The organism is Nitrospina sp. P1_D6, from assembly GCF_052156615.1.
Classification (GTDB): Bacteria; Nitrospinota; Nitrospinia; order Nitrospinales; family Nitrospinaceae; genus Nitrospina.
On sequence record NZ_JBQKUN010000002.1, the window covers coordinates 287,134 to 517,819 of the forward strand.

The 230,686-nt window shown below is 57.7% G+C and carries 198 protein-coding genes, 2 tRNA genes and 1 other RNA gene (2 of these 201 running past the window's edge); 116 read left to right on the forward strand and 85 right to left on the reverse strand.

Translation table 11 applies throughout. The features are described from left to right. The 5 genes from ACTRXA_RS04940 to ACTRXA_RS04960 all read left to right on the forward strand — a co-directional run. Window positions 1–911 carry the 3' portion of a hypothetical protein gene (locus tag ACTRXA_RS04940; protein WP_442426093.1) on the forward strand. The gene continues 547 nt to the left of window position 1, outside the view, so only the last 911 of its 1,458 coding nucleotides appear in the window; the start codon falls outside the window, past its left edge; its stop codon occupies window positions 909–911. A 369-nt stretch (window positions 912–1,280) separates the two neighbouring features. Continuing rightward, a complete protein-coding gene (locus ACTRXA_RS04945) occupies window positions 1,281–1,817 on the forward strand; it encodes a hypothetical protein (protein ID WP_442426094.1) in 537 nt (178 codons plus the stop codon). Between the two features lie 181 nt (window positions 1,818–1,998). Next, window positions 1,999–2,616 (forward strand): penicillin-binding protein activator LpoB, encoded by a 618-nt coding sequence (locus tag ACTRXA_RS04950; RefSeq protein ID WP_442426095.1) that lies wholly within the window; start codon window positions 1,999–2,001, stop codon window positions 2,614–2,616. Beyond that, window positions 2,573–3,865 (forward strand): hypothetical protein, encoded by a 1,293-nt coding sequence (locus ACTRXA_RS04955; RefSeq protein ID WP_442426096.1) that lies wholly within the window; start codon window positions 2,573–2,575, stop codon window positions 3,863–3,865. Before ACTRXA_RS04950 ends, ACTRXA_RS04955 begins: the two co-directional genes overlap by 44 nt. Before the next feature lie 35 nt (window positions 3,866–3,900). After that, entirely contained in the window at window positions 3,901–4,398 is a 498-nt protein-coding gene (locus ACTRXA_RS04960; protein ID WP_442426097.1) for a YcfL family protein, read from the forward strand. Between the two features lie 16 nt (window positions 4,399–4,414). Here ACTRXA_RS04960 and ACTRXA_RS04965 read toward each other — a convergent pair whose 3' ends face one another. After that, window positions 4,415–5,251: a hypothetical protein gene (locus tag ACTRXA_RS04965; protein ID WP_442426098.1), complete on the reverse strand. Its 837-nt coding sequence runs from the start codon at window positions 5,249–5,251 to the stop codon at window positions 4,415–4,417. A 389-nt stretch (window positions 5,252–5,640) separates the two neighbouring features. On the opposite strand from ACTRXA_RS04965, the gene ACTRXA_RS04970 reads away from it, so the two are divergent. Genes ACTRXA_RS04970 through flgL form a run of 4 tightly spaced genes read left to right on the forward strand, consistent with a single transcriptional unit; the run spans window position 5,641 to window position 9,828 of the window. Next, the gene (locus ACTRXA_RS04970; protein ID WP_442426099.1) at window positions 5,641–6,051 is read left to right on the forward strand and encodes a rod-binding protein; all 411 of its coding nucleotides are present in this window, start codon (window positions 5,641–5,643) and stop codon (window positions 6,049–6,051) included. 24 nt (window positions 6,052–6,075) lie between these two features. After that, entirely contained in the window at window positions 6,076–6,576 is a 501-nt protein-coding gene (locus tag ACTRXA_RS04975) for a flagellar protein FlgN (protein WP_442426100.1), read from the forward strand. 12 nt (window positions 6,577–6,588) lie between these two features. Further along, entirely contained in the window at window positions 6,589–8,265 is a 1,677-nt protein-coding gene (flgK, locus tag ACTRXA_RS04980) for a flagellar hook-associated protein FlgK (protein ID WP_442426101.1), read from the forward strand. Window positions 8,266–8,304: 39 nt separating this feature from the next. Beyond that, window positions 8,305–9,828 carry a flagellar hook-associated protein FlgL gene (gene flgL, locus ACTRXA_RS04985; RefSeq protein ID WP_442426102.1) on the forward strand — a complete coding sequence of 508 codons (1,524 nt, stop codon included), beginning with the start codon at window positions 8,305–8,307 and terminating at the stop codon, window positions 9,826–9,828. Between the two features lie 7 nt (window positions 9,829–9,835). Here flgL and ACTRXA_RS04990 read toward each other — a convergent pair whose 3' ends face one another. Further along, window positions 9,836–11,137: an ATP-binding protein gene (locus ACTRXA_RS04990; protein WP_442426103.1), complete on the reverse strand. Its 1,302-nt coding sequence runs from the start codon at window positions 11,135–11,137 to the stop codon at window positions 9,836–9,838. A 711-nt stretch (window positions 11,138–11,848) separates the two neighbouring features. Between ACTRXA_RS04990 and ACTRXA_RS04995 the strand changes: the two genes are divergently transcribed. Next, a complete protein-coding gene (locus ACTRXA_RS04995; protein WP_442426104.1) occupies window positions 11,849–12,421 on the forward strand; it encodes a nitroreductase family protein in 573 nt (190 codons plus the stop codon). 18 nt (window positions 12,422–12,439) lie between these two features. Here the strand turns inward: ACTRXA_RS04995 and phoU are convergent, their stop codons facing one another. The 9 genes from phoU to ACTRXA_RS05040 all read right to left on the reverse strand — a co-directional run bounded on the left by phoU (window position 12,440) and on the right by ACTRXA_RS05040 (window position 19,128). Then, window positions 12,440–13,129 carry a phosphate signaling complex protein PhoU gene (gene phoU / locus ACTRXA_RS05000; RefSeq protein WP_442426105.1) on the reverse strand — a complete coding sequence of 230 codons (690 nt, stop codon included), beginning with the start codon at window positions 13,127–13,129 and terminating at the stop codon, window positions 12,440–12,442. Window positions 13,130–13,145: 16 nt separating this feature from the next. After that, entirely contained in the window at window positions 13,146–13,904 is a 759-nt protein-coding gene (gene pstB, locus ACTRXA_RS05005) for a phosphate ABC transporter ATP-binding protein PstB (RefSeq protein ID WP_442426106.1), read from the reverse strand. 18 nt (window positions 13,905–13,922) lie between these two features. Then, a complete protein-coding gene (pstA, locus tag ACTRXA_RS05010) occupies window positions 13,923–14,777 on the reverse strand; it encodes a phosphate ABC transporter permease PstA (protein ID WP_442426107.1) in 855 nt (284 codons plus the stop codon). Continuing rightward, window positions 14,774–15,655 (reverse strand): phosphate ABC transporter permease subunit PstC, encoded by an 882-nt coding sequence (pstC, locus tag ACTRXA_RS05015; RefSeq protein ID WP_442426108.1) that lies wholly within the window; start codon window positions 15,653–15,655, stop codon window positions 14,774–14,776. Before pstC ends, pstA begins: the two co-directional genes overlap by 4 nt. Before the next feature lie 17 nt (window positions 15,656–15,672). Then, the gene (locus tag ACTRXA_RS05020; protein ID WP_442426109.1) at window positions 15,673–16,617 is read right to left on the reverse strand and encodes a PstS family phosphate ABC transporter substrate-binding protein; all 945 of its coding nucleotides are present in this window, start codon (window positions 16,615–16,617) and stop codon (window positions 15,673–15,675) included. Window positions 16,618–16,747: 130 nt separating this feature from the next. Beyond that, window positions 16,748–17,341: a sigma-70 family RNA polymerase sigma factor gene (locus ACTRXA_RS05025; RefSeq protein WP_442426110.1), complete on the reverse strand. Its 594-nt coding sequence runs from the start codon at window positions 17,339–17,341 to the stop codon at window positions 16,748–16,750. After that, a complete protein-coding gene (locus ACTRXA_RS05030) occupies window positions 17,313–17,732 on the reverse strand; it encodes an ArsI/CadI family heavy metal resistance metalloenzyme (RefSeq protein ID WP_442426111.1) in 420 nt (139 codons plus the stop codon). Before ACTRXA_RS05030 ends, ACTRXA_RS05025 begins: the two co-directional genes overlap by 29 nt. 117 nt (window positions 17,733–17,849) lie before the next feature. Then, a complete protein-coding gene (locus ACTRXA_RS05035) occupies window positions 17,850–18,497 on the reverse strand; it encodes a cation transporter (protein ID WP_442426112.1) in 648 nt (215 codons plus the stop codon). A 73-nt stretch (window positions 18,498–18,570) separates the two neighbouring features. Continuing rightward, window positions 18,571–19,128: a GNAT family N-acetyltransferase gene (locus ACTRXA_RS05040; RefSeq protein WP_442426113.1), complete on the reverse strand. Its 558-nt coding sequence runs from the start codon at window positions 19,126–19,128 to the stop codon at window positions 18,571–18,573. 153 nt (window positions 19,129–19,281) lie between these two features. Between ACTRXA_RS05040 and ACTRXA_RS05045 the strand changes: the two genes are divergently transcribed. Then, a complete protein-coding gene (locus ACTRXA_RS05045) occupies window positions 19,282–20,775 on the forward strand; it encodes an ArnT family glycosyltransferase (protein WP_442426114.1) in 1,494 nt (497 codons plus the stop codon). A 17-nt stretch (window positions 20,776–20,792) separates the two neighbouring features. On the opposite strand, the gene ACTRXA_RS05050 is transcribed toward ACTRXA_RS05045, so the two are convergent. The 12 genes from ACTRXA_RS05050 to ACTRXA_RS05105 all read right to left on the reverse strand — a co-directional run bounded on the left by ACTRXA_RS05050 (window position 20,793) and on the right by ACTRXA_RS05105 (window position 34,678). Continuing rightward, window positions 20,793–21,176 carry a hypothetical protein gene (locus ACTRXA_RS05050; protein WP_442426115.1) on the reverse strand — a complete coding sequence of 128 codons (384 nt, stop codon included), beginning with the start codon at window positions 21,174–21,176 and terminating at the stop codon, window positions 20,793–20,795. Continuing rightward, window positions 21,173–22,480: a sulfite oxidase gene (locus tag ACTRXA_RS05055; RefSeq protein ID WP_442426116.1), complete on the reverse strand. Its 1,308-nt coding sequence runs from the start codon at window positions 22,478–22,480 to the stop codon at window positions 21,173–21,175. The genes ACTRXA_RS05050 and ACTRXA_RS05055 overlap by 4 nt, the downstream gene beginning before the upstream one ends. Before the next feature lie 131 nt (window positions 22,481–22,611). After that, complete coding sequence (ahr, locus tag ACTRXA_RS05060; protein ID WP_442426117.1) at window positions 22,612–23,613, reverse strand: NADPH-dependent aldehyde reductase Ahr; 1,002 nt, start codon at window positions 23,611–23,613, stop codon at window positions 22,612–22,614. A 143-nt stretch (window positions 23,614–23,756) separates the two neighbouring features. After that, window positions 23,757–24,062 (reverse strand): hypothetical protein, encoded by a 306-nt coding sequence (locus ACTRXA_RS05065; RefSeq protein ID WP_442426118.1) that lies wholly within the window; start codon window positions 24,060–24,062, stop codon window positions 23,757–23,759. Window positions 24,063–24,212: 150 nt separating this feature from the next. Further along, window positions 24,213–25,760 (reverse strand): glutamate synthase-related protein, encoded by a 1,548-nt coding sequence (locus tag ACTRXA_RS05070; protein WP_442426119.1) that lies wholly within the window; start codon window positions 25,758–25,760, stop codon window positions 24,213–24,215. Window positions 25,761–25,935: 175 nt separating this feature from the next. Further along, on the reverse strand, window positions 25,936–27,243 hold the full coding sequence (gene mgtE, locus ACTRXA_RS05075) for a magnesium transporter (RefSeq protein ID WP_442426120.1): 1,308 nt from the start codon (window positions 27,241–27,243) through the stop codon (window positions 25,936–25,938). Beyond that, window positions 27,233–28,090, reverse strand: a complete 858-nt coding sequence (locus tag ACTRXA_RS05080; protein ID WP_442426121.1) for a magnesium transporter MgtE N-terminal domain-containing protein — start codon at window positions 28,088–28,090, stop codon at window positions 27,233–27,235. The genes mgtE and ACTRXA_RS05080 overlap by 11 nt, the downstream gene beginning before the upstream one ends. Next, entirely contained in the window at window positions 28,083–28,925 is an 843-nt protein-coding gene (locus ACTRXA_RS05085) for a mechanosensitive ion channel family protein (RefSeq protein WP_442426122.1), read from the reverse strand. The genes ACTRXA_RS05080 and ACTRXA_RS05085 overlap by 8 nt, the downstream gene beginning before the upstream one ends. A 164-nt stretch (window positions 28,926–29,089) precedes the next feature. Further along, on the reverse strand, window positions 29,090–30,268 hold the full coding sequence (locus ACTRXA_RS05090) for a PepSY-associated TM helix domain-containing protein (RefSeq protein WP_442426123.1): 1,179 nt from the start codon (window positions 30,266–30,268) through the stop codon (window positions 29,090–29,092). Between the two features lie 115 nt (window positions 30,269–30,383). Beyond that, a complete protein-coding gene (locus tag ACTRXA_RS05095) occupies window positions 30,384–32,825 on the reverse strand; it encodes a TonB-dependent siderophore receptor (RefSeq protein WP_442426124.1) in 2,442 nt (813 codons plus the stop codon). A gap of 187 nt (window positions 32,826–33,012) precedes the next feature. Further along, a complete protein-coding gene (locus ACTRXA_RS05100) occupies window positions 33,013–34,047 on the reverse strand; it encodes a FecR family protein (RefSeq protein ID WP_442426125.1) in 1,035 nt (344 codons plus the stop codon). Window positions 34,048–34,147: 100 nt separating this feature from the next. Next, window positions 34,148–34,678, reverse strand: a complete 531-nt coding sequence (locus tag ACTRXA_RS05105) for an RNA polymerase sigma factor (RefSeq protein ID WP_442426126.1) — start codon at window positions 34,676–34,678, stop codon at window positions 34,148–34,150. Between the two features lie 592 nt (window positions 34,679–35,270). On the opposite strand from ACTRXA_RS05105, the gene ACTRXA_RS05110 reads away from it, so the two are divergent. From ACTRXA_RS05110 to ACTRXA_RS05125, 4 genes are read left to right on the forward strand one after another with little or no spacing between them, the layout of a single operon-like run. Then, complete coding sequence (locus ACTRXA_RS05110; RefSeq protein WP_442426127.1) at window positions 35,271–35,996, forward strand: MotA/TolQ/ExbB proton channel family protein; 726 nt, start codon at window positions 35,271–35,273, stop codon at window positions 35,994–35,996. 18 nt (window positions 35,997–36,014) lie between these two features. After that, a complete protein-coding gene (locus ACTRXA_RS05115) occupies window positions 36,015–36,431 on the forward strand; it encodes an ExbD/TolR family protein (protein WP_442426128.1) in 417 nt (138 codons plus the stop codon). Further along, window positions 36,428–37,411 (forward strand): energy transducer TonB, encoded by a 984-nt coding sequence (locus tag ACTRXA_RS05120; RefSeq protein ID WP_442426129.1) that lies wholly within the window; start codon window positions 36,428–36,430, stop codon window positions 37,409–37,411. The genes ACTRXA_RS05115 and ACTRXA_RS05120 overlap by 4 nt, the downstream gene beginning before the upstream one ends. Window positions 37,412–37,415: 4 nt before the next feature. Beyond that, window positions 37,416–38,141, forward strand: a complete 726-nt coding sequence (locus tag ACTRXA_RS05125; RefSeq protein ID WP_442426130.1) for a hypothetical protein — start codon at window positions 37,416–37,418, stop codon at window positions 38,139–38,141. A gap of 77 nt (window positions 38,142–38,218) precedes the next feature. Here ACTRXA_RS05125 and ACTRXA_RS05130 read toward each other — a convergent pair whose 3' ends face one another. The 11 genes from ACTRXA_RS05130 to ACTRXA_RS05180 all read right to left on the reverse strand — a co-directional run bounded on the left by ACTRXA_RS05130 (window position 38,219) and on the right by ACTRXA_RS05180 (window position 57,240). Continuing rightward, window positions 38,219–39,382: a response regulator gene (locus ACTRXA_RS05130; RefSeq protein WP_442426131.1), complete on the reverse strand. Its 1,164-nt coding sequence runs from the start codon at window positions 39,380–39,382 to the stop codon at window positions 38,219–38,221. Between the two features lie 33 nt (window positions 39,383–39,415). Further along, a complete protein-coding gene (locus ACTRXA_RS05135; RefSeq protein ID WP_442426132.1) occupies window positions 39,416–40,354 on the reverse strand; it encodes a diguanylate cyclase in 939 nt (312 codons plus the stop codon). Beyond that, window positions 40,335–43,616 (reverse strand): response regulator, encoded by a 3,282-nt coding sequence (locus ACTRXA_RS05140; RefSeq protein ID WP_442426133.1) that lies wholly within the window; start codon window positions 43,614–43,616, stop codon window positions 40,335–40,337. The genes ACTRXA_RS05135 and ACTRXA_RS05140 overlap by 20 nt, the downstream gene beginning before the upstream one ends. Before the next feature lie 72 nt (window positions 43,617–43,688). Next, window positions 43,689–48,674 (reverse strand): MHYT domain-containing protein, encoded by a 4,986-nt coding sequence (locus ACTRXA_RS05145; protein ID WP_442426134.1) that lies wholly within the window; start codon window positions 48,672–48,674, stop codon window positions 43,689–43,691. A gap of 422 nt (window positions 48,675–49,096) precedes the next feature. Further along, window positions 49,097–49,477 carry a VOC family protein gene (locus ACTRXA_RS05150; protein ID WP_442426135.1) on the reverse strand — a complete coding sequence of 127 codons (381 nt, stop codon included), beginning with the start codon at window positions 49,475–49,477 and terminating at the stop codon, window positions 49,097–49,099. A 193-nt stretch (window positions 49,478–49,670) separates the two neighbouring features. Then, entirely contained in the window at window positions 49,671–50,789 is a 1,119-nt protein-coding gene (locus ACTRXA_RS05155) for an HD domain-containing phosphohydrolase (RefSeq protein WP_442426136.1), read from the reverse strand. Window positions 50,790–51,292: 503 nt separating this feature from the next. Next, complete coding sequence (locus ACTRXA_RS05160; protein ID WP_442426137.1) at window positions 51,293–51,772, reverse strand: response regulator; 480 nt, start codon at window positions 51,770–51,772, stop codon at window positions 51,293–51,295. Window positions 51,773–52,226: 454 nt separating this feature from the next. Beyond that, window positions 52,227–52,877: a response regulator gene (locus ACTRXA_RS05165; RefSeq protein ID WP_005006327.1), complete on the reverse strand. Its 651-nt coding sequence runs from the start codon at window positions 52,875–52,877 to the stop codon at window positions 52,227–52,229. Further along, on the reverse strand, window positions 52,870–54,705 hold the full coding sequence (locus tag ACTRXA_RS05170) for a CHASE sensor domain-containing protein (protein ID WP_442426138.1): 1,836 nt from the start codon (window positions 54,703–54,705) through the stop codon (window positions 52,870–52,872). The genes ACTRXA_RS05165 and ACTRXA_RS05170 overlap by 8 nt, the downstream gene beginning before the upstream one ends. A gap of 6 nt (window positions 54,706–54,711) precedes the next feature. Continuing rightward, window positions 54,712–55,275: a YfiR family protein gene (locus tag ACTRXA_RS05175; RefSeq protein WP_442426139.1), complete on the reverse strand. Its 564-nt coding sequence runs from the start codon at window positions 55,273–55,275 to the stop codon at window positions 54,712–54,714. Window positions 55,276–55,299: 24 nt separating this feature from the next. After that, window positions 55,300–57,240: a TonB-dependent receptor plug domain-containing protein gene (locus tag ACTRXA_RS05180; protein WP_442426140.1), complete on the reverse strand. Its 1,941-nt coding sequence runs from the start codon at window positions 57,238–57,240 to the stop codon at window positions 55,300–55,302. Between the two features lie 512 nt (window positions 57,241–57,752). On the opposite strand from ACTRXA_RS05180, the gene ACTRXA_RS05185 reads away from it, so the two are divergent. The 4 genes from ACTRXA_RS05185 (at window position 57,753) to ACTRXA_RS05200 (ending at window position 61,398) form a co-directional block, all read left to right on the forward strand. Beyond that, on the forward strand, window positions 57,753–57,983 hold the full coding sequence (locus ACTRXA_RS05185) for a hypothetical protein (RefSeq protein WP_442426141.1): 231 nt from the start codon (window positions 57,753–57,755) through the stop codon (window positions 57,981–57,983). Window positions 57,984–58,193: 210 nt separating this feature from the next. Then, a complete protein-coding gene (locus ACTRXA_RS05190; RefSeq protein WP_442426142.1) occupies window positions 58,194–59,192 on the forward strand; it encodes a TOMM precursor leader peptide-binding protein in 999 nt (332 codons plus the stop codon). Then, window positions 59,179–60,558 (forward strand): YcaO-like family protein, encoded by a 1,380-nt coding sequence (locus ACTRXA_RS05195; protein WP_442426143.1) that lies wholly within the window; start codon window positions 59,179–59,181, stop codon window positions 60,556–60,558. The genes ACTRXA_RS05190 and ACTRXA_RS05195 overlap by 14 nt, the downstream gene beginning before the upstream one ends. Before the next feature lie 21 nt (window positions 60,559–60,579). Next, a complete protein-coding gene (locus ACTRXA_RS05200) occupies window positions 60,580–61,398 on the forward strand; it encodes a SagB/ThcOx family dehydrogenase (protein ID WP_442426144.1) in 819 nt (272 codons plus the stop codon). A gap of 238 nt (window positions 61,399–61,636) precedes the next feature. Here ACTRXA_RS05200 and ACTRXA_RS05205 read toward each other — a convergent pair whose 3' ends face one another. From ACTRXA_RS05205 to ACTRXA_RS05215, 3 genes are all read right to left on the reverse strand, one after another. Next, a complete protein-coding gene (locus ACTRXA_RS05205; RefSeq protein WP_442426145.1) occupies window positions 61,637–62,755 on the reverse strand; it encodes a response regulator in 1,119 nt (372 codons plus the stop codon). Between the two features lie 637 nt (window positions 62,756–63,392). Beyond that, window positions 63,393–64,394, reverse strand: a complete 1,002-nt coding sequence (locus tag ACTRXA_RS05210) for a hypothetical protein (RefSeq protein ID WP_442426146.1) — start codon at window positions 64,392–64,394, stop codon at window positions 63,393–63,395. A 14-nt stretch (window positions 64,395–64,408) separates the two neighbouring features. Beyond that, complete coding sequence (locus ACTRXA_RS05215; RefSeq protein WP_442426147.1) at window positions 64,409–65,167, reverse strand: hypothetical protein; 759 nt, start codon at window positions 65,165–65,167, stop codon at window positions 64,409–64,411. A gap of 816 nt (window positions 65,168–65,983) precedes the next feature. On the opposite strand from ACTRXA_RS05215, the gene ACTRXA_RS05220 reads away from it, so the two are divergent. The 7 genes from ACTRXA_RS05220 to ACTRXA_RS05250 all read left to right on the forward strand — a co-directional run bounded on the left by ACTRXA_RS05220 (window position 65,984) and on the right by ACTRXA_RS05250 (window position 71,954). Then, entirely contained in the window at window positions 65,984–66,229 is a 246-nt protein-coding gene (locus tag ACTRXA_RS05220) for a hypothetical protein (RefSeq protein ID WP_442426148.1), read from the forward strand. A 77-nt stretch (window positions 66,230–66,306) separates the two neighbouring features. Beyond that, window positions 66,307–66,729, forward strand: a complete 423-nt coding sequence (locus tag ACTRXA_RS05225; RefSeq protein ID WP_442426149.1) for a heavy metal-responsive transcriptional regulator — start codon at window positions 66,307–66,309, stop codon at window positions 66,727–66,729. A 2-nt stretch (window positions 66,730–66,731) separates the two neighbouring features. Further along, a complete protein-coding gene (locus ACTRXA_RS05230) occupies window positions 66,732–68,879 on the forward strand; it encodes an NHL domain-containing protein (protein ID WP_442426150.1) in 2,148 nt (715 codons plus the stop codon). 13 nt (window positions 68,880–68,892) lie between these two features. Continuing rightward, window positions 68,893–69,900 (forward strand): hypothetical protein, encoded by a 1,008-nt coding sequence (locus ACTRXA_RS05235; protein WP_442426151.1) that lies wholly within the window; start codon window positions 68,893–68,895, stop codon window positions 69,898–69,900. A 34-nt stretch (window positions 69,901–69,934) separates the two neighbouring features. Further along, entirely contained in the window at window positions 69,935–70,501 is a 567-nt protein-coding gene (locus ACTRXA_RS05240; protein ID WP_442426152.1) for a hypothetical protein, read from the forward strand. Between the two features lie 45 nt (window positions 70,502–70,546). Next, the gene (locus ACTRXA_RS05245; RefSeq protein ID WP_442426153.1) at window positions 70,547–70,867 is read left to right on the forward strand and encodes a DF family (seleno)protein; all 321 of its coding nucleotides are present in this window, start codon (window positions 70,547–70,549) and stop codon (window positions 70,865–70,867) included. 97 nt (window positions 70,868–70,964) lie between these two features. After that, on the forward strand, window positions 70,965–71,954 hold the full coding sequence (locus tag ACTRXA_RS05250; RefSeq protein ID WP_442426154.1) for a hypothetical protein: 990 nt from the start codon (window positions 70,965–70,967) through the stop codon (window positions 71,952–71,954). A gap of 266 nt (window positions 71,955–72,220) precedes the next feature. Here the strand turns inward: ACTRXA_RS05250 and ACTRXA_RS05255 are convergent, their stop codons facing one another. Continuing rightward, on the reverse strand, window positions 72,221–72,502 hold the full coding sequence (locus ACTRXA_RS05255) for a hypothetical protein (RefSeq protein ID WP_442426155.1): 282 nt from the start codon (window positions 72,500–72,502) through the stop codon (window positions 72,221–72,223). Between the two features lie 400 nt (window positions 72,503–72,902). Then, window positions 72,903–73,266, reverse strand: a transfer-messenger RNA (tmRNA) gene (gene ssrA / locus ACTRXA_RS05260). A gap of 380 nt (window positions 73,267–73,646) precedes the next feature. Here ssrA and ACTRXA_RS05265 point away from each other — a divergent pair. Next, window positions 73,647–74,147 (forward strand): hypothetical protein, encoded by a 501-nt coding sequence (locus ACTRXA_RS05265; RefSeq protein WP_442426156.1) that lies wholly within the window; start codon window positions 73,647–73,649, stop codon window positions 74,145–74,147. Between the two features lie 46 nt (window positions 74,148–74,193). Continuing rightward, window positions 74,194–74,328, forward strand: a complete 135-nt coding sequence (locus tag ACTRXA_RS05270) for a hypothetical protein (protein ID WP_442426157.1) — start codon at window positions 74,194–74,196, stop codon at window positions 74,326–74,328. Between the two features lie 222 nt (window positions 74,329–74,550). Here ACTRXA_RS05270 and ACTRXA_RS05275 read toward each other — a convergent pair whose 3' ends face one another. The 4 genes from ACTRXA_RS05275 to ACTRXA_RS05290 are packed head-to-tail and all read right to left on the reverse strand — an operon-like array spanning window position 74,551 to window position 77,711. Next, entirely contained in the window at window positions 74,551–75,309 is a 759-nt protein-coding gene (locus ACTRXA_RS05275) for an amino acid ABC transporter permease (protein WP_442426158.1), read from the reverse strand. Between the two features lie 47 nt (window positions 75,310–75,356). After that, window positions 75,357–75,809 carry a hypothetical protein gene (locus ACTRXA_RS05280; protein WP_442426159.1) on the reverse strand — a complete coding sequence of 151 codons (453 nt, stop codon included), beginning with the start codon at window positions 75,807–75,809 and terminating at the stop codon, window positions 75,357–75,359. After that, window positions 75,767–76,588: a transporter substrate-binding domain-containing protein gene (locus tag ACTRXA_RS05285; protein ID WP_442426160.1), complete on the reverse strand. Its 822-nt coding sequence runs from the start codon at window positions 76,586–76,588 to the stop codon at window positions 75,767–75,769. The genes ACTRXA_RS05280 and ACTRXA_RS05285 overlap by 43 nt, the downstream gene beginning before the upstream one ends. Next, the gene (locus ACTRXA_RS05290) at window positions 76,554–77,711 is read right to left on the reverse strand and encodes an ABC transporter ATP-binding protein (protein WP_442426161.1); all 1,158 of its coding nucleotides are present in this window, start codon (window positions 77,709–77,711) and stop codon (window positions 76,554–76,556) included. Before ACTRXA_RS05290 ends, ACTRXA_RS05285 begins: the two co-directional genes overlap by 35 nt. 113 nt (window positions 77,712–77,824) lie before the next feature. Here ACTRXA_RS05290 and purD point away from each other — a divergent pair, with 113 nt between their 5' ends. Next, window positions 77,825–79,093 (forward strand): phosphoribosylamine--glycine ligase, encoded by a 1,269-nt coding sequence (gene purD, locus ACTRXA_RS05295; RefSeq protein WP_442426162.1) that lies wholly within the window; start codon window positions 77,825–77,827, stop codon window positions 79,091–79,093. A 40-nt stretch (window positions 79,094–79,133) separates the two neighbouring features. Here the strand turns inward: purD and ACTRXA_RS05300 are convergent, their stop codons facing one another. After that, entirely contained in the window at window positions 79,134–79,514 is a 381-nt protein-coding gene (locus ACTRXA_RS05300; RefSeq protein WP_442426163.1) for a hypothetical protein, read from the reverse strand. Window positions 79,515–79,606: 92 nt separating this feature from the next. Between ACTRXA_RS05300 and ACTRXA_RS05305 the strand changes: the two genes are divergently transcribed. From ACTRXA_RS05305 to ACTRXA_RS05315, 3 genes are all read left to right on the forward strand, one after another. Beyond that, window positions 79,607–80,401, forward strand: coding sequence for an isoaspartyl peptidase/L-asparaginase (locus ACTRXA_RS05305; RefSeq protein WP_442426164.1), 795 nt, complete (start codon window positions 79,607–79,609; stop codon window positions 80,399–80,401). Between the two features lie 103 nt (window positions 80,402–80,504). Then, window positions 80,505–80,580 (forward strand) — tRNA-Thr (locus ACTRXA_RS05310). Window positions 80,581–80,752: 172 nt separating this feature from the next. After that, window positions 80,753–80,950 carry a hypothetical protein gene (locus ACTRXA_RS05315; protein WP_442426165.1) on the forward strand — a complete coding sequence of 66 codons (198 nt, stop codon included), beginning with the start codon at window positions 80,753–80,755 and terminating at the stop codon, window positions 80,948–80,950. Window positions 80,951–80,986: 36 nt separating this feature from the next. Here ACTRXA_RS05315 and ACTRXA_RS05320 read toward each other — a convergent pair whose 3' ends face one another. Further along, window positions 80,987–82,249 carry an OprD family outer membrane porin gene (locus tag ACTRXA_RS05320; protein ID WP_442426166.1) on the reverse strand — a complete coding sequence of 421 codons (1,263 nt, stop codon included), beginning with the start codon at window positions 82,247–82,249 and terminating at the stop codon, window positions 80,987–80,989. Window positions 82,250–82,475: 226 nt separating this feature from the next. Here ACTRXA_RS05320 and ACTRXA_RS05325 point away from each other — a divergent pair. The 13 genes from ACTRXA_RS05325 (at window position 82,476) to ACTRXA_RS05385 (ending at window position 95,023) form a co-directional block, all read left to right on the forward strand. Then, window positions 82,476–82,548: transfer RNA gene (locus ACTRXA_RS05325), tRNA-Thr, on the forward strand. Window positions 82,549–82,830: 282 nt separating this feature from the next. Beyond that, entirely contained in the window at window positions 82,831–83,457 is a 627-nt protein-coding gene (locus tag ACTRXA_RS05330; protein WP_442426167.1) for an NYN domain-containing protein, read from the forward strand. A gap of 420 nt (window positions 83,458–83,877) precedes the next feature. Further along, window positions 83,878–84,177, forward strand: a complete 300-nt coding sequence (locus tag ACTRXA_RS05335) for a helix-turn-helix transcriptional regulator (RefSeq protein WP_442426168.1) — start codon at window positions 83,878–83,880, stop codon at window positions 84,175–84,177. Window positions 84,178–84,247: 70 nt separating this feature from the next. After that, window positions 84,248–87,262, forward strand: a complete 3,015-nt coding sequence (locus ACTRXA_RS05340; RefSeq protein WP_442426169.1) for a DUF2309 domain-containing protein — start codon at window positions 84,248–84,250, stop codon at window positions 87,260–87,262. Between the two features lie 134 nt (window positions 87,263–87,396). After that, window positions 87,397–87,903 (forward strand): Na+/H+ antiporter subunit E, encoded by a 507-nt coding sequence (locus ACTRXA_RS05345; RefSeq protein WP_442426170.1) that lies wholly within the window; start codon window positions 87,397–87,399, stop codon window positions 87,901–87,903. After that, window positions 87,900–88,166, forward strand: a complete 267-nt coding sequence (locus ACTRXA_RS05350; protein WP_442426171.1) for a monovalent cation/H+ antiporter complex subunit F — start codon at window positions 87,900–87,902, stop codon at window positions 88,164–88,166. The genes ACTRXA_RS05345 and ACTRXA_RS05350 overlap by 4 nt, the downstream gene beginning before the upstream one ends. Window position 88,167: 1 nt before the next feature. Next, a complete protein-coding gene (gene mnhG / locus ACTRXA_RS05355; RefSeq protein WP_442426172.1) occupies window positions 88,168–88,467 on the forward strand; it encodes a monovalent cation/H(+) antiporter subunit G in 300 nt (99 codons plus the stop codon). Beyond that, entirely contained in the window at window positions 88,464–88,994 is a 531-nt protein-coding gene (locus ACTRXA_RS05360; protein WP_442426173.1) for a DUF4040 domain-containing protein, read from the forward strand. Before mnhG ends, ACTRXA_RS05360 begins: the two co-directional genes overlap by 4 nt. Further along, window positions 88,991–89,443 (forward strand): MnhB domain-containing protein, encoded by a 453-nt coding sequence (locus ACTRXA_RS05365; protein WP_442426174.1) that lies wholly within the window; start codon window positions 88,991–88,993, stop codon window positions 89,441–89,443. Before ACTRXA_RS05360 ends, ACTRXA_RS05365 begins: the two co-directional genes overlap by 4 nt. After that, window positions 89,436–89,813: a cation:proton antiporter subunit C gene (locus ACTRXA_RS05370; RefSeq protein WP_442426175.1), complete on the forward strand. Its 378-nt coding sequence runs from the start codon at window positions 89,436–89,438 to the stop codon at window positions 89,811–89,813. Before ACTRXA_RS05365 ends, ACTRXA_RS05370 begins: the two co-directional genes overlap by 8 nt. Continuing rightward, window positions 89,810–91,279 carry a complex I subunit 5 family protein gene (locus ACTRXA_RS05375; RefSeq protein WP_442426176.1) on the forward strand — a complete coding sequence of 490 codons (1,470 nt, stop codon included), beginning with the start codon at window positions 89,810–89,812 and terminating at the stop codon, window positions 91,277–91,279. The genes ACTRXA_RS05370 and ACTRXA_RS05375 overlap by 4 nt, the downstream gene beginning before the upstream one ends. 9 nt (window positions 91,280–91,288) lie before the next feature. Continuing rightward, window positions 91,289–93,394, forward strand: coding sequence for an NADH-quinone oxidoreductase subunit 5 family protein (locus ACTRXA_RS05380; protein ID WP_442426177.1), 2,106 nt, complete (start codon window positions 91,289–91,291; stop codon window positions 93,392–93,394). 120 nt (window positions 93,395–93,514) lie between these two features. Then, a complete protein-coding gene (locus tag ACTRXA_RS05385) occupies window positions 93,515–95,023 on the forward strand; it encodes a complex I subunit 4 family protein (protein ID WP_442426178.1) in 1,509 nt (502 codons plus the stop codon). Window positions 95,024–95,189: 166 nt separating this feature from the next. Here the strand turns inward: ACTRXA_RS05385 and ACTRXA_RS05390 are convergent, their stop codons facing one another. The 7 genes from ACTRXA_RS05390 to ACTRXA_RS05420 form a co-directional block, all read right to left on the reverse strand. Next, window positions 95,190–97,511: a TonB-dependent receptor domain-containing protein gene (locus ACTRXA_RS05390; protein WP_442426179.1), complete on the reverse strand. Its 2,322-nt coding sequence runs from the start codon at window positions 97,509–97,511 to the stop codon at window positions 95,190–95,192. A gap of 340 nt (window positions 97,512–97,851) precedes the next feature. Beyond that, on the reverse strand, window positions 97,852–98,865 hold the full coding sequence (locus ACTRXA_RS05395) for a FecR family protein (protein ID WP_442426180.1): 1,014 nt from the start codon (window positions 98,863–98,865) through the stop codon (window positions 97,852–97,854). 125 nt (window positions 98,866–98,990) lie between these two features. After that, complete coding sequence (locus tag ACTRXA_RS05400) at window positions 98,991–99,509, reverse strand: RNA polymerase sigma factor (RefSeq protein WP_442426181.1); 519 nt, start codon at window positions 99,507–99,509, stop codon at window positions 98,991–98,993. Between the two features lie 561 nt (window positions 99,510–100,070). Then, window positions 100,071–100,895: a class I SAM-dependent methyltransferase gene (locus tag ACTRXA_RS05405; protein WP_442426182.1), complete on the reverse strand. Its 825-nt coding sequence runs from the start codon at window positions 100,893–100,895 to the stop codon at window positions 100,071–100,073. 79 nt (window positions 100,896–100,974) lie between these two features. After that, complete coding sequence (locus tag ACTRXA_RS05410; RefSeq protein WP_442426183.1) at window positions 100,975–101,403, reverse strand: GlcG/HbpS family heme-binding protein; 429 nt, start codon at window positions 101,401–101,403, stop codon at window positions 100,975–100,977. Window positions 101,404–101,599: 196 nt separating this feature from the next. Further along, window positions 101,600–103,153 (reverse strand): BCCT family transporter, encoded by a 1,554-nt coding sequence (locus ACTRXA_RS05415; protein ID WP_442426184.1) that lies wholly within the window; start codon window positions 103,151–103,153, stop codon window positions 101,600–101,602. A gap of 107 nt (window positions 103,154–103,260) precedes the next feature. Next, window positions 103,261–104,115 carry an SAM-dependent methyltransferase gene (locus tag ACTRXA_RS05420; protein WP_442426185.1) on the reverse strand — a complete coding sequence of 285 codons (855 nt, stop codon included), beginning with the start codon at window positions 104,113–104,115 and terminating at the stop codon, window positions 103,261–103,263. A 717-nt stretch (window positions 104,116–104,832) separates the two neighbouring features. Here ACTRXA_RS05420 and ACTRXA_RS05425 point away from each other — a divergent pair. Together ACTRXA_RS05425 and ACTRXA_RS05430 are read left to right on the forward strand one after the other, a co-directional pair. After that, window positions 104,833–106,233, forward strand: a complete 1,401-nt coding sequence (locus ACTRXA_RS05425; protein ID WP_442426186.1) for a sensor histidine kinase — start codon at window positions 104,833–104,835, stop codon at window positions 106,231–106,233. Continuing rightward, complete coding sequence (locus ACTRXA_RS05430) at window positions 106,217–106,867, forward strand: response regulator (RefSeq protein WP_442426187.1); 651 nt, start codon at window positions 106,217–106,219, stop codon at window positions 106,865–106,867. Before ACTRXA_RS05425 ends, ACTRXA_RS05430 begins: the two co-directional genes overlap by 17 nt. A 99-nt stretch (window positions 106,868–106,966) precedes the next feature. Here the strand turns inward: ACTRXA_RS05430 and ACTRXA_RS05435 are convergent, their stop codons facing one another. From ACTRXA_RS05435 to ACTRXA_RS05470, 8 genes are all read right to left on the reverse strand, one after another. Beyond that, a complete protein-coding gene (locus ACTRXA_RS05435) occupies window positions 106,967–108,661 on the reverse strand; it encodes a B12-binding domain-containing radical SAM protein (RefSeq protein ID WP_442426188.1) in 1,695 nt (564 codons plus the stop codon). 115 nt (window positions 108,662–108,776) lie between these two features. Next, window positions 108,777–109,307 (reverse strand): hypothetical protein, encoded by a 531-nt coding sequence (locus tag ACTRXA_RS05440; RefSeq protein WP_442426189.1) that lies wholly within the window; start codon window positions 109,305–109,307, stop codon window positions 108,777–108,779. 4 nt (window positions 109,308–109,311) lie between these two features. Further along, window positions 109,312–109,830, reverse strand: coding sequence for a hypothetical protein (locus ACTRXA_RS05445; protein ID WP_442426190.1), 519 nt, complete (start codon window positions 109,828–109,830; stop codon window positions 109,312–109,314). A gap of 83 nt (window positions 109,831–109,913) precedes the next feature. Beyond that, window positions 109,914–110,729, reverse strand: a complete 816-nt coding sequence (locus ACTRXA_RS05450; protein WP_442426191.1) for a glycosyltransferase family 2 protein — start codon at window positions 110,727–110,729, stop codon at window positions 109,914–109,916. 36 nt (window positions 110,730–110,765) lie between these two features. Beyond that, window positions 110,766–111,350 carry an SIS domain-containing protein gene (locus ACTRXA_RS05455; RefSeq protein ID WP_442426192.1) on the reverse strand — a complete coding sequence of 195 codons (585 nt, stop codon included), beginning with the start codon at window positions 111,348–111,350 and terminating at the stop codon, window positions 110,766–110,768. A 13-nt stretch (window positions 111,351–111,363) separates the two neighbouring features. Next, window positions 111,364–112,896, reverse strand: a complete 1,533-nt coding sequence (locus ACTRXA_RS05460) for a PfkB family carbohydrate kinase (protein WP_442426193.1) — start codon at window positions 112,894–112,896, stop codon at window positions 111,364–111,366. A 13-nt stretch (window positions 112,897–112,909) separates the two neighbouring features. Then, the gene (locus ACTRXA_RS05465; RefSeq protein ID WP_442426194.1) at window positions 112,910–113,392 is read right to left on the reverse strand and encodes an adenylyltransferase/cytidyltransferase family protein; all 483 of its coding nucleotides are present in this window, start codon (window positions 113,390–113,392) and stop codon (window positions 112,910–112,912) included. Window positions 113,393–113,415: 23 nt separating this feature from the next. Further along, the gene (locus ACTRXA_RS05470; protein WP_442426195.1) at window positions 113,416–114,405 is read right to left on the reverse strand and encodes a hypothetical protein; all 990 of its coding nucleotides are present in this window, start codon (window positions 114,403–114,405) and stop codon (window positions 113,416–113,418) included. Window positions 114,406–114,804: 399 nt separating this feature from the next. On the opposite strand from ACTRXA_RS05470, the gene ACTRXA_RS05475 reads away from it, so the two are divergent. From ACTRXA_RS05475 to ACTRXA_RS05495, 5 genes are read left to right on the forward strand one after another with little or no spacing between them, the layout of a single operon-like run. Further along, window positions 114,805–116,217, forward strand: a complete 1,413-nt coding sequence (locus ACTRXA_RS05475; RefSeq protein ID WP_442426196.1) for a radical SAM protein — start codon at window positions 114,805–114,807, stop codon at window positions 116,215–116,217. Window positions 116,218–116,247: 30 nt separating this feature from the next. Continuing rightward, on the forward strand, window positions 116,248–116,697 hold the full coding sequence (locus tag ACTRXA_RS05480) for an NUDIX domain-containing protein (RefSeq protein WP_442426197.1): 450 nt from the start codon (window positions 116,248–116,250) through the stop codon (window positions 116,695–116,697). Window positions 116,698–116,720: 23 nt separating this feature from the next. After that, the gene (locus tag ACTRXA_RS05485) at window positions 116,721–117,830 is read left to right on the forward strand and encodes a radical SAM protein (protein WP_442426198.1); all 1,110 of its coding nucleotides are present in this window, start codon (window positions 116,721–116,723) and stop codon (window positions 117,828–117,830) included. A gap of 4 nt (window positions 117,831–117,834) precedes the next feature. Beyond that, window positions 117,835–118,776, forward strand: coding sequence for a thiamine pyrophosphate-dependent dehydrogenase E1 component subunit alpha (locus ACTRXA_RS05490; RefSeq protein WP_442426199.1), 942 nt, complete (start codon window positions 117,835–117,837; stop codon window positions 118,774–118,776). Continuing rightward, window positions 118,767–119,828, forward strand: a complete 1,062-nt coding sequence (locus ACTRXA_RS05495) for an alpha-ketoacid dehydrogenase subunit beta (RefSeq protein WP_442426200.1) — start codon at window positions 118,767–118,769, stop codon at window positions 119,826–119,828. Before ACTRXA_RS05490 ends, ACTRXA_RS05495 begins: the two co-directional genes overlap by 10 nt. A 396-nt stretch (window positions 119,829–120,224) precedes the next feature. Here the strand turns inward: ACTRXA_RS05495 and ACTRXA_RS05500 are convergent, their stop codons facing one another. Next, window positions 120,225–120,935 (reverse strand): hypothetical protein, encoded by a 711-nt coding sequence (locus ACTRXA_RS05500; RefSeq protein ID WP_442426201.1) that lies wholly within the window; start codon window positions 120,933–120,935, stop codon window positions 120,225–120,227. A gap of 729 nt (window positions 120,936–121,664) precedes the next feature. On the opposite strand from ACTRXA_RS05500, the gene ACTRXA_RS05505 reads away from it, so the two are divergent. The 9 genes from ACTRXA_RS05505 to ACTRXA_RS05545 all read left to right on the forward strand — a co-directional run bounded on the left by ACTRXA_RS05505 (window position 121,665) and on the right by ACTRXA_RS05545 (window position 130,840). After that, entirely contained in the window at window positions 121,665–123,293 is a 1,629-nt protein-coding gene (locus tag ACTRXA_RS05505; protein WP_442426202.1) for a ferredoxin--nitrite reductase, read from the forward strand. 9 nt (window positions 123,294–123,302) lie between these two features. Beyond that, entirely contained in the window at window positions 123,303–124,133 is an 831-nt protein-coding gene (locus ACTRXA_RS05510) for a formate/nitrite transporter family protein (RefSeq protein WP_442426203.1), read from the forward strand. A 149-nt stretch (window positions 124,134–124,282) separates the two neighbouring features. Further along, entirely contained in the window at window positions 124,283–124,477 is a 195-nt protein-coding gene (locus tag ACTRXA_RS05515) for a hypothetical protein (protein WP_442426204.1), read from the forward strand. Window positions 124,478–124,629: 152 nt separating this feature from the next. Beyond that, window positions 124,630–124,797 carry a hypothetical protein gene (locus tag ACTRXA_RS05520; RefSeq protein WP_442426205.1) on the forward strand — a complete coding sequence of 56 codons (168 nt, stop codon included), beginning with the start codon at window positions 124,630–124,632 and terminating at the stop codon, window positions 124,795–124,797. Window positions 124,798–124,810: 13 nt separating this feature from the next. Beyond that, the gene (locus ACTRXA_RS05525) at window positions 124,811–125,215 is read left to right on the forward strand and encodes a hypothetical protein (protein ID WP_442426206.1); all 405 of its coding nucleotides are present in this window, start codon (window positions 124,811–124,813) and stop codon (window positions 125,213–125,215) included. Between the two features lie 74 nt (window positions 125,216–125,289). Continuing rightward, on the forward strand, window positions 125,290–126,816 hold the full coding sequence (murJ, locus tag ACTRXA_RS05530) for a murein biosynthesis integral membrane protein MurJ (protein ID WP_442426207.1): 1,527 nt from the start codon (window positions 125,290–125,292) through the stop codon (window positions 126,814–126,816). 11 nt (window positions 126,817–126,827) lie between these two features. After that, the gene (locus ACTRXA_RS05535) at window positions 126,828–127,385 is read left to right on the forward strand and encodes a sugar transferase (RefSeq protein ID WP_442426208.1); all 558 of its coding nucleotides are present in this window, start codon (window positions 126,828–126,830) and stop codon (window positions 127,383–127,385) included. 93 nt (window positions 127,386–127,478) lie between these two features. Then, complete coding sequence (locus tag ACTRXA_RS05540) at window positions 127,479–129,242, forward strand: hypothetical protein (RefSeq protein WP_442426209.1); 1,764 nt, start codon at window positions 127,479–127,481, stop codon at window positions 129,240–129,242. 38 nt (window positions 129,243–129,280) lie between these two features. Continuing rightward, a complete protein-coding gene (locus ACTRXA_RS05545) occupies window positions 129,281–130,840 on the forward strand; it encodes a hypothetical protein (protein ID WP_442426210.1) in 1,560 nt (519 codons plus the stop codon). A gap of 135 nt (window positions 130,841–130,975) precedes the next feature. On the opposite strand, the gene ACTRXA_RS05550 is transcribed toward ACTRXA_RS05545, so the two are convergent. Next, window positions 130,976–132,580, reverse strand: a complete 1,605-nt coding sequence (locus tag ACTRXA_RS05550; protein ID WP_442426211.1) for a B12-binding domain-containing radical SAM protein — start codon at window positions 132,578–132,580, stop codon at window positions 130,976–130,978. Window positions 132,581–133,048: 468 nt separating this feature from the next. Here ACTRXA_RS05550 and ACTRXA_RS05555 point away from each other — a divergent pair, with 468 nt between their 5' ends. After that, a complete protein-coding gene (locus ACTRXA_RS05555) occupies window positions 133,049–133,579 on the forward strand; it encodes a hypothetical protein (protein ID WP_442426212.1) in 531 nt (176 codons plus the stop codon). On the opposite strand, the gene ACTRXA_RS05560 is transcribed toward ACTRXA_RS05555, so the two are convergent. Next, window positions 133,557–135,710 (reverse strand): YfhO family protein, encoded by a 2,154-nt coding sequence (locus ACTRXA_RS05560; RefSeq protein WP_442426213.1) that lies wholly within the window; start codon window positions 135,708–135,710, stop codon window positions 133,557–133,559. The two genes, ACTRXA_RS05555 and ACTRXA_RS05560, sit on opposite strands and share 23 nt — an antisense overlap. A 383-nt stretch (window positions 135,711–136,093) precedes the next feature. On the opposite strand from ACTRXA_RS05560, the gene ACTRXA_RS05565 reads away from it, so the two are divergent. The 9 genes from ACTRXA_RS05565 (at window position 136,094) to neuC (ending at window position 144,923) form a co-directional block, all read left to right on the forward strand. Next, window positions 136,094–137,434 (forward strand): hypothetical protein, encoded by a 1,341-nt coding sequence (locus ACTRXA_RS05565; RefSeq protein WP_442426214.1) that lies wholly within the window; start codon window positions 136,094–136,096, stop codon window positions 137,432–137,434. Continuing rightward, window positions 137,431–138,222: a class I SAM-dependent methyltransferase gene (locus ACTRXA_RS05570; protein WP_442426215.1), complete on the forward strand. Its 792-nt coding sequence runs from the start codon at window positions 137,431–137,433 to the stop codon at window positions 138,220–138,222. Before ACTRXA_RS05565 ends, ACTRXA_RS05570 begins: the two co-directional genes overlap by 4 nt. A gap of 49 nt (window positions 138,223–138,271) precedes the next feature. Next, the gene (locus ACTRXA_RS05575; protein ID WP_442426216.1) at window positions 138,272–138,931 is read left to right on the forward strand and encodes a serine acetyltransferase; all 660 of its coding nucleotides are present in this window, start codon (window positions 138,272–138,274) and stop codon (window positions 138,929–138,931) included. Between the two features lie 8 nt (window positions 138,932–138,939). Beyond that, window positions 138,940–140,172, forward strand: a complete 1,233-nt coding sequence (locus ACTRXA_RS05580; RefSeq protein WP_442426217.1) for a hypothetical protein — start codon at window positions 138,940–138,942, stop codon at window positions 140,170–140,172. Between the two features lie 121 nt (window positions 140,173–140,293). Further along, complete coding sequence (locus ACTRXA_RS05585; protein ID WP_442426218.1) at window positions 140,294–141,271, forward strand: Gfo/Idh/MocA family protein; 978 nt, start codon at window positions 140,294–140,296, stop codon at window positions 141,269–141,271. Then, window positions 141,268–141,960, forward strand: coding sequence for an acylneuraminate cytidylyltransferase family protein (locus ACTRXA_RS05590; protein ID WP_442426219.1), 693 nt, complete (start codon window positions 141,268–141,270; stop codon window positions 141,958–141,960). The genes ACTRXA_RS05585 and ACTRXA_RS05590 overlap by 4 nt, the downstream gene beginning before the upstream one ends. Beyond that, window positions 141,947–142,756 (forward strand): SDR family oxidoreductase, encoded by an 810-nt coding sequence (locus ACTRXA_RS05595; RefSeq protein WP_442426220.1) that lies wholly within the window; start codon window positions 141,947–141,949, stop codon window positions 142,754–142,756. The genes ACTRXA_RS05590 and ACTRXA_RS05595 overlap by 14 nt, the downstream gene beginning before the upstream one ends. Beyond that, window positions 142,750–143,796, forward strand: coding sequence for an N-acetylneuraminate synthase (gene neuB, locus ACTRXA_RS05600; protein ID WP_442426221.1), 1,047 nt, complete (start codon window positions 142,750–142,752; stop codon window positions 143,794–143,796). The genes ACTRXA_RS05595 and neuB overlap by 7 nt, the downstream gene beginning before the upstream one ends. Beyond that, entirely contained in the window at window positions 143,793–144,923 is a 1,131-nt protein-coding gene (gene neuC, locus ACTRXA_RS05605) for a UDP-N-acetylglucosamine 2-epimerase (protein WP_442426222.1), read from the forward strand. Before neuB ends, neuC begins: the two co-directional genes overlap by 4 nt. A 10-nt stretch (window positions 144,924–144,933) precedes the next feature. Here the strand turns inward: neuC and ACTRXA_RS05610 are convergent, their stop codons facing one another. Next, window positions 144,934–147,570 carry a YfhO family protein gene (locus tag ACTRXA_RS05610; protein ID WP_442426223.1) on the reverse strand — a complete coding sequence of 879 codons (2,637 nt, stop codon included), beginning with the start codon at window positions 147,568–147,570 and terminating at the stop codon, window positions 144,934–144,936. A gap of 107 nt (window positions 147,571–147,677) precedes the next feature. Next, window positions 147,678–148,886 (reverse strand): L-2-hydroxyglutarate oxidase, encoded by a 1,209-nt coding sequence (lhgO, locus tag ACTRXA_RS05615; RefSeq protein ID WP_442426224.1) that lies wholly within the window; start codon window positions 148,884–148,886, stop codon window positions 147,678–147,680. 249 nt (window positions 148,887–149,135) lie between these two features. On the opposite strand from lhgO, the gene ACTRXA_RS05620 reads away from it, so the two are divergent. After that, window positions 149,136–150,428 carry an O-antigen ligase family protein gene (locus tag ACTRXA_RS05620; RefSeq protein WP_442426225.1) on the forward strand — a complete coding sequence of 431 codons (1,293 nt, stop codon included), beginning with the start codon at window positions 149,136–149,138 and terminating at the stop codon, window positions 150,426–150,428. Here the strand turns inward: ACTRXA_RS05620 and ACTRXA_RS05625 are convergent, their stop codons facing one another. Beyond that, on the reverse strand, window positions 150,429–151,034 hold the full coding sequence (locus ACTRXA_RS05625; RefSeq protein ID WP_442426226.1) for a DapH/DapD/GlmU-related protein: 606 nt from the start codon (window positions 151,032–151,034) through the stop codon (window positions 150,429–150,431). It lies immediately after the preceding gene. Between the two features lie 186 nt (window positions 151,035–151,220). Between ACTRXA_RS05625 and ACTRXA_RS05630 the strand changes: the two genes are divergently transcribed. The 8 genes from ACTRXA_RS05630 to ACTRXA_RS05665 all read left to right on the forward strand — a co-directional run bounded on the left by ACTRXA_RS05630 (window position 151,221) and on the right by ACTRXA_RS05665 (window position 159,535). Continuing rightward, window positions 151,221–152,069 (forward strand): glycosyltransferase family 2 protein, encoded by an 849-nt coding sequence (locus ACTRXA_RS05630; protein WP_442426227.1) that lies wholly within the window; start codon window positions 151,221–151,223, stop codon window positions 152,067–152,069. Then, window positions 152,069–153,235 (forward strand): glycosyltransferase family 4 protein, encoded by a 1,167-nt coding sequence (locus ACTRXA_RS05635; RefSeq protein WP_442426228.1) that lies wholly within the window; start codon window positions 152,069–152,071, stop codon window positions 153,233–153,235. Before ACTRXA_RS05630 ends, ACTRXA_RS05635 begins: the two co-directional genes overlap by 1 nt. A 240-nt stretch (window positions 153,236–153,475) precedes the next feature. After that, a complete protein-coding gene (locus ACTRXA_RS05640) occupies window positions 153,476–153,943 on the forward strand; it encodes a terminase small subunit (RefSeq protein ID WP_442426229.1) in 468 nt (155 codons plus the stop codon). A gap of 201 nt (window positions 153,944–154,144) precedes the next feature. Next, the gene (locus ACTRXA_RS05645) at window positions 154,145–154,669 is read left to right on the forward strand and encodes a glycine cleavage system protein R (RefSeq protein WP_442426230.1); all 525 of its coding nucleotides are present in this window, start codon (window positions 154,145–154,147) and stop codon (window positions 154,667–154,669) included. Window positions 154,670–154,671: 2 nt separating this feature from the next. After that, the gene (gene def / locus ACTRXA_RS05650; protein ID WP_442426231.1) at window positions 154,672–155,196 is read left to right on the forward strand and encodes a peptide deformylase; all 525 of its coding nucleotides are present in this window, start codon (window positions 154,672–154,674) and stop codon (window positions 155,194–155,196) included. Between the two features lie 442 nt (window positions 155,197–155,638). Continuing rightward, the gene (gene cysC, locus ACTRXA_RS05655) at window positions 155,639–156,247 is read left to right on the forward strand and encodes an adenylyl-sulfate kinase (protein ID WP_442426343.1); all 609 of its coding nucleotides are present in this window, start codon (window positions 155,639–155,641) and stop codon (window positions 156,245–156,247) included. Window positions 156,248–156,482: 235 nt separating this feature from the next. Next, a complete protein-coding gene (rfbA, locus tag ACTRXA_RS05660; RefSeq protein ID WP_442426232.1) occupies window positions 156,483–157,367 on the forward strand; it encodes a glucose-1-phosphate thymidylyltransferase RfbA in 885 nt (294 codons plus the stop codon). Window positions 157,368–158,056: 689 nt separating this feature from the next. After that, entirely contained in the window at window positions 158,057–159,535 is a 1,479-nt protein-coding gene (locus ACTRXA_RS05665) for an ArnT family glycosyltransferase (protein ID WP_442426233.1), read from the forward strand. Between the two features lie 42 nt (window positions 159,536–159,577). Here ACTRXA_RS05665 and ACTRXA_RS05670 read toward each other — a convergent pair whose 3' ends face one another. The 3 genes from ACTRXA_RS05670 to ACTRXA_RS05680 form a co-directional block, all read right to left on the reverse strand. Beyond that, window positions 159,578–160,222 (reverse strand): outer membrane protein, encoded by a 645-nt coding sequence (locus ACTRXA_RS05670; RefSeq protein ID WP_442426234.1) that lies wholly within the window; start codon window positions 160,220–160,222, stop codon window positions 159,578–159,580. Between the two features lie 80 nt (window positions 160,223–160,302). Then, window positions 160,303–161,289 carry a glycosyltransferase family 2 protein gene (locus tag ACTRXA_RS05675; protein ID WP_442426235.1) on the reverse strand — a complete coding sequence of 329 codons (987 nt, stop codon included), beginning with the start codon at window positions 161,287–161,289 and terminating at the stop codon, window positions 160,303–160,305. A 117-nt stretch (window positions 161,290–161,406) separates the two neighbouring features. Further along, window positions 161,407–162,105 (reverse strand): class I SAM-dependent methyltransferase, encoded by a 699-nt coding sequence (locus ACTRXA_RS05680; protein WP_442426236.1) that lies wholly within the window; start codon window positions 162,103–162,105, stop codon window positions 161,407–161,409. 35 nt (window positions 162,106–162,140) lie between these two features. Between ACTRXA_RS05680 and ACTRXA_RS05685 the strand changes: the two genes are divergently transcribed. Then, window positions 162,141–162,845 (forward strand): methyltransferase domain-containing protein, encoded by a 705-nt coding sequence (locus tag ACTRXA_RS05685; protein ID WP_442426237.1) that lies wholly within the window; start codon window positions 162,141–162,143, stop codon window positions 162,843–162,845. 595 nt (window positions 162,846–163,440) lie between these two features. Here ACTRXA_RS05685 and ACTRXA_RS05690 read toward each other — a convergent pair. Genes ACTRXA_RS05690 through ACTRXA_RS05710 form a run of 5 tightly spaced genes read right to left on the reverse strand, consistent with a single transcriptional unit; the run spans window position 163,441 to window position 171,861 of the window. Beyond that, entirely contained in the window at window positions 163,441–164,970 is a 1,530-nt protein-coding gene (locus tag ACTRXA_RS05690) for a hypothetical protein (protein WP_442426238.1), read from the reverse strand. A 13-nt stretch (window positions 164,971–164,983) separates the two neighbouring features. Continuing rightward, window positions 164,984–165,697 (reverse strand): class I SAM-dependent methyltransferase, encoded by a 714-nt coding sequence (locus ACTRXA_RS05695; protein ID WP_442426239.1) that lies wholly within the window; start codon window positions 165,695–165,697, stop codon window positions 164,984–164,986. A 31-nt stretch (window positions 165,698–165,728) separates the two neighbouring features. Continuing rightward, complete coding sequence (locus ACTRXA_RS05700; RefSeq protein WP_442426240.1) at window positions 165,729–170,300, reverse strand: glycosyltransferase; 4,572 nt, start codon at window positions 170,298–170,300, stop codon at window positions 165,729–165,731. Beyond that, complete coding sequence (locus ACTRXA_RS05705) at window positions 170,297–171,088, reverse strand: ABC transporter ATP-binding protein (protein ID WP_442426241.1); 792 nt, start codon at window positions 171,086–171,088, stop codon at window positions 170,297–170,299. The genes ACTRXA_RS05700 and ACTRXA_RS05705 overlap by 4 nt, the downstream gene beginning before the upstream one ends. After that, window positions 171,085–171,861: an ABC transporter permease gene (locus ACTRXA_RS05710; RefSeq protein WP_442426242.1), complete on the reverse strand. Its 777-nt coding sequence runs from the start codon at window positions 171,859–171,861 to the stop codon at window positions 171,085–171,087. The genes ACTRXA_RS05705 and ACTRXA_RS05710 overlap by 4 nt, the downstream gene beginning before the upstream one ends. Window positions 171,862–171,949: 88 nt before the next feature. Between ACTRXA_RS05710 and ACTRXA_RS05715 the strand changes: the two genes are divergently transcribed. The 5 genes from ACTRXA_RS05715 to ACTRXA_RS05735 all read left to right on the forward strand — a co-directional run bounded on the left by ACTRXA_RS05715 (window position 171,950) and on the right by ACTRXA_RS05735 (window position 175,724). Further along, window positions 171,950–172,306, forward strand: a complete 357-nt coding sequence (locus ACTRXA_RS05715) for a hypothetical protein (RefSeq protein ID WP_442426243.1) — start codon at window positions 171,950–171,952, stop codon at window positions 172,304–172,306. Window positions 172,307–172,355: 49 nt separating this feature from the next. Then, window positions 172,356–172,952: an NUDIX hydrolase gene (locus ACTRXA_RS05720; RefSeq protein ID WP_442426244.1), complete on the forward strand. Its 597-nt coding sequence runs from the start codon at window positions 172,356–172,358 to the stop codon at window positions 172,950–172,952. Continuing rightward, a complete protein-coding gene (locus ACTRXA_RS05725; RefSeq protein WP_442426245.1) occupies window positions 172,949–173,152 on the forward strand; it encodes a hypothetical protein in 204 nt (67 codons plus the stop codon). The genes ACTRXA_RS05720 and ACTRXA_RS05725 overlap by 4 nt, the downstream gene beginning before the upstream one ends. Window positions 173,153–173,767: 615 nt before the next feature. After that, entirely contained in the window at window positions 173,768–175,228 is a 1,461-nt protein-coding gene (locus ACTRXA_RS05730) for a glycosyltransferase (protein WP_442426246.1), read from the forward strand. Window positions 175,229–175,319: 91 nt separating this feature from the next. After that, window positions 175,320–175,724: a hypothetical protein gene (locus ACTRXA_RS05735; protein WP_442426247.1), complete on the forward strand. Its 405-nt coding sequence runs from the start codon at window positions 175,320–175,322 to the stop codon at window positions 175,722–175,724. A gap of 7 nt (window positions 175,725–175,731) precedes the next feature. Here ACTRXA_RS05735 and ACTRXA_RS05740 read toward each other — a convergent pair whose 3' ends face one another. Both ACTRXA_RS05740 and ACTRXA_RS05745 read right to left on the reverse strand, forming a co-directional pair. Next, on the reverse strand, window positions 175,732–178,407 hold the full coding sequence (locus ACTRXA_RS05740) for a sigma 54-interacting transcriptional regulator (protein WP_442426248.1): 2,676 nt from the start codon (window positions 178,405–178,407) through the stop codon (window positions 175,732–175,734). Between the two features lie 19 nt (window positions 178,408–178,426). Next, a complete protein-coding gene (locus ACTRXA_RS05745; RefSeq protein WP_442426249.1) occupies window positions 178,427–180,580 on the reverse strand; it encodes a DUF4384 domain-containing protein in 2,154 nt (717 codons plus the stop codon). 617 nt (window positions 180,581–181,197) lie between these two features. Here ACTRXA_RS05745 and ACTRXA_RS05750 point away from each other — a divergent pair. The 7 genes from ACTRXA_RS05750 to ACTRXA_RS05780 all read left to right on the forward strand — a co-directional run bounded on the left by ACTRXA_RS05750 (window position 181,198) and on the right by ACTRXA_RS05780 (window position 189,258). After that, window positions 181,198–181,788, forward strand: a complete 591-nt coding sequence (locus ACTRXA_RS05750) for an LPP20 family lipoprotein (protein WP_442426250.1) — start codon at window positions 181,198–181,200, stop codon at window positions 181,786–181,788. Between the two features lie 5 nt (window positions 181,789–181,793). Beyond that, the gene (locus tag ACTRXA_RS05755) at window positions 181,794–182,894 is read left to right on the forward strand and encodes a trypsin-like peptidase domain-containing protein (protein ID WP_442426251.1); all 1,101 of its coding nucleotides are present in this window, start codon (window positions 181,794–181,796) and stop codon (window positions 182,892–182,894) included. Window positions 182,895–182,984: 90 nt separating this feature from the next. After that, window positions 182,985–183,545 carry an MORN repeat-containing protein gene (locus tag ACTRXA_RS05760; RefSeq protein WP_442426252.1) on the forward strand — a complete coding sequence of 187 codons (561 nt, stop codon included), beginning with the start codon at window positions 182,985–182,987 and terminating at the stop codon, window positions 183,543–183,545. 60 nt (window positions 183,546–183,605) lie between these two features. After that, on the forward strand, window positions 183,606–184,772 hold the full coding sequence (locus tag ACTRXA_RS05765; protein WP_442426253.1) for an MORN repeat-containing protein: 1,167 nt from the start codon (window positions 183,606–183,608) through the stop codon (window positions 184,770–184,772). Between the two features lie 19 nt (window positions 184,773–184,791). Further along, window positions 184,792–186,405 (forward strand): caspase family protein, encoded by a 1,614-nt coding sequence (locus tag ACTRXA_RS05770; RefSeq protein WP_442426254.1) that lies wholly within the window; start codon window positions 184,792–184,794, stop codon window positions 186,403–186,405. 9 nt (window positions 186,406–186,414) lie between these two features. After that, complete coding sequence (locus ACTRXA_RS05775; RefSeq protein ID WP_442426255.1) at window positions 186,415–186,852, forward strand: MORN repeat-containing protein; 438 nt, start codon at window positions 186,415–186,417, stop codon at window positions 186,850–186,852. Between the two features lie 84 nt (window positions 186,853–186,936). Continuing rightward, window positions 186,937–189,258: a caspase family protein gene (locus ACTRXA_RS05780; protein ID WP_442426256.1), complete on the forward strand. Its 2,322-nt coding sequence runs from the start codon at window positions 186,937–186,939 to the stop codon at window positions 189,256–189,258. Between the two features lie 36 nt (window positions 189,259–189,294). Here ACTRXA_RS05780 and ACTRXA_RS05785 read toward each other — a convergent pair whose 3' ends face one another. Next, window positions 189,295–191,169 carry a polysaccharide biosynthesis protein gene (locus ACTRXA_RS05785; protein ID WP_442426257.1) on the reverse strand — a complete coding sequence of 625 codons (1,875 nt, stop codon included), beginning with the start codon at window positions 191,167–191,169 and terminating at the stop codon, window positions 189,295–189,297. 308 nt (window positions 191,170–191,477) lie between these two features. Between ACTRXA_RS05785 and ACTRXA_RS05790 the strand changes: the two genes are divergently transcribed. The 9 genes from ACTRXA_RS05790 to ACTRXA_RS05830 all read left to right on the forward strand — a co-directional run bounded on the left by ACTRXA_RS05790 (window position 191,478) and on the right by ACTRXA_RS05830 (window position 208,365). Beyond that, the gene (locus ACTRXA_RS05790) at window positions 191,478–192,293 is read left to right on the forward strand and encodes an aldolase/citrate lyase family protein (RefSeq protein WP_442426258.1); all 816 of its coding nucleotides are present in this window, start codon (window positions 191,478–191,480) and stop codon (window positions 192,291–192,293) included. Window positions 192,294–192,415: 122 nt separating this feature from the next. Further along, on the forward strand, window positions 192,416–193,783 hold the full coding sequence (gene gcvPA, locus ACTRXA_RS05795) for an aminomethyl-transferring glycine dehydrogenase subunit GcvPA (protein WP_442426259.1): 1,368 nt from the start codon (window positions 192,416–192,418) through the stop codon (window positions 193,781–193,783). Further along, window positions 193,780–195,216 (forward strand): aminomethyl-transferring glycine dehydrogenase subunit GcvPB, encoded by a 1,437-nt coding sequence (gcvPB, locus tag ACTRXA_RS05800; RefSeq protein WP_442426260.1) that lies wholly within the window; start codon window positions 193,780–193,782, stop codon window positions 195,214–195,216. Before gcvPA ends, gcvPB begins: the two co-directional genes overlap by 4 nt. Before the next feature lie 38 nt (window positions 195,217–195,254). After that, entirely contained in the window at window positions 195,255–196,994 is a 1,740-nt protein-coding gene (gene asnB, locus ACTRXA_RS05805; RefSeq protein WP_442426261.1) for an asparagine synthase (glutamine-hydrolyzing), read from the forward strand. A gap of 24 nt (window positions 196,995–197,018) precedes the next feature. After that, entirely contained in the window at window positions 197,019–198,314 is a 1,296-nt protein-coding gene (glnT, locus tag ACTRXA_RS05810; RefSeq protein WP_442426262.1) for a type III glutamate--ammonia ligase, read from the forward strand. Window positions 198,315–198,344: 30 nt separating this feature from the next. Beyond that, a complete protein-coding gene (locus ACTRXA_RS05815) occupies window positions 198,345–198,974 on the forward strand; it encodes an acetyltransferase (protein WP_442426263.1) in 630 nt (209 codons plus the stop codon). Then, window positions 198,971–200,122 carry a DegT/DnrJ/EryC1/StrS family aminotransferase gene (locus tag ACTRXA_RS05820; RefSeq protein WP_442426264.1) on the forward strand — a complete coding sequence of 384 codons (1,152 nt, stop codon included), beginning with the start codon at window positions 198,971–198,973 and terminating at the stop codon, window positions 200,120–200,122. Before ACTRXA_RS05815 ends, ACTRXA_RS05820 begins: the two co-directional genes overlap by 4 nt. A 130-nt stretch (window positions 200,123–200,252) precedes the next feature. After that, window positions 200,253–206,138 carry an alpha-2-macroglobulin family protein gene (locus tag ACTRXA_RS05825; protein WP_442426265.1) on the forward strand — a complete coding sequence of 1,962 codons (5,886 nt, stop codon included), beginning with the start codon at window positions 200,253–200,255 and terminating at the stop codon, window positions 206,136–206,138. 4 nt (window positions 206,139–206,142) lie between these two features. Continuing rightward, entirely contained in the window at window positions 206,143–208,365 is a 2,223-nt protein-coding gene (locus ACTRXA_RS05830) for a transglycosylase domain-containing protein (RefSeq protein WP_442426266.1), read from the forward strand. 333 nt (window positions 208,366–208,698) lie between these two features. Here the strand turns inward: ACTRXA_RS05830 and ACTRXA_RS05835 are convergent, their stop codons facing one another. The 3 genes from ACTRXA_RS05835 to lexA form a co-directional block, all read right to left on the reverse strand. Beyond that, window positions 208,699–209,832, reverse strand: a complete 1,134-nt coding sequence (locus tag ACTRXA_RS05835; RefSeq protein WP_442426267.1) for an aminotransferase class V-fold PLP-dependent enzyme — start codon at window positions 209,830–209,832, stop codon at window positions 208,699–208,701. Window positions 209,833–210,150: 318 nt separating this feature from the next. Beyond that, window positions 210,151–211,320: a DNA polymerase IV gene (dinB, locus tag ACTRXA_RS05840; protein ID WP_442426268.1), complete on the reverse strand. Its 1,170-nt coding sequence runs from the start codon at window positions 211,318–211,320 to the stop codon at window positions 210,151–210,153. Window positions 211,321–211,430: 110 nt separating this feature from the next. Next, window positions 211,431–212,027, reverse strand: a complete 597-nt coding sequence (lexA, locus tag ACTRXA_RS05845) for a transcriptional repressor LexA (RefSeq protein WP_442426269.1) — start codon at window positions 212,025–212,027, stop codon at window positions 211,431–211,433. A 131-nt stretch (window positions 212,028–212,158) separates the two neighbouring features. On the opposite strand from lexA, the gene ACTRXA_RS05850 reads away from it, so the two are divergent. Genes ACTRXA_RS05850 through ACTRXA_RS05860 form a run of 3 tightly spaced genes read left to right on the forward strand, consistent with a single transcriptional unit; the run spans window position 212,159 to window position 214,002 of the window. Beyond that, window positions 212,159–212,596 (forward strand): arsenate reductase ArsC, encoded by a 438-nt coding sequence (locus ACTRXA_RS05850; RefSeq protein ID WP_442426270.1) that lies wholly within the window; start codon window positions 212,159–212,161, stop codon window positions 212,594–212,596. Next, on the forward strand, window positions 212,587–212,889 hold the full coding sequence (locus ACTRXA_RS05855; RefSeq protein ID WP_442426271.1) for a hypothetical protein: 303 nt from the start codon (window positions 212,587–212,589) through the stop codon (window positions 212,887–212,889). Before ACTRXA_RS05850 ends, ACTRXA_RS05855 begins: the two co-directional genes overlap by 10 nt. Window positions 212,890–212,904: 15 nt before the next feature. Beyond that, the gene (locus ACTRXA_RS05860; protein ID WP_442426272.1) at window positions 212,905–214,002 is read left to right on the forward strand and encodes a metallophosphoesterase; all 1,098 of its coding nucleotides are present in this window, start codon (window positions 212,905–212,907) and stop codon (window positions 214,000–214,002) included. A gap of 10 nt (window positions 214,003–214,012) precedes the next feature. Here the strand turns inward: ACTRXA_RS05860 and mdh are convergent, their stop codons facing one another. After that, on the reverse strand, window positions 214,013–214,957 hold the full coding sequence (gene mdh / locus ACTRXA_RS05865) for a malate dehydrogenase (RefSeq protein ID WP_442426273.1): 945 nt from the start codon (window positions 214,955–214,957) through the stop codon (window positions 214,013–214,015). Between the two features lie 610 nt (window positions 214,958–215,567). Here mdh and glnD point away from each other — a divergent pair. Together glnD and ACTRXA_RS05875 are read left to right on the forward strand one after the other, a co-directional pair. Further along, window positions 215,568–218,345 (forward strand): [protein-PII] uridylyltransferase, encoded by a 2,778-nt coding sequence (glnD, locus tag ACTRXA_RS05870; RefSeq protein ID WP_442426274.1) that lies wholly within the window; start codon window positions 215,568–215,570, stop codon window positions 218,343–218,345. 23 nt (window positions 218,346–218,368) lie between these two features. Beyond that, the gene (locus ACTRXA_RS05875) at window positions 218,369–219,217 is read left to right on the forward strand and encodes a GNAT family N-acetyltransferase (RefSeq protein WP_442426275.1); all 849 of its coding nucleotides are present in this window, start codon (window positions 218,369–218,371) and stop codon (window positions 219,215–219,217) included. A 69-nt stretch (window positions 219,218–219,286) separates the two neighbouring features. Here ACTRXA_RS05875 and ACTRXA_RS05880 read toward each other — a convergent pair whose 3' ends face one another. Beyond that, a complete protein-coding gene (locus ACTRXA_RS05880; protein ID WP_442426276.1) occupies window positions 219,287–219,595 on the reverse strand; it encodes an MTH1187 family thiamine-binding protein in 309 nt (102 codons plus the stop codon). Between the two features lie 123 nt (window positions 219,596–219,718). On the opposite strand from ACTRXA_RS05880, the gene pheA reads away from it, so the two are divergent. From pheA to ACTRXA_RS05925, 9 genes are all read left to right on the forward strand, one after another. Beyond that, the gene (pheA, locus tag ACTRXA_RS05885) at window positions 219,719–220,792 is read left to right on the forward strand and encodes a prephenate dehydratase (RefSeq protein WP_442426277.1); all 1,074 of its coding nucleotides are present in this window, start codon (window positions 219,719–219,721) and stop codon (window positions 220,790–220,792) included. A 5-nt stretch (window positions 220,793–220,797) separates the two neighbouring features. Further along, entirely contained in the window at window positions 220,798–221,673 is an 876-nt protein-coding gene (locus tag ACTRXA_RS05890) for a prephenate dehydrogenase (protein ID WP_442426278.1), read from the forward strand. Next, entirely contained in the window at window positions 221,670–222,365 is a 696-nt protein-coding gene (cmk, locus tag ACTRXA_RS05895; protein WP_442426279.1) for a (d)CMP kinase, read from the forward strand. Before ACTRXA_RS05890 ends, cmk begins: the two co-directional genes overlap by 4 nt. A 54-nt stretch (window positions 222,366–222,419) precedes the next feature. Continuing rightward, on the forward strand, window positions 222,420–224,111 hold the full coding sequence (locus tag ACTRXA_RS05900; protein ID WP_442426280.1) for a 30S ribosomal protein S1: 1,692 nt from the start codon (window positions 222,420–222,422) through the stop codon (window positions 224,109–224,111). 38 nt (window positions 224,112–224,149) lie between these two features. Further along, window positions 224,150–225,064 (forward strand): signal peptide peptidase SppA, encoded by a 915-nt coding sequence (gene sppA, locus ACTRXA_RS05905; RefSeq protein WP_442426281.1) that lies wholly within the window; start codon window positions 224,150–224,152, stop codon window positions 225,062–225,064. 231 nt (window positions 225,065–225,295) lie between these two features. After that, complete coding sequence (locus ACTRXA_RS05910) at window positions 225,296–225,610, forward strand: integration host factor subunit beta (RefSeq protein ID WP_442426282.1); 315 nt, start codon at window positions 225,296–225,298, stop codon at window positions 225,608–225,610. Window positions 225,611–225,778: 168 nt separating this feature from the next. Continuing rightward, a complete protein-coding gene (aroC, locus tag ACTRXA_RS05915; RefSeq protein ID WP_442426283.1) occupies window positions 225,779–226,846 on the forward strand; it encodes a chorismate synthase in 1,068 nt (355 codons plus the stop codon). 62 nt (window positions 226,847–226,908) lie between these two features. After that, window positions 226,909–227,715 carry a nitrilase-related carbon-nitrogen hydrolase gene (locus ACTRXA_RS05920; protein ID WP_442426284.1) on the forward strand — a complete coding sequence of 269 codons (807 nt, stop codon included), beginning with the start codon at window positions 226,909–226,911 and terminating at the stop codon, window positions 227,713–227,715. A gap of 89 nt (window positions 227,716–227,804) precedes the next feature. After that, a complete protein-coding gene (locus ACTRXA_RS05925; protein WP_442426285.1) occupies window positions 227,805–228,230 on the forward strand; it encodes a DUF1566 domain-containing protein in 426 nt (141 codons plus the stop codon). A gap of 21 nt (window positions 228,231–228,251) precedes the next feature. Here ACTRXA_RS05925 and ACTRXA_RS05930 read toward each other — a convergent pair whose 3' ends face one another. From ACTRXA_RS05930 to ACTRXA_RS05940, 3 genes are all read right to left on the reverse strand, one after another. Beyond that, on the reverse strand, window positions 228,252–228,878 hold the full coding sequence (locus ACTRXA_RS05930) for a hypothetical protein (protein ID WP_442426286.1): 627 nt from the start codon (window positions 228,876–228,878) through the stop codon (window positions 228,252–228,254). A gap of 128 nt (window positions 228,879–229,006) precedes the next feature. Next, on the reverse strand, window positions 229,007–230,248 hold the full coding sequence (locus ACTRXA_RS05935; RefSeq protein ID WP_442426287.1) for a cation:proton antiporter: 1,242 nt from the start codon (window positions 230,246–230,248) through the stop codon (window positions 229,007–229,009). Between the two features lie 29 nt (window positions 230,249–230,277). Then, window positions 230,278–230,686 carry the 3' portion of a hypothetical protein gene (locus tag ACTRXA_RS05940; protein ID WP_442426288.1) on the reverse strand. It continues 149 nt past the right edge of the window, so 409 of the gene's 558 nt are visible here — the last part of the coding sequence; the start codon falls outside the window, past its right edge — the gene reads right to left on this strand; it ends in the stop codon at window positions 230,278–230,280.

The following is a 230,686-nucleotide window of genomic DNA, read 5'->3' on the forward strand; positions in this document are numbered from 1 at the left end:
TCAAAAGCGGCCAGCTGCAGGATGCGCTCGCCGAAAACGAAAAATACCAGATGGACTTCGCCCTCCTGATTTACCTCGAAGGCTGGGCGTCGCACCTGCTGGGCGACGAACAACTGGCGAAGACGGCGTTCGAGGAAGCGCAGCAGATCCGGCCGGACCTCACCCCGCCCGCGCCGGGCGACGATGTGCTGGTTCTGGCGGAGAGCGGCATGTCGCCCATCAAGGTCGCGGCGGGCGAAGGCAACGCCGCGCTCACTTTCAAGCGCGGCTCCGGGTTCCGCGAAAAGAGCGCGCGGCTGTTCGTCAACGGCCGCACCTATTCACCGCGCATGACCGAAGACATCTTCTGGCAGGCCTCGACGCGCGGCGGCAGGGTGGTGGACGCCATCCTCAAGGACAAGGTCGTTTTCAAGGAAACACACGAGACCATGGGCAAGGCACTCACCGAACTGGGCGTGCAGGGCATGCTGTTGTCCGCGCAACATGACAGCAACGAAGGCCTCCTCATCTCCGGCATCGTCACGGCCATCGGCCTCGTCCAGCAGGGCGTCGCCGCCAGCACGCAGACCCGCGCCGACGACCGGTACTGGGAATCCCTCCCCGACAGCGTCCACGTGTTCACCTACGGCAAAGATGCCAGCAATCCAGGTCGCACGGTGACGGTGAGTTTTGTCGATCCCGGCGGAAACACCGTCTCCAACCTGGCGTTCGAGGTGGAGGTGCACATGACCCCGCGCGGCCACGGCCTCGCCTGGGTGCGCTCGCGCGCGGCCTTCAAAAAACAGGATCTGGCCGACCTCGATCCCAACGACGAAGGCGACCCCGAAACCCCTCCGGAATCCATCACCCCTCCACGCACCCAGCCCCGCGACACCAACGCCCCGGCACGGCAACCCTCCCAGCCCAATTGACCCTCTATCCACCGGAAAGACTGATTTCGCTTTTCCAATATATTTGCTTTTACTTTCAAACCCTTACTCACCCACTGCCCCCTGGTTTCCTTAAAACTGGTTGTTTTTAAAAGCACTTCATACAAGACCCATTTTCAGATAAGGAATATTATCCAAAGATCGGTAAAATTGCGCATATTAATACCTTGCGCCCCCGCCTCCCGGCCTTTATATTTCTCACACCTACCGGATTTACAGTAATTTGATTGGTGTTGTCGTTGGGAGGGGCCTGCCGAGTAGATTGTGCCGCGCCAACTCATGCCCCCTGCACTTTACTGAATTGCCTTCATTGGCATTAATATAATCATTCTTTTGCGAGGAGGCAGAGTCATGAACCACCCCACCCTTTCCATTTATAAAAAGTGTTTATTGCTGGTTCTCGCGGTCACGCTGGCGGCCTGTGCCGGTCCGCAGATTCCGAAACCTCAGGACATCGTCAACGTGCCTCAGCCGCTTCTGGACAACACCGGCGAGTTCATGTCGCCCTACACGCAGGACGGCGTGCTCGCCCTGTGGGTGGACAAGGCGATCAACGCCCAGCTGGGCTCGAGGGTCGGGCAGATGGCAGGCGCCTTTGCTGGGCAGAAGGCACTGGAACAGGTTCCTTTTGTCGGCGGCATCCTCGGCGCCCAGGTGGGGGAATACGCCGGACGCAAGATCGCCATCGAGGCTTCCGGCGGCATGGAGTACATCACCGAAACGTCCGATATGTCGTTCACCAACATCAACGACATGGCGGTGTACCTCTACGCCCGTCACTCCACGCACGAGCATTACCAGCAGGCGCTGGAAGCGACATGGGAGATCTACCCCGACCTGAAAAACAACTACCACCAGGCTCTGGTCAACGCCGGCGGCAAGCGCTGACCGCGCCAAATAAAAAGAGCTGATAATCGTCTGCTTGCGGCGGCCGCGTCCTCCGAAGTTCCATGACTCCCGGAGTGCGCGGCCAAAGTTTTTTGCCCCCCGCCGGGTTATGGGGTACTATTCGATTAGGTGACTCACCCCGCCAACCCACGTTTTTTTCAATCGAAGAAGGATGGATTTCATGAACGGATCGGTCAGAGTTTGGTTTCCATGGGCAATCGGCCTGCTCCTGTTGGGCGGATGCGCCACCTATTCCGCTTCCACCATCGAAAACGCACCCGGAAGCCCCACGGTGTACGAAGACCCGAATTCTACAGGCCAGCTCGCGGGCGTGGGCATCGAGTCGCAGGACATCCGCGCCATGACCGACAAGATGATGCGCGACATGCTGACCAATCCGTCGCTCGCCGGCTCCAAGACACCGCCCAAGGTCATCATCGACGCCGAGTTTTTCCGCAATGAAAGCTCTTCGCGCATCAACAAGAACATCATCACCGACCGCCTGCGCGTGGACCTGAACCGAGCCGCGAAAGGCCGCATGGTATTCGTCGGCCGCCATTACGAAGGCATGGTGAAGGAAGAAACCGCCTACAAGGGCCGCCCTGCCGGCCTGCTTTCAGGCGACTACCGGCTGGGCGGGCGCATCACCACCCTCGACCAGATCAATCCCACCACCGGACGAACCTCCCGTTATCATCAGATCATTTTTGAGATGGTAGACCTGAACAACAGCGCCATCGTGTGGACGGGGATTTATGATTTTCGCAAATCTGCGCGGGACGACATCATCTACCGGTGACGACGGCTCGATGACCGGAAATCACAAACGCCGCCTCGGTGCGCTGGCGCTGGCGCTGGGCCTGCTCCTGCTCCCGGCCTGCGGCCCGGCGTCGCAGAAAGCGCACGTCTCCGATGCGGTGATGAACACCTACCTGCAGAACAAGCCCGCCGTCCTGCACACCCTTTATCGCAAGGCGCTCATTGAAGGTCCGCGCAACCAGGTGCTGAACGACATGCGCGTGGGGCTCGCCGCCATGGAACTCGGTCATTACTCGCTGGCCCGCGAATCGCTGGACCGCGCCCTGATGAACATCGAATCCATTTACGCTGACGATGAAACCGCGCGGAACGCGCGCAGCCTGTGGTACGAGGAAGGCAAGAAGGACTTCAAGGGCGAGCCGTACGAGCGCGCCATGGCCTACTACTACCGTGGTTTGCTCTACATCATCGAAGGCGACCTGGAAAACGCGCGCGCCTCGTTCAAGGGCGGTGTCCTGCAGGATGCGTTCGCCGAAGAGGAACAGAACCGGTGCGACTTCGCCCTCCTCATTTTCCTGCAGGGCTGGGTGTCGCAAAAGCTGGGCGATCAGGATCTCGCCCGCATGGCGTACGAAGAAGTGAAACGCTTCCGCCCGGATTTTCAGATTCCCGACCCGAATGACAACGTGCTGGTCCTGCTGGAAACAGGCACTTCACCGAGGAAGGTGTCCGACGGCATCGGCCACGGCGAGTTGAAATTCAGGCGCGGTCGCGGTTTCGTCGAAACCCGCGCGCACCTTCAAATGAACGGCAACACTTACGACGCGTATCCGATGGAAGACATCTACTGGCAGGCCACCTCGCGCGGCGGCCGTCAGTTCGACAAGATTCTGGAAGGCAAGGTGGTCTTCCGCCAGACCAACGCCATGGTGGGTTCGGCATTGACCGACATCGCATCGAAGACCATGATCATGGCGCCGCTCATGGAAAACTCCGGCACGTTCCAGCTTGCCGCCGGTGCGCTGGGGCTGGTCGGGGCGACGCAGATGGCGCTCGCCGCCAACACCAAAACGCAGGCAGACACGCGTTACTGGAACAACCTTCCGGACAGCGTGCACGTGCTCACCCTGCAGGTCGATCCGGCACAGTGGGGAGAGGTCGGTATCTGGTTTGAAGACGCAAGCGGGAAAAAACAGGCCGCATTGTCCACACAGCGTCCCATCCTGAAAACACACGGCGGCACGGGGCTGGTTTGGGCCCGTTCCCGCACCGCACTGGTCAAAAAATGACAACGACTCATTCACAACATATTAACGGAGGCTGTATGAACCGATCAGGAACCCTGATTGCCTGCCTTGTGGCGGCGGGCTGGTTGACCGGATGCGCCACGGACCCCTGTCCGCGCATCCTGGCGGAAGGCGAAGCCGACGCCGCCATCAAGATGAACAGCGTCCGCTTTCTCGATGAAGGCCTGCAACGCCGCAGTGAGTGGCAGAACTACTGCCGCGGCAACCGGCTGGGTCCGGAACCCTCCGTGCCCATGAACGCCCCCGGAAAGAAAAAAGTCTCCATCACCGAACACAACTCCCGTCCCACGGAAACCGGCACATTGGAAGTGTGGGTGCAGATCCGCAACCACACCGACTTTCCCCTGCAGGTTCAGGCGCGCACGCGGTTTTTCGACAAGGACCGAAGCCCCACCGAGGAGACCTCGAACTGGGACCGTGTCCAGCTGCCGGCGCAGAGCTACGAGACGTACCGGACCTTTTCCACCAGCCCGGACGCACAGTGGTATTTCATCGAGGTGCGGGAAGGACAGTGACCCCCGGCGGGGGAGGTCACATTTCGTTGCGGAATTTTTCGTAGGGAACCTGCAGGTCTTCCGTGCGTGCCATCGCCAGGTGGCTTTCCCCGGACATGCGTGATTTGACCACATCCAGCAGGGTGACGGCCTCGGACAGGAACTTCTGCTCGTTGCTGTCATCCACCTTCCGTGCCAGCAGTTCCTGGTACAGGTCGATCAACGGCCTGGTTTGCAGAACCAGCCGTCCCACTTCTTCATAAGGGATGTTGCGATCGGCAATGCGCTTGGCCTCCTGCGCATACTCGACCCATTCATCAGCCACCGCTTTGGGATTGCCCAGCTGGATCATGTGCTGCCTTGCGCCTTCCACTCCCCTGTCCTCGATCATCCGGCTGACCGAGATGGCCAAGCCGGTGAGCGGCACCCCCTTGGCGGTTTTACACAGGTAACGGAGAGCAAAGAAAAGCTTGTTCGTGTTGCTGTCTATCTGGAACCCGGTGTCGGAAAAGGGGCGCAGTTTGTCGTTCCGCTCGAAGGCATGCCACAGGCCGCCTTCCCTCTGCACCAGCTTGCGGGTTTTATCCATTGGCTCCAGCGTCGCAATGCAGGAATCGGCATCGTTGATCTGCGCCACCTGCGCGCTGACATCCACGTTTGTCAATTTGTCTTTTAAAGCCGGGTCCACCTTCACCTGCAAGGTGGGTTCCGGACTCGCCGCCACCTTGTCTTTGGTGATCTCCACTTCCTCGGTTTTCACCCAGGTTTTCTCTTTTTCAGGTAATTGCAGGGGTTGTTCCTCCACGGTCTGCGTTTCGCCACAGGCCGAGGTCATTACCAGCAGGAGCACCCACATGAGGGTCAATTTCTTCATATTCAAACCGCCATAAGTAATAAAAATCAGGAATATATCCTTTATACAGCAAAACCCGGGGCGGTGCCACCCCACCAGTTTGGTCTGAAAGGGTCCCGCCCACTCCAGGCCTCAACCCGGGAATGAAAGCCTTTGGAAAACAGGGCAAGCTTTTCCACGTCACTGGGAAATATTTGCCCCGGGGACCCTCTTCATCATTTCCCACGGCGCGCCTCCTTTCCCGAACCCACCCTAACCCCTTTGTTTACATTGGGTTAAAAACACAAAAGATTTTTCCCGGTTTTGGCACCGGGCTTGCTAGTAAAAGGTTGAGTTCTGGAAACAGGACCCTATTGACCACGGTTTTACCAATACGAAATAAAGGATCAAGCGAGATGGACTTCCTTCCGATGCCGGCACAGACAAGCCCCCTGGGACCCAACCCGGCCGACAAGGCCAAACGGCTTGGGGAGCAGGTACAGACCCTGAACCCGGCGAAGGCGCTGACGCAATCGTTCTCGCAGACCCTGGCGCAGGTGAAGCAGGGCGGTGAGAGCCAGAAGACCTCCGAAGGCAAGCAGGAATCGGAAAAACTGATGGAGGTTTCGCGGCAGTTCGAAGGACTGCTGATCCACCAGATGCTGAAATCCATGCGCAAGACCGTGAACAAGACCGGACTGATGGAAGGTTTTGCCAACCAGCAGTACGAGGCGGTTCTCGATGAAGAACTGTCAAGGGAAGTGGTTCGGCACCAGAGCATTGGGATGGCCCAAACCATATACGATCAAATGAGCCGGAACCTGCCACTCCCGGTTCGGTAGCAGGACCCTTTTGGGAGGTGTGTCATGAAAGAGTTATACCAGGCGCTCAATACCATTCTGGAACAGAAAATCGAGCTGTATGACCGGCTGATCAAGGTCTTCGGCGAGGAATGGGACGCGGTTACGGAGTTTTCCCGCGACCGTCTCATGAAAATTTTGGAGCAGAAAGAGGCCCTGCTGACACAGGTGGGTGAACTCAATCAGAAACGCGAGGCCATTTTGCGGGAAATGGCCGAACAATGGAACATTCCCATTGAAAAAGTAACCCTTCGAAAAATCGCCCAGTTCAAGAACAACCAATGGTCGATGTCGATGATCCTCTGCCAGAAACGCATGAAGGAACAGATTGCGCGGATCAAGAAAATGAACGAGATGAACCGCAGGCTGATCGAACGCTCCGCGCATTCGATGAAGGAGTCCATCAACGTCCTTTACAAGGCGGACTCCAGCTACACCCCCTATCACGCCGACGGCAAAACGGACCATGTTCCGCTGACCAGCGGTTTGATCAGCACCAACATCTGACGGGTCGAATCCATGACGTCGAACATTTTCAGCATTCTGAATACCGCCAAACTGGGACTGCAAAGCCAGCAGTTGGCCATCGAGGTGACCGGCAACAACGTCGCCAACGTGCAGACGGAGGGCTACAGCCGCCAGACGGTGACATTCGAGCCGAACTCCCCGCGCAATTTCAACCTGGGGCAGATCGGCACGGGTGTGAAAACCTCCGGCATTGCAAGGTCGTTCGATCAGTTTCTGTTCAACCAGATTCTGAGCGAAAACCAGAGCCTCGGCAATTTCACCGTACGCCGGGACGTGTTCGAGAACCTGGAAATCCTGCTCAACGAAACGGAAGGCGTCGGCATAAACAGCCAGCTCAGCAATTTTTTCAGTGCACTGAGCGACCTGGCGAACAATCCCACCGGATTTTCCGAACGAACCAATGTGATCGCCGCAGGTGCCTCGCTGGCGCAATCGTTCAACAAACTGGGCAACTCCCTGGCGGAAGAACGGCTGAACCTCGACCGAAAGATCCAGGACGAGGTGACACAGATCAACAGTCGGCTCACTGAAATTGCACGCCTGAACGAAGCCATTCCCGCTCAGGACCTGACCGGCTTCGCCGCCAATGACCTGATGGACCAGCGCGACCAGCTGGTGAAAGAGCTGTCACAAAAACTCGATATCACGCGGGTCTCTTCCGGCGACGACCGGATGAACCTGACCCTGTCCGACGGCACACCGCTGGTCCTGGGAAACCAGACGTTCACACTGAGCACGCAGGCCAACGCCAACAATGGCGGGCTGGGCGACCTCCTCGTTCAGGACACCGGGGGCGGCACCGTCAACATCACCAACACCATCCAGGGAGGAGAGGTGCGCGGGCTTTTGGACATGCGCGACACCGAAGTGGCCAACGCGCTCGATCGCCTGGACCGGCTGGCCGCCAGCATCGTGACCGAGGTCAACCGCGTGCACCAGCAGGGCATCGGTACGGACGGCACCACCGGCAACGATTTTTTCACCGCGCTACCCGTGACCCTTGCGGCCAACTCCGCCAACTCCGGAACAGGCAGCGTGACCATCACCAACGCCAGCTCGACCACCACCTCCACCGACAAGTTCCGCCTGACGTTCACCAACGCCACCGACTTTGACGTGGTGAACCTGACCACCGGCCAGAGCGTGGGCTCGTTTTCATATGCAGGCACGCCCATCAACCTGGGTGGCGGCTTTGCGGTGACGGTCACCGGCGCACCGACCGCGGGAGATGTGTTCGATTTTTCGACTTCCGCCAGCGCCGCTTCCAGCATGTCGGTTTCCACCACGCTTCTCGCCGATTCGCAGAAACTGGCGGCAGGACAAAACGGAACCACCGACGGCGACAATGCGCTGGCCCTTGCCGGGCTTCAGACACGCGGCATTTTTTCCGGAATCGGCTTTTCTTCCGGATCGGGCACGGTGACGTTCAACGATTTTTACAGCGGCCTCCTCAATAACGTTGGCAGTGGTTCGCGTTCCGCCCAGACCCTGGCGCAACAGCAGGAAGGAATCAAGCTGCAACTCGATATACGGCGGGAAAGTGTCTCCGGGGTGTCCATCGACGAAGAGATGATCAACCTCATCAAATTCCAACAGGCGTTTCAGGCTTCGGCCCGGATGATCAGCATCGTCGATGAGATGTTTGACATCCTCCAAAACCAGATATGAAACAGGGCCCAGATGGATTGACGGGCCGGGAGTGACCACATGGTAATGCGGGTGACCAACCAGGCGCAACAGGCGAACGCGCTGCGCAACCTGTTCCGCATCACAGAAGACCAGTTTCTCGCCAACCAGCGCATCTCCAGCGGCAAGCGCATCCTCGCGCCGTCGGACGATCCCCTGGGATTGCGGGACGCGCTCGGTTTGCGGGCCACCATCAGCCGCTCGGAACAGTTCAACCGCAACATCACGTTCAACCAGGTCTATGTCAACAGCGCCGACTCGGCACTGAGCAATGTGAGCACCAGCCTCACTCGCGCGCAGGAACTGGCCGTGAACAGCCTGAACGGACTCAACACCGCCGCCACGCGGCAGGCCGCGGCGGAAGAACTGGACCAGATCATCGGCACCGTGTTCCAGGCCGCCAACACCAAAGTGCAGGGACGCTTCCTGTTCTCCGGTACCGGTCTCGCCACCGAACCGTTTCAGCAAAACCCGGGCGCACTGGGCGCGCTGTATACCGGCGACGGCAACCGGCTGAACCTCGAAGTGGCGGACGGGCTGACCGTGCCCATCACCAAACCCGGATCGGAAGTGTTCGCGGTGGACCTCAATCCCGCGGTCACCACCGCCACGAATCTCAGCGATTTGAACGGCGGCGCGGGTGTGACTCTCGGCAGTCTTTCCATCACCGACCGCGCCGGCAACAACGCGGTGGTAAATCTCGGCGCGGCGACCACGGTGAACGACGTCATCGTCGCCATCAACGGCGCGGGCATCAATGTCACCGCCTCCATCAACAGCACCGGCGATGGGCTTTTGCTCACGGACACCAGCACCGCCATCACGCAGGCGCTGACCGTCACGGAATCCGGCGGCGGAACCGTGGCGCAGGAACTGGGCATCCTCGGTTCGCGAAACGGCAACCTGACCGGGCAGGACCTGGATCCCGTCATCACCACCGCCACCACCCTTGCCAGCCTGAACGGAGGCAACGGTCTGACGCTGGGCTCAGTGGACGTAACCAATGGATCGCTTTCCGGCACGGTGGACCTGAGCGGTGCGACGACCCTCAACGATGTCCTCACCACGCTCAACGGCGCGGGCCTGAACCTGACGGCGAGCATCAATTCTCAGGGCAACGGACTCGACGTGGTTTCGTCCAACGCGAACACGACCGCGGTCATCGACGATGTCGCAGGCGGAAACACGGCCTCCATTCTCGGCATCGGCGGAAACAATGTATTTCTGGCTCTGGATACCCTGAAACAGGCTCTGGAACGCGACGATACCGAGGGGATCTCGGCGTCATTGGACCTGTTGAATGCGAGCCGCGACAAGGTGAGTGATGTTCGCGCAGAATTCGGGGCGGTCAGCCGAACGCTGGACCAGATGGAGGTCTTGAGCGGGGAGGATGTGGTGACACAAAAGGAACAGTTGTCTGATATCGAGGATGCGGATTTCGTCCAGGAGGCGGCCAACCTCGCAGCGCTCGAAACCGCCCTCCAGGCCACCCTCGCCGTCACAGCACGGGTCCTGCAACCCACGTTGCTGGACTTCCTGAATTAACCCGTTTTCACGCAGAACGTCCGGGTTCAGCGGGGACCGGTGCAGGAAAGTCCTGCCGGGACCTGACGGGCAGCCATACGTGGACCGCGGTGCCCTTTTCTTCCTCGCTTTCCACTTCAATGAATCCGCCGTGCTGCTCCACGATGGTGTAGCAAACGGACAACCCAAGCCCGGTCCCTTTTTCCTCCGGCTTGGTGGTGAAAAACGGCTCGAAAATCTTGCTCAGGTTTTCCTGGGAAATGCCCACGCCGGTATCCCGGATCTCGATGTGAAAAAAGTTTTCGCGCCGGACCGGAATGTTTTCCGGGTCGAGATACACGTCCTCCTTACGCCGATTCTGCATGATCTCGCGTATGATTTTTTCCGTCCGTACGGTCAACCTGCCTCCCTCCGGCATAGCGTGCCGGGCGTTGTTGAACAGGTTCAGGAACACCTGGCGCATGCGGTCGGGATCGGCACGCAGGTATACCTCCTCCTCGGTAAACTGCCGATCGAGCTCAATGCAATCCATGCGCATCTCCTTTTCCAGGAGGGAAAGCACGAAGTCGAGTTCCTCGTTGAAGTCCACCTCCTGCAACTCCATGTTTCCCTTGCGCGAAAACCGCAGGAGGTCGCTCAGGATCTTGTCGATGCGAAAAATCTCCTCGCGCATGGAGCGGAAGTGCTCGTCCCGGGTGCCGTCTCCGGATTGATCCCGCATCAACGTCTGGACGTGACCTGAAATGATGTTGAGTGGATTGAGCACCTCGTGGCACACCATGGCGGCAAGACGGCCGATACTCGCCAGCTTTTCCGAGCGGATGATGCTTTCCTGCGCAATCTGGAGTTTCTGCAGCGACCCCTTCAGTTGATGGTTGGCTTCCATCAGCTTGTCATTGGCGCGCTTCAATTCTTCCTCCGCCCGCTCGCGCAAGTCCGCTTCGCGGCGCAACTGGATGGCCACCTCGATACAGCGGATCAAGGATTCGGCGGTGAGGTTGTTCTTCGACCGGTAGTCGGTGGCGCCGCTCTTCATCGCTTCGGCGGCGACTTCAGGATCGCTTTGCCCGGTGAGGAAAATCACAGGATGGGGATATCCCTTACCTCGTACATTCCGGAGGAGCTCGATCCCGTTGCCATTCTGCAGGCGGTAATCGAAAAGACAAATGTCGATCTGGTTTTGTTCGAGAACGACCGGAACTCCCTCAGGCGTGTCTATATGCGTGAGTTCACATATGAATTCCGGCTCGCTCGAAGTCAGCATGCTTCGAATGAGATATGCGTCCTCCGCATCATCCTCTACCAGCAGGATTCTCAAAGCCCTTTTCATCGTACCCTCTCCTTAACAAAGTACGCAGAAGAGTCAGGCTCTCTTCCACAAACGCAGGATAGGAAAAATCCTACACCACCCTTCGGAAAAACTAAATCCTTGGTATGAGGTTCAAGGATCGCTTCAGGCTCAACACATTATTGGTATGAACACATGATAACCCGTTATTTAAAAATAAAAAAGCAGTATTTTTCGGAGGCAGGATAAAATACTACGCCTGAATAGTAGGTCTACGATTTATCTAAAAATTTAAACCCCTGATTAAAAAAATCGTTTCGATCCTTACCCCGCGCAAATATGCAAAAATCAAATAATTTCCGAATACCAAATAAAATGGTTACATTTCCGATATGGTTGTTTTCTGTAATTGTGTCGGCCGTTTTTTTCACCCTTTGCCATATCGGCCCTTCGGCACTGCTGAAGACCTGCACCCTATTCGGTTTTTTAATGGATCTGTTCAGGGTCGCACCCTATCCTTAACAATCACATGAAAACCAGCATGAATTGCTTGGGATTGCGGCGGATCTCAAAATTTTTAAAAATTTTTCAAATAATGAAACACATCCGCATTCTGCGATAATGGCCCCTTCGGGCTTATATCGGAACAATCTAAGTCGCTCTTTAGGGTTTTTTTATTTTTCATTCAAGTTGCCCCTCAAAACCATCCAAATTTGTTAGCCTGACTTGGAACCAAATATCAAGGAGACCTTCATGACCCGGACAAGCCCCTACACCCAACTCGATCCCCAATTTCTATATCGCTGGTCGCCACGGGCTTTCCTCAGCGATCCGCTGGCCGATGAGGACATCATGACGTTGTTCGAAGCGGCGCGTTGGGCGCCGTCCTGTTTCAACGAACAGCCGTGGTTATTTGTGTACGGACGGGGGGATCGACTCAAGGACTTCCAGACGGCGCTGGTTGAGGGAAACCGAAAGTGGGCGGACAAGGCTCCCCTGCTCATCATCGTGTTCGCCCGCAACGATTTTGAAGAACGGGGCAAGCCCAACCACTGGGCGCAGTTCGATTCGGGGTCAGCATGGATGTCGCTCTGCCTTCAGGCGCAGAAGATGGGACTGGTCTGTCATGCCATGGGGGGCTTCATCAAGGACCGGGCGCACGCGGTGGCAAATGTGAGTGAGGACAATTTCACGGCAATGTGCGTGATTGCAGTCGGAAAACAGGGGCCGGCGGAAATCCTGGACGACGACCTGCGCGAACGGGAATCTCCCAGCGACCGCAAGCCGCTGGCCGAGATCGCCCACGAAGGCCCGCTTCCCGGTTGATCCCGAAGGTGGCCACGGTCACTTGTCTTTGCGTTGGCCCAACTGCGTGAACTTTTCAGGCTGGTGGCGCACGATCTTGCCTTCCACCAGGTAAATCACGTCTTCGGCGATGTTGGTGGCGTAGTCGGCGATGCGCTCCAGGTGGCGGGAGATGGAAATGTAGTTGATGAGGATCTCCACCTGGTCGGGGTCCTGCCTGATTTTCTCGTACACCCGCTGGTACACTTCACGGTTCATGGCATCGATCTCGTCGTCCGCCTGCCACACCTTGTGTGCGGTCACCGGATCCATGTTGATCAGGCAGTCGATGGACTGGCTCAGCATGGCGCGGGTTTTTTCCGCCATGGCGCTGAAGTCGAACGGCGGCTTGACGTTGCGTTTGCTCGCCAGCACGATGACGCGCTCGGCGATGTTCACCGCGAGGTCGGCCACGCGTTCCAGGTCGTTGTTGATCTTGAGGGCGGCGATGACGAATCGCAGGTCCCCCGCCACCGGCTGGTGCAGGGCCAGCACCTTCAGGCATTCTTCTTCCAGTTGCACCTCGGTGTTGTCCACGGCCTTGTCCTGTTCGATGATCTCCTGCGCCTGCTTCACGTCCAGCGCGGCCACCGACTTCATGACGCGGAGCACCATCTCCTCGACCTCCGCGCTCAGGCCCAGCAGTTGCTTTTTCAGAACATCGAGTTCGCGTTGAAAATGTTTGGTCATGAATCCCCGTTAAGAATCAACCAAAACGTCCGGTGATGTAGTCTTCCGTCCTCTTCTGGTCCGGTTGCGTGAATATTTTCTTGGTGGAACCGAATTCCACCAGGTCCCCCTCGTACAGAAACGCCGTCAAATCCGAAATTCGCGCCGCCTGCTGCATATTGTGCGTGACGATGACGATGGTGTAGCGCGAACGCAGTTCCTGGATCAGGTCCTCGATGCGCGCCGTGGCGCGGGGATCGAGCGCGGAACAGGGCTCGTCCATCAGGATCACTTCCGGGTTCATGGCGATGGCGCGGGCGATGCACAGTCTCTGCTGCTGTCCGCCGGACAGCTTGAGCGCGGAGTCGCGCAGGCGGTCCTTTACTTCGTTCCACAACGCCGCCTTGCGCAGGGCCTCCTCGGCCAGGTCGTTCAGGTTGCCCTTGTAGCCGTTGATCTTCGGCCCCCACACCACGTTCTTGAATATGGACTTGGGAAACGGGTTCGGCCGCTGGAACACCATGCCGATCTTCTGCCGGATGAGGCCCGGGTCCACCTTTTTATCGTACAGGTTCTCGCCGTGGAATAACACTTCTCCTTCCACCCACGCGGTCGGGATGAAATCGTTCATCCGGTTGAACACGCGGAGCATGGAACTCTTGCCGCAACCGGAAGGACCGATGACTGCGGTCACCTGGTGCGACGGGACCTGGAGGTCGATGCCTTTCACCACGCGGAGGTCACCGTAATTGATACAAAGTTTCCGCGTCTCCAGAATGGTATTGCACTCTTCCAAACCAACCTCCCTCACGAATTATTTATACCTTTGCAGTTTTTCGCGAATGAACACTGCGCCCGCATTCATCGACAGCAGGAGCACGAGCAGCACAATGATGCCCGCGGCGGCGAGCCCGTGGAACTCCGCCTGCGGCCGGGCCGCCCAGTTGAAAATCTGCACCGGCAATGCGGTGAACGGATCTTCCGGCGTTTCCGGCGTGAACGCGACGTAGCTCAGCGCCCCGATCATGATCATGGGGGCGGTTTCGCCCATGGCACGGGAAAGGGCCAGGATGACGCCCGTCATGATGCCCGGCAGGGCGGACGGCAGCACCTGCCACCACACCACCTGCCAGCGGCGGGCGCCCAGCGCAAACGCGCCCTCCCGGATCGATGCCGGCACGGCACGGATCGCTCCCTGTGCGGCGATCACGATGACCGGGAGCACCAGCAGACTCATGGTCATGCTCCCCGCCCACAGGCTGCGGTCGAATCCCAGGAAACGGACAAAGATGGCCAGTCCCAGCACCCCGTACAGGATGGAGGGCATGCCCGCCAGATTGGCGATATTGATTTCGAAAATACGGAGCAGGCGGTTTTTCGGGGCGAACTCTTCCAGGTACACCGCCGTGGCCACGCCCAGCGGAATGGCGAACGCCGCCGTCATGCCGATCAGCCAGATGCTGCCCCACAGGGCGGACTTGAGTCCCGCCTCCTCCGGATGGCGCGAGGGGAAGCTGGTCAGGAAATCCCAGTCGAGCCAGACGAAACCCTCTTTCACCACGTGCGCCAGAAGGATGCCCAGCACGGCGACCGTCATCCACGTCACGGCGGAACAAAGCCGGATGAACCAGCGGTCGCGTTGTTTTCGTTTTTCGCGGAATTCGGTCATGAGTTGTATTGCTTCGATTTCAGAATGAAATGGTTGCCGATGATGTTCATGGTGAGCGTCATCAGGAACAACAGCATGCCCACCGCATACACGGTGTAGTACTCGACCCCGCCTGCAGGAATGTCCCCCAGGCTCACCTGCACGATGTAAGCCGTCATCGTCTGAATGCTTTCAAGGAAGCCGATCGACCAGTTCGGCGTCGCCCCGGCCGCCAGTGTGACCGCCATGGTCTCCCCCACCGCCCGCGACAATGCCAGGATGACCGCCGCGCCGATGCGCGTGGCGGCGGCGGGAAGAATGATCTGCGACGTCACTTCCAGGTGCGTGCCCCCCAGGGCGTACGCGCCTTCGCGCAGGGTTCCGGGCAGTCCCCGGAAAGCGTCGTCGCACAGCGACGACACCATGGGCAGGATCATGATGCCCACCACGATGGCGGCACTGGCGGCGTTAAAAATATGCGTCTCGGGAAACACCGTGCGGATCAGCGGGGTCACGAACGTCAGGGCGAAGTAACCGTACACCACGGTCGGAATGCCCGCCAGGATTTCCAGCACGGGCTTGATGACCGACCGCACGTTGTTGGAGGCAAACTCACTCAGGTAAGTGGCGATCAGCAACCCGAACGGCAGGGCGATGAGAATCGCCCCGAAAACGACTTTCATCGTCCCGGCCACCAGCGGCAGGACGCCGAACGATTTCGGCTCAAGCAGGGGCGCCCAGTTGGTCCCGAACAGGAATTCGGTGACCGGCACTTCGCGGAAGAACAGAAACGATTCTTTGCCCAGTAGAAAGATGACCACCAGCGTGGTCATCAGGGTGACGCCCACGCAGAGCACGAGAATCCCGTGCACTGCGTGGTCCATCCACTTTGAAAACATGTTGTGTCCTGAAAGGTTCAGTTTCTGGCCAGCTTCAAGAGAGCATTCTCAAACCGCTCCAGGTGGTCGCGGTACATGGAATCCGGCAGGGGGATGTATCCCACTTCCCTGGAAAGCTCACCGGCGTTTTTGATATAGAACCGGATGAAGGCGTTCACCTCCGGCCGTTTCGCCGCCTCGACATTGACATAGATGAAGACGGGCCGCGACAGGGGCGAGTAGGTTCCCTGGTTGATGGTCTCCAGGGTCGGCTCCACCGGAGCCTTGTTGCCTTCCTTGATCGATACGGCTTTCAGGATGTCCTTGTTCTCGACATAGTAGGCGAAACCGAAGTAACCCAGCGCGTACTTGTCTCCGGCCACACCCTTGACCAGCATGTTGTCGTCTTCACTTTTGGTGAAATCGGCGCGGCTGGCCTGCGACTTGCCGTTGATGACTTCGGTGAAGTAGTCGAAGGTGCCGCTGTCGGTGCCCGGTCCGTACAGGCGCAGGGCCTTATCCGGCCACCCGTCCCGGACGTCCGCCCAGGTTTTCACGGAGCTGCCCGGTTCCCAGATTTTCTTCAACTCGTCGGTGGTCAGGTGATCCACCCAGGTGTTGGCCTGGTTGACTACCACCGTCAACCCGTCGTAGGCAACCGGCAACTCGAGGTATTGGATGTTGTTCTTTTTTGCCTTGTCGATTTCCCTTTGCTTGATCGGGCGGGACGCGTCGTTGATGTCCGTTTCGCCCGCCGTGAACTTCTTGAATCCGCCACCGGTACCGGAAACACCGACGGTCACGCGAACGCGGGCGTAGTCGCGGTTTTTACTGAACTCTTCGGCCACCGCCTCGGAAATGGGGAACACGGTGCTCGATCCGTCGATGCGGACGGTGCCGCGCAGTTTTTCGCCCGCCAGGGCCATGGTAGAAGCGCCCATTACCAGCGCCACCATCAAAATTCGGGGTATCCAGCGATACATGGGAGTGGTCTCCTCAAAAGGAAAAATGGTTTTGCCTTCGTTCGAAAACAAGGTACTCCACCAATGTTAGGGGTTTGTTAGAGCCCGGTTTAAATTCGGATGGATTCGGGCCGGGAAACCCCCGGCATATTCAGGAGTTGTCGTTACATGCTTGATCTTGCAGGAGATGGTCGATCACCCGCCCTCTCCGGTCATACACGTAGGTGCAACAGGAATCGAGGGCCTGCTTCAATTTCTTTTTGGCGCGCTGGTGGCGCGACTTGGCGGCGGCGAGGGTGATCCCCAGTTCCTCCGCCGCCTGCTTCTGCGTCCGGTCCTCGAACTCGATGCGGGTCAGGATGTCGCGGTCCGCCGCTTCCAGCGTTTTCAGGAAGTGCAGGAGGCAGGCCTGGATGGCCTCGCGCTCCCCGGATGCGGGGTCCGGGTCACCGGCTGCAGAACCCCGGTCACCGGGTGCGGGGTCGGCGGCGTCCCCTTCAATGTCCCCCGGTGGCGCTTCGATTTTGCGCGAGCGGTAGTGGTCGATGATGCGGTTGCGCGCGATCCGGTAGAGCCACGGCACCAGCTTGTCGCGGTCCTTGAGACGCGGCAGGCTCTCGTGCATCTTGAGAAAGATGTCCTGCGTGATCTCGTCGGCATCGGCCGCCGAGCCCACCCGCCCCATCACGAACGCACGGATGCGGCCGTACAGCGATTCAATGTCCACAGCAGGCAGGGTTCCCATGGTGTCCCTCGGTTGGCCGGAGCACGGCAAACACTTCCCATGCGTTGCCGTCGGGGTCGTGCACCCAGACCTTGTCCTGAACAGAATAACAACATTCCGTCTGCATCTCCAACTCGGTGGAAAGACCCAGGGTGCGCAGCCGCTCTTCCTGATTCTCCACCGCAGCGGTCACAGGCACCTGGATGCCCAGATGGCTGATGCGGTTGCCGGAAACCTGCGGCACGCGGTTGAGGGTGAAGTTGAGCGGGGGTTGCCGGACATCGAATTTGGCGTAGCCGTTTTCCAGCTTCATTGGCGGCACCCCGAAAAGTGCTTCATAAAACCGCACGCTGTCGTCGAAATGCCCGGTGTTGAGGGCGAGGTGCATTTTACCGTCAGTTCCAATATTCATTCTGCGTCTCCTTCGTTTAAGGGTTCACCCACAAAGACGAACGAGCCGCAAAAAGGATGCACCCCACCACGTGGGGTGGGAAATTTCTTCCAGTGCCATGCTTCCCACGCGGTGGGGTCAGCAACACCCTCCGGAGAAGTCGTCGCGGCGGGTGGCACGGACGGTGCCCACGCCTTCATACAGTATGAGGCACCCGATGAGGATGGCGGAGAGGCTGTCGGCCCACCACAACGCAGGCGACAGCAGAAACAGCAGGCTCCCGGCGAACAGCACCGCCGACAACTCGATGCAGGCCAGGGAACAGCGGGCGTCCTTCATCATGGTGGCGCTGTCCAGCTGACGCGCCACCCGCACTTTCGCCCGCCACAGGTAAAACATGAAACTCAGGCTGACGGAGGCGATGATGAATCCGGGAAGCGTGGTGGCAGGACGCGCCTGCGACGCCCATTGCAGGCTGGAGGCGAGGATCGTGCCGGCCCCCAGAAGCAGAAACAGGATGCCGATGTCCAAGGTGGCGGTGCGTTCTTTTTTCAGCGACAGCGCCGCGTCCAGTCCCTGCTCGCCCCGGAACCGCCACAGCACCAGCGTGGCGGAAAACACTTCGATGAAGCTGTCGAGACCGAACCCGAGCAGGGCGAAGGATTCCTCCTCCACGCCGAACGCCACCGACACCATGCCTTCCAGCAGGTTGAAACCGATGGTGAACCACGCCAGCCACACCGCCTTGCCGAGAGGATTCTCTGTCAATGTGCGGGTAAAAGACATCCTTCCATTTATACCGAAAACCGGCCCGGTTTTCACTACCATGAAAAAAACGCAGGGGAAATCTCCCCCGGGGTCACCGGGTTGCAGTCGCCCGCACCTTCGCGTACAGGTGCTGGTCGAGGACCTCGCCGTCTTTCACCACGCTGGCTCGCATAACGCCTTCCCGCACGAACCCGGCTTTTTCCAGCACGCGCATGGACGCGGGATTGTTGGAAAACACGCCCGCCCACAAACGAATCCATTCCCCGCCCGCCAGCAGGTGATCGGAAAACGTTTGCACGACGCCGGTCATGATGCCCCTTCCGTGATACGGCTCGGCCAGCCAGAATCCCAGTTCCGCCGAATACCGGTGCACGTCCTGGCCGGGCTGGCACCCGATGGTGCCGATGGCCTCGCTTTCCGTCGCGATGGCGAAGGTGCGCGGCGGGTATTCCCGCGTTACCTGGTCGAGAAATCCCTCCGCGTCTTCCCGCGTGTACGGGTGCGGGAACCAGTCGCGCAGCTGTTTCCAGATTCGGTAGTTGTTCGCATGGCGGGCGATGGATTCGGCATCCCCGCCCCGGAACCGGCGGACCTGGTAGCCATCGAACTGCAACAACGGATCGTTGAAAGGAAAGGTTTCGGAAGCCATGTCATTAGCCGGGAAATTCGATTAACATAACCGCTGACAAAGATTGGAGAATTTCAGTCCTGCGGCTCCGGCATATTATGGATTGAAAGTTCATTCCAGGTACAATCCGTTTCCCGCCGGGGTCATCCGGTCATACTAACCCGATTGTCGCCCATGCAGGAATCCCAACTTCCGCAAAAATCCGACCCGGCACACACCCGCTGCGATACGTGGTGGACGCTGGGAATCCTGGCGGCGGTGTGGACCTGCCGCGCCGTGGCGGCGGCGGTGGTGCCCATCATGGACGAAACCGAGGCGCGCTATGCGGAGATCGCGCGCAAGATGGTGGAGACAGGCGACTGGATCATGCCGCAGTTCGATTACGGCGTGCCCTTCTGGGGCAAGCCGCCGCTCTCCACCTGGTTCTCCGCCACCGGCATCGCTCTCTTCGGCCCGGGGGAGCTGGGTCCGCGCCTGCCCATCCTCGTCCTGTCCGCCGCCCTCCTGGTTCTGTTCTGGCGGTTCGTGAAGGAGTGTGCGGACGCCACCACCGCGCACCTCGCCACCCTCCTGCTGGCCACCAGCTCCATTTTTTTCGCCGCCGCCGGAGCGGTGATGACCGACCTCGTCCTCCTGTTTTCGCTGTTCGTGGTGATGAGCGCCTGCTGGCGTTTCACGAGGGAGTGGAATCCAAAACACGCACGCTGGATGTTCGCCGCCATCGGCATCGGTCTGCTCACCAAGGGACTCATGGTGGTCGCGGTCGGCGGACTCCCCATCGCGGCCTGGCTGGTCCTCACCCGGAAATGGAAACCGTTCTTGACGAAACTGCCGTGGGGAACGGGACTTCTCATCGCCTGTGTCATTGCGGTGCCGTGGTACGTCGCGGCGGAGATGCGGACGCCGGGATACCTGAATTATTTTTTCATCGGCGAACACTTCAACCGCTTTCTCGTGCCGGGTTGGGAAGGCGACCGCTACGGCTTCGCGCACGCGCAACCGTTCGGCATGATCTGGGGGTTTTACCTGCTGGGGCTCGCCCCGTGGATCGTGCTGGTGCCCGCATGCCTGCTGATCACGCGCCGCAAACCGGAATGGATGCAATGGCGCGAACAAAAGGGAGACCAAGGCGAGTTCATCCTGTTCCTGTTGTGCTGGATGCTGGTCCCCGCCGTGTTTCTGACGTTTGCGCGCAACATCATCTGGACCTATTCCCTTCCTGCCGCGCCGCCCGCCGCGGTTCTGCTGGCGCTGTCTTTGCACGCTGTACCGTCACCCTCCAAAGTCCTGCGCACGGTTCAGGTGACAACGGCGGTGATGATCGCAGGGTTGACGGGCTATCTCTTGTTCGCAGCGCAGAAGGACACCGCCTGGCCCCTGCCCACGCACAAGGGCGTGGTCGCGGAATACAACAGGGTGTGTGACGGCGACCCGGACTGCCGGCTGTGGGTGTTCGGCGAACGTTCGTTTTCCGCCGAGTACTACACGCGGGGAAAAACCAAACGTACGGAACGGGTGAACTTCCTGCTTCACGACTCGCGCGGAAACAAACGCGATTTCGTCGCGGCGCGCGATCACCTGCTCGACCGCCTGCATCCATCCGAGAAAAACCACTTGAAGCAGGTCGCGCGTTTTGGCGACCTCGCCTTATGGCGGGTTGAGCGGTGAACGGGTCAGGGCAGGATTTATAACGGATTCGGCGGGTAGTGGAATTCGTACATCGGGTTGGGGTGGGGCCGCCCTTCCCCGCCCGGCGCAGTGGCGGTGGGCCCGCGGTGTTTCGCCAGGTAATCGAGTATGGATTTGCGCACCTCCGGTTCCAGTTCCCACAGGCCCTGCTTCTCCTGCATCCAGGTGATGAGCGCATCCCATTCGCTCCGGCTCATGCGGTTCTGCAGAATGAGCGCGGCGTTGTGACACACCGTGCAGTTGGCAATGACCTCGTCGCGCCCTTTGCCCTCAGGCAACCCGGCGTTGGGGTCGATTTCCTCCGCCCACATGGGAGGCGCGGCCCATACGACGAACACAAAAACAAGAAGGACTCTCCATCCAGGAAGCGGCGGTTTCATCTTACGGTCACCGCAATGCGGTGCATGGCGTTGTTGAGGTAACCCGACGGATTCCATCCCGGCACCACCATCGGTTGCATGACGCCCATCTCATCCGTGGCGCGTGCCCACACTTCGTAATAGCCCGGCGCGGAAAACCGCACCTGCGTCTGCCAGCGTTGCCAGGCGTAACGGTTGACCGGTTCCTTCAACTGCGCCACCTGCCACGTCGCACCGAAATCGACCGACACGTGCACCGCCGCCACCGAGCGGTCCCCCGCCCAGGCGTGACCGCGCACGAACAGGGGCTGGCCTTTCTGGATTTCGATCCCGGTCTGGGGATGCGTGATGAGCGACTTCACCGGCATCGATTCGATGATTTCCATATCCTCCTCCGGCACCGGCGTTCCGGGTTTCACCGGGTAACGCGGCACGCGGTAGTGATCCATCTTCTGCCCGTCGTGGACGCGGTCGCGCACCCAGATGCGCTTCAGCCATTTGGGCGACGTCGATCCCGGCCAGCCGGGTGTGACCAGCCGCAACGGAAACCCGTGCAGGAGCGGCAGGGGTTCGTCGTTCATTGCCCACGCAACCAGCGTGTGTTCGTCCATCGCCTTGGCGATGGGGGTGCCGCGCGAAATCGACACCTTGTCCGGCTGACCCGACAGGTGCGAGTCCGCGCCGTAATACCCGGTGTACACGGCGGAAGCTTTTATGCCTGCGGCGTTCAACACATCACCCAGACGCACACCGGTGAAGCGCGCGCAGCCAATGGCTCCGAACCGCCACTGGTTGCCTTTCGCCGAAGGATAAAATCCGGCGCGGCCGTTGCCGCCGCATTCGATCTGCAACGCGTAGGTGTGGTGCTTGAACTTGCGTTTCAATTCATCGAGCGTGAGGGTGAGCGGCCGGTGCACTTCGCCGTCCACGGTGAGAGCCCACGCGCCGGGGTTGTCGGTCTCGCCGGGAGGCAGGCCGTTGTTGCGCACGAAAAAATGTTCTTTCGGTGTGAAATCGGCGTCGAGCAGGTGCGGCGGCGGTTCGGCATTGATCGGCCGGTCATTGTGCACGATCAACCCGTTTTTACCTTCGATGACGGGATTGGAACCGGATTCGGCGAGCGCGACGGGGAGCCATCCCTGCGGCAGGAACCGCGCATGAGGGAGGTGCGCGCCGATGGTGAGCGCCATGAAGGCGAGGCCCGTGTCTTTCAGAAAACCGCGGCGGGAAACGGGATCCACCTCGCGTCCCCACAGTTCCCAGTCAGCTTTTTCAGGATCGTCACGGTAAAGCTCAAACAAACCGCGTTCTTTTTTTCCTGGCATTCTCACCCTCCATAAAGGGCAACGCACTCAATTAGAGAATACCGCTTTCACGCAGGAAAACAAAAACATAAATGGAGGGGAAAAACCGTTTCCCTCATCCGTTCGTGCGAAGTGTACTGAATGGCGAGCAGTCAGTGACTGAGCACCGCGCGGTACCGCACGTTGCCCTGCTTGAGCTTTTCTATCGCGTCGTTGACCTGCGAGAACCTGAACTGCTCGACCACCGGCTGGATGCCGTGGCGCCTGCAGAATTCCAGCATGGTGGCGATGGTGGCGGGGCTCCCCACCGGCGAGCCGGAAACCGAACGCTGCCCGATGAGCAGCGGAAATATTTGCAGGTCGAGCGGCTCCAGCGTGGCGCCGACGAAATGCAGGCGCCCGCGCGGCTTGAGCGCGTTGACGTACAGGTTCCAGTCGAGCTTCACGTTGACCGTGGAAATGATGAGGTCGAACGACCCCGCTGCGGCCTCGATGGCTTTCGGGTCGCGCGAGTTGACGACATGGTGCGCGCCCATCCCGCGTGCTTCTGTTTCCTTGGCCGTATCGGAAGTGAACGCCGTCACCTCACATCCCCACTTGCTTGCGAACTGGAGCGCCAGGTGGCCCAGCCCGCCGATGCCGATGACCGCAACATGGCCGGTGGGCTCGATGCCGAACTGCACGAACGGATTGAACACGGTGATGCCGCCGCAGAACAGCGGGCCGACGGCGGCGAGGTCCAGGCCGTCGGGCAGAGGCACCACGCTGTGCGCCCGGGCGCGGACCCTGTCGGCGAACCCGCCGTGATGACCGACGATCGTCTCCTGCGGCGCGGCGCACAGGTTGTGGTCGCCGGTGGAACAGGAACCGCACGTCCCGCAAAATCCCGCGTGCCAGCCCAGCCCCACATGCTGGCCCACTTCCAGGTTGCCCACCGCATCGCCCTTCTTACCGATGCGCCCGACGACTTCGTGACCCGGCACCACGGGAAACTGCGTGATGCCCCAGTCGTTGTTGACGACGCTGACATCGCTGTGGCACAGGCCGCAGTGCAGGACGTCGATCTCCACCTCATCGGACGGCAGGACGCCGGGATCGTATTCGAACGGTTCGAGCGGCTGACCCGCCTGTTTCGCGGCGTAGGCGTTGATCATGTCATCGGTCTCCTGGAATGAAAGGCGAAGGAATTTATTGATTCCCGGACCATCGTTCGTCTTCCGGAAATCTCTCCAATAAAATGTCAGCGTTGGATCCGTCCGCTCCGCGCCGGGCGCAGTTCGCTCCACGCCGGGTGGGGTCAGTCTTCGGCCATGGCTTCGGAAAATTCGAAAATCAGGTTGAGCGCGCCGACGACGCGGGTGCGGTCCTTGTCCAATCCATCCATATCCTCGATCGACTCCTCGCAACCGCTTTCCTTCAATACGTCGCGCACCGTGCGTCCGTCGGGGAGCACACCGTCAAGACTTCTGAAAGCGGTCATTTCCTGTCTGGCGTGTTCGACGATCACCTCGTAATCGTCGACCGCGTGGATGGACTTGTAGGTTTGCAGGGATTTCGGGATCTGTCCCGAGTATTCATTCAATATGGGGTGGACGGTACCCATGATTCGACACACTCCTCTTTATAAAAGGAACCGGGGAACACCAAACCCATCCCCGGTTCGAAAGTTTGAGATTCGATCCCCGATTCTACGACAGGCGGAAGGTGGCTGTCAGCAAAAGAAGCGAGGCCGTGAATTTCCCACCGGTTTCGCTCAGCGGCCGCTCATCCCGCTGAACGGAATACCGGAGAGATCGCTCATCTCGCGTTTCCACGTGCTCAGGTCGCGTAGCGAAAACCGATTCAGATGTTCGTGGCCGCAGGCGCGGGCCATGACCTGCATCAATTCCACCGACGCGTTTAGAAACCGGGTCAGTCGTTTCGGCGCTTCTTGCGTGTCCAGGATCTTTCTGCGTTCCGGGTCCTGAGTGGCGATGCCCGCCGGGCAGTTGTTGGTGTGGCAGATGCGCGCGGCCACGCACCCGATGGCCTGCATCGCCGCGTTGGACAGGGCGATGGCGTCGGCTCCCATCGCCAGCGCCTTCACGAAATCGGGCGGCGTGCGCAAACCGCCGGTGATGATGAGCGTCACGTGGTCGTAGCCTTTGTCGTCGAGGTACCGCCGGGCACGCGCCAGTGCCGGGATGGTGGGCACGGAGATGTGGTTGCGGAACAACAAAGGCGCGGCGCCCGTGCCGCCTCCGCGTCCATCGACGATGATGTAATCCGCTCCGGCCTGCACCGCGAACTCGATATCGTCTTCAATGTGCTGCGCCGAGGTTTTGAATCCGATGGGAATGCCGCCCGTGACCTCGCGCACGCGGTCGGCGAATTTCTTGAAGTCACCCACCGAATGCAGGTCGGTGAAGGTCGGCGGCGAGACGGCATCCTGCCCCGGTTCCAGTCCGCGGATTTCCGCGATGCGTTCGGTGACTTTCCTTCCCGGCAGGTGGCCGCCGGTTCCGGTCTTCGCGCCCTGCCCGCCTTTGAAGTGGAACGCCTGCACCTTTTTGAGAAGCTCTTCCTTGTAACCGAACTGCGCCGACGCCAGTTCGTAAAAATAACGTGAGTTGTTTTCCTGTTCTTCCGGCAGCATGCCGCCCTCACCGGAACAGATGCCCGTGCCCGCGGCCTCCGCCCCCTGTGCCAGCGCGATCTTCGCTTCCTCCGACAGCGCGCCGAAACTCATGTCCGAGACAAGCAGGGGGATTTTCAGGGTGAGCGGTTTTTTGGCGCGCGGGCCGATGACGACTTCGGTGCCGACCTCGATTTTTTCCTGCAGGGGTTGCTGAGAAAACTGAGCGGTCAGAATCTGGATGTCGTCCCAGCGCGGCAACTCCGGCGCGGGCACGCCCATCGCCGCCACCTCGCCGTGGGGCCCAACGCGTTCCAGCCCGTTCTGAGCGAGTTCGTGAATGTACTTGACGGTCGGCTCTTCCTTCGTCGGTTTGACTCCGGACTCCCCGGCGTCGCCTTCATTCTGCGAGTCGGTATCCGCCTCCTGTCCTTCTTCCCCGTCTTCGGACAGGGAGGAATGCGTGCCGTCGCAGTACGGCGCGTCTTTCGTGTGCTTGCACATGCACAGGTACGCCGTTTCGTCCTTGTCTGCCTTGAACATTTTCGGCTGGAACGAGGTGCCCTTGTGCGAGCCGTCGCAGAACGGCTGGGTTTTGGACCGGCCGCAGGAACACCAGGCGTACACCTTGCCTGCTTTCAGTTGCACTTCAGTGGGTTGGGTGTCGGCCACCACGGGTTTGTCCACGATGCGCTCCTTTAAATATTCATTATATGAAGTGACCTCAGTGTATCAAGGCCTGCCGGAGTGGGCCAATGTTTATGCGCGGTGGTGAAACCCCATGCGTTTTTTTTATAAAGCGGCGGGCTTCACAGGTATGGATGAAACGCTTGAAAGATTGAGGACAGGGACGTCCCGGAGATCAAAGAAATCCGGAAAGCAGGGTGGCGATGCCCAGGAAGGAGAAGAAGCCCATGACGTCGGTGACGGTGGTGAGGATGATGGACGACGCGGTGGCGGGGTCCTGCCCGACGCGCACCAGCACGATGGGCACCAGGGCGCCCGCCACGCCGGCGATGACCATCGACAGGATCATGGAGATGCCGATGACGCCGGTGAGTCCCGCCGACCGGCTCCATAAAAACACGCCGAGGCAGGTGGTGGCGCACACGCCGACGCCGTTCATGAACCCGGCGCGGCATTCCTTCCACACCACGCGAGGCCAGTGGCGGGTGGTGATCTCGCGGATGGCCAGGCCGCGCATGGTGACGGCCAGGGCCTGCGCGCCGGTGTTGCCGCTCTGGCCCGCCACCACCGGAAGCAATACGGCCAGCGCGGTGAAGCGCGCGATCATGTCCTCGAACAAACCGACCACCGCCGCCGCCAGGAATGCGGTAACGAGGTTGATCTGCAACCACGGCTGGCGTTTGCGCACGGCGAAAATGGCTTTTGACAGGGCGCGTTCGTCGCGACTCGCACCCACCATCGCCTGCACGTCCGCCGTCGCATCCTGTTCCACCGCGCGCACCAGCGTGTCCTGCCAGATGACGCCGAGAAGTTCGCCATGCAGGCCGACCACCGGAATGCTCTGGAACCGGTGCTTGTCGAACAGCGCGACGATTTCTTCCTGTGGTGCGAGCGGTTCGACGAACACCGAGACCGGGCCTTTGATCTCGTCCAGCAACTGTTCCGGCCGCGCCGACACCAGCGTTTGCAGGCTGACGCGTCCGGTCAGCCGCCGCGCCTCGTTCTGCACGAACAGCACCGACTTCACGCGGTACCCCGGCTGGCGCAGGCGCTTCAGGGTCTGCTCGACGGTGAGCGTGCCCGCGTACGGTTCGACGCGCGGGTCCATCATGTTTCCCGCGGTGTCCTCCGGGTACTGCATGAGCGCGGTGAGTTCTTTTTTGACAGCGGGAGAAACGAGATTCAGGTAGTCTTCCGCATTTTGGGGGTCCACCTGGTGGAGGATGGCGACCATCGCCTTGGGATCGGTCGCGGCGACCACGTCCTTCACCCGTTCATCATCCAGATAAGGCAGGATGGAAGCGGCCAGCGACGGCGACAGCTGTTCGACCACGGGAGTGAGCTGGACGGAAGGCATCCGGTTGAGCAGGACCGCCGCCGATTCCGGTTCCAGTTCTTCCAACCGGCGCGCGGCGGCACGCGGATGCCCCTGGAGGAATCGCCGGTTCAGGGCCTCGGCTACCGTGCTGGCATCACCGCTCATGGTCATCCTCCTTTACGGGAGCCGGCCTGGGCGGTTCGAGAAACGGCAATGACACCATGCCACGCACCCAGGCGGTGGTGGCAAGCAGGAACAGGGGCACCAGGCTTTCGAACAGCGAAGCGTCCTCCACATTCGCCTGACCCGTGTCCAGCGCTTCCCGAACCTGCGCCGCCTTCAGCACGCCTTCCAGTTGATGATCGACATTGAGCACCGGAAGCGCGTGTGCGTGGTGCCATGCAGGGAAGGCACGCACCGTGGTGAGCGGAGCCTGCACCAGGACCGGTTCGATGCGCGGGTCGAGCAGTTCCGTCACCGGCCGGTCCGGTGGCTCCTGCAACAACCTTGCGATCTCCACCGCGCCCACGTAGCTGCCGTTTCTCTGCATGACGAAAAAATACTGTCCTTCACTGGACTCCGCGCGGCGGAGCTGGTCGAGCGCTTCCTCTACCGTGGCGGAATCCGAAACGACGGGCAACGGTTCCGACATCCAGTGCCCCACCGAATCGGGGCGGAAAGTGATCTGACGGCTCAATGCCTTCTGTTTCTTTTTCGGCAACGCCTCAAGCAGGCGTTTTCGGGAATCCGCATCACTGAGACGCAGGGTGTGACTGGCGCGGTAGGAAGAAAGAAGTTCGATCCGTTCTGCGGCTTCCCGGGTCGTCCAGTGGCTCATGCACTGCACGAGGTACCACGGCAGGAGTTCCTCCATCACCGGCGCCGCGTCTTCCGGTTCCATCGACGCCAGGTAGGCGGCGGAATCTTTTGGCGGCATGGCTTCCAGCACGCGTGCGGCCTCGCCGGGAAAGGCGGACAGGTAATGCCGGGTGAATTCGATCGCGTCATTCATGTTCGTTTTGCCCGATCAACTGTTCCATGGGTTCCTGTTCAAACAAACTGGCCGGAAGAATCAATCGCCCCTCCTTGGTCGCCAGCACGACGGAGGTCGGTGTGAATTCAAGGATCACCCCTTCGCGTTTTCCCCAGCGCACGCGCTGGCCGATCTCGTACTGCTTGTGCACGAAATGCGCACCGATGAGGTTGCTGACGAAGGTGCGTCCACCCAAACCGAACGCCAGCGCCAGGCTGCCCAGAAACGACGCCGCGCCGATGGCAATGAGGGTGGACAGAAACGCCACCTCGATGCCGATCTGGTCGAGACCGATCACCAGTGCGGTGATCAGCGTCGCGCCCTGCGCCAGTGTTCCCAGCAGGCTTGCCTGCGGGATGCCCGCCGTGTCCGCGGTGGTGATGGTGAGGTCGCGCACCAGGACGCTCAACAACACACCGGCGATGAGGATGATGCCACCGGCGAGAAACGTGGGCAGGTAATTGACCACCTGGTTCAGCCACTGCGCCACCGCATGCAGGCCGAGGATGTCGGTTGCGAACTTGACGAAAAAAAGAATGACCGCCCAGAAAACGATTTTGCCGAACAGGTCGAGCGCCGGGTGCGTTACCTGAAGGTGAGGAGCGGTGCTCCGTTTGATGGGCGTGCGGCTGAGCACCCGGTCGAGCGCCACCACCGTCTTCACGCAACCGACCTGCGCCAGGCCCGCCACCATCCAGCCGACCGCAAGCAGGGCGGCCGCGCCAAACAGGTTCGGCAGGTAATCGATCAGGTTCTGAAGGGCGGGCAGGCTGGCCCTTTTGATCTCTTGAAACCAGGAGGAGAGGAAATCCATTCAGGTCACCTCATCGTGTTCCAGGTAATTGGAATTGGAGCCGGTTGGGAAAGCGTGAACCGGTAATCATGATCCCCCTTCCGGTTGCACGTTCTATTATTCTAACGCACTCAAAGAATAAAAACAGGCAAAAGAAAAATGAGGAAGCGGGGGGTGCTGCGTTTTCAGGAAACGGATTCGTTGGGAGCTTCGGACAGGTTGGTTGCAGCGGAGGCCGGTCGGACGGTTTTATCGGCCATTTGGGAGGAAGCCCCGCGGCGGCGTTTCCAGAACAGGAACCCGCTGACGAACAAAAGCGCGGGACTGAGACCGATGATCACCGTCAGCACGCGCCCGGCTCCTCCCCAGAAACGCCCGATGTGAAGCGGGTACTTGAGGTCGGAGGCCACCTGCCCGGACGAGGCCTGACGGAAGCTGTGCACCATCATCGCTTCTCCCGTTTCCGGATGCAGGGCGAGGTAGGTGGAACCGTTGGGGTGCGGATTTTCATCGAACCGCATGCGCAGGACAAACGGCGCGTCGGAAGTGCGCGGCGGACGCAGCCACGTGATGGTTGCCTCCGGCAGGATCGATTGCCCCCGTGCCATCAGTTGTTCCGCGGGCATGGGGTGGTTGACCGGGGCCGTGAGGTTCGGCGGCAGCGGCCGCATGGGTCCTCCCAACACCGACTCCAGCACAACGTTGGCGGCCTTGTGAAACACCATGCCCGCCCCGGTGGCGATACTGAACACGAGAAACCCCATCGACACGATGCCGATGAAGCGGTGAAGGCGGAACACCCGGCGCATTCCGGTTTCCTTCCACCCGATACGGAACGCGCCGGACCAGCGCCCGCCGCGCGGCCACCAGAGCACCAGCCCCGTGCCCAACAGCACCAGCGCCACCAGGCCGATGGCGCCCATCACCGTCTCACCGGTTTCCCCCGCGAGCAGGTGCACGTGGAGATCATGCAGGGTTCCCATCAACCCGTCATGATCTCCACGCAAACCGAGGAGGCGCGTGGTGTAAGGGTTCACATACACTTTGCGAGTGCCGCCCGCGTCCTGAATCCAGACTTCCATCGCGTGATCCGGTTCGCGCGGCAGACGCACGTTAATCACCTGCGCGTTCGGGTGGGCTGCCCGCACTGCATCCAGGGACGCGTCGATGCGGTGCGGGCCGTTCTGCGGTTCCACCCGCCACAGATCGGGATTCAACGCGTGGTCGATCTCCTTGTGGTACACGAGGAGACTGCCGCTCAGTCCCGAAACCACCAGCACCAGACCGGCGGTGAAAGCCAGCACCAGGTGCACACGCCGCATCCATTGACGCAGTCGCTGGGATGAGGGAGTCGAGGCTTTCATGATTTGATGTTCCCTGTAAAAATGCAACGTTTCAAGACATCACCAGATCCCGTTTTTCCTGCAGGGCCGATCTGTCCCGGGACATGACTCCACTCTCCGGATGAACTCCGGTGAATCAATAATCGAGCTGCACACCCAGAATGAAGGACCGGCCCGGTGAGGGAAGTCGTCCTACCGGACTCACGTCGACGCCGCGGAAGTAATAATCCTCGTTAAACAGGTTGTTCACCGAAAGGCCGACGTTGAGGTTGTAGCCTTCCATTTCAAAATCCCGGCCGACCCGGGCGTTGACCAGCGTGTATTCGGGGAGTTCTCCCGCACTGCCGTTAGCCGTTTCCTGATCCGTGTTCGCGGCATCGCTGTAACTTTCGCTGACATAGAGTGCCGTAAGCCCAAAATCCCACTGCTCGTGCCGGTAACCCCCGCTCAGGCTCACATGATGGTGCGGTGCATACGGCAACTCTTTGCCCTTGTTCGCGCCGGACCGTTGCTCGGTATCGAGGTAGGTGTACGACAAGCTGAGGTTGGCATTTTCCGTCACTTCCCAGTCCGAGGTCAACTCGATGCCGTGGTGGAGGGTTTCGCCCAGGTTTTCGAACCGCGCAGTGCCGCTGTTGAACTGGATCTGGTCGCGGTAGTCGATGACAAACAAGGTGGCGGATGTTTGAAGATTGGGTAATACCTGAAACCGGCTTCCCAGTTCGTAGTTCCACGCCGTTTCATTGGCCACGTCGCCCGCGCGCGTGACCTGTGCCGTCTGCACCGGCACAAGCGAACGCTGGGCGTTGGCGAATACGAAGACGCGATCCGTCGCCTCATACCCTACGGTGATGCCCGGAAGCAGCCTGGACGCATTGTTGGTGTCCATGACGCCGTTCAGGTTGTTGCGAAAATCCATGTACACGTTTTCGTAGCGCACGCCGGGTGTCACCGCAAGGCGGTCGTTCATGAACCGGATGGTGTCGCTGGCATACACGGCGAAGGCGTCCACATCAAATGCCCAGTCCCGCGCCACGGTGCGGGTGCCGGTGGCAAATTCCACGCGGTTCACATCGAAATCCACTCCCTCCCGCACGTAACGCGCACCGACGATGATGGTGTGGTTGTCGATGCGGCGGGTCAGGCGCGGCTCGATCCCCATAACGGAGAAAATGCGCGGCGAGTCGGCTTTGTGGGTGGCCGGAATGGCGGGATCGAACACGTTGCCGCCACCCAGGTTCTGGCCGAAGAAAAACGTGCGGTCCGCCTTGTGGTAAAAGTTGCGCCACTCGAATTCCGTATTCTTGTCCGGCGTGTAGGTCCAGGTGAGGGTGGCGCGAAACATGTCCGCATCAAAACTGTCATGCGGCCGTTGCGAGCTGGTGCGGTCCTGTTGGTACCGGCTCGGGCTCAACGACCCCGGCAGTTCCGCTTCCACATTGTAGTATTGGAACTGGAAGGCCAGTTGGTTCTGTTCATTGGGAAACAAGTCCGCATCGAAGATGAAATTGTGGACCTCGGTGTCGGAATGGTCTCGGAAACCCTGTCCCTGCAGTGTGTTGTATTGCAGTTGCAGTCCCAGCTTGTCGGTGGCGAATCCGCCGATGCGAAAATACGTGTCCGTCATGATGTTGCCGGTTTCCTCGGAGATGGTGATGCGTTCGCCCAGAGTCTGCGAAAGCTCGTAGGGAATGGGACGGGTGATGAAGTTGAGCACACCGCCGACGTTGTTCGGTCCGTAATGCACCGCCGCGCCGCCGCGCACCACGTCGATCGTTTCAATGCTCTGCATGGTGAGGGGAAACAAGGACAAACCGATGTTGCTGTATGGACCGATGGCAACGGGGTACCCGTCTTGCAACACCTGAATGCGCTGACTGCGAAGCGGCGTGAGACCGCGCACACCGATGTTCGGCAGAATGCCGACACCCGTTTCGTCGAGGATGGTGACGCCGGGCACGGTACGCAGGGTGTCTTCCAGATTCAATGTTCCCCGGCGCTGGATCTGTTCCTCGGTCACAACGCTGCGGGAACCGCTGTAGGTACGCACGCTTTCCGGCGTGGGCGGCCCCAGCCAGTCCCCCTCCACCTTCATCTCCGGGAGGGAACCTTTTTTGATTTTTTCCGCATGCTGCAGTGTCACCGTATTGGCATCCTTGAATTCAGCAGACAGTTCCGTCCCCGCCAACAAAATCTCCAACGCCTTCCGGGCCGTGTGCTCTCCCGACACCCCGGACGTCGAAACGCCTTTGACGTCCGCAGTCCTGAAGGCAACCTGCAAGCCGGACTGATCGAAGAACTGCGCCAACGCCGATCCCAAAGGTTGCGGCGGAATATCGAACGATTTCACATCTCCCGCCTGGGCCAGCTGCATTCCGCTCGCATCCGCAACCGCAAACTTTTGAGAAAACGCCGAGTGGAAGGGTTCGCCTGCATACGCATCATCCACACCAAACGAATGCAAAGCAGGCAGGACCGCTACCAACGCGACAGCAAGGCCTGTTCCAAAAATGTTTCCTGTATTTTCCAGACCCCTGCCCGGTAAGGCGCGGCGCCGCTTTATGCCGATGAATGCCATTGCATTCCTCCTCTTTCCAGTTCATGCACGGCATCCTTCCGCCAAAGGCAGGGTTCCCATCGAATGCCTGTTGAAAAATTTCCTTGAATCAGGAAGTTCAACATAAAGACGGGTGGGAACCCGGTTTGCCCAACTTGCGATTACAAAAAAATTTTTCGCCCCGCCCCGCATTGCAGAATGACAACAGCTAACGAAGGACAAGAAGATAATCCGTGATGTGCGTGACACGAAGCCCCTGGGTGGAAGCCAGAGCCCGAATGGCGCTTTGCGCCTGGTCCACATGGAACAGGCCGCTGACGGGTTGCTGTGCGGCGTGTTCGCGAAGGATCAACACGCGCCCGGGGAAATAGGCATCCAGCTTTTCAATGGCGTCGGCAAACGGCATTTCATCGATCACAATCCTGCCTCGTGTCCACGGCAACACGGCATGCACATTCACATTTCGAACCGTCTGCGAGGGTGACCCCGATATGTAATCGACGGCTTGCCCGGCGGTCAGGTTCACGGCCCGCGGATTTTCCGCAACTGGCAGGGAGGATTGCGAGGGTGGGACCACCGCGACCTCGCCGCTCAGGACCGTCACTTCCAGACTATCTTTTGAATGCGAAACGCCAAAACGCGTTCCCAATACTTCCACCACGCCCTGGCGGGTGGTGACGCGGAATGGTCGCGATGCGTCCCGGCGGACATCAAACAGCGCCTCGCCTTCCAGCAATTCGATGTGACGCACGCCATTCTCGTAATGCACGTTCATGGCGGTGGCGGTATTGAGGTGCGCCGTCGACCCGTCCGGCAACTCCACCCGACGCAGCTCACCTTCCGCCGTGCGGTGATCCGCCAACCAGATGGAGCCGAACTGCGCCCACAACACAAACAAACAGAAACAGGCGGCGGCCCAGCGAAACACGGCAAACGGTTTTTTCGAGCGGGGAGCGGGGAGGACTCCATCCCATTCATTGGCAGGCTCCGCCGCAGGCGCGGAGGAAACCGGTACAGGCGACCCCGGCATGTCTGCGGCAAACGCCCCCCTCATTGCTTCCAGCTCCTGCCACAGGCGCCGCTCCCTGCGGAAGGCGTCCCGGTGCCTCGCATCCGCGTGCAACCATTTTTTAAAACGGCGGGCTTCCGGCGGGGTCATTTCTCCCGAAGCCAGGCGCACCACCCACTGCCGCGCTTCCTGCGGGGATTCATCCGGTAGAGCTTTGCCTTTATCCGATACCATGTTTGCGCACATAAAAATTATGAGCCGGAGTCACATACCTTCACCGGCGTAGATGATTTCAAAAACCTTCTTTAAATAAGACGAATGAACCCATGTGTTGTCATACCCCCCTTGTGCGTTTTTTAAGGGCTTCCAGCCGATCCCGGGTGGCGGCCAGGTGATCGAGCACCTTTCGGATGTGTTTTTCGACGGTGGTGACCGACACCCCCACCTCTTTTGCAATGGCGCGTTGCGGCTTGCCCTCGAACCGATTCAGGTAAAAAATTTTTCGGCTGAGCGGCGGCAACTCCTGCACCGCTTTCTGATACAGCTTCAATTCCCAGCGGGCCAGGACCACCCTTTCCGGGGTCACCTGGTTTTCAGTCCGGGTCAGAACATCGCGGCACTCCCGAAGCAGCTCCGCCCGGCGGGCTTCAACACGGATGTGATCGGTGGCCAGATTGGAAGCGATGCGGAACAGGTAGGCCCGGCAGTTTTCGATGCGGGTGGGGTTTTGAATTTTCAGGAGGCGAAGGTACAACTCCTGCACCATGTCGCGTGCCGCAAAGCCGCACTTCAGACGTTGGGATAAAAACCGGATCAGGTCTCCCTGGTATTCATAGTAGGCCTCGAGCAAGGCCGAACGATCCATTTGTCCCGATTGCAATCCCATGCGATCCCATGCGATCCGATTCTGTCCCCGGTACCGGCACCAACCCAGGCCGGGCGGGGCAAAAGAAGAATCCTCGGTTGGAGCCACCCTCCTCCATACGCAAGGATTCAGCAGTCACTTCTTGAAAATAATAATGGATTTCATTTTCAATATAAACCGGGGAAAGTCAACCCTAATCCCCCAAATATCGGCTTGCCGGATTCCCACCCCGTCAGCCAACTTTTGTAATGTTTTAAAAGTTAACTATTTAGGCCTGTGGTGAAGGAATGAGCCCAAGGTATAATAATGACTTTCATTTTCATTAGTTTTTAAGTAGTATTATGAGAACGAATTTCAAAAATATTTTCATTTTGACGTCAGGGTCCCGGCCCTCTCATTCGTCTTACTTTATATGTATAGAGGAGCGTCTTGCCCTGTGTTTCGCGGGTGGATGCAGAGGGGAAGCATTCAAAAATATTCCCTGTTCCGATTAAAGGATTCCGCGTAATCACCGGATGCACATCGGGAGGCCGGCTTGTTCTCCCGCTCCGGCTTTTCAATGATTCTCGAGTAGAAAGTGACAGGAGGCTGAATGGATCCCGCACAAACCAAAGCCGCAGTGGAGGGCACCACTCCGATACTGGAGTTGATCGGCAAGGGTGGGGTCCTCATGATTCCCATCATCCTCTGTTCCGTGGTCGCGCTGGCGTTGATCATCGAGCGGCTGATCTTTTTCTACTCCAACCAGCAAAGTCCGGAAAAGATGCAGAACGTTTTCAAGACATTGTTTCTAGAAGGCAACAACATCTTTGCCCGCTCGCACGAACAGCCGCCCGGTCCTGCCGGACGCCTTCTGCAGGTGGCGCGGAACTGCTTTCATTATCCCAAGTGGAAATTCGAGGAAGCGCTGACACTGGCCGGGCAGGAAGAATTGAGCCGAATGAGCAAAAACCTGCGCGCGCTGGAAGTCATCGCCGCAATCGCTCCCCTGCTGGGCCTGCTGGGTACCGTGGTCGGCATGATTCAGGCATTCGGCAAGGTCGCCCAGCACAAGAACCAGATCGACCCCAGCATTCTGGCCGGAGGTATCTGGGAAGCGTTGATGACGACGGCCGCGGGCCTCGCCGTCGCCATTCCGGTGATGGTGATGCTTCATTACTTCGACCGCCGGATGGAGACCATGTCGTTCCTGCTGGAGAAGTTCAGCCTGCACCTGGTGCATCAGTGGGACGACACCAAGGAAAAAGCGCGGGCCAAAAGCGCCAGCATTGAAAAAGAACCCGGCGAACGGCGCATGGCCAATGTACCGGGGAAATGAGTCTGCGAGAAGATAATCATGGTCAGCCTTAAAGTCCAACCCCGAAAGAATAAAGGGCTCGATATCGCGCCGCTGGTCGATATCGTTTTTCTTCTCCTGATCTTTTTCATGCTGACGTCCACCTTCATCCGGCAGGAGGGCATGGACATCGAGCTGCCCAGGGCGGAGTCCAGTGAGTCCTTCGACATGAAGTCGATCAAGATTCAGGTGCAGGAGGACGGGGCCTTGATGGCGGGCGACAAAAAAGTTGAGTTTGAAGAACTGCGCTCGATTATTGGATCGGCGGTGGAGAAGGATTCGTCGGTGCCCATCATCATCGAGGCCGACAAGAAAACCGATTTCGACATGTTCGCGAAGATCCTCGATCTGGCGCGACTGCTGGGAGCCAGCAACATCGTGATTGCAACCGATCCACTGGAGTCCACTTCGTCATGAACGCAGAAGTCCTGGAGACCCGATACCCCGCACACCTGCCCGTAACCGCATCGGTGGTGGTTCACCTCCTGCTGGCGTGGATGATCTGGCAACAGGACATCACTTTCAAACTCGAACCGAAACCGGAGCCGAAAGTGAAGGTGCACGTCGCGCCCAAACCGCCGCCCCCTCCCCCGCCTCCGGCGCAGACCCAGCCCGATGCGGTGAAACCCGTCGCCCAGAAGGCGGTGACGCCTCCGCAGAAGACCGTGCCCAAAAAACCGGTGACGCCACCGACGCCGCAACCGATGAAAGCGGTTCAGACCCAGCAGGTGAAAGCCAAGGTGCCGCCGCCTCCGGCGAGCATGCAACCCATTCAACAGGAAGTCGCCACGCACAAACCGCAGACGCCGACGTTCGCGCGGGCGGTACGACACACCCCGATTGAGGCCACGTTCAAGACCCCGGTGTCCACGGTGCCGGTTCAATCCAGGATGACACCGACCACCGCCGTGTTGAAAACACCGGTCAGGACGGACATCCCGCCGAAAGCACAGACGGTGAAGGCACAGGCCCCGGTGAAAGTGGATGAAATGATTGAAGATGCGGCGGAACCCATCCAGACCGCCAGCCTCAACATGCCGGCTTTGCAAAAAACCGGACCGGTTGAAAAAGTCAAGTTCAGCGGCAACGGACCGGATTTGAAGAAGGCTCTGGACGAGTTCAACAGCGCCATCTGGGGGCAGATCCTGCAGGCCAAGTATTATCCCAAGATGGCACGCATCCGCCGCCTGGAAGGACAGCCTGTGGTAAAATTCACCATAGAAAAAGATGGCTCCCTGAGTCACGTCGCCATCAACAATTCATCCAATCATGAAATACTGGACAGTGCGGCGCTCAAAACCATCCGCAACGCGGCCCCGTTCCCGAACATTCCGGAAATTCTGAACGAAGAACGGATGGTCCTGGAAATTCCCATTTCATTTATCCTGAACCAATAAAACCATGAAAAGATCGATCCATTTCCCCGCTCTGGCAGCTTTCATCCTCATCACCACTCCCGCATGGGCGGAAGTGCACGAGATCGACTCCGATTTCGACGGCAAGGTGGACCAGTGGCAACACCTGTCGAAAAGCGGCAAGCCGGAAAAGGTGGAGTTTGACAAGAGCGGCGACGGCAAACCCGATCAGGTCGAATACTACGATAAGAATGGAGCCCGCATCCGGGTCGAGTTCGACCGCAACCACGATGGCAAAATGGATCAGTTCCAGCACTACTCCGCTTCGGGCGCGATTGAAAAAATGGAACTGGACTCCAATTACTCAGGCAAGATCGATTGGACGGAATTTTACAACGGCCAGGGCAAGCTGAACAAAGCCGTTCGCGATGAGAACGGCGACGGCAAACCGGACCAGTGGCAGTTCTTCAATGCTTCGGAAAAACTGGAGCGCATTGAATACGACACCAATGCAGACGGCCAGGTGGACCGCTGGGATCGTCTGAACGGTTCCGGAAAAATTCATGAATCTTCATTCGACACCAACGGAAACGGCAAGCCCGACCAGTGGCAGTTCTTCAACAGCTCCGAGGTGATGGAGAAGGTGGGATTCGACACCAACGGCAACGGCAAGGCCGACCAGTGGCAGATTTACGGACCCGACGCCAGGGTGGTCCGCGTGGAGATCGACCGCAACCACGACGGCAAACCCGACCAGGTGATCAACAAGTAACCGCTTTCTTCCTTAAATTTGAAAATGAGTTCAAACGCAACCGGGTTTACCGCAAAGGCCCGCGAAAAGGTTTGTTCTCACTGAAACATTTCCCTTCCCGCCACCTTCACCCGCAACGGTTCCTTTAAATTTTTATTCTTGTGATAACTGCGGATCATTTGCAGGCTTTCCTGCGTCATGGCGTGACCCGCACTGGCAATCCGGAAGTCTTCTTCATCGACAAGGTCCTGCAGCAAAACCATGCCCGCATGCAGATCCTTGACCGCAACGGATTTTTCTTTTTCGGACGGCATTTCCTTTTCGATTCTTGCGAGAGTCTGGATCAATTCCGGCGAATAGATGTGCGGTTCCCCGGCCAGGCCGGAGATCACTTTAGACGGCCTCTCTCCCTTGAACACCTTCATGTCGAAAGCAATCGCCACCTTCAGGATTTGTCCGCCCAGCTGGACCGGATCCAGGAGGTCCGGCGGCCCTTCATGCAACTGCGGGTTGAACGGATCCAGCTGATGCAGCACCATGCCCGCCACCTCGTCCAGGCCGGGGATCCCCCGTATCAGGTCCGCCCCCACCGCAGGATGGGACTGGAACAGGGCCTGTTCGCTTTTTGAAACGATTTCTTCCTTGAATACTTTTTTCAGCAAATGAATGGGCAGGGCAACACAGCCGATATTGGAAAGCAGCGCCGCCGTTTCAAACCGCCAGATATTCTCCAGTTGCATGTACTCCGCCATCCTGCGCACCAGCTTTTTGATGCGGCAGGCCTGGTTGAAAGCCAAAGGGTTGGTCATCGAGAGGGTCTGGGCCATCAATTGAATGGAACCCAGCAGGGTTTGCGACAATAGACATTCCAGACGACTGGAGGTCTCCTGCAATCTCAGGTGCGTTTCCACCCGGGCGCGGATGATCACCGACTGTATGGGTTTCTGGATGTAGTCCACCCCTCCCATCTCCAGGGCCCGCACTTCATCCATCTCGTCCTTGGACCCGGTAATGAAAATGACGGGAATCATTTTATGCGGCAGCTGATCCTTCAATTGCTGGCATACCTGGTATCCGTCCATACCGGGCATTTTGATGTCCAGCAATATAAGGTCCGGAGGGGTTCTTGAAAAAACGATATCCAATGCCTTCGGACCGTTTGTGGAAACCTTGACCACATACTCGTTCTTCAGGATTTCCACAAGCGCATCGATGATTTCAGGTGAATCGTCCACGACGAGGATCTGCTTTTTCGCTATCATTTGAGACCATCCTTCATACATCTTTTAAAATTGCTAAATTGAAACCACTGTGTTCCTTCCATTTTTTTTGGCTTCATACAGGTTCTGGTCCGCCCGGTGTAGAAATTGTTCCATAGTTTCCTTCCCATCGAACTGCACCACACCGAAACTCATGGTGAGTTTGATTTCCCGGTCCTCCATGCAAATGGTTTCTGACTCGATTTTACTGCGCATGCGGTCTGCGACATGAGTCGCCCCCTCCAGATCGGTTTCCGGCAGCAAAACCAGAAACTCCTCCCCGCCCCAACGCGCGGCGGTATCGTGACTCCGGAGGTTGATGGAAATGATGCTGGAAACTTTTTTCAACGCTTCGTCCCCGGTCAAATGACCGTGGTCATCATTCACCTTTTTGAAATGATCGATGTCCGCAACAATACAGGAAACCGGTTTGCCGTTTCTCATGGAACGCTTCCTTTCGATCTCCAGTTTTTCCTTCATGTCCCGGCGGTTGGACAACCCCGTCAGCTGGTCTCGCCTCGCCAGCTCGTCGAGAATCTGGTTGGCCCGCTTCAACTCCTTGATCATTTGTTTGTTCTTTTTGAGGAGGCACCTCATCTGGACATGAGTGCGGACCCGCGCCCTGGCAATTTTGGGGTTGAAGGGTTTCTGGATGAAGTCCACCGCTCCCAGGTCCAGGGCCTGCACCTCATCCATTTCGCCGTCCCGGGCCGTGATGAAGATCACGGGAATATCGCGGGTGGCGTCCTGGCTTTTCAGCGTTCGGCAGACTTCAAACCCGTCCATCCCCGGCATCATGACATCGAGGAGAATCAGGTCCGGCGGCTCATTGGCATTGGCAATCTCCAACGCCTTGTGCCCGTCCAGCGCCACCTTGATCCGGTATTCCGGCTCAAGGATGCCGGTCAACACATCAATGTTTTCGGGACGATCGTCCACCACCAGCACCCAGGCTTCATTCAGTAACCGGTCCAACGTCGCCCTCCTGGCATTGTTTGTTTTTTTCCGAAATAATTTCATCCAAAACCTCGACCGCCTCATCGAACTGGTACAGCCGGATGGATTTGGTCAGCTTCATCCACAGGTCATTCAGGGTGGAGCCTTCCAGATACCCTCTCAGCGCATTCACCCGTACGGTGGCCCGGCTGTCACTTTCTTCCAGCAAGGCCCGGAGGTTTTTCATAAGCCTGTCCACCTGCGCATCACACATGGTCAGCGAAAAAGCCGGGGCAGGAGGTTCGGGCTCACTGATTTTTTTCCATTCCAGCAGCAGGTTCATGAGGTCGTTCACGGATTCCACCAGAATATGCGTGTGAATTTCCTGCTCCTGGCGATTTCCATTATTCAGTGTGTTTTCCAGGATTTCCGCCTGTTCGTAAAGTAAACTGGCCCCCACATTGCCGGCAACTCCCTTGAGGGTATGCACCAATAATTGCAGATTTTCATAATCCCCCTGGTTGAAGGCGGAGAGGATTTTTTCTCCATCCCCGGAGTGATTGTCATAGAATCCGGACAGAATTTTGCCGTACTTGGCTCGGTTGCCTCCGATGCGCATCACGCCATCGTCCACATCCAGCCCCATAATCGAGGGCAAGGACATTTCGGGAGATTCGGTGGTTTCCGACTGGGGAGACGCGGCCTCCTGTTGGCGGGTATCCGGTTCACCGGCCGGCACTGCGGGTGCCGCTTTTTCCCCGGTCGAGGACGTCACCCACCGGCTCAACGTTTTGTACATGGCTTCCGGATCGATGGGCTTGGTGACATGGTCGTTCATGCCCACTGCCGCCGTGCGTTCGCGGTCCCCCGCCATCGCGTTCGCCGTCAGCGCAATCACCGGCAGGCTCTCAAACTTTGTGTCCAGACGGATCTGCCGTACCGCCTCGAACCCGTCCATCACCGGCATCTGCAGGTCCATGAGCACCACGTCAAACTCTTCGGATGACAGCCGGTCGACCGCCTCCTTCCCGTCGCCCACCAGGGTGACCTCGAAACCGACCCTCTGCAACAACTCCTCCACCACCTCCTGGTTGATTTCGTTGTCTTCCGCCACCAGCACCCGGCGGCCCTGGAACGAGGTGGAATCGAATACGCTTTGCGGCGGTGCCGCAGCGCTTCGCAACATGCGGGCTTCCTTGTCGTCAAAGAGGTCGGTGACCAGGTCGAACAACTGCGACAGCCGTATGGGTTTCACCAGCAACCCGTCGAGCGATTTCCCTTTGATTGGGACCTGGTTCAGGTAATCCAGATCCGGAACCACCAGCACCACCCGGGAATTTCCGGAATGGGTGCTCAACAGTTTCAGCCGCTCGGAAGTCTCCTCCCAGTGAAGTTTGGTGAATTCCAGGTCGACAAAAACAAGGTCATATGCCTTATCCGCCGACAACCCCACAATATTTTCTTCCGCTGCATCCAGAGATTCCCGGTGCTCCGCGAAAAATCCCAACGACTGCAACATCCCGGTCAGCACTTTGGACAGCACCGGATTGCTTTCAATCACCAGGGCGTGCCTTTCGGGACCCTCCATTTTGACTTTCACTTTTTCCAGTTCGTTGGGCTCGCACTGGAACGGCAGGGTTACAAAAAAAGTGCTGCCTTTGCCCGCTTCGCTTTCAATACAGATGCTTCCAAGCATCAGTTCCACCAGTTGCAGGGTGATGGCGAGACCCAGCCCCGTCCCTCCGTATTTCCGCGTCGTGGAGGCGTCCGCCTGGCTGAAGGCACCAAACACGCTCTCCACCTGTTCCGGCGTCATGCCGATTCCCGTATCCTGAACCGTAATCTTGAGGGTGACCTGGTTGGGCTTGTCCGGTTCTCCCGGCTCCACATCGGTATAAACCGCAACCGTGCCCTTGCGGGTGAACTTGATGGCGTTGCTGACCAGGTTGGTCAACACCTGCCCCAGACGCATCGGATCGCCGATCAGGCTTTGCGGAACCTTGGGTGAAGAGAAAAACACCAGTTCCGTTTCCCGTTTCTCCGCGGCCTGCGCCTGCTCGTAGGCCACGGTTTCCAGAACTTCGTGAAGGTCAAACTGGACGGCTTCCACCTCCATCTTGCCCGCTTCCACCTTGGAGAAATCCAGGATGTCGTTGATGATGCCGAGCAGGTTCTTGCCGGATCTTTCAATTTTCTCCAGATAATCCTTTTGCTTGGGAGACATTTCATTTTGCAGGGCCAGGTGGGCCAGTCCCAGGATGGTGTTCATGGGGGTGCGGATTTCGTGGCTCATGTTGGCCAGAAAGCGGCTCTTGGTCTCGTTGGCGGCGACCGCCTGGCGTTCCGCCTGCCTCAATTCCTCTTCCGCGGTTTTGCGCACGGTGATGTCCCGGCAGATGCCGACAAACCGGCGCTCGCCGTCGATCACCATTTCATTGATCAGCAACTCGACCGGGAAAACGGTTCCGTCCCTGTGACGGCCGAACTCCTCGCGCAACTCCCCGAGTATGGTCGGTTGCAGGGTGTTCCTGTACCTCGCGATGGCCTCATCGTGGCTTGCCTGGTGGGGTTCCGGCATCAGCATGCTGACGTTCTTCCCGATCACTTCCGAAGGCTCGTATCCAAAGGTGGCCTGCGCGGCGGGATTGAACACCTCGATGGCCCCTCTCTCATCGATCACGACCAGGGGATCCAGCATGGTTTCCACAATGGCTTCAATTTTTTCCTGCTTTAAATCGCATTCGCTGTGCAAGGCCTCGATTTCCTTGTACAACTTCGATTGCTGTGCAAACAGGTCGTTCTTGACGAGGATGTTTTTTCTCAATTCGAGCTGGGAGACCACCTGGCGGGCCAGCAGCGCCAGGCACCTTCTCTGCTCTTCAGTAAGATGATGCGGTTTCTGGTCGATGGCGCACAGGGTGCCGATCCGATGACCGCTGGGGGTCTGCAGGGGGGCGCCGGCGTAGAAAATGACCCTGGGTTCCCCGGTGACGATGGGGTTGTCCGCAAACCGTTCGTCCTCCAGGCTGTTGGGAATCTCAAACACCTCTTCCTGCAGAATGGCGTGACCACAAAATGAAACGTTGCGCGGCGTTTCCCGGGCGTTCAACCCGTAATGCGACTTGAACCATTGCCTGCTTTCATCAATCAGCGAAATCAGGGCAATGGGCACATCGCAGATTTTGGATACCAGTTCGGTCAACTCATCGAACTGCTGTTCCGGGTCGGTATCCAGCACGTGGTAATCGAACAACGCCTGAAGGCGATCCGCCTCATTTTCCGGTATTTCCGGTTCCAGCATGAGCGACCCTTTCTTTCCCCAATGATTCCGTCCGGTATTTCTTTATTTGTTGACGGCCCGCGCCGACCGGGATCACCGCGATGCCACCCCGGCCTTCTGGCACTGCCGCTTTCTTTGCCAGGTGATTTTCTGCAAAAGCTGCAACGCTTCATCAAACTGGTACACTTCGATGCATTTCTTGAGACGTTTCCAATCGTCGTGCAGGGGAGACCCTTCCAGGTAGCCCCGGAGCGCGGCGACTCGGACCGTGGCCCGGCTGTCGCTTTCTTCCAAGAGGGACTGGAGGTTTTGCAACAGGATTCCCGCCTGCTCATCGCACATGGAGTTTCGTGAAGACAGCGGAATCAACGGTTCGCGAACCGGCTTGTCCATCCCTTTCCATTCGCCGAGCGGGTCCATGACCTCCTCCAGGGAATTCAGGAACTCCTGCAACTGGTTTTCATGGTCCTTCCCATTGCCCGCCCTCAAGGCCTGCTCCAGCATTTCCGCCTGCTCGAACAATGCATCGGCGCCCACGTTGCCCGCCACACCCTTGAGGGTGTGCACCGTCATGCGCAAACCCTGCGTGTCGTTTTTTTCGAACGCGGACCGAATCTTCTCCCCGTCTCCCGCATGGTTCTCATAAAAGCTGGTGAGGATTTTCCGGTACCGATCCCGGTTGCCTCCCATCCGTTTCAAACCGATTTCCACGTTGAGGCCCGGAATGTCGGGGAAACCGTTGCCGGAAGTCTCGACGGCGTCTTTGCGCATATTCTCCACCCGAGGTCCGGCGGTTTTTTCTTCCGCCGGGGGAGGCTCCGCAGGCTTTTCGGATTCAGCGAGGGCGGGGTTTTCTATCCACCGGCTCAACGTTTTGTACATGGCTTCCGGATCGATGGGCTTGGTGACATGGTCGTTCATGCCCGCCTCCGCCGTGCGTTCGCGGTCCCCCGCCATCGCGTTCGCCGTCAGCGCAATCACCGGCAGGCTCTCGAACTTTGTGTCCAGACGGATCTGCCGCGCCGCCTCGAACCCGTCCATCACCGGCATCTGCAGGTCCATGAGCACCACGTCGAACTCTTCGGAGGACAGCCGGTCGACCGCCGCTTTTCCATCGCCCACCAGGGTGACCTCGAAACCGACTTTCTGCAACAACTCCTCCACCACCTCCTGGTTGATTTCGTTGTCTTCCGCCACCAGCACCCGGCGGCCCTGGAACGAGGTGGAATCGAATACGCTTTCCGGCTTGCGGGAAGCCCTTCGCATCACGTGGGCGTCCTTGCCGTGGAAGAGGTTGGTGACCAGGTCGAACAACTGCGACAGCCGTATGGGTTTCACCAGCAACCCGTCGATGGATGCCCCTTCCACGGTCACCAGGTGCAGGAATTCCTCCTGCGGAGCCACGAGGACTATTTTCAGGTGTCCGGATTGCGGGTTGGTTGCTTTCAGCCGCCGGCAAACCTCATCCCAGTCGGATTGCACCAGGCCCATATCCAGAAGGACAAAATGATAAGGCTTCTCCGTTCCGGCCTGTTTCAATAACCGTTCGCCGCTTTCCAAATTCGAAGCGTAATCGGTGTCAAAGGAAACGGACCTCAACATCCCTTCCAGCATTTTGGCGGAAACCGGATTGCTCTCGATCACGAGGGCCCGGTTCTGCATTCCACCGGACTGGCTTCTGGCTCTTTCCAGTTCTTCCTGCTCGCACTCGAAGGGCAGAACCACGGTGAACGTCGTACCTCGGCCCGGTTCACTTTCCACATGGATGCGTCCGCGCATCAGTTCCACCAGCTGCCGGGTGATGGCCAACCCCAGCCCGGTGCCCCCGAACCTCCGGGTGGTGGACGCGTCCGCCTGCGTGAACGCCCCGAACACCCCCTGCACCTGGTCCTCGGTCATGCCGATGCCCGTATCCTGAACCGTAATCTTCAATTCAACCCGGTTCTTCCTGTTATTGGGACTCTCCACCAAATCCGCATACACCGCTACGGTGCCCTTGCTGGTGAATTTGATTGCGTTGCTGATGAGGTTGGTCAGCACCTGGCCGACCCGCAGGGGGTCTCCGATCAACCGGTTGGGAACCACGGGGGAGCAGAAAAATACCAGTTCGGTCGCGCACTCCTCCGCAAAATAGGTCTGCTGCTGGGAAATCTGTTCCAGGGTTTCATGAATATCGAAAGGAATCATCTCCAGGTCCAGCTTGCCCGCTTCCACCTTGGAGAAATCCAGGATGTCGTTGATGATGCCGAGCAGGTTCTGGCCGGACTTTTCGATTTTTTCCAGGTAGTCCTTCAATTTTGGAGGCACCTCGTTTTGCAGGGCCAGGTGGGCCAGCCCCAGGATGGCGTTCATGGGGGTGCGGATTTCGTGGCTCATGTTGGCCAGGAAACGGCTCTTGGCTTCGTTGGCGGAAACCGCATCCGTCTGGGCCTGCAACAGCTCCTCTTCTATGGCCTTGCGTGCGGTGATGTCCGTGTGCGTTCCCACCGCGCGTGTGGGATGGCCCTGCTCATCCCGCTCGACGGTTTTCCCCCGAGTCAGGATCCAGCGGTATCTCCCGTCCTTGTGGAGCAACCTCAGTTCGTATTCGAAGTTATCGTCGGACTGTTCCAGGTGTTTTTTGATCAACTCCCCGTAACATTCCAGGTCCTCGGGATGAATACGGTCGTAAAAGGTGGCGTTCGTATAGGGCAGTTCATCGGGCTCGTATCCCAGCATGGCCAGCCACTGCGGACTGAAATAACAATATCCCGTCGTCCAGTCATCGTCCCAGATGCCGTCCTGCGAGGCATCCATGACCAGCGAAAAACGCTCCTCGCTTTTGCGGAGGTCTTCCGCGGCTTTCATGCGGCGGGTGATGTCCCGGATCACCTTGAACACCACCGGGCCTTCCTGCGTGGAGACGAGGCCTTCCATCACCTCGATCGGAAACTGCGTGCCGTCCTTCTTTTTGTGGTGCCGCAACGCCACTTCGGTGAGGCGCCCTTCCCTCAATTCGCCGAACGTTCTCGCCGTTCCTTCCGGATCGTCGGACAAGTCGTCCACTCTCAATTTCAGCAACTCGTCCCGGGTGTAGCCGTACAGTTTTTCCGCCGCCGGGTTGACGTCCCGGATCTGCCTGGTTTCGGCATCGCAAATCAGGATGGTGTCCGATTCAGCCAGGAACAGCTGGCGGTATTTTCCCGCTTCGTCCCTCGCCCGGGTTTCATTTTCCTGAAGCTCGGCCTGCCGTTTTTCAGTTTCGGCCTGCCGCCGTTTCAAGACCAGTGTCACGACCACCGCAAAAAACAACACGAACAGAAGGGCGACAAAAATCCTCTCCAAAGTCCGGGAAGACCGGTAGGCCTCGTCCACGTCCATTTCGGTGGTGATCCCGATATTGTATTCAGGCAGCCAGGTCCAGGCTCCCACCACCGGGACGCCGCGGTAATCCCGGTAACCGTCCACGTCCAGTCCGGCTTCCCCTTTCAGGGCGCTCTGGACCATGCGGGTGAAGGGCTGCTTGTCGCGTGGAACCGAAGGACGGTGCCCTTGCAGGATGTTTCCACCGGGGTTGCGGATCTGCACTTTCATGGTGGACTGGTTCGGAAGGTGCTGGGTCATCCCGATTCTCTTGAGATGTCCGAGGAACCGGCTTCCCCCGATCATGTACCCTTCGGAATTGAACGCGTAGGCCTCCCCCGATTCGCCAAAGAAAGACACTTCCAGCGATTTGCCGAAAGCCTTCACCGGACGCAGGCGGAAGCCCAGCACGGCGATGGTCTCCCCGTGTTCATTGAATACCGGGGAAGCGGCGAAAATGGTGGGCTGGTTTTGACGGTCCACCCCGTCCAGGTCCGGAAGCATCACTTCGCCCCAGAAGGGGGAGGAAAACACCACCTCGCCCCGCAACGCCTCCTTGACGAATTCCTTGTCCTGCAACAGGGACTGGCCGACCGGTTCATCCAGCAGGGCCGCCATGGTGAGCCCGGAAGGGTGAATGACCACGAACCCGACGTGGTCCTGGTTCTTGTGGAACGGGCCCAGTATTCTTCGCAAATCGTTGAGCTCCCCGGAAGCCATCAATTCCTTCTTCGTACGCAATCCGTTTGAAACCTTTTCGGCGAGGGACTGGATGTTCTTCTGAATGCGCGGATCCCGGCTCCAGTATTTCACCATCTGCATTTCGCGCTGGATCAGCGAACGGATGGATTCCACGTTGATTTTCAGATTGGTGGTGAGCAGGTTGGCGATGTTGTTTTTGTTTTCGCGGTCCACCAGCTGGAAACCGCCCCAGCCAATGACGATCATGAAAAAACAGAACACGATCGGCAAAACCGTGATGGAAGAATATTCCTCGAGGAACAGCGCCATGGTGAGAATGAAAAAGGTCATCAGCACCACGGACAACGCCAGGTTGTCCTTGTCGATGACCACGGTCAAATCGTGGCCCAGTTCCGGGGCCGCAATAAACACCGAGGCGGACATGCCGGTGTAGTGCATGCCCGCCACGGCCAGTCCCATAATCAGGGAGGCCACCACCTTGCAAGCACATCCCTTAAAGGGACCGTCTTGCCGGATTTTCAGAACGATGTACAGGGCGGCCATGGAGGCGGCGACGGCAATCAGAACGGAAAGGAGAAAGGGGACCAGCTTGTAATGCTGGGTGGCTTCCAGGGTCATGGCGTGCATGCCGGAGTAATGCATGACGCAGATTCCGGCACCCATGATGAGTCCGCCCAGAACCACTTTCTGGACCATGCGTTCCATTTTGACCGCCATGTAAATACCAATACCGGAGGCGACGATGGCGGCAATCAGGGAAAGGGCGGTGATCCACGGGTCGTAAGAGACCGGGATGGGAAGGTTGTATGCCAGCATGCCGATAAAGTGCATCGACCAGATGCCGCCACCCATGCAAACGGCACTGCTGATGACCAGAAAGTTTTTAAAAGAAACTTTTTCATTCTTGATGCGGTTCATCACATCAAGCGCGGTGTAGGCCGCAAATACCGCAATCAGGTAGGATAAAGCAACAAGCCCATAAGAAAATGAGCCTTGAAGGGGCGGGGTTTCCTGGGTGATGGCTGGGAAAATCATTCTCCAAGTCCTTCCAAAGAGGCCCTTCGTGATCTTCTGTGACAATAAAAATGATAAAGGGGTTTTCAGGTGAAGGCAATTTCAAAAAGCGGCTCGACACAAGTCTTTACAGGCTGTAAATCAAGGCAATAACAGCTTTTCACATTATTTCGGAGAAGCTAAGCCATGCAGGCTCCGGAACGGATGCGGGAATTTTTTTCGTCCCAAAGTGCCGGGCCCGGAACACATTCAAACTGTTGGCGTTTTGGATTGGGAAAAGTGCCGGGCCGGACAGGGGGACGAGGGCGCGGGACCCCTGACTGCAAAAGAGTAAAGAAAACGAAAAGCTCGACAGGATTCTAAAATCGGCAAGGTTATGTCTACATGCAGGTCAGGATGGACACAAAAAATGTAGGCACCGGTACGGGCCGGGTAGGAACGCCTCACCCACTGCCGTAGGGCCGGGTGAGGATTTCCAGCAGGTGGCCGGAAGGTTCCTCGAAGTACACGCCGCGCCCGCCGTCGCGGCGGTTGATCTCTCCCAGCTTCTTCTGCTGGGGGTCGGCCCAGTAAGGCAAACCGCGTTCCTGAATGCGGCCGAAGATCTGGTCGAACTCCTTTTCGTTCACCAGAAAGGCGTAGTGCTGGGTGTCGATGGCATCGGTGATCTGCAGAAAGTCGAGGCTGACGTTGTTGCTGGTTTTGACAATGAGGAAGGACTCGTACACTTCAGGAGTGGCGAGGCCCAGAATGTCCGCCACGAAGTGCGCGGATTTTTTTTTGTCCGCCACATAGATGATGGTGTGGTTCAGCTCGACGCCCATGACGCTTCCTCATCGCCGCCCCGGATGGAGGGCGGCCCCGGTGGATTGAATTCATGTACTTCCATCATAAAAAATCGAAGGGGTGAATTCAATTCATTAACCGGGAGGGAGCGGCCTTCGGATTCAGGCGCAGGTGAAGGGTCGACCGCGCCCGCGCACCGTTTTCAGATGTGGCTGGGAGAGGTGTCCCCGATCATGCACAGAGGGGAAGGGTTTCCAGCTCTTCCTGATGGTCCGCGTAATCGAGGGCGATCTGCATGAAATCGGATTCGAGGTCCACAAACACGTCGACCATCTCCGGGTCGAAATGCGTGCCCCTGCCTTCCAGGATCACTTCCACCGCGCGCTTGTGGGAAAAGGGCGGTTTGTAAACCCGCTTGCTGATCAACGCATCGTACACGTCGGCAACCGCCATCAATCTTGCCGACACCGGAATCTCGTCCCCTTTCAATTTGTCCGGATAGCCGGTCCCATCCCAGCGTTCGTGGTGGGAATAGGCGATTTCCCGGGCGTAACGCAGAAACGAATAGCGGTTGTTTTCCTTGCCGAGCCGCCTTTCGGCTTCGAGAATGGCGTCGCGTCCGTACACGACGTGCTTGTCCATCTCCCGGGTTTCGTCATAAGTCAAGCGGCCCGGCTTGCGCAGAATGCGGTCCTGCACACCCACCTTGCCGATGTCGTGCAACGGAGCGGATTTATAAAGGAGATCGATCACCTCGTCGTCCAACTCACCGCGAAACCGGGGAAGGTCGCGCAAATTCCGTGCGAGGAGGCGGACATAATTTTTAGTGCGTGAAATGTGGCCGCCGGTTTCACTGTCCCGGTACTCGGCGAGGGTCGCCAGCCCGGCAATGGTGACGTCCTGCGTGTTTTCCAGTTCGCGTGTCTTTTCCCTGACCAGGTTTTCGAGCAGCCGCTTTTGATTGTACAAAGCAAGATGGGTCTGGACGCGGGCCATCACGATGGGAACGCTGATGGGTTTGGTGATGAAGTCCACCCCGCCCACTTCAAATCCCTTCGTTACATTGTGCACCGCATTCAGTGCGGTCAGGAAAATGACCGGAATGTTTTTGGAAACCGGGTGGGACTTCAGTCTGCGGCATACTTCGTAACCGTCCATGCAGGGCATCAGGATGTCGAGCAGAATCAGTTCCGGCGGATTTTCAGACTGCGCCAAACGCAATCCCCCTTCTCCGTTGGTCGCGACCTGCACATTATATTGCTCCTTTAATACTTCCACCATGAGGTGGACGTTTTCCGCCGAATCGTCAATAACCAGTATGGTGGGTTTGTGGGTTTCGGAAGCGAACATGGTTCATTCCCTTTTCGTTTTTAAGGGTTGTATATTCATTAACCAGATTTTTTTGGGTAGAGGCCAAGCCTTACGAGACTTATCGGGAATTCTTTTGAAGCCCTTTACACAAAAATGGCCTTCAACGTCATTTTCTTTTCACAGGTAGGAAACATGGCCCTGCGGGCCACCGGACCCTCATCAAATTGAAACAATGTTTTCAATTATTTCCGGAGTGGAAGGCGGACCCGGCTGGTCCCGGGAGCGGATAGGGGCTCGGCAAACAAAAAAGGCCCCGCACCTTGAAAAAGATACAGGGCCCTTTCCGTTTGGGAGGCTCCAGACTTCGAAGGAAGGGGAAGAAGTCTACCGTCCCGCGAGTGAACCCGGCAATGACGCCGGGTCTTTCATCATTTATATGTGCCTGCTTAGAATTCAGGAGAGTGCCTGCAAATGCCTTTTTTCGGAAACGCCTTTTCTTATTGTATCGCCACGCAGGCACATCTTCCCGTTCCCCGGGTTGGTCATCCCATTGTGGCGGCAGAATATTCTTTTCCGTGCCTCGACCGTTCCCAGGACAACCCCCGAAGAAGATTCTCCAGAATGCGCGACTGCCGGTGAAGTGTCAGATGGGTCTTGATACGCGCCTGAACGATGGGAATGCTGATCGGCTTGGTGATGTAATCCTGGGCCCCGACCTCGAACCCCCTGGCCACATCCTTGAGCTCATGCAGTGCTGACAGAAATATCACCGGAATATTTTTTGAAACCGGGTGCATTTTAAGACGGCGGCACACTTCATACCCGTTCATCTCCGGCATCATGATGTCCAGCAGAATCAAATCCGGAGGCCGGTGCGACTGGGCGAGCCGGAGCCCCTGCTTGCCATCGACCGCGACTTGAATTTCGTAGTCATTCTTCAAAACCTCAACCATGAGCTTCAAATAATCCAACGAATCATCAATCAACAATACTGTGGACCGTCTGGTTTCAACATGAGTCATGATGCTTTTCTTTCACAAAGAGGAGTAATGGACTTCCTCGGCCCGATACCCAATGCCTGCCAGTTCGTGCCGCTCTTTTTCGTATGTTATGAATTTTATAGTCTGGATGGGTTGGGAACAATCGTCCGGCTTGCTATTGATTTTTAGAATAAGCGAGGAACAATCTAGTAATTTTAAAGGGTTTACTAGTATTTATTCGGAGGCAGAGTAACTATGGGGAAAACCGGGAGGAAAGGGTCTCGATGCAATCCGCTGAAAATCAGTGATATTGCCGCCTCACCCCACCTGTTCCGGTAAGGCCGGCAAAACCGGGGAGCCTGCTGCTTCTCGATTCGTATTCAAAGGCGGATGGAGTGGGTTCAGAATAAATGGCACCGGTTTCTGCGAAACAGCGCTGAAATCCGGCATTGTGCCCGGGCAGGACGAGGGTTCGGGTTCGGTGTGGACGGGTGGATCAAATGATCCCGTTTTTCAGGGCGTACTGGATGATATCCGCATTGTTCTTCATTCCCATTTTCGCCAGGATGTTTCCCCGGTGCGTGCTGACGGTGGTGATCCCCAGCGCCAGTTCATCGGCGATTTCCTTTAATTTCTTGCCCGCCGCGATCTGGCAAAATACCTGGAACTCCCGATCCGTCAACGTCTCGTGGGGCGGCTTGTCCGAGCTGCCGTCCAGGTTGAAAGCCAGTTTTTCCGCCAGGCTGGGGCTGATGTACTTGCCCCCGGCGGAGACCTTCCGCAGGGCATCCACCAGCAGTTCCGGCGCACTGGATTTGGTCAGGTACCCGGAGGCGCCGGCGCGCAGGAAGCGGAGCGCATAGTGATCCTCCGAATAAATGCTCAAAATGATGATGGGCAGTTCGGGGGTCTGGCTTTTCAGCTGAACGAGGGTTTCCCAACCGCTTTTCTCCGGCATGTCAATGTCCATCACCACCACATCGGTTTTGACATTTTTAACCAGTTCGAGAACTTCGTTGCCGTTTTCCGCTTCCCCACACACGATCATATCCTCCATTTTAGACAGGACCTGAATCAATCCCTTCCGGACGATGCCATGGTCGTCTGCAATGAGAACATGGATTTTTCCACGAGCAGCACTATTCATAATGGTATATCGGGATTGTAACATGCACGATCGTTCCCTTTCCCTCTTCTCCGCTGATTACGGCCTCGCCTCCCCAATGGAGGGCGCGTTCCTGAATTCCGATCAACCCAAATGATTTCGGGTCGGCCATCTGGCTTTTTGTGATCCCCGCCCCGTTGTCCTCGACTCTCAGCACAAGCTGGTTGCCTTCATTGAACAAATGGACCTGGATTTTGGTTGCTTCCGAATGCCGCGCGACATTGGTCAGCGTTTCCTGGAAAATACGGTATATGGTCGTCGCGCAGTCCTTGTTCAAATCAGTCAGGTTGTTCTCGATGATCAGTTCACAGTATATACCGGTCCGCTTCTGAAACTCCGTAGCCTGCCATTCAATGGCCTCGTTGATGCCGAAAATATCCAGGATCTGGGGCCTGAGTTCCGTGGTGATGCGTTGAACCGTTTCAATGGTTCTATCGACCAGATGGGACATTTCCTTAATTTTGTTCTTGATAGGCCTCTGGTCCGGAGGAAGGTCGCTGTTGACATTCGTGAGGTCGATCTTCAATGCGGTCAACGTCTGGCCCAGTTCATCATGCACTTCCCTCGCGATCCGTTTACGCTCCTCTTCCAACAGGTTCTGCGCATGCGAGTACAGCTTTCGAATCTGCTCGCGGGACACCTTGAGCGCTTCTTCATTTTTCTTCCGTTCGGTAATGTCCCGGAACGTGCCCACAATCCGGGTGGGATTCCCTTCCTTGTCCCTCGCAACGATTTTGCCCCGCACCAGGGTCCATAAAAGGTAGCCCGACTTCGTAATCAAACGGCTCTCGTACTCGTAGAGAGGCGTTTTGCCCTCCATATGAGCGTTGGTCGCGCCGACAGCCAGCTCCACGTCCTCCGGATGCAGGAGACTGCGGAAGGATTCAATGTGGGCTGCAAACCCTTCGGATTCATAACCCAGCATGGAGTAACACCCCGGACTGAAGAACACCTCGCCGGTGGTCACATCCCAGTCCCACACACCGTCCGTAATGGCCTCCAGTGCCAGTTTGAGTCGCTCCTCACTGTCGCGCAACGCCTCCTCGGAACGCTGGCGTTCCAGCATTTCGTTCGTCAATTTCCGGTTGGCGGCGGAGAGCGCGGACTCCCGCTTTTCAATCTGGGACACCATCTCGTTAAAACCATTGAACAGCATTCCCAGCTCGTCCTGGTTCTGGTGCGTGACCCTCAAGGAATAATCGGGTTCCTGGGAAATCTGCAGGGTTGTGTTCGCCAGGGAAAGAATGGGATTGGAAATGATGCTTTGAAGTTTGAATGCAATGGCGACCGATACCAGAACGGTGACGAAAAGAATGCCTCCAATCAGGAAAATGTAGTTGGACAGAACTTCTTCATATTCCTTCAGATGAGCCTTCAGGTAAATCCTGCCTACGACTTTGTCGTTCAGCATGATCGGCCGGATCAGCTCCAGGCTGTTGTTATACGATGCCTGTCCTTCCTGATCGACCGGAAAAGAGGGGGGCGAGATTTTGACGTTTTCATCCAGCCGGTAGGTGACGAACGAATTCCCTTCTGCATCGTACAGAACCGCGTACAAAATTTGAGGGTCGACCTTCAGGGAAGAAAGAATATTTTCCGCCGCGTTGGGGTCTTCGAAATAAACCGCGGCGCGGCTGTTCGCACCCACCGTCTGCGCCAGAATATCCAGGTTCCTCACCAGGCTCTTGCGAAACAGCTTCAGGTCGTTGTAGAGAAAAATGGAACTGCACAGGGCGAAGGTAATCAGCGTCATGGTAAGCAGGATGAGGATCAGCTTGCTTTTTATGGAAAGATCACCAAAAGTTTTCATGACCCGTCACTCATCGACCAGGATGGCCAGGTTTAGAAGTTCCGAACTGATCTTGATATTTCTGTCTTCCACAACCCTTCGGTTGATTTTAAACCGGATCTTGTTATTTATAATCACAAAATTGATTCCCACGCCGCGCCGGGAAAAACCCGGGGTGTCTCCGATAAACAGGATGGGCATGCCTTTTGTGCGGTGAAGCATCTCTTCCAGGTTCTCATTCTCCGATTTACCGATATAAACCATGTGACAGGAGTCCAAATGCGAGCCGGAGGAAAAGTTTTTCACGATTAGTTTGTTCCGAAAAACCCCCTCCTTCTGAGCCAGATCGAACAGGTTCCCGAAAGGGTTGCTCCCCACCATGCACAGGACAAACTCGGTTTCACTGTTGTGGATCATTTTTTCTTCCGGCCACTGGATGAATTCAAAAAACTTCAAGATGATACTGGTTTTCAGGAGGTATTCGCGCGGAACGGTATCCTCGCTGTAGGCATTGGGTGTTTTATGTAAAAACACCGGCCAGACCGCCAGAAGGGAACAAATGAATATTTTTAAAAGACCGTGCCTGAGCATTAGGAATACAGTTTCACTGAGTGTCTAATCAAATTTCATTGTGACTTTAAAATAGAAGCTTCTCTGGGTTTCTGTGGAGGCTTCCAGCAGTTCCGTCAGTTCAGGATGGGCATTATCCTGAAGGTTCTGGGCCATGAGGGACAATTCCAGGTCATCCGCGGGTTTCCATCCCAGGCGCAAATCGACCCGTGTGTAGGCTGGTATTCTCCGGGTTGAGTTTCTGGATACGTAGTAAAGGAAGGAATCGAACTCAAAATTATGCGGAAGGTTCAGGTAGGAGCGAATATTGAAAATGTGTTCGGGTTCGCCTTCCGCGTCCAGATCCCCCTCGCTGTTGAAGGCCCCCGGGTTGAACACGTTAGCCAGGAGCGGTTTGAGGTCAATTTTGGTGAACGTGTAGCTTCCCGCAATGCGCCAGTTGGAAAGCGGCTGCCATTGGGCGGCCAGTTCAAAACCAAAGACTTCCCCCTTCAGGGAATTGTCGCTTTTGAAGGGAAAGACCAGGTGCGGCGGAGGCGGGGTGGCCTCGAAAAAAACCGGCCCGGTGGTGAACTCGATAATTTTGTCATAATCGAAATAGTAAGCCGTGGCATCGAAATTCAATTCCTTCATGGGCTTGAAACGGTACCCGACCTCATAGGCGATCAATTCCTCCGCATCCAGGTTGTTCTGGTTGCGCTCACGAAGCAGCAGGGGCGGAGCGCCCGGGATCAAAGCGCGGTTGACCTCCGCTGTCGCCTCCGTGACCGTCGGTATCCGGACGGCGCGTGAAACGGCCGACCACAGGGTGTGCCGGTTATTCGGAGTCCACACCGTGCGGATACTCGGCTGAAATTCAAAACCGGAAAATTCATTGTGCTCGATCTTGATGCCTGTAATCAGGCTCCAGGTGTCGGGCACAAGCGAAATTTCATCATGGATGAAAAAACCGAACAGGTTGGTGTCCCGGTCCGGAAGGTAGAGGATCTCGGTGCGGTCGAAGTTGAACCGGGTGTAACGGTAGTTGAGTCCCCACGAAACATTGTGGGTCTTGCTCCAGAACTCGGTTAGAAAATCATACTGAAATTCCAGGTCCGCCTGCTCGACCACATTGTCGAACGGAACCCCATCGGCCTTTCTCAACAGACGGTCGTAATAGGCCTGCACTTTGAAGGCGGAAGCGTCTTCCAGGTACCGGTCCCAGCGCGCCAGGAAATTGGACCCCCTTTGCGTTGTGGTTCCCTGAAAAGGCGCGTTTCCCTGTGACAGCGACACGAACCGGCTGTTGAAGTCCAACCCGGCGTCCAGGCTGTAATGGTCTCCCTGAAAAGTCAGGTGATTTTCCGGGTTCGCCTGCCAGTCCGTGCGAAACCCGCCTATATACATTTGCTTGTCATCGATACCGGTGTTTCCATTCGGCCTCAACCCTTCATCCCGGTCCCGGTACCTTGCGTACACCCTGTAATTCAACCCTTCCTTATACTCCCCCGCATAGCGAACGGAACCGAACCCTTTCTCCTCCGTACCCGTGCCACCGGACACCAGCAGCCCGTCGGTGTCGTGAGCGGATTTGGTTATGATGTTGATCACCCCCGCGACGGCATTGGAACCCCACAGGGCCGCTCCCGGCCCGCGGATGACTTCAATGCGGTCGATATCCTCCAGCATCGTATCCTGACCAATCCAGAACACACCGGCAGCGGAGGGGCTGTACAGAGTGCGGCCGTCCATGAGGACCAGTAACTTGTCCGAGCCCAGCCTGCGGTTGAATCCCCGGATGGAAATGGCGTAGCGGTTCTGGTTGATCTTGGATACCTGAACACCCGGAACGATGCGCAACGCTTCCATGATGTTCACCGCACCGGTCCTCCGAATATCCTCCTGTGTGACGACATAGATCGCCGAGGCGGTCTCGTGCAGTTTCTGAGGCCGCTTGCTCACGGAGGTCACCACCACTTCCGTCTGCATGAGCTGCTGGAGATCCATCTGGAATAATTGTTTTTCCTCTTCCGTCAACTTGTCGCCTGGCTGGGTGGAATCGGGGGAATTTTCTTCAGGATGGGCGGTGGGCAGGAGTATGCAAAAAAAGGAAAGCCAAATCAGAGCAAATACAAAGGTTTTCGATTTAATAGAAGTCATAAGCATTCATCTTATGAAAGTGACCGAAAAGGATTGCTGGTAACAACTATATATTTTAGGCATACCAATTTTTTAACCTGTTCGAACAAGCTTTCTCCCATATGAGCGGCGCTTGATTTTAGCACAAAAAATTAGTAACTTAGCCTTTAAAAACAATGGGTTATAGTAACTATACTATTGAAATATAGTAGTTCCGGGGATTGAATAATAGTATCCAAAGAATTACGTTAAAGGTGAAAAAGTTGATTTGTAGGGGCTTTCAGGGAACCGGGGCTATAGTCCTCCAACAAGGCCTGAGACGCAAATCAAATTTGATTTATCCGATTGAATTTATTAAAAATTAACTAAAGGTGACTGCCATGACCCACAAGAATCTTCAGGACGCTTTGGCCAAAATCTCCAACGATTCCGAATACTGTGAAACCATTGTCGTAGATCCGGAACGCCTGAAAAAAGATTTCGGCCTGGAACACGAAGACATGGACTTTTTGAAAACCGGTGGAATTCCCGGAATGAAGGATGGCGCGATTCGCCCGGTGGCTATCTGCTGCACCTGCTACGCGGCACCTTCCGATCCGTCCCGGAACTAAACCGTTCTTAATTTTTTTTACTGGTACATCGGCCCATCCAGGAACGATCTACTTTCTCACGTTCTTTAGCTCGCTCCCGGGTTCATCTCTAACTGCTTTTCGTTTCCTCTGCTTCATGGGTATTCTATGAAGGGAGTCCAATACACCCCCTCGGATTATCTTGCCGTAACTCTTCCGAGTCGGCCTTGTTTGGCTCCGTGGGCCACATTGATGGAACTGGAGGACGGTCGTCTTCAGTTTTGCGGAGCGGAATTCAATTACGCTCTGCGGAATGATCTGCTGGTTGAAGCGTTCCACACCATTCATCCCCTGCTGGATGGCAACCATCGGGTAGATGAAATCGCAGATGCAGGCGGCACCGACATCCTGCCGACTACGATCATCTTTCTCCTTAAAATCCTGAGGGCGCATGGCCTGTTGCAACAGAGTCTTGCGCCCTCTTTGGTTTCAAACCAAACAGAAGCGCCTCCTCAAAGAAACAGCGAAATCCAGTTCATCTCCCATTTTGTATCCGATGCACCCGGTTCATTGGACCAGTTGCAGCATTCGCGAATTGGGGTGGTTGGAGCCAAATCGCTGAAAGACTGTGTTGAAAGCTCCCTGCTATCCATCGGGATCGAACAGGTCGTCAAAATCGGAATTTCCTCTACAGATCCTGAGTCCAAGACCCTGCAATCGCGTGCGCTGATGAACTTTCTGAAAGGCGTGGATTTTCTCATCGCCTGCCAGGATGCACCGGCTTATTCTTTTTTCGAAATCATCAATTCCGCCTGCCTGGAAGTCAGAAAACCCTGGCTGCACCTCGCGATTGAAGGCACGAAGGCGTTGATGGGTCCGACGTTCATTCCGCACCAGTCGGCCTGTTATGTGTGCTATGACAAGCGCATGGCTTCCAATGTGCCGGACCTGGAGATACACGTTGCTTACCAGAAACAACTGGCCGTCCAGCCGCATTCCGGCAACGAAGGTGTGTTTCAGCCTTTGTGGTCCACCCTGGCCGCCCAGGCCGCGATGGAAGTGAGCCGCAACCTGTCTGGGTTTGCCCCGCCTGCAACCATCGGCCGGTTTTATGAAATCCCCTCCACCTCGCCGGTGACGGTCGGGCACGATGTCCTGCGGCTGCCCCGTTGTCCCGCCTGCAAACCATATCGCCCGCGGCACGAGGCGTGGGACAGCACCGCGCCGGCAAAAGACAATGGAAACCATTGAGACCGTGCTGAAGGCGCGGCGCTCATCGTCCCGGCACACCCCGACGTCCATAGAGGATAGCTTGAAGCGGGCCCACCGACTGGTCAGCGACCGCACCGGGATCATTCAAAAAGTCGAATTCGAGGAGTTGGTGTGTGGCGAGCCCAATGTATTTTTCGCACGCAGTCATCCCGCCAACCTCAAGCCCATCAGCGGCAAGGAAGCATTGAACAACGGCGACGCCGCGTCCACCGATCCCGACCGCGCCATCATGAAAGCCGTGGGCGAGAGCATCGAACGGTATTGTAGCGCACAATACGAAGAAGAGGACCTTGTGCTGGCTCCCTGCGAGGAGTTGGACATTCCCGCCGTGGACCCCTCGGGCTTTGCGCTGTTCAGCCAATCCCAATACGCTTCGCCGGGGTTCCCTTTCACCGCTCCCGATACCCAAACACCCTTATGTTGGGCCAGGGGGTATTCGCTGACCCACGAAACCCCCACTTTCGTCCCCGCGGCGTTCGTGTACGTTCCATACTATTACCGGGCTCCGGACGAACCTCCCGTTCAGGATTCCATCTCCACCGGGTTGGCCTGCGGATCCAGCCTTGCCGCCAGCGTGTACAAGGCCATCTGCGAGGTGATCGAACGCGACGCGTTCATGATCGTCTGGCAAAACCGCCTGCCGCGACCGCGCATCGATCTCGAATCCGTGCACGATCCGTTCGTCCATCAATTGTTGCAGGCATTGGACGGCATCCCCGTTACCTGCAACGCCTATTTGCTGACGCTGGATATTGCGGTGCCGGTCATCGTGGTCATGCTGCAAAGCACGGAGGGCCAGGTGCCACACACGGTCATGGGACTCGGCACCTGCCTCAATCCCAACAAAGCTCTGGTACTGGCACTGGAAGAAGCGTTGCTGACCTATATCGGGATGAGCCGGTATGCGCGGAACAACCCGGAATTCCAACCCGATCCGGACTACCGCAATGTGGACAAGCCCACCCTGCATGCCCTGGCCCATGCCCTGCGTCCGGAACTCCGGACTGCCATGGATTTCCTGATGGCGTGGCCGGACAAAATCCCGATCCAGAACCTGACGAACCACTTTCAACCGGATATGTCCGCGAACGTGCAGTTCCTTGTGAAACAACTTAAAAAATCCAACCTCGACACCGTGGTTCTGGACCTGACCACATCGGATATCGACGAAGCGGGATTCAAGGTAGCCCGGGCGGTGGTGCCCGGAATGCAGCCCCTGGACTTGAACCATGCCCGCCAGCATCTGGGCGGACGCCGATTGTACGAGGTGCCCTATCGGCTGGGGCTGGTCGGGCGCCCGCGGACCGAACACGAAATGAATCCGTACCCACACCCTTTCCCCTGAATTGTGGAGGCATGGCTTGACATGGCCGACATCCTCAAACCCGTCATTGCACTCGGTCCCCGGAAAGACCCGGAAAAGGTTTCCCTGTCCGAGCTGTATCACGAAAACACCAAACTGCATCCCGATCTGCTGGCCGGCATGATCCCCAGTTCGTTTTCCCGTACCGAACTGGTTGCCATGACGCACGGTTACAAACAGTATTCGCATGTAAAAAAAGTGAAGCTGATTCCGAAAGAGGAATTGTACATGAGCGACCAGCGGTTTGATGAGACGATCGCCACGCGCCGGTCCATCCGTGATTTCGGGGAGGAACCGCTGAGTTTACGGGAGTTCTCCAAAATCATGCACCAGAGTTACGGCATCACGGGACAGATGCCCATCCCCGGTGGCGGTGTGCAGACGCTGCGCTCGGCCCCTTCCGGTGGCGGCCTCTACCCCGCGGAAATTTATCTGGCGGTGAGGCGGGTGGAATCCATCGAGCCCGGCATTTATCATTACAACGTGCCACATCACGAACTCGAACTGCTGGTTCCCGGCGACCCCACCGACGCCGCTTACGAAGCCTGCTGCAACCAGGAACACGTGAAGCGCGCGGGGGTGGTGGTGATGATCTCCGGCGTGTTCCAGCGCACCAAGCGCAAGTACGGCGAACGGGGCTACCGCTACGTCCTGCTGGATGTCGGGCATCTGGGGCAGAACATTTACCTGTCCTGCCACAACCTGGGACTCGCTGTCATGACCACCTGCGGGTTCTTCGATGACATCGCCAACGACCTGCTCCGCCTCGACGGCGTGGACGAGACCATGCTCTACGTCGCCTTCCTCGGCAAACGCAAATGACTCCTTCGGGCCCTCTCACCGCATCAACCCGAAGGCATAAAAAAAGCCCGCATCTTTGCGGGCTCATAAGTTTCCTGGAATTGCATCAGCCTTGAAGTGAGTGGCGGCGTGGACCTGTGGACTCCTGAGCAGTCCTGGTAAAAAATTGCATTTGTATAATTTGATCTATAAAGCTTTGCCGCCTGCCCGCAACGTTACCTCTCCATGTTGTTTTTTTCCACCGGTTTTATAGTTATCGCTAGGCTTCCTTCGGAAGCGTGATTCGCTCCTCTTCATGATCAACCAGTTTCATTGCAATATTGAAAAACTCCTGCTGCAATTGAACAAAGGTATCCACTATATCCGGATCGAACTGCGTCTCCCTTCCCTTAATGATTAAATCCACTGCCTGCTTGTGGGAATAGGGAGGCTTGTAAACCCGCTTGCTGATCAAAGCGTCATAGACATCGGCCAGTGCCATCAACCTTGCAGAAAGAGGAATTGCATCGCCCTTCAATTTTTCCGGATAACCGCAACCATCCCAGCGCTCATGGTGAGAATAAGCGATTTCACGGGCAAACCTGAGAAAAGAATACTGGTCCCCGGCCTGCCCCAGAAGTTTTTCCGCTTCGAGGATGGCGTCCCTTCCAAAAACGACATGCCGGTCCATCTCCGAAACCTCTTTATGCGTCAACTTGCCGGGTTTACGCAAAATTCTGTCCTGCACACCCACCTTGCCAATGTCATGTAGAGGTGCGGATTTGTACAGGAGACCGATGACCTCGTCGTCCAGCTCTCCACGAAACCGGGGCAAGCCTTTCAGGTTCTGCGCCAGAAGGCGAACATAGCTTTTGGTGCGCAGGATGTGGCCCCCGGTCTCATTGTCGCGGTACTCCGCCAAAGTGGCCAGCCCGGTGATGGTAACGTCCTGCGTGTTCTCCAGCTCCAGGGTCTTTTCCCGCACCAGGCTTTCCAGATGCCGGGTTTGGTCGTACAGCCGAAGATGGGTTTGGACGCGGGCCTGAACGATGGGAAGGCTGACGGGCTTGGTGATGTAATCGACACCCCCGACCTCGAATCCCCTGGCCTCATTGTGAACCTCGTTCAAGGCGGTCAAAAAAATGACAGGAATGCTTTTGGAAACCGCGTGCGCCTTCAACCGGCGGCACACCTCGTAGCCATCGATGCCCGGCATCATGATGTCGAGCAGGATCAGGTCCGGCGGACGATCCGACTGCGCCAACTTCAATCCCTTTTCCCCATTGGACGCAAGCTGGACGTTGTAGTCTTCGTTTAATATCTCCACCATGAGTTTCAGGTTTTCCACCGAGTCATCCACCACCAGAATGGTGGCCCGGCTAGCAGGGGGAATCGACATGAGGTCCGTTCTCTCATTCAGGATTGCTGAAATATATATTCAGTATACATCATGATGGAAGATGATTGACAGGTCCTCCCCTCGCCCGATAATAAACTCATTGAGAACATTCTAAAGTTTCACAAGTGGAAGGGACGAGGGTCCGCCCGGGGCCAACGGAAACATCCCTGATTTTATTTTGCGGGATCGGGGAGCGTTGTTTTCGTCCAAACCGTGCGCACTGATTCCTGATCGCACAGGGTCAGAAAGCACTGAACCCCGAGTGGTAAGTGACTTCGCCGGAGGGAGTGCGGGCTTCAAAATTCAATTTCATAAAATACTCCGCAGGGGCTCCTGTAAAAATCAGCTTCGAGTCGTTTTCGAAACCGAATCGCCCGTAGTATGCGGGTTCACCCAACACAACGCACCCCCTGCTCCTAACCGTTTCAATCCGATCAACCCCTCCTGAATCAAAACCGCGCCGACGCAGAGCAAAGTAGAAACCCTTACCTGGAAACTGGCTCCACCATACGGATCAGGCCCGGCCCGGTCCGGTCCGCCTGGGCTTGAAACTTTTTTCCCAAGTGCATAAAAAATACAAAGGGGCTGGAGCCTCAAGGCCCCAACCCCTTTTCCTTAAATCCTGCCTTTTTTGAACCTACTTGAGATATCGACTCAATCGTTTTTGCATTTCCTCAATACTCCTGGAATAAGCCCTGAACTCGGGTCGATCTGAAGCCAATCTGGAACCGGCATCAAGCGCTTCCCTGGCCGCATCCCAATTCTGGCTTTCAGCATGGCAATTCGCCTGGGCAATAAAATCTTCGATTAAAAGATTTTCCGGGAGAACGTTTTTTCCAATCGTTTTCCTTAAAGCGTTCGCCTGCTGACAATCGGGTGCCCGCACTTCCTTCACAGTATAGTTTGCGAACGGTTCACTGTAATTTTGAACACGCGCTGCAGAAATATAGGAGGATAATGCCGAGCCCGGGTGCTGCTCTGAAAGTGCTGTCAGGAATTTAATCCCCGCTTCCAGGTGGTCACCCCTTCGCCACAATAAGAACTTCCCCGCTTGAGTATTTCCGGGATCATCCACCGAGAACAAGGCTTCCCCGGCTTTTGAAGACCCAACTTTAACTGCGGCAGGCTCCGAAATGAAAGCTGAATAACCGCTTTTGGCAGGCACTTCTATTTGCACCGAAATACGATATTCGCCGGCTTCATTAAAGTTCCAACCATTGGCCCCGAAAAAGATGGGGAAGACTTCGCCTACAGTCTGGCCAGGCCCCAAGGTGGTTGAGCCGCTGAAATCGCTTGCGCTGAGGGGGAGCAATATTTTTTTCTCCCCATTGGCGCCGATTGAATAGACTTCAATCAGTCCTTCACCGGGCTTTAAGCTGCCGGTGAAATCAACCGGTTCCTGCATCATATTGGTGACTTGCACCGCCAGATAAACCGGTTCCCCCAGCTCCACGGATTGCTTTAATGGCATGGCAACTACTTTTATGCCTTCGCCTTGGGAAACTGTGGCTGGTGCAGGTGCATCCACGATGGAGGCCGGGTCACCCAGGTCGAGTCCCTGCTTTACTGGTGATGTACAACCAATCATGGCACCAGATAATGTGAGTACGAAAAGAAATGATAGTAATCTAAAATTCATTTTGGCCCCTCTCCTTAATGAACATGTGGGCAGGCGTAGTCGCGAGGACTCACGCCAGGCCAGACTTCGTTGTCATCATGATTTTGCAGGTGATCCAAACTGGATGCGCTGAACTGATAATTATAAGTATCACCAACGGTTCCGGTTGAGTTCATGATCGTCGTCGAACCATCCCCATCGCAATGATTCAGGTTGAAGCCATGACCGACTTCATGTGCCGTCGAGCGCAGGTATTTGGCATTGTCGGAATTCACCGTGGAGTTTTTCCAAAAGCTGACAAATGCCGACCGGTCGTTTGTGGCCCCGCCGGCGCCCGCATACATCAGGCCTAACGTTGTTGTACTCCGACAGGCCACGCCACAATCGCCTTCTCGATAGTGATCCACGACAACGCCGTAGAGGTGGTACCTTGTGCAGGTAAAGGCATTCCAAAACCCGCAGTCGAAGGTTACCGGCCCGATCGGGTCTCGCCGGTTTGCGGTTTCAAGTGTCTCAAGCTCCGCCGGATTGATGTAATCATATTGATCGGGGTCCAGCGGATTGGCCGGCCCCGTCAGGGGCGCAATATTGGTGGTGTTTTCATCGACGGTAACGACCCGCTCGCCTTGCCAGTAGATGGTCGTCAGATTCACTTCTGCCCCAGATACGGTTTCCGGCTGCGGATACTGGGTACCCGTCATTCGATCGTATTCGATGCGGGTGGTTGTGCAGCCAATTAGAATAGTTAATGCAAGCACTAAAGCTATCCGAGATAAGCCGAGAAAAAAACCCATATTATCCTCCATATTGAATTACTTGTTTGGCAAACGGATATCAAACGCCGGCCAGATAAAACATAAAAAACCAAAATTTACTTATATTTGTAGGAATTTTGGAGTTTGGTTCAGTAACGGGCCCACGCAAAAAATTTTAGTATACAAAATAAATATATCGGCTAGCCAAAATTAAACCCTGAACGGGGTAAATAGTCAAGCCCGAATATCGGTATGTCCTGCCCCGGGAACGGGGCCAGGTGTTGGGTTGGGGTCTGGGCCCCAAAAATCGGGATGACGGGAGGCCTTGTTGAAAAGGAAGCCGTTTCAACCGGAAAAATCGTAGCGCCGGGTTTGACGGTTGATCCCGGACCCTACAAAAAGAAAAAGCCCGCTTTTACACGGGCTTATGGACCTGCTCGGATTTTATCGGATCAAAAATTGGTGGGGCGGGGACTCCTGAATAAACCTTACAACTAATTATATTTAAACTATTTGAGCGATTAAAAATTTCTCACCTGCCCCCAAAGTTGCCCCCTAATCCGTGCCAGCCATGGGTTCAATTGCATTTGTACACTTGCAATATCTTCAGGTAAAAAATTTCTCAAAATTAAAAAACATTTTACTCGCCGAACACCTCCACAGTCAAACGAGCCATAAAGGCTGACTCAATACTTCGGCCGCCTTCACTTTCAAAGCAACAAAAACCACATCGAATTGCTTGCCCACCTCGCCCAGATCGATGGCCTCTTCCAGTGCTTCCGTTATCGAAAATATTTTCTCCTCTTCCTCAAACAGTAAACACCCGCCGCTCCATCCTCAATTTCAGGGAAGAAGTTGGGCCTAGCCGAGCTGTTCAAGAACCTGAACCAGCGTTACAGCATCACCGGACAGACTCCCATTCCCGGAGACAGCGTGGATAAGACCATGCTCTGCGTTGCCTTCCTCGGAAAACCAAAACATATCACCAACAGACAAGACATCGCACCGGGTGAGCCCGGCGCCAACCCCGAAAATATCCTGGAAATAGGCATTGACCTGCCCGGAGCGGGTCCCTACCTTTTCATACAGACTCCTATATAGGCCCGCAACCGATGGATTGGCCTTGACTCTGGTCCATGGAACAGGGTTTAGATTGAAGATCTCGAAGAAGGAGAGCCATGTACACTCGAAGCAAGCTGGCCCAACAATGTGGCATCAATATTGAGGTCCTCCGCTATTATGAGAAGAAGGGCCTGATCGAGCCCCCTGCCCGCTCCCCTTCCGGGTACCGTCTTTATACTGATGATTATATTCACCGTATCCAGTTCATCCGCAATGCAAAGGAAGTGGGTTTCACCTTAAGTGAAATTTCCGAGCTTCTGCGCCTGCGAACCACTCGAACCCGGCAATGCCGGACGGTGATGACCCAGGCAGAAAAAAAGCTCACCGAAGTCGACCAAAAAATCCAATCGCTTCAGTCCATCAAGAAAGCTTTAAAAGGACTTATTTCAAAGTGTCAGAAAACGGTGCCATCGGAAGAGTGCCCCATTTTGACCAGCTTCGATTCCGGAAAAAGATCCAGACGCAACCGAATGGAATGACCATGCAATTCTTATCCAAAATACTGGCGGCCTTTTTAATATGGATTCCAATTTCCGCGAGCCCAGCCTATACGGGGGAAACCCTGTATCCCTACCCGGAAATCGGCGACGGCCAGCCTGCCCTTTCAGTCCCATTGACTTTGGTGGATGGGATCGTCGTGGACCGGGAAGGCAATGTTTACATCAGCCACCGCTCCAAGCATCGCATCCGTAAAATCGATCGCAACGGCATCATCACCACTGTTGCCGGAAACGGGAAAGCGGCGTTTTCGGGCGACGGCGGCCCGGCCATCCGGGCTTCGCTGAATTCACCGGCGGGGTTGGCGGTGGACTCTAAAGGAAACCTGTATGTCGCGGATCGCAACAATCACCGCATTCGAAAAGTGGATACGGAAGGCATCATCACCACCGTCGCGGGCAATGGGAAAGGGGATTTCGCCGGCGACGAGGTGCCCGCCGTCGAAACCAGCCTGAATCTCCCCTCGGATGTGGCGCTGGACGAAGCTGGCAATCTGTACATTTCCGACCGGTCCAATAATCGGATCCGCAGGGTCGATCCAAAAGGCATCATCACCACCGTCGCGGGTCTGGGTCCGGCCTGGTATGGCGGGGACTTTGAACTGGCCCTCGATGCTTTTCTGAAATTTCCTTTTGGGATTGAACTGGACAACAAGGGAAATATTTTCATCGCGGATCGGGGCAACAACCGGGTGCGGAAGGTAAACAAAGATGGAATCATCACCACCGTCGCGGGAGACGGCCTGTTTGCCTCCCGAGGCGATCGGGGCCCGGCCTTCCAGGCCAACCTGGCCTACCCCACCGATGTGGCAGTGGACACAAAGGGGAGTATTTATATTGCCGACCGCAACAACAGCAAAATCCGCAAAGTGAGCCCCCTGGGCATCATCACCACCATCATGGGGACCGGGAACACACATTTCAATGGAGACCAGGGCCTGGCTCCCCAAACCAACCTGCATTTGCCTTTCGCCCTGGCTTTAGGTCCGGATGAAAAGACCCTGTATGTGGTCGATCGAAATCACTTTCGCATTCGCCGGCTGGATTTTGCGACTCAGCGGGTCGAGACCATTGCGGGCAACGGAGAACAGTTCTTTAAGGGAGACGAGGGAGAGGGATTGGGAGCGACCCTGAGCGGTCCTTCCGGCCTGGTGCGGGACTCCGAAGGGAATTTGATTTTTTCGGATCAAATGCACAACGTCATTCGAAAGCTGACCCCCGAACAACAAATCGTGACCCTGGCCGGGAACGGCAAGATTGGCAACAGCGGGGACCAGGATTCCGCCCTGAAAGCCACCCTGCAAAAGCCCTCCGATCTGGCCTTGGATTCCAGCCAAAACCTATACGTTGTGGTCCGTTCCGGCAACGGCTGGCGTATTCGAAAAATCGATCGCGAGGGGACCATCACCTGGTTTGCCGGAGACAGCCGGGTTGGCACTGGGGGCGACGGCGGCCCGGCCCGCGAGGCGTCGTTTTACGTCATCAAGGATATTGCGTTTGATAACCACGACAACCTGCTTGTCGCGGACACGGCAAACCCCTTTATCCGGCGCATCACACCGGAGGGAATAATCGACAAGGTGGCGGCGGAGTCCTGGGGAAAACTGGAAGGCGACATCCACCCCAATGGTATTGAAATTGACGATGCGGGAAACATTTATGTTTCGGATTCAGGCAAAAGCCTGATCTGGAAGATCGACACGGAGTTTGCGGTCACAGTATTCGCAGGCACCGGAGAGTTTGAAGATCATGGCGATGGGGGACCGGCGGTGAAGGCGGGCATCCGCTCGCCTGGAGACCTCAAATTTTCCCCGAACGGGGATTTATATGTCGCAGAGCAGACGTCGCATGTGATTCGCAGAATCGACCTGAATGGCATCATACACCGGGTTGCTGGCACCGGCGAGGCCGGGTTCGAAGGGGACGGCGGCCCGGCGGTGGATGCGCAGATCAACGGACCGGCAAGCATGGTTTTCGATGAGAAGGGAAACCTTTACTTCACCGACCGCCTGAACAGCCGCCTTCGCAAAGTGGATACGAACGGAATCATCACCACTCTGGCGGGCAAAGACCACTCCGGATTCTTATCCGATGGATTGGAAGTCAACCTGGTGGTTCATAACTTCCCTTAATTTTTTTTAAATTATGCATCTCCCTTTTCGCACATTCTTTTCCTTACTGGGCCTCCTGGCCCTCACCGCAAACCTTGCTTATGCCTTCGACATCAACAAGCTCATTTTTAAAGATTTAAGGGATGGCGGCAAGCATTTGAACATGAGCCGCGGTGGCATTCTCAAAGATGAAGGAATTCAACAACTGGCCGATTCAAGAATGTTGTCCAAGGTCGAAACGTTGATTCTTTCCTCGCATGAAATGAAGGACCAAGGGGCCATTGCCCTGGCCAATTCCAGGTATTTAAAAAATCTCAAATGGATCGACCTGAAACACAATCAAATCGGTTCCGCAGGGATCGCCGCCATCGCCAACTCGGAAGCGTTTTCCAATGTAAAATATTTAGGTATGTGGGGAAACAAGGTGGATTCGGAAGGAGCCCGCGCTTTAGCTCATTCACTATTAAATAAATTGGAATATCTGGATTTATCCAACAATACCATTGGCCCGGAGGGAGCCCGTGCATTGGCGAACTCCGGCAATTTCAAGAATCTCAAAACCCTTTTACTTGGCAATAACCAAATTGGGGATAAAGGATTTTGCAGTCTGGTACAGTCACAAGCATTGTCCAGCCTTGAAACCCTGGAAGTCCCGGGCAATTTTATCGGCTCCGAGGGAATAGAATGCTTCCTTGGGAAAACTCGTTTTCCGATGCTCCAAAAACTCCACACACTGAACATAAGCCGGAATCAACTTGGCGACCAGGGAGCCCGCATTTTGAGTCAGGTCACTCATCTGGATGCTTTGAGGGAGTTTGATTTGCAATGGAATCAAATACACGAAAAAGGGGCGCAGGATTTGGCCAATTCGATCGGATTTCAGAACCTTAAAATTTTAAAAATGTGGGGAAACCCTATTGGGGAACGCGGCGCCAAAGTTCTCGAAGAATCGAAAGCCTTGGCCAATCTAACAAACACCATTGAAATCCAAATCGAAACCGAACCAAGCGGCACGGTAGAAACCGGGAAACAACCTCTCTGATTTTGATCGATTTGAACGCGAAAGGAACAATGAAATGTCACTAGTTTGCCTGGGACGCAAGACTCTTGCTAAAACAATTTTACTGGTTCTTGGTGCCGGGGCGCTGTTTCTGGCTTTCCCCAGCGGGGCAATCAGTGAAACCACTCCGCCCGCCAACTCGAAGAAGAATTTTCTCTTTCATATTAAAACTTCGCTGGAAAAAGACGATGCCCAGATTTGTGTCGCGCCCAACCTGGCCTGGGCGGCCCTGCATGCGGGGCACCGGGTCACTCTTCTTTTTGATGGAAGTGCGGTGACATCGGTTAAGAAAAAGTGGCGCATCCTGGGCCCCGCCGCGACCGACATGGACCGCGCCCCACTTCCGGATAGAGAGAAAAAGGCGCTGGCGGAACAATTCAATGAAAAGCTGGAAACCATTCCAGACAACTATGGCGACTATCTGGCATTCCTGAAGGAAAAGGGCGCGAAGCTTTATATAAACAAAACCATGACCGTTTTATATAATATCGACAGCTCTCAAATCGATCCCAACTTAACACCGGTCTCCCTGTCTGAAATGGTAAAAACCATGGAAAATGCGGATATTTACATTGTCTATTAAAATTTCGTAAGCTCCAAATCAAGACAACACTAAATTATTCTTAAAATGAAAATCGAATTGCTTTATTTTGCCGATTGCCCGAATCATGAACCCGCCCTTGCCATGCTCCAGCAGGTAGTTGCGGAAGAAGGCGTTCAGGCAGACATTCAATCCATAGACATCACCTCGCAAAAAATGGCTCAAACCATGCGCTTTCTTGGCTCCCCCTCAATTCGAATCAACGGCAAAGATGTAGAAGGCAACTCCATGGCTGACGCAAGCTATGGCCGGAAGTGCCGGATTTATTTAGATAGCGGGAAGCCCTCCGGTTTGCCAAGCAGGGAAACTCTAAAAAAGGCGGTAGTTGAGGCCAAATCCAATGCCTGAACAATTTGGAAACAGGAAACCTCTTGCACTGCAAGCTCGTCTTTCCATTTTGGTCCTCGCGTTTTTCTTTACTACCGGATCGAATTCTTTTTGGAGCTTGGATCAAGTCGAATCCTACGTCAAAAAAAAACTGCGTTTTAACCCGGACACCTTGAGAATCATTGCAAAACCAATTGATTCCGGGGGCATTTCACACCTCGCCAGCATGGCGGAAATTCAAACCGTAGAAAAACTGGTCTTGCACGGTGTCGATCCCGGCATTCAGGGTATCCGGGCTTTGGGAAATTCCAGGCATTTGAGCAACCTGAGGCACTTGAACATAGAAAAAAGCGGCGTCACGGATAAAGCATTAAAGGAACTGGTGGACTCCCCACTATTTAAACAACTGAAAACTCTCGTGCTTTACAGAAACAACATTAGCGACCAGGGAGCCAATATTTTACTGGCTAAGCTTTCCGAATCTCAACTCAACGAATTGAACCTGAGTTTCAATCAAATATCCGACCAGGGAGCCGCCGCACTGACTCAATCTCCTTTTCTATTAAATTTTCTGGACAAACTGGTCATGACAGGAAATCAGCTTGGCCAGTCTGGAAAGGACTCCTGCGCTAAATTTAATTTCAAAATAAACTTTCGAAAATTAAAAGAAAATGGCGAGCTGAATAACCTGGAGTCCCACTTTATGGGAGATTTGGGGTTGGAGGCCTTATTGGAGACCCCGTTTTTAACGGATTTGACGGAGCTTAATTTAAAAAATAATAACTTAAGCTCCCAGTCCGCACAGTTGCTCGCTCAATCTTCAAGCATCAAAAATATTAAAATTATAAATCTATCTCACAATAAAATTGACGACGTAGGGGCAAAAGCACTGGCGACGTCGGCAAATCTAGGAAAATTAAAACAATTGGTATTGGACTACAACATGGTGGGGGATGAAGGAGCCAAAATTTTGGCCCAGTCGAATAATCTTAAAAACCTGGAAAAGTTAAGTTTGGAGGAAAATCAAATTGGCCCCGTGGGGGCGAAAGCCCTGTACCAGTCCCCTTATCTCAAAAATCTAAAGTTCCCCATATTTGGCTTCCATTAATAGTATCTTTCGTTTTTAACGATTGTAACGCTTACGGTCCACCAATTAATGCAACGCGTTCCGCTCCTTTTTGATCGACTTAAAGACTTGGCGCAACGACGCTTCTCCATGGTGCCAAACTGAAATTTATTGGGGGCCCTGAATAGGACTTGTAACTGGTTATATTTAATTGATTGGAACGATTAAATTTTTCTCACCTGCCCCCAATGTTGCCCCCATACCACATTTCCCAATAAAAATTGTTTTTGGTAAATGTCTAGGTTTTTCTAGGGTCTCTGCTTTTCAATAAACTGGCTGGAAATCGCACTAAGAGAAGCTTCCACGAGCAAATCATGTTCGTCCACCAAACGTGCAAAAGTGCGCCAGTGCATTCCTTTTGGTTTTTCCCAGCCCCGTCCATTCAATATTCCCGGCTCCCACCCCAACCGTTCTCTTATTTTGTCGGCACGCCGCGCCCAGCGATCGTAATCCCTTTCTCTCTGACAGGCATAGGTCAGCCTCAGGCACTCCCTGCATGCAAAAATTTTCCCTGCGTATAGAATAGCCACGCGTCTTCCGCATCCATTTACAGGACAACGAAACCATGGGCGGTGTCCACCAAAGTTGCAAGACGTCCAATCAATTTGAACGGCATACCGCAGCTTCTCCCAATCCTCATCACCCTCCCTAAATTTGTAATCAAGAATAATATGGTCCTCCCTGGTTTCCACGGCAATGGAGGCAATCACTTCGTCGTCGCGCCACCACCCCCACTGACAGGTTTGACCGGGACTGAGGTGCCCGGAACGGTGCATCTGCCGGACATCCAAACGACGGTAAGCGCTGGTGACTTCCCAGTTGCCCCCGGATGTCAATACATCCCATCGGGTGATCCCGGACTCTACAAAAAGTAAAAGCCCGCTTTTACACGGGCTTATGGACCTGCTCGGATTTTATCGGATCAAAAATTGGTGGAGGCGGGGGGAATTGAACCCCCGTCCGGAAGTCTTCAACCAAAGGCGTCTACATGCTTAGTTCGCGTTTTGGGTCTCACCGGAATTACTCCCGCGAACAGGATTGCATCCCGGCCAGCCTCTAAAGTTTAACCAGACACTCCCGAGACGCGAAGTGCACAGCGAGTCCGCAGAGATGACGTCCATATCCTCCTCGCGAACAGAAGAGAACGGGACGGTAGCCGGTAAGGGTTAGTTACGCAGCTACAGCTACTTCATAATCATTGGCGATTATGTTTTGTACCGTTTTTTTAGGGGCCAACGGTATCCCCTGCATGCAACCTTCGTCTCCTTACTCCCGTCGAATCCAGATCGCCCCCATATGCATGAAGCGCAAGCGAGAGAACCAACGAAGTGTTTCTATACTATTAATATAACACCGCCCCCGCCGTTTCCCAAGGTGACAGACGACTTTCCCGAATAATCATAAAAGCCGCCACCGATAAAAACACCCCCCACCCGCTCTCGAGGGGTGCGGCCCAGAAAAGGAGGGGAATGGCGGAGCCGGGAGCTTCCCAAAACCCTTGCGGCTCCGCCGAGAACGGGCCCGGCCGTCCTTCGGCCGCACCCACCTTATTTATCGGGACCACCTTGTAAAAAGTTGATTTTATTTGCTTTGTGCAATAACATATAGCCTCTCCGAAGGGCCCCGTCGCCCGGAAATTCATTGATTTATGCACTTATAGGACTTGGAGGAAGCATGCGTGGTATCAGGTTGGTTGTGATTTGGATGATGGTTTGGGGACTCCCGGCAACGGCGTTTGCGGACATGGACCCGAAATATTCGTGCCTCGACTACTTTTCGCGCCAGGTGACGGTGGTGAAGGCGAAGGACCGTAAAGCCCCGGCGGTGGAAGCGTCGTACACCTTTCGCGGCCTGCCGGTGCTGAACGTCAACTTCCACGCGCTCGCCGCCATGAAGCCGAGCACCCTCATGCAGGAGTTCATGTACTACCGCGAATGCGGCCGCCATGTGCTGGGCTTCGTCGTCAACCCCGCCACCACGGCCTTCCAACTGCGCAAACAAACCGGGCTCGCCGACTGCTGGGCCGTCAACCGCCTCTACTATTACAACGGCACCGACAGGGCAACGGTCATGAAAGTGCAGGAAATGCTCAACGCCCTGCCGCGCGGCCACTGGCAGCACTTTCCCGGTCCCATGCGCATGGTCGATTTCCCGAAGAACTGCTACCTGCGTTAATGGAGGGCGGTGTCGCCTCGCGGATGAGATGTGATAAAGTGGATTTATGGACAATCGCTCCCAAAAACCGCCGCCGCGGCGCCACGAAAATCCCATTTTCACCGTCTGGGTGCACGTCGGCTACACCATCCTCATCATCTCCATGATCGGCTGGATGGTGTACATGGAATTCTTCATGTAACGCCGGGTTGCACCCGGAGGCAGAGGGCTAATTCTTCTACTCCTTTTCTATGGTCCGTGGGTGCAGGCTGCGCCTGAGGCAGATGGCTAATGCCATATGGGCGAACGATGGTCCGTGGGCGCAAGGCGATGGACTCCCCCTTTCTCGGAAGGGCCGGGTAGCACCCGGAGGCGACGAAGAATCTCTGTGTTCATCGGTGTTCATCTGTGTTTGAAATGGTTTTCAGTGGATTGCCACGCGGCGTTCCAGCAGGTCCACCACTTTTGAGAACAGCAGGGTGAGCAGCAGGTAGGTGAGCGCGACGTAGGTGTACGTCTCGAAGTAATTGAAGTGCGTCGCGGCGTACTGGTTGGCCACGCGCAGGATGTCGCTGATGGCCAGCACCGAGACGAGGCTCGTGTCCTTCAGCATGCCCAGCGTCTGGTTGCCGATGGCCGGGATGATCGTCCGCCACGCCTGCGGCAGGATGATTTCAAACATCGCCTGCCGGTCGTTCATGCCGAGACTGCGCGCCGCCTCGCCCTGCTCCTTCGGCACCGCCTCGATCCCCGCGCGGAACACGTCGGCCATGTACGCACCGTAACTGCAACCGAATCCCAGAATCGCCGCCAGCAGTTTCGGCACCGAAAAAATTTCCCCCAGCGCGTAGTAAATGTAAAACAGGAACACGAGAAGCGGTATGCCGCGCAAGGCTTCGGTGTAGAGCGACGCCATGAGTTGCAACGGACGTTTTCCCGACAGCTTGCCGAAGGCGACGATGAGGCCGACGAGGATGGCGGCGAGGCTGCCTGCCACGGTCACCCCCAGCGTGTAGAGGATGCCGACGGGCAACAGCTCGGCCAGCCCGCGGTAACTGCCCGGCACGGCGCGTTGCATGAAAGCGTCTTCGGCAGGGAGGTAGACGAGCAGGACAAAGCTCGCCGCCACCACCAGGTTCCACGCCAGTTGTGGATTATTATGCCTCTCCTTTTCCGCTTTCAATCTAATTTACCCTTAATGAATGCTTTATCCCTATACTTTCAACTGATTCAATTGGAAAAACCAAATGTAAGCAAGAGTTCCCCGCCCCATAAAAAATAAGATACAGACATCACAATAAAAATAAATAAGGGGTAAAACCATTTGCTTATGGATTTACCCATCCATAAAATCCAGCCCAAAAAGGAATAATAAAGTGAATTTATACTAAACAACATCAGTAGCCCAATAGCCTTATTGAAGCCATCCAGATAATCTAATGCCATCATCGGTAGAGAGTATGGCCATAAGAGAGCCATTAGAAAAAAATAAATTTCTCCCGGAGAACTTTTAAGAAATTGGCGAAAGATTATATTAACCGCCAAAAAAGCTATTGGAATTAAAGTCCCTAACAATGTTGCCAGCCAAATAAATTGCTTCTTAGAAAGCGATTGATTTTTAGGAAAATTAATTTTATTCACTATTTCATCCTTGGCACCACCGCCGCCTGACCAAGCTCCCATTTCTCATGCAGGCGCGACACCGTGCCGTCGGCCAACAAATTTTTGAGCGCGTCGTTCACTCTCTGCAACAACTCCGCCTCACCCTTGCGCGCGACGATGCCGTAGTGCTCCTCCGTTAAAATGTCGCCCACCATCTTGATCTCGCGAAACACCGTCGCGTCGTTGTTTTTGTAATACAGCGTGCCCGTGCTCTCACCCAGAACGGCGGTGATCTCGCCCTTGATCAGATCCTGTACCGCATGACCATACAGTTCGTACGCCTGTTTGCTGAGTTCGGGATAATCTTCGAGGTAAAAGAACGCCGTGGTGGCGCGTTGCGCGCCGACGATACCGCCCCGCGCCTGCACGTCTTCCAATGAAGTCACGCCCTCCGTATCGCGCCGCACCACCAGCGACAGGCCGCTTTTGAGGTACGGCACACTGAACGCCATGCGTTCCCTGCGTTCCTCCAGGATGGTGACGGAACTGATGACGAGGTCGTACTTCTTCGTGATGAGCCCGCCGAACAGTCCGTTCCACTCGACGTTGACCAGGTCGTACTCGAATCCGGCCTGCTTCGCCACGGCGTCAATGAGTTCGACTTCAAATCCTGCGAGTTGATTCTGGTCGTTCAAAAACGACATCGGCGGCAGGGTGGCGTCGGTCGCCACGATCAGTTTGGGTTTCGCATCCGTGGCGTCGCCGCCGCACCCGGCCAACAACGCCAGCGTTGCACAAAAAAGAAGAATCCATGATTGCCGTATCTCACGCACTCGTCGCCCCGCTGGGTTCGCGTTCATAAATCAACGTGTCCTCCGCCGCCACCTGCACCCACACTGCCATGCCCGTGCGAAAGCCCGCATCGTTTCCATGGCGTACCTGTGCGGTCACCGCTTCTCCATTTTTGAGCGCCACCCGGTAGCGCGTATGACTGCCGAAAAAGGATTTCCTCTCCAGCACTCCTTCCATCAGGTTCATGCCACTCTCGTAATCCGGTGAGACACCCAATACCGCCTTTTCCGGCCGGAAAAACACATCGACAGGCGTGCCCGGTTTGAGCTTCCTGCCATCCATTACCGTCATGGCTTCCCCGCCATCGAGCCGGACCACACAGCCGTCTTCCGTTTCGTTTTCCACCATGCCGGGCAGGCGGTTGACGCCGCCCAGGAACCCGGCCACGAAGCGGTCCGCCGGCCGGTCGTACAACTGTTCCGGCTCACCCACCTGCAACAGGTGTCCTCCTTCCAGCACGCCCATGCGGTCGGCCAGGCTCATTGCTTCTTCCTGGTCGTGGGTGACGAACAGGAAGGTGATGCCGAACGCCTTCTGCATCTCCACCAGCTCCTCGCGCAAATTTTGCCGCAGGGTGGCGTCGAGTGCCGAAAGCGGTTCGTCCAGCAACAGCACCTGCGGCCGGTTGATGACCGCGCGCGCCAGCGCGACGCGTTGCGACTCGCCGCCGCTCAACTGTCCCGGCCACGCGTGGCGCAGGTCCGTCAGGCGGGTGATGGTCAACAGCGCATCGATCTTGTCGCGTATATCCGACTCCGCTTCACCGCGGATGCGCGGACCGACGGCGATATTGTCGTACACGGTTTTGTGAGGGAACAGGGCGTGGCGCTGGAAGATGAACCCGACCGGCCTTTTTTCGACGGGCAGGGAATTGACGGCCCGGTCATTAATATAGATGGTTCCGGCGTCCGGTCGTTCGAATCCGGCGATGCACCGGAGCAGTGTGGTCTTGCCGCATCCACTGCGCCCCAGAAGAACGAACCGTTCCCCTTCCGCGATCTCCAGCGACAACTCCTTCAGCACGGGTTTGCCGTCGAACGATTTGGAAAGTCCTTCAATACGGATCATGCGCACCTTCACGGATTGCGGCCACGGTGCCCGTTTCAGCCGGGCTTTGTATAAAAATAGCATGGAATGCCGATGGCGGGGCTTCCGACGATTAAAATTGTGCAGGGTGCCGTTTTTCTATAAAATTCAGGCCAGTCACGAAACACAGCCGTATTCACAAAAGGAAAGAAGGGGGAATGAAAATACTCGTCATCGGCGCCGGTGGCCGCGAGCACGCGCTGGCGTGGAAGATCAAACAAAGTCCGCTGGTGACGGAAGTCTTCTGCGCGCCGGGCAACGCAGGCACGGAATCCATCGCCCGCAACATCGCCGTCTCCGCCACCGACCTCGATTCGCTGCTCGCCATCGCGCTGGAGAACCAGGTGGACCTCACCGTCGTCGGGCCGGAACAACCGCTCGCCATGGGCATCGTCGACCAGTTCCAGAGCCAGGGGTTGAAGATCGTCGGGCCCACCGCCAGAGCGGCCCTCATCGAAGGCAGCAAGGCCTTCGCCAAGGATCTGATGAAGGCGCACAACGTGCCCACCGCCGATTTCGAAGTGTTCGAGGACAAGGAAGCGGCGAAGGCTTACTGCAAGGGACGCGGCCCGGTGGTGGTGAAAGCCGACGGCCTCGCCGCAGGCAAGGGCGTGTTCGTCTGCAACAACGAAGCGGAGGCCATCGACGCCGTCGAACAGATCATGGGCGCGAAGGCGTTCGGCGATTCGGGCAAGCAGGTGGTCATCGAGGAAAAGCTGGAAGGACAGGAGGTATCGCTCCTCGCATTCACCGACGGACACATGATCCTTCCCCTGGAAGCGGCGCAGGACCACAAGGCCGCGTTCGAGGGCGACACCGGACCCAACACCGGCGGCATGGGTGCGTACTCACCTGCGCCCATCTTCACACCCGCGCTCAAGGACGAAGTGGTCGAACGCATCATGCTCCCCGTCCTCCGCGGCATGCAGAAAGAAGGCGTCCTTTATAAAGGCATCCTGTACGCGGGCCTCATGCTCACCGCCGACGGGCCGAAGGTGCTGGAGTTCAACTGCCGCATGGGCGACCCGGAAACGCAACCGCTGATGATGCGCATGAAGTCGGACATCGTGCCGCCGCTCAAGGCCTGCGCCGAAGGCACGCTGGAAAAACTGACGCTGGAATGGAAACCGGAAACGGCGGTGTGCGTGGTGATGGCGGCGGGCGGTTACCCAGGCTCGTACGAAAAAGGCCATGCGATCACCGGCATCGAGCAGGTGGCATCGATTCCCGAAGCGCAGGTGTTCCACGCCGGAACGAAGATCGACGGCGGCCAAATCGTCACCAACGGCGGCCGCGTGCTGGGCGTCACCGCCCTGGGCGCGGACATCGAACAGGCCATCAACAACGCCTACCGTGCGGCCGACAAGATCCGCTGGGAAGGCGCGCACTTCCGCCGCGACATCGGCAAAAAAGCATTAAAAAAATAAAGAAAGAGGCGACCCCCGCGGTAGGCGGGTCCGGGCGGGATCAGTCCAGCTGCGGTTCTTTAAGGGTGTGGACGTCTTTCATTTTACGGCTGAAGACCTTCGCCGACCCCCACCAGGTGAGCCAGGCAACACCCAGCACCAGGCTGATGCCGAGGGTGGCCCACAAACCCACGTTGCCGGAGGCGGACGCACCGCGCAGAAACACAAACATGCCGAGCGGCACGGCCATGACGAAACCGAAGCAGGTCAACAGCATGGAGCTGCGGGCAAAGTATTTCGGACGCACGTCGATGTTGAGTTCGCCCAGGTATTTCTGGTTTTCCGGCACGGCGGCGTCGAGCAGTTCGATGTCGCCCTCGCAGTTCGGGCAGAACTTGCCGCCCCAGAAAGCGTCCTTGCATTGCAGACAGAATTTGACCACGTGTCGGTCTCCGGCGAAAATGGTACCTTATATATGATGCCATATCATAAACCATCCCGGCACCCGGGACCAAGCGGAAAGCGGCACTTATCATGACAGGCTACCAGTTCGCCCTGCTCGCCCACGGCGGCGCGGGTTCCGACAACGCAAATTCCGACGGCACCGACCGCGCCTGCGAGCGCGGGCTGGAGCTGTTGCAGGGCGGGTTCACCGCGGTGGACGCCGCCTGCGCGGCAGTGGAGGTGCTGGAAAACGACGGCCGCTATAACGCCGGGGTGGGATCGCGCAGGCGCGCCGACGGATCGATCCAGATGGACGCGGCGTGCATGGACGGCGCCCGGCACGCCTTCGGCGGCGTGGCGGTGGTCGAGGGATTCCAGAACCCGGTTCACATCGCCCAGGCCCTGCTCGACGAACCGTATCACCTGCTGGCCGGGGACGGCGCGGCGCGGTACGCGACAGAACGCGGCTTCACCCCGCTGGATGAGAGCCGCGTGCGCGACAACGGCGCGAAAAGCTCGGACACCGTCGGCGCGGTGGCGTGGGACGGCAAACAGTTCGCGGCCGCCCTCAGCACCGGCGGCACCGGGAAAAGCTGGCGCGGACGCGTCGGCGATGTGCCGCTGATCGGGTGCGGCCTGTACGCCGGGCCGAGCGGGGCCGTCGCGGCCACCGGGCACGGCGAATCGATCGCCCTCAACATGACCGCCTACCGCGCGTACCAACTGCTGGAAACGGGCGCGCCCGCCGACACCATCATGCAGGAAGTGCTCGGCTGGTTCGAGGCGGCGCAGGACATCGGCATCCTGGTGGTGGGCCCGAAAAACTGGGCGGGGGGCTCCAACCGCAGCATGGCCTGGTCCGGGTTGACCGGGAACAAGGAGTGAGGTTCCGGCAGGGGGGACCCGCCCCGTTCCGGCAAAAAGCCGCCATTTCGGCATTGATTTTCCGGGCCAAAACCGTTTAAATAATCACCTCCAACCCAAGCAAGCCGACGTAGCTCAGCTGGTAGAGCAACTGATTCGTAATCAGTAGGTCAGCGGTTCAAATCCGCTCGTCGGCTCCATTTTTCCCTCTTGCCTCCCCCCACGCCATTTTCGCCAAAGCGGGCGAACGTCCTGAAACCGTTCACTATTTAAACGCTCCTCCCATACCTCCCCCTCAGAAAGAGTGGCGTCGAACCGGGCCGGGTTCCTACCTTTATATATAAGGAACCTTTTCCCACAAGGAGGAACATCATGGCCGACACCACACACACCACCCCGCAAACCGCGATCCCGCGCCCGCCGCAGAAGAAGAAATTCTTCCGCTACCTCACGTACAGGGAACCGCGCTGGTTCCACATCTTCATCCACACGGGATTCTTCTTCGCCATCGCCATCGCGCTCATCCTCATCGGCATCGCCTTGTGGATGAACCCCGAACTCGTGCAGTGATCCCTCCCGCTCCCGCTCGCCCACAAACGCACCCCGTCACTCGAAAATCGTGAACGCGTACTGCAACTGCACGCGGTGATCGGCGAAGCGTTCGTCGGCGCGGTCGGCGGTGATGACGCCGAAACGGTAGCGGATGGAGAACCCTTTCAGCATTTCCTGGAAGCGGTACCGGATGTCGAAGTTCGTCTCGGCGGAGTCCGCGCCGCCCACTTCTTCCGGCAGGTCGTAATGCGCGTGGCTGAGCTTCACCATCCACTCCTCGCCGTAACGGTAGAGGGCGGTTGCCTTCACCGCCCAGCCTGCCTGCACGGTGGGCTTCACGGTGAGGCCCTGCATCATGCTGTTGGTGAACAGCGCGTCGGTGGAAAAGTTGTACGGCGATAAAAAACTGCCGCTCCGGAACGTGCCGGGCTCGGTGGGGATGTAGTTCCACCCGACGCGGAACAGCGCACCGTATCCCTCCACCCCCGCCTGCGCGCCGTAGAGTGTCGACCGCACCGCACCGAGAAACGCGGCCTGCACGTCGTCCTCGCGGCCGAACTGGAATTTCAGGAACGGCCGCACGTCGGCATCGGGGAGCAGGGTCACCTCGCCCTGCAAGAAGAACAGGTGGAACAGATCCCAGAACCAGTACTCCCACACCTGCAGGCGCATGTGTTTGCGCCGCCAGTCCGCACCGATCACGCTGACGCCGTCGGTCTGCACCGGCGTGCCGGTGAGGCGGCCGGTGACGAACGCGCCCGCGTCGTCGAACTGGTCCTCCTGCCGGTTCTTCACCTTGTCCAGGTGGATGGCGTGCAGGGTGACGTCCATCCGCAACCGGTGCCGCAACGCCAGGCCCTCGACGTGAAACGGAATCATGAACGCGTCGGCGGGATTGATGAACGGCGTGTTCACCGTCTGCCGTCCCGCGCGCAGGCGGGTGGCGTCGCTTTGGTATTGCAGGAAGGCTTCGGCGAAGACGGCGTTGTTGTCCACCGTGAGCGCGCCGTTGGACGGCGGCTCGCCATCGCCGGAAAGGGAGAACCCGTTGGCGGTGTAGAACCCGACCCGGCCGCTCCAGCCGTACGTTTCCCCCGTGTGCCACACCAGTTTGCCGCCGACGGAGGCGACGGAGGAATACGGGCGGGTGGCGAAGTCGCGCGACTGGAAGTACGCGCGCACGTTGCCGTGCAGGGTGCTGTCGCGGAAAAACGCGGGGAGGTCGGCATCCGCGGCGCGGACCGGGTGCGGCGCCGCGAAGGCCAGGGCGAACGCGAGCAACAGGATCGTGAATATGAGCGGAGAATGAGTCCTCATGCGGGTCAGCGGGGAGCAGGGAGCAATCGGAACCGAAAAAAATGCGCCTCAGCATACGGCATTGCGGCGCGGTCCTCAAGCCCGTGCGGGCGCGGGGGACACCCCGGTTTGGGTGCGCGGGGAGCGGAGTGGCGGACAGGGCTTTAAAATTTCGCAGGTTGAGATATACTTAGCGGGGAACTTGCAGGTGGGAGTTTCCGGTCTTTCCTGAAATCCAGCCAGACATGCCGGTGTAGCTCAGTTGGTAGAGCAACTGATTTGTAATCAGTGGGTCGGGGGTTCGAGTCCTCTCACCGGCTTTTTTCTTTGCTATTAACCCACCAATTTAAATTCTTAAAGCTTGATCCGCTTTTTAACTTAGCGGGAAAATTAAAAAAAATAATGGAGGATATTATGCCTTAGGCAAAAGGTGGGGAGGATAGAACTATCCCTAAAACACGGAGGCCGATAGGGATAACCCTATCGGCCTCGCACCCCAACTCTTAGAATTGGGGGGGATTTCTATCATTAATATTAAATTTTGCCTTACTTTTGTCAAGTAATTTTACAAATTTCACCCGAATTCTGCTAAGTTTTTCTACATGCCTAATCAAAAGGTAAACGTTTATATTGATGGATTTAACTTCTATTACGGATGCACAAAAGGCACACCTTATAAATGGCTAGACTTTAGAAAGCTCTGCCAAGAAATTTTGCCGAACGAAAACATTGATAAAATTAAATATTTTACTGCCAAAGTAAAAGGAAAACCACATGACCCCGAACAGCCCTTGAGGCAACAAATTTATTTTAGGGCCTTAAGGACCATTCCAAATTTTGAAATTCATTTTGGACATTTTTTATCCCATACCGTAAGAATGCCCGTAGCTAACTCCAACCCAATAAGATTTGAAAATGTGCTCAAAACTGAAGAAAAGGGATCTGATGTTAATTTGGCCACCCACCTTTTAGTTGATGCGTTTCAAAACAACTTTGAGCTTGCTGTTATCATTTCCAACGATTCTGATTTGTATGAACCAATTAAGGTTGTAAAAACTTTATTCCATAAAAAAATAGGAATATTGAATCCACACAAAAAGTCCAGCACTCAATTAAAAAGATATGCAGACTTTACAATTCGAGTAAATCGAGAACATTTAAATAATTCGCAATTTCCAGACCAATTATCCGATGAAAAAGGGAGCTTTCATAAACCTTTGTCGTGGTAAAACTTCATTTCCAATATTGAAATTTACCAACTGAATGAAACTCATTTCACCAGTCTGGTCCTCGAAAGGCACTTCTGGCTCGGTGGCAAACCTTTCCGTACTCCCGTTTATTTTTCCCCTCCCCTCTCCCCCCATCCAACCAAGCCCCCCATATTCAAATTTTCATTAAAACGCGCAACTCGGTGGAATCCGCAACCCGTTCTATAACTGGAAGGTAGCGAACGGTAGGGCGGGGTTGGGGAACGCGCCCGCCTTTCAGGCCTGAAACCGGGGACGGGTTTGTGCCCGCGGGCTATTTAATTTGGTTGACCTATGAAATGAATTTCAGGTATCGTATTTCATGTATTCTGATATCGGGATATTTCGATTCCTGAAACCGCAGGCTGGGTCCCGGGGAACTGGCCGGGGCCGCACAGGGTCGTGGTGGAAGATGACAGCAAAATAATCGCTCCGTCGTGGACGTTTCTGACCAACCATGCGCACGTTCTGTTGTGCCTGGCCAGAAACCCGTCCGAACGGATACGGGACATCGCGGTGGAGGTGGGCATCACCGAACGCGCCGTGCAACGCATCATCGGCGAGCTGGAGGCGGACGGCTACCTGAATCACCACCGGGACGGAAGGAGAAACGTATACAAGGTTTTCAGTCACAAGCCGCTTCGGCATGCCATCGAAAAACACCGCGAGGTGCATGACCTGATCCGGCTCATCAACAAATGAATAACGGAACGCACCGTGTGATCCCCGCACGGGACGAACTTGACGAGGCTGAACCCATGGATCGCTCTCTATGAGTACGATTTCAGTGCAGTCCCTTTCCCGGGAAATCCGCGACCAGGTGCGGCAGGTGGTGCTGAACGCCAGCGAGCCGATCGCCCCGTTCTGGCCCATGCGGACGATGGTGGCGCAGAACCCGCTGCACGGACTGGAATACCTGCCGTTCGATGAGGCGGTGCGCAAGGGCAAGGACCTGCTGGGCGGCAACGGCTACCTCCCCAACGACGAATACCGACAGTTTCACCGCAACGGCCGCATCACCCAAAAAAGTTTCGAGCGCGCGTTCTCCCGCGCCGGGCCCCGCGCCGACGGGCGGGTTCCTTTAGAGATAGGAAAGCGCGCGGTGGCTCCGGAAGAGGTCTGGCAACTGCACGTGCTTTACGGCTTCGAGGCGTTGCCGCCGCCGCTTCTGGATTGGGAGCTGGGCGGAGGCGGGGCCACCCGGCAATTCCGGGCCGACCTGCCCGAAGCCTCCCGTCAACGCATCATCGAAAAACACATCACCGGATGCCCGCCCGGCGCGCATCCGCAGGCAACCTGCCTGACACAGTTATGGGAAAGCGTCACCGCCGCCCTCGAGCTAACTGAATCTTCCCCTGCCGCATCCCCCACCTCCGGGAACACACAATCACAAACAACCGAATCCATTTCCCTGCCGCCGCAACGCACCCTGAGCGACTGGGTGGACCGCCTTGCCGCGGGCGGGGTGGTCGAGGAGGTCAACAACCAGCTCATCAAATGGGTGGCGGCGTTCCTCGATGAAGGGTTGTCCGGCTGGCCCATGCCCGGCCGGGAAAAAGGGTTCTACCACGCCTGGCGCGACCTCGCGCCGGATGATTTTTCGGCGCGCCTGATCGGCATCAAGGACTTCTCCAGAAAAGTGCGCGGCCTTCCGGAAGCGGCGGAGGACGCCATCCTTTCCAGCCTGCACCGGCTGAAGGTTCCCGAAGCGCAGTGGAAGGATTACCTCGCGCGGCAACTGTCGCAGCTGCCGGGCTGGACGCGCTACATCCGGTGGCTCGGCGAGCACCCGACGTACCACGCGCAACAGAAACACCCGATCGACACGACGCAGTACCTGGCGGTGCGCCTGTTCTACGAAGCGGAGCTGGTGCACAACCGGTGCCGGCAGGAATGGGGGATCGATGGCACGGTTGCGGCGCTGACCGATTACTGGAAGGAACGGCCCGAAGAATACCGCGAGCGGATGGGTCACGCTGCGCACGCCGCCAACCCGGTCAAAGAGACGTTGTGCCGGGATGCGTGGCGGCTGTTCCACCTGGCGCAGTTCCTCGAGTTGACGCCGGAAGACGTTCGCAATCTTTCTCCGGCCGACGCCCGGACGCTTTTGCAGTGGCTGGACGAGTTTCCTTCGGATCGGCACGGGCGGGTGTGGATCGAGGCGTACGAAGATTCTTTTCGCGAGAATATACTGGGGAAAATCGCCAGGCACCGCGGCACGGTGGCCGAACCGGAAACGCGTCCCCATGCGCAACTGGTGTTTTGCATCGACGTGCGTTCGGAATCGTTCCGCCGCCATGTTGAAGCGCAGGGTCCTTACGAAACGTTCGGGTTCGCGGGCTTCTTTGGCATTCCCATCAATCACCAGCCTTTCGATTGCGACCAACGCGCGTCCCTGTGCCCGGTGCTGTTGACCCCCAACCATGCGGTGATGGAAACACCGCGGCCGGGAGAAGTCGCGGCGCTGGAAAAGTATTCTTCCAATACCCGCTGGGGCCGGCTGGGTCACCATTTCTTTCATGACATGAAGCACCATCCCATCGGGTCGATGATGGTGATCGATGCGCTGGGATTCTTTTTCAGCCTGGGGCTGGTGGGCAAGACCCTGCTTCGCAAATCGTTTCGCGCGCTCACCTCCGCCATCGGGAAGGGGCTGACGTACCAGGTTCCCACGCGCGTCACGATATCCGCGGCTACCGATCCCCAAAGCCCGCGTGCAGGAGAAGTGGCCGGGGACGGAATCCCGGACGGGCTGGCCGCGGGGTTTTCCCTCACCGAGCGGGCGACGTTCATTGAAAACGGGTTGCGCGCCATGGGGCTGACGCGGAACTTCGCGCGGCTGGTTTGTCTTTGCGGGCATGGCAGTGAGACGGACAACAATCCCTATTACGGCGCGCTGGATTGCGGGGCCTGCGGCGGAAAGCCGGGCGATGCCAACGCGCGCGTGTTTGCGGCGATGGCGAACGAACCGGCGGTCCGGCGCATCCTGAAGGAAAAGGGATTGCCGGTTCCCGATGACACATGGTTCCTGCCGGGCAAACACAACACGACGACGGACCGCGTCGAGTTTTACGACCTGGAGGAATTGCCCGGTTCGCACCGGGACGACCTGCGGGCGTTGCAGGAGGATCTCGAAAAGGCCGGCGCGATGCAGGCGCTGGAGCGGTGCCGCCGCATACCCCGTGCGCCGACGGAGATTTCTCCCGAGCGGGCGTTTGATCATGTGGACGCGCGCAGTTGCGACTGGGCCAATCCCCGGCCGGAATGGGGACTGGCGGGCAATGGCGCGTTCATCATTGCAAGGCGAAAGCGGACCAAGGGACTGGACCTGGGCGGGCGCGCCTTCCTGCATTCTTACGATCCGGTTGCGGACCCGCAGGGCGCCATCCTCGAAAAGATCATGACGGCGCCGCTGATTGTCGGCGAGTGGATCAACACCGGCTACTATTTTTCCGCGGTCGATCCCTGGAAGCATGGAAGCGGCAGCAAGGTGCTGCACAATGTCGTCGGCGGTGTGGGGATCATGCTGGGAGCCCAGAGCGATTTGCAGATGGGGTTTCCATTGCAGACCGTCAACAACGGGGACGCTCATTACCATGAACCGATGCGGCTGCTGGCCATCATCGAACAGGCGCCGGACGTGATTTCATCGATCATTCAAAAGCACGCGATCCTTCAGCAGCTGCTTCACAATCAATGGCTGAACCTGGTGGCCATGGATCCGAACACGCAGGAGTTTCATCGGTACAATCCGGATGCAACGTGGGAGGCGATACACGATCTCTGATTCGACATCCATTGAAGACAAGCTCAAGGACTTTGACAGGAACGCAGACGATTCACTCTATATCTACGGTTGGTTCTTTATAAGATGAAGCGAATACACTGACACCCGGCGGAATACACGCATCGGATACCTTTATGTCATCTCGACTCAGGCCTATATCATTCGGATTCCTGTTCTTCAAATCCATGGCCCTGTTTGTGTTCTGGGTGATGCTGTCCGCCAGCTTCGAATGGGTTCACCTTGGATTGGGACTGGTCCTTTCCGTGGCCGTGGCCTGGGTGAACGCGGGCCACTCCTCCTTTGTCCCGAAATTCCGGATATGGCCCCGAATCCTCCTGTACCTGCCGTGGCTGTTTTACAAAATCGTTCAAAGCAGCCTTCATTTGTCCAAGCTCATTTTGCACCCCGCGCTTCCCATTTCACCTCAATTGATTCGCGTGGAGTCGAAACTGCGTCACCACGGCGCGGTGGTGCTTCTGGGTAACTCCATCACGTTGACCCCCGGGACCATTACGGTGGAGGTGGACCGCAACAACCTCATTGTTCACGCGATGGATGATGTTCTGGCCGAAGACGTTCAAAGCAAGCAGATCGAATCGAAAATCGCGGATATTTTTAAAGACGAAGATTCTGACTTATGACAACGTTTCTTTTCAGTGTTCTGGTGGTGCTGGCGGTGCTCATTGGCGCGTATCTGTACCGCGTTCTGCAAGGCCCCACCATTTTTGACCGCGTGCTGGGCCTCAACGGCATTTCCACCAAGGCGATCATTCTGCTCATTGTCATCGGGATGTATCTGGAACGGGTCGAAATGTTCATCGACATCTCGACCGGGTACGCCCTGCTGAATCTGGTCGGTGCGCTGGCCGTGGCCAAATACCTGGAGCAAAGGGGGATTCCGTAGCATGGACATTTTTTCGATCGTTTTCATAGTAGCGGGATTGTTTTTCCTGGTCGTCGCCGCGATCGGGGTGATCCGGTTGCCCGACGTGTTCAGTCGTTCACACGCCGTATCGCTGACCGATTCCCTGGGGGCGTTTCTGGTGTTGATCGGCATTGCCTTTCATGAAGGGCCGGACAAAAACTCGATGAAAATCATGGTCGTGCTGGCCCTGCTGTATATCCAGAACCCGGTCATCGCCCATGCCACGGTCCGCGCGGCTCTCCGGTCCGGCTTGAAACCCTGGAAAAAGGAGAGCTCATGATATATTCATTTGATATCCTTTTGCTCATTCTTCTGATTGCCACGGCCGCCGGCGCCATCCTGGTCAAGGATTTGATGAGTGCCGTCCTGCTTCTGGGCTCTTACAGTTTTTTCCTGTCGCTGGTATGGGGATTGCTCGGAGCGGTGGACGTCGCCTTCGTGGAAGCCGTCGTGGGGGCCGGTCTGGCAACGGTTCTTTTTCTACTGACCCTGTTCGGCACCGCGCCCAAAGACACCCGGCTTCGCCGCCCTCCCCCTTCTTTAACCACGCTGATCGTTTTTCCCCTCCTGGGAATTCTTCTGCTTTACGGCGCGATTGACCTGCCTCAATTCAGGAACCCGAATTCTCCGGCGAGCGTTCATATTTCGCCGACGTACATCGAGCAGAGCTATCAGGACACCCACACCCCGAATGTTGTGACGGCGGTGCTGATGGACTACCGATCGCTCGATACGATGATCGAAACCGTTGTGATTTTTGCGGCGGGCATTGCCTGCGCTTTACTGCTTAGGAGACATGCAAAATGATACGGCCCCATGACAGCATTATCGTTCAGACCCTGGGACGGTTCCTCATTCCGGTGGTTCAGATTTTCGGATTGTATGTGTTGTTCTTTGGACAATACGGACCCGGGGGAGGTTTTGTAGGCGGGGTGATCCTGGGCACGGGGATGATCCTGTCGGTTCTGATTTTTGGACATGATGCTTCCCGGAGCGAATTAGCCAAAAAGATTTTGCACGGGGATGGCGTCGGGATGCTGATTTATGCAGGGGTGGGAGGCCTGTGCATGATTGGCGGTGGAGAGTTTCTCAATTACGCGAACCTGGAAATTCCGGGTCTTGAGACCGCCTCCCGCAGGTCGTTGGGAATCGTGCTGACCCAAATCGGCGTGGCCATCGATGTTGCGGTGACCGCCGTTTCCATTGTGTTCAGTCTGTCCGCCGAAGAGATCATTGAGGACTCCATCAATGTTTGACGCCTTGCTTGCCGTCTTCCAGCGGCCCAATTTTATAACGTTTGTCATTATTTTCCTGTGGGGCTTTTTCATCATGATCACGCGGTACAACCTCATCAAGAAACTGATCGGGATGTACCTGGTGCAAACCAGCGTGATTTTTTTCCTGGTGTCCATCAGCGCGAAGAAGGGTGCGACAGCTCCGGTTCTCCTGTCGGTCACGGAGCCGGTGCAGGCAGTCGATTACGTGAACCCGCTGCCTCATGTCCTGACATTGACGGCCATTGTGGTTGGCGTGGCGATCCAGGGAGTGGGATTGGCCTTGTGCGCGGCGATTTATCGAAAGTATGGAAGCCTGGACGAAGAAAAAATCCTTGAGAAACTAGAATGAGCCACCAACTTCCAGCAATTCTGTTTCTTCTCCCCTTGTTCGCGGCCATCTCCATGCCGATGGTTTGCCTCAAACACCGTCATTGGAGCTGGTTCATTTCCGTATCCGTCCTCGCGGCCATGGTACCGATCTCCATCCTGAATCTCCACAACGTCGTCCATCATGGGGAAATCCGGTATATGTTCAGTGGGTGGACGGCGCCTCTCGGCATTGAGTGGGTGGCGGATGGACTGGCCAGTGTCATTTTGGTGCTGTTGAGTGCGCTGGGTTTGCTGAGCGTGTTGTTCACCGGTTCCACTTGCCCGCAGGCTCTGGAGGGCCGCATTGTTCATTATTACACGATGATCATGCTCCTGGTCTCCGCCCTGACCGGCATTGTATTTGCCGGAGACCTGTTCAATATTTTCGTGTTTCTGGAAGTGGCTTCCATCTCAAGTTACGCACTTGTGGGAGTCGCCGGGGGAAGAGCGCTGTTTGCCTCCTTCCGCTATCTGATTCTGGGAACCCTGGGTGGTTCCCTATATCTGCTGGGAGTGGGCTATTTCTATGCGTTGAGCGGCACACTGAATATGGCCGACATGGCCGGACGGCTTTCGCTGTTGCTCAGCTCGAAAGCCCTGGTGAGCGGACTGCTTTTCATGTTCATCGGACTGGGTATCAAGATGGCCATGGTCCCGTTTCATTCCTGGATGCCCGAAGCCTACACCTACGCGCCCGAGTCCATCACCCCCATCCTGGCTCCACTCGTCACAAAAGTAGCGCTGCTGGTTTGGATCAGAATCATTTACTGGGTCCTGAATGCATCCATTGTTGTGAATACCATCCCGATACTGATGCTGGTGGCGGTGGTCGGGGCCCTGGCGGCGGTCATAGGCGCGAGCCTGGCCCTGGCCCAGCGGGACCTCAAAATGATGTTCGCCTATGGCGGAATCTCGCACATCGGCATCATCCTCATTGGAATCGGGCAGGGCAACCAAACGGGATTTGCCGGAGGTATCTTTTATTTGATGAACGATGCCGTGATGCAGGCGGCCCTGTTTTTTCTCGCCGGCGTGGCGTTTTGCCTTTATGGAGTCAAAACCATCGACGACCTCGGGCGAATTGGAAAACAAACTCCCTGGCTCACCGGCTCTTTGATCATCATAGCCATGGGCATGATTGGCCTGCCGCCGACCGGTGGATTTTTTGGAAAATGGTACATCATTCTGGGAGCGCTGGAAGCGGGCGATTATGTTTCCGTCGCCGCGGTACTGCTCTCCACCCTTTTGACACTTGCCTATTTCGTCAAACTGTTTGAACGCATTTTTCGCCAGTCTTCAACCCGATTGGAAATTCAATCCAAAGAAGTCCCCATCTCATTCAAACTGAGTCTGGGAGTGACGTCTGCGGCTATCCTGATTCTGGGTTTGTTCAGCGCACCCATCGTTCAACTTTTGTTGAACGAGGCCCTGCCACCGCGTCTTTGAGGGAATAAAATGACACTTTTCGTTCTCATTCCTTTGCTTCCCCTCCTGGCGTCTCTCATTCTTCTGCTGGGAGGGCGCCGTTGGGGCGAGAACAGTCACCGGATCGGGATTCCCGCCATCGCCATTTCCTTCGGACTATCCGTTGCCGCTTTTATCGAGGTGATGAGGAATGGACCCTTCACCCTTTCTCTATACCGTCTCTTTCAATCCGGTGCCCTGACCATTGACTTGAACCTGTTTGTGGACCAGCTGACGGTGTTGCTTTTGCTCCTGGTCACGGGGGTGAGCACGATTGTGCATGTGTATTCCTCGCGTTACATGATTGGAGATTCCCGCTACAACCGTTTTTTCGCCGTCATTGCGCTGTTTACCTTCTCCATGATCCTGCTGGTCATGAGCGGCAACCTTCTGATGTTGCTGGTCAGCTGGGAAGTGATGGGAATCTGTTCCTATTTATTGATTTCTCACGCCGCAGAACGGCCTCCCGCCTGCCGCGCCGCCACCAAAGCGTTTCTCGTCAACGCCGTTGCAGATGTCGGATTCAGCTTCGGCGTCATCCTCACTTTTTTTACTTTTGGCACCCTCGACATCCAGACCATCCTTGCCCAGGCGGAGGGCATGCAGGACCATACCATCAATATACTGGCGTGGATGGATTTGGAACTGCACATCCATCCGGTAACCGTCATCCCCTTCTTCCTCTTTATGGGGGCGATGGGAAAATCGGCTCAAATTCCGTTTCACGTATGGCTCCCCTTTGCCATGGAGGCGCCCACTCCGGTATCGGCGCTCATTCATGCGGCCACCATGGTGAATGCCGGTCCTTTTTTGCTGGTTCGGTTGAGTCCGCTGATCGTTCTTTCTCCGCCCGCCATGGCCTTCATTGCCGTTATTGGCGTTGCCACCGCGGTCTTTGCCGGAATCGTTTCCCTGACCCAGTCGGACATCAAAAAGATTCTGGCCTATTCCACGATCAGCCAGATCGGGTTCATGGTCATGGCCTGCGGCCTGGGCGCGTTTGCGGTTGCGATTTTTCATCTTCTCGCCCACGGATGCTACAAGGCGTTCTTTTTTCTATCCACCGGAAACGCATTGCAGTCCGTGGAGCAACACCTTGAGCACGGTACGCATGAACACCCTGTCCACAGGGAAGGAATGGGGACTTTGTATGGCGGGGCTTTAATGCTCGCGTTGATCCCTCCGTTCGTATTGTTTTCCGGATCGTATGAAAACCTTTGGAGAGTCAGCGGGTTTGCTTCCGCTGCGATCGGGTTCAAAGTCATTGGCCTGATCACGGTGTTTGTGGCCTCTCAATATATTTTTAAAGGCGTCACCTCGCTTTTCGCCAACGGGCCAAAAACTTATGGATCCGCTACAGGACCCGATGGAGTGGAGCCCCAAACAGTTCGTCCGCGGTTTTATAACGCCCCCGTTCTAACCGGCCTTTTTCTGGTTGCGGTAATTGGCGGCGGGTTGTTGATTCTGGCCTGGAGCTGGTTCGCCGGCTTCCTTGCTCCGGCGTTGACCTTTCCGTCGGTCCAAGTGGGAGAAGTTGCCGCCGGGCAGGGGTTCCCTTTCTGGCTTTTCGCTTCTCTTGCGGTGGCCATTGCGGGATGGGGCCATGCCTGTTCAAGGCAGCTGCAAAATCAACATCAGTCCGCCAAAGCAAATGCGAGAACCCGCCGCCTGTATGTTTTGTTTTGGAATAAAGGGTATTTTGATGAAATCTATGACGCCTATCTGGTAAGGCCAACCATCCGGCTCGCGCACTGGCTGTGGCGGAGGATCGACGTAAAAATCATCGATCAGTTTATCCATTCTATTGCGGATTTCTCCGTGTATTTCGCCAGACTGCTGTGGCGGATCGTTGACATAAGGGTCATCGATCAATTCATCCATTCCATCGCAACTTATTCTGTGCGTTTTGCCAGGCTGCTGTGGCGAATTGTCGATATTCGCATGCTGGATCAAAGAGTGGAACGAGTCGCAGGTAAAATCGATGCTACGGGACAGTTACTGCAAGAGATGGAATCCCGTACCATCCAGCGGCAATTATTGGTGATGATCTTTTGGTTGGGGGCCATGACGGGTTTGTTGTATTTCCTGGCTGTATGAAACCCCGGAGTGCGTCCCTGCAATAAAAGGCAAACAGCTTGCGAGCGGCCCCGGAAAGGGCTCTCTCTCTAATTTGAAAATCCACAGGCTTGCAACTTCCTTGTGGCGGAGGTTTCTAAAATGGCCATTTTGATGGACCACCTGATCAGCTGGATGATTGCCGTTCCATTTCTGGGTATTGCCATTCTGGGATTTGTTCGTGATGACAACTGGATTCGAAGAGTTGCTTTAAGCGTCACGCTGGTAGAGTTTTTCCTGTCGCTGGTACTCTGGAAGAGCTTTGATTTCACCCAGAAGAACATGCAATTCGTGGAGCGCATGGAATGGATGCCCACCTTCAATATCCAGTATGCGGTGGGTGTCGACGGCATCAGCATGCTGCTGGTGATGCTCACCGCCCTGCTCTGCCCGCTCTGTATCCTTTGTTCGTGGACGGGAATCACAACGCGGGTCCGCGCCTACCTCTCGCTGATCCTGCTGGTGGAAGGCGCCATGATCGTGGTCTTCACCGCCCTGGACCTGTTCCTGTTTTTCATGTTGTGGGAACTCACCATGATTCCCATGTATTTCATGATCATCCTCTGGGGAGGACCGAACCGCATCGCCGCCGGACTCAAATTCGTTTTGTACAGCCTGACCGGAAGCCTGCTGTTGCTCGTGGGAATCCTGGGCCTATACCTGAATGGCGGGCATACTTACGACCTGCTGGTGTTGTCGGAACAAACGTATTCTTCCAGCACGCAGTTCTGGCTGTTCCTCGCGTTCTTTCTGGCCTTTGCCATTAAAATGCCGATGGTCCCCTTCCATACGTGGCTTCCGGACGCCCACTCCGAAGCGCCAACAGCGGGCAGTGTGATTCTTGCCGGAGTCCTGCTGAAAATGGGCGGATACGGGTTTCTGCGCTTTTGCCTGCCGATGTTCCCGGAAGCCTCAGCCGATTTTGCCCCCTACATTCTGTGGCTGTCGGTCACAGCCATCATCTATGGAGGATACATGGCCCTGGCGCAGTCCGACCTCAAAAAACTCGTGGCCTACTCTTCGGTTTCCCACATGGGTTTTGTGACTCTCGGAATTTTCGTGTTCAACAGCCAGGGAATCCAGGGGGCCGTCCTGCAGATGTTCAATCACGGAATCACCACCGCCGCTTTGTTCATAGCGGTCGGCCAATTGTACGACCGCACCCACAGCCGGGCGATTTCCGATTACGGCGGCCTGCACAAAACCATGCCACGATTTGTGGCCTTGTTCTTCCTCTTTTCAGTCGCCGCCTTTGGACTTCCAGGCACCTGCAACTTCATTGGGGAGTTTTTGGTCCTGGTAGGGACTTCCTATGTGAGCTTTGCCATGGTTTTCATCTCCATCGGCGGTATTCTTCTGGCTGCTTCCTACATGCTTTGGATGCTGCAACGGGTGGCCCTGGGGGAACCCTCTACGGAAGCCGCCAAAGCCCTCCCGGATTTGTCGAACCGGGAACTGGTCACGCTGATTCCGTTGGCCATCCTCGTGCTGGGGATTGGGTTGTACCCCTCTCCCTTGATGGAGATGATGGACGCAAGCGTGATTCACCTCATCCAGCAAACGCTGGAATCGCAGGTGGGTGAAACGTCTTTGCTGCAAATCCAACCCTGACCCCGCAACGCGGGAAAAAGCCGGGCACGTGCGGTTGGGCGGGGAATGAGGGCGGACCCCAAATTCATTTGCGTTGCGGGGTGCCCACCACCTCCGCTTCTTGTACTTCTCCCCCGTCCCGAACCGCCGCTTCCTCGTGAGAGCCGGAGGCCATGTGCACACCCGGTCACCACTTGATCGAATAAGTGGCGCTGATGGTGCGGCCCATACCGGCTGAATAGCGGTTGTTGAAGTTGTACATCTGGGAAATGGTCGGAAAGTACAGCTCATCCAACAGGTTCCGGATGCCCACCTTCAACGTGCCCACCTTGAACTTGTAAACGCTGAGCAAATCCACCACATAAAAGTCACCCACTGTCCCTTTGCCAAACCCGGTCTGCCCATTGAAACGGTCGCGGTTGCCGGAATACAGCACCTGCAAACGGTTTCGCCAGTTGGGGCGGGTCTGGTTTTCGACATAACCGGTCACCTTGAGCGGGGGAATGCGGTTGCCCAGCATGTAGGAATCAAAATTCCCGTTGTTATCGGAATCCAGTTCGCCTTCCATCAAGGTCAGCGTGCCCCCCATCTCCCACCGGTCAACCGGCTGCGTGTCGAAAGAAGCCTCCACGCCGTAAACGCGCTCGGGGATACGCAAAACCAGAATGGGGTCGCTCGGCAAAGCCGGGCTGGTGAGAGAGGTGCCCAGATCCGATTCGCTGTAGAACAGGCTGATTTCTCCCTGTACCCGGGACCAGTTGCCGCGCACACCCACTTCGTAATTGTCCACGACCTGCGCTTTGGGACGAATGTTCTCCACGGAAGTACCGGCAGGAGCGTTACGCAGGACCCGGCCGATTTCGGGTACCGTGAAACCCTGGGAGAAGGAAGCGAACACGCTGAGGGTCTGGTCAAAGGCATACGTCACCCCCGCATTGAACACCGCGCGTTCGTAATCCAGATCGCCGCCCTGGACATTGTTGCCGTAGACGGTGGTGTAATCGTCGACCTCAAACAGGATCTGCTCGAAGCGGGCCCCGCCATGGAGCGTCAGGGCTTCATTCACGACCACTTCGGTCTGCAGGAACGGACCGATGGTGATCTGGTCCATTTCGGGAACGAAGAATCGCCCGTCTTCCATGGGTTGCGCCGTTTCTTCATACAGCAAGTCCAATCCCCAAAGCACGCGGCCCATGGAAAAAGGCGTCTCCACATCCAACCGTCCGCCGATTCGTTGAGAGTCCAAAGAGTTCTGACCGCCGGAACCGAAGGTGGGCGCTGGGAAAAATCCAAAACGGGTGAAGTAATCCCGGTAATAGAGCTGGCCCTTGACCAGGCTTCCCATCACATCCTTGTTCAGGTAGTTGAGGTTGACCTGCAGGTTTTCCGTGCCCATGTCTTTTCCCGGAGTTGAGCCTTCGACGGCCGTGGTCTTTTTCACACCCGTAACCCCGTCTACCAGAATAAAATCCGTATCCTGCTTGATCTTGAACAAGCTCAGGGAGAATTCAAACCGCTGGTTCTCGTCCACATCAAAACCCATTTTGCCGAACAGGTTGTAGGAGTCGGAATCGGCGAGCCCACCCTGGCCGTTGGGATCGGGAGGAATGCGGTCCCCGTCACCATCGTAAAAGCTGCCGGTCTGCTCCGCTGTCACGCTGAAAATATAATCGAATTTTTTTTCACTGCCCTGCACGCTCTGCATCAGGCGTTTGCGGAGGCTCTGCCCCACACTGACAGGTGCGAAGCCCAGCGTCAGATCCGTGGTGAACTGAGGCTTGCCCTTACCTGGTTTCTTGGTGATGATATTGATGAGACCGCCGGTGCCTCCCAGACCGTAAACACTGGTGGAACCGCGCAGCACTTCAATGCGCTCGATGGCCGACGGATCGATGGTCCTCAGGTTTCTCTGACCGTTGCGGAGCGGAATGGTCTGCGGGACACCGTCAATCAGGACATACATATTCTGCCCGCGAAGGGTCTGACCGACATCGGTCAACCCCTCGGTGCTGGTACCGAGACCCGGCACCGTCTTGCCAAGCATGTCACCCAGGTCACTGGAGAAAACCAGTTGCTTTTCCACCTCCTCACGGTCGACGATGGTCACTCCCTGGGGCGAATCCATGAGTTCGCCGATACCCCGGGTGGCGGAGACCTCCACTTTTCCCAGAGTGGTCACCCTGGTCACGGTCACCGTACGGCTGTTGGCAAACCGGTAGTCGAGACCCGTGCCCTCCAGCAGGATTTCCATCGCCTCCTTCGGCGAATAGGCCCCCTGCACTCCCCGGGTTTTCAGACCGGTTGCGATTTCCGAGTCATATATGAGCTGGAGATCGGAGGTTTCACCGAAACGGGTCAGGGCAGACCCCAGATTCTGCGGGGGAATGTTGAATTGGACCTTCCCGCTTCCTGCAGGTGACACTGCTTCCGGGTTGGATCCGGAAGCATTCTGCGAATGGGCCGACGGCGCCATGACCAGCATCGACGCCGCGAGAAAAAGTGAGGACATGAGTTTAATCCAGAATGGCGCGCAATCCAGGGATCGCACCGTGAAACCAGGTTGTTCTTTCATCGTTCAACTCCAATTCGGCAAAATGGAAAATGATTGGCCTTACGTTATTTAAACGATAAAAGAACCCCTCCCCCTGACATCGGGGCGGCATTATTTTGTATTGCGTGCCCGCTGTTATTGCATCTCGTTTATAGAACGATGGAAAGACCCGGACCCCTGACCCCGGAAAAGGCAAAAAACTTCGGGAATGTGAACTTATCTAACTATATGGCAATTTTTGAGGGGCATTAAGGGGTGCAGACCCTAAACCCTTGGCGGGATCGGTTCGGAAAAGGGATCAACCGGCTGGGGACGGGGGTTCGGTCCGGTCCAGGAGGATCAGGTAGTCGGTCACCCTGTGGATACGAATCGGCAGGGTGTCCTTGAGGGCGTGGAGCACCAGTTCCGGGTCGGTGATATCGAAAATACCGCTGACCCTGGAAGCGCGGAGCTTTGGATCGAGGATGAGGATGGCGCCTTTGCGGTAGCGATTGACCTCTTCGATCACCTCCGCCAGCGTCTGGTTGTTGAACACCAGTTTGCCGCGCCGCCACGAGGCGATCTTCCCGCGGTCCACCAGGTCAATGCCGGAAAGGCCCGCATTCGAATCATAGTGAACCTGCTGTCCGGAAACCAGGTTCGCCTTCGAAGAGTCGCGTACAACCTGCACCTTGCTTTCGAGCACGGTCACCACCACGCGGCCGGACTTCCTGCGCACCTCGAATGCCGTGCCCAAAGCCCTGACCGTACCGCCGTCGGCAACCACCTCGAAAGGCCGTTCCATGTCTTTTGCAACGACAAACAGGGCGCAACCGCGGTCCAGCACGAGCCGTCTGGCTTGAGGGGAAAATTCCACCGACAGGGCGGAGTCGGTATCGAGATAAACCGTCGACCCATCGGCCAGAGCCAGTGTCCTCCGCTCCCCGGTATTCGTGTAGTGGTCGCTCGTGATCCGCACCCAGGCATCCGGCAACCAGAGACTGCCACCAACCAGGATCACCAGCAGGATGACCAGGGAAGCGCCCCCGCGGAACCCGGCCCGTGTGCCCGTACGGATGGGAAAAGGCATCGAGGCGGGAACAGGGGATTCTTTTCCAATCGATTTGGAATCGATACCGGGCTTCAGTCCGTCCAGGTCATTCCAGATGGAGCTGATACGGTCATACTCCACTGCGTGAAGGGGACTGCTCGCGCGCCAGGTTTCAAATTGACGGAGGGTCTCTTCGGTGACATCTCCAGACTGGAGACGGGTGAACCAGGCGATGGCTTCATCGGACACGGAATGGTGTTCGTCACGCGGATCGCGGGTCATGCAGGTCGCCTCTACGGTTCAGGTCAAAAGTGGTGGGGCCTGTCCTTGCAACCGGGCGGACGACCCGGCTTCGGATGAACCCCTATACCTAAGACGCAGTGGACCCCATTATACCTTACCCTCGATTATTGAATAGCCTGCTGGAGACGGTCCCGGCAGTGGGCCAGCCCCCGGATAATGTGCTTTTCCACCATGTTGCGGGAGATATCCAGACGTTCCGCAATTTCGGCGTGGGTGCAATCCTCAAACTTGTGCAGCAGAAACACTTCCCGGCAACGCGGGGGCAACTCATCGACCGCCCGGCGCAACACCGCGAGCCGCTGTTGATAATCGATCACCCGGTCGGGCAACGGCATGCCATTGCCAATTTCCTCCGGAACCGATTCCACACAAATATGCCGCTTGCGGGATTTTTCTGAGCGCAGGTGATCGATGGCCAGGTTGGCGGCCATTTTAAACAGGTACGCCCGTGGATGGGCCACCGAGTGGGGCTCGGCGAGCTGGCTCACCTTCAGCCAGGTCTCCTGCACCACATCTTCGGCCAGAAGCCGGCACCCGAACTTGTGGATCAGAAATGCTTTCAGGTCCTCATAATTGGAAACAAGGACGGCGTGCAAATTGGAATCATAATATGAGTGGGACATGATATCGGAGAAACCTCCCCGTTAGCTGACTTGGACTGTTGAACTGCATTGGGTTCTTCCAGGTATCTCAAGAAAGCAATGACCCGTTTCCGGAAGACGGCGATGGAGCAAAGCAGTTGAACCATTCACCCCTCCGGTCCAGTTCCGGCTTTCACCTGCCAGACCTGTTTCAAGACTCTGGACCGCCTTGCACGATATGTGGAGAACGGCAACCACCGCCCCGCCTGTGTGGGGAACGTTCTCAGGGCCGGAAATCCCGGGGGCGCCCCGGAACCTGGGGGCCTCGCTCCAGCCGATCCCGCCCCCGATGGGGGCGACATCCCTTTATTGAAAGTGGTTATCATAATCATTATTAGTACACAGTCAAGTTTTTTCTCTCCCGATCCCCCCTGAATCCCCGGCAGCCGAGGCGAGGGTTTTCACGGAAAAACGCCGATAAAAGTCAATCTCTCTTACGCAGATTGATTTCAGAGGGAAAGGAAGATGAAAGAAGGCGAGCGGGCGCAACGGCTCCGATGGGGTGGGGGAGCCGGAAAATGTTTCTGACTTAAGGGAAGGCTGTCAAGGTTTCCACCCGCTCACCACCCCGCGCTGGGCGGTGAGGGGAAGGATGCTGTTGAGATCGTCGGCGATGGTTTGCATGAATTCTTCCGCCTTCTCCTGGTCGTCAAAACATTCGTACACGTCATCCAGGAACCCGCCTCTCAGTAACGGGTGGCCGAGAAATTCCTTGCCCGGTCCGGTCTCGATCTCCAGCGGCCATTCCGCAGTCTCGATTTTTTCCATACCCAGTTCGCACAACCAGGCGCGGGCGTCGTCGGTGGACGGCCGTTCATCGAGGTATTCCTGAAAGCGCTCGAGTTCCACGGTCAGGTTTCTCGACCGCATCTCCCGCTCCACTCTCTGCCACAGGGAATCGAACGTGCCCCTGGTAGGCCAGGTGAGGACGATCTGCCCGCCGGGCTTTAAAAACTGAAGGATGTCTTTGAGTGCGGCGGGCCGGTCCGGCCGGAAAAACATGAAAGCGATGTTGCCGCTGATGCGGTCGAATTTCGGCAGGTTGGGCGGCAGCTGGCGCATGTCGCCCACTTCAAACTGAAGCCAGGGCATGCGCGTGCCCTGCATGCCCCGCGCCCTCAAAACCTGGTTGTGGTGGATGTCCACAGCCAGTACGTACCCCTGCGGACCCACCTGGTCCGCGATGTAAAACGCGGGGATGCCCCCGCCCGCGGCGACGTCCAGCACCCGTGCGCCGGGAAACAGGTCCAGATGATGCAACAACGCCTGAGCAAACGGCGTCGACCAGGGATTGCCTTCCGGCAAGGCCCAATGCGATTCCATATATTTTCCCCCCTCAAATTTTACAGGACTTGGCAGCGGCCGCACCCCCCTCAGAATGCGTCTGCCCGTTGTATCCCTTTTTTCTCCTGCTTACTTCATGCCTGCCGCATTTGTGCCCGTTGGATTAATTGTCCAGCAGGTACTGCGCGCCCGCGGCGGCGACTTCGTGATCCTTCTCCACCACATCGCCGGACACGCCGATGGCGCCGACCACGTCTCCGTCTTTCGTTTTCAGCGGCACGCCGCCGGGAAAGGTGATGAGTCCGTCGTTGCAGTGTTCGATCTGGTAAAACGGCCCGCCCGGTTGGCTGAGATTGCCGATCTCGCCCGTGGGCAAATTGAAATAGCGCGAGGTTTTGGCCTTGCGGATGGCGATGTCGATGCTTCCCATCCAGGCTTCGTCCATGCGGAAGAAGGCTTTCAGGTGACCGTCCGCGCCGACGACAGCGATGTTCATGTTCGACCCGATTTCGCGGGCCTTGGTCGTGGCGGTGCGCAGGATGTGCCGCGTCGCTTCATCGTCGAGGTCCTTGTACGTCTTGAGTTCTGCCATGAGTGTCCTTTCCTGACAATCCATTTTTCGGGGGGAGTGAATTGCCGAATTTCAATCAAGTTCCGTGTAAATTGTATCGGCCCGGAAAGAAACTTCAAGGTTTTTTAAGGCTGATTTAAAGAGATATTCCCGCTGAGAGAATGTAGGAAATAGAACGAATGAAAATAGAGGGGTTTTTACAGCGCGACCCGCCGCGTCAGACTTCCTGCTCGCGAGTGGCCTGTTCCCGTTTTTGCTGGCGGCGTTCGTTGAGAAGCGCAATACGCAATCCATAAATGAGGCCGATCAGAACGATGGCGAAGGGCAGACCGGTGGTGATGGCGGCGGTCTGCAATGCGTTCAACCCGCCTGCAATCAGCAGCACGATGGCAATGACACCTTCGGTGACCGCCCAGAACAGGCGTTGCAGTTTCGGCGGGTCGGGGTCGCCGCCGGCGGTGATCATGTCGATCACGAAACTGCCGGAGTCGGACGAAGTGACGAAGAAGGTGATGATGACGACGGTGGCGATGGTGGCGGTGATGGCGTCCAGCGGCAGCGATTCCAGCATGAAGAACAGCGCGGTACTCACGTTCTTGTCCACCGCCTCGGCGATCGCGCCGCCTTCGACCAGGTCGAGGTGGATCGCTGTGCCGCCGAACACGCTGAGCCATGCGAACGTCGCCAGGCACGGCGCGAGAAGGCAACCGAGTATGAATTCCCGGATGGTGCGGCCGCGTGACACGCGGGCGATGAACATGCCGACGAACGGCGACCAGGCAATCCACCACGCCCAGTAAAACGTCGTCCAGCTGGAACGCCATTCCACGTCGTACATGGTTTCGCTGGCGACGCTGAGCACGAGAAAGTTCTGCGCGTAGTTGGCGAGTGTCGTGCCGAACGTGGTCAGGATATAAAGTGTCGGCCCGGCAAGAAATACGAACAAAAGAAAAATCCCCGCCACCCACAAATTGAAATGGCTGAGGCGGCTGATGCCTTTATGCAATCCCAGCATCACTGAAAACGTGGCGATCAGCGTGATGAACGAGATGAGCGCCACCTGCACCCACACCGACTGCGGCACACCGGCGATGAAATGCAGGCCGGAGTTAACCTGCATCGCACCCAGTCCGAGAGACGTTGCCACGCCGAACATCGTGCTGACCACGGAAAAGATGTCGATCACGTGACCGAACGGGCCGTAAATCCGGTCGCCCAGCAAGGGATAAAATGCGGAACGGATGGTCAGCGGCAGTCCCTTGCGAAACGCAAAGTACGCCAGCGCCATGCCGACAACGCAGTAAATCGCCCACGCGTGCAGGCCCCAGTGGAAAAACGTCAGCTGCATGGCCTGCTCGGCGGCGCGTTCGGTTTCCGGAACGCTGATCGGCGGGTTCTTGTAATGGCTGATGGGTTCCGCCACGCTCCAGTAAATGAGACCGATTCCCATACCGGCGCTGAACAGCATGGCGAACCACGTGGCAAAGCTGAATTCGGGACGATCGCTGTCCTTGCCCAGCCGGATTTTCCCGTATGGGCTGAACAGCAGGAACAGTGCGAAGAACAGAAGCAGGCAGGTGGTGATGGTGAACACCCAGCTGAAATGGCCGGTGACGAACGTCTGCACCGCCGTAAAAACATCCTGCGCCGTTTTGGTGAACAGGGTTCCGTACAGGATGAAGAGAAACATGATGGCCGCGGCGGTCACGAACACCGGCGGATTGGTGCGCGTAAAAAACCACAGCGGCCGGGTTGGGATTTCATGTTTCATGACGGGGCCTCACAACCTGCCCCCGGACCACCGGCGCGGGGATGCCGGTTTTTCGGGATGTCCGGGGCCCTTGGAATACAGGAAGGTATTTGAATGAAACCGAACGCTCACGAAGCCGCGGGTTTCTCGAACATAGTGATGCCCCAGGCCAGGCGTCCGCTTTTGCCTGCGTCCACCCAGTGCCCAAGTCCGGTCAGCATGCGGTCAATGTATTCCTGCCCGCACAACTTCACCACCTCGTCGTAATGCTTCAGGGTCTCGTCGCGAACGCGGCTGTAATGCATGGTGAGCTGATTCGAGTGGTCCTCCATCCGTTTCAGCCGGAATCCCTGCCTGCTGGCTTCATCGTAATAAAACCGGAACGACCCCAGTGTGGACAAATGAATGCGCGCGAGAATGGGACCGAGCGCGTCTTCCGGGCAATCGTCCTTTTTCATGATGTCGGTGAAGATGAACAGGCCGCCCGGTTTCAGCACGCGGTACGCTTCCGAAACCACGCGCGCGCGGTCGGCGCTGTGCAGAAACGAATCCTGAGACCAGATCACGTCGAACGACTTGTCCTCGAACGGAATCTCCTCGAAGCTCCCGTGAGCGACGTCGACCAGCCGGTCGAGCCCGCGTTCCTTGTTGAATTCCCGGTTGCGGTTGTTCTGCGTTTCGCTGAGGTTGAGGCAGGTCACGTGACACCCGCGCTGCGTGGCGAGGTAGCGCGCGCCGCCGCCGTACCCTGCGCCGAGATCCAGAACCCGCTTGAATATATTCAGATCCAGGAGGCTCATCATGTGGTTCACGATGCGCTTGCTCGCGATGCCGATCGGCTCTTCTTCGTAATTGTACTGGCCGATGTGGATGTGCTCGCCACCCCAGATTTTGAAATAAAATTCGTCCGCGTTGGAACTGTCGTAATACTCCTCCGCTTTTTCAACCGCGGTGGACGTATCGTTTTTGGTCAAACTGCTCATATTGGATCCCCCAGATAAATGAACGCTCACACACTATTTCGATTGGGTCGTGTGAAAATCACGATTCACAAAGACATGATGGAGAAGTGTGTGGGACAAAGAATTGTGAAAGAATTTCAATTATATGCATTTGGGAGTGCCTTTTCAAGGCGGCCGGGGTGCCCGCACACGCGGACCCCGTACCAACCGCTTGGAAAAACGCCGTTAACCCAACCCGTTTTTTCTCCAATCAGGCAAAAACCGGGGCCGTCGTCAGCGAGATCGAAAGACTTCGACCTCTTTTTAACCAATTCAATGATGGAATGGCCCTGCACTTGCACCTATTGTAGAACGTTCGCCGAATTTCGGCAAAGACTCACTTCCCTCGAAACGGCCCGGCACCGATCGGAGAAAACCATCCAGCCCGCACAAACGCGTTGCAATGGAAAAGGTGGGTACGTTCCACCGAATCCCGACCATCGGCAGGAGCAATCCCTTCAACCTCTTCGAGGTAACTGTTTTTTTGGCGTCTCCGGCGCGTTGTCTGGTAACATTGGATTTCCAAAAGATCCTGCATGGGACCACTTTCAGTCATTTTGAAGGGAAACGCCCCGGTTTTGCCCCGTTTACCGGGACTCAAGGCATTTCAAGGATTCATGTGCTTCCTTTGATAACGGCTGGCAATTTCTGACCGCGGGCACCGGGAAATCCCCGGCTTCGCGACACGGGACCCAGACCATGAAACTGAGCAAATACAACATCAACCTGGAAACCTCGCATTGGTGGATTCCCATCGCCAATATTTTTCTGGGGATTGCCATGCTTGCCATGATGGGCTTCAGCTTCTGGAAGGGACTCGAGATGAATACCGTTTACGCCCCCCTCATCAACGCCGACACGGAAGTCAAACTGAAGGTTGTGGCGGCGCACATGTGGGTGGAGGAAATCCTTGGCGGCGACCAGACCAAGGACACGGAAGGCGTGTGGAGATTCCTGGACCAGGCGGACTGGTACGCCAACGCCATGCTGGAAGGCGGACAGAATGAGGAAGGCACCATCATGCCGCTCAACGACCCGGAAATCCGCGAAGTCATCCGGGAGGTGCGCAACAACATCGCCGAGTTCCGAAAGATCGCCCACACGCGCCTGTCCAACCGTGCCACGTCGGGGACCGGGTCGCCCATGGACAAGTACTACGACGAAGTGTACCTGAGCTTCAACCGCAAGGCCGACCGCATCAAGCACCGTTTGCAGGAATTGATGGCCACCGACCTGCAGTACTTCAAAGTCACGCAGATCACGCTGATGGGCGTCATGTTTCTCCTGTCGATGTCGATGGCCCTGGTCGTGTTCCGCTTTGAGCGGTTTCGCGACAAGTGGATTCATGCGCTGCACGAAGCCAACGTGAACCTGGAAAAAGAAGTCGAGGAACGCAAACAGGCGGAGGTCAAGCTCACGGAGTACGGCAACCAGCTACGCCGGCTGACCAACCAGCTTCAATCGATCCGCGAAGAGGAAAAGACCCGCATCGCGCGTGAAGTCCACGACGAACTGGGGCAGACGCTCACCGCGCTCAAAATGGAACTCGCCTGCCTGGTCAACGACGTCAAGCAGGGTTCCGACGGCGTACCCCAGCGCACCCGGTCGATGAGCCAGTTGATCGACAGCACCATTCAATCGGTGCAACGCATCGCGACAGAACTCCGGCCGCAGATCCTCGACGTACTGGGCTTGTCCGAAGCCATCCGCTGGGAAACGGCGGAGTTCGAGAAGCGGACGGGGATGCAATGCCACGTCAAATTCATCCCGGAGAAAGTCATTCTCGAACGCAACCTGTCCACCACCCTGTTTCGCATCTACCAGGAGGCGATGACCAACGTGGCGCGCCATTCCGGAGCGAAAAACGTGACCATCTGCGTGGAAGAAAAGGAAAACGAAGTGATTCTGGAAATCTGCGATGACGGACGCGGAATTCAGAAGCATCTGTTGTACAACTCGCAGTCCCTCGGTCTGCTTGGCATCCAGGAACGCGCCCGCGCGCTGGATGGCGAAACCACGATCGAGGGCCAACCCACATCCGGCACCACCGTTCGCGCCGTAATTCCAGTGAAACAGAAACTATATGAAAACATCCAGTAGCAAGATACGTATTTTCGTGGTGGACGATCACGCGGTCGTTCGCCAGGGCATCAAGCACATCATCGTCCAGAACGCCGACATGGAAGTGGTGGGCGAAGCCTCCCACGGCAACGAGGTGCTGGATAAAATCAAGGACCTGGAAATCGATGTCATGCTGATGGACATCGAGATGCCGGAGAAAAGCGGGTGGGAGGTGATGTCGCAGTTGAAGTACAGCCACCCCAACCTCGGCGTCATCATTCTCAGTATTTTTCCGGAAGATCATTACGGCGTGCGCCTGATCAAGGCCGGCGCTTCCGGGTACCTCACCAAATCCAGCGCACCGGAACAACTGGTTCAGGCCATCCGCACGGTTTCCGACGGCGGCAAGTTCATCAGCCCGTCCCTCGGGGAAAAACTGATCCAGGAACTGGACAAGAAGGAGGGACAGCCTTTGCACGCGGTTCTTTCCGAACGGGAGTTCCAGGTGTTCTGCATGATCTCTTCGGGCAAGAAGACCAAGGAAATCGCGGACGAGCTGTCGCTCAGCATCACAACCATCAGCACCCACCGTTCAAACATCCTGGAAAAAATGGGGATGAAAAACAACGCCGAGCTCATCCACTACGCCCTCAAGAACGGGCTGGTCCGCTAAAGCGTTTTCCTAACGGCAATACATGCGGCGCCGGAAACACACCTTCTGCGTGCTGACAATTTCAGGAATGAAAGTGGATCGGGAAGGAATCCGGCCGGATCAGCTGGGCGAGGACCACCGCAGCCATTCGGCCCGGCCCTGTTGCGGCCGTTCCTTGGACTCGGTGTCCGCCACGGAAACGGAAGGTTCCGTCTCTGTCGCTGACGGGGGCGCGTCCTTGGGCACCCGTGCGCGGCGGAACGTGCGGTCCTTCATCTTCACATCTTTCGGAGCCGCTTCCGAGCGTCCGCGTTTCAGGAGCGCGAACACGGCGTTGCCGACGAACGGCGGCAGCATGGAGAACAGCAGGTTGGTGCCCAGGATGAACGCCATGCCGGTGAGTGACGCCACCTCGCGCGGTTTGAAAAACCAGTTCGGCGGCAGGGAGACCCAGCCCACGCCCTTGTCGCGGAGCATGATGGACTTGATGATCTTCCACTGGAAGTAGTACTGCAGATTGCGCCGGATGATGTCGCGCTTCAGTTCGAACTCCGTCACACCCTTCGGCACGTAAGCCAGCGGCATGGTGTCGAAGATGCTGCGGGTGATGGACAGGGTGCTGTTGAAGTTGCGCCAGCCTTCCATGATGTGCAGGCGGCCTTCACTCTGCGCCACATCGTAAATCGGGGTGCCCGGGTACGGGATCAGGTTGTTGAACTTGACGAACCCGACGTTCGCCCCGTTGACCACCCGCCACGACTCGTCCCGGTCTTCCTTGCTCTCGCCCGGGAAACCGTAAATCATGAACAGCGACACCTTGAAGCCGTATTTCTTGCACAGCCTGACCGCTTCCATGTGCTGGGCCACCGTCTGGTCCTTGTTGGCTTCCTTGGCGATGCGCTCGACGCCGGTTTCCATGCCCATGCCGATGGTCTGAAAATTGGCACGTTTCATCGCCGGAAGGATCTCTTCATAAATGTTGTCGGCGCGGGTCTGGACCGCAAAGGCGCACTTCTCATGCAGGCCGGCTTCCACGATGCCGTCGCACAACTCGATGACCCGCCGCTTGTTGACGCTGAAGATGTCGTCGTAAAACGTGATGTTCTCGATCTTGTATTTGTTGACCAGGATCTTGACGTTCTCGATGATGCGTTCCATCGAATGCCAGCGGTAGGTCAGGCCGGTGAGAATCCGTTGACTGCAATAGCTGCATTTGTACGGGCAGCCGCGCGCACCCGTGAGGAATCCCATGTCGTACTTGGGATGTTCAAACAACTCGTAGGGAAAAATCGGCACGTCGTCGAGGTTGTCGATCAGGTCGTTGTCCTCGTTCGCGACCAGTTCCCCGTCCTCGTCGAGGAAGGTGATGCCACGGATTTTTTTCCAGGCGTCGCCGCCTTCGCGAAGGGCGTGATAGAGCTGGCGCATGGTCTCTTCCCCTTCGCCGCGCACCACGATATCGGCCGAGCCGTTACGTAGAGGTTCCTCAGGTAAAGCGGTGACGTGAACCCCGCCCATGACGATCGTGCAGTCCGGATACGCTTCCTTGTACATGCGGCCGATGGTGTAGGCCCGCCCCGCCTGCGCTGTCAGCACGGTGATGCCGATGATCAGCGGCTGCTCGAGTCCCTCGGTAAACTGACGGAAGTTGTCCTCGGTGATGGTCTCGATTTCCTCGTCCACCACGCGAATGTCCTTCACCCCGTATTTGCGAAGATACGCCGAGATGACGCCAATCGATACGGGAATGCCCACCGGGATGTACCGAGAAAGCATTCCGCCGAATTTTTCGTATGCCGGATTGATGAACAACATGGGTTCGAAACCTTTCGTATAGGGGGCTCGAACTTACGCGAATGCCTGAGTTGCGGGACCGCCCTCCTGGCCCCAAAAGGTGTGTTCTATAATGATAAAGGAAGGCGGAATAATTTCAATCAAATTCGCTGCTTTTTCCAAGAACAATGCGTTTGGTCACCACAATGGCCTGGGCTATCCAGAGCATGACCGGCTTGCCGATAAAATACCGTCCGTCCCGCTCCACGATCTGTCCGGTGCCGAGCAGCCGTTTCAACCGGATTTCAACCATTTGCGAGGCGTTGTAGCGTCCCAGCAACTCGTCGAGGGCCAGCGTCCCTCCCGCCTCGTGGAGTTCGCGCAGCAGGCGGATGCGTCGGGCGGTTTCGCCCAGGTTGATGAAGTGGAAATAGCAGTAGCCCAGCATGCCGTAAGTGACCGCATTCACAAACAAAAGCGCTACGGCCTCGTTCAATGCCAACCCCGAACCCTGGGCGATCACCCATTCCCCGGCCAGCAGGGCTCCCATGCCCGCCGCAAAGCCGAGGTACACGGATTTGAGCAGACCCCACCGACCCCACCGGGCCACGGCAATCTGGATCAATACATTGATCACCAGGCACAAAATGGGGTTCAGAACATGGGCGATTTCGCGCGCCGTCACCATGGTCTCAGCCTCCCTTTCCGGCCTTGAACAGCGACCGGTACATTACGAACAGGCGCGCCATCAGGCGGCCTTTCGGCGTCAGGCGGTAGCGCCCGTCCTCCAGCACTGCCATCTTGTCAGTCAGAAGATCACGCAGGCGCGGCTTCACCAGCACGTCGTCGTTCATGCGCTCAAAAAACGTTTCCACAGGCAGGCCCGGTTCGCCCGCCTCGGCTACGGCCTGCACCATGACGAGCGACGGGCTGTCCGCTTCCAGACCGGAGTAAGTGATCATGTACGCCAGCGTGAACGCGGTGAACAGCAGAGCGATGTGCAGGAACTGCGTCCATCCGGTGGGCGCGGTCACACCGAACAGAGAGGCTTCCGGGTTCGTCCACAACACGGCGGAACCCAGCACCAGCGTGCCGAAAAAAATCTGCAACAGCACCTTGGTCTGGCGCTTGGGCAGGCGGATTTTCCAGACGATGAGGTGCAGGACCAATGCCAGAATCAGCAGGGCCAGGCCCCAGACAAGAACTTGCATTAGAGACGGATACAGGTTGAAAGAAAAGGATTACGCCGAACACCCCACAGGTGGGTGGCGGCGCGACGGGGGTTCCACCCGTTTTATTTTTTTACTTTATACAAAGTGTTTTCGGTGGCGTAGCGACGCGAGGTGGAACTGCCCGCGACAAACTCGTCCTTTGCCACTTTGCTTTTCTTGCTGAAATAGAAATCCCGCACCAGACGGAGGTAACCCCGCGCCACACGCAGGAGCGACGGGTACGACACCGCCTTGGATTTCCCTTCCAGGCGCAGGCCCAGGCGGTACGGCACTTCCGCAAACAGGTATCCCTTTTTCACTGCGCGGATCAGGATGTCGGTCTGGAAGAAAAAGCTGGCGCTCCGGTATTCGAGTTCTTTCAGGATGCACTTGCGGTAGAGCACCGTGCCGTTGGTGTAATTGAAATTGACCATGAAGGTGGAGTTGATGACACTGCGGTATACAAACGAAAGGATGTTGCGGAAGGCGCTGCGCACGCCGCGGTTGTACACAAAGGGGATGACGATGTCCACGTGCTCCAGCAGGCGGATGTACTGCATGATTTCCCAGGGATCGTTTTCATTGTCGCCGGGAAGCATGATGACGATTTCGTTGGCCGCGTCGTCCACCCCTTCCCAGAAAGACGCGCCGATGCCGCGCGGGTTTTCGTGATGGATCACCCGCACGCGCGGGTCGCGGGCCATGAACTCCTCAATGATTTGCGGCGTGCGGTCGCGGCTGCCGTCGTTGACGGCAATGATCTCGCCCGGGATGGAAAAATGGTCCAGCGCATCCAGCGTGTTCTGCAGGGCGAGCGCGACGTGCGCTTCTTCGTTCAACGCCGGCATGATGACGCTGAGTGTTGGATGGTCCCCCATAAGCTTGTCGGTATCCGGCATCCCCTGCCCCCCCAGGTTGGTGCCCCCAGGCGACGGCTACGCGCCGGCCTGCTGGTTCATGATCATGGTATCGAGTATGCAGTGACAGATGGCGTGGTGCAGCACCTCAACCGGCCCGTACCCCGGAAACGGCACGTAGAAATTGAGGTCGCCTTTGACCCGCAACGGGTTTTCCTCCTTGAACCCGGAAAACGTCACCACATGACACCCGCGTTCGCGCGCCGCCTTGACCCCATTGTGAATGTTTTCCGAATTGCCGGAACTGCTGATGGCGAACAGGATGTCGCCGGGATCGGCCAGGAACTCGATCGGTTTCTGAAATACGTACTCGTAGCCGAAATCGTTGCCGATGCAGGTCAGGAGGGCCCCGTCATTGAACGCGGTGGCGCGCTTGCCGCCGGCCTTGGTGAAATCCGTCGCCATGTGGCTGGCGATGGAGGCGCTCGCCCCGTTGCCGATGAACATCAGGCGTTTTCCCGCCTGCGACTGCTTGTTGATCAGCTCCACCGCCGCCACCACGCCGTCGGGAAAACTGTAGGTCTCCCCGTTCTGGCCGGTCACCATGATGCCGTCCATCGCCTTTTTCAAATTGCCGAAATACTCCTCAACCATACGTTGCATATAACAACCCCTGTTATTTGGCCAGTGAATGAATCAGTTCCAGAACTTCGTTTTTCTCAACCGAGCGCTTGTTGCCCATGATCTGCACCGCGAGCGCCCCGACCGCATTGCCGACGAAGGTCACCATGTCCATCGGCATCGACTGCGCCACGCACGGCGCGGTGTAGGCGAAGTAGGCGTCGCCCGCGCCGATGGTGTCGACCACGTTGGTCGAGAAGATGGGCGTGCGGAACACCTGCTGTTTGCCGTTGACTCCCAGCGAGCCGCGCTTGCCCAGGGTCACCACCAGGTGGTTGGCCTGAATCTGCTCCTTGATGGTGAGCGCGATCTCGTCGATGGCGCCGTGCTTGTCCTGCGCCGCCAGCCGCACTTCGGGCTCGTCCAGGCAGACATAATGCGGCCTGGCGTATTTGGTGATGAGATTGTAACCGGAATTCGCGGCATTGGTCTGCGTGTTGACCGCCAGCACCTTCGCATTGTCCACCAGCGCCTTATAGATGGTCTCCGACACGAACCCGTGCCCGAAATCCGAAAGAAGGACCAAGTCGTATCCCTGCACCTGCTTCTTCAGGTAATCCGCGACTTCCTGGTCGAGAGACGGCGGCAGTTTCGTGTCGTTGATGTAATTGACCTCGAACAGTTTCTGGTTCAGGTACTGGTGCACGAAACGGGTCTTGGTGATGGTCGGGCCGTCTTCGCGGTAAAAGAACCGCGTGGTGACGTTCGGCTTCAAATTGTCGCGGATGAACTCGGCGCGCGGATTGTCCAGCCCCAGAAGCGTCACCAGGTGCACCTCCTTGCACAGTCCCGCCACATGGTTGGCGATGGCGAACGCGCCCCCCGCAAACACTTCGTGGCTGAGGAACCGGTTGACCACCAGGTTCGCCTTGCCCGCCTTGCCCATCGGTTCGCAGTAATGGTACTCGTCGATGATGCCGTCGCCGATCAGGCACACCCGCAGGTTCTCCATGCCGTGCAGGTAGTCGGCGATTTCCTTGAACGTGTGACGCTTGAAAAAGTTCTTCAGGAAGAGCTTGGTGTCTTCCGGGTAGAGGTCGAAGAAATTGCGCAGGATGTGCGACGAGCGCATGGAGAACCCGTCGGTCTCTCGGATCTGGATTTCGCCCCAGAACAGGTCGCGCTCCTCCTCGAAGATTTTCCGGTTCACTTCCTGGTCGCGTTCCTGGTGCGCCTGCCCCTTGGCGAACACATCGGGGTTGAGGATGCGCACGCATTCGAACGGCCGGTCGTCGTCCACCAGGCAGACGTAATCGATCTGCCCGAGCGACGCCACATTGTTGAGCCGCAGGGCCTCCGGGAACACCGGCCGCCCGGGACCGCGCCTCACGTCCTTGTCCTTGATGACCGTCACGATCATCACATCGCCCATACTGCAGGCCGTGTTGAGATGCTGGATGATACCGGGATGAATGAGATCGAACACACCGTGCGACAGCACCACTTTCCTGCCTTCGGCCTTGAGCTCGCGCACTTTGGCGGCGAGGTCTTCAAAGGTAAGGATTTTTTCCTGCGGATCGACAGCCATAGCCCCTGCCTGGTTATTTGATGTATTTGTTGATGAGTTCCGTGGAGGAGAACACGATTTCGTGGGTGAATCGCATTTCCGCGCCGATCTCCTCCAGCACCTTGAACTCCTTCTGGATCTTGCCGGTCTTGTCTTCCAGCTTTTCGAACTCCTGCCCCTTCACGTAGATGTCCGGCCGAAGCAGGCGCAGGGTTTCCTCCGCCGTCGGCCACTCGTTGACACCAGCGTAATCGACACATTCGAGCGCGGCCAGCGACTCGGCGCGCAGCCGCTCCCCGAATACCGGGCGGCCCGGACCTTTATCCACGTAGCGGTCAGGACTGACGGTGACCACAAGCACGTCGCCCATTTTCTTCGCCGCCTGAAGGTACTTGATGTGGCCGGGGTGCATGAGGTCGAAGCAACCGTGGCACAGGACCACCTTGCGCCCGCGGGCCTTTTCCTCTTTCAGTTTTTCCGCCAGCGCGGCCAGCTCGAAGACCTTGGTGTCCGACATTCCGGAGTTCCTAAAAAAACAGCTTAACGGGTTTTGCCCGATTTGTGTTCCAAATTCTGGATGGCCTGCCACAACGCGGGGATGGTGTCCGCATGAGAGCCTTTCACGTAGTGGCTTTCACCTCCGTCGGCGACGGTGCGCACCAGCATCGTTTTCCAGGGGCGGTAATAATAACCGGCGCTCGACCGCGGCGCTTCCTTGCGGAAGTTCGAGGGCAGGTCGTGCAGATCGCAGACCAGCGTGGTGAAGCGCCGCACCTCGCCGCCTTCCTGGTGCGCCAGGTTGCGCGCCATGCTGAGTGCCTTGAGGTACACTTCCGGGGCCATGACGGCACTGCCGAAATTCATCACCACCCCGCCTTCCAGCCGCTTGACGCAGGCGGCGAACCTGAGAAAATCCGTGTACGAAAGAGCCCCTGTCGCCGCGCCGTCGAAATTCGGGTGCTGGTGGATGATGTCCTGTCCGATGCAGACGTGCACCGTGGCCGGAATCCCCAGCCGCTCGGCATGCGCGAACAGACTGATGTCCTTGTGCGGGAAGTCGCTGTTTCCTATGGCCCTTCCCACCGCCTGCCCCAACCCGGTGTGCGGGTCTTTTTGGTAAGCGGCGTTGACGATGTCGTTCAATTCCGCCGTCTCTTTCCAGAAGCCGAACTCCCCGGTCTGGATGTACCGCGCCACGCTTTCCGTGGTGGCGCCGATACGTGCGAACTCGTAATCGTGAATGATGCCCGCACCGTTGAAGGCCAGGCAATCGAGGTAACCGCGCTCCATCAGGTCGATGAGGTAGCGCTGGACCCCGGACCGGATGACGTGCGCGCCCATCATCAGGATGCGGGCGGTGCCGGATTTCTTCGCCTGCATCAGACATTCCGCCACCGGCCGGAGCACCTCCACCATGAGCGGAGACGCACCGCGTTGCAGGTCGCGGATGCAGTCCACTTGCAGATCGTGCTGTCTTTCGGCCAACGGTTTGATTTTCAGGGAGGTCAGGTTGAATGACGGTGTTTGCATCGGTCAGCCCGTGGCCGGTCAAAGAAAGTGGAGAGCCGGGACCCTCCGCCTGCCGGGGGCCCCTAAGTCTGTGAATTGTATAATTAAAGGGAGCGTCTGGCAAATTGGAAATCGTTTCCCCCTTTCCGGGTGTGTCCCGGCAACCGTTCCCGCAGGCCCTGATAAAACCAGCAAACAATTCAGGACGCGGTTCTTCAATGAAAAACGCCTCTTAACTCTTTGCCGTTTCAGGAGTTCCTATCCGGTTTTGATTGATTTCACAAGCGGTCCTTGGCATAATATCTGAACGGCCAGACAGCCTGAACAGGCACGCATCCGAAAAAACCCGACCCCGCTAGGGTTTTCAGTTTTCCGGCCCAAACCCGATTGCATCAACCCTATGTCCATAAAGGCACGCTAATGAGCGAATCTGATTCGAATAAAAACCGTTTTGGTCTCGACGCAAACACCCACATCCCCAAGGATGTTCCGCTTGCCAAAACACCGGGACACAAACTGCGTACGTCCAACACCATCGTCGACCGCAAGGCCCTGCACGAAACGCAGATCAAGCTGAAAGACCAGGCGGTCGACTCCAAAAAAATCGACAAGATGGACGACCAGGAAGTGGAGTACGTCCAGTTCGAGGACCAGGTCGGCATCATCCGCAAAAGCGCAGGAGAGGAAGAGGAAGCGCAGGAGCCGGTTCCGAACATGTTCACCGGACCGAGCTACCGCAACCAGAAAGAACGGTTCCGTTTCGACGGCCACAAGATGATGCACCATCTGGACCGGGTGATGTCCTGGATGCAGGGTGGCCGTTTCGCGCCGATTCACATCGACATGGGCCTCACCAAATTCTGCAACACCGCCTGCCTGTACTGCTATGCGGTGGTGCAGAACATGACCAAGGGCACCATGATCCAGCGCGACGCCCTGCTCCGCTACATCGAGGACTGCGGCAAGCTTGGCGTGCGTTCCATCGGCTTCATCGGCGACGGCGAACCGACGCTGAACCCGGCCATGTACGACGCCACCGTGCTCGCCAAGCAGATGGGCGTGGACACCTCCATGGCCACCAACGGGCTGATCATCGACATGGACCGCGCGCACGAACTGCTGCGCGACATGACCTTCATCCGCATCAACCTGTCCGCGGGCACGCCGGAAGGCTTCCGCCGCGTGCACCAGTCCACCGAGGAAAACTTCCACCTGCTGGTGGAAAACATCCGCGAGCTGGTGCGCATCAAGAAGGAAAACAATTACCAGTGCACGATCGGCCTGCAGATGGTGCTCATCCCGGAATGCTTCGAGGAGGTCATCCCGGAAGCCAAGCTGGGCGCGGAGCTGGACGTCGATTACTTCGTCATCAAGCACTGCTCCGACTCCGAGTACAAGGAGATCGGCATCAATTACGAAAATTACCTGTCTCTCGAGGAGATGCTCCACGAAGCCGAAGGCTACAGCAACGACAACTACGTCGTGCAGGTGAAGTGGAACAAGATCATGGCGGCGGGCGAATCCGACCTGTACAAGGACGGCTACCGGAAATACGACGTGTGCTACGGCACGCCGTTCCTGCTGCAGATCTCCGGCAACGGCAAGGTGTATCCCTGCGGCCCGTTCTTCAACAAGGACCGCTTTTACATCGGCGACCTGCACACCGACTCGTTTTACGACATGGTGATGGGCGACCGTTACTGGGAGGTGCACGAGGACGTCGCCAACTCGGTGGACGTGCACAAGGACTGCGCCATCGGCTGCCGGCAGGACTACGTCAACAAGTTCCTGTGGGACCTGAAGAACGCGCCGGAACACGTCAACTTCATCTGATCCACGCCGCACCCCCGGGGAGGGGGACGTGTGACCGATTTCAGCCAGAGCGAATCCCTGCCCGTGTTTGTGGGCGCGATCGTGAGCGACCCCGACGGCCGCATCCTGTGCCAGTTGCGCGACAACAAACCCGGCATCCAGTATCCGGGGTACTGGACCTGCTCGCCGGGCGGCCATGTGGAACCGGGCGAACCGCTTACCGACGCCATCCTGCGCGAACTGCACGAGGAATTTGAAATCGAGGTGGACGCACTGCAGCCACTGACCACCCTGCGTTACACGGCAGTCGACCCGGAACCCTCCGGCGTGTACAACGCCTTCACCGCCCGCCTGCGCACTCCGGTGTCCGAAGTGCGGTGCAACGAGGGACAGAAGGTGGACTTTTTTCCGCCGGACGCCATCCGGAAACTCAACGTCCACCCCATCAGCCTGCGGTTTCTCGATTTGTTTTTGACAGGGAAAACCGAGGCGTTATCCTGAACAGGAGCACTCGAAAGGAAGCAATGGGAATCCAGATCAACGAAAAAACCGAAACCGTGAGCGACAAGCACAAAATCGACGGACACAAGCTGAACTACCACGTCGACCGCGTCAACGAATGGCTGTCCGGGTCGCGCACGGTGTACCCCATCTATATGGAAATCGCCCCGACGGGCGCCTGCAACCACCGCTGCACCTTCTGCGCCGTCGATTACATCGGCTACAAGGTCGTCCACCTGGACACGGACCTGCTCAAAAACCGGCTGACGGAGATGGGCCGCCTCGGCGTACGAAGCATCATGTATGCGGGCGAAGGCGAGCCGCTGCTGCACAAGGATCTGCCGGACATCATCCAGCACACAAAAAAGTCGGGCATCGACATCGCCATCACCACCAACGCCGTGCCCATGACCAAGAAATGGTCGGAGGCGGCGCTGGACGCCATCACCTGGATCAAGACCAGCATCAATGCCGGCACCGCGGAATCCTACGCTCAGGTGCACCAGACCAAGGCCGACGACTTCAACAAGGTGTTGAGCAACCTCGAGACCGCCGCCAACCTGAAGGCGAAGCGCGGCGACACCTGCACGCTCGGCGCGCAGATGGTCCTGCTCCCGGAAAACGAGCACGAAGCGGTCACGCTGGGCCAGCGCATGCGCGACGTCGGCATGGACTACCTCGTCATCAAGCCCTACTCCCAGCACAAGAAAAGCATCACGCGCAAATACGAAAACATCGATTACTCCAAGTCCATCCAGTTGAAGGACGACCTGGCCGCGCTCAACACGGATAACTTTTCCGTTGTCTTCCGCGACAACACGCTGACCAAGCTGTTCGATGACAGCCACTACTACCAGAAATGCTATTCGACGCCGAACTTCTGGGCCTACGTCATGGCGGACGGTGCGGTGTACGGTTGCAGTGCGTACCTGCTGGACGACCGTTTCAAGTACGGCAACATCACCGAAAACACCTTCCAGGAAATCTGGGAAGGCGAAAAACGCATGGCCAACCTCGAGTACGTCGAGAACGAACTCAACATCTCCGAGTGCCGCAAGAACTGCCGCATGGACGAGGTGAACCGTTACCTGTGGGACATCAAGCACCCGCCCGCCCACGTCAACTTCATCTGATTCTATGATCCAGAAAGAACACGCACGCGACCTGTACGAAAACCTGATCCGCATCCGCATGACCGAAGAAGCCATCGCGGAAGAATACGCGCAGCAGGAGATGCGCTGTCCGGTGCACCTGTCCATCGGACAGGAAGCGGCGGCGGTCGGCGTCTCCGCCTGCCTGGAAGACACCGACGTCGTGTTCAGCACGCACCGCTGCCACAGTCATTACCTCGGCAAGGGCGGCAACCTGAACGCCATGATCGCGGAACTCTACGGCAAGCAAAGTGGCTGTGCCAGGGGACTCGGCGGCTCCATGCACCTCATCGACCAGAGCGTCGGCATGCTGGGCGCGTCGGCCATCGTCGGCGGCAGCATTCCGCTCGCGGTCGGCGCGGCGTTGTCCTTCAAGATGGACCGCAAGAAGCATCTCGCGGTGGCGTACTTCGGCGACGGCGCCTGCGAAGAAGGCGTGCTTCACGAAAGCCTCAACTTCGCTTCGCTTCACAAACTGCCGGTACTGTTCGTCTGCGAAAACAATTTCGTCGCCACCTCGTCGCCCCTTTTGGCGCGGCGGCCGCTCGACAACATCCACGAACACGGCAACGTGTTCGGCGTGCCCGGCATCCGCACCGACGGCAACGATTTGGGAGAGGTGTACAGCGCCGCGAAGCGTGGAGTGGCCCGTGCCCGCGAGGGACTCGGTCCCACGCTCATCGAAGCGAGAACGTTCCGCATGATGCGCCACGTCGGGCCGCAACAGGACAAAAACACCGGCATCCGCACGGAAGAATTGTGGGAGGAATGGGAACAGAAATGCCCGGTGCGCCGCTTCGAGGATTTGTGCCTCAAGAACGGCTGGCTCACGCAGGAAGACATGAACGGTATCCGCAAGGGTATCCAGGAAGCAATCCAGGCGGCCTTCGAGTTTGCCAAATCCAGTGAGGACGCGGTATGGGTGTGAACAACGATCAACGGATTCTCAAGTACCGCGAAGCGCTGAACGAAGGCCTGACGCAGGCCATGGACGCGGACCCGAGCGTGTTCGTCATGGGCTGCGGCGTGGACGACGAAGGCGGCATCTTCGGCACCACGCGCGCCGCGTTCGAAAAGTTCGGCAAGGAACGCGTGATGGACGTGCCGCTGGCGGAAAACTCGATTGCCGGCATCGGCGTCGGCTCGGCCCTCCTGGGCAAGCGGCCGGTCATCGTGCACGCCCGCAACGACTTCCTGCTTCTCGCCATGGACCAGATCATCAACCACGCCGCCAAATGGGAAATCATGAGCGGCGGCAAGATGCAGTGCCCCATGCTCATCCGCGCCATCATCGGACGCGGCTGGGGCCAGGCGGCGCAACATTCGCAGAGCCTGCAGGCGTTTTTCTCACACGTGCCCGGCCTGAAAGTGATGCTCCCCGCCTCCGCCTACGACGCCAAGGGCCTCCTGATGGCCGCGCTGGAAGACACCGGCACCGTGCTCTCCATCGAACACCGTTTGCTGTATGAGACCGAATCCCACGTGCCCGAAGAAAGCTATACCGTGCCGCTTGGAAAAGCCGCGGTGAAACGCGAGGGTACGGACGTGACAATCGTAGCGTTTTCGTTTATGGTGAAGGACGCTCTGGACGCCGCAGGCACGCTGAGCCAAGAAGGCATTGCTGTGGAAGTCCTGGATCCGCGTTGCTCCAGTCCTCTGGATATGGACTGTATTCTCGATTCCGTTCAAAAGACGGGACGCTTGATTGTTGCCGACACCGGCTGGACCAGTTTCGGTATTACCGCGGAGATCGCGGCGCGGGTTCAGGAGCAGTTGTTCGATTCGCTCAAAGCCCCCATCCTGCGCGTGGCGCTTCCCGACCGCAACACGCCGTGCAGCGGTCCCCTCGAAAAAGATTTTTATCCCGGCGTGGAGGATATCTGCCAGGCCGCGCGCCGCGTCACCGGCGCCACCGGCGAAATGAAAGCCGGCGACCGCACCGCCCCCCTCGAACACTCCACCTTCCAGGGCCCGTTTTAAGTTTCCAGTTTTTCCAACTCCACCAAGCTTATTCTATTACCCCTCCTCGTCCGCTTTTCTCTCTTTAAAATTGTGAGTGGAGAATGGAATGAAGTAGCAGACAGCGAACAAAATCAGAAAAAACATCACCCTGTTCTCGATGATAGGCCAAGCAACCTCCTCCACAGGAAAGAAACTGGCACTGATCAAGCTCAGACTTATATACAGGGAAATCAAAATCCTTTCTTTCCGAGTCAAGCGGGGAGACTTGTCCCGCTTCAATCCGGGTAGGTAAAGCCAGGGATTCAAATTGTCCCGCTTGCACGCCTTATACAAAATAACCGTCGCCGCCAGAAACAGGGCAATCCAAAGAAACATTGCTATGGGATGATGGATTTGTACGGGCATAAGTTTGTGTCAAAAAGGTTGGCGAACATTCACTCCGTATTTTTCTCTGATTTTCTTTAACGCTCTGACAAACTGATAAAAATACATCAGGGTGCCCATTACAAATATCGAAACGAAAGTGAAATAGGGAATTCGATGCAGATCAAATTCTTCCTCCCCATCCTTTATTGTAATTGCACCCATAAATATAAAGTCCCGTTGCACTATCAAACTGACAAACTCGGCAAAGAACCATAGACAATTCAACCCATAAACAATCCAAAGGATTTTGATGGGCCGGGATACGTCCCAAAAAGCACGTATAAATGGATTCCGATCCTTTTGCTCCTGCCACAATTCTTTTAAGTAGACAGCGGGTTCTTTAAAAAATGATGCTTTGATTTCCGCGCGAGCAATCCTCAAACTCCCCAGTTGTTTTCGTGTCGGGTCGGAGGATCGTCTATTCCTTAGCTCGATATAAAATGCAAACAGGACGAAAGGAATCAGGGCAGACCAACCGGGAAAACCTTGGCTTACTGAAAACATAAAAGAGTAAATTAAAACGAGAATCCAAAAAACCACGTAAAAAACCAGATCAAAAATTTCTCTTAGAAGTTTATAGGGCTTTAGCCTTTCTCCAAAAAATCGAATACGCAATTGACGCAACAGGAACAAATGCACTTCCAAAAGAAGCACCTGAACCAAAAATACTGCTGTTAAAATTAAAGCTAATTTAGTCATATATCCGCTTCTCAATAGCCCGCTTAGCCCTTCATTTCAGTATAAAGGCAGGGGTGTGAATGTCTACAGGGATGCTCCGGGCGGGCACATCGCAATCTCGGCAAGCACTTTAATCAGGGTGAAAGTTTAAAGGCCCCCTGGCCCCCTTCGGAGAAGGGGGAATGGATTTCTCCCTCCCCTTTTCAAGGGGAGGGCTGGGAGGGGTTACCAATGACCGTTTCCGCTTTTTAACTCAAAACATAGATTCTTCGCTGACGCTCAGAATGACAACGCCTGAGCCGGGAGCCAATGGAATGTGCCCCGTGGGCGAACGATGAGATTCCAAAAAAGGAAAAGCCATTGATAACCTCCCCTGTATCCCCTCCTTGAAAAGGAGGGGAGGAACACTGTGGAGTGCGCCCACGGACCATCGAACGGGAAGGAGAGAATTAGCCATCTGCCTCAGGCTCAGTCTGGCCCGCCCAACTGCTTGAATTTGCAACACTGCCTCATTTTGTGACTTTGTTTTAGGCAGGCCCTGATGGCTAAAATCCGCCCCGGTACCTGGCCACAGCCCCGTAACACGCTCCAATCTGCCTGCCACCCCTCCCGTATCGCCCGATTTTAAAGGGCTTTCCGCGGCTCCCGCTTTATTTTGAAAAAAATTTTCCGCGCACAGCCCGTTCCGGCACCGTTGTTGCGATAGTCCATGGCTTTAATCACCCGCATGGGAAAGGACCATCTGCAAGCATGAACAAGATCGAGGAATTGAAACTGGAAAAGGACGGGCTGGACATCAAAGCCGACATTGCGCGCTTCGCCAAAGAGGGATGGGACTGCATCTCCGAGGACGACATCACGCGGCTGAAGTGGTACGGCCTGTTCCTGCGCAAACCGACTCCCGGTTTTTTCATGCTGCGCGTGCGCATTCCCAACGGCTACCTGCCTTCGTACCAGCTGAAGGCGCTGGCGCACATCGCCGGACGTTTCGGCAACGGGCAGATCGACATCACCACCCGCCAGCAGGTGCAGTTGCGTCACCTGAAAATCGACGACGTGCCGGCGGTGTTCGACCTGATGGACTCGGTCGGCCTGACGTCCATCCAGACGGGCATGGACAACGTGCGCAACATCATGGGCTGTCCGGTGGGCGGCCTGCACCCGAAAGAGGTCCTGAACGCCTCGCCCGTCATCGAGGCGATGAACGAATATTTTCTGGGAAACCGCGAGTTCAGCAACCTGCCGCGCAAGTTCAACATCGCCGTCACCGGCTGTCCGGACTCCTGCATCCACACGGAGACGCAGGACCTGGCGCTGGTCCCGGCCTCGCGCGAGGAGGACGGCGAAACCGTTTACGGATTCAACCTGCTTGTGGGCGGAAAAATCGGTTCCGGGGGTTACCGCATCGCTTCCCCCCTCGACGTGTTTGTGAAACCCGACGAGGCGGTCGATGTATCGGCCGGGGTGGTGACCCTCTACCGTGATTACGGCTACCGGGACGTGCGTACCCGCAATCGACTGGCATTTCTGATCGAGGACTGGGGGGAGAAGAAATTCCGCGAGATGCTGGTACGCACCCTGGGCCGTGATCTGCCCCCGGCAGGCGAAGACCTGAGGAACGATCACGAGAACACGCACATCGGAATCTACCGGCAGAAACAGCCGACGATGAATTACGTCGGCATGAAGGTGCCGGTGGGCCGCATGGACCACACGCGCATGGAAAAGCTCGCGGTGCTGGCGGAGAAATACGGCAACGGCGAGGTGCGCCTGTCTCCGGCGAACTCGGTGATCGTGCCCAACATCTCCGACAAGAAGCTGGGCGACTTTCTGGAAGAGCCCCTGCTCAAGGAATTCGATTACAACCCGAACGCGCTCATCAAGGGCCTTGTCAGTTGCGTCGGCAAGGACTACTGCGGCATGGCGACCATCGAGACCAAGGGCACGGCGATGGAGGTGGCGAAGAAGCTGGAGAAGAAGCTGGACGGCATCCGCCCCATCACCATGAACTGGTCGGGCTGCCCCGCCGGGTGCGGCAACCACCTGGTGGCGGACGTCGGGTTGATCGGCAAACGCGCGCGGGTGGATGGCAAGACGGTGGACGCGGTGGACGTGTTCGTCGGCGGTCGCAGCGGCAAGTACCCCGCGCCCGCGCTCAAGATCCTGGAGGACATTCCGTGTGACAAACTGCCGGACGTGCTGGCGCAGATCCTGCCCTACCACGCCCGCGAAAAGATGCACCCGGTGAAAAACTACAAAAAGAAAAAAAAACCGAACGCCGAGTCCCGGCCGAACCGGTCTTCAAGCGCTCCCGTGAATAAAGCGAACGCAGACGCACCATCTCGACTGCACGCGACGGACTCGGTCTACCAATCTTAGGGAGGCCCTATGTTTGATACGGACATCGACAATCTTTCCAATCAGGCGGAAAAGAAAATCGCATATTTGAAGCGCTCGCCGGGCGGCTACTTTCTGCTGTCGGCCTTGGCGGGCATTTACCTCGGCTTCGGCATCGTGCTGATCTTTTCGATCGGCGGGCCCATCGCAGCGGACGGCGGCGGAGCGTACCTGAAACTCATCATGGGGGCGAGCTTTGGCATCGCCCTGAGCCTCGTCATCTTCGCGGGCTCGGAGCTGTTCACCGGCAACAACATGGTCTTCGCCGTGGGCCGTCTCTCCAGGCGCATCGGCATCCGGCCCATCCTGTACCTGTTCAGCCTGTGTTTCATCGGCAACCTGTGCGGCTCGGTGTTTCTCGCCTGGCTGGTGACGGAAGGCGGCAGCCTTCCCGCTTCGTCGCAGGAATTGATCGTGAAAGTCGCGGGCATGAAGATGAACCTCAGCGCGAAAGAGGCGTTCCTGCGCGGCATCCTGTGCAACTGGCTGGTGTGCCTCGCGGTGTGGATCGCCCTCCGCACGAAAAACGAGTCGGCGCGGCTCATCATGATTTTCTGGTGCCTGTTCGCCTTCATCGCCAGCGCGTATGAACACAGCATCGCCAATCAGACCCTCCTGAGTCTGGCCATGTTCCTGCCGCACGGCGCGGAAGTGAGCCTGGGCGGGTTCATCCACAACCAGATCTGGGTGACGCTCGGAAACATGGTCGGCGGTGGCCTGCTGGTGGGCATGGTGTACTGGCTAGCGAATTCGCAACCGGAAACGCTGACGGAGCCCGAACCGGCCCTGATCCAGGAAACGCTGCAGGAAGAGAGCGCCTGAACCCGCATAGCCAATGCTGTCCTGTCTCCCGTTCGAAAGAAGGGGGTCGTCGGGAGACAGGATGGCGGCTTATCTTTTACTGAAAGTTCCCGGGCGGTCCCACCCTGATTTTTCTTTTACGGGGCCCCACCGTACCGCATACTGGTAGCATGACCCCCGTGCCGGAGACCCCCGACTCCCCGTTCAACCCGCTTGAATTTCTGGTGAGCTTTCTTTGGGGCCTGGCTGTGTTCGCCCTCCTCACTCTCCTGTTCATCACCGCGGTGTTTCTCTACATTTACTTGGTCTTTGACGTGCTCCCCTTCATCGGCCGCGAGTGCAAAAATTTTTCATGCCTGCCCTGATCTGAAGAACGCCCCGGGGTTTCCCAATGCGAGGAAATTTCAACACTTCTTCCACTCCAGTGTCCGCTCCCTCCTGCGATGAACCCATTTTTTTGCGCCCGGAACCGCATTTTTTTCTCACGGTATGCCGATGATGCCCGCATAATGTTTTCATGACCTGGCCGCAAGACACACCACCCCCGTCTGCAAAACCCCGGTTCCATGCCCGGGATTTTTTCAACAGCTACCTGTACGGCCTGTTCACGTTTCTGGGCATCGCCGCCATCGTCGGGGGCATCATCGCGGTGTTTCTGTTCTACGTAATGGGAAAGATGTCCTGACCGGGAGCGACGCGTGAAACTGTTTCCACCCTTCATTTTTCAGACCCGCTGGAACGTTGTCGGTTTCGTGCTGGGGTTCCTCACCCTGCCCCTTCTGTGGTGGATCCTCTTCAGCCTGGACAGCGAGGAGGCCATGATGCAGCGTTTTTACAAGTCGGAAGCGGAGTCGGTGCTGGGCGGCATTTACTGGACCTGCAAGATGCACTGGGACGACCACGATCCAAAAGACGAGTGCACGCTCGAGATCATCACCAGCGACGATTATCCGTTCGAGCCGGCGGACATGGTTGAGTTCGAACTCAAGGGCAACGCCACCACCTTTCGCGCCACAGCCCGGCACACCGGCGATCCGCTCCACATCGTTTACTCGATCGATGCCGACGGCAATATTCATGACGGCGCGCCCGGGCCGGGTTGATTTTCATTCCGTTCCTTCCAAGGTACAATGGCCGACGGTTTGAAGGCCTTGTTTCCAACCCGGGGTAGCATTTCATGGAACAAAAATCGGTATTCCGCCAGCTTCTTTCCGCAGGCCTGTGGGTCTCCGGAGGCGTCCTGCTGGGCCGCATGGCTGGTTTCGTGCGTGAGATCGCCATCGCCTCGCAGTTCGGTGTCTCGGAGGACGCGGACGTGGTGTTGTTCGCTCTCACCCTGCCGGATTTCCTGATCAGCATCCTTCTGGGAGGCGCGCTGGCGGCCGCGCTCATACCGCAGTACCAGAGCCACACGCAAAAAGAGAAAAACGCCCTGCTCCTGCAGTCGGGTGCGGTGGTCGGGCTCATGTTCGTGGTGCTGGCGCTGGGACTGATCGGCACCGCCGAATTCGTGGTCGCCGTGTTCGCACCGGGGTTCGAAGCCGAGGCGGCACGCAAGGGAGAGTCCCTGCTGGCCATCGTCCTGTGGCTGTTGCCGCTCACCGCGCTGGCCGGGGTGACCACGGGGTTCCTGCAGGCACAAGGGCATTTCGCCGTTCCGGCACTGGGCACACTGATCTTCAACCTCACCCTGATCGGAGCGTTGTGGGGATTCCTGGACGGACCCAACGGCCTTGTCCTGTTCGCCGGGGCGATGATCGTGGGTGGACTCCTCCGCCTGCTGTCGCAGGTGTTGTGCCTGCCGAAGTTCGGCGTGATGCAGGGCACGGCGCCGGGGTGGTGGATCGATAAAGTTCTCCTGCTCCGCTACGTGCAGGCGTTGGGCGCGGGAAGCCTGTTGTTCCTGCTGCCGGTGATCGCCCGTGCGCTGGCGTCGCTGGAAGGACCCGGCGGGTTCGCATCGCTCAATTACGCAACCAAGCTGATCGACCTGCCAATGGGCGTCGGCCTCGGCGTGTTCTCGGTGGTGCTGCTGCCCAAAATGTCCGAATGCTTTGCCCAGGAACGCGATGAAGAAGGCGTGTCGCTGGCTCGCAACGGCGTGCTCGGCATCTTCGCCATCTCGTACACATTGATCCTGATTTTCGCGTGGTGGGGCGACGCGTTGACGGAAATCGTTTACGGCTGGGGCGCGATGTCGGAACAGGATACGAAGGAGATCGCCTTCCTCGCCGCACTGGGCATGACACTGCTCCCGGCACAGGGCGCGGCCACGCTTCTGGCCGCCACGGCCAACGCCAGAAAAGACACGGCGCTGGCCTTCCGTTCCAGCGTGGGGGGTCTGGTGGTGTTTCTGCCGGTGGCCTGGTTCGGCGCCAGCGCCTTCGGCCTGACGGGCATCGTTGGGGCCCTCATCCTCACCTACTGGGTGGTCATGGTGTATCAATCGATTCTGTTGAACCGGCGCCATGGCATTCGCCTGCTGGACGGCCCGCTGGCCCTGGACCTGCTGCGCATCGCCCTCGTCGGCCCGCTGACCCTGGCCCCGTTCGCATTGGCCACCACCGCTCTGGAATCCGGCCTGCCCGGTATTTTGCTGTTTGCGTCGCTGGCCGGAGTGACCCTGCTGTTTGCCAGTGGTGCGGCGATCCCGCGTTACCGCGAGTATCTTATTAATCGACTGCGTCCGCGCCCGGACGCCTGACCCGGAGTGCTATGAAACGCCTGTTCGACCTGACCGCCAGCCTGTTTGCCCTGACTTTTCTATGGCCGGTTTTTCTTGCGGTGGCCGTGGCCATCCGGCTGGATTCGCCGGGCGGCATTTTCTATTGCCAGGAACGGGTGGGGCTGGGAGGACGCTCCTTTCTCATGTACAAGTTCCGCACCATGGTGGCGGACGCGGACCAGGTGGGGTCGCACCAGACCGCCTTCGGCGACCCGCGCATCACATCGGTCGGGGTTTTTCTGCGCAAGACCAGCCTCGATGAGTTGCCGCAGCTGCTGAACGTGGTGACCGGCGACATGAGCCTGGTAGGCCCGCGACCGGACGTGCCCGCCCAACGCAACGATTACACCGAGGCCCAGTGGGCGAAACGAACGTCGGTGCTTCCCGGCATCACCGGCCTGGCGCAGGCAACGAAGCGGTCGCTTGCCACACCGCAGGAACGGCTGGCGCTGGATCTCGAATACGTCGACCACCAATCTTTTTGGTTTGATATGAAGATCATTCTCCTTACAATCAAGCAGGTTCTGAAAATCAAAAGCGCCAGCTAAACGAACCGAATGCGCCATGCCCGACCCCCGGCATGAAACAGACTCAAAATCCGAGTTATTTCTAACCTGCTTTCACCACCGGTCCGGACTGACTTGACCTCTTCACCTGCCACATCTCAACCCTGGAAAGAGTATGCAGGCCTCGTCGGCATCGCCCTGCTCGCGCACGGGCTGGTGCTGGTCAACGACGGCAACTACGCCGACGGCTGGCTGTTCAACTTCTTCGCCGAGCAGGGCGACTGGGACCGGATGAAAGCCATGTGGTACGAGATCGGGCGTCCGCTGGCCTACTGGTGGGTGTCCCTGCCGTTTGAGAATTTTTTCAACATTTACCTGTTCAAATTCCTGTCCCTGCTCCCGCTGGTGCTGGTGAGCTTCATCCAGTTTCATTTCCTGCACCGGTTCACGCCGTTGTCCCGAAAAACCGCATGGTTCGTCGCCGCCTTCACGTTGTGCTGGCCGTTTTACCACATGATCGTGTGGGGCGCGTTTTCCGATCACATCCCGCCGGTGCTGTTCTTCGGCGGCTGGCTGTTGTACTTCCTTCATCTCGAGAAAAACGGGAACCTGTTATTGAAAGGAGCTTCGATCGCGCTTCTTTTCGTTTCGTATTTCTACCAGGCGTTTCTGGTGTTTCATTTCGTGATCGTCCTCGTCCTGTTTGCGTACACGATGGGCTACCCGCCGCGTCCGGCATGGACGGAGATCCGGCGGCACTTTCCCGGTTTCCTGAAAACGCACTGGGCGATTGTGCTCGTGCCCTTCGTTTTCTTTTTTGCCAAGCCGTATCTGTTTCCCGTGGTCGGTCGTTACGTCGGGTATTACAGCATTGACTTCCTGTCGCTCAAGACGCTGGCGTTTTTTGCGGGAAGCATGGCCAACGCGCTGTTTGCTCCCATCATCGGGCTGGGGGCGTATTATGCCTCGGTTCCCCTGCTGTTGATCGTCCTTGCCGTCGCGTACCGCCTCTATAAAAAAAAGAACACCGGGTTTGGAATGGTGCCCTCCGCACGCCTTGGATGGTATCTGGCGGTGGGGTTGGTGTTGATCGCCTCCCTCGCTTACGCGCACGCGGCCAATCACAAGATGGGCATGCTGTTGTCGTACCAGGCCCGGCACAACCGGCAAATGGGACTCGGCGCGGCGTTTCTGACCCTGGCGATGATCGGGTACATTGGCAACCGGTACGCGCATCTCCGCTGGCCGCTTGCACGCTTTCTGGGTTTTTCCGCATTGACGGTCCTGGTATTCATAAATATCAGCATCTATCTCACCCAGCAGGCGCACTGGGCCAAGAACCAGGCGGTGATTCACCAGTTGAAACAACACGAACCGCTTCCCGGTATCGGCATGTATTTCATGACCAACCACCTGCCGATGGGCATGGGCGTGGATTACCATTACACCGAGGTGTCGCTGACGCTCAACGCCGCCTGGAAGGGGGAGCGCTTCATCGGCGTACCGCCTTACCTGCAGAAACGGCGCTACGACCGCGAATGGGTGGGCATCGTGCTGAACGAACTCAAGCAGGGAAACAATCCCCTGCCCGCCTCCGACGCGTATCTGAACGAACCCATCGCCCGCACCGCCATCGCCCGGCGCATGGAAGCGGAGTGGGAAAAGGGGTTGGGGTTTCGTGCCGGGTCAAAGAATTACCGGCCGGGTGGGTGCCTGGGTGAAGTCATCGTTCACCCCAGGGAAGGCATGGCGGAACCGCTCGTCGCGCTTCGTTACTTGTGGAAACGCATGACGGCACCGGAACGCCTGCCCGCACTGTACGATCGCCTCGCCGCAGTCGATTTAAAACCATTGGGCATCGACGCCACCGGCCAGTCATGCCCGTTAGAGGGAACGTGACCTATGTTCTATTCCAGTTCCATGAACAGGAAACAACCATGAACGTTTCCGGCTCAACCGAAACCACGCACTGCCGCTACCTGTGGAGCCTCGCCGCGCTGGGCGCCGTCGCCCACGGTCTGCTCCTGGTGAACGACGGCATCTTCCTCGACGACTGGTTTCTGTGGCTCCAGATTTTTGAAAACGACTGGGCGGGCTTCGAGAAATTCTGGCGCGACCTCGGCCACCGTCACCTCATCCCCTTTTACGACCTGATGTACAGCAGTGCCGCCGCGCTGTTGCTGCAGGGATTCCTCCAGGCCGCGTCGCTGATCCTCATGACGCTCAGCCTGTTCGTCATCTACACGCGCACCCTGCACCTGCCGCCGCTGGCGGGGTGGTTCGCCGCGGCACTGGCCCTGACCTATCCTTTTTTCTGGATCTCGGTGCACCACCTGACCATGCACTACGTGGTGAGCATGGGCCTGTTCTGCCTTGGCTGGGCGCTGGTGCTCAACTGGCAGACGCACCGCATTGTGAAAGTGCCCGTTGTCGTTCTTCTGCTCGGTTTGTCCATGTACACCTACAACTCGCTGCTCGCATTTAATTTCGGGTTCGTCGCGCTGGCGTGGTACGGAACGCAGGTGCGGGAAAATCGCCTGCAGGCACCCGTCGCTTCCACCCTGCTTCCCTTTGCGCGCCGGTGGTGGCCCATGTTTTTATTTCCCTTTGTCGTGTACGTGTTGAAGCGGAAGCTGTCGCCGCCCGGCGGCTTCAACCAGAACTACAACGAGCTCATCTTTTTCACCAAACCGTTCGGCGAAGCGGTCGGGACCTTCTTTTACATCATGCAGAGGAACCTGGTCGGGGCGGTGCGGGAGACCATCCGCATCTTCCGCCAGTTTCCGGGGTGGTACTGGCTGGTGTTCGCGCTGGTGATGTGGGGGGTGGTGACGCTCTGGAAACGGCGCGGCGCCGAGGCGAATCGCGCGACACTCCCAACCGGCTGGTTGAACGCGCGGCTCGTCATCGTGGTGGCGGTGCTGCTGGCGCTCAGCATCGCGCCCTACGCCATGGTCGGCAAAGGCGTGTATTCCGAGTGGGGTTATCGCCACACGTTCCTGATGTCGATTCCGCTGGGGCTGTGCTGGGTGCTGATCCTCGCCGCTCTGCCGCGCTTTTTTCCGAAACTGCCGCCGCAGTTTACCGGCGTGGCACTGAGCGTGTTCCTCATCCTTTTCACCTGCGGCCTCGTCTACAAGTACAACAAGATGCTGGTGCGCAGCGCCGTCGATCACGCCACCATTGAAAGCTTGAAGTCACAGTCGCCGCCCGCCGCCGGGACTTTGCTGTTCTTCGAGACGCCCCTGTACACCAGACGCGACGTGTACCGCCGCTATGAATTGTCGGGCATGCTCTACCGCGCTTACGGCGGGTTGAAATGGTACGCCGTGCATGACCGGAACGCGCGCACCGAAGCTCACATCGAACAATTCATCCAGCAGGGACGGGAATTCGATGACAGGCTGTTGTGGCAGGTGTGGGGCAAGACGCCCGATGTGCGGCCCAATGGTTGTGCCGCGGTGATGAAGGTGGTGCCGGAGGGAGGCGGGGTCTAACCTCTTCTTGGACTGCGCTACGTATTCACCCGCTGGTTCGCGGAGGACCGCATGCAGGAGTTCCTTCAACCCGTGCTGCAGGTCGAATTCGAATCCCTCCCGCATCCCGGATGCGCCAGGTAGTGACGAAGAACATCAGGCAAAGCTCTTTGCTTTGAAACGGGATTCCTTGATGGGAATCTGGAATTCGCCCAGTTCCACCTTGGATTCCTTGAGTGGAATCATCTCGATGCTGGACTCCTTCGCGCCAATGCCGTCGGAATACTTTGCGATGTCGATGAAGTCGGTGGGGTTGACGAACCATTTCCAAAGCAACCGCATTAGCGGAATCTCCCAGTCCATCCAGTACAACCGACGTTTCCAGCGGAACTGGATGAACTTGCTGTACAGGCGGAACACAAACTTGGGGATGGGGAGTTTCTGCCCGTAGCGTTCCGCCGTCTGCACGAACAGGCTGGTGAAATACAGGAACCGGATGACCCGCACCCTCTTGGCGTCCAGCCACGGCCGTTCCTGCTTGCCGCGCGTGATGTTGATCCAGCCCTCCAGCGTTTCTGGCTCCTTGAAATCGTAATCGCGGATGACCTGATGCAACATTTCCGTTCCGGGCAGAGGGGTGACGGGAGAGAAGCTGTTGATCACCGCCTTGGGATTGGTGTTCATGATATGGAGCGCGAGGTCGATGGTCTCGCCGAGTTCATCCAGCGTTTCATCCGGGAAACCCACCATGAAATTCACCTGGCAGTGGATTTTGGTTTCGCTCAGCCGGCGGGACACTTCCTTGACCTCGTCCACCGTCTGGTTTTTTCTAATCCGCTCCAGAATGCGGGGCGCGCCGGATTCGATGCCCGGCATGGCGTAGATCATGCCGCACCGTTCCATCTTCTTCAAATCGACGCGCAACAGATCGTTGACGCGGCCCTGCACGCCCCAGGTGAATTTGCCGTTGATGCCTTCGGCGATGTCCGTCGCCCACTTGGCATTGACCAGGAACTCGTCATCAAAAAGCAGAATGTGATCCAGGTTGAACTGGTCCACCGTCCAATGCAGATCGTCCAGCACCCGTTTGGGCGACATCATCCGGTACTTCGAGGTCAGGATGGGTTGCGAGCAATAGGTGCAGGGGAACGGGCACCCCCGGCTGGCGATGAAGGACAGCAGGCGCGACACCCCTGGATAGAGATACGAGGAAGGCGTGGTGTATTCTTCCACATCCACCAGATGCCAGGGCATCCGTGGCAGGCTGTCCAGTTCCAGCGGCGTACCTGCCGGTGTGGAATAAATCCGGCCGTCTTTCTTGAACGTCAGCGCCGGAACTTTCTCCAGATCGGGCGACGGGCCGGTGATTTCATCCACCAGCATTTTGAAGGCGACTTCGCCCTCGCCGCGGATGACGTAATCGATGTAGGGCTTGGCGACGGTTTGGGCGGGATACAGGGTGGCGTGGAGACCGCCCCACACCACGGGCACGCTCAGGCGCGCCTTCACAAATTTACTTATCTCAATACCATGATAAATTTGGGTGCCGGTCAGGCTGGTGATGCCGACGACGCGGGGTTGCGTCTTGAGAGCGGATTCGAGGTCGCCCCAGAAATCGTCCGTGGCGCGCTGGTCGATGATCTGGACCGAGTAGTCCTCCAAAAGAGGCCCGGCGATCGCCAGCAAAGACAACGGCGCGGTGATGGTGACCCCGCGAATGTCGTTTCCGGATGTAGGAAATACCAGAAGAATGTCAGCCATACCCCCCCTCCAGGTTGCCAACGGATTGTGAAAATTGGCATGCCACAATTTAAAACATTTGATTTTCCGATACAATGAAATTAACGGATTTCGATTGTTTTTTTCGTTATCCCAGGTTGACGGTTCCATTGTATAGGAGCGAAGCCGGGGCAACCCATAATGGGTAAATCAACCCTCAATACAACAGTGTTGCGGGCTCGCGCCCAGGGCCTCAATGCCCTTTTATATCCGGCTGATCCGGTCCGTTTTATCGGCCTGTCGAGAGCCGCGGGGGAGGGACCGAAACCGCCCCGGCCCAGATTTTTTTCCCAAATACCGAATTTTTTGTTAAGGATTGAAAACGGAATCCGCCACCCCGGCGAACCCACAACATCCGAACTGTTATACCGTCATCAGGACCTGGACTTTTAAAATCAAAATGGGAGGAGAGGCATGAATCAGGAAGGCAAGCAAGCAGAGGGAGGGGAAATGGCGTATTCCCCTATGCTGATCACCAAAAATGGCAAGTACTATTTCCACATCCGGGAGTTGAGTCTGATTTCCAGCGGCGATTCGGTGGAGTCCGCCTACCGGAACCTGCTCAAAGACCAGCAAGCCAAACTGGAAACATTCCGGGAAATCGACGGCATGGATCATGTGCCCCCTCCCCAGGGAAATGTTCTGAATCAGACCGAAAAACTCATCCTCGGCAATTACAAGATGCGGGTGATCTTGGATTTCATGAAATACACCGTCATCGCTCTCATCTTCGCCTTCGCCTTCCAGTTTGCTGCAAAGGGAGTGCTGTCGCACGTTAGAAGCATGATGCACATGGAAATGCTGGCCGCCAAGATTAAAATCAAAGAACATTTACTCAATCCTGAAAAAATCAAACGAAACAACGAAACTTTAATGAATGGAATCCAGAATTATCGGCCCACCATCGAAAAGTTTCTGACTCTCGTTCCGGTTGAGAGCCGGGGTACTCAATCGGAACTCACAGGCGGCAAAGCCCCTTGAAATAGTCCGGCTTGCGGAGCCAAACAATAAAACAGGCCATGCCTACCACTCCAATCAGAATGTGCCCATACAATAAAAAATGATAGGGCGAATCGTATTTGAAAAGAATTTCGTGCCTGCCCGGTTCCAGAGGAATCGCCTGAAAATTCGGTGGAACTTTCTCAATGGGCGTTTCCTTTCCGTCCACCCAGGCCTTCCAGTTGGGATCGTAATTTTCCAGTCGCCACAACGCACCCTCCTCGCGCATGTCCACCTGCACTTTCAACTCGCTCACGTTTGCGGAAGGATACGGAGTGACTTCTCCGGACTTGTGCGGAGATTCTGCGTTCGAAGAAATTCTCCAGTCGCGCCCTTTTGGCAACAGTTGAAACAGGGGTCCGGCATGGTGATTCAGGTCATCTTCATCAATCAAATATTTTTGTGACAAATCTTCCGCATTTACGGGAAACAGGTTTTCCCGGAGCAGAAAGCCCGCAAAATCCTTTTGCAGGTAAAATGCATAAGCCGGATGGTGCACACTCCAGGCCGCTTCCTTGTTCAGAAACGGATAAAGGTTGAACGGCATGGGGGACTCCCGCGAAGGGTACACGCTCCAGGCCATGGGATAGGAAAACTTTTTTATTTTCTGAGGTTCCACTTCCGGAAACTTTGTGTAGGCAAGGGTGTTTATGGAAAACCCTCCCAACTGCACTATCGTGATCAGCAGCAACCAGGATCCGCACATATTGATGAAGTCGGGCTTCCGGTATTGAACCAGTAAACTGATCAAAAGCAAAAGAAGAACAGACAGAAAAAGAAAAACCGTCAAGCTGATACTGGAAAAGTAAACCAAAAGCAGTGAGGCCGCAATGATCGCACTCATTTTTCTTTTAAAAGAAACTTTCTGATCCAGCAGGGCGGAAAGCCCCAACAGGCCTCCCATCAAAATACAAAACGTCGCCAGTCGCCCGAACGGAAACGGATTTCTCAGCATGTCGAGCACCGGCACGTTTGCGACCATCCATCGCCACGCGGGAGTCTGTTCGCCCAGGCTCAAAACGGCGAGCACCGCCGCCAAACCGGTGAACAGGTGGTTGCGTATCAGAAAGAACGAGGCCAGAAACCCCAGTCCGGGCAGAACACCCAGGTAAAATGTATTGTGCGTGGCGGTGTACACGTTTTCCGGACGATCCTCGAAAAAATCCACGATCTTTTTATAATGCTCAGGAAGAACGGATACGCTGGGGATGTAACTCCTCTCCCCCAGCTTGCCCCCCTGCGTGAAACCGCGCGTCGGCGAAACATAATCCCGGGTCTCGGCATAAGAATAAAACGCGGACCCGGCCGCCAGGATGAACAACACCACCCCCAGCGCAATGGCTTTGGGCTGCCCCAGAAACGCACGCGCTGCGATTAGAAATTGTTTTCTATAATCAGGCCAAATCCCAAACAGACAGGCCAGTGACGCCAGTATCAGAAAAGTGCCGATGGCGATGGAATGATACAGTGGGATGTAATATGCTGCGGACATTCCAAGCAATACGAAAAAAAACACCACGTTTTCGACGCGCCGGGTTTTATAGAAGTGGATCAGGAAAAACAGCAGGTAGGGCAGAAACGTGAGATACATCAAACCTAATGGGCACCCCAGCTCCGACTGGAACATCCCGCCGAACACCATCGAACCGAACCCCAGAAGGCAGATATAAAAATTGGGATTCAAAAGCCGGATCAACAGCAGGGAACCGGTGCAGACATTCAAAAAGGTGAAGACAAAAACCAGGTTGAAAAATTCCCGGCTGGAAAGGTCCAGTCCGAACAACCCAAACAGGTAATGGCAGAAAAAGGTAGGGAAAACATTGAGGAGATTGTTGAATACGGCAATCGGCTGGCCGCCGCCGATATAGGGATTCCAGCCAAACTCGTTCCCCGATTCCAGCCATTGCCGGAGTATGGTCGCAAACAGCTCCGTGGACCAGAAGGAGTCGTGATAGACCCCTGAGTTTCCCAGGACAAAATCATGGTGGATGAAAAGAAAGAGGATGTAACAGCCCAGGGCCGGCAGGGCAAAGGGGCGGGTCAACGGCCAGGCATAAATGGGCAGGAGCGCCAGAACCAGAATCAAGGAAACCGCAATAATAATGGAAAGCATTCTGCTAAATTTAAAAGTTCAAATGATTGCGATTGATTATTGGATTGAATGTGGCCTGCAATCCCTGCCGCCATTCGATAAACCGTTGTCCAATTTCCCTTATAAGAATTAATTTTTGAATATTTTCAAGAATTGGACTTGCGGAATTTTAACCTAATATCAGGTATGCGAGAATTAAAAATTCGGTTACCCAAATATTGTTAAGCTTGAGCTTTCCCGGTTTAGGTATATTTGCCTGGATCAATAAACGCCTGTTTCACATAATGTTGCGGTTGCCACACGGTTCTGAAATAATTGCCGGGCCTGAAGATTCGCGGTATAAATGGAACCGCATGCGAATTTGTTGCCTGTTTGATTAACATCTCCCATTCTCGCCGATCCTTATGACCGACTCCAACGTGGTGTACATCGTCCACGCCATCGACACCGAAGGGCCGCTTTACGAACCGCTCTCCGCCACCTTCGAGCGCCTGCGCGACACCTTCGGCATCGAAATCGATCCCACCCACGCCAACCTGGAGAAGCTGAAGAACAAACAGGTGCCGCTGGACGGGCGCGAGGACGTGGTCGCGGATTTCCTCAATCCCTTCCGCATGAAATACCACGAGACGTGGGCCAGCCTCGAGGCCATGCTGGCGAACATCATGGGCGACAAGTTCCGCCGCGAGCTTCCGGATTCGTTCGGCGGCGGCTGGGTGTACAACTGGCACTGCGTCGATCACGTGGGCTACACCTCCAACCCGCGCCATAAGGACCTCGGATTCCACAACATCTCCGACCGCTACGAGGAGTTCCTCGACAAATACAACAGCCGCGACCGCGACGCCATCGAGTGGCACTTCCACCCCATGTCCACGTACCGGGAGGCCCACCGCTGTGCGACGTCCTACGAAAACTCGCCGCACCTGCACGAGGGACTGTGCCGCAAGATCATCGAACGCCATTTTTTCCCGGTGGTGTTCCGCGCCGGGTTCCACACCGAGCGGCCGGACAGCCACTGGTTCCTCGAGCAGTGGATTCCCTACGACTGCTCCAACATCGCCACCGACAACGCCGAACAGCGCGAAGCGCAGAACGATCTTCGGAACGGACGCTTCGGCGACTGGCGCCGCGCCCCGGCGGACTGGTCCATTTACAATCCGGATTTTTACGATTACCAGAAACCCGGCTCGTGCCGCCGTTACATCGCGCGCTTTTTGAACATCGACAGCCGCGTCGCCCGCATCACGCAGGAGGAAGTGGACAAGGCGTTCCGCCGCGCCGCCGGGGGCGAGCCCACGCTGATGGGCGTGCTCAGCCACGACTACCGCGACATCGCCGTCGAGGTGAACCGGGTGCGCGAGTTGATCGCCGACGCGGCGAAGACGCATCCGCAGGTAAAATTCCAGTACTCCACCGCGCGCGAGGCATTCAAACAGGTAGTGCACAAGGGCCGGCACGAAAAACTTCGGCTCGACGTGAAGCTCGATAAAACCGGAAGCAACTTCCACCTGGAAGTGAGAACGAAGGAAAGCCGGGTGTTCGGTCCGCAGCCGTACCTGGCCATCAAGACCCGGAGCGGCCGCTTCATCCACGACAACTTCGATTTCGGTCTCGACGGCCAAAGCTGGCACTATGTGTTCGATGCCGACAGCGTGCTGAGTTCCGACCTCGATGTCGTGGCCGTCGCCGCCAACAACCGTTTCGGCGACACCTTCCTCGAAACCATTCCGGTCGCACCGTGAGCGCCGACATGGACCGCAGGGAGTACTGGAACCGCAGTTACCTGGAGTACTGGAAACAACGGGTGGAAGAGGCCGACGACCGCGCCGCCGAAAGCAAGGTGATACCCAAAGATCCGGTGACAGGGAGCGACCGGGTGATCCGGGACCTTTTGACGCGTCACCCTTTTCGCAAAGGCAACGTGCTCGAGGTCGGGTGCGCCTGGGGACGCTGGTTCGCTTTCTACCGGGAACACGGACTGGAGGTGCACGGCGTGGACATCTCGACCGCCATGGTCGAGGCGGCGCAAAAGGACTGGCAGGGCAAGGAAGGAATCGGTTCCATAAAAGAAGCCGAGGCCGAGACCCTGCCGTTCGACGACAATGCGTTCGACAATGTCACCTGTCTCGCCGTGTTCGACGCGACTTACCAGCACCGGGCGCTGGCTGAAATGTTCCGCGTCGCCCGGCCCGGCGCGCTCCTCGTGGTGACGGGCAAAGGCGACCGTTATTTTGAAGACGACACCGCGGCCCTGGATGCGGAAGCGGGAGCGCGGCGCAAACAACATCCGAATTTTTTCACCGACATCCCGGCGATGCTGGAACAGGTGACCGCCCAATCGCACAGGCTGCTGTCCGCCTATTACTTTCCGCGGCGCGGGGATTTCGGGCAGAGCCGTTTCGTCACCGATACCGAAGACCCGTTTTACGAATACATGCTGTTTTTTGAAAAAGGGGAGCACCGTTTTTCATTCACTCCGTTCTCCGCGGACCGCTCCCAAACTTTCAGTGCCGTGCGCGGCATCGGCTGAGTCTCCTCGCGCCGGTGCAAACACCGGCCCATCACTTCGGGAACCCGTCATGGACCTGTCCTTAACCCGTCCGGAACTGCTTCAGTTCACCGTCGACCAGCTGAACCATTTCTTTCCCGATCCCCGCCCGGCCCTGCCGGACGAAATGCAGAAGGCCTTCGACCAGTCCCTCGAGCGGCTGGAGCACTGCTTCGCTCATGTACGCAATCCTTATTTCCATAAAGACGGCGCGCCCCGGTTTCATCACCTGAACTCCGACCAGTACGCCATGTACCTGTACACCCTGTCGCGCGTCCTTCACGAAAACGGCGGCGACCCGTCGCTTTGCGAAAAGATTTTCTACCTGAACAAAACCCTGCACGGTCTCGACTGTTTTTTCTCGGTACAACTTCCCGACGTGTTCCTGTTCATGCATCCGCTGGGAACGGTGCTTGGCAGGGCGGAATACGGGAACTACTTTTTCGTCTCGCAGAACTGCACGGTGGGCGACAATTTTGACGGTGAGTACCCGCGGCTGGGGGAAGGCGTGGCGCTGTACGCCGGGGCGTCGGTGATCGGCGCCTGCGACATCGGCGACAACTGCGAGATTGGAGCCGATGCCACCCTTTACAAAAAGAAAGTGGAAAGCGGCAGCAGGGTGTTCGGCAAACATCCCCACAACGCCACCCGCCCTGTTTCCACGGATGTCAAAACCAAACACTTTCGCTGACCCCCGCCATGGCCGCTAAGAAGAAAATCCTCTGCATCGCCTACGGCGGCGGCCACGTGAACATGATCGTTCCCGTCGCCCGTGCCCTCCGTTCCCGGCCGGAGTACAACGTCACCGTGCTGGGGCTCACCACCGCCGGCGCCGTTCTCGAACGGGAGGGCATTCCCCATATCGGCTTCCGCGATCTCGTCCGCGACGGCGACGCCCCGGCTCTGGACATGGGCGAACGGCTGGCGGAAGGCCTCTCCAATCCCGCCGTGCCCCACACAGAGACCGTGGCCTACCTCGGTCTTTCTTACTGGGACCTGGTCCGCAAGCACGGCGAAACCGAAGCGGCGCGGTTGTATGAAGAAAAAAGCCGCCGTGCGTTTTTGCCCACGACGGTGTTCGAACGGTGGTATGGGGAAGTGCAACCCGACCTGGTCGTTGCCACCAACTCACCGCGTGCGGAACGGGCGGCCTTGACGACGGCTTCCGAAATGGGCATCCCTTCGGTGTGCATCGTCGATTCCTTCGCACTCATCGAATACGAATGGATTCGTGAGAACGACTACGCCACCAAAGTCTGCGTGTGGCTCGATTCCATCAAGGACTTCCTGGTGAAAAAAGGCCGGAACGCGGAGGACATTTTGATCACCGGTAACCCGGCCTACGATTTTCTTGCAGGGGAGAATCTCGCACCGCAGGCCGAGGAGCTTCGGAAACGGAAAGGCTGGAATGGACGTAAGGTCATTTTATGGGCCTCCCAGTTCCTTCCTGCGGTGCACCCGCGTACAGGAATACAAGGCGACCCCGATCTGCCACGCAAGGTGGATGCCGCGCTGTTCGATATGCTGGAACGCCACCCTGACTGGCAGCTGGTCCTTCGCCTGCATCCCAGCGAAACGCGCCCGCTCGCATCCCTGCCGGACCGCGCGGAGTTCAGTCCATTGACCGACGACCTCAACGTGCTGTTGAAAGCCACCGATGCGGTGGTCTCGTTCACCTCGACCGTCGGGGTCAAGGGCATGCTGCTGGGCGTCCCGTTCATCACGCTCGATTTTTCCGTGTATGCCGACGACGCGCCGTTTTCTCAACTGGGCCTCGCCCGCGGGGTGAACAAGCTCAACGACCTGGAACCGGTATTGGCGGAAGTACTGGAAGAACTCTGGAAGCCCTCCGTGTCTCTTCCCCATTTCGGACGCGCCACGGAAAACATCATGGATGTCATTGCATCCCTTCTTGACGGAAAAAAGGGTTGATACCCTGATGCGTTCGCATGCCCTCTTCCCCTTCCCCATTGCCTTTCCGTCATTTCGCGTTATTCTAAACATTCATGTTTTTCTGCAGGAAACCACGAACCACGAAAAGTAACAGGAGACCATGCGCGCCCTGATCATCGGCACCGGGTCGATCGGTACCCGGCATGTGGAGAACATCCGCGAACTGTTTCCGGAAACGGAGTTTGTATTTCTGCGGCGGGAAGCGGTGCGCGATGCCCTGGCGGATGCCTGCCAGGCGGAAGTCGTCGCCAATTTTTACGAAACCCTGAAGCCGCGTCCGGATTTCGCCGTGGTCGCCACCCCCTCCGGCCTGCACATGGACGCCATCACCCCACTGGTCGAGGCGGCGATTCCGTTCTACCTGGAAAAGCCCGCCGTCACCAGGCAGTCGGACGTCGATGCCCTGCGCCGCCTGCTGAAGGAAAACAAGTTCAGCGGACCCACGTTTGTCGGTTGCAACCTGCGGTTCCTGGAATCCATCGTGCGCATCCGCGATATTTTGAAAGAAGGTTCGCTGGGTACCGTGGTGCGGGCGCAGTTGACGGTCGGCCAATGGCTCCCGGACTGGCGCAAGGCCCAGGACTACCGGCAGAGTTACAGCGCGCGGAGCGACCTGGGAGGCGGGGTGATATTCGACCTCATTCACGAATTCGATCTGGCGCGCTATTGGTTCGGTGAATTCGAACACGTCACCGGCCATTCCGGGAAATTCAGCATGCTCGATATCGATGCGGAAGACACCGCCACAATTCTGCTCAAAAAGAAAGAAGGTCCGCCGCTGGTGACGATCAACATGGATTACGTGTCCCGCCAGCCCGTGCGGCGGTACGAACTGGTGGGCGACCGCGCGACCCTGGCCTGGGATCTGGGAGAACGGACCCTGAAAAAAATCGGTGCGCGTGAAATCGAGATCATCGATTGCGGCGATTCCGGTTTTGACATGGTTGATTCCTACAGAACGGCGATGCGGCATTTCATCCAGTGCGTCGAGACCCTGCAACCGACCTGCCTGGACGTTGCCGACGGATTGAAAACCACCGAACTGGCCCTCAAAGCCAGGCTGGGAGTGGGCTTGTGACCACCATCGCCACCATCTGCGCCCGCGGCGGTTCCAAAGGGGTGCCCGGAAAAAACATTCGACCCGTCCTCGGCCGGCCGCTGATTGAATACACCATCGAGCAGGCGAAAGCGTGCACGTTGATCGACCGGGTCTACGTGTCCACGGAAGACGAAGAGATCGCCGACGTGGCGCGCCGGGCGGGAGCAGAAGTACCGTTTCTGCGTCCGGCGGAACTCGCCACCGACAATGCGGCCAAGATTCCCGTCATCCAGCACCTGGTGGACGGCGTTTCCAGAATGGGCGTGAACGTTCGCACCATTGTCGATCTCGATCCCACCTCCCCCCTGCGCGAGGTGGCGGACATCGAAGCCTGCATCGCCCTGCTGGATGATGAAACCGATGTGGTCATCACCGGGTACGAGGCGGAAAAAAATCCCTACTTCAATATGGTCGAGCAGCAGGCGGACGGTTATTATAAACTGGTGAAGACCCCCGACGGAGCGCTGGCAACCCGGCAGACCGCCCCGAAAGTGTTTGCCATGAACGCTTCGATTTACGTCTGGCACCGAAACACCTTGTCCAAAGGGTTGTGGGAAGGCCGCGCCCGGCTGCATGCCATGCCGCGCGAAAGATCGATCGACATCGATTCGCCCATCGACCTCAAGCTCGTTGAACTTTTGATGCAGGAAAAACGTGAAACATCCTGATCCCAACTTTTCCCTGGATGGCAAAACGGTTCTTCTTACCGGAGGCGCGGGCATACTGGGAAGCCGGTTTTCGCTGGCCCTGGCCGGGAGGGGAGCCCGCGTGGCGGTGGTGGACCGCGATGCGGAAAAAGCGGACGAGGTGACCGCCGCGGTGAATGCCGTCCATCCGGATGCGGCGCGTGCGTATCCCGCCGACATCACCAACAAGGACGCGCTGGTGTCGCTCAACCACAAGATCGAAGCGGAGTTCGGTCTGGTTAACGTGCTCATCAACAACGCCGCCTTCAAGAGCCCCAACTTCTTCGAGCCCTTCGAGACGTTTCCGCTGGAAGACTGGAACCAGGTGATGGAAGTCAACACCACCGGCGTCATGCTGGGGTGCCAGGTGTTCGGGTCCGCCATGGCCGAACGCGGGAGCGGCAGCATCATCAACACGCTTTCCATATACGGCATCACCGCACCGGACCAGCGCATTTACGAAGGCTCGGAATACGAAGGCCGCGCCATCAACACCCCGGCGGTGTACAGCACCAGCAAGGCAGCGGTGTGGGGCCTCACTAAATACCTCGCCGCCTACTGGGGCGGCAAGGGCGTGCGGGTGAACGCCGTCACCCCCGGCGGCGTGTTCAGCGGGCAAAACGATACGTTCGTTCAGCGCTACAGCCAGAAGGTCCCGATGGAGCGCATGGCCGAGCCGGACGAGATGTGCGGGGCGGTGCTGTTTCTCGCATCGGATGCCTCGTCCTACATGACGGGACAGAACCTGGTGGTCGATGGCGGGTGGACGGTATGGTAGAAAACAAGCGTTGCTTCATCATCGCCGAAGCGGGAGTCAATCACAATGGAGAGGAACGGCTCGCCTTCCAGCTCATCGATGCCGCCGCCGATGCCGGGGCCGATGCTGTCAAATTCCAGACCTTCCGCGCCGACAAGCTGGCCACCCCTTCCGCCAAAACCACCGGCTACCAGAAGCACCTGACCGGCCAGGACAGCCAGTACGAGATGCTCAAAAAACTCGAGCTCTCCACGCAAATGCACCAGCAACTCAAGGCCTACAGCGAAAAACGGAAACTCGAGTTCATGTCCACGCCGTTCGATCATGAATCGGTGGATTTCCTGATGAAGCTCGGCATGAAACGGTTCAAGGTGCCTTCGGGGGAAATCACCAACCTGCCGTTTCTGGAACACATCGCGTCGAAGGGCCTGCCCGTCATCCTGTCCACAGGCATGGCGACACTTGAAGAGGTGCATGACGCAGTGGAAACCATTCGCAGCACCCGCGCCCGTTCGGGATTCCCGGAACCGCTGGCGGAGATGCTCACCATCCTGCACTGCACATCCAACTATCCCGCCGCGTTCTCCGACGTCCACCTGAACGCGATGGTGACGCTGAACGCGGAACTCAGCCTGCCCGTCGGGTATTCCGACCACACCGTGGGCACCCTGCTCGCCCCGGTGGCGGTGAGCATGGGAGCGACCATAATCGAAAAGCATTTCACGCTGGACCGCCATCTGCCCGGACCCGATCACGCCGCGTCGCTGGAGCCGGACGAATTGAAGGAACTCGTACACCACATCCGCTCCATCGAAGAAGCGCTGGGCTCCAAACTCAAACAACCGACCGAATCCGAATTGCCTGTACGCGACGTGGTGCGGAAGAGCGTCACCCTGTCGCGTGCGCTCAAGGCCGGGACCGTCCTCACCCGGGACGACCTGGTGTTGTTGCGGCCGGGCACCGGGATTCCTCCAAGGGACATGAACAAGGTGATCGGTAAAAAACTTCTGCTGGACTGCCCGGCCTTCCACACCCTGTACTGGCCGGACCTCGAGCCATGAGGAAAATTCTCTACGTCACGGGCACCCGCGCCGATTTCGGCCTTCTTCGCTCCACCCTGGAGAGCGTTCATCGCGATCCGGATCTCGACCTCGCGCTGTGCGTCACCGGCATGCACCTGTCCGAACACTATGGCAACACGGTGAAGGAAATCGAGTCCAGCGGCCTGCGCATCGCCGCACGCGTGCCGGTGGCCCTGGATGAAACGTCCGGAGCCAGCATGGCCCGCGCCCTGGGATCGGAACTCATCGGCATGGTCGATGCGTTTGAATTCGAGCGGCCGGATGCGGTGCTGGTGCTGGGCGACCGCGGGGAACAGCTGGCCGGCGCCCTGGCAGCGATCCACCTCAATCTTCCCGTTGTCCACCTGCACGGCGGCGAGCGGTCGGGAACGGTGGACGAACCGGTGCGCCATGCGATTTCCAAACTGGCGCATTACCACTTCGTCGCCACGGAAACGTCTTTCGATAGACTGGTGAAAATGGGGGAACGCAGGGACCGTATCTTCATCACCGGGGCACCCGGACTCGACGGCTTGAAAGAACTGGTCCGGCACACCCGCAAAGACTTGTGCGCGGCGGAAGACCTGGACCCCGCCCAGCCCGTCGCGCTGGTCCTGTTTCACTCCGTCGTTCAGGAAATCGACAGCATGGCCCGGCAGACGGTTCACCTGATGGAAGCGCTGGTGGAAAACGGTGTTCAGGCGGTGATCCTGCTGCCCAACGCCGATGCGGGAGGCAACCATATTCGCGGTGTCATCGAGCAGTACCGCAACCAAAAGGGATTGCGGGTGCGGGTGCACATGCCGCGCGAGGAGTTTGTATCGTGGCTGGCGTGCGCCGACGCCATGGCGGGCAACTCCAGCAGCGGCATCATCGAGGCGGCGAGTTTTGGATTACCGGTGGTGAACATCGGCACCCGGCAGGCGGACCGCGAACGCAATGCCAACGTGATCGACGTCCCCGCCGAAAAAGAAGCGATTTCCGACGGACTCCGCCGCGCGCTGGAATCGGATTTCTCCGTCATCGAAAACGTGTACGGGAAAGGCGACGCCGGCAAACGCATTGTCGAACTGCTCAAAACCATTCCCCTCGATCCCGCCATCCTGCAAAAATCCAACACCTATTAACCTGTCCGGATCAGGAAGAAGCGCTCACCTCCGGGGCGGTGTCCTTCATGGCCGCGCGAACCCCAGGCAAACGGATTCCACTCAGCCACCACAGCAATCCCGCTCCGCCCAACAGACCTGTCACGATGTGCAGGATAACGAGGGTGGGGTACAGGGACCGAAACTCGAATTCCACCGTGTGTTGCCCGGCCGGAACGGACACCGCCTGGAAATTGGGAGACACGCGCGTGATGGGAACTGCGTTGCCGTCCACGGTCGCGGTCCAGCCGGGATGATAATTTTCCATCCGCAGCAGGTAGGCGTCGGAAGGAAGGTCGAGGTCCACCGTGACCCGGTTGGAACCGGGATTGTGACTCTGGATCAGCGTGCCGCCTTTTTCCACCACAGGCTGGCTTGCCTTCACTCCGCTCTCCGCCAGTTGCACGCTGGAGAAAAGGGAAATATGGGCGGCGTCGATCACCAGTTTGAAAAACGGCTGGGTGACCGGTTGCCCCAGCGCGAACGTATAATAGTGATGGGTCTTGTCCGGAACAGCCTCTTCCAGCTTGAGTTCCTGAACAAACTGCCACGAGCGGCCGTTTTCACTTTGCCACACTTCCACGCTCCCGCCTTTCCAGGAACCCAGCCACGGCCAGGATTTGATCTCCAGGCGGTCCGGAGAGAATCCCTCCTCGAGAGAAAATGAAAACCAGACCTGCTGTGTTTTTGCATTCCCCGTTTCCCCGGTCTTCTCCGGCATTCCACTCATGCCGGTGACCTGCATCAACGGCCGGTCCAAATTCAGAATTCTTTTCAAAGCGGGAAGCACCAATGCCTCCGGATCGGCATGGTTTCCGGCGGGAAGCGCGTAGAACAAATTCCCCTCCGCCTGTTTGAGCTCAAGGTTTTTATGATAGAAGGGATTGGCGTAAGCAATCTCTTCATCGAGGAATCGCTGGCGCAACAGGAACCAGGTCAGGTCCTTCTGCAGCCAGAGCATGGTGTCGGGAAACTTGTTCGCCCAGATGGCTTCCTTGTTGTACGTGGATTTCATATATTGCGGGACGGGAATACTCTCTTCCGGCCGGACCTGCCAGGTTGCAGGATACACAATGGGGTCCATCCTGTATTGGCGGGGATAATCGAATTTGCCCCAGAACGGGCTTTGGGGAAGCGGGTGTTTGCGCGTGACGTCGATCAGGTCATACGCGTGAAACGCCAGCAGGACCGCGAGGCACACGACAGGAGCCCCTGCCTTCGGGATCCACCGGCTGGCGGCAAAAAGTATCAGCACCATGCCCGCCAGCATGAATTTCATCTGAAGGTTCCAGGTCCACTCGTCCCAGAAGAGGCCCGCCCAGAACACCGCTCCCAGCATCACCGCCAGGATTTTCCTGAGCGGCGTGGCCCCGCTGCTCTTAAGCGACAGCAAACCCGCCAGCGAAACCGTCAGCAGGAAAAAAGCCGCGAGGCGCGCAAACATGAAGGTGTGCCTCAGGGTGTCCCCCAGCGGCAGGAAACCCCGCAACCATTCCCACAGGGGCAGGCCGAAAATATCCTTCGCGGAAATCACCACCAGAAACAGGGACAGGATCATGAACAGGCGGTTTCCTCCGACAATCAGCGACGCCACCACGGCAATGCAGGGAATCAGGCCGATGTAGTAAGCGCTGTGCAGGTCCGTCATGCTCGTCATGCGTGGATGGATCAACATGCTGTAAGCGTGCCAGGGCACCGACACCCCCTTTTGGTGCGTGTAATCGGTCGTCTTGGCATCGTTGGTGGAATAGCCCCGGGTGGGGGAGGCGTAATCCTGGATCTCGGCGTAATTGAAAAACATCGGGCCGGCCGTCGCGGCCATCAGCAGCAACGCCGGCGGGATCACCCATAGCTGCTTTCGCAGCGTCTGTCCCAAAGAACGCACCTCGGCGCGTACGGACACGTCTTCCCGCAGCCCCGCCGCCAGCCAGGCCGCAAGCAAAAACATCAATAACGTGTATGCCATGTAAGTCGGAATGTAATAGTTGACCGACATCCCCAGGAAAACCGCAAACAGGAGAAGCGGCGGCCAGGTGCGTTCCCGGTAATAATTGATGAGAAAGAACAGCATGTAGGGAAGAAAACTCAGAACGTAAATCACCACGCCCTGTCCGAGTTCCACAAAGAACAAGCCGCCGAACAGCAGGGTTGTCATTCCCAGCAGGCAGACCCAGCTGTCCCGGTACAGCAGCCGGAACAGCAAAAGCGCCCCGGTGCAGATGTTGAGGTGCCCGAACGTCCAGATCAGCTTGAAGTTCTGCGTGGAATCGAACGGCAGGCCCAGCGATTTGAACAACCAGGCGAAAAAAACCGAGGGAAGGGAAGAAAGGACATTGTGGTACAGCGCAAATGGCTGGCCCGCGCCGATAAAAGGGTTCCATCCCAGAGGTTCGCCGCTGTACACCCATTGCTGAATGATGGCCGACCAGCCTTCCAGGTTCCACGCGGTGTCGTGGTAGGTCATCCGGTTTCCGGCCACAATGTCCCAGTGAAGCCACAGGAACAGAATATAAAACGACAGAACGATGGGGGTGAGGCGGCGGGTTTGCGGCCAGGCGAGGACGGGACTCAGCACCATGAACAGGATCACGCCCAGGGCCAGGAAAATTTCAAAATCGGGGGAACTCAAACGGTCTCCTCTTGATTGAAATCCGTATGCGCACCGTTTCTATTAATGTAATGGGGGAATGACAAAATGAAAAGAACTAAGAGGAACGGACTTTTGCAAAGCTGGAACTATGAACTGGATTCCCCGCGGTATTGATCGATGCGGTCGCACACGTGCTCGGCGAAAGGAAAGGCGCAGGTGAATCCGGGAGAGACGGCGTTGAGGATGTGAAGCGAGCGGGCGTCGCCCTCCAGCAGGAAATCCATCACCAGCGAGGGTCCCCGCAGGTCCACCAGTTGCGCCCGGATGCCGGGTGCGCCCCAGGTTTTGTACTGCCCCGGCCGCACACCGCGCGCCATGCGCGCCGCCTGGCGAACCATGTACGGCGCATACTGTTTTTTCATTTCCTCCAGCGCCAGCCGGCGAAAATCGAAATCCGAGTGCAGGGCCAGGCTCAACTGGCGCAGGCAGATGTCCGCCATTTCCCGCAATTTGAAATTTTTGAATCCACCGTAATGTTCCCGCCAGAATGCGGGGATGGCCGTGGGCCCGATCTTGGCGCGTCCGTCCACCGTCACCGTGAAATGAACTCCGAGGAACGGTTGCTTCAAATCCGGCACCGGATAGATGTGAGTTTGAAGCGCGCCTGCCGGTTCGCTGGAATAAAGGTACAATCCCTTGAAAGGCAGGATGCGGTAATGCTGCGAGAACCCGAACTGCTGCGCCACGGAATCCGCATGCAACCCGGCGCTGTTGACGACGTAACCGCACTCGATGGAACCGGTCTCCGTTTTCACCACCCCGTTTCGCCATTCGGCGAAGCCTTCGCCCAGGCGCAATTCGATGCCCGCATCGATCACTTCCCGCTCCAGCGCGTCGACCACTTCCGAAGGGTCGACGGTGGACGTGGTCGGTGAAAACAGGGCGCGTCCGCAGGTGCGCACTCGCGGCTCGATTTTTTTCGCCGCGTCTTCCGTCACCGGCTCCAGCTGAACGCCGTTCTCCCTGGCGCGGCGCAACAACTCGTCCAGGCCTTCCAGTTCGGATTCGTTTTTGGCGACGACCAGCTTGCCGCATTTGCGGATGGCAAGCCCGCGTTCCTCGCAGAATTCGGTCAGGCGGCGGTTGCCGTCGCGGGTGAAGCGGGCCTTCAGGCTGTCGGCGGTGTAATAAAAACCCGCGTGCAGCACCCCGCTGTTGCGGGTACTCGCGTGTGCCCCGCACCGCGTTTCCTTTTCCAGCACGACAACCCGCGCCGCGGGAAACCGCCGCTTCAGTTCGCGCGCCACCGACAGGCCGATGACGCCGCCTCCAATCACCACGTAATCCGCAGTCATGAGTTCCACGCGAAAAAATGAGAAGGGACCGGTTCGCTTCCAATAGCACTCGGCGAAACGGGCGCACCATCGTATCCAAAACAATCCATGCTGGCAAAGGAATTCCCCCGCACCCGTTTCAATTCCAATTGATCCCCTATGGCAATTGCGTTATTTTTGTCAGGAATCATCCCGCTCGTTTCATAAAGCAGCGAGCCGCCAACCCCGGCCCGGGTCCGCAAGGCGCCCTCATCCCTTTCCCCCGACTCCATGGCCCGATCGACAGACATTCTGGACCGGATCCACATCGCGGGCTTTTTTCTCTTTCTCCTCTTCTCACCGTTTTCCATATCGCTGACCACCATCGCATTGTTCATCGGTTTCCCGGCCTGGGTTTTGCGCCATGCCCTTTCTCAGAGCTGGAAAGAAATGCGGTTTCCCCTGGCGGTGCCGTTCCTTCTGTTCATCGCCGCATCCACGATTGCCATTTTCACCGCGCATGCTCCGGCGGTGAGCGCGGTGCAGGCGAAAAAGTTCGGCGAGCCCCTGATCGTTTTCTGGACGCTGAACACCCTGCTTTCCACCGCACCGCAAAGAGTGTTTGCCGACCTCGCATCCTGGTTGCGCAGGCGCAATACCGAAAGCCGCCTGGCAACCCGCGTAACGAAATGGGTATCGCTGGATTCTCCCACACTGTGCGTCATTGTGCTGGGTCTGGCGGCGGCGGTGTCCGGCCTGGTCGGGTATTACCAGCACTTTGTTGCTCTGGATGTGTATGGTCCGCGCGCACGGGGCCCGTTCGGTTCCGTCAACACCTACGCCCAGATGATGATGTTGAGCGGGCTCCTCCTCGCTTCGCGGGGATTGTTCCTGAAGGACCGGCGCGTCGCGGCAGGGGTCGCTTTGGTTTGCGTCGTCGGGGGCCTGGTGTGGACGCTCTCGCGCGGGGCGTGGATGGGGTTTCTAATCGGGTTCTGTTTTCTGTTGTTTATCCGCAACCGCCGCCTCTTTTTTGGCCTGGTCGGTGCCACGGTGTTGATCGTGGCTCTCCTGCCCGGACCGATGCAACGCAGTCTCTTGAATTACGAACTGGATGCCGAACGCAACCTGTTCCTGTTCGACCAGAGCATGCAGGATCGCGTTGACATCTGGCGCGCGTCGGTCGAAATCTTCCAGGATCACCCGCTGACCGGTTGCGGATTCCGTTGCAGTGTGGAGATAACGGAACACTACCCGCACCACCCCATACTGAAACGTTTTCGTGCCGCACACAGCAACGTGCTTCAACTGATGGTGGAAACCGGTGCGATCGGCCTCGTCGCGTGGCTGGCTATCTGGTTTTTTTATTTCAAGTATGTGTTTCAGGGGTTCCGCCGAGTGTGGCGAAACGCGGCGCCGGACTGGCCGCGGCTGGGAGGGATTGCGGCGGTGCTGGCTTTTCACACCTACGGGCTTGTAGAATCCAATTTCTTTGACTCGGAAGTCGCCATGCTGACCTATTTCATGATGGGCCTGAGCCTGGCGACTCCCGCGGCCAGCAACAACCCGGGAAAAACCGGATGATCAGCGACTGAATTCCATCTTCATTTTCCGGCTCATTTCACGTGTGAGGGGAAACACCTTGGCCGGTATGCCGGAAGCCATGCATTGCGGAGGAATGTCCTGGGTCAAGGTTGTGTGTTCAAGAATGTAGCAATCGTCCCCGATATTGACTCCAGGATGGATCACCGAATGGGAGCCGATGATCACCCGGTTGCCGATGACCGTGCCGACGTCTCCCATGAACTTGCGGGGAACTTCCTCCGTGCGCCGCCCGAAGCTCAGCACCACCTCCTCGCCCAGCATCACCTGGTTGCCGATGATGACATCGTGGGGCACGTAGGACCGCGCGCCGATTTTCACGCGGTCGCCGATCTGCACGTGGCCTTCGATGATGACCCCATTGTCAAGTTTCACATCATTTCCCAACCGCGTGTTGCCCCGCACCACCACGCCCTTCCCGGCATGGAAGTTGTCGCCGATCACCACGTCCCCGTAAATCAGGCTCATGGAGCGGATCACCGCGTTGTCGCCGATACGCGCTTTCAGACAATGATCCCGGTACTGGAAACCGAGGCGGACGCGATCCTCGATCAGGCAGTTGCTGCCCAGGGTGGCAAAATGTTCCATATTCGAAAATGAATGTATGGCGCTCTCCGCCGGTACCGGTCCTTCATTCCGGTACGATGCAGACCCTTGCCGGGTGGTTCCGGCAATCCAAATGTCTGTTTACTTGGTTGGGGTTTCCTTTTATGCTGACCGCATGCGGCCTCACGATTCCGCTCCGCCGGTGCGGATACAACTTGCGACGGAAACATGGACCTGACGTTCATCATTGTAACCTACAATCATGGTGACTGTCTGGAGAAATGCCTGCAATCGATTCAGGATTCCGTAAAGGACGCGCATTATGAAGTCCTGGTGGTGAACAACGCGCGGCAGGATCGTTTGGACGACTTTGAAACCCGGTTTCCGAATGTCCGCGTGACCACCAACCGGAAAAACATCGGCTTCGCCCGCGCCTGCAACCAGGCTGCACGGGAAGCCCGGGGCGGACTGCTGGTTTTCCTGAACCCGGATGCCCGGCTGCACGAAGGGGCGGTGGACGCATTGCGGAATCAACTGGAATCGGATCCGGGTATCGGGATCGCCGGCCCGAAAGTGCTCAATCCGGATGGAACCGTGCAGGCATCCTGCCGCCGGTTTCCACGGCTGTGGACGGGCCTGTTTCATCGACGTTCGTTGCTCAGCCTGTGGTTTCCCGGAAATCGTTTCACGCGCGAATACCTGATGCTGGACTTCGATCATGCGACCACGCGCGACGTCGACTGGGTGTCGGGATGCTGCATGATGATTGTCCGGGATCGATTCCGGGAACTGGGTGGATTCGACGAGCGGTATTTTCTGTTTCATGAAGATGTGGATTTGTGCCGCACGGCATGGCAGGCCGGGTACCGGGTGGTGTACCATCCGGAAGCGGTCGTCACCCACGACATCGGGGCCGGCAACCGCAACCTGCCTGCCCTGGTGATCGTCAGGCGCCACCGCGGCATGGCGCACTACTGGAAAAAACACATGCGGCCCAACCCGGTGGTTTACGGGCTGGTGAGCATGGCGATCGGTCTGCGCTGCCTTCTGCAGCTGATAGGTACAAGGTGGAAGTGATGTCCATCAACTCTCCCATTTCACTGGGAATACACCTGATGGCGTTTGCCGGAACGCTGGGCGCGTCCCTGTTTCTCACCTGGTGGGTGACGCGGTTCTTGAAAGGCACACATCCCCTCGCAAAGTTCCTCCTCATCCATTCCCGCGCCCACAAAGACAAGGAAGAAGTCAGCCCCTTTGGCGGCCTGGCGGTGATCGCCTCTTTTCTTTTCGTTCTGTGGTCGTGTTTTTATCTCGGGGCCCTGCACAATCACTACATGACTTCGTTTCTCCTGCTGACCGTAGGAGTGCTGGCAATGATCCTTTTGGGGTTTGTGGACGATTTGGTGAACCTCAAGGCGCGGTTCAAACTCTGCGTGCAGGTTCTCATCGCGCTGTTCCTGGTGCTCAACGGGATGGCGGCCAACCAGGTCGGGGTTTTGGACTGGGCCTGGCTGGGCGCCGGGTGGACGCTGTTGTGGATCGCGGGCATCTCCAACGGCTTCAACCTGGTGGACGGACAGGACGGCCTGTCCGGCGGGCTGGCCTTTCTCACCTGCGTGTTTGCGGCGATGGTGTTCTGGGACCGGGGCATATTTGAAGCGTCGTTTCTGGCCGCGACACTGGCAGGCAGCGTGCTCGGGTTCCTGTTCTTCAATTTCCCGCCCGCAAAAATTTACCTTGGCAACACCGGCAGCCTTCCCCTCGGCCTTCTGGTATCTCTCGTTTTCGTCAGTGTCTGGATGCGGGGTTTTCAGGACGAAGTGTATTTCATCCTGCCCATTTCCATGCTGGTGGTGCCGATCAGCGATACGGTGTTCGCGTTTTTCCGGCGTATTTTCAAAGGCGAGAGTCCCTTCGCACGCGACGCAGACCACCTGCACCACCGCCTTGTGAAACTGGGCTTCACCGACCGCCAGTCCATCTCCATCCTGTTCGGGGTGACGCTGTATTTCGATCTGATCACCCTGATTTATACCAGCAACATCGACCGCATCCCATTTTTCACGCTTCTTTTCCTGCTGTTTCTGGTGTTGAACGTCAGCCTCCTTATCCTGACGCTGATCCATTTTGAATACACCCGGAACGGCGACCGCCTGTTCATGCGGCGGCTGGTGCCCAGTCCCTACCCGCTGATCGCGTGCCTGGTGGCGTTGAACGTCGGGTTCATTATCGGGACCTGGTGAGGGTTTCCATAAACCAAGATTGACTTGAGGAGTCCATGGCAAACTGGTACATGCTCACCCTGGTGGGACGCGACGGGCCGGGCATCGTCGCCGCCGTCAGCCGGGTTTTGTATGAAATTTGAGGTTAGCCTGTGTCCAGTCCATGGTTACGCATGCAAAAAGGACTTTTAAGGAACGTTGTTTCCTAAGCAGTTGACTCACTTCCTCATTTGGCACCTTTCGAATCTGACGGCATAACCAATGAAAACTAAAGGGCTTACACACAAACAAAAACGATTTATTGAAGAATACTTGATAGATTTGAATGCGACTCAGGCAGCCATCAGAGCCGGATATTCCCGGAAAACGGCCAATGTTCAAGGGTCACAAAACTTAACAAAACTTAGTATTCAGGCGGAAATTCAAAGGGGGCTGGATGAGCGCTCTAAACGATTGGAAACGCGCCGCGAACGACTTCTCAATGAGCTTTCCAGCATAGCTTTCACAAACATCTCGGATGTTTGCACTTGGGGACCAGAGGGCATTCACCTAAAACCTATGGAAGAACTGACTCCGGAACAAAAAGTGGGTATTTCTCAAATCACTTTTTCGTTCGATAAAAATGGCAAGGTGATTGGCGTTAAAATGCACAATAAACTTCGGGCTCTACATTTATTGGCAAAACATATGGGTATTTACCCCAAAACCCGAAAGCATCTTAGGCGTTAACTTTCAATGTATTAACCTGACAACCATCCCGTTTTTCGTCTTTATGTTTTCAGTATCCAAAAGTTGCTTTAAATTCATATTAATTCTTAAATCAGTTATGAAATGGACGCACTCAAAAGGCGTTGATACATTCCGGTCAAGTAAATTTCGAAAACCGCGGGCTTTCTTCATTTACAAAACCCCGGTTGAAGGAGCCTGGCAATGAAAAACTGGTACATGCTCACCCTGGTGGGACGCGACGGACCGGGCATCGTCGCCGCCGTCAGCCGGGTTTTGTGCGAAAACGGCGGCAACATCGGTGAGGCCAGCATGGCGCGGCTCGGCGGCAACTTTTCCATGATGCTCATGGTGCGGTGCCCGCTGGAGCTGAACGAACTGGAAGCGCGCCTTCAACCCGCGGTCGAACCGTGGAACCTGATGGTGCACCTCGATGCCATCGACGCCGACCTGCACCATCACGTCGAGCCGGATGTGAAGATCAGCATATACGGGGCGGACCGCGTGGGGATCGTCGCCGCCGCGACGGGCGCCCTGGCAGAGGCGGGGCTCAACATCCTAAACCTGGAAACCGACGTTGGCGGCACCGAAGCGGAGCCCATCTTCATCATGCACATCGAGGGGGTGGCGGAACGCGGCCTGCCGCCGCTGGAGGCCGCCTGCAAAGCATTGTCCCGCGACCAGCAGGTGGAAACGCACCTGTCACCGATCGACACATTGATGGGGTGACGATGGCCGTCCTGCAAGTCCTCACCTATCCCAACCCCCTGCTCAAGCAGATTTCCAAACCGGTGGCGGAAGTGAACGACGAGGTGCGCGCGTTCATCCGCGACCTGGAAGAGACCATGCGCGCGGGTCCGCCCTCGGTGGGCATCGCCGCGCCACAGGTGGGTCGCTTGGAACGCATCGTGCTCATCGACGTGTCGGTGAAACCCGGCATCCGGCACCACGGCCGGGTGGTTCTGATCAATCCGGAGGTCCTGCAGCAATCCGGGAAAACCAGGGGGCGCGAGGGGTGCCTTTCGGTTCCCGATTTCATCGGCAACGTGGTGCGCGCCAGGAAGGTCACCATCCGCGCCCTGGACGAGGCGGGAGAAGAGCGCGTGTACGAGATGGAAGGCTACGAGGCCCGCGCGGCGCAACACGAGATCGATCACCTTGATGGCAAACTGTTTCTCGACCGCCTCGTCAGCCGCCGCCACGACCTGGCGCAACGCAATCCGAATCCCGACCTCTCATCCAAACAATTGCCCTGATTCCATCCTCCACAACAAAGCAACCATCCCGAGTACCATCCGGGTTTCCCATGCGGAACTGGATTCTCAAGGGTGCAAGAAACCGGCGTTCCAATATTTTAATTTGGATTGAGTGCGATGACCGGAACCTTTAAACTGCTTACCCAATATCTTAAAAACGTGCACGCTTACTGGAAAAAGGTGGAGTCTGACTTCTCAAGACCCGGAAAACCCACAGACAATATGGAATTTTTCACATCAAAAATGGCCCAATAAATGGGTGGTGGTCACAGGGTTGAAACTCTTACTTTAAATACGGTACTCCTAACAGGGACAGGCTACTGCTTGCCAAACCGGTACGACCTGCTTAAAATACCAACAGATCTAAAGTCCAACCTTATCTCCATAACCCATTTTGAACCCCAAAAAATCCCAATCATCCCAGACCACCGGCAACCTACAAATCGATGTAAAGCCAGCCGAACCCCCTCCGACTTCCAAAAAGATCAGTCGAACGGAACGGGAGCAGCGATATCAGCAGCGAGGCACCATTCTGTGGTTCACCGGTCTTTCAGGAGCCGGCAAGACGACCTTGTCAATCGCTCTGGAGCGGGCTCTCTTCGAGCGCAAGGCACTGGTGACCATCCTGGACGGGGACGTCGTGCGCGGCGGGCTTAACAAAGACCTCGACTTTAGCCCCGAAGACCGAAAGGAAAATATCCGCCGCATCGGCGAAGTTGCGCGATTGTTGTCCGAGACCGGGATTATAGTAATCGTCGCCTTTATCTCGCCGTTTCGCGCTGACCGTGACCAAATCCGAGCTTCTATCGACGCCGGACGGTTCATTGAAGTTTTTGTAGACTGCCCACTGGAAATTTGCGAGCAACGTGACACAAAGGGCCTGTACCTAAAAGCCCGGAAGGGAGAAATTCTAAATTTCACTGGCATCTCCTCCCCCTACGAACCGCCGTTGAATCCGGAGATTCACATACGTACTGACATACAGAAGGTTCACCAGTGCGTGAACACCATTCTGAGCTTCATGGAGAACAATTGTGTCTTCCTCCGCTGAACACGGAACCCGGCATTCATTCCAAACAGAAGGCACACCCTTGGCGTTTCGCATTGATTCTCCAGTATACAAAAGAGCTTATATAAAGTTTATAAACCCCGGAAAATAGTTAAAATGATCTTCCAGTGCTTGGTTTGATCGCCCTCAGGAAATTTTTATGAAAACCTACCTGGTCACCAGCGGCGCCTACCGCGGCGAACGGCTGGGACTGCACAAACCGTGAGGCGTTATAACGATGATCACTAAAGGCATCATTCTGGCGGGCGGGACGGGATCGCGCCTGTATCCTTTGACACTCGCCGTCAGCAAACAACTGCTGCCCCTGTACGACAAGCCGATGATCTATTACCCGCTGTCCACATTGATGCAGGCGGGCATCCGCGACATCCTCGTCATCACCACACCGCACGATCAGCCGCAGTTTCAGAATCTGCTCAAGGACGGCAGCCAGTGGGGCCTCCGCATCGAGTACGCGGTGCAGCCGGAGCCGAAGGGACTGGCGCAGGCGTTTGTCATCGGCAAGGACTTCATCGGCCGGGACGGATGCAGCCTGATCCTCGGCGACAATTTTTATTACGGGGAAGGCCTGGACCGCATGGTCCAGGCGGCGCGCGGACAGCCGTCGGGCGGCACGGTGTTCGGCTACTGGGTGCGCAACCCGCAGGATTACGGCGTGGTGGAATTCGACGCCGACGGCCGCGCGGTGAGCCTGGAAGAAAAACCGAAGCAGCCGCGTTCGCATTACGCCGTCACCGGCCTCTATTTTTACGACAACCAGGTGGTGAACATCGCCCAGAGTCTGAAACCCTCGGCGCGCGGCGAGTTGGAGATCACCGACATCAACAAACATTACCTGAAGCAGCAGGCGCTCCAGGTGCAGATCATGGGGCGCGGTTTCGCCTGGCTCGATACCGGCTCGCACGAAGCGCTGCTGGAAGCCAACACCTTCGTCGAGACCATCGAACGCAGGCAGGGATTGAAGATCGCCTGCCCGGAAGAGATCGCGTTCCAGAACGGCTGGATCGATGCGGCCCACCTCGAACGCCTCGCCGCCCGCTACGGCAGCAACGGTTACGGCGACTACCTCCTAAGCCTTCTCACCTCCAATACCTCGAAATAAGCGACACGTCGATGGCCCTTGCACAAGACAAACCCGTGTTCACTTGGCCCCCTAAAATTGGTCCAGTCCGTTGTATTGGGGTTTGATCTAAAACCTTGGGATGTTTAGAGGGGATTATCGCAAGAAAACGGTTTCGCCGGAAGAGATCATCGCCAAGCTGAGAGAAACCTAATGGGTAGAAAGGTTATGGAAGCGTGAAGGCTCTAAGACTCTCAAGAGACAACCCAAACAGAAAAGACTATGGCTAAATGATGAGCCGTTGTACCCGAGCGGCCACAATTTAGGGATCGTGCGTGGAATTATGAATTTGTAGTAACCAGGACCGAAGATGTTCAGTGTTCAGTCATTTCGAATGCTGACGATGATCGATGAGTACAGCTAGGAATGCCTAGCCATTAAGGTGACAAAAAATCTCAGAACCCAGGATGTACTGGAACAAGCGGGACATTTGTTCATTTGTAGAAGTTTACCAATATTATTCGATCAGCCAACGGCCAGGTGTTTGTGGCCAAAGTAGTACGAAGCTGGCGCAACCATTGCTGGAATCCAATGCGACTTAATCATCAGCTGATCTCAGCTCTCCAGCCATAAGACAGAATTATCGAACTACCATGGAATTTTAAAAATTGGTTTTCCTGACCGTGAGACCTTGACCAACCAGATAATTTTAATTGCAGCGGAATGTTCCCATGCAAAATAAGCTCAGTCAGAACCAGACAAGGCCGATGATTGTTTTTTTGATCATTCTTTTGTGTGCGCGGGTCGTGGGCGCTGCAATCATACCCGTCATGGACGACACAGAAGCGCGTTACGCGGAGATCGCGCGCAAGATGGTGGCGGGTGGCTATTGGGTAGTCCCGCAGTTCGATGACGGCGTGCCGTTCTGGGGCAAACCGCCGCTCGCCTTCTGGCTGTCGGCGGGAGGAATTGCGGTGTTCGGGGCGGGGGAGTTCGGTCCACGTGCTCCCATTCTTGCGCTTTCAGCGCTTCTGCTGTTTCTGTTCTGGCGTTTTGTGAAGGAAACAGAAGACACCCCCACCGCGCACCTCGCCACCGTTCTGCTCGCCACCAGCGCGGTATTTCTGGTGTCAGCGGGTGCGGTGATGACCGACCTGGTGCTCCTGCTCGCGCTGTTCATCATGATGAGCGCCTGCTGGCGGTTCAGCCGCAACGGCAACGCGCGGCACGGACTCTGGATGTTCGCCGCGCTGGGCGCGGGCCTGCTGACTAAGGGTCTGATGATCCTCGCAGTGGGTGGACTGTCGATTGCGGTGTGGCTGACGATCACTAAAAAATGGAAACCGTTCTGCGCGCGCCTGCCGTGGGTGCGCGGACTCGCCCTCGCCGCCGTCATCGCAGTGCCGTGGTACGTCGCGGCAGAGATGACAACACCGGGCTTCCTTCACTATTTTTTCATCGGCGAGCATTTCAGCCGGTTCTTCGAACCAGGATGGGAAGGCGACCGCTACGGCTGGGCACGGGGCCAGCCGTTCGGCATGATTTGGGTGTTTTACCTGATCGGCCTCGCCCCGTGGAGTGTGCTGGTTCCGGCTTACCTGTTTATCAAAGGCCGCGAGCCGCACGGGTTGCACGGCGCGCTGAAAGGCGAGCGCCGCGAGTTCGCGCTCTTCCTGCTGTGCTGGGTGCTGGCGCCGGCGGTGCTTTTGACGTTCGCGCGCAACATCATCTGGACCTACTCCCTGCCCGCCGCACCGCCCGCCGTGCTCCTGCTGGCAATGGCGCTCAAGGGTTCGCGAAACGCGGAATCGTCCGCATCGAACCCTCTACCGAAGGTGATGACGGCGGCGGGCGTTTTTCTGGTCGCAGTTTTCGTCTCCGGGGGATTCATTCTGCAGAATCCGAAGTGGGTGTCGCAGGTGACGTACAAGCCGTTCGTCGAGGAATTCAAAATACTGTGCCCGGATGAAACGTGCCGCCTTTGGTGTTTCGGCGAACGCATCCATTCCGCCGAGTACTATCTGCGGGGGCAAACGAAACGGATCGAACAGGTCAGCGGGTTGTTCGGCGATGAACACCGCGCGCGGCATTTCTTCATCGGACTGCGCACCGTGGTCAATCGCCTGCCGCCGCCAGAGATGGCGCAGTTGGAACCGGTTCGGCGATACGGGAAGGTGGGGCTGTGGCGGTTGAAACCGAAACCGGAATGATGCTGCGTAGGCTTTAACGATGTGCGGTGTGTCCCGCGTAAGTCAAAACTGATACCGGAGTCCCAGCACAAACTCATTGACGATGACCTCGCCTGTAACGACCGCTCCGTTGCGCGCGGTGAACTTCGGGTCGGAGGTGCCGAACAGGCGGTACCCGGCGGTGGCCGTCAGCGACGGTGTGATCTCGTAACCGATACCCGCCATCGCCTGCACGGCGAAGACATAATCACTGTGATCGATTACCGGCGTCAGCGCGCTGGTGACATCGTTCCACACAACGTCCGCCACACCGAAACCGATGCCGAGATAGGGTTTCCACTTCTCAGAAGTCAGATCGTGATAGGCGTTGACCATCAGGCTCAGGATAGAGACGTCCCCGCCGGCCGGTGCAACGGTTCCCGCGCCTTTCACCCGCTCGACATCATACCCGCGATGCGCCAGTTCCGCTTCGATGCGGAACGGGTTTTCGAACTGATACCCCACCGCGCCGCCGACCAGGGTGCTGGTGTCGAACTGCAACGTGCCCAGCGTGCCGCCCGGCGCGTCCGGGTCCACGTTGGAATCGGACTGGACCGACACCCCGCCGAACGCGGAGACGTACACCCCCGGCTCGGTGAGTTGGGTTTCGAACAGCGCCGCCTGATCGCTCCAGGCGGCGGCCGGCCACAGCAGATAAAACAAAATCAAGAATGCGGTATTTCCGTTTTTCATGCGAACCCATGCGTGAAGGTGGGACCGAACTTTTCTTATAAGGCGGCGTTTCATGGTCATTCCTTGCGGAACCGGTTGGCGGGGGCCATAAACGCTTTGCACAACCCGTCCGCAATCTGATCCTGCGGAACGCAGACGGCGCGCTGGATGGCCCGGCGTTGGCGCAATGCACGCGGCAGTCCGCGCAACGCATGCCACTTGGCTTTGCAAATCAAGCCGCCCCGGCCTTTCAGCATGAACCATACCACAATGAGGGCATTGTAGAAGAGATGGGACGGGAGGTATTTCCAGAGCAGAGGCGCGGGCATGTTTTTAAAAAACGTCCACACCATGTTGCGATGGCCATGGTAGGTGGAAAACGCGCTATCTTTGGCGGTGCTTCCCCACCCGGCGTGCGCCACGGTGGCGTCGGCGGCGTACAGGCACCGGTGCCCGCGCAGGCGCAGGCGGAACGCCAGATCCACGTCCTCGTGATACGCGAAGTAATCCTCGTCGAATGCTCCAGCGTCGAGGAAGGCCTGCCGATCGTACATCGCCGCGGCGGCGCAGGCGGCAAACACCTCGCCGGTGGCGCGCGGACGGTGCAGGGCGGGGTGGCCGTGGTCGCGGCGCCATGCGAACCCGCTGACGTGCAGGACGTCGCCGGTGCCGTCGAGTTTCTGCGGATCGTCGTACTGCACGAGGTGGCTGGCGAAGAAGGTGAAATCGGGATACTGCACGGCGGCGCGGTGTAGGGCGGCGAGCCAGTCCGGGTCGGGAACGGTATCGGGGTTGAGCAGTGCCACCCAGCGGCAGTCGGCGGCGCGGCGGACGGCAAGGTTGTTGGCGGCGGCGAAGCCGGTGTTGGTGTCTAGGTGGATCCATTCCGCGCCGGGGAGGGCGTGGGCGGCGGATTCCGCCGACCCGTCGGCGCTGGCGTTGTCCACGATCACGACGCAATTCGGAGGCCGCGATTGTGCCCGCAGGGCCTCCAGGCAGGCTTTCAGATACGCCCCGCTGTTGTAGTTGACGATGATGACCGCCGTGGCGCCGGATTCATTCATGACGGAGAGTGGCAGTGTGTTTGCCCTTGAGATCCCTTGCTACTATCAAATGAACTATGAAATGCAGCCAGGAGATTCTTCAACGCCTCATTTTTATTTTGGCAGATCAAAGGGGTGTTATCTGGGAATAAATTCATCTTCATTCAAGCCAAGCATATAAGAAGATTGCCCGTCATTGGCATTGCGATAGTGGAACAATTCGACTTGAAAACCTGCCTGGCGTATGCGCTTTTCAAATTCCTGACGATTAAGCCGAACACAATGCAATGCACCCGACCATTGCTTATAATACCCATCGGGATTTTCCTCTTCTTCTGGAACATCGTCTTCCACAAAGAGGGTAAGGTACACCTTCCCCTCGTTAACAATAGCTTTATGTATGAAGTCAAGGTATAGGGTGATATCGGCCAAGCGCATATGGCTGAATACGGAAATCAAGGTGATGCAGTCAAATTTTTCGGAGATATCAAAATCCAACGTCCGAGTACCATGTGGATTGTAACGCGCATTTTGAAACGGCACATGATAAAATTCTGCAAATGGCGTAAGGGGAGCAATATTCGATTGCAGCCAACGAATAGATGGTTCATGAACATCGACGCCAACATAGCGCTGAATACGCCCAAAGTAGGAAAGAAGGCCTCTTAGCAAGCGAGCCTGGCCACAACCCACATCTAGAATACGGCTATCAGGTCCAATTCCGCAGGTACTTTCAAGCATTTGCGCATTCTGTACACCTGATTTGATATATTTGGCATCATCAAGATAACGAGGCCCACCCCGGCGCATTTCTGGAGGTGGCAAAGGCAAATTCACTATATTTTTCTCTTTGTATGATTTCGAATCCCAAATTGCATGATTTAAAAGTCATACTTCTCAAAGAAAGAACTTGGAGGTATTTACGCTATCTCCACCTTCGAGAAGGATTCCAACAAGCAAAAGGCGTTAAATCGGTGCTCGCTGTTGGAGCCGGGAAAGGGTATGCAGAACTTGGCCTTGCCCTTGAATTCCCCCATATTCATATCCATGTAACTGATATTGATGGCGAGCGGTTACGTTATGCACAACAAATGGCAAAAAAATGGAATGTGCCCAACATTTCATTTGACCAATTAAACATTATGGACAAAACGGACTTAACAGCCGACTTGGTGACTTCCATAGAAATGCTGGAACACATAGAAGAAGATCGATACGCTGCCGAGCGCATGAAAAGCCTTTCCAAAAAGTTTGTCTTTTGCTTGGTGCCATTCGCCGACAATTACACGAACAACAACCCATCAAAGAGAAAACGCGCCTGGGAAAATTGCGGACATTTTCGGCCCGGTTATGATGCGGATGATCTTAATCTCTTTTTTGAACTTCCTATTGAAACCAGAGGATGCTACTGGTCTGATGCCGGCGCCATTTTTCGTAAAACCTTAAACGAATTGGAAACGGACGAAATCGCTGACAAGGCTCAACAGCTTTTCAACCAAGCACAGAGTGACATAAGATCAACGATTCCAACGGCAAGCGCCGAAGCACAGGGAATCTGGACACTGACTTACATATAGATAAACTCCCTTTTACTTATGTCTTGGCTCAAGTGGGCCTAAAAATAAAAACTCCCAAATCAGTTAGCGCCTTTGCTGTCAAATTTGATCTTTCAGGAACCCAGGCACTGCGGAGTGACAGGGTTAGGCCATAATGGCCTTTAGTAATTATTCAAAAAAACAAGTAGTCGTTTCGAAACAGGTGCTCACCCGAATACCGCAATTCCCTAAGTACCCCTAACAGTCTAGATCTATTTTACTGCCATAGCTCCACCACATCAGCTGGCGATCTCAATATCCACTTGTCCATTGTATCGAGATTGGATATTTACACTCACCGGGTGTTGGACGAGGACTCGGTTAAAGACAGAATGGAAAAGGGACCTGTTTAGTTAATGGCCGCCGAATTGTTGGCTGGTTTGAAGGAGCGGCCTACTTTACAGCCCGGTATGTAGTTAAGTTTTCCCGAACCAGATCAAGAAAACATTTCCCATCCTTCTCTACCACTCGTAAGTGAACATCAATTTCCGGCCCGGCAAATTGTACCATTAAATCAGGGTTTCTCTGTAATGCTTCGCCTTGAGGAGATTGAAATCCGGATGAAAGGAGTTGTTCGCTATCTCGCAAATACCACATGCATCTGGTCTTCCCAAAGCAAATTGACATTATTTTCGTTTTGAAGGTGCTCAAGTATGGTTTCCTGATTGTAGAGGGGGGCTTTCCGGATCACCACTATTCCACCGGTATTCAGGAGCTTTTCAGCATCTTCTATACTTCGAATCACCGCCCCTTGCAAGGTCGATTCGGATCGTATGTACAGGAGCATGGTCATCACCCTTGGCTTGTAGTAGCCGACCACTCGTTTTCCCATATTTTCCGAAAGCCAGTCTGCTAAAGCGCTCATCTGTGGGGTAGAAACAACGTTCCTGCGTGCAGGTTCACCCATGTAAGATGGGACTGCAAAAGCAAGAAACCCTATGACAATGGAAGCCAATAGAAACGAATTTGGGATCGGCTTGCTAGGGGGGGGGATTCGCGCCATTCTGTACTCAAGGCTGTATATCAAATCGAAAATATTAGCAAGGCCGTATATCAAATAGAAAATATAGATCGGTAAAAGGGGAGTAAGATATCGTAGGGGCAGTCCCTCCAGCTCTTTCAAGAGGAGATATGCGGATAGCAACCCCATGTGTGAAACGAAAAATATTTTATCCAGAGACAGATAGTTACGGTTCTTAAAAACACCAAAGCCGACGATAACTGTCAAGATGACCTGTATGGGGCCAAATCTGACTGGTAGATCACCCCCTAAAACAAAGTGCCAAGTGTTCGATGGTCCAAAAAATCCACGGGGGAATAAAAGCTGGCCAAACCCAGCCATATAATTCAATAGCATAGCCGTATGTGCTTGAACTTGGCGAATAAAATCAAATTCCTCGTTCGATGCGCCCTGCAAAAACCCGACGGCAAGATTAAAGAAGGAAAGCACTTCATAGTTCATGGAGAGAAATAGATTTATACCTAACGAAAGAATTAACCCAGCCACGGGTAAGGCGCACAGTTTGAATCTTCTTTGAAGGACGAAGAATGCAATAAGTGCCGCATACAGCCCACAAGCTTCCGACCTAACAATTGCCGGGATTAACACGATTACTGAAAGGCCGGGATGGAACTGACCTGCGCTAAATCGTCTTCCTATCAGTAATGCAAGCATGACTAAAGTTGCATAAAGAATGTTTGGCATTGCATCTTGTTGGAATGCAATCAAAAAAGGGACAAAGAGGATGCCGATGAGGAAGATGTAGGACGTGGCTTTGTGTAAAAACTGATCTTGAAAATAGTAAAATGCGGCTATGCTGCATCCCGCCCACAAAATGCTATTTAGCACTGCATAGACGTAAAAATTTACGCCAAAAATCGCAGTGGGTAATATAAGCAGGGCCGGGTAACCGGGCAAATATAAAGGATAACCGGAAACAAGATGGTCCCATGACCGACCCAGCATGAGGTTACGAGCCAGGGTAATATAATGCCCAAAATCACCCCCGTGGTTTTGGTAATTACCTAAAACAAAAATCGCTGAAAAAAGAATGAAAGTACCTCCTAAATAAAAAGGGAGGTATTGAAGATGCCTATTCCACAGCATATGAGTGCCCAATCTAGGGTTGGTTGATAATTTTGCTGTCAAACACAACCCTGCAGGATTTAAGAAACCTCGATAGCCCCTCATTCATTTCCATCGATCCGGTTAAAATCACCGCGCCCGCTTCTCGGAAAACCGGGAAGGTGAACTCGACTTCCGGCTTGGGATCGTGGACCTCAGAATCCCAGTGATGCTGATCTCCTGGAGAAGAAATGGGATGCAAAAAAGTGGCAGAGCTATCCTTTATTTCGTATTTAAAAAAAATGATGAAACGGGTTATCAGGCTGGTGTGCTTCTGAAGACGACTCAGCATATTGTGCAGGTCCAAAGAGGTCATGTTGTAGGGATGCCCATTCCAATCGGACCAGTATAATTTCAATCCTAGGGAAAACAGATACCCATCCGCATCGAAATAGGGTTGCCTTATAAAAACAAATTCCCTGGCAAGTTGGCACGCGGATTTGATACAGTCCCGAGCGGCTTGGCGTCCCGGAAGGTGTTCGAGGAAGTGAACCATTTTTACGAAGCGAACCTTACCCAGCTCCTTCGGGTTCAGCTTGGTGATATCCGCGACCTCGGCCTCCACACCCTCTGCTCGAGCCTTTTCAACTTTATCGGGATTTGAGTCCAGCCCCAGACCGCGCTTTCCACCAAAAAGCTCATTCCTTAAAGAGGCTCCGGCACTGCAACCGAAATCCAGAAAATCGTATTGGGACAGATCAATTTGCATGTCATTCAATCGTTTATAAACGCGGAACAGATTATCCCATCAATTTCCAGGCATGCTGCCGAAGCTTTTCGAGGATACGATTGGTTTGCATGCTCTTCACCGCCCGGTCGATGCGTGCGTTGCCGTGGATTTGCCGGAACGCCTTGGATCCGGCCTTCATGAGCGCGACGCGTTCCGGGCCGTCGTAACTTTTGGATTTGGCGTGGAACACAAAGGTGTGCGTGGCGACCACCAACCCGAACCCGGCGTCCACCGCGCGGAAACAGTAATCGTTCTCCTCGCCGTACCCTTTTGGGAAATGCGTCTCGTCGAACGTCCCCACCTTTTCAATCACCGCGCGCGTCACCCCAAAGCAGAACCCGTGCACCAGCGGAACCCGAGGCAGGATGCCGACGGTCGTCCATTGCTCGCAATACCGGTTCATGTCCTCGGCGGTGAGGCCGGGCGGCAGTTCGTTGACGGCGGTTTGATCCTTTGAAGAACGGTGCTCGGGAATGGACTGATGGCTGGCGGCATTCGACAGAGGACCCACGATGCCCGCGCCGGGGGTGAAGAACACGGCGTCCGCCATCTTCTCCGCCCAGCCGCTGGTGACCACCGTGTCGCTGTTAAGCAGGATGACCAACTCCGCGTCGGACAACCCCAACCCTCGGTTGGCGGCGCGGGTGTAGCCCGTCGCCTTTTCGTTGCGGTGCAGGCGCGCCCAGGGTTTGCCGCGAATGAAGGCTTTCAGATAATCCGCCGTGGCCGGGGCGGAGCCGTCGTCGATGACGATCAATTTATGATGTTCGCTCTGGCGGGCGCGCTCAATGGATTCCAGACAGTGCCGGACTTCCTCCAACGCATTGTGGACGCAGACGACGATGTCGATACGGCGATGCGCCTGCGCGGCGATGCGGTCCTTGCGGACTTCCGCATAGGAGGGGCCGGAATAAGGATCGCGTTCCGGCGCGTCCAGCGATCGGATCAGCTCGCTTGCGGGCCCCTTGGAGGCGTCGTGCTCCACCAGCGCGAACAGAGGATGGTTGCGGATGCTGTCCGGATGCCGGGTGATTCGGTTCCAGGCGATTCTATTTTGACTGAGGGAATAATTCAGGCTCAACTGGTCGCGCCGGCTGAAGCGGTCGATTTCCTTCCACCAGAAGTTGAGAGCGGATCGGACACGGTGGTTTTTTAAATCGAACATCATGAAATTGCTTTCGATGAGGTCGTCGTGCTCGAAACCACTGGCTTGATAAAAAGCAATCTGTTCTTCCATCACTTCCGGGGCATCTTTATTTAATTTCACACACGCTTCCAATTCCTCGTGGATGGTTTTACGCAATGGATGCGGCACGGCGGCAACGGGCCGGCCCGAGGCCAGAAACGTTTCAATCAGAGGATGAATGTCGCCCAGGATCATGATATTGGAATCCACCCACACGGCGATGTCGTACTCCGGGAGGAGCATGTGAGGGTGGGTTTTCACGTACCGCGCCATACGTGTTTTATCTTCGTGAAAATAAGTCATGGGGCGGACCTGAAAGATCCCTGCGTCGGACGCCGGGGTGTCGGTAAACAGAAAGTAATCGAAACGGGGGTCCAGCGTTTCGGGCAGTTTGACGGAGTCGTAGTTTCCGGAGATGGCCGTGTAGATGGCGATGCGTTTGCCGGGCAATTGCGATCGGACAGCCCCGCGCCAGGTCCGGTACTCGGCGATTTCCTTTTTGTATGCGTCGATCCGGGCGAGCCGCCGCGCGATGCTGGCATTCGATTTAGCAATATTGGCCAGCAACGGCTTGTCGGGAAATTTCGCCTGCACCGCCTGCCACTGGCTAACCGCTTCCGGCCAATTGCGCGAAAGGGAAGCCGTCTCGGCGGTAACTAGGGCTTTGTGCAGAGGCGAGTTGGGGCTGGTTTTGGCGTGCGTTCTCCAGTCGGTCAGGTTTTCGAACGCGTGTCCACCGGTTTCTTCGGAGACTGCGGGGCTGTCCTCATTTTTCAAATCGTCGGTCTTCATCAGCTCCAGCACCCGGCCCCGAATTTGCAACAGCTCTTTTTCCCAGTCCTCAGGCCCCGCATCGAGTGCCGGCCCGATCCACTTGTAAACAAACTTTGCGGTGCCCATGACGGCCGGCTTTAGCGCAGACGGGGTATAGCGGGAAAAGGCGTTGCCCATCAGGTTGCCCGCTTTCCAGCGCTTCGACCTCAGGGTTTCCGACAGCCAGTTTTCGAAATGAAAAAAGTACTCGCTGATTTCGCGGATGCGCCGGGCGGCGCCTGCTGAAATTCGCTTTGATTTGTTTTGCTCGTCGCGCAGTTGGGCGAAAATCTTTTTGGCTTTATCTTGCTCGTCGCGCAGTTGAAGTGAGAGTTTGTCGGCTTTTTTGGCGCGCGTCTCCGACTCAACGTGCAGTTGGGAAAGGGCGGCCTCCTGTTCGCGGACCTTGGCCTCGTGCTTGCGAAGCGTGGCGCTCAACTCCTCCATCTGGGTGCGTCGCGTCTCCAGTTGATCGTTTAAACCGGAAACGGTTTTTTCATATTGCTGAATTTTGGTTTCCCGTTCGCGGAGCGCTTCGGCCAACTTTTCCGAATCCGCCCGCCGCCATTCCAAATGAGCCGACAGTTCGGCGATCGCTTCCTCGTATTCCCGGAGCTTGCCCTCCTCATTCTCCAGCGAGGATTTCAACTCTTCCGCTTCCGCCGCGCGGGTGTTCAGGCGGTTTTCCATATCGTCCGCGCGGTCGCACTGTTCCTGAACCGCTTCCTCCCGTTCACGGATTGCTGCGTTCATCTCTTCTATCTCCGCACGGCGTGCCTGCAACTCATCGTTCAAACGGGAAGTGGTTGCTTCGTACTCCCCGATTGCGGCATCCCGCGTTTTCAGCTGATCCTTGAGACCGGATATCCGGGCCTCGCTTTCCCGCGCCGCATCCTCCCGTTCGCGGAGCGTTGCGGTCAGCTTGTCCACCTCCGCGCGGCGCGCCTCCAGTTGATCTTTCAAATCGGAAACGGTTTCTTCATATTCCTGAGTTTTGGATTCCCGTTCACGAAGCGTTTCGGCCAGCTTTTCGGCATCCGCCCGCCGCAATTCCAGGTGAGCCGACAACTCGGCGATCGATTCCTCGTATTCCCGCAGTCTGTTCTCTTGATTTTCCAGCGACGATTTCAACGCTTCCGTTTCGGCCTCGTGCGATGCCAGTTTGCTCTCAAGGTCCTCGGCGCGGGCGCGCTGTTCCTGAACCGCTTCCTCCCGTTCGCGGAGGCGGGAGGTCAAGGCTTCGACCTCCGTATCGCGCGTTTCCAACCGGGCTTGCAGGGCGGATTGGGCGTGTTCGTGTTCCTGAATCCGGACAGACCGTTCTCCAAGGGTCGTCTTCAACTTCTCAACATCGTCTCCCCGGGCTTTCAGCTGGCTTTCGAGCTCGTCCACCCGCCTGTGGTATTGCTCCGCGGCTTCCTTCCATTCCTGAGCGGTCGCGGACAACGTTTCCGCCTCGGCGCGGCGCGCTTCCAGTTGCTCCCGCAGTTTGGCAGTCAGGCCTTCATATTCTTTCACATTCGCATTGCGGGCTTTCAATTGATTCTCGAAGTCGTCGGCGCGGGCGCGGTGCTCCTGCGCTTCGGCGTCGCGGGCTTTCAGTTTGTTTTCGAGTTCTTCATTGCGTTCCTCGTATTGCCTGTTTTCCTGCAAAGCCTTCCGGCCCACCGCCACCGGACGGCTGAACGCATGGCTCGCCTCATCAAAAGCCGCCCGGATCTCATCCAGATCGCTGGTATCCGACTCCCACACTTCATCCCGCGCCCAGCGGATCAGAATCTGATACGTTGAGCGCACCCAGTTGGAAAGTCCCGGGTTTTTCAGAATGTTCTCGTCCTTTTTCCAGTGATGGCGGCGGGTGGGAGAGAGGTATTCCTCAATTTGCATTTCCGTCACGGTTGAGCTTTTCGGCCAGGAAATGCCGAGCTGGCCTCCCAACCGTTGGGTCACCGTTTGCCATTCGTCCAAAAGATCGTGGTAACGCAGAAAAATCCGACGATACCCGCGCGAGGCCGCCTCGGCGTCCAGCACATGGCGGAGCCATAACAGTTTTGAGATCGAGGGCGGGATACCGTCGCGCACCTCCAAAGAGGCGGCGACTTCCAGGGGATTGCGGATGGGCGACACGACAGCGGGTGTGATCTTCATCTCCTGCAGGGTCTCAAGCCAGAATCCCAGCAGGCGGCAGATGCGGGGATCCTTGAGCACAAACAAAGGCGAGTTACCGAATTCACTCGACAGAGCGTCCCGGGCACGCGCCCGGAAGGCGTCGACCAAGGGCGAGTCCCGCCAGCCCGGGTTGAACCGTTCCCAGTCATGCCAGAAAGAGCCGCCGGACTCCAGGATCGCGTCATTGAGATCCATGATCACCTTGGATTCCCAGTGGTCGGGATCATTGCTGGGCGTCTTCGGAAGGTCGCATCCCAGAAGGTTCAGTGTACGGGTAAGCGCGGACGTGCCACTGCGGTGCATCCCCGCAACCAATACGGCGACTTTTTCATTTTGAAGGTCAAGGCGGACTCGTTCGGCGCCCGGTTTGAATCGCTCTTGGCTCTTTTGACCTGAAGACTCCTGATAATTCATGCCCCTCCTCCCAATAAAAAGTGCTCCGGACGGTGGCCCGCGCCTCCCCGGGGTTCACACCCCGTTTTATCGTCGAGCGTTTTGATGAAGCGGCGGTATTCGGTGGTCACCTGTTCCGCCGCCCCTTCCGCCTGAATCCGTCCTTCCTCCAGCCAGATCACCCGCCCGCAGATTGTGTTAACCTGCTCCGGGTTGTTGGACACGAATACCACCGTCTGCCGCCCGTGGATCTTGTCCAGCATGGCCTTTTCGGCCTTATGGCGGAAATGCACGTCGCCCACGCTCAGCACCTCGTCGATGAGTAGGATCTCGACATTCACCTTGAGCGCTGTGGAAAATCCCAGCCGCGCGCGCATGCCCGCGGAGTATGTCCGCATGGGCTTGTCGAAAAATCCGCCCAACTCGGAAAACTCTTGGATGTCCGGCAGAAATGCCAGCGCCTCGCGCTTGTCCGCACCCTGAAGCATGGCGCCCAGCAGGGCGTTGTCGCGCCCGGAAAGATCCGGCCGAAACCCCAGCCCCAGAGACAACAACGCGCGGCGCACGCCGGGTGGGCATTCGATCGCCCCCGATGTCGGTGCAATGATACCCGCGAAGACGCGCAGGAGCGAGCTTTTTCCCGACCCGTTGCGCCCGACCACGCCCAGGGTCTCGCCCCGCTCCAGCGTGAACGAGATGTTGTCCAGCGCCGTGTGCTCGAACCGTTTAAACAGACCGGTGCGCGTCCTATAACGTATGGAGACGCCGGCGGCCACCAACACGCTTTTCGGTTTCATTGATTCGTTCATGAGTCCACCACCTGTACGGCGATGGTTTTGCTGGTTCTGTCGAACACGCCGTGCATAAGATACAAAATCAGGCCCGCTGACGCGCCCAGCACCGCCAGATGATTCAGGTCATACATGGCGTGCCTCATGAGCACCTGCCGGTAGGCGTCAAGCAGAAAGGCCATCGGGTTGTACGCCAGCACCATCTGCGTGGATGCGGGATCGCCCAGCGCGCGCACGTCCCAAAAAATACCGGAAGTGAACAGGAGAAACGTCATGCCCATACTAATGAGCATGCGGAAATCCCCGGCAAAACTCACGCAGAGCGCGCCGATCAGGGCACACGCCATGATCATGATGTATTCGATAAAAATCAGCGGCAGGAGCCACAACCAGTGGAGCTCCGGAGTGTAGCCGTAAGCGGCGGCAACGCCGAACAACACCAGAAACACCACCCACTGTTTGTACAATCCCTCCTGGACCGAAGCATAAGGGAACAGGGTTTTGGGCAGATCCAGCTGGCCGACCAGCCCCTTGTTCTGCACGATGCTGTTGGAGGCGGTCATGACGGATTTGGAAAACCACAGGAACGGGATTTTTCCGCACAGGAGGAACAGCAGGAATTCCTCGCCTCCACGATTAAGTAGAACCTCGAAAACGAAATAAAATACCGCAACGTAAAGCAGCGGCTCGATGATCCACCAAAGGTAACTCAAATACAGCCGGGAGGCCTCTGCCTTGAGCGCCAGCCGCGCCTGCGTATCAATCAGAGTGAAAAATCTACGCACATTCATCCTGTCCGCCGTCGGAGTTGTTTCATGGCCGCTGAATCGTTCAGCAAGTATAGCCCAATCTTCCGATAAAGGAAAATGTGTCCCATCTATGGTGGCGGTAGCTGCGGCGAAGGTTGGCGACACTCACGCCAACAACACCTATCCCACCAAATTCATCCAAAAATACCTCGCCATCCAGACCCACGTCCTCGACAGCGTTTACAAGTACGAGGTGAAAAACTGCCCTTGCTCGCCAGTTCCTGCATTCGCTCAACTGACAAAACGCATTCAACGGGTGGTGGGATGGAAAGGCAACATCGAATTCGACACCTCGCGGCCCGACAGCAACCCGCGCCTCCTGCTGGACTCGTCGCGCATCCGCGCGCTGGGCTGGTCCGCCAAAGTTCCGCTGGAAGATGGGCTGCGGATCGCCTATGATTGGTGCACTCGAACGCAGGTCCGGTGAACGGGCGAATCCGGTCCCGCTATTGAAAACGCACACAGGATGGAGGCTCATGAAATCCACCGGCACCGACAGTCCGCCCTACAAGCTGAAAAAACGCAAACTGGTCGCCGAGAACACCCGGTTCAATATTTATTTTGATCACGTCACCGGTGAAGAGGACGTCGATGTTCCGGATTATCTCGTGGTCTCCCCGAAGCGGTTTGTCGCCGATGGATTCAGCGGCGTCGCCATCCTTCCGGTGGTGGAAGGAAAAATCGCCCTGCTCAAGATTTACCGGCACGCAATCAAAAACTGGTCGTGGGAGATTCCACGCGGGTTCATCGAGCCGGGTGAAGATCTTGTGGAGTCCGTGGCTCGCGAGCTGTTTGAAGAGACCGGATTGCGTTGCGCCCAGGAAAATATTCAGCCGCTGGGATCGCTCCACCCCGACGCGGGCACGTTGTCGGCGCGGATTCAACTGTTTGCAGGAACGGAGTGCACCGTAGAGCAGCCTTACCGCGCAAACGAAATCGGCCACGCGCGCCTAGAACTATTCGATAAGGATGCCATCCAATCACGCATCCACGGCAACGACATCCAGGACCCGTCCACGCTGGTGGCCATTTTCCGTTTCCTGCATCTGGATGACCTAGCAAAAACGGAATGAGTGGTGTGCAGGATTTGCAACTCCGTAATCATCCCAATTCCATGCAGGAACCCGACACCCGGTTTGCGCGCATCTCGGTGCTAATGCCGACGCGTCACCGTTTCCAACAGGCGGCGCACTGCATTGGGAGTCTTGTCGAAACCGCGACTCATCTCCGAGCGCTGAAGGTGGTGGTGTACGTGGATGACAACGACCCATAAAGCCACACCCTCGACCCCAAAGGTAACGCCTTTTACAAAATCGTGGGCCCGCTGCGGTCCTCCAAAGTGGCACGGTCGTCATACACCAGCACCCCCTGCTCCACGCCGGGCAGGTGGGCCCATTCCACATCCAGTTCCCACTGAAGGGCTTATAGCCGGGCGCGAAAGGAGACCAGATTTTAATTTTCGCTCGTTCGACTTCAGCAGATTCGGTTTTTCATCGTAAGGGAAGGTGCCGGCGTCCGTCCCGGTCGGGCCTTCGTTGTTGCCGAAGCCGGAAGCGGAGGATTGTGGAGAGTTGGTGTTGCTTAGAGTGTGCGTCTGTGCCGGACTCTGGTTGGTGGGATCGAGTTGGTTCTGGATCCACACCATGAGGGCGACACTCAATGCCACTCCGGCCAGTCCTGCCAGCACGGTTTTCCAGTTCATACCTCCGCCTTGCTGCGACGCCGTTGAATATCCGATTCTAATACAGAGATTGTCCAGAAGAAACGGCAATCGCTCAACCGAAACAGCCTTAATGATTTTGGAATTCCTTACAAGCCTCCGGTATAGTTGTCCCGATCGCCCCGGGGACGTCTTTGCTTTTCCCCTTGTTCCATTCACGGTTCGCGCATGGAAATTCTGTTCAAAAACGAACTGGCGGCACCGCCCAAGGTCAGCTTCATCCTGCTCGACTGGTCCTGCCGTGAAAGTTTTCACACGCTGGACTACCTGAACGACCAGGCCCTGCCGCGCAGCGATTACGAAATCCTCTGGATCGAGTTCTACACCCGGCGCGCCCCGGAGATCGCCCGGTACCTGGAAGCCGATCTTAAGGCCGGCCGCCCGCCCCCGGTGGACCAATGGATCGTGCTCGATTTCCCGGAGGCCCTGTACTACCACAAGCACCTCATGTACAACGTCGGCCTCGCCGCAGCGCGCGGTGGCATCGTGACTTTCTGCGACTCCGATGCCATGGTGCGTCCCACGTTCGTCCAAAGCATCGTCGAAACCTTCGAAAAGCAAACCGCAGCCGCTGATTCCCCCGGCATCGTCCTGCACCACGACGAGGTGCGAACCGCCGACCGGCGTCACTACCCGTTCGATCATCCCGCCTTCGAGGACCTGTTGAGCGGACCCTGCCTCAACTGGAACTCCGAGGCGAAGACCACCACGGGCCTCATGGACAACGAAGACCCGCTTCACACGCTCAACTACGGTGCCTGCATGTCCGCACGGCGATCGGACCTCATCGCTCTCGGCGGCGCCGACGAGCACGCGGACTACCTAGGCCACGTCTGCGGTCCCTACGAGATGACGTGGCGCCTGGTCAATTCCGGACAGCGCGAGGTGTGGCATCCATCGGAATTTCTTTACCGCACCTGGCACCCGGGAACCGAGGGCAGCCACGACCACCGCGGCCCGCACGACGGGCGGAACATTTCCACCACGGCGCTGGCCAACCGAGTCACCGGCAGGACGAGTCCCTTTCGCGAAAATGCGGCCATCCGCCTTCTACGCGAAGGGGAAGAATCGCAGGATAACAGCGCGCTCGTTCAACTGGCGGTCGATCAGGCGGACACCGCATGCATGCAGAAGCCGCCCGGTGCCGCCCTGCCCCGGTTGACAGTCCTAGATGCGTCGTTTTTGAGTAATGCGGCTGGAAGTTTTTTTGAGCGCGCCCGCAGCGCGCTGGCCACCCACCGCACACCGAGCGACCTCGCCCGCACCGTGTTCATCACCCCGTTTAATTTTTTGCGCGAGCTGGTGCAACAGAACGGCCGGTTCCACATCAACTGCGAAACCTTTCTCGACAACCTGGATGCGGAGAAAATCCCGTCCATCGCTTTGTTCGGAGAAGGCGAGGTAGCGGAAAAGCTTTCGCGGCTGATGCATGGGCACAACGTGCAAATCAAGGCGGTGTACGGTCCCAACCCGGGAGCCACCGCATACGGCTTGCGTGTACAGGACGCGGAGAAGGCCGTAGAATTTGCTGGACCGATCGTGATCGGCTCGCGGCACGAAGCGGAATATCTGGCGGGACAACTACGCACATGGGGGGTGGATGTGGACCGCATTCGGGTGATATTATAATCGCTCTTCCGAAAAACATGCTCTTTCTCCTTCCCTTTCCCCAGAATAGACAACCCTCCCTCATGGTTTTGACTGCAAACCGGTTGCGATTATGGGTGTCCTCCTCACACAACCCAGCAAGGACCGCGTGTCCCCGCAGTTGGGTCAAAGTCTGACCGCTCTCGAAGTTCCCGTGTGGTCGATAATTATTGCGACAATCCTCGAACGCCACGAGCTGGTGTGGACCTTCGTGCAGAACATGCCCGCGCGGCTGTTCTACAAATACCTTGCAGCGCATCTCGCGCTCAACCTGTTTTCCCTTCTGTGGTTCACACTGAAAGGAAAACCGGGCATCATCCTGAAAGCCAAGTGGGACGCCGTGTGCGGGTTGCGTGACTCCCTGAAGAAACGCAGGATTATTCAAAAGCACATCGCAATCGATGAGGGAGCGCTGGAACGCGTCATGAACCGGGACTGGCGGGAACCGTTCCGCGTGTTTTTGCGGCGACGGCGTTGAATCCGTTTTAAACGGAACCGGCGGGGGGGTGGTTTTTGGTGAAGCGGTCGCGCACCAGTTGAGCGATGGCGGAATGGTAGCCGGTGGGCACGTTGCGTGAACGCCGGAGTGCATCGGCGACGGCCTTCTCGACGTCCGTCCAACCCTCACTGCCTTTGACCAGGTTCTGGTAATACTCCACCAGTTTCTGCAACACGAAATCGTAATGGGGAGCCTCGCCTGTGACGGACCGTGCGGCTTCTTCGCAGTCGCCGTTGCTTTCCACCAGCCGCTGAAAGCAGATGCCCTTGAAGCGGCTGGCCACGGTGTTGCGGCTGACTTCCAACTGTTTGGCCGTGGCGTTGATCTCGAAACCATTGGCGCGCAGGGTCTCCAGAAACTCCAAGTCCCGGTCTTTCGCCGCAGAAGGACGCGGGCGGGACGGCGGGTCCATCGCTCCCATCTCCCCTTTCAGTTGCAGGTCTTTTTCCTGAATGACGGTGCCCTCAGCCAGGGTCACGCCGCGTTCGATCACGTTTTCAAACTCGCGCACGTTGCCCGGCCACGCGTGCGCCTTCAATACCTCCATCGCTTTTTTGGAGATGCCATCGATGTTGCGTCCGTACCGGTGCTTGTAGCGGTCCATAAAATGCCAGGCGAGGAGTTCGATGTCCTTCGGCCGTTCGCGCAGCGGTTGCAGGGTGAAGGGGATGGTGTTGAGGCGGTAATAAAGGTCACTGCGGAAGCGTCCCGCTTCCATCTCCTCCTTCAAATCCTTGTTGGTGGCGGAGACGACGCGCACGTCCACCTTGTACGAACGGCTACTGCCGACGGGCGTCACCTCCCTCTCCTGCAGAACGCGCAGGAGCTTGACCTGCAGATCCGGTTTGACCTCGCCGATCTCATCGAGAAACAGCGTGCCGCCGTCCGCATCGCGGAAGCGCCCCGCCTTGTCCGACGTCGCCCCGGTGAATGCCCCCTTCACGTGACCGAACAGTTCGCTCTCCACCAGACCCTCCGGGCAGGCGGCGAGGTTGATGTCCACGAACCGTCCCGTGCGCCCGCTCAACCGGTGCAGGGCGCGGGCGAACAATTCCTTGCCCGTGCCCGATTCGCCCAGAAGCAGGACGCTGGAGGCGTTCGGCGCAACCTGTTTGAGTTCACGGAACGTTTGCACCACGGATTCCTCCAGTGTGACGATGCCGTGCTCGCGGCATTCCTGGAAGGAGGGTTCGGTGAGCCGGCCCAGCGCCGATCCCAGCCCCGTGTGCAGGCGCAGATCGCGGATACGGGCCTCCAACTGCACCTTCTCCTGTTGATACTGACGCTGAAGCGCATCCATCTCCTGCTCCCGCGCCGTGAGGTCGCGCGACAGGTTTTCAATCTCCGCCTCTACCTTCTTCTTTTCGCCGGAGAGCATCTCCGCCGTGTGCTTCATCATATCGGCGGTTTCTTTCTCCGACGACGCGTTGTAGAGCGACACCCACAGCGTGGTGACGGCGATGGCGGCAAGCGGCCCCACCACAGGCAGGACGAGGTTCGACTGAAACAGGAACGCCGCGGCAAAGGCGTAGCCCGCAAACAGGACCGCGACGAAAAACGCCTGCAATGTGTAATAGCGGATGGCCAGCACCTGCGCCGTCGCCAGGCTCAGAAACAAAACGAGGAGAACATGAAACGCAGGAGACGTTTCCCTGAGGAACGATTCGGTAAGCAGGGTGTTGATGATGTTGGCGTGCACGCCGACGCCGGGAAAATCTTTTTCCATCGGCACCGGCTTGGCGTCGTAGCCGGAAATCGTGTTGGCGACGAGCACCAGCTTGTCCTCCAGCGTGACCGACGGACCTTCCACCGACTCACCCGCCTCGGGCCGGTCCAGAACCGCCGACATGGAGGCGTGGAGAAACGTTTCACTCCAGCGTCCGGCGTAGTTGATGAGCATCTGCCCCTGTTCGTCCACCGGGATGGTGATGTCGCGCTTCACCGTACTTCCGGGAAACTGCACGTCCAGGAGCCGGATGGTATTTTTACCCGGCACCACGTTCTGCGGCGGTATTTTCAGGTATTGCAGAACACCCTGGAACGCCAGCGACGGCACCAGTTCCCTGTTGTAGTTCACGAGGAGGGGCACGCGGCGGATGATGCCGTCGGCGTCTCGATTGGTGGCGATGTGACCGAGCCCGGCCACGTGCCTGGCGAGGGAAGCCAGCGGGAAGATGGCGCGGTTGGCGAGGAAGTAACGTTTCGCTTCCGGCGGCAGGTCGATCCCTTTCCACGGCAGGCCCGTACCGCTGTGGTCGGGCGCATACGGCGCGCGTTTTTCGAGGAGCCGTACTGCCACCGGGAACACCACAGTGCCCGCCGTGTCGATGGCCTGTTGCAGGGCGCGGTCTTCGAGCGGGTCGCCTTTCAGCGCGAACAGGACGTCGTAAACCACGGCGCGCGATTTCTGGTCGGCGAGGAGTTCGATGAGGTGGGCGTGGACCGTGCGCCTCCACGGCCACCGGCCGAAGGTCTGCGCGCTTTCGTCATCCGCTTCGATGAGCACGAGGTTGGGGTCGGTCGCCACCGCGCCCCGCCACTGGAAACGCAGATCGAGGGTTTTCCATTCCCACGACTGCACCAGGTTGGGCAGGGTCCACAGCACGATGCCGGTGAGCGCGGCTCCGATCGCCCCCAGCACAATCTCCCTGAGTCTCAGCATATGCGGTGTCCGGCGTCGGTCAGCGGCTCGGTTCGCGGCCGAAGGTACCGATCATGTCGATCGGTTTTTCGGGGTCCTCTTTGATGGGAATCTTGCGGATGCCGCGGGTGTAGGAATCGTTGCGATTGAAGATGAACACTTCCGTGTGCGACTCCGCCCAGTTGCGGTCCGATTCGTTGGTGAAGGTGTCGGCGATGATGGAAATGTCGCGCGTGCCTTCCCGTGTGCCGCGCTTGAAGGTGTGGAACCCCTGTCCCAGGTTGAGGTCCACCGGCAGGCCCGGCCGCAGGGTGGCGATGGCCTTCACCCGTTCCAGCCCGGCGGGACCCTCTATGTTGAACTTGAAACCGTATTCCGGCGCGGGAATCTGGTACGTGCGTCCCGCGCGGATGAAGTTGTCCTTGTGGAACGCGTTGGGGAAGATCACCGTCGCGTCGCCGCCGGAACCGATGTCGAACAACGTCAGGTAGCTGTCGCGTTCCGCCTTCACGAAGAAAACGATGGTGTCGCCGATCTCGTATTCCTTTTTATTGGTCCAGACCCGCACGCCGAACTCGGCGTTCTTCGGTTGCGCGTAGACCAGCTTGTCGAGCTCCTGCCGGTACTCCTCATCCGCGTCCTTGATGCCGGTGCCGCCGGACTGCGGAGAAGTTTCCAACACCTTCAAATCTTCCGGGCTGATCGCCCCGCGGTCCATCAGCACACTGCCCGAACCGAGGTAGGTGTTGGACTTGACGTCGATCAACTTGGCGATGATCTGCAACCCGCCGCGCTCCATGCGGTAGGACCCGTTCACGTAAAAATCGAGCTGGTTCTCCGTCGCCACCTTTTGCGGATCGATCTCCTCATCCCCGCCCATCGCGATTTCCTTGAGCGCCAGGCTGCCCGCCTGCGCCAGGATGGCCTTGAAATCCTCCACCAGGATTTCCGTGAACGGCGTCACCTTTTTGGTGCGCGTGTCCTCAAACTGGATGACGCCCACGGTGGGCGTGGTGTCCGGTTTCACGTTCTTGATGACCGTTTCCGCCAGCTGGACGAGGCCCTGCCGCCATGCGTGGGATTTGCCGGAGAACCCTTCGATCTTTTCGATGGTGTAATGGAACGTCGCCCCTTTGTGCTGCAGGGGAACAAGCAGGGTTTCCTTGAAACGCGGATTGACCCCCATCGCCAGCCGGTCGTAATCCAGCCGCACGGCGATGCGGTGCTGGTCGGCATCGTAATCATGAATCTTCACCACCGAGGCACGGGCCTGCCCTTCCTGGTTCGTGTTCACACTCTCGTTCAACGTGCCTTTGCCTTTTTCGAACGAGAAACGCACCGGCAGTCCCGAAAGCGGGGTGTTGCCGAAATCGGTTTGAATATACGCCTGCGCCACCAGGGCCTCGCCCGGCAGCTGGAACGACTTGATGGTCTGCTTGTCGCCGGAGACGGCATCCAGCCGCACGTTGCGGATGAGGCTCGTGGCGTGGTCGCGGAACGCACCCTGGCTGAGTTCCATCGCCGCATCGCCGGAAGGCGAGGTGCGGGAGATCACCGCCAGCGTGCTGCGCAGCGGCACCAGTTTCGGCGCGAGTTCGTAGCCCTCAAAATAATGGGACAGCGCTTTCATCAACTCGCCTTTGGCTTCCGCCTCCTTACCCTGGTCGAGATGCTTTTTGAGGATGGACTCCGTCTCCGCGATCCGCTGGTTCAGCTTGCCCGCCTCCAGGGCCCGGTCCATGACCACCAGCGCGTAATACTGGTTGCGGCACTTGTCGAAATAGCCGTCCTTGCGTTCGACCCCTTCCAGCGCCGCATCGACGACGGTTTTGACCGCCGACTCCGCGTAGGTGCCCTCGGTGCTGACGAAATCCTTCATCACGGACTGGATGTTGACCTTGATGTTCTTGGCGAGTTCGGCGGTGGCGGTGTCTTTCGCGCCGGACGGGCTTTCGGCGGAGATGCCGACGCCGATGAGGTATTTGGCGGAGGGGAAGTTGGGGTGGCCCTTGCCCAGCACCCAGCCCGGTTCCGGCGGGCAGGCGGTGCGTTGTTCCATCTGTTCCATTTTCCGCAGTTTCGCCAGGTCTTCGGGGCTGGTCCCCGGACCGCCACCCGGCGTTCCGGTGGTGGCGCACCCGGCCAGGCCGAAGAGAACGAGGAAACTGACTGTGGTTCCGAAATGGTGGCGCATGGGTGTCCCCTTCTCGAATGAGTCGTTGCCGGGAATAAAGCAAAAGCCGTGCCCGGTGCGCCTCCGGCCCTGCGGAGGGACAGGAAGGCGGTGTCGTTTTCCCAATTTTCGGCGGTACCCCGTTTCGCAAACCGCCCTTTATTTCCTTCTTTCCTTCAACTCCGAGATCGGCGTTCCTCAGTTTAAACAGTTTGCCCTGCAAAAGGCATTTCTTTTTGCCCCCTGGTGCTGATGGACTGAAGGAAGTGAGGTTCTTTTACAAAAAAAACAACGTGTTTCCCGAAAAAGTTGGAATGCGCCGCTGGAGACCCGGTCCCCGGTGTGGTGGCTCTGCATGAATCGTGCATGAATTCATGCACAGTCGGGCGTCCTCATGCCGGAATTTGCCGCGTTTCGGCAGACAACTTACTTTTGCCAAACCCACCCCCTTCCACTACACTAGAAAAATCAATCCTGGATGCCGCCAATCGAAGGGGGAGTTCCGTTTGGCACGCTTTTCGCTATATACACTGCATGGATCACCCGGCCTCCGGGCCCGGGGACGCAGTTGAAGAATCCATCGGTTTATCAGGTTTCCTTTAATTGACATTCCAATTTAATCCGAGGAGGGAGTATCGATGAAAACGATTTCACGATGGAACCTTGTTTTGATGGTGGTGCTGGCGGCGTTTTTGAGTGCGTGCAGCAGCACTCCGGAAAAACCCACCGGCGGTTTCGTGCCGATTCAGGATCTGGGCGCTCCGGACTGGGTGTTGAAGGGCCAGGGCGCTTTTGACGACCGCGCGTTCTATGGCGTCGGTTCCGCCGTGGGCATCCGCAACACCTCCCTGTTGCGCACCGCCTCGGAAAACCGGGCCCGTGCCGCTCTGGCAGACGTGTTCGAAACCTACGTCAAGAAGCTCTATAAAGACTATCAAGAATCCGCCACCACCGGCGACATGAGCGCCACGTCCGAGACGCAGTACGTCGAGCAGGCGCTCAAGAACATCACCAACATGTCGTTGCGCGGTTCGACCATCGTCGATCACTGGCAGAACCCGAACAACGGGGAGATGTTCTCGCTGGCGAAGATCGATCTGGAGCATTTCGAGAAGAACCTGTCGCAGTACAATGACCTGTCCAAGCAGATTCGCGACCAGATCAAGGATCAGGCGGAGAAATCCTTCGACGAGCTGGACGCTGAAATCGACAAAATGGAAGGACGTTGAATATCATGAGAATCTGGATCGCACTGACACTGGCAATCGCACTGCTGGCGGGGTCCGCCTCCGCCAGGGAGTTCGATCCCAAATGGGTGTACCAGAGCGTCTCGCCCCGGGTCGTGCTCATCACCGGGTTTGAACCGGGCCAGAAGTTCCAGGGCATGGGCACGGGGAGCATCATCCGCGAAGACGGGCTGGTGCTCACCAACGCCCATGTGGTGGTCAACGCTTCCGCCGGGCGGCCGTATTCCGAACTGCGGGTGTTTCTGAAACCCCAGCACCTCACCGGCAACCTGAAAAAGGACACGCAGCACCGGTTCAAGGCGCGTCTGTTGATTCACAACCGGGATCTGGACCTGGCGCTGTTGCAGATCGAATCCCCGTCCGGGTCCTATTCCCCGGTGGGATTCCTCAACGCCAACCAGATCGGCATCGGCGACCGCGTGCTGGCCATCGGGCATCCGGAGTCCGGGGGGTTGTGGACGTTGACCACGGGCACCATCAGTTCACACATGCAGGATTTCCAGAACATCCCGGGCAAGAACGTGTTTCAGACCGAAACCAGTCTCAACCGGGGCAATTCCGGCGGGCCGCTCCTCGATGCCAACGGGTTGATGGTGGGCATCAATTCCAACATCGCGCGCAAAAGCAAGGACGGCTTGGCCATCACGGACATCAACTTTTCCATCAAGTCCAACGTGGCGGTGGCCTGGTTGAATGAAAACGGCTACCACTTCGGTTTCACCGCACCGCAGGTGGCCAAGCTGGAGGTGGAGGAGCCGTACGAGCCGACGGGCATCGTGCCCATTCCGAAACCCAAGGCTCCAAAGGGCATGGCGGAACCGGAATCGAACGCCATCACCAATCCGGTGAAGGAAACGGCACGGCCGAAGCCTGAGGTCGAGATGAAACCGAAGCCGAAACCACCGGTTCAGGAAACCGTACCGGAGCCCGGTCCTCAAAAGGAAGCGGAAATCCTGACCGAGAAGCGTCCGTACAAGATGGACGACCTCTTTGCGGCAACGGAAGAGGAAATGGAAGAAATGATGGACGACATCAAAAAGAAGCTGAAGGGCCGAAACAAGGGCCGGTTCAATTTCGATGACTTTTAAACGGGGTATCCGCTACCCCCGGCGGCAGTCGCCGGGGCGAAGGGAACCTTTCCAACTTCATTCCGGTTTGCATGGAAACGGGAGGCATTCATGAACAAATTGACCCTGATCCAACGCACATCGCGTTTCTGGCTGGCCTGCGGGGTACTCGCCGCCTGCCTGTTGTGGCTCGCTACGCCCGCGGTTGCAGGGTGTATTTCCGGCGATTGCAGCAACGGCTACGGTGAATTCCAGTACGACAACGGGGACCGCTACACCGGCCAGAACCTCAACAACCAGGCCCATGGTTACGGAAAGTATTTCTGGGCCAACGGCGACATTTACGAAGGGTACTGGGCGAACAACAAGAAAAACGGCTACGGCGTGTTCACCTGGATTTCGGGGGAACAGTACATCGGCAAGTGGCAGAACGACGAACGCAACGGCGCCGGGACCAACCTGTGGCCCACCGGGGAAAAATATACCGGCGAATGGATCGGCAACAAGCGCAATGGATACGGCACCAACATCTGGCCCAACCGCGAGATGTACGTCGGTCAATGGAAAGAAAACAGGCGGGACGGTCACGGCATTTACGTGTACCCGGACGGCAAAATCCTGAACGGCACCTGGCAACAGGACTCGCTGGTCAAATCGTACGATCAGGATTGATCCCGTATGGTGGACCGCCACTTTGTCAAAAGCAATTCAACGAATGCATTGGAGGCGCACATGTCTTCCCCTATAAACAGCGAAACCCGGACATCCCGCGCATGGCCTGCCCTGCTGGGGGTCATGACGGCCGGATTGTGGCTCGCCGCAGCCTCTCCCGTTTCGGCCAAATGCCTGAACGGGGAATGCAGTAACGGTTTTGGAACCTTCGAGTTCGATAACCAGGACCGGTACACGGGAGAAAACCGCAACAACAAAATGCACGGTTTCGGCAATTACGACTACAACGTTGGCGACCATTATGCCGGGGAATACAACAACGACAAGCGCAACGGCTACGGCATCTATTACTATTCCAACGGCGACCTGTACGTCGGCAACTGGAACCAGGGTAAGAAACACGGCATGGGCATGTTCCTCTGGAAACAGGGCGACCGGTATACCGGCAACTGGGTGATGGACAAGCGCGAAGGCCAGGGCGCCTACCTTTACGCCAGCGGCGATAAGTACGTCGGCGAATGGAAGCAGGACAAACGCCACGGCCAGGGAACCTATTTCTGGGCCAACGGGGACAAAGAAATCGGCACATGGGAGAACGGCGAACGTAAAAACGTCAACATGGTGAAAGCCGGAGAAACCGGCTCCTCCAACTCCCGCCAGAAGGAGACCACACCCGAACCGCAGAACCAGAAGGACGTCAAGGCCGGGTGCCTGTCGGGTGACTGCTCCAACGGTTTCGGTACCTATGTCTACAACAACGGCGACAAGTATGTCGGCCAGAACCAGGGCAACCTCCCCAACGGGCAGGGCAAGTATTACTACGCCAACGGCGATGTGTACGATGGCCAGTGGATCCAGAACAAAAAACAGGGCAAGGGCACCTTCCTGTGGTCCAACGGTGAAAAGTACGTCGGCGATTACAAACAGGACCAGCGCGAAGGCTTCGGCAGTTATTATTACGTCAACGGCAACAAGTACATCGGCGAATGGAAAGACGGCCAGAAACACGGACAGGGCACCTTCACCTGGGTGGAAGGCGACAAGTACATCGGCGAGTGGATCAATGACAAACGCAACGGCCAGGGCACCTACCTCTATGCCAACGGGGACAAATACATCGGCGGCTGGAAAGAGGACAAGAAACACGGCCAGGGAACGTACATTCACACCGACGGCACCCAGGAAACCGGAAACTGGAGCAATGGAGAACTGGCCGAACGCTTCTGACCTGACATAAGGAAACGCTATGAACCCGCAACGCTACTCATTCATTTCCACCCTGCCGGTTTCCCTGCGGGCGGTTTTACTTCTGGTCCTCCTCACCATGCTGGCGGCGGGATGCGCCACCGGCCGCACCATGACGGTCTGCCCGGACTGCACCTACACCGGCGACACACAGGATGGCCAGATGCACGGGCAGGGCTCGGCCCTTTACCACAACGGCGACAAGTACGAGGGCGCATTCGTCCAGGGCCAGCGCCACGGTCAGGGCACCTACGTCTGGGCCAACGGCGACAAGTATGTCGGCGAATGGGTGGACAACTCGCGGGAAGGCCAGGGCACGATGACCTTCCACACCGGTGACCGGTATGAAGGCGCGTGGAACAACGACACCATGCACGGTCAGGGCACCTTCACCTGGGCCAACGGCGACCAGTACGTCGGTTCCTATGTCAACGGCAAACGCCACGGCGAGGGCACGCTGACCTACGCCGATGGCCGCGTTGAAAAAGGCATGTGGAAGTTCAACAAACTGCCGTCTGAAGAAGAAACCCCGCCCCCCGTCACAGTGGAAGAAAACAGCCGCGACACGCAACCGCCCCACATCCGCATCACCTCACACGAGATGTTCCGCGGCATCGCCATCGTTCCCGTGGTGCCGTACATCCTCGTCACCGGCGTGGCGGAAGATCCCAGCGGCGTGTCGGAGGTGACGGTGAACGGCGAGACGGCGAAGGTGGACGGGTCCGGCCGTTTCTCCATCAAGATCCCGCTGGTCGAAGGGCGCAACGAGGTCACCGTTCTCGCCCGCGATGCATTCCAGAACCAGGCGCAGAAGATGTTCTGGCTGGAAGCGAAGGAAGACACGCGCAGCCTGCAGGATGAAATCCAGGCGGAGATCGCGCCGCAGTTCAAGACCGGCAAGTACCACGCGCTCATCATCGGCATCAACAACTACCGCCACCTGCCGCCACTGGAAACCGCGGTGAACGACGCCAAGGAAGTGGAACGCATCCTGAAACACGAGTACGGCTTTTCCACGACTCTTCTGTTGAACGCCGACCGCGCCGACATCATGAACGGCTTCAACGAAGTGCGCGAGCAGTTGACCTCGGACGACAACCTGCTCATCTACTACGCGGGGCACGGCGAGTTCGACAAGGCGGTCAACAAGGCATACTGGCTGCCCGTCGATGCGCAGCCCGACAACGACACCAACTGGATCATCGTGGACAACATCACCACCAACATCCGGCGCATGTCCACGCGCCATGTGCTGGTGGTGGCGGACAGTTGTTATTCCGGCACGCTCACCCGCTCGTCCATCACCAAGCTGACCACGGCGGATGAAAAACAGCGCTTCCTCAAGAAAATGATGGAACGCTCCTCGCGTACGCTGATGGCCTCCGGCGGCAACGAGCCGGTGGCGGATGGCGGCGGCGGCGGACACAGCATCTTCGCCAGTGTCTTCCTGCGCGCACTGCGAAGCACCGAGGAGAACACCTTCACCGCCGAGCAGCTGTTCCACTCCTACATCAAGGAAGCGGTGGCGGGGCAGGCCCAGCAGGTGCCGGAATACAACATCATCAAAAACTCCGGCCATGCCGGGGGGGATTTCGTCTTCATCCGCAAACCGTGAGGAAACATCATGCGTCACCGTGTGGCCCGGCCCGAAACTTTTTTCCGGTGGGCCGCGCTGACTCTGTTGATCGGCATGACGGCCACCGCCTGCACCACGTATCCCAAATGCCTGGGTGAATGCGCCAACGGACGCGGCACGCTTTTGCTGGAGTCAGGCGACCACTACGTCGGCGAGTTCCAGGACGGGGCTTTCCACGGTTACGGCACCCTCAACCAGGCCACGGGCGAGCACTATACCGGCGAATGGCGCCATGGACTGCGCCACGGCCAGGGCACCCAGGTGTGGCCGAACGGCGATCGTTACACCGGCGGCTGGAAGCAGGACCGACGGCACGGGCCGGGCATTTTCAACAAAGCGGACGGTACGGGGCAAAGCGGCCGCTGGCAGGACGGCCGGCTGGTGGACCCGGATTCGGAACGCGTGGAATCGGGACGCCGGTTCTGAGCGCACCAAACTCACTTGCCAACCGCCGCCGTCGGCCTTAACTTAGGAATACACGGCACACCGCGTTTTCGCGAAGGGGACAGAATGAACGGCATGAATAACAAACTCAGTCATTCCGGTAAAGGTGCGTTTCGGCGCGGATTCGCCGCGGCGGCGCTCGCCCTTTGCCTGGTGTGGCCCGCCCTTCCCGCCTTCGCCGACAACTGCCTCTCCGGCGACTGCCAGAATGGATTCGGCACCCTGGTCCGCGACAACGGCAACAAGTACGTTGGCGAATTCAAAAACGGCAAGTTCCACGGCCACGGCACCTACTCCTTCAACGAGGAAAAGTGGAAGGGCGACCAGTACACGGGCGAATTCAAGAACGGACAGTACCATGGACTCGGCACCTACTCCTGGGCCAACGGCGACAAGTACACCGGCGACTTCAAAAGCGACGCTCCCAACGGGCATGGCACCTACACCTGGGGAAGGGAACCCTGGCTGGGAGACAAGTACGTTGGCGGCTTCGTCAACTGGAAAAAGGAAGGCTTCGGCACCTACTACTGGAAGGAAGGCGACAAATATGTCGGCGAATTTTCAGGCGATGCCTCCAACGGGGAAGGGACCTATTATTACGCCAACGGGGATGTGTACAAGGGCGAGTTCAAGGACTGGAAAAAGGACGGCCAGGGCGAGTTCACCTGGAAACGCAAGCCCTGGACCGGCGACCGTTATGCGGGTTCCTTCCAGGCCGACGAGCTGAGCGGACAGGGCACCAAGTTTTATTCCAGCGGCGACAAATATGAGGGTTCCTGGGAAAACTGGAAACGCCACGGATTCGGCACCTACACCTGGAAGAACGGCAACCGCTACATCGGCAACTGGGTTCACGGAAAAAAGGATGGCCACGGAACGCAGTACTACGCCAGCGGCGACCAGTACGACGGCGAATTCAAGGAAGACCAGTTCCACGGCCAGGGCGTTTACATCTGGGGGCGCGACCCGTGGAAAGGCGACCAGTACAACGGCGAGTTTATAGAAGGCAAGTTGAACGGATTCGGCACCAAGGTGTACGCCAGTGGGGACAAGTACACGGGTGAATGGAAAGACTGGAAAAAACACGGCTACGGCACTTATACCTGGAAAAACGGCGACACCTACACCGGCGAATGGGTGGACAGCAAAATGCACGGCCAGGGGACCTTTTCCTACGCCAACGGCAGTCGTGACGTGGGTACCTGGGAAAACGACAAGCCGTTGAAAGTCATTCACTACGATCCGGGTGAAAAGAAACAGGACAAGCAGCCGCCGATCGTCGTGCAGAAACCGCAGACGGTGAAGCCGATGGACAACTCGCCGCCGGTCATCACCGTCACGTCGCACGAGGTGTCCCGCGGCATCGTACCCGTACCCACTTCCCCGACCACCCACGTGACGGGGATCGCGCAGGATGAAAGCGGCATCGCCGAGGTCCTGGTCAACGGCCAGCCGGCCCAGGTCCAGTCCAGCGGCGAGTTCGCCGCCACCATCCCCATCAACCCGGGCAAAAGCGAGATCGTCATCCTCGCCCGTGACATCCACCAGAACACCACGCAGAAATCGTTCTGGCTGGAAAGCCGCACGACCACCGAGGAGCAGACCGTCATCGCCAAAAAGCCGGACGTAAAGAAAAGCTTCATGGAAGAGATGGGCAGGCTGGACTCCGGCGACTACCACGCCATCATCATCGGCATCAACGACTACAAACACCTGCCCAAACTGGAAACCGCGGTCAACGACGCGAAAGAGGTGGAGCGGGTCCTCCGCCAGAAATACGGATTCAAGACGAATTTGCTGATCGACGTGTCGCGCACACAGATCATGCGCGCCTTCAACAACGCCCGCAAGATGATGGGGCCGAACGACAACATTCTTATCTATTATGCCGGGCACGGCGAATTCGACAAGACCGTCAACAAGGCCTACTGGCTTCCCGCCGACGCGGAACGCGACAGCGACGCCAACTGGCTGATCGTGGACAACATCACCACCAACATCCGCCGCTTCGCCTCGCGCCACGTTCTGGTGGTGGCGGACAGTTGTTATTCGGGGACGCTCACGCGCTCGGCCATCACCAACCTGTCCACTCCGGACCAGCACAAGCGCTTTCTTGAAAAAATGCACAAGCGGTCATCGCGCACGCTGATGGCCTCCGGCGGCAACGAGCCGGTGGCGGACGGCGGAGGCGGCGGGCACTCGGTGTTCGCGCGCGCCTTCATCGACGCGCTGCACATGGTGGAGGAGGAAATCTTCACGGCCGAACAGTTGTTCTACAAGTACATCAAGGAGCCGGTGGCGGGACGCGCCGAGCAGGTGCCGGAATACAACATCATCAAGAATTCCGGCCATGCGGGCGGCGATTTCGTCTTCGTCAAAAAGCAGTGATTCAATTCGGCACAGGACGCGCCGTTCGGGGACAGGTCAGGGTTTGTTTTGAAAAGGTGACGGCGTGACCGTGCGGGTGCACTCTTCCTGGATGAAGTCCACCAGCCGCTGCCGGTAGAGACCCGGTTCCATGCGCGCGCCATCCGCCACCAGCGCATCCACTTTGTCGGCGAACCCCTCGCCGGGCGCCAGGCCGGAACACAAACGCTTGATCTTCTTATGCAGGGTGTCGATCACCTCTTCGCCGTCGTCCACCAGTTCTTCGGACAGCTTTTCTCCGGGACGCACGCCGGTGATCCTGATTTCCATGTTCTCGCCCGGCGTGTAACCCAGTAAACGGATCATCTTTTCCGCCAGATCCATCAGTTTCACCGGACGGCCCATCTCCAGCATCAGGATCTCGCCGCCACGGCCGATGGTCCCCGCCTGCAGAATCAGCTGCACCGCCTCCGGAATCAGCATGAAAAACCGCTCCATGTCCGGATGCGTCACCGTCACCGGGCCGCCGCGCTCGATTTGCTTCTGGAATAGAGGCACCACACTGCCGTTGCTCCCCAGCACATTACCGAATCGCACGGTCATGAAATCCGTTTGCGACCTCTGCGCCTTGTATTGAATGTACCGCTCGGCGATCTTCTTGGTCATCCCCATCACGCTGGTCGGCCGCACCACCTTGTCGGTGGAAACGAGGATGAATTTTTCCACTCCATGGCGTTCGGACAAATCCGCGGTGATGCGCGTGCCCTGCACGTTGTTGAGCACTGCCTCGTCCGCATTTTCCTCCATCAGGGGAACGTGCTTGTGCGCGGCCGCGTGAAACACCAGTTGAGGACGGAACCGCTGGAACAGGGCTTCCAGTTTTTTCTCCTGCGTGACAGACAGAAAGAAATACTTCCGTTCGGCGTTGGTCTTCTCCCCGTTCAACTCCATGTTCAGGTCGTACAGGTAGTTCTCGCACTTGTCGATCATGATGAGCATCGCCGGATCGTATTCCAGCAGCTGGCGGCACAGCTCGGAGCCGATGGACCCGCCCGCGCCGGTCACCATGATTTTCTTGCCCCCGACCATGTTCTGGATCATCGACAGGTCCAGGTACACCGGTTCGCGGCCGAGGAGGTCGGTGATTTCAATGTTGCGGATTTTCGAGATGTGCGGCTGATGGGTAACGAGATCGAAAAAGGAGGAAACGGTTTTGTATTTCACATTGGCATCGCGGCACACTTTCACCACCGCTTCCATGCGCTCCGCGTCCATGCTGGTGACGGCCACCAGCACCTCCTGGATGCCCAGCGACTCTTTCAACTCGGGCAGGTCCTTGTGCCCGCCCAGCACCTTGACGCCCATGACCTGGTGATGGAGTTTCTTGGGATCGTCGTCGAGGAATCCCCGCACGGAGTAGTGCGGCGAGAAGCGGCGCAGGTGCTTGAGCAGGTAGGCGCCCGTGTAGCCCGCACCCAGGATGAGGATCGGCACCCGGCCCTTGCCGCGGATGCCGGCTTCCTGGTTTTCGCGGTCGGTGAGCAGTTTCCAGCCCAGGCGCGAAGAGCCGAGCATGAGGACCACGAGGATGAGGTCCATGAACAGCACCGACCGGGAAACGAGGTGCGCGCGGTTATACAGGAACATGAAGACCAGAACCAGCGCCGTGCCCATCGCCGCGGCCTTCAGGATCTGCTGAAGGTCTTCCCAGCTCGCGTACTCCCAGAACCGCGAATAAAAACGGCAAAGGGCGAAGGAAAACGCGCGGCACAACAGGACAATGGGAGCGAGGTCCAGAAAGACCTCCATCTGTTCCCTGGGGAGAGAGCCTTCGAAACGCAACAGAAACGCCAGGTACAGAGCCATCAGGCAGACCGTCAGGTCGAAACCCAGCAGGATGACCTTCCGGAATTTTTTCTTAAAAGCGCGCATGACTGGTGTTCCTTCGTGCGACCCGGTTTTGGATGCCGGCACTTGTAAAAATTGGTAGGGCTCCTCTTCGCCGACTGCTCAGGGGCACAATCTGGAATATCGAGTTTACCATAAACGGTTGTTTTTCATTATGAAAATCCCTTATAGAAAGTGGTGAGGCCAAACTTTCCCCGTCTTTGCGTAATGTGATACAATTCCTTGGTTTTATTGAATTTATTAAATTTGGAGCACGGCAGTCCGGTTTGTTACTGCCGCCATGCCGCCCAACCGGCGGAAATTCAAAATTTTTTTAATTCGAGGGAGCGTGCATGCTCACCCTGATGCTCATCACCAATCACCCGGACCTGGCGAAAAACGCCGTCGCCGCCGGCGTGAACCGCATTTTCGTCGATCTGGAGGTGATCGGCAAAAAGGAGCGGCAGGGGCATCTGGACACGTGGATCAGCGGCCACAACATGGACGACGCCCGCCGCGTGCGCGAAGCCATCCCGGACGCGGAACTGCTCATCCGACTCAACCCGCCGCACGACCGGATCGGTGACGAAATCGAGCAGGCGCTGGCCATCGGCCCCGAGTTGCTGATGCTCCCCATGTTCCGCACCGCGGACGAACTGGCGCGTTTTTCCGAACAGGTCAACGGTCGTGCCGGGGTGGTGCCGCTGGTGGAAACGCCGGAGGCGGCGGACGCGCTGGAGTCGATCGTCCGGGTACCGGGACTCAAGGAGGTGTACATCGGCCTCAACGACCTGCACCTCGGCCTCAAGCAGAATTTCATCTTCCAGCCTCTGGCCGACGGCATGGTCGATGCGCTGGCCAAGACCGTGCTCAACGCCGGACTGCCCTTCGGCTTCGGCGGCATCGCGCGCATCGGGGAGGGTCAACTGCCGGGCGAGATGGTGCTGGGGGAACACCTTCGGCTGGGATCGTCGTCGGTCATCCTGTCGCGCACCTTCCAGCGCGGCCTCGTGGAGGAGGACGGCCGCGTGGACCACACCAAATTGAAATACGAAATCGAAAAGCTGCGGGAACACGAGGAATACATGCAGGCACGCACGCCGGAACAAATTGAGCTGGACCGTTCCAAGGTCGTGGAGATCGTCAAACTGCTCAGCAAAGTGCGGTAGGCCCTGACTTTATGCCCACCCACCCAAAATGAGGTCTGCTATAATGGCGCGTCCGTTCCCATCCGCCCGGCCGCGGTATCCGCAACATTCCGGAAACGTCCGGTTGCCTATTCAGCTTTAATATGATCGACACACCCAAATCCTTCACGCCGCACCGACCCGAAGACCGCAGGGCGATGCTGAATTTCATCGGCGTGGATTCTATCGACGACCTGCTCACCGGCATCCCGAAAGACCTCCGGCTGCAACGCACCCTCAACCTGCCCGACCCGCTTCCCGACTGGGAACTGGAAAAGCACCTGCGCGATCTCGCCGGTCGCAATGCCACTGTGCACACGCACCTCAATTTCATCGGCGGCGGCATGTACGATCATCACATCCCGGCGGTGGTCGATGTCTTGGCCGGCCGCGGCGAATTCCTCACCGCCTACACGCCGTATCAGCCGGAGATGAGCCAGGGCCTGCTGCAGATCCTTGCCGAATACCAGGAACAGATGGCGAAGGTGATGGGCCTGCCCATCGTCAACTGCTCATCGTACGACGGGGGCACGGCGCTGTTCGAACTGGGCTGGATGGGCTGTCTCGCCTCCGACCGCGGTGAAGCGGGGGTGCTGTATGCGGATTCCATCTGGCCGCAGTGGCAGGACATCATAAAAAGCCACCTCGCGCCGCGTCGCGTCGCCCTCGATAGGGTGAAACACGAGGCCCAAAGCGGACGGCTCGATTTGAAATCGCTGGAAGACAAACTGAAATCCGAACGCCCCGCCGTGTTCCTGTTCCAGACACCCAACCGCTTCGGCGTGCTGGAAGACATCCCCGCGATCGTGAACCTGTGCCGGGCGCACGGGGTGCGGGTCGGCATGTCGTTCAACCCGTTTCTGAGCGGGCTGTTCCCCACGCCGGGATCGTTCGGTGTCGACTTCGCCAGCTGCGAGGGGCAACCGCTGGGCATCCCGCTGTCGGCGGGCGGCCCCAGCCTGGGCATCCTCGGTTGCAAAAAGGAGTACCGCAAGTTCATGCCCGGGCGGCTGGTGGGCAGGGTGGCGGACATCTACGGCAACCCGGCTTACGCCCTGGTGTACGAAGACCGCGAGCAGCACGTGGCCCGCGAAAAAGCGACCAGCAACATCTGCTCCAACCAGGCGTGGTGCGCGCTCCGTGCCGTGATCTACCTCAGCCTGCTGGGCGAAAGCGGTTACGGCCGCCTGGCAAAAATCATCGCGCACAAGACCGATTACCTGATCAAACAGCTGACCGCCCTTCCCGGTATCGAACGCGCCCACACCGGGCCGGTGTTCAATGAGTTCGCCTTAAAACTTCCCAAACCCGCGGACACGGTACTGGACGCCCTGCGCGAAGAAAAGATTTTCGGGGGACTCGCCATCGACGACACACCGCACGGCGAACTGTTATTGATCGCCGTCACGGAAACCAAATCCCGGCAGGATATGGATCGCCTCGCCCAAGCCCTGAAGAAGGTGTGCTCATGATTCCTCATCTGACCGCAAAGAGCCGGCCGGGAATCGGCGGCAGTTGGGTGCACGACCTCGAATTCGAACAGGAGGACACCGCCTGCCTGTTTCCCGGCATGCCCCTGCGCGACGAACCTCTCGGCCTGCCGGAAGTCTCGGAGATTGAGATCGTACGTCACTTCATGGAACTGAGCGCACACAGCCACGGGGTGGACAACGGTCCCTACCCGCTCGGTTCCTGCACCATGAAGTACAACCCCAAACGCAACGACGCCATGGCGAACCTGGACGGCTTCCGGGGCGTCCATCCCCTGCAACCGGTGGACACCATGCAGGGCATCCTGGAACTGCTGTACAACCTGCAGGGGTTCATCGCGGAGTTGATGGGCGCGGACGCGGTCACACTGCAACCGTCGGCGGGCGCGCAGGGGGAGTTGACGGGCCTGCTCATCATCAGAAAGTATTTCGAGAAGAAAGGCGAGGACCGCCGCGTCATCCTGATCGCCGATTCGGCGCACGGCACCAATCCGTCGTCGGCCGTCATGGCGGGCTTCGATTGCGAGATCATCCCGACCAACGACGCGGGCATCATGGACCTGGACGTGGTCCGCGAGAAAATGAACGAACAGGTCGCGGGCATCATGCTGACCAACCCGTCCACGCTCGGCCTGTTCGAGGAGAACATCGCCACCATCGCCGAGATCGTTCACGCCAAGGGCGGGCTGCTGTATTACGACGGGGCGAATCTCAACGCGCTGATGGGCATCGCGCGGCCGGGGGACATGGGATTCGACGTCATGCACCTCAACACGCACAAGACACTGTCCACGCCGCACGGCGGCGGCGGACCGGGGGCGGGACCCTGCGCAGTGAAGGCGTTTCTCGAGGAGCACCTGCCGGTACCGCGCATCGCAAAGTGTGAGGACGGCACGTACGTGTTCGAAAGCGACCGGCCGCATTCCATCGGCCGTCTGAAATCCTTTTACGGTCACGTGGCGGTGATGATCCGCTGCTACTCTTACATCCTGTTCAACGGACCGGAAGGGCTGAAACAGGTATCCGAGGACGCGGTGCTGAACGCGAATTACTTTCAGCAGAAACTGCGCGACATTTTTCCTCCGATCTATCCGAAACCCTGCATGCACGAATGCCTGCTGTCGGGAAAAAACCTGCCGACCACGCCGTACAACTTCGCCAAGCGGCTCATCGATTACGGCGTGCATCCGCCGACGCTGTTCGGCGCGGGGTGCGTGTATTTCCCGAAGGACCTCGATCACGCCATGCTGATCGAACCGACGGAAACGGAAACCAAGGCCAGCCTCGACCAGGTGATCAACGTGTTCCGCAAGGTGTATCACGAATCGTTCGCCGACGCGGAGTATGTCAACACCGCGCCGCATTCCGGGCGCACGCGCAAGATACCGGAAGGCTCGCAGGCTTTGGACGACTGATGTTTTTAAAATTTTCACTGAGGTAACCAGTTTATTTTATGTGTGGACTCGCCGGAACCATAGGCACCAGCAATCCCGATCCGAAACTCGTCGAGAAGATGGTCGAGACCATCATGTACCGCGGCCCGGACGAATGGGGCGTGAAGAAGCACGGACCCGCCGTGCTGGGCCACGCACGGCTCGCGGTCGTCGATCCGGAAAACGGCCACCAGCCGATGTTCAATACCGACGGCACCGTCGGCGTCGTCTTCAACGGTGAGATCTACAACCACGTCGCCCTGCGCGAGGAACTCAAGAAAAAAGGCTACGTATTCAAATCGCGCTGCGACACGGAAGTGCTGGTCCACCTGTGGCGGGAGGAAGGCGAGGCCATGCTGCAACGCCTCATCGGCATGTTCGTGTTTTTCCTGTGGGACGAGAAAGAACAGCGCGGCGTGCTGGTGCGCGACCACACGGGCATCAAGCCGTGTTACGTCACGGAGCACGACGGCGGCTGGGCGTTCTGCAGTGAGATCAAGGGACTGCTCGCGCTTCCCGGGGTGAAAAAGGAAATCAATTACAACGGTCTCGTGCGCATGTTTGCGCTCAACTACTGCCCGCCGCCGGACACCTGCTTCAAGAACATCCACCACCTCGAACCCGGCACTTACTGGCATTTCGACAGCGAACTGAAAATCACCAGGCACCGCTACTGGGAATGGCCCTTTTTCGACGACCGCCACACGCCCGACTTCGACGAGTTCGCCGCGCTTCTGCGCGACGCAGTGCGCATGCAGAAGGATTTCGACGTGAAAGGCGGGCTGTACCTGAGCGGCGGCATCGATTCCTCCGTCGTCGCCAAATACCTGGTTGAGCAATGGCCGGGCAAACTGGAAGCCATCGGCCTCGACTTTCCCGTCGAGGGCTTTTCCGAATACGCTTACTCGCGACTGGTCGCCGATCAGCTGGGACTGGGATTGAAACCGGCAATGATCGATCACACCCTCATCCCGGAGCTTGCGGAAAAGGTCATCTACCACACCGACCAGCCGCACGGCGACTTCTCGTTTTTCCTGTTTTACCTGCTGGCCAGCAAGGCCCACGGCGAAGACAAGATCGTCATGTTCACCGGCGACGGACCCGACGAAACGCTGTTCGGCTTCAACCACAACGTTGAATTTTTCCAGAACACCACGCGCACCAACTTCGCGCTACGCGCCTACTACAACGTCATCTGCTACATGGACGATCACCTGCGCAAACGGCTTCTGCGTGACACGGTTCACAAGCACACCCAGGATCCGTTCGATTACTTTGAAAAGAGCATCGAACCGTGGCGCGACCTGCAACCGATCGAGCAGATCATCGCCTACGAATGCACGCAGTTGATGCCGGGCAACAACCTGGTGAAGGGCGACCGCATGGGCGCGTGCTGGTCCACCGAGGGCCGTTCGCCGTTCATGGACCACCGCGTCATCGAGCTGTTCACCCGCCTGCCGGTGACCGAGAAGATCGACCGCGGCATCGGCAAGAGCTATCTCAAGAAACACGCGGCGGAAGTGTTTTCCAGGGAATTCGTTTACGGCAAAAAACGGATGCCGACCACGCCCATCGGCAACTGGCTGCAGGACCCGCTTTACAACTGGGCGCGGGGACTGCTGGCGGGCACCAATGACGATCTCATCAACACGCAGGAAGCGGTGAAACTGCTGGAGGAACACCAGGCGGGGAAGGCCAACCACACACGCCCGCTTCGCACGCTTCTCATGACCGCCCTGTGGCTGAAAACCTTTTTCTAATTTCCATCTAAACCGGACCCTTTCATGCTCAGTGAATCCATCAAGAAACACAAAACCGAATACCTTTTGGTGAGCTTCGTCGACCTGTTCGGCGTGATCCGCTCGAAACTGATTCCCGCTTCCAAGGCGAAAGAGGCCGAGAAAGCCGGTGCGGGGTTTGCCGGGTTTGCGGCGCACCTCAACCTGACCCCCGCGCACCCCGACATCTTCCTCATGCCCGACGCCAAAACGTTCACACCGATGGCCTGGCAGCCGAACGTGGCGTGGATCACCGGAGACCTGTATATGGACGGCGAACTCATCGACCACGCGCCGCGCACGGTCTTGAAGCGGGCGATGGCCGCCGCGGGCAAAAAGCGGGTGACGATGATGACGGGCGTGGAGGCGGAATTTTTCCTGCTGGCCCCCGACGGTTCCCGCATCTCCGATGAATACGATCAACTCAGCAAGCCCTGTTACGACCAGCTCGCGCTCATGCGGCGTTTCGACTTCATCAAGGAAGTGTGCGACGCCATGCAGGGGCTCGGCTGGGAGCCGTACCAGAACGACCACGAGGACGCCAACGGCCAGTACGAGATGAACTGGCATTACAGCAACGCACTGGAGACGGCCGACCGGCACGTGTTCTTCCGCTTCCTCACCAAATCCGTGGCGGAGAAGCACGGCCTGCGTGTGAGCTTCATGCCCAAACCGTTCAACACGCTCACCGGCAATGGCTGTCACACGCATTGCTCGCTGTGGGACGCATCGGGAAAGAAGAACCTGTTCCTCGACAAAAACAATTCGCACCAGCTCTCGGAAAAGGCATACCAGTTCATTGCCGGTGTCCTGCATCACGCACCGGCCCTGTCGGCGCTGACCAATCCCACGGTCAACAGTTTCAAACGGCTGAACGCCAAGACCACCGAATCCGGCGCGACCTGGTCGCCCAACGGCATCTCCTACGGCGGCAACAACCGGACGCATATGATCCGCATTCCCGACGCCGGGCGGTTTGAGTTGCGCCTGCCCGACGGCGCGGCGAATCCGTACCTCCTGCAGGCGGGCATCCTGACGGCAGGGCTCGACGGCATCGAGAACAAATTGGACCCCGGCGTGCCGCGCCACGAAAACATGTACGACGTGTTCACCAAACTCAAGGTCAAGAAACTTCCCGCCACCCTTTACGACGCACTGGCGGCGCTGGAGAAAAACCGCGTGTTCAAGGCCACGCTGGGCAACGGGTTCGTTGACAGCTACCTGAAACTCAAACGCGAGGACTGGAGCCGCTACATGAGTCAGGTGAGCGAATGGGAGCGGCAGTCCACACTGGATTGTTGAACCAAAACCTATTTAAAAGGGCAGGTATCCGTGGCAGCGTTGCTGATATTCGGAGGCGGGGGACACGGCAGGGTGGTGGCGGCCATCGCAAAGCATGTGCAGAAGTGGGACCGCATCGCCTTCGCCGACGACCGGCATATGGAACTGAAACGCGTTGCCGACTTCGAAGTGCTGGCGGGATTCGATGATGCCGCCGGGTGCCTGAAAGAGTTCACGCATTTTTTTGTCGCCATCGGTGACAACACCCGGCGCCTTCAACTGATCAACCAACACCGCGAAACCGGACACACCGCCGCCACGCTGGTGCACCCCACCGCGTGGGTGTGCGCATCGGCCACCGTCGGCGAGGGCACACTGATCGGTCCGCAGGCGGTGGTCCACACCGGGGCGCGGGTCGGCATGGGATGCATCGTCAACACCGCCGCGACGGTCGATCACGACTGCGTGCTGGAAGACGGCGTGCACCTGTCACCGGGGGTGCATCTGGCAGGCGAGGTGAAGGTGGGACGGGAAACCTCCGTCGGCGTCGGTTCCTCCGTGTCCAACCGCATTGACATTGGCCGCAACGTCGTAATCGGTGCCGGATCGGCGGTGGTCGAACCGATTCCCAACAACGTCACGGCGGCAGGCGTGCCCGCACGAATCCTGAAACAAACATGAGCACACAACCTCCACGCATTTATCTGTCGCCGCCGCACCTGGGCGAACATGAACGCCAGTTCGTCGAAGAAGCGTTCCAGTCGAACTGGATCGCGCCGTGCGGCCCCAACCAGGAAGCGTTCGAAAAGGAGATGGCGGAATACGTCGGCGCACCGGGGGCGGTGGCGCTCTCCTCCGGCACCGCAGCGATTCATTTGGCCCTGCGTCTTTGCGACGTGAACCCTGGCGATACCGTGTTCTGTCCGTCGCTCACCTTCGTGGGTTCCGCCACGCCGATCAAATTTCTGGGAGCGGACCCGGTGTTCATCGACTCCGACCCCGCAACGTGGAATCTGTCGCCACAGGCGTTGGAGCGCGCGTTGAAGGAAGCGGGGCGACAGGACCGCATACCGAAAGCCGTTATCGCCGTCAACCTGTACGGCCAGAATGCCGACATGGCCGCGATTCAGAAAGCCTGCGACAAGTACCGCCTGCCCGTGATCGAGGACGCGGCGGAATCGCTGGGGGCCACCTACCGGGGCAAGGCCAGCGGCACGCTCGGCAAGTTCGGCGTCTATTCGTTCAACGGCAACAAGATCATCACCACATCCGGCGGCGGCTTGCTGGTCTCCAAAGACACTGCCGCCCTCGACAAGGCGCGCTACTGGGCGACGCAGGCGCGGGATCCCGTCCTGCATTACGAACACAGCGAGCTCGGCTACAACTACCGGATGAGCAACGTGCTCGCCGCCATCGGTCGCGGTCAGTTGAAGGTGCTGGACGAGCGCATCGCCCAGCGCCGCGCGGTGTTCGAACGTTACCGCACCGCACTGGAAGGGGAACACGGGGTGAGCTTCATGCCGGAAGCCGGTTACGGCGCGTCAACACGCTGGCTCACCGTGCTCACTCTCGACCCCGGCGCGCCGGTGAAACCGCACGACATCATTTCTGCGCTGGACAGGGAAAACATCGAGGCCCGTCCGGTTTGGAAACCCCTGCACCTGCAGCCGCTGTTCAAGGGGTGCACCTACTACACACACGCCGACGACTGCAATTTTTCGGAAGATGTGTTTTCGCGTGGACTCTGCCTGCCTTCCGGCTCGAGTCTTTCCCCATCCGACCAGGACCGCATCATCGATATCGTGAAGTCCGTCCTGAAACGGGCTTGAGCCCGGCTCCGCCACCGAACACCCTTGCTTCACGCCGTATGGCCCATTGAAATTCGATTTGTGCATCCACGCAAAACTCTTTAACCTGTCTTCATACCTGCATTCCACAAATTCGAAGAGGAAGGGCCCCATGCGAACATCTGCCGCCTCCGTGCTGGCGTTTCTGTTTTCCTTCATTGGCTTTTGTCTTTCATTCCCCCCAAGCCTAGCCGCCGCACAGGGCAAACCACTGGAGGTGATGCGCATCACGCCCAGCGGAACGGATGTCCCCTCCGGCCGCCAGATCGTCATCCAGTTCAACCGTCCCGTTGTTCCACTGGGCCGCATGGAGCGCACCAAGGAAGAAGTGAAGGTCGGCGTCCATCCGGAACTCAACTGCCAGTGGCGGTGGCTCAATACCAGCGCGCTGGCGTGCCAACTGGGCGAGGACGACAAACTGCAACCGGCGACGCAGTATGAAATCACCGTGCACCCCGGAATCCAGGCCGAGGACGGGGCAACAATCGAAAAGCTTTTCATTCACCGCTTCATCACGCACCGCCCGCGTGTGCGTTACGCATGGTTTCAAACGTGGAAGGCGCCCGGCTGGCCGGTGATGCGCATCACCTTCGACCAACCCGTCACGCAAACATCGGTGGCCGAACACCTGTATCTGCTGGGCGAGGGCAACAAACGTCAGCGCTATCCCTTGACCGTCGAACCGGATCCCAACGACCGCCAGCTTCCGGTGATCGTGCCCATCCCGGGTGACAAGGGATTCCTGCATCTCGACCGACCGCCCAATCAGAAGAGCGACGACCAGACGACGGTGAAAGACGGGGTCGAGGCCCGGCGCGTGTGGCTGGTACAACCGCAGAAGGAACTGCCCTGGGATGCAGACGTGTTCCTGAACATCGAACCGGGACTGGTCTCGGCCCTCGGACCCGAACCCGGCGCCACCAGGCGCACGGTGAAGAAATTCCGCACGTTTCCCGAGTTCCGCTTTATCGGCGTCTCCTGCTGGAACAATGAGAACAGGCAAATCATCATCGATGACAACACTGCGTTGTTGCCCAGATACAAATGCAATCCGTTGCGTGGGGTTTCCCTCACTTTCAGCGCTCCGGTTATCAACCAGGAAATCAAGCAGCATGTGACGTTCGTTCCCGACCTCGCCGGCGGCCGGACCGATTACGATCCCTGGGCCAACGCTTATGATCACTCGCGCCTGCGCCGTCCGCACCGCAAAGGCCGACACTACGACGTCAACCTGCCAGAGGCATTGAAAGCGGCGCAGGAGTACCGGATTAGTTCGAAGGGTGCCACGCTGAAGGACGAATTTGGACGCGCTCTTCCGAAGGGATTCGACCTGACGTTCTACACCGATCACCGCAATCCGGATTTTCATCTCGAGCACACCACCGCCACACTGGAAAAACAGGAGCAGACCGAAGTGCCTCTGGTGGTCACCAACCTGAAAGACATCACGCTCAAATACAAACGGCTGACCGCGACCGACCGCAAGGACAACCTGGTTCATAAAGTGAAACCGGACGATGCGGAAGACATCGCCTACGCCCTGCCGCTCGACGTACGTGGCGCGCTGAACGGCAAGAGCGGCGTGCTGTACGGTCACCTGGATACAAAACCCGACGTCTCCAAACCGACTTACCAGCGCACCCTGCTGGCGCAGGTCACGCCGTTCGGCGTGCACGTCAAGATGGGTCATTACAATTCTTCCGTGTGGGTGACGGATCTCGCCACCGGCCAGCCGGTGCCCGACGCGCACGTCATGATTTACAAGGACAAGATCGCCGACCTCTCCGCCGACAAACAAATTCTGAGCGACGCGTTGACGGGGGACGATGGACTCGCTCTTCTCGACGGCACCCACAAACTCGATCCCAAACTGAAAGCCATGGGTTACGGCTGGTACGACGACAACCGGGAACGCCTGTTCGTGCGCATCGAACGCGGGGAGGACATGGCACTGGTGCCGCTCGACGACCAGCGTTTCGGTGTGGATTCCGGACGGGTGTCCAACTACGAAGCCTACCCCAGCATGCAGAGGCAGTACGGTCACATCCAGACCTGGGGCACCACCGCGCAGGGCGTGTACCGCGCGGGCGACACCATCCAGTTCAAGCTGTTCGTACGCGACCAGGACAACAAGAAACTGGTCGCACCGCCGCTCAAAGGCTACCGGCTGGAAGTGCGCGACCCGATGGGCAAAAAGGTTTACGAGCAGAAGGACATCACACTGTCGAAATTCGGCACGCATGCAGGCGAGTTCACCGTACCCAAATCCGGTGCGGTCGGCTGGTACGAGTTCCGCCTGCAGGCCAAATTTTCCAAATCGCTGTGGACACCGCTGGAGGTGCTGGTCACCGACTTCACGCCCTCGCCCTTCCGTGTCAGCAACTCCCTGAACGGCGAAGCATTCGAACCGGGAAGTGAAGTGGAAATCACGACGCTGGCGCGCATGCACGCTGGCGGACCCTACGCCGACGCCCCGGCACGGCTGACCGCCACGTTGCGAGAACAGACGTTTTATTCCAGGCATCCGCGCGCTAAAGAATTCCGGTTCACTGCGGAAGGCGGCCATTATTATCAGACACTCACCCTGTATCAGAAAGAAGACGCGGTGGATGCCAAAGGCGATCTTCTGAGTGCATTCAAAATCACCGACCAGAACGTGGAGACTATTTTTTACGGCACGCTCAGCGTGGAAAGCGCGGTGAAAGACGACCGCGGCAAGTTCGTGGCGTCGATGACCTCGGCGAAGTTTCATGGACGCGACCGCTTCGTCGGCCTGCACAGCCCGAAGTGGCTCTATAAGGAAGACGAACCGGCCAACATCCAGTACATCGTGGTCGATGGCCACGGCGAGCCGGTCAGCGGCACGCCGGTTTCGATCAAAATCGAGCGGCACGTCACCAAGGCCAGCCGCGTGAAAGGCGCGGGCAACGCCTACCTCACGCAGTACACACATTCGTGGGAACAGGCCGGCACGTGTGAAGGCACCCCGTCGAAAGAAGCGAACATCTGCACGTTCACGCCGCAGGACCCGGGATCGTACCGGCTGACGGCGACCATCACCGATACCAAAGGCCGCACGCACACGGCGAGCCTGCGCACCTGGGTGGCTGGCAAGGGCCGGGTCGTGTGGGCGGAGGACAACACCAACGCCCTGCAGCTGATCCCCGAAAAAGAAGAATACAAAATCGGCGACACGGCGCGCTTCCTCGTGCAGAACCCGTTTCCCGGCGCGAAGGCGTTGATCTCCGTCGAACGCTACGGCGTCCTCAAGCAATGGGTGACGACCTTCGACACGGCGACGCCGGTGGTCGAGTTTGAAGTGGAACCGGATTTCCTGCCCGGATTCTACCTGTCGGTCCTGGTGGTGTCGCCGCGCGTGGAGAAACCTCTGGATGAGACCGGCGTCGACCTCGGCAAGCCGACCTTCCGCATCGGCTACAGCCGCGTTCCCGTCAAGGATCCGTACAAGGAACTGGTGGTCACCGCACGGACAGAGAAAGAACGGTACAAACCGCGCGACACCATCAAAGTCGCGCTCAACGTGAAACCGCGATTCGACGCAGGCGACCGGCCTTATGAACTCGCCGTCGCCGTGCTCGATGAAGCGGTGTTCGATCTGTTGCAGGGCGGCCGCGATTACTTCGATCCCTACAAGGGGCTGTACCACCTGGGGGTGCTCGATCTCAAAAACTTCAGCCTGCTGACCCGCATCGTCGGACGGCAGAAGTTTGAGAAGAAGGGAGCCAATCCCGGCGGCGACGGTGGCGCGGACCTCGCCATGCGGTCGCTGTTCAAATTCGTCAGTTACTGGAATCCGGCACTCACCCCCGACGCCGAAGGCAACGTGTCGATCGAGTTCGAGGCGCCGGACAACCTGACCGGATGGCGCGTGCTGGCGTTCGCGGTGACGCCGGACGACCTCATGGGCCTGGGTGAAGGCACCTTCAAAGTCAATAAGGAAACCGAACTGCGTCCCGTCATGCCCAACCAGGTGACCGAAGGCGACGCCTTCAACGCGGGCTTCAGCGTGATGAACCGCACCGACAAGGCACGCGACCTCACGTTGACCATCCAGGCCGAAGGTCACATCGACACAGGAAAAGAAACCCAGACCACACAAACGGTGCGCCTCGAACCGTTCAAACGGCAGACGGTGTTTCTCCCCATCACCACGATCCACCTGCCGCAGACCCGCGATATCGAAAAAGGCGAGGTTCGTTTCCGTGTGACCGCAGGGGATGACACCGACCGCGACGGCCTGATTTACAAAACACCCGTTCTCAAACGGCGCTCGCTGGAAACGGCCGCCAACTACGTCTCCACCATCCTGCCGCATACGGAGGAATCGATCGCGTTCCCGAAAAACATCCACCCGGATGTGGGTTCGGTCGGCGTGGTGCTTTCACCCACCGTCATCGGCAACGTGGCCGGGGCTTTCGAGTACATGCGCAACTACGCCTACATCTGCTGGGAACAGGTGTTGAGCAAGGGCGTCATGGCGTCGCACTACCTGAACCTCAAAGACTACATGCCCGCCGATTTCAAATGGGAGGAAGCGGACGCGGTGGCGCGCGACATGCTGAAGTCGGCGGTCAACTACCAGGCCCCGAACGGCGGTATGGTGTATTACATTCCTCAGGACCGCTACGTGAGTCCCTACCTGAGCGCCTACACGGCGCTGGCGTTCAACTGGATGCGGTCGGCGGGTTATGAAGTTCCGTCGCACGTCGAGGAAGCTCTGCATAAATATTTAAAACGCCTGCTCAAGCGCGACGTGCTCCCCACGTTTTACAGCAAGGGCATGGCCTCCACGGTGCGTGCGGTGGCGCTGGCGGCGTTGTCGAAACACCGTAAGGTGAGGAAGAAGGACATCGAGCGCTTTCGGCCCCACATGCCGTTCATGAGCCTGTTCGGCAAGGCCCACTTCCTGCAGGCGGCATTGAATGTGAAAAAGACACTGCCCGTCGTGGAGGAGGCTCTCGATGCCATCTTGGCGCATTCGACGCAGAGCGGCGGCAAGTTTGTGTTTTCGGAAACGCTCGACGACAGCTACGCGCGCATCCTGGCTTCACCGCTCCGCACCAACTGCGCCATCCTCTCGACGCTGACGCAGACGGCGGGGCATTCCAACCTGAACAAGAAGCTCGGCAACGCGCCGTTCAAGCTGGTGCGCTACATCACGCAGACGCGCGGCCAGCGCGACCACTGGGAGAACACGCAGGAGAACATGTTCTGCATGAACGCGCTCATCGACTACAGCCGTGCCTACGAGCAGACCGACCCGAAATACCTGGTCACCGCCCTGATGGACGGCAACAAGCTGGGTGAGCATGAGTTCAGGGACAAACGCGATCCCTCGGCGACGCTGACGCGTCCCATACAGCAGGGCGACCCCGGCCGCAAGACGCAAGTCGTCATCAAGAAGGAGGGCATGGGGCGGCTCTATATTTCCACGCGCCTTCAGTACGCGCCTCTTGAGGAACACGCCGAGCACATCAACGCCGGCATCGAGCTCCGCAAGGAGTACGCGGTGGAGCGGAACGGCGAATGGGTGCTGCTGAACGATGGCGATAAAATCAAACGCGGCGAACTGGTGCGCGTCGATATTTTCCTGTCGATCCCCGCGGCACGCAACTTCGTGGTGGTGGACGATCCGGTGCCCGGCGGACTGGAACCGGTGAACCGTCAGCTCGCCACCGCCTCCACCGTCGATGCCGATAAAGGCACATTCAAGGCGGCGGGCGGTTCGTGGTGGCTTCAGTACTCCGACTGGCGCTCGTACAACTATTCGCGCTGGAGTTTTTATCATAAGGAACTGCGCCACGACGCGGTGCGGTTTTACTCGGATTACCTCATGCCCGGCAATTATCACCTGTCCTACGTGGCGCAGGCCATCGCCACCGGGAAATTTCTCAAGATGCCGGTGCACGCGGAGGAGATGTACGATCCCGATGTGTACGGCAAAGGCGTCCCGTCGCACCTGATCGTCGAGGAGTGATCTGATGCGCTGGCCTGGTCGATCCGGACGGTTTCGATGGACGATCGGCGGTGCGGCCGTCCTGGTCGCGGGCGCCCTCGCGCTGTTAACGGCCACGGCAATTTCGACCACCTACGTTGAGAAAACCTTCCGTTCCGTGCAGGCAAAAACGCAGGAGCGGATGCAAGTGACCGACCGCTTCGGCGCGCCGCTTCGCGTCACTTACCAGACGCGGTGGAATGCGAACGACACCTTACCGCTCCACGCCGTTCCCGAATTTCTGAAACGCGCCTTCGTCGTCTCCGAAGACAAACGGTTTTACCAGCACGGCGGCATCGACTGGCTGGCACGGTTGCATGCCGCATGGCAGAACGTGAAGGCGCTCGACACCGTCCGCGGCGCCAGCACCCTCACCGAACAGGTGGTGCGCATCCTCCATCCCCGCCCGCGCACGGTGTGGTCGCGCTGGCTGGAAGGATTTGAAGCCCGGCGGCTGGAGAAGTCGTTCACCAAATCCGACATCCTCGAACTGTATCTCAACCAGGTGCCGTACGCCTCGCAGCGGCGCGGCGTGGCGCAGGCCGCGCATTATTACTTCAACCGCGACCTCGACACCCTCACCAAAAGAGAAATGCTGGCGCTGGTGGTGCTGGTGCGTGCGCCGTCGCGATTCGATCTCTACCGCGACCCGCAGACGGTGAATGCCGCCATCGGGCGGCTCGCCCGCACATTGCACGAACAGGGCGTGCTGACCGATGCGGAAATCAAACAGATCCACGCTGAGACTTTCAAACTGGAGTCACCGTCACTACCGGTGGAGGCGACGCATTTCGTGCGGCACGTCACGACGCAGTCCGCACAGCAATGGCAACCCAGCCTGCGCACCACGCTGGACGGCGCGTTGCAATCGACCATCCAGACCCTGCTCGACCAGCGGCTGGTGCAACTGAAACGCCGCTCGGTGCGTCATGGCGCGGTGCTGGTGGCCGACCACACCACCGGCGAAATCCTTGCGTGGGCCGTGGCGGGCGAACCGGATGAAATCGTGCCCGGCAGTTTCATCGATGCCGTCACCACGCCGCGCCAGCCGGGGTCGTCGCTGAAACCCTTTGTGTACGCGCTGGCGCTGGAGAATGGCTGGACGGCGGCCACGCGGATTCTCGATGCGCCGCTGGCGGAATCGGTGGGCACGGGCCTTCACTCTTACCGCAATTACAGCCGGAATTTTTACGGACCCGTGACCCTGCGCAACGCCCTCGGCAACTCGCTCAACATCCCCGCCGTGCGCGCGGCGAAGTTCGTCGGGGTCGACAACTACCACCGCTTCCTGCAGACGCTCGGGTTCACCACCCTGGACGAGCATCCGGATTTTTACGGCGACGGCCTGGCGCTGGGCAACGGTGAAGTGACGCTGTACGTAATGGTGCAGGCATATGCGGCTTTGGCCCATGGCGGGGTGTGGCGTCCGTTGACGCCGTGGATGGACGATCCCGCGCCGCGTGAAGAGAAGCGCGTGGTGTCGGGTCCGGTGGCATCGGTCATCGCAAACATTTTGTCCGACCCCGAAGCGCGGCGGCTGGAGTTCGGCGCGGGCAGCGTGCTGAACCTGCCGGTGCAAACGGCGGTGAAGACGGGGACGTCCACCGACTACCGCGACGCGTGGGCGGTGGGCTTCAACGACCGCTTTACCGTCGGCGTGTGGATGGGCAACCTCGACCAGAACCCGATGGAAGACGTGACAGGCTCGACGGGTCCGGCCCTCCTGCTGCGCTCCGTGTTCGCCGAGCTCAACCGGCATAGAGAAACGCGCCCGCTTGCGATGGACCCGCAGCTGGTGCCACGCGACCTGTGCCGCGAACCGGCGGGCGAGGTCATGAAAGTCTCTCTGGATGATCAATCCGCCTGCCGCTGGGTGACGGAATGGTTCGTGCCCGGAACCGAACCGGAGGATGTGGAAGCGCGACCCTACCGCGAGCGCGAGGTGAAATGGATTCAACCGGTGTGGGGACTGCGGATGGCGATGGATCCGCGCATCCCGGACGAACACGAAGCGTTCGAGTTCGCCATCCAGGGCGTGGACGACACCGACACGGTCGAATGGATGTTGAACAACACGCCGCTTGCGGTCACGGAAGGCGGCAAGTATTTATGGAATCTTGAGCGCGGACGGCAGCACCTCACCGCCACCATCCACAAACCCGCCCAGCCCACACCGCAAACGCTTCAGGTGGTTTTTTACGTGAAGTGAAAAATCAGATTAGCCACAGATGCACACCGACCCGGCCGGGAGCGCCCCGCCACGCGGGGAGGGTACGTGCTGATACCCGATGGGCAAACGATGACCTGTGGGCGCAAGTCGATGGGCTCCCCCTTCTCCGAAGGGGGTTGGGGGGCTTTTTCCTTCAGGTTCTCATCCTGAACGTAGTGAAGGATGACTCTTTCAAAGATTCTTGTCGACGTATCGAAATCCTTCGCTGACGCTCAGGATAACGGCGGAAGAATCCCCCTAGCCCCCTTTACAAGGGGGGACCGATCGATCTTCCGCTCGCGTTTATCCGTGTTCATCTGTGGTTCAAAAGTTTTACTTCTTCAAAAACTGGTCGATGTGCTCGAAGCAGCGGTCGATGTCGGTTTCATTGTTGTAGAAGTGGGGAGAGAGGCGGATGAGTCCGTCGCGGATGGTGAGCGACACGTTGGTGCCGGCAAGAAATGTTTTCAGTTTTTCGAGATCGCAATTGAGCGTGAACGAAACGATGCCGGAACGTTCGCCGGGTTCGGTGGAGTTGACGATCTTGCCGCCCCGCTGTTTGACGCGTTCCATGATGACGTCGCCCAACCCCTTCACCCGTTGCTCGACATTGTCGATGCCCACCTCCAGCAAAACATCCAGCGCCGCGCCGAACGCGAAAATGCTCATCACGTTGAAACTGCCTTCCTCGAACCGGCGCGCGCCGGGACGGAACGTGAAGTCGTAATTCAGGTAGTCGTTGGCATTGACGACGCTGTCCCATCCCACCACCGCCGGATAAACGTTCTCCAGCACACGCTTCGAGATGTAAAAGCCACCGAGGCCCTCGACGCTCAACAGCCACTTGTGGCCGTCGGCGGCGAGGAAGTCGATGTGGTCGCGTTTCACGTCCATCGGCAGAACGCCCAGCGACTGGATGGCGTCGACACAGAAGTAGATGCCCTTTTCTTTGCAGAACGCGCCGATTTGATTGAGGTCGTTGCGAAAGCCGCTGTTGCACTCGACGGAAGACACCGACACCACGCGCGTTCTGTTGTTCACCTGCGCCGCGATCTGCTCGAACGGCACGCGGCCGCGCACCGATTTCACCCAGCGCACCTCGACGCCGAGGCGTTTCAGGTTCATCCACGGATAGACGTTGGCGGGGAACTCGATGTTGGGGATGACGACGTTGTCGCCTTCCTTCCAGTCGATGCCGTTGGCGACGATGGAGATGCCTTCCGACGTGTTCTTGACGAACGCCACTTCGTCCTCGTCGGCGTTTATGAGCTCGGCAAAGCGGGCGCGCACGCGGTCGGTTTCCACCATCCACTGCGGATAATACGCGGTGCCGTTTTCGCTCGCGTCTTTGAGGAAGGCGGCGACGCGGTCCTGCACCCGTTTCGGCAGGGGCGCGACCTTTGCGTGGTCGAGGAAGATGCGGTTCTGCGTGACCGGAAACTCGTCACGCCATTGATCCCAATCCATAACCATCCTTGAAACTGGTTAAACCAATAAAAGAAATTTAAATAACAGTTGCACACACCCGGCCAGGCCGGGAGCGGGCATTAAGGATAACAGAATATTCGAGAGGATACAGGGGAGCTCATAATGACTCTTCTATTTTTTCTTAATGGGTCATCCTTCACTTTATTCAGGATGACGTCTTTAAGGAAAAAGCTTCCCAGCCCCCTTCGGAGAAGGGGGAGCCCATCGACTTGCGCTCACCGATCATCGTCCGCCCGCAACGCAGTAGCCCGTTTCCTCCCCACGCAGTAGTACCCGCTCCCTCCGGGCATGGCCCGGTCAGTCCTCTTCATGGCTGGTGGCGCGGAGGATGGAGCGGAAGCCGTACTTGGTGCGGATGCGGTCGATGCCTGCATACAACGTTTCGCGTCCGGCACTGCGCGCAGGCGTGTCGAACAGGTCCATCTGCTGAGGGGCTTCGTGGGTGAGCGACGTCAACCCGACGCCGATCAGCCGCACGCGCGTGCGCCGCGTGAACAGTTTGCGGAACAGGTCGACAACGGTCGCGAACAGGATGTGGTCTTCGCAGGCGGGCGCGGTGAGCGTGCGCGAACGCGTCACCGTCTTGAAATCCGAGTAACGCAGTTTGAGCGTCACGCACCGGGCGCGCAGACCCTCGGCGCGCAGTTGCCCCGCGGCTTTTTCCAGCAGGTAACTCAGGATCGATTCCAGATGCCGCGGGTCGGTGGAGTCCTCTTCCAACGTGGTTTCGCGGCTGATCGATTTCGATTCCTCGCGCGGCTGGACGGGCGAGTGGCTGATGCCGCGCGCCTTGTCGTGCAACTGCGCTCCCCATTCGCCGAACACCTCTTCTAAAAATTCAAGAGGCAGCGCTGCGAGGTCGCGCACGGTGCGGACGCCCAGGCGGCGGAACTGCTGCACGCTTTTGGGACCGATGCCCGGCAGGGTGCCGACGGGGAACGGCGCGAGGAAGCGCGCCGCCTGGTCCGGCAGGATGCGGAAACAGCCGTTGGGCTTGGCGAAGTCCGAGGCGACCTTCGCCATCAGCTTGTTGGCGGCGATGCCGATGGAGGCGTTGATGCCGACGGTATCGCGGATTTCATCGTGCAGGCGCTGGGCCGTTACCATGACGGGGCCGTGCAGCCGCTCGCACCCGGTGAGGTCGAGGTACGCTTCATCGAGCGACATGGGTTCGACGAGCGGCGTGTAGCGTTCGAGGATGTCGAAGACGCGCGCCGAGAACTCGCTGTAGCGCTTGTGCGCACCGCGCAGGAAGATGGCGTGCGGGCACAGCCGGCGCGCACGGGCGATGGGCATGGCCGAGTGCACGCCGAACTTGCGCGCCTCGTACGACGCGGCGGCGACAACGCCGCGGCCTTCCGGGTTGCCGCCGACGACCACCGCCTTGCCCTTGAGCGACGGGTCGAGCACCTCTTCGACGGAAACGAAGAAGGCGTCCATGTCGATGTGCAGGATGGTGGGGGTCATCACTCATTTACCGCGGACCACGTCCGGAGGAAACGGATTGAATTTGGAACGGGCCTTTCGATCATCGTCCGCTCCCAAGGCATTAGCTAATTTGCCGCGGGCCACGCCCGCTAGAATTTGCGGAGGACGCCGACAACCACGCCCTGGATCTGGAAGTCGCCGTCCTTGACGAGGATCGGCGGCATGGCGGCGTTGGCCGGTTGCAGGCGGACGTGATCCTGCTCCCGGTAAAACCGTTTCAGCGTCGCCGAGTCGTTGTTCACCAGCGCCACCACCGTCTCGCCGTTCTTCGCCTCACTGCGACGTTCGACAATGACGTAGTCGCCGTCCTGAATATGGTCGTCGATCATCGACTGCCCCCGTACCTGCAGGACAAACAGGTCCTTCCCCTCCGGGCTGGGCAGGAGCGGCATCATCTCCTTCGCCTCGAACACCTCCAGCGGACGGCCCGCGGCGATGGTGCCGAGCAACGGATACTCCGGCGCGCGCGGCGTGAGGTCCTCGACCAGCTCGATGGCGCGGCTCTGGTTCTGCTGGCGGCGGATGAGGCCTTTCGCCTCCAGGTGACTCAGGTGCTTGTGCACCGTCGCCGGCGACGACAACTGGAACTGTTTGGCGATCTCCATGATACTGGGCGCGTAACCGCGCTGGCGGATGTGATGCTCGATGAACTGATGGATTTCCTTCTGCCGCCGGGTGAGATACATGCAATACCCCCTTACTAGAATCAAACCCATACTAGGCGAAACTAAATCGAAAATCAAGATCGTTGATTAACGCCATATATTCAAAGATTAAGGCTTTCCCGGCGGACCGCCTGTGCTACACTTGGGCCACCATGGGTCAGAAATGCAAAATCCTGTTTTTGTGCACCGGAAACTCGTGCCGGAGCCAGATGGCGGAGGGCTGGGCGCGCCACCTGAAGGGCGACGCCATCGAGGCGCATTCCGCCGGAGTGGACCCCAAAGGCCTGAATCCGCTGGCCGTCAAAGCCATGCGGGAGGCGGGGGTGGACATCTCCGGCCACGCCTCCAAGCACGTCGATAACGTCATGTCCGTGCCCTTCGATTATGTCGTCACCGTGTGCGGTCATGCCGACGCCACCTGCCCGTCGTTTCCCGGCAAGGCACAGGTGGTGCACCGCGGTTTCGACGACCCGCCGCAGCTGGCCGCCGACGCGAAAACCGAAGAGGAAGCGATGGTGCATTACCGCCGCGTGCGCGACGAGATCAAAGCCTGCATCGAAACCCTGCCGGAGAGTTTGCATTGCCCATAATCCCGCACAAGGTGTTTTACTGGACGTGCCCGTTGCCGCTCCTGTTGTTCGGAACGTTCTGGTGGTACGTCAACCAGTTCGAGGGCTGGGGCCAGTGGGCCGCGGCGCCGATGCTCATTCTGCCCATCGCCTTCAGCTTCCTGGTGTCGAGCTGGGGGGTGGTGCTGATCGTGCAGGAACGCCTGCGCGAGCAACCCGTCACCAACCTGGTGCTGGGTACCCTGGTGGGGGGATCGGTGGTCCTGCTCGCCATCGTCCGCTGGCTGCACATGGAAGTGACGCAAAGCTTTTAGATCGAGGAGGCCCCCATGCTCCGCCGATTCCAACCGCACCGACCTTGCCTTCTCCCGTACCTTCTCGCGCTGGTTTTCAGTGTCACCGGCATCCAGCCCGTTGCCGCGCATAAAGAAGAACAGATCAAGATGGTGGTGGTGGGCGACACCGGCATCGGCGAACGCGCCTACCGTCCGGGTTTCGATGCGGTGGTCTCCGCCATGCGAAATGAAGACGCCATGGTCCTATTGCACCTGGGCGACTTCGTCTACCAGGGTCAACTGTTTCCCGATACCTGCCCCGACCGTTACATTCACACCATCAAGCAGACGCTGGCCGCGCCGTTTCCGGTGCGTGTGTTCGTTGCCGGGGACAACGACCTGCCGCCAGTCAAATGGAAACCGAAGGCTTCCGGTTGCTGGGACCAGATCGTACCGATGGCCACGCCCTTCGATTCCTTTAAAGGCCAACCCGGACCCGGTGCGCGCGAGGGCGTCATGAATCTCGAACTGGCCCTGATGGTGGTGCTCGATGCGTACGACTGGAAGGACCCGACCCCGTGGCTGAAGCCGCTGATCGAGAAAGCACGGTCGAAACACCAGTGGGTGATCGTGGCGCTCCACGAACCGGCGCTCACCACCGCGTGGTACGAGGAAAAGCGGCAGACGGTGTTGAAACAGATCAACGCGCTTTCGCCCGACCTCGTCTTCGCCGGCAACCAGCATTCCTACGAGCGGTTTTATCCTCTGGGTGTGCCGGATAACTACGGCAACCTTCCGTTTGTGGAGAAGTCGGATTACCTGCAGGGCGAAGGGGTGACGCACATTGTGGCGGGAGGCGGTGGGGCGACCTTCAAGCCGTTCGCCGACCTTTCCGGCAGGGACAAAAACGCGGCCCCGCCGGAGGTGAAGCAGGCCCTGGCCAAACGGGCCCTCATGTTCCATTACCTGACTGTGGAAATGGACGACCACCGGTTGACGGTCCACACCTTCCGCGTGTGCACGCCGGAGTCGGCGAAGGGGAATCCCCGCTGGCGACCCAATATGAAGGTGTGGAAGACGGTGCCCCTGGAATGCGACGGACAGCCGCCGGGGGTGACGCTTTACGATACGGTGACGATCCGCAACCCGTGAGCGGGAGCGATCAGACTTTCTTGCCGAGGAACGCGTCCACTTCGTCGATGGTGACCTGCACGTCTCTCGCCGAGGTGTCCAGCATTTCCTTTTCTTCGGCCGTGAGGTCGAGCTCGATGATCTTGGTGATGCCGTTGTAACCCAGTTCCACCGGCACGCCGAAGAAGATGCCCTTCCAGTTGTATTCCCCGTCCAGGTAGGCCGTGCAGGGCAGGATGCGTTTTTTGTCCTGCAGGATGGCTTCCACCATTTTCACGACCGAGGCCCCCGGTGCGAGGAACGCACTGCCGTTTTTAAGCAGGCCCACGATCTCCGCGCCGCCCTTGCGGGTGCGGTTCACCAGGCGCTCGATCTGGTCGGGTTTCATCAGGTTGGTGATGGAGATGCCGGAGACGGTGGTGTAGCGCGGCATCGGCACCATGGAGTCGCCATGCCCGCCCAGCACCATGGCGTCCACGTCCACCATCGAGCAGTTGAGTTCCAAAGCCACAAACGTGCGGAAGCGGGCCGAATCCAGCACACCCGCCATGCCCATGACACGTTCCCGCGGCAGGCCGGAAATTTCCTTGGCCAGGTACACCATGGCGTCGAGCGGGTTGGAAACGACGATGATGATGGGGTTTTTGGAATACTTCATGATCTGCTCGGTCACGTTCTTGACGATCCCGGCATTGATTTTGAGCAGGTCGGCGCGGTCCTGGCCCGGCTTGCGCGGCACGCCGGCGGTGATGACCACGATGTCGGAGTCGGCGGTGTCCTTGTAGTCGTTGGTGCCGACGATGAGGCTGTCGAATACCTGCAGGCAGCCGGACTGTTGCAGGTCCAGCGCCTTGCCCTGCGGCATGCCCTCCACGATGTCGATGAGAACGACATCGCCGAGATTTTTGAAAGCGGTCAACTGGGCGACCGTGGTGCCCACCTGCCCGGCGCCCACAACGGTGATTTTTTTACGCATCGTCCGAAATCCTTATTCTACGGAACCACGGAATCAATAAGGTGGGGACGACTCCTGCGGGCCCCACAGCTGTTGTTTACCTGTAAAACGGTCCGGAACCGGAAGCTGCCCGGTCCCCGTTTCCAATCCAAAGGCCGATCCGTTGAATCCGGAACCGGCAATTCCACACTTCGCGTGTCCTGTTTCCGTCGCCCCCGGCCTCCTCCTTCGCTTCGTTGGGCAACAAACACACCCGGTTTGTTATCTGAACGGAGGGAAGGGTCCAGCGAACTTCTGCAAATCGGCCCCTGGACGAAAGAACGGTATGAACGGACAAGACCTGACGTGTAAGCCTGACACGCTTGAATGAATGGGGTAAACTAAATTATAAGGCCCCCTTTGTCAAGCAAATTTGGCCTTCCGGCCGGGCCCTCGGCACGCAGAATCAACCACTTCCAGCGGGCCCCCGCAGCCCTGAAAATGACCGCGCCGGAAGGCGTGCAAGGCCTCTTGATTTATGACGCACAACGAATCCCGTTTCATGCAACCCGTCCGGCCCCCTTCGCCGGCTCTTTCGGAATCAACGGTTTTCCCTTTTCCCCATGATGCAAATCGTTTATAAATCCAACCTTTGGTACGTGACGCCGCCGCCCCGGGCGGCAACGACCGCGCCGTCCCATCCGAACCGCACGGGTCTTTCATGAACGAGATTTCCATACAATTTGAATTCGGAGCGGATTTCGCCCAACTGGAGGCGATTCCCGAAGACCCCCGTCAGCGCTCGGCGTACTTTCAGCGATTCAAGGCCTTCCTCAATAAAAGCCGCGACAAGATCAAAGCCTGGCACCGCTCCGGCGCGGGCGGCCGCGAGGTGATCCAGGCGCACTGTGGCCTGATCGACGAAACCATCAAGCACGTGGTGCTGGCCATCGACGGACTGGGGCCGTTCCGGGACGAAACCCTGGCCGACCGCTTTGCTCTGGTGGCGGTAGGGGGATACGGACGCGGCGAGCTCAACCCCCGTTCGGACATCGACCTGCTGTTCCTCCTCAACAAGAAGATGGACAGGAAGCTCGATGCCTTCATCCAGGAGGTCATCTCCGTTCTGTGGGGCATCGGCCTGGAGATCGGCCACAGTTGCCGTACCCTCAAGGAATGCCAGTCCCTGGCGCGGGACGATTCCACCGTGCGCACCTCCATGATCGAGACGCGGTTTCTCATCGGCGACCGGGCCCTGTACGGCAGGCTGTGGGACACTGTTTACAAAAACGTGCTCAAAAAGCACGCCCAGGACTACCTGGACACCACGCTCCGCAAATTCTTCTCCCGCCCGGACGGCGGCGAAGGCGTCACCAGCCATCCGGAGCCCGACATCAAAAACGGTCCCGGCGGCCTGCGCGACTACCACGTCGCCATGTGGGCGGTGGCGATGTGCTTCGACGGCGCGTCTTTGAGCGAGATGAACCGCGACGACATCCTCGACGCGGACGAGTTGCAGACGCTCAAGAAGTCGGTCAACTTCCTCCTGCGGGTGCGCAACGAACTGCATTACCTGACGGGCAAGAAAGCCGACGTGCTGACGCGTTCCATCCAGATGGACCTCGCCCATCACCTGGGGTATGAGGGCGGCGGCACGGTGGCGGTGGAGCGGTTCATGCGCGACTACTTCCGTCACGCCACCCACATCCACACCATCTCCGAAGCGGTGTTCCACCGGTGCCTGGAGTCGCGTCCCCTCATCCAGAAAGTGATCACCACCTTCCAGCAGAAAAAACTGGGCCACGGGTTTTTCGCCTACAAATCGCAACTGCGCGTGGCCGACCACGCCGACGATATTTTCGAAAAAGACCGCTCGCTTCTCCTCACTGCGTTCACCCTGTGCCGCGACCATAAATTGGAACCTGGAGCGCATCTCAAGCGCCTTGTCCGCCTGAACAAACATTTTCTGGACGAGGACTTCATCCGCGGCCGGCAGGCCATCACGTTCCTGTTCGACCTGCTGCGGTCCAACCAGGCGTTTCCCCAGTTGAGGCAACTGCACGAGGCGGGGGTGCTGGGTCAACTGCTTCCGGAATTCGAGGAGTCGCTGTTTGAGGTCCATTACGATTTCTATCACCGTTACACGAGCGACGAACACGCCCTTCGCATGGTGCGGTTTCTGGAAGAACTGAACACCTCAAAGGAGACCAACCTGGAAAAACTCAAACAGGTTTATACCGGGCTTCCCGACCGCAGCATCCTGAAGCTGGCGTGCCTGCTTCAGACCTTCGGCAACCGGCCGGAAGATCTGGATGGAGTCGACCAGAAAAGCCCGCTCACGGAAGTGGCCCAGCGCCTGCAATTGACCCCGAAACAACAGGGCACGCTGCACTTTCTGGTCAAGAACAAGAACATGATGAACGAGCTCGCGTTCCATCACGACATCCATCATCCCCCCACCATCCGCGAGCTGGGCAGGCTGGCAGGTCAGCCGGAACGGCTGGACCTCCTTCTCTTGATGAGTTACGCGGACCTGCGTGCGGTGGCGCCAGAGACCTGGACGGAATGGAAAAACATCCTGCTCACCGAGCTTTACCACCGCACCCGCAACTACCTGGTGCGCCCGGAATCCATCGACGAAAAACCCAAGGCCACGCGCAACGCCGTGTACAGCCTGCTGGCGGACGAGTTCGACCGCACCGTCATCAGCGACCATATGGGGACGATGCCGGAAGATTATTTCCTGACCGAGTCCTCGGAGGACATCGCCGACCACATCCGCCTCATCCAGGGCATGGGGGAGCGGCCGTTCAGCCTGAAGGCGACGTATCACGAAAAAGGGGGGTTCTACAACCTGGTGGTGGCCGGGCCGAGCGACATCCACCTGTTTAAAAACCTGGTCGGTACCCTCACCGCCAAGGCAATGAATATTCTGGGGGCGCAGATTTTTGCCGGCAACGGCGGCCTGACCATCCTCATCATCCAGGTCAGCGCGCGCAATATCCAGAACGCATACGACGACATGCCCGCCGTCTGGCGCGAGGTGGAAGACAACGTGATCCGCATTCTGGAACGCAAGGTCACGCTAAACGAACTCCTGCGAACCCGCACGCGTTTCCACAAACGAAGCGGGGAAAACGAGGGCATCGAGCCCAAAATCCAGATCGAAAACTTCCCGGAAGACCGCTTCACCCGCGTTCGAATCGATGCACGCGACCACCCCGGCATGCTGTACAAGATCGTCTACACGCTGGCGCAGTTCGGCATTGAGCTGCACCGGGCGAAGATCGCCACCCGCGGCGGGCGCGGCATCGACATTTTTTCCGTGTCGCTGCGCGGCGGCAAAATCCTGTTCCAGCCGCTCATCCAGCGCATCAAGGAACAGATCATCCAGAGCCTGCTGGTGGAAAAACTGGAGGAGCTTCCCTGAACCGGATATAATGACGGACCTGTATGGAGGCGTTTTCCAAAGACGATCTCCCCGGCCTGAAAACCCTCTCTGAGGAAGCGGGCTGGGAGCACACGCAAGCCGACTGGGAAGCCATCCTGGAGTCCGGATACGTGTGCGGTGAGCGGGACCAATCCGGCGCTCCCACTGCCTGCGGTGCGCTGTTCGACTACGGCCCGGCCCTGTGCACCCTGGGCATGCTGCTGGTCACTCCGTCCCGGCAGAAAAAAGGCGTAGGCCGAAAAATCGTCGAACACCTTCTCGACCGGCGCGAACCGAAAAACAAACCGGCCATGCTGGTGGCCGGAAGCCGCCTGAAAGAATATTACGAAAAACTCGGCTTCCGCGAGATGGAACGCATTCATAAACTGGAAGCGCCGCCCAAAACCTCGCCTCCCGTTTCCACCTTTTCCCTGCAGCAGAGCATCCAGCCTTTGAAGGAACAGGATCTCGTCCCCGTGCTTTCGGTGGACCAGCAGGTGGTGGGCGCGGACCGGTCGCAACTGCTCCGCATCCGCTACCGGCAGACGGAAAAGACGCTCCGCATCACCAACCCGCAGGGAACCCTGCTGGGGTACGCGATGGGCGTGAAGCAGGACAAGCAGTTGCTCATCGGCCCACTCATCGCCTTCAACCGCTTCTCGGCAATCGACCTGCTCTCCGCGCTGATGGCGGACCACAACGGCGGACCGGTGCGCATCGACGTCTCCAGCCGGCGCGAAGACCTGGTGCAGACCCTGCTGGACGCGGGCTTCAAGGAACTCGACACCCAGCCGGTGATGGTGAAAGACGCGCCGTCGCTCCCCGGCAAACGCGATCACCTGTTCGCCCTCGCCTCCCAAGCGTGGGGATAGGGAGGGAACCGGCCCCTTTGAGGCGGGGAAACCTGTTTTTCCTTCGAAATAAAAAGCCGTCCAGGCGTTCTATTTGTTCACTTCGCGGCCGAGCTGTTTTTCGACCGAGGCGATCTTCGAGTCCAGCCGCCCCGATTTGCCCTTCCGGTAGTCGATCTTGATCGAGCAGGTGATGCGGCTGCAGTCGGAGCTCATCTTCTCGTAGCACTGCTTGATGACGCTCATCACCTCGTCCCATTCGCCCTCCAGGCAGGTGCCCATGGGGGTCAGGCGGTATGGGACGCCGCTTTTTGAAACGATATCCAGAGAACGGCTGACGTAGGGGCTCAGGCTCTCCCCCTTGTCCATCGGCGACATGCTGAATTCCAAAAGGATCATGATGGTTTCTCTCCCTGATTACAATGAATTAACCCGCTAAATAGTGCTTGCATTTTAGGCGGGAAGTGTGGAATCATCAAGGCCTCCCTCAGGGAAATTCCAAGAAAAGGCGGTAACACACGTTTGGGCAAAATTGACGAGATCCGTGACCGGATCGACAAGATCGATGAAAAGCTTCTGGAGCTTTTCAATCGGCGCGCCGATCTGGCCATCAAAATCGGCAAAGAGAAAAGCAAAAGGAACGAGTCGAATCATTTTCACGTCCCGCACCGGGAACGCGAAATTTTCGAGCGCATGAAGCGCCTCAATGCGGGGCCCCTGCCTGCGCATTCCATCGAATCCATCTTCCGCGAAATTTTTTCGGCCACGCTGGCGCTGGAAAAACCCCTGCGCATCGCGTACCTCGGTCCGGAGACCACGTTTTCCCACCAGGCGGCGATCAAGGCGTTCGGCCATTCGTCCGTGTTCGAACCCGCGTCGTCCATCGAATCCATTTTCTCCATGGTGGAACGCGGTCACGTCGATTACGGCATCGTGCCCATCGAAAACTCGACCGAAGGCGTGGTCAACCTGACGCTCGACTGCTTCGTCGATTCCAACCTGCACATCTCGGACGAAGTCCTTCTCGGCATCAACCTGTACCTGCTGTCGAAGACCGGCAACCTCGACGACATCAAGGAAATGTATTCGCACCCGCAGCCGTTCGCGCAGTGCCGGAGCTGGCTGAACCGCCACGCGGGCGGCATCGAGCAGATCCCGACTTCCAGCACCGCCGTCGCCGCCGAGATGGCGAGCAAACACAAGCACGCCGCCGCCATTGCGGGCAAGCTGGCCGCCGAATTTTACGATCTTAAAATCATCGCGGAAAAAATCGAAGACCGCGCGCAGAACACGACGCGGTTCCTGGTGATCGGCAAGGAACCCGCGAAGAAGGCGAAACGCAACAAGACCTCGGTCATGTTTTCCATTCAGGACGAGGCCGGGTCCCTGCTCAAAATATTGCAGGTGTTCGGGCGAAACGAAATCAACCTGACCAAGATCCAGTCGCGGCCTTTGCGCAACCGGTCGTGGGAGTACCTGTTCTTCGTCGATTTCGAAGGCCACATCGACGACCCCGGCATCGACAAAGTCATCAGGACCGTCAGCAAGCGGTGCATGTATTTCCGCGTGCTCGGTTCGTATCCGTGGAACGGCTGAACGTTATGCAACCCTTTACCAAAATGACCATCATCGGCGTGGGCCTGCTAGGGGCCTCGCTCGCCAAGGTGTGCAAGGAGCGCCAGCTCACGGAGCGCATTGCCGGGTTCGGCAGGAACGCCGACAACCTGAAGCGCGCCGAGGAACAGGGCGTCATCGACCACGGCACCACCGATCTCAAAGACGCCGTCGCCGGGGCCGACCTGGTGGTCCTGTGCTCGCCGGTGGCCAGCATCGTCGAACGGTTTCGCGAAATGGCGCCGCACCTGGACGCGGGGTGCATCGTCACCGATGTCGGTTCCGTCAAGGAGCCGCTGGTGAAAGACATCGAACCGCTGCTTCCTGAAGGCGTGCACTACGTGCCGGCACACCCGATCGCCGGGGCGGAAAAATCGGGCCTGGACGCCTCGACCGCCGACCTGTACGAAGGTGCGCGTTGCATCCTGACGCCGACGGACAACACCGATAAAGCCACGCTCGAACGGATTCAGCAATTCTGGGAAGCGGTTGGCATGCGCGTGCAGATTCTCACCGCGGACGAGCACGATTTCATTTACGGCGCGGTCAGCCACCTGCCGCACGTGGTGGCCTTCGCCCTCATCAACGCCGTCGGCCAGCTCAAGACCTCCGACCAGGAGGACATCCTGAACCTGTCGGCGGGCGGCCTGCGCGACATTACCCGCATCGCGTCGAGCGACCCCGTCATGTGGCGCGACATCTGCCTCGCCAACAAAACACACGTGCTGGACATGATCGACCGGTTCTCCCGGTCGCTGGAAGACATCCGCAAACAGATTGAACAGGACGACGGCGCCGGCCTGAAAGAATCTTTTAAAAACGCCAACGGACACCGCGGCAAACTGGTAGGACAGAATTCATGATCGTAGCCATCGACGGACCCGCGGGAAGCGGCAAGAGCACGGTCGCGCGCATGGTGGCGCGGCGGCTCAAATTCCGGTACATCGAGACCGGTTCCATGTACCGCGCCGTGGCGTGGAAAGCCGACCAGGTGGGGATCGACCCCACCGACGGCGAGGAAGGCGCGGACGAGGTGGCCGAGGTGGCGCGCAACCTCAACATCGAATTCAAACCGGCGGACGACGGCAGCCAGCGTGTGTTCGTCGAGGGCCGGGAGCTCACCCGCGAACTGAAGAACGAAACCGTCGGGCGCATGGCGGCGGTGGTGGCGGCCAACCCGGAGGTGCGGGAGATCCTCGTTTCCAAGCAACGCGAGATGGGACGCAACCACGACGTGGTGATGGACGGACGCGACATCGGCACCGTCGTTTTTCCCGACGCGCAGAAAAAGTTTTATCTCGACGCCGACCCGGTGGAACGCGCCCGGCGGCGTTACGAAGAGATGAAGGGCACGGACCCGGACCTCGATTTCGACCAGATCGTCGAGCAGGTGCGGCAACGCGACCACGAAGACAAAACACGCGCCGCTTCGCCGCTTCGCAGGGCGGAGGACGCGATGTTGATCGACACCACTTCCCGTTCCATAGACGAGGTGGTGGAGCAGATGGTGCGGGCCATTGAATCCGCACCCGAAGAAATGAAAAGCAAACCGTAACTGGATTATCAACCTTTAACCGCAGTACCTGGTGCATCCTGGAGGACCAACATTGTGAGTAACACAGATTTTGATCTCGACGAAACCGTCGAAGAAATGACCGAAGAAGACAAGCAGATCCGGGCGGAGATGGAAGCCTACCTGGAAAAAAGCATGACCGGATTCCGCGAAGGCGAAATCATCAACGGCCGCGTGCTCAACGTGGGCAACGGCATGGTGACCGTCGATGTCGGCTTCAAATCCGAAGGCGTCATCAACCTCAACGAATTCCCGGAAAGCGAGAAACCGCTCAACGTCGGCGACGAAGTCGAGGTGTACCTCGAGCGGGTGGAGGACCAGGACGGCATCGTCGTCCTGTCCAAGGAAAAGGCGAACAAGATCAAAATCTGGGAGAAGCTCGTCAAGGCCTTCGAAGCGGAAGAGATCATCGAGGGCACCGTGGTCGCCAAGGCGAAGGGCGGCCTGACCGTGGACATCGGCCTGAAAGCCTTCCTGCCGGGCTCGCAGATCGACCTGCGGCCGGTGCGCAACCTGGAAAAGCTGATCGGCGAAAAGTTCAAGATGAAGATCATCAAGATGAACAAGAAGCGCGGCAACATCGTGCTCTCCCGCCGCGTCCTGCTCGAAGAGGAACGCAAGCACGCGCGCGCCGACACCCTCCAGAAAATGGAGGAAGGCAACCAGGTGGACGGCATCGTCAAGAACATCACCGACTACGGTGTGTTCATCGACCTGGGCGGCATCGACGGCCTGCTGCACATCACCGACATGTCCTGGGGCCGCGTCAACCATCCTTCGGAAATGTTCTCCATCGGCGACAAGGTCACCGTCATGGTGCTCAAGTACGATAAAGAAAAAGAACGCGTGTCGCTGGGCCTCAAGCAGATCACCCCGGACCCGTGGGTGGACGTGGATCAGAAGTACCCGGTCAACACCCGCATCAACGGCAAGGTGGTTTCCATCACCGACTACGGCGCGTTCGTCGAGCTGGAGAAAGGCATCGAAGGCCTGGTGCACGTCTCCGAGATGTCGTGGAGCCGTCACGTCAAACACCCGAGCAAGATGGTGAGCATCGGCGACGGCGTGGAAGCGGTGGTGCTGACGCTCGACAAGGAAAAGAAACGCATCTCCCTCGGCATGAAGCAGACCGAGCCCAACCCCTGGGAGAACATCGAAGAGAAGTACCCGATCGGCTCCACCGCCGAGGGCATCGTGCGCAACCTCACCGAGTTCGGCGCGTTCGTGGAACTCGAGGACGGCGTCGACGGGTTGATCCACATCTCCGACATGTCGTGGAACAAGAAGATCAAGCATCCTTCCGAACTGCTCAAGAAAAAAGACAAGGTGCAGGCGGTGGTGCTGAACATCGACAAGGACAACTGCCGCATCTCCCTCGGCATGAAACAGCTGGAAGCCGACCCGTGGGACGACATCCCCGGGCAGTACCCGCTGGGCAAGGAGGTCGCGGGGACCATCGTGAAGGTCACGGGCTTCGGCGCGTTCGCCGAGTTCGACGACGGGCTGGAAGGCTTGATCCACGTGTCGCAGTTGAGTTCGAAAAAAGTCACGCACCCGGAGAAGGTGGTGAAGGTGGGTGACGAGATCAAGGCCAAAGTCATCAAGGTGGACACGGCCAACAAGAAGATCGGCCTCAGCATCAAGGCGTACGAGGAAAACCTCGATCCTTCCGAAATCGAGGACGTGCAACTCGATGACGAGGCGAAAGAAGAAGGGGAATCCTCCTGACCGGAGGGTTCCTTTTTCGCTCAAAGAGGAAACGAAACATGGACAATCCGGCGAAAGAATCCGGCAAGAAGGAACGCAGGAGTTTCAGCAAGGGATTCTGGTGGTTCCTGTTCATCCTGCTGGCGTTGTTCGCCGGGTCGTCCGTGCTGGGCCGTTTCCTGGGCGGCGGCGAATTCAACGGGCGCGAGCAGATCGCGCTGGTCGAGGTCACCGGCGTCATCATGGACTCCGGCGACATCGTCCGGCAGTTGTCCAATTACCGGCGCGACGACGAGATCAAGGCCATCGTCCTGCGTGTGGATTCTCCCGGCGGCGGCGTGGCGCCGTCGCAGGAAATCTATGAGGAAGTCCTGCGCATCCGCGCCGACAAGAAACCCATCTACACCTCCATGGGCTCCATGGCGGCGTCCGGCGGCTACTACATCGCCTGCGCCACCGACCGCATTTACGCCAACCCCGGCACCCTGACGGGAAGCATCGGCGTCATCATGGCCTTCACCAACGCCACCGAACTGATCGGCAAGATCGGCATCAAGCCGGAAGTCATCAAAAGCGGCAAGTACAAGGACATCGGGTCGCCCACGCGCCCCATGACCAAGTCCGAACGGCGCTACATGCAGAAGGTTTCCGACGACGTGCACGACCAGTTCATCACCGCCGTGGCGGAGGGCCGCGGACTCGATAAAAAAACCGCCCGCAAATTTGCGGACGGACGCGTCTTCACCGGCAGGCAGGCCCAGGACTACAAACTGGTAGACGAAATGGGTGGGCTGGAAGAAACCATCCAGCAGCTGGCAAAGGCGGTCGGCATCGAAGGGCGCCCCCGAATTGTGGTGGAACGGCCGGAAAAAAGCCTTCTGGAGCTACTGCTGGGAGCCAACGTAAGCGAAAGCCTTGAAACCTCCCTGTGGCCCACGCAACTGCCCCGCCTGCTCTATCTGTGGCTTCCCTAACCTTATTAATCAATAAGTTAAACTAATAGCACCGCTTCCCCGGACGCAGTCCTCCCTCCCCCCATCTATTTAGTATATCCGATATTTTTCTTTTTAATTCCACTCGTTTCACTCCATTCGGGGGAGTTTCGTTTTTTCGAATCAAATCCCGTAAAGCCTGCAAAACTCTTGACTTCGTTGACCTTAGTGATATACTTTCGGCAAAAATCAATCTTTGATGGGGAGATTTGAATGACCAAGGCGGAGTTGGTTGAAAAAGTTTCGGCACAAATCAATTTGACCAAAAAGCAAACTGAGGTTGTCGTAAACACGGTTTTTCAAAGCATCACCGAATCTTTGGCGGAAGGTAAAAAAGTGGAACTGAGAGGCTTCGGCAGTTTTCGTGTAAGAAGCCGCAATGCCCGCATTGGCAGAAATCCGAAATCCGGAGACCGGGTGGACGTCCCGGCCAAACGGGTTCCTTTTTTCAAGGCAGGCAAGGAGTTGCGGGAACTGGTGGACGACCAGGCCCTGGGCGACGACAACTCTTCGGGCCACGACACCTAAACCCTTGATTTAACAGTTCTCTCTCCCCCGACCTCAAGTATTTGGCAGATGGAGCAAGCAGGGTTTGCCCTGCTTTTTGTGTTTTGGACCCAGGTTTTCCCCGGGCCGTTCGCATCCCTGCGCCAGCCCGCCTGTACTCACTTGCATTGAAACGGAAACGCACGCCCCATGCCCGGCAATACCTTTGGACAACTGTTTCGTATTTCGACGTGGGGCGAGTCTCACGGCGAGTCCATCGGTGTCGTCATTGACGGCTGTCCGGCCGGACTGCCCATCACCGCCGAAGAGATTCAAAAAGAGCTCGACCGCCGCCGCACCGGGCAGAGCAAAGTCACCACCACGCGCAAGGAACCGGACCAGATCCGCATCCTCTCCGGCGTGTTCCAGGGCAAGACCACCGGCACCCCGCTCGCCATGATGGTGGAAAACGCCGACGCCGACTCCTCCAAATACGAACTCATCAAGCACCTGTACCGGCCCGGCCATGCGGATTTCACTTACGATAAAAAATACGGTTTCCGCGACTACCGGGGCGGCGGCCGTTCCAGCGCGCGTGAGACGGTAGGCCGCGTCGCCGCCGGGGCCATCGCCAAAAAACTGCTGGCCCGCCACAAAATCAAAGTGTTCGCCTACACCCGGCAGATCGGGGACCTGGCCATGCAGTCCTTCAGCCAGAGGGAAATCGAGAACAACATCGTGCGCTGTCCCGACAAAAAGATGGCCGAGCGGATGGTCGAGGCCATCCTGCAGGCGCGCAAGGACGGCGACTCGCTGGGCGGCGTCATCGAGGTCGTTGCCAAGGGCGTCCCGGCGGGACTGGGCGAGCCGGTATTCGACCGGCTGGATGCGGACCTGGCCAAGGGTCTCATGTCCCTCCCCGCCGTCAAGGGCGTCGAGGTGGGCATCGGCTTCGAAGCGGCCCGCCTGCGCGGATCCGAAGCCAACGACGTGTTCATCGCCAAAAACGGCAAGATCACGACGAAGACCAACAACGCCGGCGGCGTGCTGGGCGGCATCTCCAACGGCAACGACATCGTTCTGCGCATGGTGGTCAAGCCGACGTCGTCCATCAACCGCGAGCAGGACACGGTGACGCAGAAAGGCAGGAAAGCCAAGATTCGCGTGGAAGGCCGGCACGACCCCTGCGTCGCGCCACGTGCCGTTCCGATGGCCGAAGCGATGGTCGCCCTGGTGCTCATCGACCACCTCCTGCGGCAGAAACAGGCCCAGTTATAAAGCCGATCCATTCACCCGCACGGACCCCTTGCCCGCGTCCTGGCATCTGATACACTGAAATCATGAAACAACCCCTGAAAGTCGGGTTCCTGCAAACCCTGCCGGTGTTCGGCGACATCGCAACCAATCTCAAACAGGTGGAACAGCGCCTGAGCGGCATGGATGCCGACCTCGTCGTCCTGCCGGAACTGTTCACCACCGGCTACCAGTTCCGCAACCAGAAAGAAGCGCGCGACCTCGCGGAGCCGGTCCCCGACGGACCCACCACCCGGGCCCTGATGAAGCTCTCCCACGACCTGGGCATGCACATCGTGGCCGGGCTGGCGGAAGTGGAAGGCGACACGGTGTACAACTCCGCCGTGCTGACGGGTCCGGAAGGCTACGTCGGCAAATACCGCAAGGCACATATTTTCGACACGGAAAAAAACATCTTTGCCGCGGGCAACCTGCCCCTGCCGGTATTCGACATCGGCAAGGCGCGCGTCGGCATCATGATCTGTTTCGACTGGCGGTTTCCGGAAACGGCGCGGACGCTGGCGCTCAAGGGCGCGGACGTCATCGCCCACCCTTCCAACCTGGTCCTTCTGACCTGCCCGCAGTCGATGATCACGCGCTGCCTGGAAAACCGCGTGTTCGCCGTCACCGCCGACCGCGTCGGTTCCGAATCCCGCATCGAGGGCGAAACCCTTCGGTTCATCGGGCAGAGCCAGGTGGTGGACCCGGACGGCGAGGTCCTCGTGCGCGCCTCCGAAGAAAATGAAGAGGACCACGTGGTGGAAATCGACCTCGCCAACGCGCGCAACAAAAGCATCAACCCGCACAACGACCTGATCGCCGACCGCCGCGAGGACCTTTACAGAATCCCGTGAATTCTGCTATATAGATTGGAATTCAGACAATCACCGAACTGACTCCGGACCTCTGAACGGCCCGGTTTTTCATTTGCACAGGGAGACCCATGGACAAGCCCAAATCCCGTTTCATCAAAAGCGACAACGGCACCATCTACGACTCGCAGACCAGCCTCACCTGGAAGGCCACCGATTCCTACCTCGATCTGGAAAAAGAAGTGACGTGGGACGAAGCGCAGGAATACGCCAAACAGGTCAACGCGGATAACTTTGGCGGGCACAACGACTGGCGCCTGCCCAGCTTTCAGGAAGCGGCGTCGTTGTATGACGAGGAAAAGCTGAACAAGGACTTCAAGGGCGGGGACATCCGCATGGACTCCATCTTCCCGCCGGGTGCGGGCAACACCACCTGGACGACGGAGGAGCGCGGCAAGGAAGCGCAGATCCTGTTCTACATCAACGGCTGTCCCTACTGGTACGAGAAGAACGACAAGACCATCTCCCACGCCGTCCGCCTGGTGCGCCGCGGGTAAGACACCGTTTTCAAACCGGATTTACTTTTCGGTCAGGTCGTAGGCGCGTTCGTCGCCGGAAAGAGCGGGTTTTTCGATGCCGGAAATGAAATTTTTCAGCCGGTGGACGTCGTCCATGTTCGGATAGGGTTCGCCGCGGCTGTGGCAGAGGATGGACTCGAACAGCTTGCGGTAGTAGGACCGGTAACTTTTCAATAGAAGCGGTGCGTAACTGTTCTTGATGACCTGGTCATAATAGCGGTCGAGGACGGCCTGAAACAGGGTTTGCAGGGCCGCGGAATACAGCTGGAAATACGCGGTTTTCTGCTTAAACTCGCCAAACGGCACGTTGCCCCACGCGTCCTTGAAATACACGTAAATCAACTGCCTCTCGGTGTCCAGCCACCGTTTCTGGAAGAACTCCTCCCACATCACCCGGTTGCGGGCATGCCCCATCAGCACCTCCCTCAACGCACACTTCTGTGCGTAATGATCCTTGCCGGCGCAGATGCGGCCCAACGTGTCCAGAAATTCCCGGCGCACGTCGTCATAGAACTCGGAATTCTCCTGCAGAGCCCGGGCAAAGGCATGCTGGTGGGTTAAAGCCCTGCTGCTGGCATACTGGTGAAACAGGCGTGCACTGTATGCCATGACGGTATCGTAATCCATGGTTCCTTGCGGGGTAGAGCGTGGAAAAACTCACTGCTATATTCATGGTAACGACCAAACCCGGACCGGTAAACTTGAATTTGAATCGCGTTTGGAAATAATTTTTTCTCTATTTGATTTTAAATGAGTTACGGTTTCAGGCTGGAACGCACCAGTTTGCCGATGGTCAGTCCCTGAACCAGCACCGAGAACACGACGACCACGTAGGTCATCATGAGGATGGTGTCGCGTTGCGGCGAGGGCGGTAAGGACAGGGCCAGAGCGATGGAGATGCCGCCGCGCAATCCACCCCAGGTGAGGATGCGGATGGTCTTCGGCGGGAACTCGCGGCGGAATTTGAGCAGGTAAACCGGGATGGACACGCCGGTGATCCGCGCCAGCAGAACCAGCGGAATGGCCAGGAGGCCCGCCAGCAGGCTGGAGCCGTCGAACACCAGGATCAGGACCTCCAAACCCAGCAGGACGAACAGCACGGCATTCAGGATTTCATCGATCAACTCCCAGAACGTGTCCACGTGGACGATGGTGGTCTCGGACATGCCAAACGTGCGGCCGTGGTTGCCGATGAGGAGGCCCGACGCCACCGCCGCAATGGGCGCCGACACGTGGATGGCCTCCGCCGCGGCATAGCCTGCGATGACCAGCGCGACGGTGATCAGCACTTCCACCTGGTAATTGTCGACGGTGCGGATCAGCCGGTAGGCGATATAACCTGTGGCCAGACCGAACAGCGCGCCCCCCACCGCCTCTTCCACAAACAGCAGGGCGATCGATCCAAACGTCGGCTCATTGGCTCCGGTGGCGATGCCCGCGATCACCAGGAACACCACCACGGCGACGCCGTCGTTGAACAGGGATTCCCCGGCAATCTTCGTCTCCAGTTCTTTCGGCGCGTTGGCGGATTTCAGAATCGCGAGCACGGCGATGGGATCGGTCGGCGAAATCAACGCACCAAAAACGAGACAGTATATAAACGGCAGGTCGAGTTCCAGCACCCGCCCCACACCGTAAATGAATCCACCCACGAGGAAGGTCGACAGCACCACACCGACCGTGGCGAGCAGGGTGATGATCCATTTCTGTTTGGCCAGGTCGCCGAGGTCGATGTGCAACGCCCCGGCGAACAGCAGCGCCCCCAGCATGCCGTGCAAAAGGAGGCGTTCGAAATCGACCCCTTCCAGAATGACCCGCGCGGTTTCTTCCAGCGCCGGGATGTGCGCCAGCTCGCCCACCGCAACCAGCAACAGCGAAAACATCAGGGCGATGGCCATGAGGCCGATGCTCGCCGGCATCTTCAAAAACCGGTGGTTCAGGTACGCGAACGTCGCGGTCAGGAACAGCAGGATGGCGATGAGGTCGAAAGTGGGCACAGGTTATCTTGGGAAGGTTTGAAGCGGAATCACTTCATCAGCTTCGGGTTGGGCAGGTCCAGTCCGAAAGCCGGTACTTTAACATCCTGCACGGTGTATTGACGATACAAACTTTGGAATTCGTCGGTGCCCAGGCCCGGATCGAGCAGGCGTTGCAGTTGTTTGAGCGTGATGGGCTGAAACGAGCTTTCCGCGAATAATGAAGTTCCGAGCCCGATCCAGTGGTCGTGAACGAATTTCTGGTGCACCAGGGCCTGCACACCGCCGAAATGGTACAGGGCCTGCTGCAGGGCATGACGGGCGATGTAGGCCGGAACACAGCGACCGATGGCGACGACTTTCGACGGGTTCTCCGCCGCCGGGTAGGGCCACAATGCCACACGCGTGAACCCCATCAGCGCCATTTCCTTGCGGATGGCGGGAAACTGCGGTTCCAGA

Coding starts and splice junctions, on each gene's coding strand:
- ACTRXA_RS04945 (WP_442426094.1), top strand. CDS start 1,281: ATGAACCACCCCACCCTTTCCATTTATAAAAAGTGTTTATTGCTGGTT.
- ACTRXA_RS04950 (WP_442426095.1), top strand. CDS start 1,999: ATGAACGGATCGGTCAGAGTTTGGTTTCCATGGGCAATCGGCCTGCTC.
- ACTRXA_RS04955 (WP_442426096.1), top strand. CDS start 2,573: ATGATTTTCGCAAATCTGCGCGGGACGACATCATCTACCGGTGACGAC.
- ACTRXA_RS04960 (WP_442426097.1), top strand. CDS start 3,901: ATGAACCGATCAGGAACCCTGATTGCCTGCCTTGTGGCGGCGGGCTGG.
- ACTRXA_RS04965 (WP_442426098.1), bottom strand. CDS start 5,251: ATGAAGAAATTGACCCTCATGTGGGTGCTCCTGCTGGTAATGACCTCG.
- ACTRXA_RS04970 (WP_442426099.1), top strand. CDS start 5,641: ATGCCGGCACAGACAAGCCCCCTGGGACCCAACCCGGCCGACAAGGCC.
- ACTRXA_RS04975 (WP_442426100.1), top strand. CDS start 6,076: ATGAAAGAGTTATACCAGGCGCTCAATACCATTCTGGAACAGAAAATC.
- flgK (WP_442426101.1), top strand. CDS start 6,589: ATGACGTCGAACATTTTCAGCATTCTGAATACCGCCAAACTGGGACTG.
- flgL (WP_442426102.1), top strand. CDS start 8,305: ATGGTAATGCGGGTGACCAACCAGGCGCAACAGGCGAACGCGCTGCGC.
- ACTRXA_RS04990 (WP_442426103.1), bottom strand. CDS start 11,137: ATGAAAAGGGCTTTGAGAATCCTGCTGGTAGAGGATGATGCGGAGGAC.
- ACTRXA_RS04995 (WP_442426104.1), top strand. CDS start 11,849: ATGACCCGGACAAGCCCCTACACCCAACTCGATCCCCAATTTCTATAT.
- phoU (WP_442426105.1), bottom strand. CDS start 13,129: ATGACCAAACATTTTCAACGCGAACTCGATGTTCTGAAAAAGCAACTG.
- pstA (WP_442426107.1), bottom strand. CDS start 14,777: ATGACCGAATTCCGCGAAAAACGAAAACAACGCGACCGCTGGTTCATC.
- pstC (WP_442426108.1), bottom strand. CDS start 15,655: ATGTTTTCAAAGTGGATGGACCACGCAGTGCACGGGATTCTCGTGCTC.
- ACTRXA_RS05020 (WP_442426109.1), bottom strand. CDS start 16,617: ATGTATCGCTGGATACCCCGAATTTTGATGGTGGCGCTGGTAATGGGC.
- ACTRXA_RS05025 (WP_442426110.1), bottom strand. CDS start 17,341: ATGGGAACCCTGCCTGCTGTGGACATTGAATCGCTGTACGGCCGCATC.
- ACTRXA_RS05030 (WP_442426111.1), bottom strand. CDS start 17,732: ATGAATATTGGAACTGACGGTAAAATGCACCTCGCCCTCAACACCGGG.
- ACTRXA_RS05035 (WP_442426112.1), bottom strand. CDS start 18,497: ATGTCTTTTACCCGCACATTGACAGAGAATCCTCTCGGCAAGGCGGTG.
- ACTRXA_RS05040 (WP_442426113.1), bottom strand. CDS start 19,128: ATGGCTTCCGAAACCTTTCCTTTCAACGATCCGTTGTTGCAGTTCGAT.
- ACTRXA_RS05045 (WP_442426114.1), top strand. CDS start 19,282: ATGCAGGAATCCCAACTTCCGCAAAAATCCGACCCGGCACACACCCGC.
- ACTRXA_RS05050 (WP_442426115.1), bottom strand. CDS start 21,176: ATGAAACCGCCGCTTCCTGGATGGAGAGTCCTTCTTGTTTTTGTGTTC.
- ACTRXA_RS05055 (WP_442426116.1), bottom strand. CDS start 22,480: ATGCCAGGAAAAAAAGAACGCGGTTTGTTTGAGCTTTACCGTGACGAT.
- ahr (WP_442426117.1), bottom strand. CDS start 23,613: ATGATCAACGCCTACGCCGCGAAACAGGCGGGTCAGCCGCTCGAACCG.
- ACTRXA_RS05065 (WP_442426118.1), bottom strand. CDS start 24,062: ATGGGTACCGTCCACCCCATATTGAATGAATACTCGGGACAGATCCCG.
- mgtE (WP_442426120.1), bottom strand. CDS start 27,243: ATGAGCGGTGATGCCAGCACGGTAGCCGAGGCCCTGAACCGGCGATTC.
- ACTRXA_RS05080 (WP_442426121.1), bottom strand. CDS start 28,090: ATGAATGACGCGATCGAATTCACCCGGCATTACCTGTCCGCCTTTCCC.
- ACTRXA_RS05085 (WP_442426122.1), bottom strand. CDS start 28,925: ATGGATTTCCTCTCCTCCTGGTTTCAAGAGATCAAAAGGGCCAGCCTG.
- ACTRXA_RS05090 (WP_442426123.1), bottom strand. CDS start 30,268: ATGAAAGCCTCGACTCCCTCATCCCAGCGACTGCGTCAATGGATGCGG.
- ACTRXA_RS05095 (WP_442426124.1), bottom strand. CDS start 32,825: ATGGCATTCATCGGCATAAAGCGGCGCCGCGCCTTACCGGGCAGGGGT.
- ACTRXA_RS05100 (WP_442426125.1), bottom strand. CDS start 34,047: ATGGTATCGGATAAAGGCAAAGCTCTACCGGATGAATCCCCGCAGGAA.
- ACTRXA_RS05105 (WP_442426126.1), bottom strand. CDS start 34,678: ATGGATCGTTCGGCCTTGCTCGAGGCCTACTATGAATACCAGGGAGAC.
- ACTRXA_RS05110 (WP_442426127.1), top strand. CDS start 35,271: ATGGATCCCGCACAAACCAAAGCCGCAGTGGAGGGCACCACTCCGATA.
- ACTRXA_RS05115 (WP_442426128.1), top strand. CDS start 36,015: ATGGTCAGCCTTAAAGTCCAACCCCGAAAGAATAAAGGGCTCGATATC.
- ACTRXA_RS05120 (WP_442426129.1), top strand. CDS start 36,428: ATGAACGCAGAAGTCCTGGAGACCCGATACCCCGCACACCTGCCCGTA.
- ACTRXA_RS05125 (WP_442426130.1), top strand. CDS start 37,416: ATGAAAAGATCGATCCATTTCCCCGCTCTGGCAGCTTTCATCCTCATC.
- ACTRXA_RS05130 (WP_442426131.1), bottom strand. CDS start 39,382: ATGATAGCGAAAAAGCAGATCCTCGTCGTGGACGATTCACCTGAAATC.
- ACTRXA_RS05140 (WP_442426133.1), bottom strand. CDS start 43,616: ATGCTGGAACCGGAAATACCGGAAAATGAGGCGGATCGCCTTCAGGCG.
- ACTRXA_RS05145 (WP_442426134.1), bottom strand. CDS start 48,674: ATGATTTTCCCAGCCATCACCCAGGAAACCCCGCCCCTTCAAGGCTCA.
- ACTRXA_RS05150 (WP_442426135.1), bottom strand. CDS start 49,477: ATGGGCGTCGAGCTGAACCACACCATCATCTATGTGGCGGACAAAAAA.
- ACTRXA_RS05155 (WP_442426136.1), bottom strand. CDS start 50,789: ATGTTCGCTTCCGAAACCCACAAACCCACCATACTGGTTATTGACGAT.
- ACTRXA_RS05160 (WP_442426137.1), bottom strand. CDS start 51,772: ATGACTCATGTTGAAACCAGACGGTCCACAGTATTGTTGATTGATGAT.
- ACTRXA_RS05165 (WP_005006327.1), bottom strand. CDS start 52,877: ATGAATAGTGCTGCTCGTGGAAAAATCCATGTTCTCATTGCAGACGAC.
- ACTRXA_RS05170 (WP_442426138.1), bottom strand. CDS start 54,705: ATGAAAACTTTTGGTGATCTTTCCATAAAAAGCAAGCTGATCCTCATC.
- ACTRXA_RS05175 (WP_442426139.1), bottom strand. CDS start 55,275: ATGCTCAGGCACGGTCTTTTAAAAATATTCATTTGTTCCCTTCTGGCG.
- ACTRXA_RS05180 (WP_442426140.1), bottom strand. CDS start 57,240: ATGGATCTCCAGCAGCTCATGCAGACGGAAGTGGTGGTGACCTCCGTG.
- ACTRXA_RS05185 (WP_442426141.1), top strand. CDS start 57,753: ATGACCCACAAGAATCTTCAGGACGCTTTGGCCAAAATCTCCAACGAT.
- ACTRXA_RS05190 (WP_442426142.1), top strand. CDS start 58,194: ATGGAACTGGAGGACGGTCGTCTTCAGTTTTGCGGAGCGGAATTCAAT.
- ACTRXA_RS05195 (WP_442426143.1), top strand. CDS start 59,179: ATGGAAACCATTGAGACCGTGCTGAAGGCGCGGCGCTCATCGTCCCGG.
- ACTRXA_RS05200 (WP_442426144.1), top strand. CDS start 60,580: ATGGCCGACATCCTCAAACCCGTCATTGCACTCGGTCCCCGGAAAGAC.
- ACTRXA_RS05205 (WP_442426145.1), bottom strand. CDS start 62,755: ATGTCGATTCCCCCTGCTAGCCGGGCCACCATTCTGGTGGTGGATGAC.
- ACTRXA_RS05210 (WP_442426146.1), bottom strand. CDS start 64,394: ATGAATTTTAGATTACTATCATTTCTTTTCGTACTCACATTATCTGGT.
- ACTRXA_RS05215 (WP_442426147.1), bottom strand. CDS start 65,167: ATGGGTTTTTTTCTCGGCTTATCTCGGATAGCTTTAGTGCTTGCATTA.
- ACTRXA_RS05225 (WP_442426149.1), top strand. CDS start 66,307: ATGTACACTCGAAGCAAGCTGGCCCAACAATGTGGCATCAATATTGAG.
- ACTRXA_RS05230 (WP_442426150.1), top strand. CDS start 66,732: ATGCAATTCTTATCCAAAATACTGGCGGCCTTTTTAATATGGATTCCA.
- ACTRXA_RS05235 (WP_442426151.1), top strand. CDS start 68,893: ATGCATCTCCCTTTTCGCACATTCTTTTCCTTACTGGGCCTCCTGGCC.
- ACTRXA_RS05240 (WP_442426152.1), top strand. CDS start 69,935: ATGTCACTAGTTTGCCTGGGACGCAAGACTCTTGCTAAAACAATTTTA.
- ACTRXA_RS05245 (WP_442426153.1), top strand. CDS start 70,547: ATGAAAATCGAATTGCTTTATTTTGCCGATTGCCCGAATCATGAACCC.
- ACTRXA_RS05265 (WP_442426156.1), top strand. CDS start 73,647: ATGCGTGGTATCAGGTTGGTTGTGATTTGGATGATGGTTTGGGGACTC.
- ACTRXA_RS05270 (WP_442426157.1), top strand. CDS start 74,194: ATGGACAATCGCTCCCAAAAACCGCCGCCGCGGCGCCACGAAAATCCC.
- ACTRXA_RS05280 (WP_442426159.1), bottom strand. CDS start 75,809: ATGGGAGCTTGGTCAGGCGGCGGTGGTGCCAAGGATGAAATAGTGAAT.
- ACTRXA_RS05285 (WP_442426160.1), bottom strand. CDS start 76,588: ATGAACGCGAACCCAGCGGGGCGACGAGTGCGTGAGATACGGCAATCA.
- ACTRXA_RS05290 (WP_442426161.1), bottom strand. CDS start 77,711: ATGCTATTTTTATACAAAGCCCGGCTGAAACGGGCACCGTGGCCGCAA.
- purD (WP_442426162.1), top strand. CDS start 77,825: ATGAAAATACTCGTCATCGGCGCCGGTGGCCGCGAGCACGCGCTGGCG.
- ACTRXA_RS05305 (WP_442426164.1), top strand. CDS start 79,607: ATGACAGGCTACCAGTTCGCCCTGCTCGCCCACGGCGGCGCGGGTTCC.
- ACTRXA_RS05315 (WP_442426165.1), top strand. CDS start 80,753: ATGGCCGACACCACACACACCACCCCGCAAACCGCGATCCCGCGCCCG.
- ACTRXA_RS05320 (WP_442426166.1), bottom strand. CDS start 82,249: ATGAGGACTCATTCTCCGCTCATATTCACGATCCTGTTGCTCGCGTTC.
- ACTRXA_RS05330 (WP_442426167.1), top strand. CDS start 82,831: ATGCCTAATCAAAAGGTAAACGTTTATATTGATGGATTTAACTTCTAT.
- ACTRXA_RS05340 (WP_442426169.1), top strand. CDS start 84,248: ATGAGTACGATTTCAGTGCAGTCCCTTTCCCGGGAAATCCGCGACCAG.
- ACTRXA_RS05345 (WP_442426170.1), top strand. CDS start 87,397: ATGTCATCTCGACTCAGGCCTATATCATTCGGATTCCTGTTCTTCAAA.
- ACTRXA_RS05350 (WP_442426171.1), top strand. CDS start 87,900: ATGACAACGTTTCTTTTCAGTGTTCTGGTGGTGCTGGCGGTGCTCATT.
- mnhG (WP_442426172.1), top strand. CDS start 88,168: ATGGACATTTTTTCGATCGTTTTCATAGTAGCGGGATTGTTTTTCCTG.
- ACTRXA_RS05360 (WP_442426173.1), top strand. CDS start 88,464: ATGATATATTCATTTGATATCCTTTTGCTCATTCTTCTGATTGCCACG.
- ACTRXA_RS05365 (WP_442426174.1), top strand. CDS start 88,991: ATGATACGGCCCCATGACAGCATTATCGTTCAGACCCTGGGACGGTTC.
- ACTRXA_RS05370 (WP_442426175.1), top strand. CDS start 89,436: ATGTTTGACGCCTTGCTTGCCGTCTTCCAGCGGCCCAATTTTATAACG.
- ACTRXA_RS05375 (WP_442426176.1), top strand. CDS start 89,810: ATGAGCCACCAACTTCCAGCAATTCTGTTTCTTCTCCCCTTGTTCGCG.
- ACTRXA_RS05380 (WP_442426177.1), top strand. CDS start 91,289: ATGACACTTTTCGTTCTCATTCCTTTGCTTCCCCTCCTGGCGTCTCTC.
- ACTRXA_RS05385 (WP_442426178.1), top strand. CDS start 93,515: ATGGCCATTTTGATGGACCACCTGATCAGCTGGATGATTGCCGTTCCA.
- ACTRXA_RS05390 (WP_442426179.1), bottom strand. CDS start 97,511: ATGTCCTCACTTTTTCTCGCGGCGTCGATGCTGGTCATGGCGCCGTCG.
- ACTRXA_RS05395 (WP_442426180.1), bottom strand. CDS start 98,865: ATGACCCGCGATCCGCGTGACGAACACCATTCCGTGTCCGATGAAGCC.
- ACTRXA_RS05400 (WP_442426181.1), bottom strand. CDS start 99,509: ATGTCCCACTCATATTATGATTCCAATTTGCACGCCGTCCTTGTTTCC.
- ACTRXA_RS05410 (WP_442426183.1), bottom strand. CDS start 101,403: ATGGCAGAACTCAAGACGTACAAGGACCTCGACGATGAAGCGACGCGG.
- ACTRXA_RS05415 (WP_442426184.1), bottom strand. CDS start 103,153: ATGAAACATGAAATCCCAACCCGGCCGCTGTGGTTTTTTACGCGCACC.
- ACTRXA_RS05420 (WP_442426185.1), bottom strand. CDS start 104,115: ATGAGCAGTTTGACCAAAAACGATACGTCCACCGCGGTTGAAAAAGCG.
- ACTRXA_RS05425 (WP_442426186.1), top strand. CDS start 104,833: ATGAAACTGAGCAAATACAACATCAACCTGGAAACCTCGCATTGGTGG.
- ACTRXA_RS05430 (WP_442426187.1), top strand. CDS start 106,217: ATGAAAACATCCAGTAGCAAGATACGTATTTTCGTGGTGGACGATCAC.
- ACTRXA_RS05435 (WP_442426188.1), bottom strand. CDS start 108,661: ATGTTGTTCATCAATCCGGCATACGAAAAATTCGGCGGAATGCTTTCT.
- ACTRXA_RS05440 (WP_442426189.1), bottom strand. CDS start 109,307: ATGGTGACGGCGCGCGAAATCGCCCATGTTCTGAACCCCATTTTGTGC.
- ACTRXA_RS05445 (WP_442426190.1), bottom strand. CDS start 109,830: ATGCAAGTTCTTGTCTGGGGCCTGGCCCTGCTGATTCTGGCATTGGTC.
- ACTRXA_RS05450 (WP_442426191.1), bottom strand. CDS start 110,729: ATGCCGGATACCGACAAGCTTATGGGGGACCATCCAACACTCAGCGTC.
- ACTRXA_RS05455 (WP_442426192.1), bottom strand. CDS start 111,350: ATGCAACGTATGGTTGAGGAGTATTTCGGCAATTTGAAAAAGGCGATG.
- ACTRXA_RS05460 (WP_442426193.1), bottom strand. CDS start 112,896: ATGGCTGTCGATCCGCAGGAAAAAATCCTTACCTTTGAAGACCTCGCC.
- ACTRXA_RS05465 (WP_442426194.1), bottom strand. CDS start 113,392: ATGTCGGACACCAAGGTCTTCGAGCTGGCCGCGCTGGCGGAAAAACTG.
- ACTRXA_RS05470 (WP_442426195.1), bottom strand. CDS start 114,405: ATGCAAACACCGTCATTCAACCTGACCTCCCTGAAAATCAAACCGTTG.
- ACTRXA_RS05475 (WP_442426196.1), top strand. CDS start 114,805: ATGAGCGAATCTGATTCGAATAAAAACCGTTTTGGTCTCGACGCAAAC.
- ACTRXA_RS05485 (WP_442426198.1), top strand. CDS start 116,721: ATGGGAATCCAGATCAACGAAAAAACCGAAACCGTGAGCGACAAGCAC.
- ACTRXA_RS05490 (WP_442426199.1), top strand. CDS start 117,835: ATGATCCAGAAAGAACACGCACGCGACCTGTACGAAAACCTGATCCGC.
- ACTRXA_RS05495 (WP_442426200.1), top strand. CDS start 118,767: ATGGGTGTGAACAACGATCAACGGATTCTCAAGTACCGCGAAGCGCTG.
- ACTRXA_RS05500 (WP_442426201.1), bottom strand. CDS start 120,935: ATGACTAAATTAGCTTTAATTTTAACAGCAGTATTTTTGGTTCAGGTG.
- ACTRXA_RS05505 (WP_442426202.1), top strand. CDS start 121,665: ATGAACAAGATCGAGGAATTGAAACTGGAAAAGGACGGGCTGGACATC.
- ACTRXA_RS05510 (WP_442426203.1), top strand. CDS start 123,303: ATGTTTGATACGGACATCGACAATCTTTCCAATCAGGCGGAAAAGAAA.
- ACTRXA_RS05515 (WP_442426204.1), top strand. CDS start 124,283: ATGACCCCCGTGCCGGAGACCCCCGACTCCCCGTTCAACCCGCTTGAA.
- ACTRXA_RS05520 (WP_442426205.1), top strand. CDS start 124,630: ATGACCTGGCCGCAAGACACACCACCCCCGTCTGCAAAACCCCGGTTC.
- murJ (WP_442426207.1), top strand. CDS start 125,290: ATGGAACAAAAATCGGTATTCCGCCAGCTTCTTTCCGCAGGCCTGTGG.
- ACTRXA_RS05535 (WP_442426208.1), top strand. CDS start 126,828: ATGAAACGCCTGTTCGACCTGACCGCCAGCCTGTTTGCCCTGACTTTT.
- ACTRXA_RS05545 (WP_442426210.1), top strand. CDS start 129,281: ATGAACGTTTCCGGCTCAACCGAAACCACGCACTGCCGCTACCTGTGG.
- ACTRXA_RS05550 (WP_442426211.1), bottom strand. CDS start 132,580: ATGGCTGACATTCTTCTGGTATTTCCTACATCCGGAAACGACATTCGC.
- ACTRXA_RS05555 (WP_442426212.1), top strand. CDS start 133,049: ATGGCGTATTCCCCTATGCTGATCACCAAAAATGGCAAGTACTATTTC.
- ACTRXA_RS05560 (WP_442426213.1), bottom strand. CDS start 135,710: ATGCTTTCCATTATTATTGCGGTTTCCTTGATTCTGGTTCTGGCGCTC.
- ACTRXA_RS05565 (WP_442426214.1), top strand. CDS start 136,094: ATGACCGACTCCAACGTGGTGTACATCGTCCACGCCATCGACACCGAA.
- ACTRXA_RS05575 (WP_442426216.1), top strand. CDS start 138,272: ATGGACCTGTCCTTAACCCGTCCGGAACTGCTTCAGTTCACCGTCGAC.
- ACTRXA_RS05580 (WP_442426217.1), top strand. CDS start 138,940: ATGGCCGCTAAGAAGAAAATCCTCTGCATCGCCTACGGCGGCGGCCAC.
- ACTRXA_RS05585 (WP_442426218.1), top strand. CDS start 140,294: ATGCGCGCCCTGATCATCGGCACCGGGTCGATCGGTACCCGGCATGTG.
- neuB (WP_442426221.1), top strand. CDS start 142,750: ATGGTAGAAAACAAGCGTTGCTTCATCATCGCCGAAGCGGGAGTCAAT.
- neuC (WP_442426222.1), top strand. CDS start 143,793: ATGAGGAAAATTCTCTACGTCACGGGCACCCGCGCCGATTTCGGCCTT.
- lhgO (WP_442426224.1), bottom strand. CDS start 148,886: ATGACTGCGGATTACGTGGTGATTGGAGGCGGCGTCATCGGCCTGTCG.
- ACTRXA_RS05620 (WP_442426225.1), top strand. CDS start 149,136: ATGGCCCGATCGACAGACATTCTGGACCGGATCCACATCGCGGGCTTT.
- ACTRXA_RS05625 (WP_442426226.1), bottom strand. CDS start 151,034: ATGGAACATTTTGCCACCCTGGGCAGCAACTGCCTGATCGAGGATCGC.
- ACTRXA_RS05630 (WP_442426227.1), top strand. CDS start 151,221: ATGGACCTGACGTTCATCATTGTAACCTACAATCATGGTGACTGTCTG.
- ACTRXA_RS05635 (WP_442426228.1), top strand. CDS start 152,069: ATGTCCATCAACTCTCCCATTTCACTGGGAATACACCTGATGGCGTTT.
- ACTRXA_RS05640 (WP_442426229.1), top strand. CDS start 153,476: ATGAAAACTAAAGGGCTTACACACAAACAAAAACGATTTATTGAAGAA.
- ACTRXA_RS05645 (WP_442426230.1), top strand. CDS start 154,145: ATGAAAAACTGGTACATGCTCACCCTGGTGGGACGCGACGGACCGGGC.
- def (WP_442426231.1), top strand. CDS start 154,672: ATGGCCGTCCTGCAAGTCCTCACCTATCCCAACCCCCTGCTCAAGCAG.
- rfbA (WP_442426232.1), top strand. CDS start 156,483: ATGATCACTAAAGGCATCATTCTGGCGGGCGGGACGGGATCGCGCCTG.
- ACTRXA_RS05665 (WP_442426233.1), top strand. CDS start 158,057: ATGCAAAATAAGCTCAGTCAGAACCAGACAAGGCCGATGATTGTTTTT.
- ACTRXA_RS05675 (WP_442426235.1), bottom strand. CDS start 161,289: ATGAATGAATCCGGCGCCACGGCGGTCATCATCGTCAACTACAACAGC.
- ACTRXA_RS05690 (WP_442426238.1), bottom strand. CDS start 164,970: ATGCTGTGGAATAGGCATCTTCAATACCTCCCTTTTTATTTAGGAGGT.
- ACTRXA_RS05695 (WP_442426239.1), bottom strand. CDS start 165,697: ATGCAAATTGATCTGTCCCAATACGATTTTCTGGATTTCGGTTGCAGT.
- ACTRXA_RS05700 (WP_442426240.1), bottom strand. CDS start 170,300: ATGAATTATCAGGAGTCTTCAGGTCAAAAGAGCCAAGAGCGATTCAAA.
- ACTRXA_RS05705 (WP_442426241.1), bottom strand. CDS start 171,088: ATGAACGAATCAATGAAACCGAAAAGCGTGTTGGTGGCCGCCGGCGTC.
- ACTRXA_RS05710 (WP_442426242.1), bottom strand. CDS start 171,861: ATGAATGTGCGTAGATTTTTCACTCTGATTGATACGCAGGCGCGGCTG.
- ACTRXA_RS05715 (WP_442426243.1), top strand. CDS start 171,950: ATGGTGGCGGTAGCTGCGGCGAAGGTTGGCGACACTCACGCCAACAAC.
- ACTRXA_RS05720 (WP_442426244.1), top strand. CDS start 172,356: ATGAAATCCACCGGCACCGACAGTCCGCCCTACAAGCTGAAAAAACGC.
- ACTRXA_RS05725 (WP_442426245.1), top strand. CDS start 172,949: ATGAGTGGTGTGCAGGATTTGCAACTCCGTAATCATCCCAATTCCATG.
- ACTRXA_RS05730 (WP_442426246.1), top strand. CDS start 173,768: ATGGAAATTCTGTTCAAAAACGAACTGGCGGCACCGCCCAAGGTCAGC.
- ACTRXA_RS05735 (WP_442426247.1), top strand. CDS start 175,320: ATGGGTGTCCTCCTCACACAACCCAGCAAGGACCGCGTGTCCCCGCAG.
- ACTRXA_RS05740 (WP_442426248.1), bottom strand. CDS start 178,407: ATGCTGAGACTCAGGGAGATTGTGCTGGGGGCGATCGGAGCCGCGCTC.
- ACTRXA_RS05745 (WP_442426249.1), bottom strand. CDS start 180,580: ATGCGCCACCATTTCGGAACCACAGTCAGTTTCCTCGTTCTCTTCGGC.
- ACTRXA_RS05750 (WP_442426250.1), top strand. CDS start 181,198: ATGAAAACGATTTCACGATGGAACCTTGTTTTGATGGTGGTGCTGGCG.
- ACTRXA_RS05755 (WP_442426251.1), top strand. CDS start 181,794: ATGAGAATCTGGATCGCACTGACACTGGCAATCGCACTGCTGGCGGGG.
- ACTRXA_RS05760 (WP_442426252.1), top strand. CDS start 182,985: ATGAACAAATTGACCCTGATCCAACGCACATCGCGTTTCTGGCTGGCC.
- ACTRXA_RS05765 (WP_442426253.1), top strand. CDS start 183,606: ATGTCTTCCCCTATAAACAGCGAAACCCGGACATCCCGCGCATGGCCT.
- ACTRXA_RS05770 (WP_442426254.1), top strand. CDS start 184,792: ATGAACCCGCAACGCTACTCATTCATTTCCACCCTGCCGGTTTCCCTG.
- ACTRXA_RS05775 (WP_442426255.1), top strand. CDS start 186,415: ATGCGTCACCGTGTGGCCCGGCCCGAAACTTTTTTCCGGTGGGCCGCG.
- ACTRXA_RS05780 (WP_442426256.1), top strand. CDS start 186,937: ATGAACGGCATGAATAACAAACTCAGTCATTCCGGTAAAGGTGCGTTT.
- ACTRXA_RS05785 (WP_442426257.1), bottom strand. CDS start 191,169: ATGCGCGCTTTTAAGAAAAAATTCCGGAAGGTCATCCTGCTGGGTTTC.
- ACTRXA_RS05790 (WP_442426258.1), top strand. CDS start 191,478: ATGCTCACCCTGATGCTCATCACCAATCACCCGGACCTGGCGAAAAAC.
- gcvPA (WP_442426259.1), top strand. CDS start 192,416: ATGATCGACACACCCAAATCCTTCACGCCGCACCGACCCGAAGACCGC.
- gcvPB (WP_442426260.1), top strand. CDS start 193,780: ATGATTCCTCATCTGACCGCAAAGAGCCGGCCGGGAATCGGCGGCAGT.
- asnB (WP_442426261.1), top strand. CDS start 195,255: ATGTGTGGACTCGCCGGAACCATAGGCACCAGCAATCCCGATCCGAAA.
- glnT (WP_442426262.1), top strand. CDS start 197,019: ATGCTCAGTGAATCCATCAAGAAACACAAAACCGAATACCTTTTGGTG.
- ACTRXA_RS05820 (WP_442426264.1), top strand. CDS start 198,971: ATGAGCACACAACCTCCACGCATTTATCTGTCGCCGCCGCACCTGGGC.
- ACTRXA_RS05825 (WP_442426265.1), top strand. CDS start 200,253: ATGCGAACATCTGCCGCCTCCGTGCTGGCGTTTCTGTTTTCCTTCATT.
- ACTRXA_RS05830 (WP_442426266.1), top strand. CDS start 206,143: ATGCGCTGGCCTGGTCGATCCGGACGGTTTCGATGGACGATCGGCGGT.
- ACTRXA_RS05835 (WP_442426267.1), bottom strand. CDS start 209,832: ATGGATTGGGATCAATGGCGTGACGAGTTTCCGGTCACGCAGAACCGC.
- dinB (WP_442426268.1), bottom strand. CDS start 211,320: ATGACCCCCACCATCCTGCACATCGACATGGACGCCTTCTTCGTTTCC.
- lexA (WP_442426269.1), bottom strand. CDS start 212,027: ATGTATCTCACCCGGCGGCAGAAGGAAATCCATCAGTTCATCGAGCAT.
- ACTRXA_RS05850 (WP_442426270.1), top strand. CDS start 212,159: ATGGGTCAGAAATGCAAAATCCTGTTTTTGTGCACCGGAAACTCGTGC.
- ACTRXA_RS05860 (WP_442426272.1), top strand. CDS start 212,905: ATGCTCCGCCGATTCCAACCGCACCGACCTTGCCTTCTCCCGTACCTT.
- mdh (WP_442426273.1), bottom strand. CDS start 214,957: ATGCGTAAAAAAATCACCGTTGTGGGCGCCGGGCAGGTGGGCACCACG.
- ACTRXA_RS05875 (WP_442426275.1), top strand. CDS start 218,369: ATGGAGGCGTTTTCCAAAGACGATCTCCCCGGCCTGAAAACCCTCTCT.
- ACTRXA_RS05880 (WP_442426276.1), bottom strand. CDS start 219,595: ATGATCCTTTTGGAATTCAGCATGTCGCCGATGGACAAGGGGGAGAGC.
- ACTRXA_RS05890 (WP_442426278.1), top strand. CDS start 220,798: ATGCAACCCTTTACCAAAATGACCATCATCGGCGTGGGCCTGCTAGGG.
- cmk (WP_442426279.1), top strand. CDS start 221,670: ATGATCGTAGCCATCGACGGACCCGCGGGAAGCGGCAAGAGCACGGTC.
- sppA (WP_442426281.1), top strand. CDS start 224,150: ATGGACAATCCGGCGAAAGAATCCGGCAAGAAGGAACGCAGGAGTTTC.
- ACTRXA_RS05910 (WP_442426282.1), top strand. CDS start 225,296: ATGACCAAGGCGGAGTTGGTTGAAAAAGTTTCGGCACAAATCAATTTG.
- aroC (WP_442426283.1), top strand. CDS start 225,779: ATGCCCGGCAATACCTTTGGACAACTGTTTCGTATTTCGACGTGGGGC.
- ACTRXA_RS05920 (WP_442426284.1), top strand. CDS start 226,909: ATGAAACAACCCCTGAAAGTCGGGTTCCTGCAAACCCTGCCGGTGTTC.
- ACTRXA_RS05925 (WP_442426285.1), top strand. CDS start 227,805: ATGGACAAGCCCAAATCCCGTTTCATCAAAAGCGACAACGGCACCATC.
- ACTRXA_RS05930 (WP_442426286.1), bottom strand. CDS start 228,878: ATGGATTACGATACCGTCATGGCATACAGTGCACGCCTGTTTCACCAG.